Origin of the sequence: Pseudomonas sp. NFPP02, assembly GCF_900119355.1 — a bacterium.
Classification (GTDB): domain Bacteria; phylum Pseudomonadota; class Gammaproteobacteria; order Pseudomonadales; family Pseudomonadaceae; genus Aquipseudomonas; species Aquipseudomonas paracarnis.
Map to the genome: position 1 here is coordinate 188,341 of NZ_FPJI01000002.1, position 230,686 is coordinate 419,026.

The following is a 230,686-nucleotide window of genomic DNA, read 5'->3' on the forward strand; positions in this document are numbered from 1 at the left end:
TCGCGGGCAAGCCCGCTCCCACAGGGATCTGCGCCAGGCGCTGATGTTGTGGGCAATACCTAACCAGTGTGGGAACAGGCTTTGGTTCCCATGAGGTGTGTCAGAAGCTGTAGGTACCGGTGACTACCAGGCTTCGCGGCTCGCCTGGTTGAATCTGCGCCGCACTGGTCGCCGAGGCGTAGTAGTTTTTATCAGCGATATTGTTCAGTGCTGCCCGCACGTCCCATTCTTTCTGACGGAACCCGGCCAGCGCGTCCCAGCGACCATAACCAGGCAACACCACGGTGTTGAGGTTGTCGGCGTAACGATCGCCCACCAGGGTCAAACCGGTTTCCGCGTACCAGCCCATCTCCGGCTTCCAGGTGATGAACAGGCTGGCGTTGCGCTTGGCCACGTCGCTGATCCGTTTGCCCTCAAACCCGTTGTTGTCCTTCTCCACCTTGGCATCCTGCAGGCCTACGCCGCCGCGCACATACCAGTTGTCGACGATCTTGCCGGTGGCGGTCAGCTCCACGCCGCGTGAGCGTTGTTCGCCGGTGAGCAGGGTAATGGTACGGTCCAGCGGGTCGCTGGTGCGGCGGTTGTAGAGTTCCAGCTCGTACACAGCCAGGGTGGTGCTCAGGCGCTCATCGAACCAGTCGCTCTTCACGCCGATTTCTTTTTGCTTGGTCAACTCCGGGCTCAGGTCGTTGACGTTGCCGGTGGCGTTCGGCGTGATGCCGATCAGGCCGCCGCCTGCTGGGGTGAAAGTCTTGCTCCACGAGGCGTAGAACGAGTGGTGCTCCAGGGGCGTCCACACCAGGCCGACGCGCGGGCTGGTGCTGTGGCTTTTCACGTTCTGTTGGATGTCGAGCAGCTTGTTGGTGGTGTCCACTTCGAAGCGGTCGTAACGCAGCCCGCCCAGCAGTTGCCACTGGTCATTCAGGCGCAGTTGGTCCTGTATGTAGAGGGCGCGGCTTTCGACTTCGGTGTGGTTGTTACTCGACAGTCGCATGCTCCCGGTGTGGCTCAGGCGGCGGTTGGGCTGGTTGAGGTCCAGGCTCGGCACCGTCTTGCCATCGCGAGCGGAGTACAGCTTCGGATCACGGCGCTGGCTGCCCAGCTCAATACCGGTGAGCAGGCGGTGCTCCAGGCCAAAGGTGTCGAAACCGCCTTCCAGCTCCAGGTTGTTGAACACGTTGCGGGTGGTCAGGTCCTGCTGCCAGTGTTGGCGGCTGACGGTGTTGGTTTTCGGGTCATAGCCGGTCTGGTAAGTATTGTCGAAATCGCTGTCGAGCTTGAACACGCCGAGGGTGTGGCGCAGCTGCCAGTCGGCGTTGAGCTCGTAGGCAAGTCTGGAACGCAGCGACTGGGACTTATCGTCTATGTAATCGCCGTGATCAAAGTAAGTGGTGCTGCGGCTGACATCCGCCGGGCGCCCGTTGACACCAGGAATGCCACGGTCTGGGGTGCGGTTGTAGCGGCTGTATTCGTATTGCACCAGCCAGTTCAGCTCTGGAGTGAGCTGCCAGCTCATCGACGGCGCGAACAACTGGCGGTTGCCGCTGACGCCATCGCGAAAGCTATTGTTGTCCTGGTTGCCCATGTTCAGGCGCAGGCTGATGTTATCGGTGGGGTCGGTACTCAGGTCGGCATACAGGCTGCGCAAATCGTTGCTGCCGCCTTGGGCTTCGATGCTGGACTTTTGCCCTGGGCTTGGCAGTTTGCTCACCCGGTTGACGATCCCGCCCTGGCCGCCTCGCCCGTAAAGCACGGCGGCCGGTCCCTTGAGCACTTCGATACGCTCGATGTTATGCAGGTCACGTACGTACTGGCTGTCGTCGCGAATGCCATCCAGATAGAAGTCATTGCTGGCGTCGAAACCGCGTATGCGCAGGCTGTCGAAGCGTGTATCGGCGCCGCTGCTGACGTTGGGGATACCGCTCAATGCCTGGCCCAGGTCGTTGGTGCCATAGGAGCGCAGGCTCTCGGTTTTGACTGAGTCGATCGCCTGGGGCACGTAGCGAACAGCCGTCGCGGTGCGTGTGGCGGTGCTGGTCTCTTTGACCCGTGGGTCGTCTTCGTCTGCTTCCACGCTGATCGAGGTTTCGGGCAGGACCGTGGCCGCACCGGCAAAACCAGCAGACAGCAGGACAGAGAGCCCAAGGGAGAGGGGCGTCAGGCGAGGGGCAGGCATGGGAGTGTATCCAAATGATGTGGCAGGAAAATTGTGCGCGAATGGTAATGCTTTGCATTTGCGCGCGTTATCTATTCCCTAACGCATTGCATGCGGATTTGTTACTTAATGTGTTTACAAGGGCTGATCAAGGTGTTTTCAAGGCTTTCATCCCGCCGCTTTAGCCCGCTGCTTAGACGAATATCGCCTAAATACAGACGATTCACGAAATTGACACATAGTTCAACGCCCGCATAGGATTGCGCCCAACGCCTGTGGCTAACCACCATGACTAAATCCAATAAAAAAAGGCCCGCGGCAGTTCAGTCGTCCGCGGGCCTTCTTTTTGCTGGCAAGGTCGACACCAGAAAAGCAACAGGAGCCTGGTGTCACAGCGCGTACTCAACCCGTAATAAGGAATATAAGAAAATGTTGAAGCAACGGATGAGTCTGATCGCTCTGGGGATTTTGAGCGCATCGACAGCAATGGCAAACGACCAGGAGCAATCCAAGGGTTTCGTTGAAGACAGCCACCTGAACATCGCAGCACGTAACGCCTACATCAGCCGTGACTACAAAAACGGCAAGCAGGACAAAGCTGAATGGGGCCAAGGCTTCATCGGCAAGTTCGAGTCCGGCTTCACCCAAGGCACTGTCGGTGTGGGTGTGGATGTGATTGGCCAATACGCTATCCGCCTGGATGGTGGTAAAGGTCGCAGTGGCGCTGGCGGTATCGACTTCTTCAAGCAAGGTGACAGCGGAGAAGCCGCCAACGACCTGGCCAAAGGCGGCGCAGCCGTCAAGGCGCGTATCTCCAACACCGTGATCAAATACGGTCAGCAGATGCCGGCCGTGCCGGTCCTGCAATACGACAACTCGCGTCTGCTGTCGGAAACCTACGAGGGCACCTCGATCGTTTCCAAAGAGATCGCCGGCCTGCAACTGGATGCTGGTCACTTCACCAAGGAAGCTCGCAAGAGCGCCGAGGGCAGCGACAGCGGCCGTTTGAAGAGCATCAACTACATCGGTGGTAGCTACAAATTCACCGAAAGCCTGTCGGCTGCTTTGTACGCCTCCGACATGCAGGACGTGCTGAAGAAGCAATACGTCAACGTCAACTACGTGCTGGCCCTGCCAGAACAACAGTCGCTGACGTTTGACTTCAACGGTTACAAGACCAAGCTGGACCGCAGCTTCGCCCTGGAAAACCAAGGTGATGCGGATGCTCGCGACAACAAGATCTGGAGCCTGGGCGCTACCTGGGCCGTTGGCGCGCACAGCTTCACCCTCGCTCACCAGCGCAGCACCGGTGACACCGGCTACCTGTACGGTGGCTACCGCAACGCTGGCGGCATTGGCGACGGCGGCAATACCATCCTGCTGGCCAACTCCTACTGGTCCGACTTCAACGGCAAGGACGAGCGCTCCTGGCAAGCAGGTTATGGCATCGACTTCGCCACCTTCGGCGTACCGGGCCTGACCTACAACATTGCCTACGTGCGCGGCACCAACATCGACGACGGCACTGGCCGTGGCGATGGCACCGAGCGTGAAATCTGGAACCAGTTCAAGTACGTGGTACAGAGCGGCCCAGCCAAAGACCTGAGCCTGCGTGCCCGTGCCTCGTGGTTGCGCGTTTCCAACAACGCCAGCAACTACAACGTAGGCGGTAACGAAATCCGTCTGTTCGCCGACTACCCGATCAACGTTTTCTAATTGATCGAATGTCGTGCCTGATGCCAGGCGATAAAAAACCCCGACTGGTTCGGGGTTTTTTATTGTCCGCTCGCGGGGGCGTCAGGCTTTGACCGGTGCGAGCTTTTTGCAGTTCTCTTTGCGCGTCGGGTACTGCTCGCATTTGCGCAGTACGCTTTGCACCTGCTGCGCATTCTGCAGTTGCTGGTTGGCCAACAGCTTCTCGGTAATAAACAGTTCCTCCGAGCCCAGGTTGCGTTCCGCCTTGTCGATCATCGCCAGGGCCGATTGCCCGTCACCGCGTTTGAGGTGGTAGCTGATCATCAAGTCATAGGTGGAAGGCCCTGCCAGGGACCAGTCCTTGATCGCCTGCAACTCTTTCACCGCTTCGCTGTTTTTGCCCTGGGCCAGGCGCACGGTATAGGCGGTGCGCCGAATGCTCGGCTGGTCTTTTACCGGCGAGGCCAGAGCCTTGCGGATGAAAGCGTCAGCCTGCGGCACCTTGTTTTTCTCCAGGGCATCAATTGCGAAGTACGCGTCTTTATAGCCCTGCAAAGCCTTCGCCACCTGGGGCGTATTCTTCATTTTCGACCAGCTTTGCGGGTTGACCCGGACGCGGCGTTCCTGGCGATACTCGCGTTGCAAGTACTGGCGCAGCTCGGTGTCGCGGTCCATCGCCGACATATGTGAGCGGTTGAAGTATTGGCTGGTCGCGGTGATGCCGGTGGTCAAGCCATCCTTGACCAGCACGTCCAGCTCTTTGGTGAACTGGTTGAGATTGAACTGCTGCAGCGAATCCTGCATGGCATTCTTGCGCGCCGTGAGGAACCCCGTGAGCAAGGGCTTCTGCTTGCCCTGGAAGTCGTTGAGGCGCTCCAGACTATGGGTGGCGGCTCGCGGCGCGTAACCGGCACGGATCATCAAGTCGGTGCCCAGCAAGTCGGCCTGGTCTTCCTGGCTGCGGCCCCAGGCGGTGCTCCATACCTGATCGGAAAAGGTATTGGCCAGGGCGGTATACAGCACGGTGTTGCCGATGGTCTTCTGGGTGCCGGCTGGGTCTTTACTTAACAGTTTCATCGTACCGGAGCTGCGGTCCACGCCCGTATCGGCAGCCATGGTGGCCAAGGCGACCGTGGAGGCCACGGTGGTGAACATGTCTTTCTGCTGCTGGAAAGCGGCCATGCGGTCATGGTGATGCAGCAATACGTGGCTCATTTCATGGCCCAGCATCGCGGCGATTTCGTCTTCGCTGGCGACGTTGTCCAGCATGCCCAGCGGCACGAACAGGTTGCCGTAGGGGTCTGCCGACGGCCCGAAGCCATAGCTGTCGGTGATCTTCACCTGCAGCGGCGGCAACTCCCCCGGCCAGCCCTTGGACAAGCGCGTGACGATGCCCTGCAAGTAGCCTTGCAGCATCGGGATATCCACCAGGTTCTGCTGGCGCGCTTCAGCGGCCGGTACCGCACGCCCGTCGTAGCTCAAACGCTGCTGGCTCTGGCGCTGTGGGTCGAGCTTGTAATACTGGCGTACGTCGCTGTTATCCACGTAATGGCCCTGAACCCGGGACTGGGTCGAGGGCCCCACCAGGTTCATAAACGCCTGGTCTGCGCCTTTCAAGGTGGCGCAACCACTGAGCACCGAACTGGCCAACAGGCTGGCTGCTACTAGATATCCCTTCACCGCAACGCTCCTTTTATTGATTGCAGCCGGCACCAAAACCGATGGTGGAGTTGTTGCGGCTGTCCTTGGCCTGGCTTTTGGTCAGGCCCTGGCAGGGCAGGTCGACGACGTTCAGCGGGGGCTCGATGCGCAAATCCATGGTGTCCAGCCACACCTTCTGGCCTGCCAGTTCTACCTGCACCAGGTCCAGCGCCTGGTTGTACTGCAATACCGGCAGGGGCTGGGTGGGCGCGTCCTTTTTCGCCAGCTCACGTTGTTGCTTGCCCTGCTCGTCCAGCACTGTCACCGGGTCGGCGAGGAACGCCTTGATACTGTGGGTTTCTGCCCAGGCGCCCTGGGTGAAGAGGGCGGCGAGCAAGACGATGAGGCTTCTGTTCATCCTTGGTTTCCTTGAGTCAGATAGCAGAGCGGTGCACTCAGCGATCGCGGTCGAAGAAGGCTTCGATCCGCTCGCTGAACAGCACCAACGACAGCAACACAATGCCCAGCACGTTGACCGGGGTGATGTCATTGAGGCTCAGCAACACACTGACCCCCGCCAACATCGACATCACCAACAGCCACGACGGGCACGGCGAGGTAAAAAACCAGATTTCCTGGCGCCGCCACCGGCTCCAGGTGCGATGGCCCGCCAGGCGACGTGCGTGCAGCGCCTTGAGCACGGCGATCAACGCCAGCAGCCCGAGCTCCAGCAGGTCCAGCCAATTGAACGGCAGGTGGGGGAAATTGGCCGGTTCATGGTCGTAGTCCATGCCCGCATTGATCAGGTTGTCCAGCGCCATGGCGTGCAGGTAAACGCCAGGGAGTTGGCCGTGTACCGGCGACTCCACCAAGTCCCCGGTGGAAGCAATATTGGCGCCCACCAACACCAGGCGGTCGCGCAGTAACTCGGCGACCAATGCCTGGTCGTCGGGGTCGCTGACCTCCAGGTCACTGGCCGACAACGTCAGCGTATAAGGGCAGCGCGCCTGGACCGAGTCGTCGAGCTTCCAGAACACCGCCTGAAATAACTGCGCCACCCCATCCAGCAAAAAGTGCCGTGCCGGCGCGCAGTGGCGGATATCGGCAATACGTGCCTGCTCGGGCGCCAGCTTCAGCCCCCATTGCACGGCGATGGGCTGGCGCTGCGCAGCGGCTTGCACATCCACCGGCGGCTGCTTGCAGTGCTGCGTGGCACAGGACACTCGATACAGCGACAGGGCGGGAGTTTCCATCAGCCCTGCCTGTGTGCGCATCGCCAGTGGATACTTGTCATCCACCCCTTCCCATACAACCAGCGCCGGCTGGCTCACCTGCATGAACGGCGCCAGCGTATTCGCCTGGCCCGCCTCTGCGCGAGTCAACCCAGTATTGGCCAGCCACAACGGGATGCCTTGGCGTTGATAACGCTCAAACACATTCGCCAGCAACTGGCTGCCCCGCGTCGGGTCGCCAAACGAGTGGTCGTGGCTATAAAGCAAATCCACAAATACCGCCTGGGGCTTGTACGCCAGCAAGCGCTTGAACAACTTGCTCTGCTCGCCATAGGGCATGGGCCACGAACTGTTATTGCGCATCAGGTAGGCATCATCGATCAACACCACCGCCACCCGCTGCTGCCCAAGGCTCGGGTAGTGACTGGCGAACATACGATTGAGCCACTGCGCCGACGCCTTGTCGCTGGAACTGGCCAGGCCGAAAGGATCAAGAATCGCCAGCAACACGATGATGACCGCCAGCCAATAGCGGCGGTATTTGAACAGCGGGGGTTTGGACAACATCCATGTCTCGATAAAAACGCAAGCAAGGCGGGGTTTTTAACGGAGTGGGGAGGGGGTGTCAATTGGAAAAGTGGCTATGTGCCATATCGCTATGGGCGCATGGGTCGTCATTCGTAAAAAGCCCTGGCCTATCCTGGCCAGGGCTTTGCGCTGTGGGCGCCGGGCTTGCCCGCGATGAAATCAGCCCGCGTCCCGCACGAGTTCTTGCCGATGACTCGTCGCATCTCCCCTGAGCGCTCGCGGGAGTGGCACCGGGTTCTCTGACTCAGGCATGATGTGAACCTGAGCCAACGGAGAGGCGCTATGGGCAGTCACGATAACCCAGCGGTTTCACTGGCCCTTCGTTCGTATTCGGGCCAAGTCGAATTGCACGATCACGACTTTCATCAGCTCGTGCTGCCGCAGTCCGGCTCCATGGACATCGAAGTCGACGGTCGGGCCGGCAAGGTCGACTGGAGTCAGGGCGTGGTAATTCCTGCCGGTGCTCGCCATGCGTTTCTGGCGCAAAAGGCCAATACCTTTCTGGTACTCGACGTGCCGGCCACGACGTTCGGCGGGCCCAAGAATCTCGACCTGTCGACCAGACTCCAGGCCGACAAACGCTTTTTCCCAGTAGGCCCGGAAATCCGCCATTTACTCGAATACGCCAGCCGCAGCGCGCCCTTGCTGACCAGTTCACCTCAGGTGGCGGAGTCCTGGAGTACTTTGCTGCTGTCTTCGCTGACGCTGCCGCCCGGAATCATCCCTGAGCATGGTCAGTTCACCCTGGCACGGGCACTCGCTTACATCGAAAGCCATCTGGACAGCCGGCTTAGCGCCACCGAGATTGCACGGGTGGCAGGCACCAGCGAGCGGCAACTCTACGTGCTGTTCGCTCGGCATTTGAATAGCACGCCTTTTGCGCATATCGCCACCTTGCGTCTCAACCGTGCCATCGACTTGCTGTGCGAAACCGCGCTGTCGATCACCGAGATCGCCCACCGCGTCGGTTATGCCGATCAAAGTGCACTCACCCACGCCCTGAAAAAGAACCGCGACCTGACCCCGGCCACGGTGCGACGAAGTTCGCGGGTAAGGTGAATCCGGCAGGCCTGAACAAATCTTCAGCAGTGCTCATCAATACCCGCCCGGCCGGACCTTTCTATGATTGCCCCACCGACAAGGATAAATCAGACGGGGCGTAGATGACCGAAGTGACGCACACTGCCAAAACACAGGTGTCTGTCAGAGCCGCAGCCTCGGCCACCGCCATCGGCGTGATCGCGGTGTTCCTGTGGTCATGCCTGGCGTTGCTGACCAGCCTCACCGAAGGCATTCCACCCTTCCAACTGCTGACCCTGAGTTTTGCCGTCGCGTTTGTAGCGAGCCTGTGCATCCTTGGCCGCAACGGCATGGCGGGGTTTCGCAGCTGGCGTCAGCCCTGGTCGGTATGGGCGGTCGGTTTTCTAGGGATATTCGCCTACCACGCGCTGTATTTTTTCGCCCTCAAGGCTGCCCCGGTTGCCGAGGCGAGCCTGATTGCCTACCTGTGGCCACTGTTGATTGTGCTGCTCTCGGCCTTCAGCGCGGGGGAACGGCTGCGCAAACGCCAGTTACTCGGCGCGCTGCTGGGGTTGGCCGGTACGGCGTTTATCATGCAACAGCGCGCCTCGGATGAAGCCGCCGCCATGCCGGTAGCCGGCTACCTGGCCGCCTTCGCCTGCGCGCTGGTCTGGTCGTCCTATTCGGTGATCAACCGCCGTTTCAGTGACGTGCCAAGCAGCATCATTGGTGGCATCTGTGGCCTCGTCGCAGTGGCCGGCCTGGTCTGCCATCTGGCGTTGGAAACCGCGGTCATTCCAAGCGCCGGGCAATGGGCGGCCATCGTCGGCCTTGGCCTGGGGCCGGTGGGCCTGGCGTTTTTCGCCTGGGACCACGCCACCAAGCACGGCAGCCTGGCGATGCTCGGCGCTCTCTCCTATCTGGCCCCCCTGATCTCGACCCTGCTGCTGGTGGCCATAGGGCAAAGCCATGCCAGCCCGATCCTGATTATTCCCACACTGCTGATTATCGTTGGCGCTGTTATCGCCACCTCGAAAACAGGCCAGCCCAACGCCGACATCACTGTTGTAAAGGAGCTTTGAGATGGACCTGATTGCCTCTGAAGGCGCCACAAGAATTGAACGCGACCTGCCACGGTTCAGCGTGGCGCCCACTCGTCCTGCGCTCCAGCATCTGGGACTACCGTCATTGAAGTCCAGCCGCAGCGGCATTCGCCGCCGCGCAAATGGCGAAGCGCCACGTGTGTTGCTGTTCGTGCCGCCTTACACGCGGCTGATTGAGCCGGTACCGCTGGGCAGCGCATTTGCCGACATCGGCATCGACACGTTCGAAGTAATGAAACGCGCCGGCACGCCCATTGGCCTGTTGCGCATCGCCACGGTGGCCAAGCGCGCCGGCTACGAGGTGCAGATCGTCGACGCGCCATTCGCCGGCTGGTCCCAGGAAAACACTCTGGTGAACGTCGATCAGGGCCATTTGGTCCGCTATGGCCTCACCGATGTGCAAATGCGCAAGATCATCGAAGATGCACAACCGGACATCGTCGGCATCCAGTGCAACTACACCGTGCAATGGGGCAATGCCCGGGCGCTGGCCGACCTGGTGAAATCCATCGATCCAAATTTGCTGCTGGTGACGGGCGGTGCCCATTCCAGCGGTGACTGGCAGAATGCCTTGCTGGACTCGCCTTTCGATTTCACCCTGATCAACGAAGCGGATCGCGCCTTCACGCTGCTGCTCGACGCGGTCACCCATGAAGGCGGCAATGTCGACGCGGTGCCGGGCATCGCCTATCGCAGCTACAGTGGCCAACTAGTTCGACCGACGCGCAAATCCAGCTACTTGAGCATTGTCCCGGCCCGGCAGGATCTGGATGAGCGGCTGGGCGTCATGCCGTTGCCGGATTTCAGTTTCCTGAACATGAACAACTACTTGCAGCCCTATCATTCCTCCGGTGCGCGGGTGCGCAAGACCGGCGCCTGGGCGCAGATCTTTTCCACCATAGGCTGCAACGTCAATTGCAACTTCTGCTATATCCCCAAAATCAACGGCCCCTGGCGGGCATTGGGGCTGGACTGGTTCGACCTGCATCTGGCGGATTTGGTCAAACAAGGCGTGACCGAAGTGTTGATCGAAGACGATCACTTGATGCATGACCCGCTGTACGCTATGGAGGTCGGCAAGCTGTTGAAGAAACACCATTTGCCGTGGGTCGAGGAAGGTGGGCTGAGCCTGTTCAATCTGGTGCTGCTGCACAAGGGCGAGCGATTTCTGGCGGAACTTGATGAGCAGGAACTCAAAAGCCCGCACTACCGCAACGTCATCGCTGCCATTCGCGGCGGTCTCACGGCGAAGACGTTTATCCGTTCAATCGCCGACAACGGTTGCTACAACATTTACCTTGCGGTGGAGAGCGCCAACGAAGAGAGCCTGGTGAACTCCAACAAGTCGCGTTTCAACGCGATTCAGCAGGCAACCTTTGAGATCATCCAGATGTTTACCGAGTGCGGAATTCAGGTGACGGGCGGCTTCATGCTCGGCTTCGTCAACCCGCCGGCCTCGGCTGCCGAACAGCCGTTCATCGAAAGCCTGGGGCAAATCGGTAATACCATTGATTATGCCGTCAGCCTTATGGGCGCAGGCATGGCCTACGCCAACCCGTTTATCGTGACCCCGATTCCGGGCACCGAGATGTGGGCATACCAACAGCAGTATGTGGTCCGTCACTACGACAATGGCTGGTCTCACGAAAAAGCCACCATGGCCACCGAGCAATGGAGTGCCGAGGACATCGAAAAAGCCCGTATGGAATTGCTGGTACGCGCCAATGGTGCTGATCGGGTGCGGGAAATGGTGCGGCGCGGAACGTGGCCAGTGGATGTCTGATTTTTTACACAGCCCTACTCGTTCAATGACTTCGAGCGAGTAGCCAAACAACCTCACACGTCAATTGAGCCACTTACACCATCAGCCTGCTTCTGACCGGTTTTTGACCTTCATCTATAGGTTGAATTTTCCTAAGCGAAGAGTGAGCAAATGCGCGGTCAGTAGCCAGTAATAGCGCGTCGATTCAGCGTATTGGTTCACGTGACGGTTTAGAAACCATGCGGGATGCTTTCGCTGCCAGGTCCATGGATTATCTTTGTGCAAGCGATTAGAAATCTCCGCTTGAATGGTCTTTGCTTGGCGTAGGTGACGTTCGCGAATGGCATGCGACCCGGTGAGAAGATCCGCCAGGAACAGCGCCATGTCGAATGTTTTGCTCGTGCTCGATCATCGTTATAAGCCGATACCACGTCGAGACGACCATGCCCCAGTTCGTCGCTGATTTGTGTGCAGGCCTGCTGATGAAGGATGGGGCGGGCAGGGCGGACGATTGCCCGTGAAAATCGAGGTGGTTTTCGGCTGGTATCCATAAGATTTTGGCGGAATCCGACGGAACGCCAAAACGAAAAAACCCGCCAGAAGGCGGGTTTTTCGGGGGTTCCAGAGATTTTGAAAGCTTTCTATGGAACCTTGTATGGTGCGGCACCAGACGAACGGTATGTTTCGGCGGGGCTAGTTTTTTCGGGCGTCTGGAGTTCGGTGGAAAACTCGGCGTACCCCAACTAGTAACTATAAATAAATCAGCTAGTTATGGCGTTCGGTGGAATCGAATTCGGGATTTTTTAGATGTCAGCACGTTGTCGGTCTGCAAGTAATTCAGAGCCGCATACGGAATGGTAAACCTCCCGAACTCGAACGTTGATGATCATCCCCTCCGTCGAGAATAGGTAGGAATCCGCCAAAAGCTGCCGTGGCGACAGGCAGCAGACGGCCAAAAGCAGTCACTAGCGAACGATATTGAATGACACAGACCCACCGGTCACCGGCCGATAGCTGAAGAGTAAAAGCTGCTAAACGCTACAGCAGTGATCTAGAAGATTGTGACAGGCGTTTCCAGAGGTTACTCTTGAAATAAACCTGTATAGCTAGCGAAAGGATTTGCAGACATGGCTCGTTTGGCCCACGATTTCAAGTCAATACTCGGAACCATTGTTGCCACTTTGCAAAATCGTATCCAGGAAGGCAAGTTGGATGCCAATGCGGTTCATTCGGCTACAAACAAACTTGCAGAGCATCTTTACAAGTACGACACCGGATTGTTCCCAGCACTCCCTTCTGACTATCCCTGGGCTATCCCGGAACTTGCGGCACCCGAGTCGCTGGCGGAGGCCTTGCTATGGAAGATGGGCAAATGGAACATATACAAGTCTTTTGCGGCTTACTACAGCAGCCCTTCGAGTTTGCCGAAGAGCACTGACTCTGTCTTTTACGCATTTGCTAAACATCTTCAGAATCCCGAAAACCCAATCTACGACCAACACGCACTCCGTGCGCTTTGGGCCATAGATGCCAAGCTAACACCGGATCAGGCGAACATCTGCTACAGCCTATTAGTCAAAAGAGACGGTACATGGAAGCTTATCATCAGTGGATCGAAAACAAAGGCTGGCTACGACCTTTACATTGAACGCATCACTGCGCTGGCGAAAGATGGTGTCACGCTAGGTGATTTGGACAGGCTACTCATGCCGCTCGGCCAAGCATTGAAAGGTAACATGGCAAATGTATCCGAGTTTCGCAATCTCGTAGGCTTTCGCGACTGAGTATTTGCCAAAAATAACCAGGAAAAAATAGCGCTGACTTATTGCACATTACTGTCTAGTGGGCGCAATGAACAGCCGCCATATTCAATACATGGAATTAATAGATGAAATGCATTATTTGCAACAAAGAAAAACAAGTACATGAGTTCTCGCTAGAGCATATATTCCCCCAAGGCTTAGGCGGAGCGCAATGCTCTGAAGAGTTCAAAAGCCGCCGTGTATGCCGCAACTGCAATTCGACAATGGGGCTTTTTGTGGATGCCCCGTTGATAAAAGGATTTTTGGGGCAAAACAACATGGCAGAGGCTGCCCTACACTATTTCGACCCAGACAATCTCAGAGTCATACCTCTTCGATACTTTGGGCATGTCAAGAATTTGCTTCTGGACGAGCAGTTCACGTGTGAGCTTTGGTTAGGAACAATTGGAGGGCTAGTTTATCATCGACGGAAAAGTTCAGATCCAAGGTATGATTGCTACGCTGGAGGCAACCCAATTAACCTTAAAAAATCTGGAGGCGAGGTTTACGTATTTACTCAGCATCAAGATGAATTCTGGAATATGATGTTTCTTGTCTCTGTGCGAGAAAAATTCAAGACTTCAAGATTGATATCTGGAAACGTGAGCCTGCCCGCTGATCCAGATTATTTTTCACCCCCGACAAACTATGAAAAAAAATTCCTAACTCAACTTCAGTCCAAGCAGGGGAAAGAACACGAAGTCACTATCAAAACACTGCAGGGCTTTGAGCAAAGATTTCTATGTAAATTTGCACTAACATACGGGCATAATAAACTCGGGGATAAATTTATTGATAGCGCTCATGCTTTAAATTTGCGCAATGCTCTGTGGGAAATTAATTCAGACAAAAGAAGATCTTTCGGCATCGCTTTTAGCGAACTAGTATCAGTGGACGATGACGAAGAATGGGGGCACCTTGCTTGGCCCGGCGTACACACCATTACCATACTACCTGAGCCAGATAGATTACTAGCATTGATTTATTTGTTTGGTAGGCAACTCATGACAATAACCGTATCAGATGCGCCTGACTTGTGGCGGGAAAAGATAGTTGCTTCAGAAGTTCATGTGATCTGCCAGACTCTTGGTCATTATGCCGGGCCTTTTTCAGTAGATGATTTTGTGGCCCACCGCTCTGACGGAGAAAAAATTCCTGCCCTTTGGGAAATTGATTCGAAAGAGTTTGATATTGCAACACTCCCCACTTTCGACGATCTTCAAAGCTAAATACTAAAAATAGAAAGCTAGCAAAACGATTCGGCAAATTAAGCCGGCAACTGTGTTCCTTAAGCAGCTGGTTGCGACTGGCGGCTGTTGAACGCCTACCGATTGAATTGCTAACGTAGGCACGTTTTCTGGTTGCTCTTACCCGATTCTGCCATAACCAGCGTGCACTTCGGGTTGGAAGTGGTCGCTCATGAATGTCTGCCTCTGGCCGAACGCGGTCGGTTTCTACCGGCAGTAATCGGCCAAAAACAGACCATGGACACGCGGCTAATACGCCAGTAATGTGTGCCCAAGTCATGTCGTTTTTCCTCCTCGCCTCATGTCGCGCTTCTAGCGCGACACTCAAGCTGAACAAGGAATTACTCATGGACAAGGAAGGTTATCAGACACAAGCGGCGTATAACATTACGCCACATGTGTCGGCTAATCATATTTAGCCTTAAGCATCACAGGGAGAAGTGTGTGAAGTTCGAGTTTGGAGACCTGTACAAATTCATTGTTTCTCTTGGGGTGGTCATAATTTCCATCTCGGTTCTGGTTCCTTGGCTCTTTCTAAAAGAGTCCTTTGACTTATACAAATCGGAAGCCGATTTGAAATCCGTCACCAGCGTTGCTCACGCAGCAATCCTTGGCAGGCAAGAGGCTGTGGCCTTCATCGTCAAATTCATTCCGTGGTTTTCCGCCATCGGATGTATTTGCGGGTCAATTTTTGTTTTCGCTGGCCTAAAAAAATGGCATGCAAACCAACTGTTGCTAGATGAGCAAACTAAAGTTGAAGTTGAGCTTAAAAAACAGTCTTTGCGAGATGCAACCAAGGACGAGATCGCACTCTCTGCGGCTCGAGACATGCACGCACTTGCTCCTGATGAAAGTCACACAACGAACTATACGCTTAGCGCTTTTGAGGCCAGCTATGCTCAGACAGAGAGCTCAGTGGCAAAACGCCTCCAACATATTTATGCCAGAACGTATGAGGTCGAATCGAACAAAATGGTAGCCGGCGTTGAGGTGGACGTATTGCTGCGAGGTCGAAGCTGGCTGACAAAAGACTACATCATAGAAATCAAAACTATTCGTCGCGGCTTCAACTACGGGTGGCTCCGTGAGTCCTTTCTGAAGAATATTTACGCAAAAAACATCTACGCACAAGCCACTAGTCGAATTCCAAATACTTTGTTGCTGATCGTCACGGAGTTTAAGGGTGACTTTTCTGAAAAATACACTTCTATGCTCGAAAAAATCTCAACGGAGGGCCTCGGAAGAAAGGGGAAAGACTTGGTTGTTATGATCGACAAGGAAGAACTTCAGAGCTTGCCCACAGATCAACTTCAGAAGCGCCTTGGCATAAACGCCTAACAAATGGCACAAGTCGCTCGTTCCGCTCGTTCCGCTCGTTCCGCTCACTCCGGGCCGGCTAAAGCCGGCCCCTTAACCAAGCGCTAGTTGGCATCTTCCTCCTGATTTATCAGTTACGGTAAAACCTAGGTATTAACCAATGAAAAGCATCAATATAATCTCTCTTGTGCAAGCTTATAAAAGCCTTGACCCTGCTGAATATAGTTCTTATATGAAACACTATGGCATAGACATAAATAATAATGAAGTTGAAGATCTGGAAAGATTCGCATTAAGCATGTACAAAATTTTACCATTCGTGAATATATTTGATGTTTTTTTTGTAAGTTATAAAATACAGCATATTAGTAAAGAGTTTGATTTATTGCGCTTCGGTGATAACTATATTTTGAATATTGAACTTAAAAACAGTAGCACAGAGGTAAAAATTAAAAATCAACTAATAAGAAATAAATATTATCTTGGCCATATAAATAAAGTCGTTCACAATTTTTCTTTTGTTGTTAATACAAATACACTTTATAAGCTCGACAGCAAAAATGATCTTGAGGTAGTTGACTTTAGCTTGTTGACACAGCTATTAACGAATCAAAATTTATTGAAGATAGAAAATCCTGACGAACTATTTAATCCATCGGATTATTTGGTTTCGCCTTTTAACTCCACGGATAAATTTACTAATAATCAATATTTTTTGACTGGCCAGCAAGAAACTATAAAGGGTAAAATCCTTAAAGTGCTTAACAAAGGCGCGTCGGATTTCATTTCAGTTAATGGTGGGCCAGGAACTGGCAAAACATTATTAATATATGACATAGTTAAGTTGATCAAAGATCAAAAGCGCACCCTGATTGTACATTGCGGAAATCTGAATGAAGGGCATATTAAGCTAAACAGGTTAGGCTGGAATATTATACCCATAAAGAGTTTGAAAAACTATGACTTGAAAAATTTTGATTTGGTTGTTATTGATGAAACCCAAAGAATATATGCAACTCAATTCGATCAGTTGATTGCTAATGTTGCAGCGAGCAATACAGTTTGCATTTTCTCATATGATAAGCAACAGACTTTATCTTCAACAGAGGCTAGAGCGGATATTGAGGGAAAAATCAATGCTGTTGTAGGTGTATCTAAATTCAGATTGTCAGATAAAATTAGAACCAACAAGGAAATTTCCAGCTTCATCAAGTTGCTATTTAATAATCAGCGAAACGATATTGCTTTTTCTAATTGCGGCAATATTGACTTTAATTATTTCACAGATTTGGTGACTGTCAAAAACTATATTCAACTGGTAAGTAATGATGGGTGGGAAGTACTTAGGTTGACTCCATCACTACACACGGCCGAGCATCATGAATCGTATTCGGATGTTTATAGCAAGAACTCACATGCAGTAATCGGACAAGAGTTCGATAATGTCGCTGTTGTTATGGATGAATATTTCTCTTATGACAGTTCAGGGTCATTAATTTATCAGTCACGCACATATTACGATTCGGTAAAAATGCTATTTCAGAACATTACGAGAACCAGAAAGAGATTAAAATTAATTATAATAAAAAACAAGCAGGTGCTAGGCAGATGTTTATCTATCTTGGAGTAATAGTATAAAAGGCAACTAGTAAGTCGTTCAGGCACCGCTTCGACGCTTCGCGCCTACGTTGAACAGATTTTAAGTCACGGCGTTATGGTTTTACTGCGAAAAAGTATTCCATAAATCCACAACTTAAAATCTGTCACTGAACTCGGTGTTGGTCAGCGTGCGCAATGGATCAATAACTGCCTCCCGTGACAGACTGCTTATGGCCGTTTTCTGACCTTCGTTTAGAGGTTGAACTGCCAGGATTTTCCTAAGCGATGAGTGAGTAATTGCATGGTCAGCAAATAGTAATAGCGCGTCGATTGAGTGTGCTGGTTTAGGTGGTGATTCAAAAACCACGCAAGGTGTTTTCTCTGCCAAGTCCATGGATTGTCGCGTTGCCAGCGCTCAGCGATCGCTGTTTGGATGGTCTTCGCCTGACGCAGGTGGCGTTGGCGCGTGGTATGCGACCCGGTCAGGACGCCCGCCAGGAACAGATCCATATCGAATGCCGTGCTCATGCGCGACCACCAATGTAAGCGGCCACCACGACGATACGGTTGTGCCCCAGCTCATAGCTGATTTGTACTCGGGCTTCCTGATCGAGACGTCGGTCGAGTTGATAGCAATGGCCACCGTTGATGGGGGCGGGATGGTGGGTGATTTGCTCATAGCGTTCGCACGCATAGGCTGCCCGCAATTCGTGGAAGCCTTTGAGGTTGTACTGATGGAGGATGTCCCGTGCAGGACGGACGATTCCCCGTTGGAAATCGAGGTAGGTTTCGTTCGGTGCAAGTAGGTTGCGGCTACCGTCGGGTGAGACCTGTTCGGCGAATTTCAGCGCCTCGCGAATATGATCATCCGCCCTGATCCAGCGAGGTGCCGAGGCACCTGAGCGGCCCCCCTTGGTGCCATCCTGGATGTTGATCTTGCCGTATTGTTCGGCCTCACGTTTTAAGCGCGGAAGGTCGGCCAAAATGGCCTCACGTAAGCGCATGCCGGTGGCTCGCGCTAATTGAGCGATGGCCGCGGCACGCGGCTGCTGGTGTGCGCAAAGCACCTCTACGACCCTCTTCACATGTTCGCGGTCTTGGCCTTGCGGCACCGAACGACGAACACTGGTGCGCCGCATTCCTAGCGCCTTGCTCGGACTCGGTACTTTCACATACTGATCACCGCGAAGCGCTGGCAGGGTCCGATTGACGCTGGACAATCGGTTTTGCGCAGTGGCGATGGCGAGATCGCTGCGCTCAACCAGGTGACGCAGATGCTCCGCGTAATCCAGCAAGGTCTGCCGATCAATCTGCCGTGCATCATTAATTCCCGGGCCATCCTCCGACCGACACCAGCGCACGAACGTCTGCCAACGATCACTGTGTGCTTTGACCGTACCGTAATGCCCACCGCCAAACAGGTCTTTCAGTGCCTGCGGCCCGGCATAGCTCAATTGCCGGCCATAGCCAAAATTACGCCCCTCCCGTCTACCGACCAATCCCATGACCAAACTCCTCTGTAAGCCACACTTGTAAAACCTTCCCCACGTCATCCCGCCAAGAATGTTGAGTGTTATCAGGGATCAAGGCCCCTGCGACCTGTGAGGGTTGTCCACTAACGCGGGACTGGCGGCTCTTTACGACCGGGAGCCTGGGCATCTCATGATCTGGCCTCCTGAACACTTCCAAGGAAGTGGGCGGGTGGAGGCTGCATTGGCTGACGAGACCAACGCCGCGAGATCTTGAGCCGGGTGAAGGCAGTGATGCGATGACCGGGGCATGCCTGACTGTCAGTCAGGTGCAGTCCATTCCTTGGGCGGCGGCACCATCATCTACATCGCTGTTGCTGGTGACCTCGGTGTTTGTCACGCCGATTGTCACGAGGGGGAATGCCGCAAAGCCTTGTACGAGATGGCCTGCAGCAGTGGTAGGAGCGCCCGTCTCTTTCCGGGAGAAAGAGACGGGCGCAGGTTGGCGCACGGGAATGGCCAAGTGGATAGGTTGCTGCAGGGCAGCTATGAAAGGGGATGAGTTGCCGCAGTGGGCACACTGGTAAAAGTGGGCATCCATCACATCGCTGTGACCGTGCGAGCCGCCGGACGCTAATCGCACTTTGGGAGAACCACCACGGTGTGGCGTAGCCTTAAAGGTTCTGGCTACCTGGGTTGCTGTAAACGACAGCGCTTTGCCCGATCTTTTCTACGCCTGTGGATAATTTGGGTCAAGGCTCGAATTTTCGGGAATTCTGCGGCTGTGGATGAAATTATCCACCGGTGGAAATCTATGGTTTTCCACAGACAATTTGCGTGGGCTTTAGATTTTTTAAATGAGGTCCATCCAAGCAGGGCGGCTTTGCAGCCCCGCTTGGATGGACCCGCGTGGAAGGGCGGACTGCGGTGATCTTATTGGCTTACCCACTTTTGGATGCGCCACGGCTATTTTGTAGGGCGGTAATGTTGTCGCCGACCGGGTGAGCGAATTCGTGGGGCGTCACATGCCCATGGCGGTTGGCGTCGATGTAGTTGCTCCACCACGCCATGATCAGTCTGCGCTGTTCGAGGAATTCGGCCTTGTGGATATACGCGGCGCGCACGCGGTTGCGTTCCTTGTGGCTCATTTGTCTTTCGATGGCAGCATCGGCCCATAGCCCGGACTCCAGCAGGGCGCTACAGGCCATGGTCCTGAAGCCGTGGCCGCACACGTCCTTGCTGGTGTCATAGCCGACGTTGCGGAGCATGGTGTTCACCGTATTCTCGGACATGGGCTTCCAGTACTTGTGGTCGCCCGGTAGCACCAACTCTGAAAAGCGACTGAGGCTTCGCAGGCGCTCCAGTATTTCGATGACCTGCGGCGATAGCGGAACCATTTGAATGTCGCCGTTCATCTTGGTCCCACGTGTGGAGTTGCGTACCCCTTCAATCGGTGCGCGCGTATCGGGAATTTCCCACATGGCGCGTTGTAGGTCGAACTCACTCCATCGAGCGAAGCGCAGTTCGCTGGAGCGGACGAATACATGCAGCGTGAGCAGGGCGGCAAGGCGCGTCAGCTCACGGCCGTTGTAGTTGTCGATCCGGTGTAGCAGTTCGGGTAGGCGGTTGAGGGAGAGGGCCGGGCGATGGATTGTGCGCGGCGCGTGAATCGAGCCTGCCAGATCCAGTGCAGGATTCATGGTGATCTGCCGAGCCCTTTTGGCGCCGCGCATGATGGTGGATAAGTAGTTCTGTACCCTTAACGCTACATCCATGGTGCCGCGTTCCTTGATGCGCTGGGTGATCTCTAGCAGGTCGTGGGTATCGAGTTCAGCGATGGGTCGTTGGCCGATCAGCGGGAAGACGTGGGTGCGCAGTCGGCTCATTACGGTTTTTGCGTGGCCTTCGGTCCAGCGGCGGGACATATCAGCGTGCCATTCCAGAGCAACGGTTTCGAAAAGCAGTGCCGCACGCTGGGCTACGATCTTGGCCTTCTTCTTTTCTTCCATTGGGTCGAGGTTGTCGAGCAGCAACGCCTTGGCTTCGTCTCGCTTACGTCGTGCGATGGAAAGGGTAACGATGGGGTAATTGCCGATGATGAGCGTACCTTCCTTGCCGCTGGGCTTGGTGTACTTCAAGCGCCAGGTCTTCACGCCATTGGGTTTGACGAAAAGGTACATGCCGCCGCCGTCGAACAGTTTGTAGGCGCGTTCGCGGGTTTTGGCCGTGCGGCATTGCAGGTCGCTGAGGGGGATCGCTAGACGTGGCATAGGGGTACGCGCTCCTGACCGGAAAATCGCAGTACCCCTAACATACCCTCGGGGAAGGGGGATTTTGTTGGATCCCGACAGAGGGTCCTGGAACGAAAAAACCCGCCAAAGGGCGGGTTTTCGGGGCTTCCAGAGCATTCAGTAGAATGCAATGGAGCCTAATGTGGTGCCGGCACCAGGAGTCGAACCCGGGACCTACTGATTACAAGTCAGTTGCTCTACCAACTGAGCTATACCGGCGTGTTAGGGCGACGATTATAGCGATTGGAAAGGTTCTGTAAACCCCTGAATTCTGACTATTTTTGCAAAGTCGGAGGTTTCTTGCGATTAGGCTGTCTTGGGCACGTTTTCACAGGTTGCAAGCCTGTGGAAAAGCACACGCTGAAAAGCCATTAAATTGACTATCTACCGTCCATCTAAAAAGCCGAGCATAAAAACAGCAAAATAATGACACTTCAAACCCTTTGTCACAGAATGCCCACAATAAGGGCGCCTATAAAAAGACCTGCGGCAAGTGCCCGCACTTGCTGACCTTCACGTCTTTAAGCTGCGTCGTGAGGAGCAGGCTATGAGCCTAAGCAAAGAAATTCTGGCGTTGTTTGGCAAAGACGTTACCCATGATGCCGACGGCATCAATGCAAGAATGCACTTTTTCGGCAGTGTTCCTGACGAAAGTATCCACCAACAGCCCATCGTTGCCCCGGAGCTGCGCCCTAAAATAGTGGCGTTGGTGTCTATCAATGGCGGTGTGGGCCGCAGCACGCTGGTCACGGCCTTGAGCAGTGGGTTGCAGCGCCTGGGCGAGTCGGTGGTGGCGCTGGACCTGGACCCGCAGAATGCCTTGCATCATCACTTTGGGGTCAGTTCCACCTTGCCCGGAATCGGCCGCACCAGTCTGGAGCATGGGCAATGGGCGCCCTTGCAGCAGTTGGGCTTTGCCGGTTGCCAGGTGATGACCTTCGGCGATATCGATATCCAGCAGCAGGAGAGCCTCGAGCGCTGGCTCAAGCAGGAGCCCGGTTGGCTGGCGCAGCGTCTTGGATGCCTGGGGCTCAGCGAGCGGCACACGGTGATCATCGATACGCCCGCGGGTAATAACGTCTATTTCCATCAAGCGTTGAGCGTTGCCGATGTGGTGCTGGTCATCGTGCAGGCGGACGCTGCTTGCCTTGGGACCCTGGATCATTTGGACCTGCTGCTCGCTCCGCACCTTGAGGGCGAGCGCCCGCCGGTTGTGCAGGTGGTGATTAACCAGGTGGATGAGAGTAACCCCTTCAGCCTGGACATGGTCGAGGCGTTCAAGCATCGCTTAGGTAAAGACCCGTTGGAAGTTCATCGCGATATGGCCATCAACGAGGCGTTGGCCTACTCATCCGACCCGCTGGATAACGTGGCGAAACGGCTGGCCAGTGATGATATCAACGAGGTTTGCCTGTGGCTGAAGGCGCCAAAACAGACCGCATAAAGCGCCCGTTATGCGCGTGGCGCCAGATGCTTATGCACAATCGGTTGGTAACAGCTGTCACGAAACAGCCATTTTGTGCAGCAGTTCTCAGCACGCTGCAACTGCCTGTTTTGTGTGCACTTTATTTTGTGAACAAAAAATGACCAGGCCGGCTTTTGGTGTGAAGTGCCGATATCTAGGGCCTCTGCAAAGTATTCATCAACAGAGTTATCCACAGGGCGCTTGTAGGATTTTTTGCCCTTTATTCGCGCTCGGCCAGCACCATCAGGTTGCGAGGGGTCAACGATGGTTCGCAGAAGCTGCCGACCTCGACGTTGTAGCCCTGTTCCACCATGAACAGTGCCCGGTCCAATATCAACCACAGTTCCAATGGGCGTCGAAACAAGCCTCTCACTAACTCAAGGTTGCGCACCTCGGCCAGGCGTTGCCAGCCGTGAGCTTCCAGGGCCGGCCAGTTCTGCTCGCCTGTGGATAAGCCCTTGAGGCTTGCCAGTTCCTGGCAATAGTCGGCAAAGGGTTTATCCAGCCAACTGGCGGGCAGGGAAGGTGTTGGCAGGTAGTCGTCGCAGTCACGCAGTTGCCGTTGCAGTTGGTCAAAGCCCAGGCGGCGGGCCATGGATGTGTCCCGTTGTTGGCGTACACGGTTGCCGGCGGTGACGGTTTCGCTCAGGGGCAGGCCCAGGTCATCAATCGACAGTTGCAGCAAGGAGGCGCGCCCGGCGGCGGAGAGGGCTTGATAACGGTCGGCGGTGATGCGGTTGTAGCAGCAGGGCGCCAGGGCCAGTTGTTTGCAGCCGGCGGCGCTGGCCAGTTGCAGCAGGCGCACATGCAGGTCGCCGCAGGCATGCAGGGCGACCGGCGTGTGTTCGGGCTGGATCGCGACATCCGCCATCACGTCTTGCAGATGATGGGTTGCGGGCAGGCCGTGGCGATCACTCAAGGCTTGGCCGGAGGCGATCAGGGCGGGGTCGTATTCCAGGCAGGTCAGCTGTTGGCCGGGTTGCAGCAGGCGGCGGCCTAGATGGCCTTTGCCGGCGCACCAGTCCAGCCAGTGGGCTGGCGTTTGGATAAAGGACAGCGCGGCGCCGAAGGCTTCGATCTGTTGCCATTTGCGCCCTGGCACGTCGACGTTCAGACGGTGGCGAGCGGGCTCAAGGGTGTGCGTGGGTAACTTATCCACAGTAGCGAGGCGCAGCGCGTGAGCGGCCAGCTGTGGAAAAGGTGTGGGCGCGGGCAGGTCGTGGGGTTGGTTGTGACTGGCTTCAGCTTCGGCTAACGAACGCCGACGCAGCCACTGGGATAACTCGGGATGCTCGGTTTCCCAGGGCAGCTGCAACTGAGTAAAGGGCCGTGGTCGCCACAGCCCTTGGTGCTCGATCAGGAATGCATCCAGTGCCTGGAAGCGTGCCTCAACGGCCTTGGCATGCATCGACGCGCAGCCATTTTTCCAGCAGTTTGAAGCCGCGCACCAGCACGTAGGCCATCAGCAGGTAGAACAACCCCGCAGCGAAGAAAATCTCCACCGGCAGGTAAGTGCGGGCAATGATGGTGCGCGCCATGCCGGTCAGTTCCAGCAGGGTCACGGTACTGGCCAAGGCGCTGGCCTTGAGCATCAGGATCACTTCGTTGCTGTAGGCCGGCAGGCCGATGCGCGAGGCGCGTGGCAGGATGATGTAGAACAGCGTCTTGGGCTTGGACATGCCCAGGGCCCGCGCCGCTTCGATCTCGCCCGGCGGAATGGCCTGGATCGCACCGCGCAGGATCTCGGCAATGTAGGCGGCGGTGTGCAGGGTCATGGTGGCGGTGGCGCACCAGAACGGGTCTCGCAGGTACGGCCACATGAAGCTGTTGCGCACGGCGTCGAACTGCGCCAGGCCGTAATACACCAGGAACAACTGCACCAGCAGCGGCGTGCCACGGAAGAAGAAAATGTAGCCGTAGGGCAGGGCGCTCACGTACCAGCGGCGCGAAGAGCGGGCGATGCCCAGAGGGATCGCCAGCAGCAGGCCGGCGATCACGGCGATTGCCACCAGCTCCAGGGTCAGGGTTGCGCCCTGGGCCAACTTCGGCAGCCACTTGATGATCACGGCCCAGTTCAGGCCCAGGTCAAAGTGCGATAGCCAGCTGTAGTCGCCGCTCATTGGGTGCTCCTTGCAAAGCCGCGGGCGGCGCGTTTTTCCAGGAAGTGCATGCTGGTCATCGCCAGTACGGTCAGGCCCAGGTACATGAATGCGGCGACCATGAAGAAGGTGAAGGGTTGCTTGGTCACGGTCACGCCGATCTGCGCGTGGCGCATGATTTCTTCCAGGCCGATCACCGACACCAGCGCGGTGTCTTTCATCAGGATCATGAACAGGTTACCCAGGCCCGGCAGGGCGATGCGCCACATCTGCGGCATGATCAGCCGGGTGAAAATCCGAAACTTCGACAGCCCCAACGCCACACCGGCTTCGCGGTGGCCCTTGGGAATGGCGAGGATCGCGCCGCGGAACACTTCCGTTGCGTAGGCGCCGAAGCACAGGCCCAGGGCGATGACGCCGGCGGCGAAGGCACTCAGCGACAGGTCGGGGTTGCCGAAGAACTCACCGAGCGCACGCATCAGGTTGACGGTGCCGAAGTAAATCAGCAGCACCCACAGCAGCTCGGGAATACCGCGCACGATGGTCGAATAAGCGCCGCCCAGCCATTGCAGTGGCTTGTACGGGGAGGTCTTGGCCAAGGCGCCGGCAAGGCCGAGCACCAGCCCCAGGCACAGGGCCGTGAGCGCCAGTTTGACGGTCATCAGCGCGCCGGCGGCAAGGGCCGGGCCGAATCCGTAGAGATCGAAATTCATGGTGTTTTCATATCGCGGCAGGCATTGCTAAAAGCCAGCGCGCTCGCAGGAGCGCGTCGGGCAGGCCGTTCAGATCATTCGATGCTGAACGGGAAGTACTTGTCGTTGATCTTCTTGTAGGTGCCGTCTGCCTTGATCTCTGCCAGGGCTTTGTTCAGGCGCTCGCGCAGCGGGTCGCCTTTGCGTACGGCGATACCAATCTTGTCGCTTTCTACCACCGGGTCGCCTTTGAATTCATAGGCCGAACCGTCTTTGCTCTTGAGCCATTCGTACTGCACGTACTTGTCAGCCAGGATGCCGTCGAGGCGACCGGAGGTCAGGTCGAGGTAGGCGTTTTCCTGCGTGTCGTAGAGCTTGGCTTCGGTGTCCGGCAGCTTGTCTTCCAGATAGGTACCGGCCAGCGTTGCGCGCTGTGCACCGATCACCTTGCCTTTGAGGTAAGTGGCGTCGGTCTTGAAATCCGCAGTGGCTTTGGGCGCAATGAACTGCAGCTTGTTGGAGTAGTACGGGTCGGTGAAGTCAACCGCCTGCTTGCGCTCGTCGGTGATCGACAGCGAAGACACCAGGAAGTCGAACTTCTTGGCGTTCAGGGCCGGGATGATGCCGTCCCAGTCGGACACATACACTTCGCACTTCTCGACTTTCATCTTGGCGCACAGGGCGTCGCCGATGTCCTTGTCGAAGCCGACAACGTTACCGCTGGCGTCTTTATTGTTGAACGGCGGGTAGGCCGCTTCGATCCCCATCTTCAAGGTTTCTGCCATGGCCGTGGCGCTGAACGCCATCGAGACGGCCGCGGCCAGAAGGAATTTCTTATAGGTCTGCATGCATGTTGCTCCGTTAGCGGTTGCTGGACATGAATTGTTTGCAGCGCGCCGAAAGCGGGTTTTCAAATACCTGCTGTGGCGATCCTTGCTCTTCGACCAGGCCCTGGTGCAAAAACACCACTTCGCTGGATACCTGGCGGGCGAAGCCCATTTCGTGGGTGACCAGCAGCATGGTGCGGCCTTCTTCGGCCAGCGCGCGGATCACATTAAGTACTTCCTGGACCATTTCCGGGTCAAGCGCCGACGTCGGTTCGTCGAACAGGATGACTTTAGGCTGCATCGCCAGGGTACGCGCAATCGCTGCGCGTTGTTGTTGGCCGCCAGAGAGTTGCGCAGGGTAGGCGTGGCGCTTGTCGGCGATACCAACCTTGGCCAGCAGGGCCTCGGCCACTTCTATCGCTTCGGCCTTGCTCTGGCCGAGCACGCGCCGAGGAGCCTCGATGATGTTGTCGAGGATGCTCATGTGCGGCCACAGGTTAAAGTTTTGAAACACAAACCCGATTTCGCTGCGCAGGCGGTTGATCTGCTTGCCGTCGGCGGCCATCAGTTCGCCGTTTTTCGCGGCCTTTAGCTTGAGTTCTTCGCCGGCCACCAGGATCTGGCCCTGGTGCGGGTTTTCCAGCAGGTTGATGCAGCGCAGGAAAGTGGACTTGCCGGAACCGGAGGAACCCAGGATCGAGATCACATCGCCGTCGCGAGCGGTCAGCGAGATACCTTTGAGTACCTCAAGCTCACCATAGCGTTTATGCAAGTTGCGGATTTCAAGCGCGGGCGTGGCCTCGGCCATGTGCGGTCCTCATTGTGTTCGTTGCGATCTTCGCTGTTGGGCCGCCTTCCTGGCGAGGCGCCAAGCTAGCATAGCGTTTGGATGACAGCCAACAGCGCTGCGGACGGTTAACCGGTGGTCTGCGGCAGGGTGTCGCATCGGCGCAGCAGTGTGTCGCGCCATCAACAACCTACAGACGTTTGACCCAGAAAGATCCACAGGCTTCGCGTAAAAAAGGGCGCGATGGTGCCAGCTTTGGCCGGGTGTTGGAAGGGTTAACCGGGCAAACGGTCCATATCAGCCCGGTTATGGGGCGTCACGTACTTTTTGTGTGTGTTTTTGGTGCGTCGCAATGCCACGAATGTGAGTCGCACGGTAACGCTATAGCGGAATGCCATTGTTCTCAATGACTTGCGATGAGTAGTGGATTGTCCTACAGCCCCCGCCAACTGTGGTTCTGAAATATTTTGGCGCAAATCTTGCGTAAAAAATAAAGAACGCCCTGTTGGATTCTTTTCACGAGAAAGGCTGCAAGCCGGGCGAACCGTTTTCGCAATTCCTCGCAAAGGTGTGTCAATGAGTAGTACGCAAAGCTCCAATGACCTCGAACAGGGGCTCAAACCGCGTCACGTCACCATGCTGTCGATTGCCGGTGTCATCGGCGCCGGTTTGTTTGTCGGCTCCGGCCATGCGATCGCTGCTGCCGGCCCGGCTGTGCTGTTGGCCTATGCAGCCGCCGGTACGCTGGTAGTCCTGGTGATGCGCATGCTGGCCGAGATGGCCGTTGCGTCACCGGATACCGGTTCGTTCTCTACCTATGCCGACCGGGCAATCGGCCACTGGGCCGGTTTCACCATTGGCTGGCTCTACTGGTGGTTCTGGGTGCTGGTGATTCCGCTGGAAGCCAACGCGGCGGCGACCATCCTGCACGCCTGGTTCCCCGACGTGGCGATCTGGGTGTTCACCCTGGTCATTACCTTGCTGCTCACCGCAACCAACTTGTTCAGCGTGAAGAACTACGGCGAGTTCGAGTTCTGGTTTGCGCTGATCAAGGTCGTAGCGATCGTGGGCTTTGTGATCCTCGGCCTGGCCGCGATCTTCGGCTTCTTGCCCACCAGCCAGGTCAGCGGTGTTTCGCACCTGTTCGATACCCAAGGGTTCATGCCCAACGGCATGGGTGCCGTATTGGCGGCGATCCTGACCACCATGTTCTCGTTCATGGGCACCGAGATTGTCACCATCGCCGCAGCCGAATCGAAGAACCCGGGCCAGCAAATCACCAAGGCCACCAACTCGGTGATCTGGCGGATTGGTTTGTTCTACCTGTTGTCGATCTTCATCGTGGTGTCCCTGGTGCCTTGGAACGATCCGACCCTGGCTGCCGTAGGTTCCTACCAGACCGTGCTGGAGCGCATGGGCATTCCGAACGCCAAGCTGATTGTCGACCTGGTGGTACTGGTTGCCGTGACCAGCTGCCTCAACTCGGCGCTGTACACCGCGTCGCGCATGCTGTTCTCCCTGGGCCGTCGCGGTGACGCACCGGCCGTGGCCAAGCGCACCAACAAGAGCGGCACGCCTTACTGGGCGGTGTTGCTGTCTACCGGCGCCGCGTTCCTGGCGGTATTCGCCAACTACGTCGCTCCGGCGGCGGTGTTCGAATTCCTGCTGGCCAGCTCCGGCGCCATTGCGTTGCTGGTGTACCTGGTGATTGCCGTGTCGCAACTGCGCATGCGCCAGAAGCGTGCGGCAGCGGGCGAGAAGATCGTCTTCAAGATGTGGCTGTTCCCAGGCCTGACGTACGCGGTAATGGTGTTTATCGTCGGTACGTTGACCATCATGCTGTTCCAGGAAGCGCACCGGGTCGAGATCATCGCCACCGGGGTTCTGAGCTTGCTGGTGGTATTGGCGGGGTTGGTGGTGGCGAGCCGTCGCAAGGCCCAAAGAGTGGGGGCTGCGGCGCTTAGCTGACGAGAGACGGTGGTAGTGCACCGCGCAACAATGTGGGAGCCGGGCTTGCCCGCGATGACGGACTGCCAGTCGATATATTCGTCGACTGACACACCGCCATCGCGGGCAAGCCCTAATACCAGTCAGTTAAGACAGCATCGGTAACTGTGGCGAGGGAGCTTGCTCCCGCTGGGGCGCGAAGCGGCCCCAAAAATGGGACTGCTACGCAGTCCAGCGGGAGCAAGCTCCCTCGCCACAAGTCACTGGTTGTCTGCTCGAGCTCTTAACTGACTGGCATTAGGGCAAGCCCGCTCCCACATTTTTATTTTGTGTCAGTCGGGGGCGTTGGCCAGCGCCTGGGACGCCGCCACGTAATCGGCCTGGAACTGCGGCGACTCAATCCACGCTAACGCCGCGGCTTCGTCATCGCTGTCCGTCGCCCACTGCCGATACTCGATCAGCGCCGCCAGGATAAAGTCGGTCGCTTCTTCTTCGCCTTCCTGCTCCAGCACCAACGCCAGCAACGGGTGCGCCAGGAACACCGCACACAGCGCCTGCTGGCTGATCTCGCCAGCGGCACGCATTTCGACGAACAGTTCAGTCAAATCCACCGACTCAAGGTCGATGCGGCTGTCGTCGCCCGCGAAGGCATCCGGCTTGTGCGCCACGGCGCGCTGGGTGCGGTTTTGCTTGGCCTTGGCTTTTGCCCGGTGGGCGCGTTTTTGCTGCTTGTTTGGCGAGGCCATGGGCTCAACGTCCTTGGGGGTCTGGTCTGGAGGGTGTATTGAAGCGCAGGTTGGGGTAAATCCCAAGGGTTTCTCGGGCGGCAATGATTGCTGTAGTGCTCGACCTTATCTGCGCGGGTACTTAGGCTGACAGTCTATTGACCCACCAGAGCCCGCCCATGACCCGTGACACCCTGGAACACCATCAGGTCCCGATCTACTTTGTTGCCGTCTTTGTGGCCGTCACGTTTGGCCTGTTCTGGCCCTTGTCGGCGCAGGGCTTCAGCCTTTGGGTGACACCTGCCATCGCCGTGCTGATGTATGCGATGTTTTTGCAGATACCCTTTCTTGAGCTGCGCCAAGGCTTGGGCAACAAGCGATTCATGGCGGCCTTGCTGCTGGCCAATTTCATTCTGGTGCCTTTGCTGGTGTGGGGGTTGACCCGCGGCCTGGTGGAGCGTCCGGCGTTGCTGGTGGGCGCTCTGCTGGTGTTGCTAACGCCCTGTATCGACTACGTGGTGGTGTTTACCCATATCGGCAAGGGCGATTCGCGTTCGATGCTGGCGGCAACCCCGCTGTTGCTTTTGCTGCAACTGCTGCTGTTGCCGGTATACCTGGGGCTGATGTTGGGCGAGAAATCCAGCGTGGTGGTAGCGGCGGGGCCATTTGTAGAGGCGTTCGTGGGGTTGATTGTGGTGCCGATGCTTCTGGCTGTCCTCACCAGCGCGCTTGCGCGGCGTTCGAGCGCTATCGGTCTTTGGAGCAGCGCCTGGGCGTGGTTGCCGGTGCCGGCGATGGCGCTGGTGTTGTTTGTCGTGCTCGCTTCGCACATCACTGCGGTGGTGCGAGATATCAATTTGTTGTTGCCGGTCATTCCAATCTACGTGGCCTTTGTACTGTTGGCACCGTTGATGGGTATTGGGGCTGCGCGGCTGTTCGCACTGCCAGCGGTGACGGCGCGGGCGGTGACGTTCAGTGCGTCGACGCGTAATTCGCTGGTGGTTTTGCCATTGGCGCTGGCCCTGCCGGAGGATGTGCGCGGTTTGGCCGCAACGGTGGTGATCCTGCAGACCCTGATCGAGCTGGTTGCCGAGTTGGCCTACGTTCGCCTGATCCCGGCAGTGGTGTGGCCCACCAGTCGGTAACCGCGTGAATGTTCAGGTCTGTTCAGGCGCCATTCAGGGGCGCGTTCGGCACCATACGCCAGCGCTTCCCACCTGACAGGTCACCCGATGGATCACCGCAACCGTTTTCGCCTGGAGTCACTGGGTATTTTCCTGGTCGCTCTCTTGTTGTTCACAGTAGGTATCTGGGATCAGCAGCCCCAGGGTTTTGACGGGCGTTGGGCGCTGTTCCTGCAGGAAATGTATCGCCATGGCGCGAGTCTTTTCCCCACCACCTACGGCCAGCCCTATGCGGATTACCCCGGCACCGCGACCTTCTTCAGTTATCTATTCGCCCGCTTGTTTGACGCGCCGAACCACTTGGCGAATGTGCTGCCCACAGCGCTCGCGTCGGCGGGGGTGATCGCGCTGATGTATCGCCTGCTGGCGCCCTACAGCCGTGCCTGGTCGCTGCTGACGGTGCTGCTCACGCTGCTCACCGCCCAGTTACTCGAAAAGTCGCGCTCGGTGTGCCTGGATCAGATGGTCGCGTTGTTATGCGTGGGCAGTTTCTATCTGCTGCACACCGGCGAACGCCTCGGGTCACGGCTGAGGCAACTGGCGGTGTTCCCGCTGTTCATCCTGGGTTTTGCCATACGTGGGCCGCTGGGGTTGATTGAAGTCTGCGGGGTGGTGTGTGTGTATTGGGCATTGGGCAAGCCGGGAGAGCGTGTCCGGCAGGTGCTGATCCACGGCGTTGCCGGCCTGGTGTTGCTCGCAGCGTGCTGGTGGCTGCTGATGAAGCTTGCGCGGTTCAGTGGTGGCGCTGCGTTTGCCGATGAAGTCTTCAAGATGCAAGTCGGTGGGCGTCTGGATGAGTCGGGTGAGCCGTTTTACTTTTACTTCCAACTGAGCTTGTACCGCTACTTCCCGGTGGTTCCGCTGGCGTTTGCGACCCTGTTTGCGTTGCGCCATCGCTGGCCCGAGCGTTGGGGCAATGAGCACCTGCAATTGCTGGTGCGGTTCGGGGGCTGCGGCTTGATGATTCTGCTCGGCCTGTCGGTACCGCATTTCAAGCGCGCTTATTACATTCTGCCGATGGTGCCGATGTTTGCGGCTGTCGCTGCCTATGGGCTGCTTCACGCGCAAGGCTGGCTGGTGGGTGTGCGCCGTTGCTATGAATGGCTCGTCGCGGCGCTGCCGGCGTTGTGCGTGGTTGTGTTGTTTGTGTGTCGACACGCCTGGCATAAACAGGGCTACTGGCCGGAGATTTCCTTGCCGTTGATGATCGGCGTGTTGGTGGTGCTGCAAGCTGCCGCGTTGATTGCCTGGCAGCGAGCATGGCGGTTGGTGTGGCTCAGTCTGATCGCGCTGGTGGCGCAATGGCTGTTGCTGGTGACGGTGATAGAGCCGGCCAAGGACCTGCAATTCGACACCCGGCGGTTTGTCAGCCAGGTGGAGGCGTTGCGCCAGGCGCAGCCGGGTCCGTTGGTGTTTGTCGACCTGGCCCGGGATACCTGGGCGGTGCGCTACATGATGAACCTGGATCACGATGAACAGCCGCTGTTTGTCGGGCGTCACGAGCTTGAGAAGTTGGCGGCGCTGCCCCGGCCCTCCTGGGTGATCGTGTCGCGCAAGGAGACCGCGCTGTTGAAGGGGTCGCCGGTGGAGCACCTGGCGCCGAGCTATCAAGGGCGCTTGAATGACAACCCGTTGATGGTGTTCTTGCTCAAGTAAGGAGGCCCTTGAGCCAAGGGCCTGTCGAGCAGATGATTATTTGCAACGGAAGCTTTCAGGCATCGTGACCGTGTAATTGCGCTGCACGCGGTCCTGGAAATTCAGGTTCTGCAAACCCTGCTGCACCAGGAAGGCTTCGACCTTGGCGGCTTGGCAGTCGTCGTTATAGGACGACGCCCTTAGCAGGTAGACAGCGCGCCTGCTCACTTCATCACGAGCGGTGACCCGGAAGGTGGTGAGCGTGGTGTAGCCGGTGCGCTCCGAGGTCCCTACCGGGCCGTAGGAGGTGTTTGGAGTGCTGGTGCAGGTCAGTTGGTCGGTCTTTTTCTTGTTCTTCTTGCATTGAGTGGTGGTGCTTTTTGCCACCTGCCCGTATTCGGTGGCGGTATAGCGATACGTCACCTGCTTGCTGTCGACGTCCAGGGTGACGGTCATTTTGATCGGCGCGTGGTTCTTGGGCAGGGTGGTGTCGGTGAAGACATTGCGAAAGCCTTGGTCCTGCATGGCGCGGACCATGTCACGCAGGTAGTAGCGAGCATTGAGTGAGTTTTCATCACTTCCGCCAGTGGAGGTCACCAGCACGGTTGCCTGCCGGTCGAAGTGATAGTCGGGATCAGGCGTCGCGTTGATCGCTACGTCCAGCTGCGTGGCACACCCACTGAGCAGGGCGGTCAGTAGTAACAGGGTGCAAAGCAAGAAGCGGGTCATGAAAAAACCTTACAACTGAGATTTGGGTAAAGGCTGAACGATTGAGTCCAGCCAAAAATAACCCTCAATCGTCCTGCTGCGACATCGTGTCCGTAACTGCGTGAGTCGCATTAAATCGCAGGCAATAAAAAACCCCAAGGAACGCATTGTTCCTTGGGGTTTCTCGGTATTTTGGTGCCCAGAGACGGAATCGAACCGCCGACACGGGGATTTTCAATCCCCTGCTCTACCGACTGAGCTATCTGGGCAACGGGGCGCATTAAACGGGTTTTTCAGGGGGTCGTCAAGCAAGTTTTCAAAAAATATTTAATTATTACCGTCGCTTACGTGCAGACCCTGGTTTTTGATCAATTATTGAGCAGGCGGCACGTAGCCGTCGGCCTTGGCGTATTCCTCGCCGGAAAAGAACTTGTCCATTTCGCCGGCCAGGTATTTACGGTCTTCGGCGTTCATCATGTTCAGGCGTTTTTCGTTGATCAGCAGGGTCTGGTGTTTCAACCAGTCGCCCCAGGCTTTGGCGGAGACGTGCTCGTAGATGTCCTGGCCCTTGGCACCTGGGTACGGAGGGCGCTCCAGGGCTGGCAGTTCTTCTTTGTACTTGCGGCACATGATGGTGCGGGTCATGACGAAACTCCTGCGTTCAATACGTCGGCCGCGCGCTTCAGCAGTTTTTTCACCGGGGCGGCAAGGCCCAGGCGCGGCGGGGTGGCGAGGTTATACCAGAGCCAGTCGGCCTCGGCCACGTGATGGGCGGTTTCCTCGACCTGGACCAGCCAGGGTTCGATGGCCAGTTGGAAGTGGCTGAAAGTGTGGACCAGCCCGGGCAGTTCCTGATGCTTGCCCAGCGCCAGCGCGTGCTGGTTGGCGAGGTGATCCAGGTCTTGCAGGTCGTCCAGCTCCGGCAAGCTCCACAAGCCGCCCCACAAGCCCGTAGACGGGCGACGGTAAAGCAGGATCGCGCCCTCTGCGTTGGCCAGCATGGGCATCAGCGTGCGCTTTTGCGGGATGGTCTTGCGCGGCTTCGGGATCGGGTAGCGTGTTTCCAGGCCCAGCATGTGGGCTTCGCAGCCTTTTTCCAGCGGGCACAGCAGGCAGCTGGGTTTGCTGCGGGTGCACAGGGTGGCGCCCATGTCCATCATGGCCTGGGTGTAGGCGTTGACGCGCTCAAAGGGTGTGAAGCGCTCTGCGGTGGCCCACAGCTGTTTGGCGACCTTGGGCTCGCCCGGGTAACCCTCTTGCGCGGTAAAGCGCGCCAGCACGCGTTTGACGTTGCCGTCGAGGATCGGCGCGCGCAGGCCCATGCTCAGGCTGGCAATCGCGCCAGCGGTGGACAGGCCGATGCCCGGCAGCTCGGTGAGCTTTTCCACGTCGCGGGGGAATTCGCCGCCGTGTTCGGCCACCACGATCTTGGCGGTCTTCTGCAGGTTGCGCGCCCGGGTGTAGTAGCCCAGGCCCGTCCACAGGTGCAGCACTTCATCTTCCGGCGCAGCGGCCAGGGCTTCGACGGTCGGCAGGGACGCCATGAACCGGTCGAAGTAGTTGAGCACGGTGCTGACCTGGGTCTGTTGCAGCATGATCTCCGACACCCACACCCGGTAAGGGGTGATGTCCTGTTGCCAAGGCAGGTCGTGGCGGCCATGGCGGTCGTACCAGTCCAGCACCGCTTGTGAAAACTGCTCGTTTCTCATCGGTTGAACAGGCCTTTCAATGCGTCTTTGAGCTTGGGGTTAACCTTGTCGAGTTTCTCTTCCAGCTTCTCGTTGAGGCGGTTGCCGGCAGCCTTGAGGGCGACCTGGCCCAGGCCGTCCTTGTCCAGGCGGCAGGCCTTGGCGCCAAGCTCAAGCGGGCCTCGGCAGCGCAGGGGCACCTCAATGCCCTGGAAGTTGGCGCCGACCTGGCAGGCTGGGTCCGGCACGTCACGCTTGTCGCCTTCGACGATGATGCCGACGCGGTAGTCCATGCCCAGCACGCGTAAATCCACATCGCCGTTGCCGTTGAGCGTCAGGCCAGGGATACGTACTTTCAGGTCGGGGTTGCTGGCCACGCCGTTACGGAACGTGAGGTTGCCGCGCAGTTCCTGGAAGGGCGTGTCCTTGCCGCCTGGTGTGGCGCTCAGGGTCTTGCGGTTGAGCAGGGCGATGCCGGTGCACAGTTGCTGCTCGATGTTGGCATTGAGCAGCACACCGTTGTTGATCACGATGCTGGCGGTGCCGTTGAGGCTGTCGATCAAGGCCTTCTGGCTATTGCCACGGCCGTTGAGGTTACTGTCGAGGGTGAGCTGGCCTTTGACCGGCGGGTTTTTCCCTTGGGCCTGCAGGATGCGCTCAACGGGCACCTGCTTGATGTGGCTTTGCAGGGCCAGCACGGGCGTGTCCTGGCGTACGTCGAGTGTGCCGTTGGCCTGGAACGTGCCGTTGTAGAGACCGCCGCTGAGGGTGTCGAGCTTGAGTTGCCCGTCAATGCCAGAGGCTTTGAGCACCGCGTTCTGAATGGGCAACTGGCTCAGGGTCAGTTCGCCAAAGGCCAGGTCTGCATTCACGTCCAGGCTGCGCAGGCGCGTCAGCGGCAGCAGTTTGTCGTTGCTCCAGGCACCTTTGGTTGGCGCCTCCGGCAATGGTGTACTGCCGCCTGCCGCCATGGCGCCGGCTTCGCTGCTCTGTACTTCGGCCTGGCGTGCGGCGGTTGCGCCTTTGGCGGCTTCGGATTTGGCCGGCAGGTAATTGTCGGCATTGAAGGTATCGCCCTTGAGCTGCACACGCAGTGACTGCTTGGCGAAGTCATCCACGGCGATGCGGCCGGTGAAGGTGCTGGCATCGAGCTTCAGGTTCAAGTTTTCCAGGGCGACGCTGGTGGGCGTGCCCTTGAGGCGGCTCACCAGTTCGACCTTGCTCAGGCTGCCTGGGGCCATGGCAGGCAGTGGGTGGCCGACGCTCTCAAGAAACTTGGCCAGGTCAAACTGGGCAACCGACAGGGCGCCGCTGATCTGCGGGGTTTTGTCCAGGTCATTGGCCTTCAGTTCCCCCAAGGCGCGCAGTTGGTTGGCCGCCAGTTTCAGGTTGGTCCATTCGGCGACGTTGGCCGCCAGGTCCACCAGCAGTTGGCCCTGGGTGGAGAAGCTCACGGTCTTGCCTTGCAACGGCTCACCGGTGGCTTCGCCACTCAAGCGCATGTCTTCGAACTGATAACGCTTGAGCGCGCGCTGGATGCGCAAGTTGCCGTTCAGCTCAGTCTTGACCCGCATCAGCGGCTGGTTGCTGCCCAGGAACGCCGTGAGTTTCAGCGGGATGCTGGCGCCTTCGTGGATGGCACCGGCACTCAACTGGATACTTTCGGCACTCAATTGCTTGCCGGTCTGTTCATCGGTGTATTCGACGCGGGCGTTGTTGATGGTCAGGCTGTCGATGTCCAGGCGGATCGGCTGCGGCGGTTTTTCCGGCTTGGTTTCAGCCACCGGTTCGACCGGCGCGGGAGCGGGGGCACCGGCGGTTTCGTCGGGCAGGTTCTTGCCGATGTCTTCCCAGTTGCCGTGACCTTGTTTGTCGCGGTTCAGGCGCAGGTTCAAGCCCTCGACACGCACATCGCTCATTTGTACTTCGCGGCGCAGCAGTGGCAGTACGCGCACCGAGAGGCCGAGCATCTGCAAGTCGGCAAACGGTTGAGTCGGTGCGGTCAGGGTTGCGACGCTGGCTTCATGAAGCTCCAGGCCCAGCCAGGGGAACAGGCTCCAGCCGATATCGCCATTGAGCGTCAGCTCGATGTGGGCCTTGTCGCGGGCTATCTGGCGAATTTCTTCTTTGTAGTCGTTGGGATCGAAAAGGTGGGTCAGGGCAAAGCCGAGCGCCACAATGATCAGCAACAGCCCGAGAAGTACCAGACCCAGGATTTTGCCGAACGCTTTCATGGGCGAGTCCTTGTATGTCGATTTCAAAATTTAGCCGCAGAGTATAACGCCCGAAGGCCGGCGTCAGTTCACGGATCGTTACATTGTATCCACCGGTGCGGAAATGGGATTTTGACGTCAAGAAAATACAGATAATCGAAAAAAGGTAGTGGCAGTTTGATTTTTCCGTCATCCACTGGTGCTAATCTCTGCACGTTCGTCCGCCTTCTGCGACTTAACGTCGCGCCTAAAAGGGAGCTTCACTCAACAAAACGGCCACGCTTTGCGTGCAAGGCCGAGGGAGAGAGCGCCTGACGGACGCATACCAATAACTGGGGGAAACACCAATGAGCACTAGCACTGTGGCCGGCAATGCCGCCGCACAGCCTGCGTTCCTGTCCAAGGAGCGCATCATCGCCAAGCCGGGCTTCAACCGCTGGCTGGTTCCACCGGCCGCACTGGCCATCCACTTGTGCATCGGCATGGCCTACGGCTTCTCGGTGTTCTGGCTGCCCTTGTCCAAGGCGCTGGGCATCACCGCACCTGTGGCCTGCGCGCCGGACATGAGCTTTATCGCCCAAGTCTTTTCGTCCCAATGCGACTGGCCCATCTCCATGCTGGGCTGGATCTATACCCTGTTCTTCATCTTCCTGGGCTGCTCCGCAGCAATCTGGGGCGGCTGGCTGGAACACGCCGGGCCGCGTAAGGCTGGTGTTGTCTCGGCGCTGTGCTGGTGTGGTGGCCTGCTGATCTCCGCCTTGGGTATCTATACCCACCAGATCTGGCTGATGTGGATCGGCTCCGGGGTCATTGGCGGTATTGGCCTGGGCCTGGGCTATATCTCGCCCGTTTCGACCTTGATCAAGTGGTTCCCGGACAAACGCGGCATGGCGACCGGCATGGCGATCATGGGCTTTGGCGGCGGCGCGATGGTGGGTGCACCTTTGGCCGCGGCGCTGATGGGCCATTTCTCTTCACCGACCAGCGTCGGTGTATGGCAGAGCTTTGTGGTCATGGCGGCGATTTACTTCGTGTTCATGATCGGTGGCGCACTGCTGTATCGCGTGCCGCCAACCGGCTGGAAGCCTGAGGGTTGGACTGCTCCGGCGAAAAAAGCCAGCAATGCGATGATCACTCACCGCCATGTGCATGTGAATGTCGCGTGGAAAACCCCGCAGTTCCGCCTGGTATGGCTGGTGCTGTGCCTGAACGTGTCGGCCGGTATCGGCATCCTGGGCATGGCTTCGCCACTGCTGCAGGAAGTGTTCGGCGGCAAGTTGCTGGGTGTTGATGTGCCATTTGGTCAATTGGATGCGGGCCAGTTGGCCTCCATTGCAGCCATTGCCGCTGGTTTTACCGGCCTGTTGAGCCTGTTCAACATCGGTGGCCGGTTCTTCTGGGCGTCGTTCTCCGACTACCTGGGGCGTAAAAACACCTATTTTGTGTTCTTCGCCCTGGGCTTTGCCCTGTACGCGCTGATCCCGAACCTGGGGCACCTGGGTAACGTGGCGCTGTTCGTGGCCGCGTTCTGCATCATTCTGTCGATGTACGGCGGTGGTTTTGCCACGGTTCCGGCCTACCTGGCGGACTTGTTCGGCACTCAGATGGTTGGCGCGATCCACGGTCGCCTGTTGACCGCCTGGGCCGCTGCGGGCGTATTGGGCCCGGTGCTGGTGAACTACCTGCGTGAATACCAGTTGAGCATCGGCGTTGAACGCGCCGCGGCCTACGACATCACCTTGTACATCCTCGCCGGCCTGCTGGTGCTGGGCTTCATCTGCAACCTGCTGGTGCGCCCGGTGGCCGACAAGTACTTCATGACCGACGCGGAACTTGCCGCCGAACAGGCGCTGGGCCATGACAAAGGTGCTGATGCGAGCACTGTGCTGGAATGGAAGGCCTCCGCCGCCAGCAAGCCGCTGGCGATTGCTGCGTGGCTGGTAGTGGGTATTCCGTTGGCGTGGGGTGTGTGGGTGACCCTGCAGAAGACCGCGGTACTGTTCCACTGACACCCCAATAAGGGTGGGCCCGGCTCCTGTGGGGCCGGGCTTGTGTGGGAGCTGGCTTGCCTGCGATAGCATCACTGCGGTGTAACTGATACCCCGAGGTGTATGCATCGCAGGCAAGCCAGCTCCCACATAAGCCCATGCTCACATGTATGCACATGTCTATCCCCGACATTCCTCGCTCCAACTCGTCAGTCTTATCCCCTTCGTTGTTTCTGTTTAGCGCCTGCGCCCCTATAATGGCTGCCTTTTTCGCCCAATGATTTTGCGGAGCTGGTGATGGCCGAACGTAAGGCATCTGTCGAGCGCGACACTCTGGAAACCCAGATCAAAGCCTCGATCAACCTGGATGGCACCGGAAAGGCCCGATTTGATATCGGTGTACCTTTTCTTGAGCACATGCTGGACCAGATCGCCCGTCACGGGCTGATCGACCTGGATATCGTCGGCAAAGGCGACCTGCATATCGACGACCACCACATGGTGGAAGACGTGGGCATCACCCTCGGCCAGGCGTTTGCCAAGGCCATCGGCGACAAAAAAGGCATCCGTCGCTACGGCCATGCCTATGTCCCGTTGGATGAAGCGCTGTCCCGTGTGGTCATCGACTTCTCCGGTCGCCCGGGTTTGCAGATGCACGTGCCGTACACCCGCGCTAACGTGGGCCGTGGCTTTGACGTCGACCTGTTCCAGGAATTCTTCCAGGGCTTTGTCAACCACGCACTGGTCAGCCTGCACATCGACAACCTGCGCGGCACCAACACTCACCACCAGATCGAAACCGTGTTCAAGGCTTTCGGCCGCGCACTGCGCATGGCCGTGGAAGTCGATGAGCGCATGGGCGGGCAAATGCCGTCGACCAAGGGCGTCCTGTAATGCAGACGGTCGCGGTTATCGATTACGGCATGGGTAACCTGCACTCGGTGGCCAAGGCCCTTGAGCATGTAGGCGCCGGCAAGGTGCTGATCACCAGCGATGCCAACGTGATTCGCGAAGCCGACCGTGTGGTGTTCCCCGGCGTCGGCGCGATTCGCGATTGCATGGCCGAGATCCGTCGCCTGGGCTTTGATAGCCTGGTGCGCGAAGTCAGCCAGGACCGCCCCTTCCTCGGTATCTGCGTGGGCATGCAAGCCTTGCTCGACAGCAGTGAAGAGAACGGCGGTGTCGACTGCATTGGCCTGTTTCCAGGGCAGGTGAAGTTCTTCGGCAAAGACCTGCATGAAGATGGCGAGCACCTCAAAGTCCCGCACATGGGCTGGAACGAAGTACGCCGCACCGTCGATCACCCGCTGTGGCACGACATCCCGGACATGGCGCGTTTCTACTTCGTGCACAGCTACTACATCGCCGCCGGTAACCCGCGCCAGGTGGTGGGTGGCGGGCATTACGGCGTCGATTTTGCCGCCGCACTGGCCGATGGTTCGCGCTTTGCCGTGCAGTTTCACCCGGAGAAAAGCCATACCCATGGCCTGCAATTGCTGCAGAACTTCGCCGCGTGGGATGGTCGCTGGTAAATGGCCAGGAAGCCGAAGCCGCCGATCTTGAACCTCGCGCCCGAGCAGGAACGTGAGGCTACCGACAAGATCAAGCGGTTCATGGAAGACCGCTTCGAGCTCAAGCTGGGCTCGTTCGAGGTCGCCGAAATTCTTGAGTTGTTCACCACCGAAGTGGCGCCGCATTATTACAACAGGGCGATTTTCGACACGCAGACGCTCCTTAAGGAAAGGTTCGAAAGCATCGAAAGCGACTTGTGGTCGCTTGAGAAACCCTGATTTCCCAAGCATTGCTGAATATCGAATAAGGTTTGCCAGATGCTGATTATCCCCGCTATCGATCTCAAGGACGGCGCTTGTGTCCGCCTGCGCCAAGGCCGCATGGAAGATTCCACCGTGTTCTCCGATGACCCGGTGAGCATGGCTGCCAAATGGGTAGAAGGGGGCTGCCGTCGTCTGCATCTGGTGGACCTGAACGGCGCCTTCGAAGGTCAGCCGGTCAATGGCGAGGTGGTCACCGCCATCGCCAAGCGCTACCCGACCCTGCCGATCCAGATCGGCGGCGGTATCCGCTCCCTGGAAACCATCGAGCACTACGTGAAAGCGGGCGTGAGCTACGTGATCATCGGCACCAAGGCCGTGAAAGACCCAGCCTTCGTCGCCGAAGCCTGCCGCGCGTTCCCTGGCAAGGTGATCGTCGGCCTGGATGCCAAGGACGGCTTCGTCGCCACCGACGGCTGGGCTGAAATCAGCACCGTGCAAGTGATCGACCTGGCCAAGCAGTTCGAAGCCGACGGCGTGTCCGCCATCGTTTATACCGACATCGCCAAAGACGGCATGATGCAGGGCTGCAACGTACCTTTCACCGCAGCCCTGGCAGCGGCCACCAAGATTCCGGTGATCGCTTCCGGCGGCATCCACAACCTGGGCGACATCAAGTCGCTGCTGGACGCCAAGGCGCCTGGGATCATCGGCGCCATCACCGGCCGTGCGATCTATGAAGGCACTCTGGACGTCGCCGAAGCCCAGGCTTACTGCGACGCCTACAACGGCTGAGGACTGACCATGGCGCTGGCCAAACGCATCATCCCTTGCCTGGACGTCGACAACGGTCGCGTGGTCAAGGGCGTCAAGTTCGAGAACATCCGTGACGCCGGCGACCCGGTGGAAATTGCCCGTCGCTACGATGAGCAAGGTGCCGACGAGATTACCTTTCTCGACATCACCGCCAGCGTCGATGGCCGCGATACCACGCTGCATACCGTCGAGCGCATGGCCAGCCAGGTGTTTATCCCGCTGACCGTGGGTGGCGGCGTGCGCACAGTGCAAGACATCCGCAACCTGCTCAATGCCGGTGCGGACAAGGTCTCGATCAACACCGCTGCGGTGTTCAACCCCGAGTTTGTCGGCGAAGCCGCGCAGCACTTCGGTTCGCAATGCATCGTGGTGGCTATCGACGCCAAGAAGGTCTCCGGCCCGGGCGAAACCCCGCGCTGGGAGATCTTCACCCACGGCGGGCGCAAGCCTACCGGGCTGGACGCGGTGGAGTGGGCGATGAAGATGGAAGGCCTGGGCGCCGGTGAAATCCTGCTGACCAGCATGGACCAGGACGGCATGAAAAACGGCTTCGACCTGGGCGTCACCCGCGCCATCAGCGATGCACTGGGCATCCCGGTGATCGCTTCGGGTGGGGTTGGCAACCTGCAACACCTGGCCGATGGCGTGCTCGAAGGCCATGCCAGCGCGGTGCTGGCGGCGAGTATTTTCCACTTTGGCGAATACACCGTGCCCGAGGCCAAGGCCTACATGGCAGCGCGCGGTATCGTCGTGCGCTAAACGCTGCTGGACACCATGGCAGGCTCGCGGCACTCTCTGCGCTTGCCATGGATTCCGGTAGCCTTCATGTTCAAACACCTGCTGCTCGCCCTCGCCAGTTCCTCCATGTTCATGGTGGCTACGGCACACGCCGAACAACCGTCTGACGCCTCCCTGGTGTTGCTGACGGAAAATTTCCCGCCCTACAACATGGCGAAAAACGGCAAGAACTTCGCCAAGGACGAGAACATCGAAGGCATTGCCGTGGACATCGTGCGCGAAACCTTCAAGCGCGCTGGCATTTCCTACAACCTCACTCTGCGTTTTCCTTGGGAGCGAATCTACAAGCTCGCCCTGGAACAGCCAGGTTACGGCGTGTTTGTAATGGCGCGGTTGCCAGATCGTGAAGCCTTGTTCAAATGGGTCGGCCCTATCGGCCCGGACGATTGGGTGTTGCTGGCCAAGGCAGACAGCAAGATCGAGTTGGAAAATCTGGAGCAAGCGCGCCGCTACAAGATTGGCGCCTACAAAGGCGATGCCATTGCCGAAAGCCTGGACAAGCAGGGGCTCAAGCCGATAGTCGCCCTGCGTGACCAGGATAATGCGCAAAAGCTTATGGAAGGCCAGATCGACCTGTGGGCCACAGGCGACCCCGCTGGGCGTTACCTGGCGCGGCAGGTGGGGGTGAACGGGCTCAAGACGGTATTGCGCTTCAACAGTGCGCAGCTTTACCTGGCGTTGAACAAAGACGTGCCGGATGAGCTGGTGGCCAGGCTCCAGGCCGCATTGGATGAGTTACGCAACAGCGGCCGTATAGACGAAATCATGGCGCAATATCTGTAAGTGAGCTGTTGTGGCGAGGGAGCTTGCTCCCGCTGGGCTGCGTAGCGGCCCTAAAATCGTGGGAGCGCTTCGCACTCCAGCGGGAGCAAGCTCCCTCGCCACAGTGACTGTCAGCGATAGATGCCGTTCTTGCCATGCCCGGCCATCGCCCGATTACTGCGCACGCTGATCATCAACTTGATATCGATCCACTCCACGCCCTGCGCCTTGAGCTTGGGCAGTTCGCGCTCCAGCACCGCCAGCGTCTGTGGGTAAGGATGCCCGATCATGACTGCCGAACCCTGCTTGTGCGCCAGTTTGATCGCGGTCTGCAGTTGCGTGGTAATCGCCGCCTCGGTGCGTTCGTCATCGAGAAATACATCCCGCGACACATGGGCCAAACCGATCTTCTGCGCCTCGGCGGCGGCGACGGTTTGCGCACTGGTGCGGCTGTCGACGAAGAACTTGTGACGCCGTTGCAACTCACCCATCAGCCAGGCCATCGCTGCCGGTTGTGCGGTCATGCGGCTGCCCATGTGGTTGTTGATGCCGGCGGTGTAGGGCACGGCTTCAAATGCCGCGTCCAGGCGTTTGCCCAGTTCTTCGATGGACAGCTCCGGGTGCCAGGCGAATGGGCCGGTGGCCGGGTCCATGGGCATGTGCAGGATCACGATCTTGCCAGCCTTGTGGGCCTCACGGGCAAATTCGGCGGCGTGGGGCGTGTCCGGCATGATGGCGGCGGTCACCGGGCCGGGTAGCGCAAGCACGCGACGATCCCGAGGCAGGTTTTGCCCCAGGTCGTCGATGATAAGCGTCAGGTAGGCTTTGTGCGGTTCGCTGGCAGTGGCCGCTTGAGCGACCCCCGCCAGGCTGCACAGCACAGCGAAGATCAGGGCAAGACGCATGATCAACGGCTGCGGGTGATGCTCAAGCCCTTGAGCAGGCTGAGCGCCTGGGCCAGTTGGTAGTCATCGTCCTGCGGCATCGGCTTGGCCTTGGCGCGGCTGCCGGTTGGCTGGTCGGCACCGCCGTTGCCATTGCCCAGGTGGCCTTGCAGGTCGGCCTCTTTGTAGTATTCGCCATCGATCTCGTTGGTGATCTTGGCGCGGCGTACTTCGATGTCCGGCACAATGCCCTGGGCCTGGATCGAGCGGCCGTTCGGCGTGTAATACAGCGCCGTGGTGATCTTCAGTGCACGGTCGTTGTTCAGCGGCAATACGGTCTGCACCGAGCCTTTGCCGAAGCTGGTGGTGCCCATCAGCACACCGCGCTTGAGGTCTTGCAGGGCGCCGGCGACGATTTCCGAGGCCGAGGCGCTGCCGCCGTTGATCAATACCGCCAGTGGCACGTTCTCGCTAAGGTCGTTGCCGGTGGCCGAGAAGCGCAACTCGGAGTTGGCGATACGGCCCTTGGTGTAGACGATCAGGCCCTTGGTGACGAAGTGGTCGACCACCTCGACCGCCGACTGCAACACGCCGCCTGGGTTGTTGCGCAGGTCAAGCACGATGCCGTTGAGCTTCTTGCCGTTGTCTTTGCGCAGCTTGGCCAGTGCCTTGGCCACTTCGTCGCCGGTCTTGACCTGGAACTGGGTGATACGGATATAGCCGTAGCCCGACTCCAGCAGCTGGCTTTTCACGCTCTTGACCGTGATGGTCGCACGGGCCAGGGTCACGTCAAACGGGGTGCCGCCGTCGCGTACCAGGGTCAGGGTGATCTTCTGGCCGAGCTTGCCGCGCATCTTGTCGACGGCTTCGGTCATGGTCTGGCCACGGGTCGGCTGGCCGTTGATCTTCACGATCAGGTCGCCGGCCTGGATGCCGGCCTTGGACGCCGGGGTGTCGTCGATAGGCGAGACCACTTTTATCTGGCCGTCTTCGGAGCCCACTTCGATGCCCAGGCCGCCGAACTCACCGCTGGTGCTTTCCTGCAGCTCGGCGAAATCTTCCGGGCCCAGGTAAGCGGAGTGCGGGTCGAGGTTGCTGAGCATGCCCTTGATGGCATTTTCCAGCAGGGCCTTGTCGTCTACGGGTTCGACATACGCTGCCTTGATCCGGTCCATGACCTCGGCAAAGGTGCGCAGCTCGTCCAGCGGCAATGGCGCCTTGGTCGTCGCAGCCATGGCAGGTGCAGCCGGTGCGGCCTGGTCGGCAAAAGCCAGAGGCGCGCCGATCACCAGGGCGATCGTCAGGGCCAGCGAAGTGAGGCGGGACAAATGCAGCATGTCGAACGAACTCCTAATGTAGATGCGACCCTATCCTTGGGACCGGCACCATTGTGCAGGGTCGCTCGGGCGGCCCTGCTGACGAATAGCGAAGTACAGCGCCGGGGTGTCCTGGCCGCCACTGTTACCGACAGTGGAGATGGATTCACCGGCTTTTACAACATCACCTGCCGACTTGAGTAGTGTCTGATTGTGGCCGTAAAGGCTCAAATAGCCATTACCGTGGTCAAGAATCACCAGCAAGCCGGCGCCCCGCAACCAATCGGCGAACACCACGCGCCCACCGTGCACCGCGTGGACCTGGCTGCCGGCAGAGGCGCTGATCATCACGCCATCCCACTTGGCGCGGGTGTCATCGCCACGGGTTTCCCCAAAGCGTGCCAGTAATCGACCATCAACCGGCCATGGAAGTTTGCCTCGTGCTGAAGCAAAAGGGCCGCCGAACGACTCGCCGCTGCTGGAAACCAACGGGCCAGGCGCTGCACGCGCCGGTTTGCGCGGGGCCGGAGCGTCGGTGGTGGCAGCCAGTTCGGCCTCACGCTGACGCTTTTTTTCGGCTTCCTGCTGGGCGATCAGCGCTTTTTGCCGCGCTTCTTCGGCCTCGCGTGCCTGGCGGGCCAGGGTTTCTTCAATGGTCTTGAGGACTTTGGCCAGGTCGGCCTGGTCTTGCTCGCGGGCCTGCAACTTGGCGTCGCGGGTTTTTACGTCGCTGTTGAGCTTGGCCAGGGCCTGCTGGCGTTCCTTGCGTACTTTATCGAGCTGGTCGCGCTGGGTGTCGAGGGCAGTTTTCTGGTCGAGCAGCTGCGATTGCTGGTCGGCGATTTCCTGTTCGACATTGGCCAATTGGCGCAGGGTTTCGTTAAACCCCTTCAATTGCGCCAGGCGCGCCTGGCTCAGGTAGTCGTAATAGGTGAGGGTACGGGCGAATTTTTCCGGGTTCTGCTGGTTGAGCAGCAGCTTGAGGTACTCCTGGCGGCCGCTCTGGTACGCGGCACGGGCCTGGATCGCGATCAGGCGTTGCTGTTCAACGCGTGCGCTCTGGAGTTTTTTTTTCTCAGCGTCGAGTCGCTCCAGTTCCGACTCGCTCTTCTTTAGTTCTTTTTGTAGCTCCTGGACCTGCTTCTCCAGCTTGCCCATTTCGGTTTCCGTGCCGCGCAGGTCTTTCTGCACCCCGGATTTTTCTTCCTGGAGCTTGCCGAGCAGCTTTTTCAGCTCGGTAATGTCCTGACGCGTAGCGTCCAACTGTTGTTGGGTTTGTGCGCGCTCATCGGCAAACGCCGGTTGGAGCAGGCAGACAAGAGCAAGGGTTATCAAGGCGCGAAGCATAGAGGCGGGCGACACCAGGGGAAAAGGACGGCCTAGTATGCCCGCCAAGCGCTGCAAAAAAAACGCCCAATTGGGGCTGGTGGGCAAGATAGGTGCCGAGTGGTGCTGGTATGGCAAAAAGATATCTCTCAAAGCGCCGCAAACCAATGTGGGAGCGGGCTTGCTCGCGATTGCGGTGGGTCAGCGACATAGATGTCGACTGATTAGCCGCTATCGCGGGCAAGCCCGCTCCCACACTGTTTTGTGGCGTACTTTGGATCAGACCAGGATCGAGGTCCCGGTCATCTCCTTCGGCTGCTCCAGCCCCATCAGCTTGAGCATGGTCGGCGCCACATCCGCCAGCACGCCACCTTCACGCACTTTCAGGTCACGTTTGCCGACATAGATGAACGGTACCGGTTCGGTGGTGTGCGCGGTGTGCGCCTGGCCGGTGGATTCGTCGGACATCTGTTCGCAGTTGCCGTGGTCGGCGGTGATCAGCGCTTCGCCGCCGACTTTTTCCAGCGCGTCGACGATGCGGCCAACACATTTATCCAGGCATTCCACGGCCTTGACCGCCGCTTCCAGGTTGCCGCTGTGGCCAACCATGTCGCCGTTGGCGTAGTTGACGACGATCACGTCATAACGCTGGTGATCAATGGCGTCGACGATCTTGTCGGTGACTTCCGGTGCGCTCATTTCCGGCTGCAAGTCGTAGGTAGCGACTTTTGGCGACGGGATCAGGATGCGCTCTTCGCCGGGGAACGGCTCCTCGCGGCCACCGGAGAAGAAGAACGTCACGTGGGCGTATTTCTCGGTTTCGGCGATGCGCAGTTGGGTCTTGCCGTTCTTGGCCAGGTAGTCGCCCAGCACGTTCTCCAGGCTGCCCGGGGCGAACGCCGACGGGGCCGGGATGTTGGCGGCGTATTGGGTGAGCATGACGAACTCGACCTTCGGCTGGCGCGCGCGTTCGAAGTCCTTGAAGCCTTCATCGACGAACACATGGCTCAGTTCACGGGCGCGGTCGGCGCGGAAGTTCATGAACACCACGGCGTCGCCGTCTTCGACTTTCACCGGCTCGCCGATGGTGGTGGCTTTGACGAATTCATCGCTTTCACCGCGGGCGTAGGCCGCTTCCAGACCTTCCTGGGCGGTGGCCGCGTTGAATTCGGCCTGGCCGTCGACGATCAGGTTGTAGGCCTGGGCGACACGGTCCCAGCGGTTGTCGCGGTCCATGGCGAAGTAACGGCCCACCAGGCTGGCGATACGGCCCTTGCCCAGGGCGGCGAAGGTGGTATCCAGCAGTTCGATGGAGGATTGCGCGCTTTTAGGTGGCGTGTCGCGGCCGTCGAGGAAGGCGTGCAGATAGATTTTGTCAGCGCCGCGCTTGAACGCCAGTTCGGCCATGGCGACCAAGTGATCCTGATGGCTGTGTACGCCGCCGTCCGACAACAGGCCCATGAAGTGCACGGCCTTGCCGGCGGCAACGGCTTTATCGACCGCCGCGCAGATGGTCGGGTTCTCGAAGAACTCGCCATCGCGGATCGCCTTGGTGACACGAGTGAAGTCCTGGTACACCACTCGTCCGGCACCTAGGTTCATGTGGCCGACTTCCGAGTTGCCCATCTGGCCGTCCGGCAGGCCCACGTCCATGCCGGAACCTGAGATCAGGCCGTTGGGCACGGTGGCGGTCAGGCGGTCCAGTACCGGCTTGTTGGCCGAGTACACCGCGTTGTCGTGGTGGCTTTCACTGTGTCCGAAGCCATCGAGAATTATCAGGACCAAAGGTTTAGGCGTGGTAGTCATAGATCCTCTCGCGGCGCTAATAAAGGAAGACAATTGAAAAGGGAGTGGCAGTTTAAAGCGAAGTTCCAACCACGTCACCGCTTTACGGGGGTTGGCCCCCCCTGGCGGCTGTGTATACTTACCGCCATTTTAACGCCCTGGAACCTCCTTGATGGTTGATCACCTGATTGCATTTGCCACTGCCCACTACCTGCTTGTGGGCGCCTTCGTCATCCTGCTGGCGCTGCTGATCGCTCACGAACTGAGCCGCGGTGGTCGCAGCCTGAGCACGTCGGAGCTGACCGCGCTGGTCAACAAGGATGAGGCCGTCGTCGTCGATATTCGCCCGGCCAAGGATTATGCCGCCGGCCATATCGTTGGCGCCCTGAACATTCCCCAGGACAAGCTGATTGCGCGTCTGGGCGAACTGGAAAAGCACAAGGCCAAGACCATCATCCTGGTCGATGCCCAGGGCCAGCACTCCGGCACCCACGCCCGTGAGATGCTCAAGTCCGGCTTCACCGCCGCCAAGCTGTCGGGTGGTATCAGCAGCTGGCGTGGCGATAACCTGCCGTTGGTGAAGTGATATGAGCCAGGTTGTCGTGTATTCCAGCGATTGGTGCCCTTACTGCATGCGGGCCAAGGCCTTGCTTGAGAAAAAGGGTGTTGCCTTTGAAGAGATCAAGGTCGATGGCAAGCCCCAGGTGCGCGCCGAAATGGCCCAGAAGGCTGGCCGCACGTCGGTCCCGCAGATCTGGATCGGCACCCGGCATATCGGTGGTTGCGACGACCTGTTCGCTCTGGAGCGCGCCGGTAAACTTGATGCGCTGCTGTCCGCCTGACGCCTAAACCCTCAAGAACCCAAGATAAAGAAGGATCTGCGATGACTGATCAACAGAACACCGAAGCAGCAGAAGCTCAAGGCCCACAGTTCTCGCTGCAGCGGATCTACGTGCGTGACCTGTCGTTCGAAGCGCCGAAAAGCCCGGCCATCTTCCGTCAGGAGTGGACCCCAAGCGTTGCGCTGGACCTGAACACCCGTCAGAAATCCCTGGAAGGTGACTTCCACGAAGTCGTGCTGACCCTGTCGGTCACCGTCAAGAATGGTGAAGAAGTCGCTTTCATCGCTGAAGTGCAACAGGCCGGTATCTTCCTGATCCAGGGCCTGGACGAAGCGTCCATGAGCCACACCCTGGGTGCGTTCTGCCCGAACATCCTGTTCCCGTATGCCCGTGAGACCCTGGACAGCCTGGTCACCCGTGGTTCGTTCCCGGCCCTGATGCTGGCTCCGGTGAACTTCGATGCCCTGTACGCCCAAGAGCTGCAGCGCATGCAACAGGAAGGCGCGCCAACCGTTCAGTAATTTGCTGAGCGATGCCGTTCTAAAATGTGGGAGCGGGCTTGTGTGGGAGCTGGCTTGCCTGCGATAGCATCACTGCGGTGTGACTGACACACCGAGGTGCCTGCATCGCGGGCAAGCCCGGCTCCCACACAAGCCCGCTCCCACATTTGTTATGCGGTGTTATTTAAAGCCCAGTTGGCGCCAGCCTTCATAGACGGCAACGGCTACGGTGTTCGACAGGTTCAGGCTGCGGCAGCCTTCACGCATCGGCAAGCGCAGGCGATGGCCATCGGGCAATGCGTCAAGCACCTCGGCCGGCAGGCCTCGGCTCTCCGGGCCGAACAGGAGCGCGTCGCCCTCGGCAAAGCTGGCATCATGAAACGGCCGCGAGCCCTTGGTGGTGAACGCGAACAGCCGAGGGTGGCCCAGGCTCTCCAGGCAACTGGCGAGGTCGGCATGGCGCTTGAGGGTGGCGTACTCGTGGTAGTCCAGCCCGGCACGGCGCAGGCGCTTGTCGTCCATGTCAAAGCCCAACGGCTCGATCAAATGCAGGTGGCAGCCACTGTTGGCGCACAGCCTGATAACGTTGCCGGTATTCGGCGGAATTTCTGGTTGAAAAAGGATGACGTGAAACATGCACGGCTCCGAAGGCAAAGATGCGCTGCATTCTACCCCCGAAGACGACCCGAGACCGAAGCTATTGCCGAGGGTGTTGGGCTCACTGGCGATTGTCGGCTTGATGATTGGCTTGATGATCGGTCGCTTGACCACCCCCGAGCCGCTTGAGCTGCAACAGGTAGAACCTGCGGCGGATGGTTTGGTGGTGTGGTTCAACGACGAGCCCAAGCTGCACGGCGAGCATATCGACGGCACTGTGGCGCTGCTGTTTGACGCCCAAGGCAAGGCTGCCAACGGGCAGTTCAAGGTCAACGGCAAGGACGTGAATTGGCGCATACGCAAGACCGACGCTGGCCTGCTGCTGAATCTGGTGGCGGCTCGGCCGTTGCGTGGGGAGTGGAGCGGTGCAGAGGTCGATGGCCGCTGGCGGCTGGAGATCCATCTCCAAGAGCAATAAAAGAGGGAGTTCCCGGCCTGCCTGTACCAGGGCTCCCAAAACGGGGTGAAGCCTAAGGCTTCGGTGTTAAAGAGGGGATTCTCGGCCTGCCTGTACCAAGGTCCCCGAAACTGGGTAGTACTGGGGTTATTGCAGGGGGCGTGCCAAAACTTGCAATTGCTGCTGGAAAAAAATGCCAAAAAGCGCAAAGCCCCGGAATACGGGGCTTTGTCTGTTTCTACTGCCAAGAAATTTGTAGCGAAAGCGATATGCAGGTTTTCTGGTCTGTGCTCAATGCCGGTTCATCGTGCATTGAAGCGGTGCACAGTCTGCAGGCATTGCACAAAACCAATGTGGGAGCTGGCTTGCCTGCGATGACGGCGTGTCAGCCCTATACAGGGTGGCTGACACACCGTCATCGCGGGCAAGCCCGGCTCCCACACTAGACCTTCAGCGGTCTTGGGGTTCAGGCCTCATCACCCTCATCATCATCCCCACCATCCACCTTCATCCCCAATTCCTTGATCTTGCGCGTCAGGGTATTGCGCCCCCAACCCAGCAGCACGGCCGCATCGCGACGACGGCCGGCAGTGTGCTTCAGGGCGGTCTCGATCATGATCCGCTCGAACGCCGGCACCGCGCTATCCAGCAGGTTCGACTGGCCGCGTGCCAAGGCCTGGTCCGCCCATTGGCGCAGCGCCTGTTCCCAGTTGGTCACGGGAGCCGAGTCCTGCGGCAGGCTCAGCAGCTCCGGTGGCAGGTCGCTGATGTGCACTTCACGCCCGGAGGCCATCACGGTGATCCAGCGGCAGGTGTTCTCCAGCTGGCGCACATTGCCGGGCCACGGCAGGTTCTTGAGGTATTCCTCGGTCTCGCTTTTGAGCAGCTTGGGCTCCACCGCCAGCTCCAGGGCGGCGCGGCTGAGGAAGTGGCGGGCGAGGGTGGGGATATCTTCGCGACGGTCCGACATGCGCGGGATGTGGATGCGGATCACATTGAGGCGGTGGAACAAGTCCTCACGGAATTTACCCGCATGCACCAGGGTTTCCAGGTTCTGGTGGGTGGCCGCGATGATGCGCACATCCACCTTCACCGGCGTATGCCCGCCCACACGGTAGAACTCGCCGTCAGCCAGCACGCGCAGCAAGCGAGTCTGGGTATCGGCCGGCATGTCGCCGATTTCGTCGAGGAACAGCGTGCCGCCGTCCGCCTGTTCAAAGCGTCCGCGACGCAGGTTGGCCGCGCCCGTGAAGGCGCCTTTCTCATGGCCGAACAACTCGGACTCCATCAGGTCCTTGGGGATCGCCGCCATGTTCAGCGCGATAAACGGCGAGGCCGCCCGTGGGCTGTGGCGGTGCAGGGCGTGGGCCACCAGTTCTTTACCGGTCCCCGATTCGCCGTTGATCAGCACAGTGATGTTGGAGTGGCTCAAGCGCCCGATGGCGCGAAACACTTCCTGCATCGCCGGCGCTTCCCCGATGATTTCCGGGGTGCGGGTCAGGGTCGGCGGCGCTTCCTGGTTCTGTTGTTCCTGGGCGTGCTGGTTGGCGCGCTTGACCAGCGCCACCGCTTCATCCACATCGAATGGCTTGGGCAGGTATTCAAAGGCGCCGCCCTGGTAGGACGCGACAGCGCTGTCCAGGTCCGAGTGGGCGGTCATGATGATCACCGGCAGGCGCGGGTGCTGCTCGCGAATGCGCGCCAGCAAGTCCAGGCCACTGGCGCCAGGCATGCGGATATCGGAAATGATCACGTCCGGCTGCTGACGTGCCAGGCGGCTCATCACCCCATCGGCGCTGTCGAAGCTCTGGGTGGTCATGCCTTCTTGTTGCAAGGCTTTCTCGAGGACCCAGCGGATAGAACGGTCGTCATCGACGATCCAGACAGTTTCACTACGGCTCATGTCGTGGGGGCTCCTTGTTCCAATGGCAGGAAGATCGAGAACGTGGTGTGGCCAGGGTGGCTCTCACATTCGATCAGGCCCTGGTGCTGGCTGATGATGTTCTGGGTGATGGCCAGGCCCAGCCCGGTACCGTCCGGGCGGCCGCTGACCATGGGAAAGAAGATGGTTTCCTGCAGCTCCGCAGGAATGCCGGGGCCGTTGTCGATGATCTCGACCTTGGTCACCAGGCGGTGGCGCACATGGCCGATGGTGAACTGGCGCAGGGCGCGGGTGCGCAGGCTGATGCGGCCCAGGCGTAGCTCATTCTGGCTGCTGATGGCCTGCATGGCGTTGCGCACGATGTTGAGCACCGCCTGGATCATCTGTTCGCGGTCGATCAACACGTCGGGAATACTTGGGTCGTAGTCGCGCACCAAGGTGATGCAGCCTTGGCTTTCGGCCTCGACCAATTGGCAGACCCGCTCCAGCACCTCATGCACGTTGGTCATCGCCAGGGACGGCAGCTTGTTGGAGCCGAGCATGCGGTCTACCAGGTTACGCAGACGGTCGGCTTCTTCGATGATGACGTTGGTGTAGTCCTTGAGGTGCTCGTCCGGCAGCTCGCGGGACAACAACTGTGCCGCGCCGCGAATACCGCCCAGCGGGTTTTTGATCTCATGGGCGAGGCCGCGCACCAGCATCTTGCTGGTTTCCTGCTTGGACAGCTGCGCTTCCTCCTTGGTGATGCGCAGCAGGCGGTCGCGGGGGTGGACTTCGAGCAGCAGCAGGGTCGCGCCATTGCTCAGGATCGGGGTCACGGCGTAGTCGACGGTCAACGTTTGCCCGGTGAGCGCGGTGAGCATCGCTTCGCGCTTGGTGAACGGGTGTGCCTGCTCCACGGCCTGGCGCAACGAACTCAAGGCTTCGGCCGACTCGGTGAACAATTCGCTGATGAATTGCCCATGGCTGCGCTGACCGCTGATCGCCAGGAGCATCTCCGCCGCCGGGTTCATGTACTCAAGGCGCAGGTCCGCATTGAGCAGGATGGTCGCGGTGGTCAGGTTGTCGAGTAACAAACGGTGCAGTGCATCGCTGATGGTCATCGGGACCTCTTTTGGAGCAAGGCGTGGGCTTGAGGCACACGCTGATACAAGGAAAATGCAAAAACCAAACCAAGGCTCCGAAAAGAAGCGCTAATGCCCTGAAATAAGGGCTTCAGGCGCGAAACTGTGGCGTTCTGCCAGCCTCAACGGGAAGTTTCGAACCAAAATGGGCTGGGCAATTGAGAAGGGTGCAGGCTATCGCACCAATATAGTGCGGTTTTGTGAAGGTTGTTCAGCAACTGAAGATTTAAGGCGAATCGCAGTCAGTGTGGAGCTGGCTTGCCTGCGATAGCGGTGGTGCATTCAACACCGCTATCGCAGGCAAGCCAGCTCCCACATGTTTGAATGGGGTTGCAGTCACTCGCCTTTGTAGATGCACAGCTCGGCGGTGGCGCGGATCATCGCCAGTTGGCGCAGCGGATCATTCAGCGGTTCGTGCACGGCCTCGGCCAGCCATTGGGGGCATTTGGGGTCTGTGCGCAGGGGCGTGAAGTCGGCCAGCTGCTGCAGGAGCCTTTTTTGCAGCGTGTCCAATTGCGGGCGGATCTGCTGGACCAGGTCCGGGCGCGGGTCGTCGGGAGCTTTGCCTTGGAACTGCCAATCGGACAGGTGGGTGTATTGCACCAGTTTGTTGGCTTCGATCTGTGCGGCGAAAAACTGCTCGGCAGCGGCCGAGTCCAGCTTGTAGCCAGGTGCTTGGGCAGTGACGCTGGCGATCACCTCTTGCTCGCGCTTCTTGTCCTCCACGGGTTTGTGGCTGTCCCATTTGCTCAGTGCTACCTGGTCGGCAATCTCCAGGCGTTCGGCGATGCTGTTGAGCAAGGGTTCGAGCGTAGGCGGCGCAGCGCTCGCACTGGCACTGATGAACAGCAGGGCAAATACAAGTCGATATTTCAAGGGCGATCCTCTGTAGGAGCGAGCTTGCTCGCGAAGGTCGCTAACGATAACGCGCCAATGTTGAAAAAATGCGGTGTCTTTGCGTTTTTCGCGAGCAAGCTCGCTCCTACAGGAGGGGGACGTAAATAATCTCAGGCAAAAAAAAGACCTCCCGAAGGAGGTCTTTCTCATCACGCTACCTCAAGCAGCGCTACCGGATTAGCAGCTGTAGTACAGCTCGTATTCCAGTGGGTGTACGAAGGTGCGTACTTTGATTTCTTCTTCGCTTTTCAGGGCGATGTAAGCGTCGATGAAGTCGTCGCTGAAAACGCCGCCTTTGGTCAGGAACGCACGGCCCTTGTCCAGCTCTTCCAGGGCTTCTTTCAGGCTGCCGCACACTTGTGGGATCTCTTTGGCCTCTTCAGGCGGCAGGTCGTACAAGTTTTTGTCGGCGGCGTCGCCAGGGTGGATCTTGTTCTGGATACCGTCCAGGCCGGCCATCATCAGGGCGGCGAAGGCCAGGTAAGGGTTGGCAGCCGGGTCTGGGAAGCGCGCTTCGATACGACGGCCTTTAGGGCTGTTGACGTAAGGAATACGGATCGAAGCGGAGCGGTTGCGTGCCGAGTAGGCCAGCATCACCGGCGCTTCAAAACCTGGGACCAGACGCTTGTAGGAGTTGGTCGACGGGTTGGTGAAGCCGTTCAGGGCCTTGCCGTGCTTGATGATGCCGCCGATGAAGTACAGAGCGGTGTCGGACAGGCCGGCATAGCCTTCGCCGGCGAAGGTGTTCTTGCCGTCTTTGGAAATCGATACGTGAACGTGCATGCCCGAGCCGTTATCGCCGTACAGCGGCTTAGGCATGAAGGTAGCGGTGCGGCCATAGGCATCGGCAACGTTGTGCACGCAGTATTTCAGGGTTTGAACTTCGTCAGCCTTCTTCACCAGCGTGTTGAATTTCACGCCGATTTCGTTCTGGCCGGCAGTCGCCACTTCGTGGTGGTGAACTTCAACGGTCTGGCCCATTTCTTCCAGTGCGTTGCACATGGAAGTACGGATTTCATGGTCGAAGTCGAACGGTGGTACTGGGAAGTAACCGCCTTTCACGCCTGGACGGTGGCCTTTGTTGCCGCCTTCCACGTCCTGGTCGGACATCCACGAGCCTTGCTCGGAGAAAATCTTGAACATGGAGCCGGAGATGTCGGACTTGAACTTCACCGAGTCGAAGATGAAGAACTCTGGCTCAGGGCCGAAGAATGCGGTGTCGCCGATACCGGTGGACTTCAGGTATTCCTCGGCACGGTGGGCGATGGCGCGTGGGTCGCGGTCATAGCCTTGCATGGTCGAAGGCTCGATGATGTCGCACACCAGGATCAGGGTCGGCTCTTCGGTGAATGGGTCGAGTACGGCGGTGCTGTCGTCTGGCAGCAGGATCATGTCGGAGGCTTCGATGCCTTTCCAGCCGGCGATGGAGGAACCGTCGAACATCTTGCCGACTTCGAAGAAGTCATCTTCCAGCGCATCGCGAGCCGGCATGGTCACGTGGTGCTGAGTGCCTTTTGTGTCCGTGAAGCGCAGATCAATCCATTTAACGTCATGATCTTTGATGAGTTGAACCGACTTCGACATGGTGTCCTCCGGGTGGCTTCGGGCTTGGGTAGTGGAGTTAGCCCTTAGAATTTGGGTGATGCCGGCGCGGATACTCCGCCAAGGCAACCTGCCTCACAAGAGAGCAAATTGCATGCCAGTGCGCCAACATGGCCGTTTTGCCTCAAAATGGCCCCTATAACGGTGCAATCGGCAAAAACGGCATAAATCGCGCACTGCAATGTAGCGTTTATTTGTGTAAATGACCCGTTTTGGTGCATTGCGTATGCAATGCATATTAACTGGTTAAACCTTGAGCGATTTCCGCTATAATCCGCGCCCCCCTTTTTCAGCAGGCCCGGCGCGCGCTGTTTCCATGAAATTAATCGTTAAAGTCTTCCCCGAGATCACCATCAAAAGCCGACCGGTACGGACGCGTTTCATCCGTCAGTTGGCCAAGAACATCCGTGCCGTGCTCCGTGACCTGGACCCGGCTGTGGTGGTGAACGGCGTGTGGGACAACCTCGAGCTGGAAACCCGCATTACCGACGCCAAAGCCTTGAAGGACATGACCGAGCGCCTGAGCTGCATGCCGGGCATCGCGCATTTCCTGCAGGTGGATGAGTACCCGCTGGGCGACTTCGACGACATCACCGAAAAGTGCAAGCAGCACTACGGTAGTGCGCTTGAAGGCAAGATTTTTTCGGTGCGCTGCAAGCGTGCCGGCAAGCATCCGTTCAGCTCCATGGACGTCGAGAAATACGTCGGCAGCAAGCTGCGTCGTGAGTGCGGCGCCGCTGGAATTTCCCTCAAAGCGCCACAAATTGAAGTGCGCATGGAAATTCGCGACCAACGGTTGTTCGTGATCCACAGCCAGCACAACAGCATCGGCGGCTACCCGCTGGGTGCCCTGGAACAGACCCTGGTATTGATGTCCGGCGGTTTCGATTCCACGGTTGCGGCCTACCAGATCATGCGTCGCGGCCTGATGAGCCACTTCTGCTTCTTCAACCTGGGCGGGCGTGCACATGAATTGGGCGTGATGGAAGTTGCGCACTTTATCTGGAAGAAATACGGCAGCTCCCAACGCGTGCTATTTGTAAGCGTACCGTTCGAGGAAGTGCTGGGCGAAATTCTCGGCAAAGTCGATAACAGTCATATGGGCGTAGTATTGAAGCGTATGATGTTGCGCGCTGCGTCCCGAATCGCCGATCAATTGCAGATCGACGCCCTGGTGACCGGCGAAGCGATTTCCCAGGTTTCCAGCCAGACGCTGCCTAACCTGTCGATCATTGACTGCGTGACCGAGAAGCTGGTGCTACGCCCGCTGATCGCCAGCCACAAGCAGGACATCATCGACCTGGCAGAGCAAATCGGCACCGCCGACTTTGCCAAGCATATGCCTGAATACTGCGGGGTCATTTCGGTGAACCCCAAGACCCACGCCAAGCGTCACCGCGTGGAGCATGAAGAAAAAGAATTCGACATGGCGATTCTGGAGCGTGCGCTCGAGAACGCCAAGCTGGTGCCAATCGATCGAGTGATCGACGAATTGGGCCAGGATGTGCAGATCGAAGAAGTCAGCGAAGCCCTGGCGGGCCAGATCGTCGTCGACATCCGTCATCCGGATGCCGCCGAAGACGAGCCGCTGGAAATCGCTGGCATCGACGTGCAAACGCTGCCGTTCTACGCACTGAACGCGCGTTTCAAGGAACTGGATAACAGCCGTCAGTACCTGTTGTATTGCGACAAAGGCGTGATGAGTCGCCTGCATGCCCACCATTTGCTCAGTGAGGGGCATGCCAATGTGCGCGTTTATCGACCGAGCTAAGAGCCCGGGGCTGTTTGCCTGTGGCCTGCGTCACCGGCCCCCCGACTCTGCCGTCAAGCTGTAACGGCAAGGCCTGACTCTACTGTTAATCGCTGCCACGACCTGTCAGCACACCGAATCCTCTGATCGAGATACACAAGTGATCGAAAATCTACGTAACATCGCCATCATTGCTCACGTTGACCATGGTAAAACCACCCTGGTAGACAAACTCCTGCGTCAATCCGGCACCCTGGAGCGCAACGAGCTCAACGACGAGCGCGTGATGGACTCCAACGACCAGGAAAAAGAGCGCGGTATTACCATCCTGGCAAAAAACACCGCTATCAACTGGAACGGCTACCACATCAACATCGTGGATACCCCGGGCCACGCCGACTTCGGCGGCGAAGTAGAGCGCGTAATGTCGATGGTTGACTCCGTTCTGCTGCTGGTTGACGCTCAAGACGGCCCTATGCCGCAAACCCGTTTCGTGACCAAGAAGGCTTTCGAAGCCGGCCTGCGTCCGATCGTGTGCATCAACAAGGTTGACCGTCCAGGCGCGCGTCCGGACTGGGTTCTGGACCAGATCTTCGATCTGTTCGACAACCTGGGTGCCACCGAAGAACAGCTGGACTTCCAAGTCATCTACGCTTCGGCCCTGAACGGTATTGCTGGTCTTGACCACACCGACATGGCTGAAGACATGACTCCGCTGTACCAGTCGATCGTCGACAACGTACCAGCACCGAAAGTCGACCGTGAAGGCCCGTTCCAGATGCAAATCTCGGCACTGGACTACAACAGCTTCCTGGGTGTTATCGGCGTTGGCCGTATCGCTCGTGGTAGCGTCAAGCCGAACACCCCGGTTGTCGCTATCGGCGCTGACGGCAAGAAGCGTAACGGTCGTATCCTGAAGCTGATGGGTCACCACGGCCTGCACCGCATCGACGTTGAAGAAGCTTTCGCTGGCGACATCGTATGCGTGAGCGGTATGGACTCGCTGTTCATCTCCGACACCCTGTGCCAGCCGGACAACGTCGAGGCGATGAAGCCTCTGACCGTTGACGAGCCAACCGTTTCCATGACCTTCCAGGTAAACGACTCGCCTTTCTGCGGTAAAGAAGGCAAGTTCGTGACCTCCCGTAACATCAAGGAGCGTCTGGACAAGGAGCTGCTGTACAACGTTGCTCTGCGCGTTGAAGAAGGCGACTCGGCTGACAAGTTCAAGGTCTCCGGCCGTGGTGAGCTGCACCTCTCGGTACTGATCGAAACCATGCGTCGCGAAGGCTTCGAAATGGGTGTTGGTCGTCCGGAAGTGATCATCCGTCAGGTTGACGGCGTGAAGCAGGAACCGTTCGAAAACGTCACCATCGACACCCCGGAAGAGTCCCAGGGCAAGGTCATGGAAGAGATGGGCCTGCGTAAGGGCGACCTGACCAACATGGTGCCGGATGGCAAAGGCCGTGTGCGTCTGGAATACAACATCCCTGCTCGTGGTCTGATCGGTTTCCGTAACCAGTTCCTGACCCTGACCAACGGTGCTGGCATCCTGACCTCGATCTTCGATCGCTACGACACCATGAAGTCCGGCGACATGTCCGGCCGTCAGAACGGTGTTCTGGTATCGGTAGAAACCGGCAAGGCGCTGACCTACTCCCTGGAAACCCTCCAGGCGCGTGGCAAGCTGTTCGTTGAACACGGTCAAGAGATCTACAACGGCCAGATCGTTGGTCTGAACAGCCGCGACAACGACATGGGCGTGAACCCAACCAAAGGCAAGAAGCTCGACAACATGCGTGCTTCGGGCAAAGACGAAACCATCGCTCTGGTTCCACCTGTTCGCTTCACCCTGGAACAGGCCCTGGAATTCATCCAGGACGACGAGCTGTGCGAAGTCACGCCTAAGTCGATCCGCCTGCGTAAGAAGATCCTGGACGAAGGCGAGCGTACCCGCGCTGCCAAGAAAGCCAAGAACTGAGTTAACTCAGGCTGAATGAAAAACGCCCCCGGTCGAAAGGCCGGGGGCGTTTTTTTATGCCTGCAGTTTGTGTGTTGTGATCGTTCCCACGCTCCGCGTGGGAACGCCGCGTGGGACGCTCCGCGTCCTGCTTTCAAGAGCGGACGCAGAGCGTCCACAGCTGCATTCCCACGCAGAGCGTGGGAACGATCAAAAACAAAATCCGGATCAGAACTTGTCGAGGGTCTTGAAGTTAGTCTCGCGCACCACTTCCTTGGGCTTATACGCGCAATACCCCGGCCGCGGCCCGATTTTCGGGTGGTTGCGGCACGTATCCGGGCGCTTGTCATAAATAGTGCAAAAGCGCGTCTTACGATCCAGGTACAGGCAGTCGTTGTTGCTCATGCGCTGCAGGGTAAAAATTTCGGACTTGTTGTTGTACCGCTCGACGATGCCTTCTTTCTGCAAACGCTTGGCGATGTTCTTCGGCGGATCGCCGCGCTCGAACTCATCGACGATGCCAATGCGGATCAGGTCCTTGATCTTCACCTCCACCGGCAGCGTGCAGCAGCTGGACACGCAGCCGCCGCACATATGGGCGGAATATTTCTGCCAGGTCTCTAGACGGTCGAGTTCCGCGGCGGCGATCAGTTGAGGCTTCATCAAGGTTCCAAGGTGGGGCGTTATCCGGGCGCGCGATCATACCGGGATTGGTGGTTTTTTGAACAATATTTTGCAGGTTTCAGCTCAAAGGTTTAGCCACGGTCTGATCGGGCACGACCCCTGCATCAAATTCAGCCCATGGCGAATGAGTTAAAAAACTGCCGAACCAGCACGTCTACCGTCTGTCAGACCGACTAGGCTCTAGCAACTCCTTCAATCTCGCCCGAGGTCGCACCGATGTCTCAGGAACCGCTTGCACGAGAAGCAGAGGTAGCCGCATTCCGCGATGCTGTCTTGACCAAACTCACCTACGCGGTGGGCAAGGACCCGGATCACGCCTTCGACCATGATTGGTTCGAAGCCATTGCGCTGGCCGCCCGCGACCAGATGGTCGATCACTGGATGGACCACACGCGACGTATTTATCGCAAAGGCCAGAAGCGCGTTTATTACCTGTCCCTGGAATTTCTCATTGGCCGGTTGCTCTACGACAGCCTGAGCAACCTGGGTGTGCTGGAGATCGCTCGCGAAGCGCTGTCGGAGCTGGGCGTGGATCTGGAACGCATCCGCCTGCTGGAGCCCGACGCGGCGCTCGGCAACGGTGGCCTGGGCCGGCTGGCGGCGTGCTTTATGGAAAGCATGTCGACCCTCGGCATTGCTGGCCACGGCTATGGCATTCGTTATGAACACGGCCTGTTCCGCCAGGCCATTGTCGACGGTTGGCAGCAGGAACAGACCGAACGCTGGCTGGATTTCGGTAACCCTTGGGAATTCGAGCGCGCCGAAGTGATTTACCCGATTGGCTTTGGCGGCAGCGTCGAAACCGTTGCGGACGCCTCCGGCAAGATGATCCAGGTATGGTCGCCCAACGAAACCGTACGTGCTGTTGCCTATGACACGCCGGTCGTCGGTTGGCGCGGCGCCAGCGTCAACACCCTGCGCCTATGGCGTGCGCGGGCTGTAGAAGACCTGCATCTGGAGCGCTTCAACGCCGGTGACCACTTGGGCGCCGTCGCCGAGGTGGCCCGTGCCGAAAGCATCTCCCGAGTGCTTTACCCGGCCGACAGCACCGAAGCAGGGCAGGAGCTGCGCCTGCGCCAGGAATATTTCTTCGTCTCCGCGTCCCTGCAGGATTTGCTGCGCCGCCACAAGAACATGCACGGTTCGGTGCTCAGCCTGGGCGAGCACGCCGCCATCCAGCTCAACGACACCCACCCGTCCATCGCCGTGGCCGAGTTGATGCGCCAACTGGTCGACCTGCACGATGTACCGTGGGAAGCCGCGTGGGATGTCACCGTCGAGACCCTTTCGTACACCAACCACACCTTGCTGCCCGAGGCCCTGGAAACCTGGCCTGTCGGTTTGATGGAGCGCATGCTGCCGCGGCACATGCAGATCATCTACCTGATCAACGCCCAGCACATCGACTCGCTGCGTGCCAAAGGCATCCACGACTTTGATGTCTTGCGCGCTGTGTCGCTGATCGAAGAAGACAACGGCCGCCGCGTGCGCATGGGCAACCTGGCATTCCTGGGCTCCCATAGCGTCAACGGCGTGTCCGGTTTGCATACCCAGCTAATGCGCAGCACGGTGTTCTCCGAACTGCACAAGCTCTACCCCGAGCGCATCAACAACAAAACCAACGGCATTACCTTCCGTCGCTGGTTGTACCAGGCCAACCCCAAGTTGACCGATATGCTGGTGGAAGCCCTGGGCCCGGATATTCTGGACCAGCCCGAGCAGCGTCTTATCGAGTTGGAACCCTTTGCCGAGAAACCGGCCTTCCGCAAAGCGTTCGCTGAACAGCGCCTGCACAGCAAGCGCGCACTGGCGCAGATCATCCATGAGCGCCTGGGCATTGCGATCAACCCGGCGGCGATGTTCGACGTGCAGGTCAAGCGCATCCATGAATACAAGCGCCAACTGCTCAACCTGCTGCACACCGTGGCGCTGTACCAGGCGATCCGTGCCGAGCCGGGCATCGACTGGGTGCCGCGGGTGAAGATCTTCGCGGGTAAGGCAGCGGCCAGTTATCACCAGGCCAAGCTGATCATCAAGCTGACCAACGACATCGCCCGCACCGTCAACAACGACCCGACCGTGCGCGGCCTGCTCAAGGTGGTGTTCCTGCCCAACTACAACGTCAGCCTGGCGGAAAGCATCATTCCGGCAGCGGATTTGTCGGAGCAGATTTCCACCGCCGGTTTCGAAGCGTCCGGCACCAGCAACATGAAGTTCGGCCTCAACGGCGCGCTGACCATCGGCACCATGGACGGCGCCAACGTGGAGATGCACGAGCGTGTCGGCGCCGAGCACATGTTTATCTTTGGCCTCAGTGCCCAGCAGGTGGAGGCCCGCAAACACGCCGGCGAGTTCAACGCCGGGCCGGATATCGCTGCCTCCCATCGTTTGAATGATGTGCTGCAAGCGATCCGTGGCGGGGTGTTTTCGCCGGACGATCCGGGCCGCTATGTGGGCCTGATCGATGGGCTGATCGACTACGACCGCTTCCTGGTGTGTGCCGACTTTGACGCCTACTGGGACGCCCAGGCGCGGGTCGAGGCGCATTGGCACGACTCCAAGGCCTGGTGGCGCTCGGCCGTGCTCAACACAGCGCGCATGGGCTGGTTCAGCTCGGACCGCACCATCCGCGAATATGCCACCGAGATCTGGAAAGCCCTCGACTAACTGATACCCCTGTAGGAGCGAGCTTGCTCGCGAAGAGCTCCAACGATAACGCGTGCTTGCTGAATGAACGCGGCGCGTGTGAGTTTTTCGCGAGCAAGCTCGCTCCTACAGAGGGCTATTGCGTTGGGTCGTGAACTCTATTGGCGTTAAATCCTCTGATTAGAGGAAATCAGCCTCGACTCGCGCTAAACTGCGCGGGTTTTCAGCCCCCCATTCTCCGGAGCCGTCCATGTCCCGCGTTACCTTGAGTCGCTATTTGATCGAGCAGACCCGCAGCAACAACACGCCTGCCGATCTGCGCTTCCTTATCGAAGTGGTGGCGCGTGCTTGCAAGGAAATCAGCCACGCCGTTTCCAAAGGCGCACTGGGCGGTGTCCTGGGCAGCATGGGCACTGAAAACGTGCAGGGCGAAGTGCAGAAGAAACTGGACGTTCTGTCCAACGAAATCCTGCTCGAAGCCAACGAATGGGGCGGCCACCTGGCCGGCATGGCGTCCGAAGAAATGGACAATGCCTACCAGATCCCAGGCAAATACCCGAAAGGCGCATACCTGCTGGTATTCGACCCACTGGACGGTTCGTCCAACATCGACATCAACGCACCGGTCGGCACCATCTTCTCGGTACTGCGTTGCCCCAACGAATACCTGAGCCAGAACGAAGCCCTGAACGAAAAGGCCTTCCTGCAGCCAGGCACCGAGCAGGTTGCTGCCGGCTATGCGATCTACGGCCCACAGACCATGCTGGTGCTGACCCTGGGCGACGGCGTCAAGGGCTTCACCCTGGACCGTGAAATGGGCAGCTTCGTGCTGACCCACGAAGACATTTCGATTCCTGCTTCTACCCAGGAATTTGCCATCAACATGTCCAACCAGCGCCACTGGGAAGAACCGGTGAAGCGCTACGTCAACGAGCTGATGGAAGGCGAAGAAGGCCCGCTGAAGAAGAACTTCAACATGCGCTGGGTGGCCGCGATGGTTGCCGACGTACACCGCATCCTGACCCGTGGTGGGCTGTTCATGTACCCACGCGACAGCCGCGAGCCGTCCAAGCCAGGCAAGCTGCGCCTGATGTACGAAGCCAACCCGATGTCGTTTTTGGTTGAACAGGCAGGCGGTGCGTCCACCGACGGCCACCAGCGCATCCTCGACATTCAGCCTGAAGGCCTGCACCAGCGTGTGGCGGTATTCCTGGGTTCGAAGGAAGAAGTTGAGCGCGTGACGGCCTATCACAAGAAGTAAGCCGTAACGAGCGGTGAGCCGCTGTATTGTGAGATGGATCACCGTTAAAGAAGCCCCGAAACGTTTCAGCGTTTTCGGGGCTTTTTTGTTTTCGCTCGTCGGGAACCAGACACCCCTTTTCCCTTCTAAGCTTCTGGCAGATACCCCAGCTGCTTTGTCTCTCCAGGAGCTTTTCCATGTCTATACGCCGTCTCGCCCTGCTGGCTTTTTGCGTGCTCTTAGCCGCTTGCAGCAAGGTCACCCAAGAAAACTACCAAAAGCTCTCGGCCGGCATGGCCAAGGCCGAGGTGGAGTCGTTGCTGGGTAAGCCAACCGATTGTTCCGGCGCACTGGGCATGTCCAGCTGCACCTGGGGCGATAAAAACAGCTTTATCAGCGTGCAGTACGCCGGTGACAAAGTTCTGATGTTTTCCGGGCAAGGCCTGAAGTAAACCGGGGCGCGAGCCTGCGGGAGAAGAAGAATGATGCGTTTTGTTTTGTTCCTTTGCGCCAGCCTGTTTTTGGCGGGCTGCGCCAGCCATTCTGGCGATGATCTGCAACCCAAGACTGCGAGCAACGTCAACCTCAAGCGTTACCAGGGCACCTGGTATGAGTTGGCCCGGTTGCCGATGTACTTCCAGCGCAACTGTGCGCAATCCGAAGCCCGCTACACCTTGCTGCCTGATGGTGACATGTCGGTTTTCAACCGCTGCCTGACGCCTGAGTGGAAGTGGCAAGAGGCCAAAGGCACGGCAACGCCGCAGGTGCCAGGCAAGACCGACAAACTGTGGGTGGAATTCAATAACTGGTTTACATCGCTGTTGCCGGGCGTTGCCAAGGGCGACTACTGGGTGCTGTATGTCAGCGATGACTACAAGACCGCCATCGTCGGCAGCCCGAGCCGTCGCTATATGTGGATCCTGTCGCGCACGCCGACGGTGAGTGCCGATACCCGCGAAGACCTGCTGAGCAGGGCGCGACAGCAAGGCTATGACACCACGCGGTTGATCTGGCGCACGTCGGATAAGCAGATGGCGAAGACGTCTCAGTAATTTGCGGCCCCTCAATCAAATGTGGGAGCTGGCTTGCCTGCGATAGCATCAACCCGGTGTAACTGAAGCACCGAGGTGTCTGTATCGCAGGCAAGCCAGCTCCCGCAGTTGTTATGGGTTGGTCGTCAGTTCAGCAAGTCCTTCAGGACCTGGGTGAATGCCCGGCTGCTGTCTTCTTCGCCAGCATGATGCCCATCTCGCACCACCCATTTGCCATTGACCAGTACATCGCGCACTTGCCGATCACCACCGGCAAAAAGCCAGCGGTTGAGAATCCCATCCTCACTGGCCGTCGCCAAGTACGGGTCGCTACCGTCCAGCACTATCCAGTCCGCACGCTTGCCCACTTGCAGTCGACCAATCGGCTGGCCCAGCGCTTGTGCGCCACCGTCCAGCGCAGCATCGAACAACGTGCGACCCACCATCGGCTGATCGCTGCGATACAGGCGGTTGCGCCGTTGATCGCGCAGGCGCTGGCCGTATTCCAGCCAACGCAGTTCTTCCACCACGCTCAGTGACACATGGCTGTCGGAACCGATGCCCATGCGGCCGCCCTGAGCGAGGAAGTCCACCGCCGGAAAAATCCCATCGCCCAGGTTGGCTTCGGTGGTCAGGCACAAACCGGCAATCGCTCGGCTGTTGGCCATGCGCGTGACTTCGTCGGCATCGGCATGGGTGGCATGCACCAGGCACCAGCGATCATCCACCTCGACATTGTCATACAGCCACTGCAACGGGCGCTTGCCGCTCCAGGCCAGGCAGTCGTCGACTTCTTTTTGCTGTTCGGCGATGTGGATATGCACGGGGCAGTTTTTGTCACTGGCGCCCAGCACGGTATGGATTTGTTCGGGGGTTACGGCGCGCAGGGAGTGGAAGCACAGGCCCAGTAGCTGCGCCGGTTGTGCCGCCAGAATGGGCTGCAGGCGTGCTTGCAGGTCCAGGTAGTGTTCCGTGCTGTTGATAAACCGTCGCTGGCCTTCATTCGGCGCTTGGCCACCAAAACCCGCGTGGGTGTAGAGCACCGGCAGCAAGGTCAGGCCGATCCCGCTGCTGGCGGCCGCCTGGCTGATCTGGCGGGACAGCTCCGTACGGTCGGCATAGGGCTGGCCGCTGACATCGTGGTGCACGTAATGAAACTCGGCCACCGAGGTGTAGCCGGCCTTGAGCATTTCGATATACAGCTGACGGGCGATGACCTGTAACTGCTCGGGGTTGATCTTGCCGACCATGCGGTACATCAAGTCGCGCCAGGTCCAGAAACTGTCGTTGGGGTTGCCGGCCACTTCGGCCAAGCCCGCCATGGCGCGTTGGAAGGCATGGGAGTGCAGGTTCGGCATGCCCGCCAACACCGGGCCCCTGAGCCGTTCCGCGCCTTCTGCACTGGCATTGGGCTCAACCTTTGTCAGCAGGCCATCGGCGCCGACTTCAAGACGTACATCATTGGCCCATCCATTAGGCAGCAGTGCGCGTTCGGCAAAGAAAGCGGACATGATCAAGGCACCCCGGTCGTGTGTTTATTTGTATATACATATACAGACGTTTGCCTGCTCGGTAAACTCCGGCAATCTATGCATCTTTTTCCCCTGCAAGGATTCCCTGTGCCGACTCCGCCCGCCAACTCTTCGCTGGCTGCCCACATGGACGAAAGTCCGGCGCCCTTGTATGCCCGCGTCAAACAGATGATCAGCCAGCAGATCCTCAACGGCAACTGGCCGCCCCATTACCGCGTGCCGTCGGAAAGCGAGCTGGTCAGCGAGTTGGGCTTCAGCCGCATGACCATCAACCGTGCCCTGCGCGAGCTGACCGCCGAAGGCTTGTTGGTGCGTATGCAGGGTGTGGGTACGTTTGTTGCCGAGCCGAAAAGCCAGTCGGCCCTGTTTGAAGTGCACAACATCGCCGATGAAATCGCCTCCCGCGGGCATCGGCACACTTGCCAGGTCATCACCCTGGGCGAAGAAGCTGCTGGTTCCGAGCGCGCCGTCGCCTTGGAAATGCGCGAAGGCGGGCGGGTGTTCCACTCGTTGATCGTGCATTACGAGAACGACATTCCTGTGCAAATCGAAGACCGTTTCGTCAACGCTCTGGTCGCGCCGGAATACCTGCAGCAGGACTTCACCCAGCAAACCCCGTATGCCTATTTGAACCAGGTCGCTCCGTTGACTGAGGGTGAGCATGTGGTTGAGGCGATTCTCGCCGATGCCGCCGAGTGCAAGTTGTTGCAGATCGAGCCGAGCGAGCCGTGCCTGTTGATTCGCCGACGCACCTGGTCGGGTCGCCAGCCGGTGACTGCGGCGCGGTTGATCCACCCCGGTTCCCGTCACAGCCTCGAAGGACGCTTCAGTAAATGAGTGAGATCAACGTCTGGCGCGCCGCCGACTACGTACGCATGCCGTGGAAGAACGGCGGCGGCAGTACCGAAGAAGTCAGTCGCGACGCCGGCACCGGCCTGGATGGATTTGGCTGGCGTTTGTCGATTGCCGATATCGCCGAGTCGGGTGGGTTCTCCACCTTCGCCGGTTACCAGCGCGTGATTACGGTGATCAAAGGCGCCGGCATGGTGCTGACCGTAGACGGTGAGGAGCAGCGCGGGTTGTTACCGTTGCAGCCGTTCGCGTTCAAGGGCGAAAGCCAGGTGTCATGCCGTTTGATCACCGGGCCGATTCGCGATTTCAATCTGATCTACTCGCCACAGCGTTACCACGCACGCTTGCAGTGGGTGGATGGCGTGCAGCGGTTTTTCAGCACGGCGCAGACGCTGTTGGTGTTCAGCGTGGCGGATGAAGTGAAGGTGCTGGGCGAGAAGCTCGGCCACCATGATTGCCTGCAAGTGGACGGTAATACGGGCCTGCTGGATATCTCGGTCAGCGGCCGCAGCTGCGTAGTCGAACTGACCGCACGCGATTAAAAACTGTGGGAGCTGGCTTGCCTGCGATAGCGGTATATCAGTAGCTGATGCGCTGACTGACACACCGCTATCGCAGGCAAGCCAGCTCCCACCTTTGTTTTTGCATTGTTCACAAAATCTGTTTCCACTCCGCGCACCAATTTGTTACCGAATGCCCCAGCGTGACGCAAAGCTTCGCTGCCGTGACAAATTCCCCGCGCTGCAACAAACCTCCGTAAGAAATTTCATCAAGCTTTGAAGCCTTGATTTACAAGGCTCGCACGCCCCGTGAAAAAAATCCCAACCACTCCTGGCTAAAGTTGGCCGCTCGATTGCATATGCTTGTACATACAAGTAAAGATGTGTGCGTAAGACTTCGCACCATCCATGTTCGCGCATCGATCGCCGAGGAGTCCTAGCTGTGACCAAGCCTACAAAATACCGTGACGTCGAAATCCGCGCCGCCCGCGGTAACAAGCTCACCGCCAAAAGCTGGCTGACCGAAGCGCCGCTGCGCATGCTGATGAACAACCTCGACCCACAAGTGGCCGAGAACCCCAAAGAACTGGTGGTGTACGGCGGTATCGGCCGTGCGGCGCGCAACTGGGAGTGCTACGACCAGATCGTCGAGAGCCTCACCAATCTGAACGACGACGAAACCCTGCTGGTGCAATCCGGTAAGCCGGTCGGCGTGTTCAAGACCCACAGCAACGCCCCGCGCGTGTTGATTGCCAACTCCAACCTGGTACCGCACTGGGCCAGTTGGGAGCATTTCAACGAACTGGATGCCAAGGGCCTGGCCATGTACGGCCAGATGACCGCCGGCAGCTGGATCTACATCGGCAGCCAGGGCATCGTTCAAGGCACCTACGAAACCTTCGTGGAAGCCGGCCGCCAGCATTACAACAGCGACCTGACCGGTCGCTGGGTGCTCACCGCCGGCCTCGGCGGCATGGGCGGCGCGCAGCCACTGGCCGCGACCCTGGCCGGCGCCTGCTCGCTGAACATCGAGTGCCAGCAAGTCAGCATCGACTTCCGCCTGAGCAGCCGCTACGTCGACGAGCAGGCCACCGACCTCGACGACGCCCTGGCGCGTATCGCCAAGTACACCAAGGAAGGCAAGGCCATCTCCATCGCCCTGCTGGGCAACGCCGCAGAGATCCTGCCGGAACTGGTCAAGCGCGGCGTGCGCCCGGACATGGTCACCGACCAGACCAGCGCCCACGACCCACTCAACGGCTACCTGCCGGCCGGCTGGACCTGGGACGAATACCGCGCTCGCGCCAAGACCGAGCCGGCCGCCGTGATCAAGGCCGCCAAGCAGTCGATGGCCGTCCACGTCAAAGCCATGCTCGAATTCCAGAAGCAAGGCATCCCGACCTTCGACTACGGCAACAACATCCGCCAGATGGCCCAGGAAGAAGGCGTGGAAAACGCGTTCGACTTCCCAGGTTTCGTACCGGCTTACATCCGCCCACTGTTCTGCCGTGGCATCGGCCCGTTCCGTTGGGCGGCGCTGTCCGGCGACCCGCAAGACATCTACAAGACCGACGCCAAAGTCAAAGAACTGATCCCGGACGATGCCCACCTGCACAACTGGCTGGACATGGCCCGCGAGCGCATCAGCTTCCAGGGCCTGCCGGCACGTATCTGCTGGGTCGGCCTGGGCCAGCGTGCCAAGTTGGGCCTGGCGTTCAACGAAATGGTGCGCAGCGGCGAGCTGTCCGCGCCGGTCGTGATCGGCCGTGATCACCTGGACTCCGGCTCGGTCGCCAGCCCGAACCGCGAAACCGAAGCCATGCAGGACGGCTCCGACGCTGTGTCCGACTGGCCACTGCTCAACGCTTTGCTCAACACCGCGAGCGGCGCCACCTGGGTCTCGCTGCACCACGGTGGCGGCGTGGGCATGGGCTTCTCCCAGCACTCGGGGATGGTGATTGTCTGCGACGGTACTGACGAAGCGGCCGAGCGGATTGCCCGCGTGCTGCACAACGACCCGGCGACCGGGGTGATGCGTCATGCGGATGCGGGTTACCAGATCGCTGTCGACTGCGCCAAGGAACAAGGCCTGAACCTGCCGATGATCAAGTAACTCAATGTGGGGTGGGCTTGTGTGGCGAGCAAGCTTGCTTGCGCTGGGGTGCGAAGCAGCCCCAAAAAGCCGGCTCCAGCTTCGCTGTCGAACGGGAGCAAGCTCCCTCGCCACAGCAAGCCAGCTCCCACAGAAGAGCAAGATGCATACAAAACAATCCATCAGAGGTTGAACAACATGGCTGCAAACGACACCACCCCGTTGATCGAGAAACGTTCGATCGACTACATCCCGGAAGCGGAAAGACATGGTCGTCTATTCAGTCAATTCACCCTGTGGATGGGTGCCAACCTGCAGATCACTGCGATTGTCACCGGGGCGTTGGCCGTGGTGCTGGGCGGTGATGTGTTCTGGTCGTTGATCGGCTTGCTCATCGGTCAACTGATCGGCGGTGGCGTCATGGCGCTGCATGCGGCGCAAGGGCCCAAGCTTGGCCTGCCGCAGATGATCTCCAGCCGGGTGCAGTTCGGCGTGTATGGGGCGGCCATTCCGATTGTGCTGGTGTGCTTGATGTACCTGGGTTTCACCGCCACCGGTACCGTGCTGTCGGGCCAGGCGCTGGGCCAGTTGTTCGGGGTCAGCGACAGCGTCGGCATTTTGATCTTCGCCAGTGTCATCGTGCTGGTCACGGTGCTGGGTTACCGGGTGATCCACTTCATCGGCCGGGTTGCCAGCCTGATTGGCGTGGTTGCCTTTGTGTACCTGTTCAGCCGCCTGATGAGCCAGACCGACGTTGGCGCGCTCCTGCAGATCCGCCACTTCAGCTGGAGCAGTTTCCTGCTGGCCGTGTCGCTGGCGGCCTCTTGGCAGATTGCGTTCGGCCCTTACGTGGCGGATTACTCGCGTTACCTGCCGAGCCACACCTCATCGGTTAGAACCTTTCTCGCTGCTGGCGCAGGTTCGGTCATCGGGGCCCAAGTGGCGATGGTCCTCGGCGTGTTTGCCGCGGCCATGTCCAACGGGCAGTTTGCCGGTCACGAGGTGGCGTACATCGTTGGCTTGAGCGGCACGGGGGCCACCGCTGCGTTGCTGTATTTCAGCATCGCGTTCGGCAAGGTCACCATCTCGACGCTCAATTCCTACGGCAGCTTCATGTGCATCGCCACTATCATCAGCGGCTTTCGTGGGCGTCTGGAGGTCACGCGTCTGCAGCGTCTGGTATTCGTGTTGATGATCGTCGGCACGGCCACGCTGATCGCGTTGCTCGGCCAGCATTCGTTCCTCGGTGCATTCAAGTCGTTCATCCTGTTCCTGTTGGCGTTCTTTACGCCTTGGAGCGCGATCAACCTGGTGGATTACTACTGCATCACCCGCGAGCGTTATGACGTGCCGGCGCTGGCCGATCCGAACGGTCGCTACGGCCGCTGGAACCTGCTGGGCATCAGCGTCTATGTGTTCGGCGTACTGGTGCAGTTGCCGTTCATCTCCACCAAGTTCTACACCGGCCCCCTGGTGGCCGCGCTGGGTGATGTGGATATCTCCTGGATCATCGGCCTGGTACTGCCGGCGGCCCTGTATTACGTGTGTGCGAAAAAATGGCACGGCACGGTACCCGATCACCTGATCCTGCCAAAAGAGCAGGGCGCTTCACCCATAACAAACGAGCTGGCTGCACAAGCCTGATGGGACGTGGACAGGGCAGGACGCCTACTGACTGCCGTAATCCATTTCAAGATTGGGAGCGTCACAACAATGACTATGAATAAGACCTTGCTGGCTACTTTGTTCGCGGCCGGCGTGCTGGCAAGTGCCGGCGCCCAGGCGGCCGGTTGGTGCGAGTCGGGTAAACCGGTGAAATTCGCCGGCCTGAATTGGGAAAGCGGCATGTTGCTCACCGACATCCTGCAAACCGTGCTCGAAAAAGGCTACGACTGCAAAACCGACAGCTTGCCGGGCAATTCCATCACCATGGAAAACGCCCTGGGCAGCAACGATATCCAAGTGTTCGCCGAGGAGTGGGTAGGCCGCAGCGAGGTCTGGAACAAAGCCGAGAAGGCCGGCAAAGTCGTTGGCGTCGGTGCCCCGGTGGTGGGCGCGGTCGAAGGCTGGTACGTGCCGCGCTATGTGATCGAAGGTGACGCCAAGCGCAAGCTCGAACCCAAGGCCCCGGACCTGAAAAGCATCGCCGACCTGGCCAAATACGCCTCGGTGTTCAAGGACCAGGAAGAGCCGTCCAAAGGCCGCTTCTACAACTGCCCGGCCGGCTGGACCTGCGAGCTGGACAACAGCGAAATGCTCAAGAGCTACGGCCTGGAAAGCACCTACACCAACTTCCGCCCGGGCACCGGCCCGGCGCTGGATGCGGCGGTGCTGTCGAGCTACAAGCGCGGCGAGCCGATCCTGTTCTACTACTGGTCACCCACACCGCTGATGGGCCAGGTCGACCTGGTCAAGTTGGAAGAGAAGCCCGGCGTGGACAAAACCGTGAGCATCAAGGTCGGCCTCTCCAAGACTTTCCACGAACAAGCCCCGGAGCTGGTGGCCGTGCTGGAAAAGGTCAACCTGCCCATCGACCTGCTGAACCAGAACCTGGGCCGCATGGCCAAGGAGCGGATCGAGTCGCCGAAACTGGCGAAAATATTCCTCAAGGAACATCCTGAAGTCTGGCACGCCTGGGTGAGCGAAGACGCAGCCAAGAAAATCGACGCGGCCTTGTAGGTCAAGTGTGCACGGCTACCCTCAAGGGTGGCCGGGCGGCTGGCCACAACCCACTGGATCGAGAGCACGATATGTTTCCTGAGAGCTTTACCTTTTCCATCGCCGACTGGGTCAACGGTTGGGTGGACGCACTGGTCACCAACTACGGCGATGTGTTCCGGCACATCTCCGATACGCTGCTGTGGGCCATCGTCAACCTGGAAGGCCTGCTGCGCGCAGCGCCCTGGTGGCTGATGTTGGCCATCGTCGGGGGCATCGCCTGGCACGCCACACGCAAGGTGGTGACCACGGCGGTGATCGTCGGTTTGCTGTTCCTGGTGGGCGCCGTTGGCCTGTGGGACAAGCTGATGCAAACCCTGGCATTGATGATGGTGGCCACGGTGATTTCGGTGTTGATCGGCATCCCCCTGGGTATCTTGTCGGCGCGCAGTAATCGCCTGCGTTCGGTGCTGATGCCGCTGCTGGACATCATGCAAACCATGCCCAGCTTCGTGTACCTGATCCCGGTGCTGATGCTGTTCGGCCTGGGCAAGGTCCCGGCGATTTTCGCTACGGTGATCTACGCCGCGCCGCCGCTGATTCGCCTGACAGACCTGGGTATTCGCCAGGTCGATGGCGAGGTCATGGAAGCCATCAACGCCTTCGGCGCCAACCGCTGGCAGCAACTGTTCGGCGTGCAATTGCCGCTGGCGCTGCCAAGCATCATGGCCGGGATCAACCAGACCACCATGATGGCGCTGTCGATGGTGGTGATCGCCTCGATGATCGGTGCCCGTGGCTTGGGTGAAGACGTGCTCGTCGGCATCCAGACCCTCAACGTTGGCCGTGGCCTTGAAGCCGGGCTGGCGATCGTGATTCTTGCAGTGGTCATCGACCGCATTACCCAGGCTTATGGCCGCCCACGGCATGAGGCGAGCAAATGACGACTGTCAGCAAAATCGAAGTCAAAAACGTCTTCAAGATTTTCGGCGCACGCGCCCAGGATGCGCTGGCCATGGTCGGCCAGGGCAAGACCAAAGACCAGGTACTGGCCGAGACCGGTTGCGTGGTCGGTGTGAATGACCTGTCCCTGAGCATCGGCACCGGTGAGATCTTTGTGATCATGGGCTTGTCGGGTTCGGGCAAATCCACCCTGGTGCGCCACTTCAACCGCCTGATCGACCCCACCAGCGGCGCGATCCTGGTGGATGGCGAAGACATCCTGCAACTGGACATGGAAGCCCTGCGCCAATTCCGTCGGCACAAGATCAGCATGGTGTTCCAGAGCTTCGGCCTGCTGCCGCACAAGAGCGTGCTCGACAACGTTGCCTACGGCCTGAAAGTGCGTGGCGAAACCAAGCAAGTCTGCGCCGAACGTGCGTTGCACTGGATCGAAACCGTGGGCCTCAAAGGCTACGAAAACAAATACCCCCACCAGCTGTCCGGTGGCATGCGCCAGCGCGTGGGCCTGGCCCGCGCCTTGGCGGCCGACACCGACATCATCCTGATGGACGAAGCCTTCAGCGCCCTCGACCCGTTGATCCGCGCCGAGATGCAGGATCAGTTGCTCGAGCTGCAAAAGACCCTGCACAAGACCATCGTGTTCATCACCCACGACCTCGACGAGGCCGTGCGCATCGGCAACCGCATTGCGATCCTCAAGGACGGCAAGCTGATTCAGGTCGGCACCCCGCGAGAGATTCTGCACTCGCCGGCGGATGAGTATGTGGACCGCTTTGTTCAGCGGCGGGCAGCGGTGGTCTGATCCGGGCTTGAACGTTCTCACGCTCCGCGTGGGAACGCATTTCGTGACGCTCCGCGTCACTTGGGGGGACGCAGAGCGTCCCAGGCGGCGTACCCACGCAGAGCGTGGGAACGATCAATGCTGCCTAAGAATTGAAGAAGGTATGAAGATGTCCCAGGCAACCAAAATCATCATCGCCGACACCCCCATGCGCTGGCAGGACGTCACCGCCGTCGCCCGCCACGGCGCCATGCTCGAACTGTCGGGCCACGCCTGGGCGCGTATCGACAATGCCCAGGCCATCGTGCAGCGCATCGTCGCCAGCGGCGAGCGTGCCTATGGTGTCAACACCGGCCTGGGCGCGTTGTGCAACGTCTCGCTCAAGACCGAGCAACTGAGCCAACTGTCGCGCAATACGCTGTTGAGCCACGCCTGCGGCGTCGGCCCGGTGCTCAGCGATGAGCAAACCCGTGCGATCATCTGCGCGGCGATCATCAACTACAGCCACGGCAAATCCGGCCTGCATCCGCAGGTGGTGCACGCGCTGCTGGCGCTGCTCAACCACGGCATCACCCCGCAAGTACCGTCCCAAGGCTCGGTGGGGTATCTGACCCACATGGCCCATATCGGCGTGGCCCTGCTGGGCGTTGGTAATGTGAGTTATCGCGGCCAGATCGTCACGGCGCAACACGCGTTGCAGGCTGAAGGCTTGCAGCCGGTGGTGCTCGGCGCCAAGGACGGCCTGTGCCTGGTCAACGGCACGCCGTGCATGACCGGCCTGAGCTGCCTGGCCCTGGCCGACGCGCATCACTTGCTGCAGTGGGCCGACGTGATCGGTGCCATGAGCTTCGAAGCCCAGCGCGGCCAGATCGACGCCTTTGACGAAGAAATCATTGCTCTCAAACCGCATCCTGGCATGCAGCAAGTGGGTATCAACCTGCGTGCCCTGCTCGATGGCAGTGAGGTGATTGCCAGCAGCAAGGGTATTCGCACCCAGGACGCCTTGAGTATTCGCTCGATCCCGCAGATTCACGGCGCGGCCCGCGACCAGGTGGAACACGCCACGCGCCAGATCGAGACCGAACTCAACAGCGCCACCGACAACCCGCTGGTGCTGGGCACGCCGGATAATTACCGCGTGGTGTCGCAGGCCAACCCTCACGGGCAGTCCGTCGCGATGGCGGCCGACATGCTCGCCATCGCCATGGCCGAGATCGGTTCGGTGGCCGAGCGTCGCCTGGACCGCCTGGTTAACCCGCATGTCAGCGGCCTGCCAGCCTTCTTGGTGAGCAACCCGGGGGTCAACTCCGGGATGATGATTGTGCAGTACGTCGCCGCGTCCTTGTGCGGGCAAAACCGCCAGTTGGCGCAACCGGCCGTGCTCGACAACTTCGTCACCTCGGGCCTGCAGGAAGACCACTTGAGCATGGGCACCAACGCCGCGCTCAAGCTGCACCAGGTGCTGGCCAACGTCACCCAGATTCTTGCCATCGAGTACCTGCTGGCGGCCCAGGCTTTCGAGTTTCTCAAGGACCAGCGCTTCGGCGCCGGTACCGACCGCGCCTGGCGTTTGCTGCGCGAAGTGGTCCCAGCGTATGAACAGGACCGCTGGCTGGCGCCGGATATTGCCGCCGCTGCCCAATTGCTTAAAGACACTGCTTTACCGAATTTGCACTGAACACCTAAGAACAATTCACAAGGAGTATGAATGTGACTGCGCTAAACCTGATTCCAGGCCAACTGAGCCTCGCCCAACTGCGTGCCATCTACCAGCAGCCAGTAACCCTCAGCCTGGATGACAGCGCCTCGGCCCAGATCGAAGCCAGCGTTGCCTGCGTGGAGCAGATTCTCGCCGAGAACCGCACCGCCTACGGCATCAACACCGGTTTTGGCCTGTTGGCATCGACCCGCATCGCCAGCGAAGACCTGGAAAACCTCCAGCGTTCCCTGGTGCTGTCCCACGCCGCCGGCGTCGGTGAGCCGATCAGCGATGCACTGGTGCGACTGGTCATGGTGCTCAAGGTCAACAGCCTGAGCCGTGGCTTCTCCGGGATTCGTCGCCAGGTGATCGACGCGCTGATCGCGCTGATCAACGCCGAGGTGTACCCGCACATTCCGCTCAAGGGGTCAGTGGGTGCTTCCGGTGACCTGGCGCCGCTGGCGCACATGTCCCTGGTACTGCTTGGCGAAGGCAAGGCGCGTTACAAGGGCGAATGGCTGGAAGCCACCGAGGCACTGAAAATCGCCGGCCTCACGCCGCTGACCCTGGCCGCCAAAGAAGGCCTGGCGCTGCTCAACGGCACCCAGGTGTCCACGGCCTATGCCCTGCGTGGCCTGTTCGAAGGCGAAGACCTGTTCGCCGCTGCCCTCGCTTGCGGCGGCCTCACTGTGGAAGCGGTACTGGGTTCGCGTTCGCCGTTCGATGCGCGTATTCATGCGGCGCGTGGCCAGCGTGGCCAGATCGACTCGGCAGCGGCCTATCGTGACCTGCTCGGTGAGAGCAGCCAGGTGTCCCAATCGCACCAGAACTGCGACAAGGTTCAAGACCCGTATTCCCTGCGTTGCCAGCCACAGGTCATGGGCGCGTGCCTGACTCAATTGCGCCAGGCCGCCGAGGTGCTGGTGGTAGAAGCCAACGCAGTGTCGGATAACCCGTTGGTCTTTGCCGCCGAAGGCGATGTGATTTCCGGTGGCAACTTCCACGCCGAACCCGTAGCCATGGCCGCCGATAACATGGCGCTGGCCATTGCCGAAATCGGCTCCCTGAGCGAGCGCCGGATCTCGTTGATGATGGACAAGCACATGTCGCAACTGCCGCCGTTTCTGGTGGGCAATGGCGGGGTGAACTCCGGCTTCATGATCGCCCAGGTGACCGCCGCCGCGCTCGCCAGCGAGAACAAGGCGCTGGCCCATCCCCATAGCGTCGACAGCTTGCCGACTTCGGCCAACCAGGAAGACCACGTGTCCATGGCCCCGGCTGCGGGCAAGCGTTTGTGGGAAATGGCCGAGAACACCCGGGGCATCCTCGCGGTGGAATGGCTCGCGGCGTGCCAGGGCCTGGACCTGCGCGACGGCCTGAAGACCTCGCCCAAGCTGGAAAAAGCCCGTGGCATCCTGCGCGACAAGGTGGCGTTCTATGACAAGGACCGCTTCTTCGCCCCGGACATCAACGCCGCCAGCGAACTGCTCGCCAGCCGCTGCCTGAATGAGCTGGTGCCGGCCAAGTTGCTGCCAAGCCTCTGACCGGGACTCGGTCTGTGCCTGATCATTCCCACGCTCCGCGTGGGAATGCATCCTGTGACGCTCTGCGTCACCGCTCTAAAAGCGGACGCGGAGCGTCCAGGTCGGAGTTCCCACGCCGAGCGTGGGAACGATCTTCTCCTCATAAGAATAATTAGGGACGAGAAATGCACCAGCCAGAAAAAGGTTTGAAACGCGGGCTCAACGCCCGACATATTCGCTTCATGGCCCTCGGTTCCGCGATCGGCACCGGGCTGTTCTATGGCTCTGCCTCCGCCATCCAAATGGCCGGTCCTGCCGTGCTGCTGGCCTACCTGATCGGCGGCGCTGCTGTATTCATGGTGATGCGCGCCCTCGGTGAGATGGCCGTGCACAACCCGGTGTCTGGCTCCTTCGGCCACTACGCCAGCACCTACCTGGGGCCCATGGCCGGGTTTATCCTCGGCTGGACCTACGCCTTTGAAATGATCATCGTCTGCCTCGCCGACGTCACCGCGTTCGGCATCTACATGGGCTTCTGGTTTCCCGAAGTGGCCCGTTGGGTCTGGGTGCTGGGCATCGTATTCCTGATCGGCGGCCTGAACCTGTGCAACGTCAAAGTCTTTGGCGAGATGGAGTTCTGGCTGTCGTTGCTCAAGGTCGGTGCCATTGTGGCGATGATCCTCGGCGGTTTTGGCATCATGCTGTTTGGTATTCACTCGGCAGGCGAAACCCAGGCCAGTGGCTTGAGCAATCTGTGGGCCCACGGCGGCTTCATGCCCAACGGCATCGGTGGGCTGATCGCCTCGTTTGCGGTGGTGATGTTTGCCTTTGGTGGCATCGAAATCATCGGCATCACCGCCGGTGAAGCCAAGGACCCACAGCGGGTGATCCCCAAGGCGATCAACGCTGTGCCGCTGCGTATCCTGCTGTTCTACGTGCTCACCCTGTTCGTGTTGATGGCCATCTACCCGTGGCCGCAGATCGGCAGCCAGGGCAGCCCGTTCGTGCAGATCTTCAGCAACCTGGGGATTGGCTCGGCGGCGACCATCCTCAACATCGTGGTGATCTCGGCGGCGGTGTCGGCGATCAACAGCGACATTTTCGGCGCCGGGCGCATGATGTACGGCCTGGCTCAACAAGGGCAGGCGCCCAAGGGCTTCGCGCAATTGTCCAAACAAGGCGTGCCATGGATGACCGTGGTGGTCATGGGCGCCGCCTTGCTCGGCGGTGTGGTACTCAACTACCTGATCCCGGAAAACGTGTTCCTGCTGATCGCCTCGATTGCCACCTTCGCCACCGTGTGGGTATGGCTGATGATCCTGTTTACCCAGGTCGCCATGCGCCGCTCGATGACCAAGGCGCAGATCGCCGAACTGAAATTCCCGGTACCGTTCTGGCCTTATGCGCCGGCGGCGGCCATTGTGTTCATGCTGTTTGTGTTTGGTGTACTCGGTTACTTCCCGGATACCCAGGCGGCGTTGATGGTAGGCGCCGTGTGGATCGTGCTGCTGATCATCGCCTACTGGCTGTGGGTCAAGCCTGCCGCCGGGCAAACGGCCAAGGTCGATTACGACCCGGTTTTGTCTCATCGATAACTTAGGGAGGCGTTGATGAAAACGCTTTGGCAACACTGCCACGTCGCAACCATGGCCAACGGCAAATACTCGATCATCGAGGATGCCGCCATGGTGACTGCCGGCTCGCTCATCGAGTGGGTCGGCCCCCGCAGCCAGGCGCCAACCGCGGATTACGCTCAGGTGCATGACCTGCAAGGCGCGTGGGTCACTCCCGGGCTGATCGATTGCCACACCCATACGGTGTTCGGTGGCAATCGCAGCGGCGAATTCGAGCAGCGCCTCGAAGGTGTCAGCTACGCCGAGATCGCGGCCAAGGGCGGCGGCATTGCCAGCACTGTGCGCGCAACCCGTGCGGCGAGCGAAGATGAGCTGTTCTTGTGCGCTGAAAAGCGCCTGCGCAGTTTGCTGCGTGACGGCGTGACCACGGTGGAAATCAAGTCCGGCTACGGCCTGGACCTGGCCAACGAACGCAAGATGTTGCGCGTGGTCCGGCGCCTGGGTGAAGCGCTGCCGGTCAGCGTGCGCGCCACCTGCCTGGCCGCCCACGCGTTACCGCCGGAGTACAAGGACCGCGCCGACGATTACATCGAGCACATCTGCAGCCAGATGCTGCCGGCCCTGGCCGCTGAGGGGTTGGTGGATGCGGTCGATGCCTTCTGTGAATACCTGGCATTTTCCCCCGAGCAGGTTGAGCGGGTATTCAAGGTCGCCCAGCAACTTGGCTTGCCGGTGAAGCTGCACGCCGAGCAACTCTCGTCGTTGCATGGCTCAAGCCTGGCGGCGCGCTACCACGCGTTGTCGGCCGACCACCTGGAATTCATGACTGAAGAAGACGCCATCGCCATGGCTGCGGCCGGTACCGTCGCCGTGCTATTGCCGGGCGCGTTCTACTTCCTGCGTGAAACCCAGTTGCCGCCCATGGATGCCCTGCGCAAACACGGCGTGAAGATCGCCATCGCCAGCGACCTCAACCCCGGCACTTCACCGGCGCTGTCGGTGCGGCTGATGCTGAACATGGCCTGCACCCTGTTCCGCATGACCCCGGAAGAAGCCCTGGCCGGCGCCACGCAACACGCGGCCACCGCGTTGGGCCTGGGCGATACCCATGGTTCCCTGGAAGTGGGCAAGGTCGCGGATTTTGTCGCCTGGCAGATCGATCGCCCCGCCGACCTGGCCTACTGGCTGGGTGGCGAACTGGATAAACGCGTCGTGCGCCACGGCGTCGACGTCACTGTTTGAGAGGATGCAGTTGTGGATAAGGTTCTGACATTCAAACAAGGCCGCGTGCCGCTGCTGATCAGCATGCCCCACGCCGGCCTGCGGCTCACCCCTGCGGTGGAGGCCGGGTTGATAACCGAGGCGCAAAGCCTGCCGGATACCGATTGGCATATTCCGCTGTTGTATGACTTTGCCGAAGAGCTGGGCGCCAGCACCCTGGCGGCGGAGTACTCGCGGTTTGTCATCGACCTCAACCGGCCCTCCGACAACGCGCCGCTGTATGCCGGTGCTACTACCGGCCTGTACCCAGAGACGCTGTTCGATGGCGTGCCGTTGTTCCGTGAAGGGCAAACGCCCTCCGAGGAGGAGCGGGCCAGTTACCTGCAAAAAATCTGGGGTCCGTACCACCGTCAACTGCAGGAAGAACTGGCACGCCTCAAGGCCGAGTTCGGCTACGCGCTGCTGTTCGACGCGCACTCGATCCGCTCGGTGATCCCGCACCTGTTTGACGGCAAATTGCCGGACTTCAATTTGGGTACCTTCAACGGCGCTGCGTGCGACCCGCAGCTGGCCAGCCAGCTGGAAGCCATCTGCGCTCAGCATCCGCAATATACCCATGTGCTGAACGGGCGCTTCAAGGGCGGCCATATCACCCGTCACTACGGCAACCCGGCGCAGGATATTCATGCGGTGCAGCTGGAGTTGTGCCAGAGCACCTATATGGAGGAGTTCGAGCCGTTCCGTTATCGCCATGATTTGGCCGAGCCGACGCAGGTGGTGTTGAGGCAGTTGCTGGAAGGGCTGTTGGCTTGGGGGCAGAAGCACTACCGGTAATTGTTGGTGCTGCTGCAATAGCTTTCGCGAGCAAGCCCGCTTGACCGCGCTCTATCATGAGAATGCGCTCGAAATGTGGGAGCTGGCTTGCCTGCGACAACGGGGGTTCAGCAACACTTTTATCAACTGACACACCGCCATCCCGGCAAAGGGCTGGCCCACGGTTGTTTGCGGGCACGCGGCCAGGTGCCGGAGGTGTATCGGCTGTATGACTATCTGCTTGGTTACCTGAGGCGCGAACTGCTGACACAGGTCTAAGTGCTCAAGGACATGCTCATTGCACAATTCGGGTTTATGATGCCAGACGGCAAAATAATAGACGTCCCCCCAGGGATGAACCCGACACCCTACGGAGCACGCAATGCAGACTTGGTACCCGCAGATCAAACCCTACGCCCGGCACGATCTGGCTGTCGATGACACCCACACCCTGTACGTCGATGAAAGTGGCTCCCCCGAAGGCTTGCCTGTCGTGTTCATCCATGGAGGCCCCGGCTCCGGTTGCGACGCCCAGAGCCGCTGCTATTTCGACCCGAACCTCTACCATATTGTCACCTTCGACCAGCGTGGCTGCGGCCGCTCTACGCCAAGGGCCAGTCTCGAGAACAACACCACCTGGGATCTGGTCGCCGACCTTGAGCGCATCCGCGAGCACCTGGGCATCGACAAATGGGTGCTGTTCGGCGGTTCCTGGGGTTCGACCCTGGCCCTGGCCTACGCGCAAACCCACCCCGAGCGCGTGCATGGCCTGATCGTGCGCGGCATCTTCCTCGCCCGCCCGCAGGATATTCGCTGGTTCTACCAGGAGGGCGCGAGCCGCCTGTTCCCGGACTACTGGCAGGACTATGTGGCACCCATCCCGGTGGAAGAGCGCCACGATATGATTGCCGCTTACCACAAGCGCCTGACCGGCAACGACCAGATCGCCCAGATGCATGCGGCCAAAGCCTGGTCGGGCTGGGAAGGCCGTATGTTGGGCCTGTGCCCGAGCCCGCAGCATGTGGAACGGTTTTCCGAGCCGCAGCGCGCCTTGTCCATCGCACGTATCGAATGCCATTACTTCACCAACAACTCCTTCCTGGAACCCAACCAGCTGATTCGCGATATGCACAAGATCGCCCATCTGCCTGGCGTCATCATCCATGGCCGCTACGATATGATCTGCACGCTGGATAACGCTTGGGAGCTGCATCAGGCCTGGCCCAACAGCGAGTTGCAGGTGATTCGCGAAGCAGGGCACGCGGCGTCCGAGCCGGGCATCACCGACGCACTGGTGCGTGCGACCGGCGAAATGGCCCGGCGCCTGCTCGACCTGCCGCCTGAAGAAGCATGAAGGGCTTGTTGCAGCGGGTGCGTGGCGCCCGGGTTGAGGTCGCAGGGGAGGTGATAGGCTCGATTGACCAGGGTTTGCTGGTGCTGGTGGCCGTCGAGCCTTCAGATACGCCCGAAAGCGCCGACAAACTGCTGCACAAGCTGCTTAACTATCGGGTGTTCAGTGACGAGGAGGGCAAGATGAACCTGTCCCTCAAGGACATCGGCGGCGGTTTGCTGCTGGTGTCGCAGTTCACCCTGGCGGCGGATACCAAAAGCGGGCTACGGCCCAGCTTCTCCACAGCGGCTCCTCCGGCCCTGGGAGCGGCGCTTTTTGAGCACTTGTTGTTACAAGCGCAACAATTGCATGGCAAGGTGGCGTCGGGGCGTTTTGGCGCGGATATGCAGGTGCACTTGGTCAATGATGGCCCTGTGACCTTCCTCTTACAGACATGAATGTATGAAAAACGACGTTAATGCCTAAAAACGCAGGGTTTCGCTACAAATACTTCACTGTCCCTGATGCGTTGTCTCGCGGGCTACTAGATAATCGCGCGCTACGGGGATCAGCGTTGTTTGGTCCATTTTTGACTTAGGTAGAGCCTTGTCCGACAACCGCATGGGGAATCATTTCGCCCCAGAGGAGTCGGAACATTGCTCGCCAACCTGGCATATAGATAGCTGGCCGTTGGTTTTTTGATCTGTTTTCGGCGAGGGTTGCTCGTGATTGTTAGTCCCTGTAATGCACCAAAATTGTCTGCCAAACGGTTACGAAACGCACTGGTGACGGGCTCTGCCCTGTTTTGCCTGTTCGGCGCGGGTCAACTGTGGGCGTTCAGTCTGGATGATGTGTCGGCCAAGGCAAAAGAGCTGGCTGGGCAGAAATACGAAGCTCCGCGCAGCAATTTGCCGAACGAATTCCGCGAAATGAAATTCGCTGACTACCAGAAGATTCGTTTCCGCAATGAAAAAGCCGAGTGGGCCGATCAGAACACCCCGTTCAAGCTGTCCTTCTATCACCAGGGGATGCATTTCGACACCCCGGTGAAAATCAACGAAGTCACCGCCGACAGCGTGCATGAAATCAAGTACGACCCGACGCGTTTCGATTTCGGCGACGTGAAATTTGATCCTAAAGCCACCGAACAGCTGGGTTACGCCGGTTTCCGTGTGCTTTTCCCGATCAACAAGGCCGACAAGCAAGACGAAATCATGACCATGCTCGGCGCCAGCTATTTCCGCGTCGTGGGCAAGGATCAGGTGTACGGCTTGTCTGCCCGTGGCATGGCGATCGACACCGCGTTGCCGTCTGGCGAAGAATTCCCGCGTTTCACCGAGTTCTGGATCGAGCGTCCAAAGCCGGGTGACAAGCACCTGGTGATTTTCGCGCTGCTGGATTCGCCACGCGCCACTGGCGCTTATCGCCTGATCCTGCGTCCTGGCACCGACACCGTAGTGGACGTCAAATCCCAGATGTTCCTGCGTGACAAGGTCAGCAAGCTGGGCGTTGCGCCGTTGACCTCGATGTTCCTGTTCGGCGCCAACCAGCCGTCCAAGGTCCTCAACTACCGCCGCGAGCTCCACGATTCCAGCGGCCTGTCGATTCACGCCGGCAATGGCGAGTGGATCTGGCGTCCGCTGAACAACCCTAAACACCTGTCGGTCAGCAACTTCAGCGTCGAGAACCCGCGTGGGTTCGGCCTGCTGCAACGTGGCCGCAACTTCAGCCACTACGAAGACCTGGACGACAACTACGACAAGCGCCCAAGCGCCTGGATCGAGCCTGAAGGTGACTGGGGCAAAGGCTCTGTCGACCTGGTCGAAATCCCGACCGCCGATGAAACCAACGACAACATCGTGGCGTTCTGGAGCCCGGCCGAACTGCCAGAAGTCGGCAAGCCGCTGGACGTGGCCTACCGCCTGCACTGGACACTGGACGACGCGGCCTTCCATTCGCCGGACAGTGCCTGGGTCAAGCAGACCCTGCGCTCAACGGGTGATGTGAAGCAATCGAACCTGATCCGTCAGCCGGATGGCAGCGTGGCCTACCTGGTGGACTTCGAGGGCCCGTCCCTGAAGAAACTGCTGCCGGACGCCCCGGTGCGTAGCCAGGTGAGTGTGGGGGATAACGCTGAACTGGTTGAAAACAGCGTGCGCTACAACGAACACACCAAAGGCTGGCGCCTGACCCTGCGTATGAAGATCAAGGACGCAAGCAAGCCGACCGAAATGCGTGCGGCACTGGTGCAGGATATCGTGCAGCCTGAGGCTGAGTCGGTTTCCAACCATGTGCTCAAGGCCGATAAAGTCTTGGCCAAGCAGCATGAGAAACAGGCCAAGAAAGACGCCAAGGACAAGGAAGCCAAACAGCCTGAGGCTGCCCCAGCCACGCCGGAGCCGATCAAGACCGAGCAAGTCCTGACCGAAACCTGGAGCTATCAGTTGCCTGCCGATGAGTAATTCTCAAGTCAAGCCAGAGACTCTGTCCGAGTACCTGGCGCATCTACCCATGACGGCTGAGCAGCGCGCCGAGCTGGCGGGCTGCAAGTCCTTCAGCGAGCTGCACGAACGTCTGTCGTCCAAGACCTTCGACGCACCGACCGACGCTGCCCAAGCGTCGGTTGGCCGCCGCTTGACCCTCAACAGCGCCGAAGAGCTGCAAGACGCCGAGATGCTGGCGCTCGATGCCAGCGGTCGTGTGTGCCTCAAGGCCACGCCGCCGATCCGTCGGACCAAAGTGGTGCCCGAGCCTTGGCGCACCAATATCCTGGTGCGCGGTTGGCGCCGGATGACCGGGCGCACCAACCCGCCCAAGCCACCGAAAGACGAGCGGGTGCTGCCGGCTGCGCGCTGGCGTACCGTGGGCTCGATCCGTCGTTACATCCTGTTGGTGCTGATGCTGGGCCAGACCATCGTGGCCGGCTGGTACATGAAAGGCATCATGCCGTACCAGGGCTGGTCGCTGGTCGACTTCGACGAAATTCGCAACCAGACCCTGCTGCAAACCGCTACCCAGGTACTGCCTTACGCGCTGCAAACCAGCATCCTGATCATGTTCGGGATTCTGTTCTGCTGGGTGTCGGCCGGTTTCTGGACTGCGCTCATGGGCTTCCTGGAGCTGCTGACCGGTCACGATAAATACCGCATTTCCGGTAAAAGTGCCGGTGACGAGCCGATTCCGAAAGATGCGCGCACCGCCCTGGTGATGCCGATCTGTAACGAAGACGTGCCGCGTGTATTCGCCGGCTTGCGTGCAACGTTCGAATCGGTGGCCGCGACCGGTGACCTGGATCGCTTCGATTTCTTCGTGCTCAGCGACAGTAACGACGCCGACATCTGCATCGCCGAACAGCAAGCCTGGCTCGACGTATGCCGCGAAGCCGGTGGTTTCGGCAAGATCTTCTATCGCCGTCGTCGCCGTCGCGTAAAGCGCAAGAGCGGCAACCTCGACGACTTTTGCCGTCGTTGGGGCGGTGACTACAAGTACATGGTCGTTCTTGACGCTGACTCTGTGATGAGCGGCGAGTGCCTGACCAGCCTGGTGCGCCTGATGGAAGCCACGCCGGATGCCGGGATTATCCAGACCGCGCCGCGTGCGTCGGGCATGGACACCCTGTATGCGCGCATGCAGCAGTTCGCCACTCGCGTGTACGGCCCGCTGTTTACCGCCGGCCTGCACTTCTGGCAGTTGGGTGAATCCCACTACTGGGGCCACAACGCCATTATCCGTATGAAGCCGTTTATCGAGCACTGCGCCCTGGCGCCGCTGCCCGGTAAAGGCGCGTTTGCCGGTGCGATCCTCTCCCACGACTTCGTTGAAGCCGCGCTGATGCGCCGTGCCGGCTGGGGCGTGTGGATTGCCTACGACCTGCCGGGCAGCTACGAAGAACTGCCGCCGAACCTGCTGGACGAACTCAAGCGTGACCGTCGCTGGTGCCACGGTAACCTGATGAACTTCCGCCTGTTCCTGGTCAAAGGCATGCACCCGGTGCACCGTGCGGTGTTCCTGACCGGCGTGATGTCTTATCTGTCGGCGCCGTTGTGGTTCTTCTTCCTGGTGCTGTCCACGGCCTTGCTGGCGGTGAACACGCTGATGGAGCCGCAGTACTTCATGGCCCCGCGCCAGTTGTACCCGCTATGGCCACAATGGCACCCGGACAAGGCGGTGGCGCTGTTCTCCACCACCATCGTGCTGCTGTTCCTGCCTAAACTGCTCAGCATCATCTTGATCTGGGCCAAGGGCGCCAAAGAGTTCGGTGGCAAGTTCAAGGTAACCCTGTCGATGCTGCTGGAGATGTTGTTCTCCATGCTGCTGGCGCCGGTGCGGATGATTTTCCACACCCGTTTCGTCCTCGCCGCGTTCCTCGGTTGGGCCGCTACCTGGAACTCGCCGCAACGTGACGACGACTCCACGCCCTGGAGCGAAGCGGTCAAGCGCCACGGTCCGCAAACCGTGCTGGGCTTCCTGTGGGCGCTGCTGGTGGTGTGGCTGAACCCGAGCTTCCTGTGGTGGCTGGTGCCGATTGTCGGCTCGCTGATGCTGTCGATCCCGGTGTCGGTGATTTCCAGCCGGGTCAAGTTGGGCCTCAAGTCCCGCGACGAGAGCCTGTTCCTGATCCCTGAGGAATACAACCCGCCGCAGGCCCTGCTGTCGACCGAGAAGTACACCCACGAAAACCGTTGGCACGCCCTCAACGACGGCTTTGTGCGTTCGGTGGTAGACCCGCAGCAGAACGCTCTGGCCTGCGCCTTGGCGACCTCGCGGCACCGTGAGGCCGAGCCCATCGAGTACCTGCGCATGGAGCGTGTTCGCCACGCGTTGAAAGTCGGCCCGGCTGGCCTCAACAACAGCGAACGCCTGGCCCTGCTCAGTGACCCGGTGGCCCTGGCTCGCCTGCATGAGCAGGTGTGGAGCGAAGGTCATGCCGAGTGGCTCGGTGCCTGGCGTGCTTCGATCAAGGCTGATCCGCACGCGCCGTTGCTGCCTCTGCAACCACAGTCGCCCCAGGCCCAACCGGCCTGATTCAGGCACCCCCGAAGGCTCACTTCGGGGGTGTTTCAAACGTTGGTCCTACAGCGTTTTTCGCTTCTTCCTTTTTATCGCTAACTCCTTGTTATTTCGAAACAAAAGACCTTTGTTCGAAGCGTATTGCCGTGCCCGCGGCTGGGTTAGGATCGCCCCCCAAATTGGACTCGCCACGGGGCATTCATGATCAAAAGGTATTGTTTGGCATTGCTGATGGGCTTTTTCCTGGGGGGGCACGCAGGTTTGCTTTACGCGGGCGCGCTGGACAACGCTGTGCGCCGTGGCGTGCTTAAGGTCGGCACAACCCCCAATAACGTCCCTTTCGAAATGCTCGATAAGCAGGGGCGCATCGTCGGCTTTGAAATTGACTTGCTCCACACCATGAGCCGCGCACTTGGCGTAGAGCTTGAATTGGTGGCAGTGCCTTACACGGATCTGCTGCCGGGGCTGATGACGAACAAGTTTGATCTGATTGGCAGCGGCATGACGGTCACTCAAGAGCGCAACCTCAAACTCAACTTCAGTGACTCGTTTGTCGTGGTGGGCCAGACGGTGCTGCTGCACCCACGCATGGCCGGGAAGGTCTCCAGTATTGAAGAACTGGACGACGCCAGTTACCGCGTGGTTACCACCCAAGGCACCACCGGTGAAGCCGCAGCACAGCGCTTTCTTGTATCTGCGCGGCTCAGCAGTGTGCCCAACCCGGAAGAAGGCGTACGGCAGGTCGTTGAAGGCAAGGCCGATGCTTTTATCCATGATGCGCCCTACAACCTGATCGCGATGAGTCGGCCACAGAACAGTACATTGTTGGCACTTGAGCAACCCTTCACCTTTGAGCCCTTGGCGTTCGGCCTGAAAAAAGGCGATTACGACAGCCTCAATTGGATCAACCATTTTCTCAACCAGATCGCCCAGGACGGCACCTACGATCGCCTGCATGACAAGTGGTTCAGGGATACGGCCTGGATAGCCGAGATCGACTGATCGTCATAACTGCTTACACATCAATCCCTGATCGAGAGGCCGCGCTGAAGCGTCTGCGCCTGTGTTTGGCCGGGTCGCTGTCAGGGTTTTCCGACACACGCCGATAACATTTACCGGTGAAACCTTTGTGGCGGACAACGAGTGGGTTAGGATCGCACCCCGAAATGGCGCAGCCCTCTTGTGCGCCAACCTTATAAGAATCGTTCAGGGGTCTTGATGATGAAAAAGTATCTTTCGATGCTGATGCTCGGCGTCACCGCGCTGGTCGCTGCCACTGCGGCCCAGGCCGGCGCCATTGATGAGGCGGTCAAGCGCGGCACGTTGAAAGTTGGCATGGACCCCACCTACATGCCGTTCGAAATGACCGACAAGCGCGGTGAAATCATCGGTTTCGAAGTCGACATCCTCAAGGCTATGGCCAAGTCCATGGGCGTCAAGCTGGAGCTGGTGTCCACCGGTTACGACGGCATCATCCCGGCCTTCCTGACCGGCAAGTTCGATATGATCGGCAGCGGCATGACCCTGACCCAGGAACGCAACCTGCGCCTGAATTTCAGCGAACCCTTCATCGTGGTCGGCCAGACGTTGCTGATCCGCAAGGAATTGGAAGGCACCATCAAGTCCTACAAAGACCTGAACGACGAGAAATACCGCCTGACCTCCAAGCTCGGCACCACCGGTGAGATGGTTGCCAAGAAGCTGATCTCCAAGGCCAAGTACCACGGCTACGACAACGAGCAGGAAGGCGTGCTCGACGTGGTCAACGGCAAGGCTGATGCGTTCGTCTACGACGCACCGTACAACGTGGTGGCCGAAAAGAAGGTCGGTAACGGCAAGCTGGTGTTCCTGGAAGAACCCTTCACCTTTGAACCCCTGGCGTTCGGTTTGAAGAAAGGCGATTACGACAGCATCAACTTCATCAACAACTTCCTGCACCAGATCCGTAACGACGGCACCTACGATCGCATCCATGACAAGTGGTTCAAGAGCTCCGAGTGGCTCAAGGACATGGAATAAGGCCTGACACCGAGTTGCCTGCATCGCAGGCAAGCCAGCTCCCACATTTGACTGTATTCACACATCAATCTGTGGGAGCGGGCTTGCCCGCGATGGCGGCCTATCAGGCGACACCTATGCGGAAAGTGAAATGAAACATAAAAAAGCCCAATGGCCCTGGCACCTGCTGACGGTGGTGGTGCTGGTCGGCCTGGCGGGTGCCTTGTACTACGCCACGTCGTTGATGTCCTACGAATGGCGCTGGAACCGCGTCCCCCAATACTTCGCCTATCAAGCCGAGACCTCCCAGCGCGCCGCGGATATTTCCACCGTGGTCGAGTTGGTGCGCAAAGGCGATACGGCCGAAGTCACCCTGCGCAACGACGCCGGAGTGGAGCAAAAGCTCACAGTCGCCGATAACAGCCTGCAAGTGGCGCGCGGTGACGATGTAGCTGAAGGCGACGTGGTCGGCGTGACTCGGCAATGGGCACTGGGGCCGTTGATGTGGGGCTTGTGGACCACACTGTGGCTGTCGGTGGTGTCCGGCATCCTGGGTTTGGCGATTGGCTTGGCGACCGGGCTGTGCCGGCTGTCGAAAAATCCCACCTTGCGCGATCTGTCGACAATCTATGTCGAGCTGGTGCGGGGCACGCCGCTGCTGGTGCAGATCTTCATTTTCTATTTCTTTATCGGCACGGTGCTCAACCTGTCCCGGGAGTTTGCCGGGATTGCCGCGCTGTCGTTGTTCACGGGTGCCTACGTGGCAGAAATCGTGCGCGCCGGCGTGCAGTCCATCACCCGTGGCCAGGATGAAGCGGCGCGCTCACTGGGCTTGAGTGCCAGCCAGTCGATGCGCCACGTGGTACTGCCGCAGGCCTTCAAGCGTGTGCTGCCGCCCCTGGCCGGGCAATTTATCAGCCTGGTCAAGGACACGTCCCTGGTGTCGGTGATCGCGATTACCGAGTTGCTCAAGAGCGGCCGCGAAGTGATCACCACCTCGTTCTCGCCGTTTGAAATCCTGTTTTGTGTGGCGGGCTTGTACCTGCTGATCAACCTGCCGCTGTCGAAGATGGCCAGCCGGCTTGAGCGGAGGCTTGCCCAAAGTGATTGAAGTACGCGATCTGGTAAAAGTCTTCGATACCCGTGGGCAGCTGGTGCGCGCGGTGGATCACGTCACCACCCAAGTGGCCAAGGGCGAGGTGCTGGTGGTGATCGGTCCTTCGGGGTCCGGCAAGTCCACCTTCTTGCGCTGCCTGAATGGGTTGGAGGCGTTCGATTCGGGTTCGGTGAGCATCGACGGCCTGCAACTGGCCGACCCTAAGACCGACGTGAATGCCTACCGCCGTGAAGTCGGCATGGTGTTCCAGCACTTCAACCTGTTCCCCCACATGACCGTGCTGGAAAACCTGTGCCTGGCGCAAAAGGTCGTGCGCAAGCGCGGCAAGCAAGAGCGCGAGGCCAAGGCCCTGGCGCTGTTGGAAAAGGTCGGTATTGCGCAGAAGGCCCACGAGTTTCCATCGCGCCTGTCTGGCGGCCAGCAGCAGCGAGTCGCCATTGCCCGAGCCCTGGCCATGGAGCCCAAGGTGATGCTGTTTGACGAGCCCACCTCGGCCCTCGACCCGGAAATGGTCGGTGAAGTGCTCGACGTGATGAAGACCCTGGCCCTGGAAGGCATGACCATGGTGTGCGTCACCCACGAGATGGGCTTTGCCCGGGAAGTGGCAGACCGGGTGTTGTTTTTCGATCACGGAAAACTGCTGGAAGACGCCGCCCCGGCCGAGTTCTTCAATGCGCCAAAAGACCCGCGTGCCCAGGCCTTCCTGCGCCAAGTCCTGTAGAAATATTTGCCTCTGTGGCGAGCGAGCTTGCTCGCGCTGGAGTGCGAAGCGCTCCCAAGATTTTGGGGCCGCTGTGCAGCCCAGCGGGAGCAAGCTCCCTCGCCACAGGTCAAAGCTTGAATTTGTCGACCAGCGTCTGCAAGTCCAGGCTCAACCTTGTCAACTGAACACTCGCGGCCGCCGTTTCCTCGCTGGCGGCGGCGGTTTGTTCCGACACGTCCCGCACCTTCAACACACTGCGGTTGATCTCCTCGGCCACAGCGCTTTGCTGTTCCGCTGCGGCGGCGATCTGCGGGTTCATTTCCTGGATGATCGACACCGTGCGGGCAATGGCGCTCAGGGCGTCGCCGGCGTCGCGGGTCAGGGCGACGCTGTTGTCGGTCAGGTTGCGGCTGCTGTCCATGATGTCTGCCACCTGCTGAGTGCCATTGTGCAGGCCGAGGATCAGCCCTTCGATCTCCTCGGCCGATTCCTGAGTGCGTTGGGCCAGGCTGCGCACTTCGTCGGCGACCACCGCAAAGCCTTGGCCGGCAGTGCCCGCACGTGCCGCTTCAATGGCGGCGTTCAGGGCCAGCAGGTTGGTCTGCTGAGAAACAGACTTGATCACGTCCAGCACACTGGCGATCTTCTGGCTCTCCTGTTGCAGCGCGAGCATCGCACGGCCTGACAGCGCCATTTCACTGGCCAGGTTGCCAATCTGCTCCACGGCCTGGGTGACCACCTGCTCACCGGCGCCGGCCTGATGGTCGGCTTCTTGGGCCGCCACCGAGGCGCGTTCGGCGTGGCGCGCCACTTCCTGGGCAGTGGCGAGCATTTCATTCATTGCCGTCGCCACCTGGTCGGTTTCATCTTTCTGCTCGTTGAGCCCGCTGCGGGTCTGCTCGGTGACGGTGGATAACTGCGTGGCCGCTCCGGCGATCTGCCGGGCGCTGTCACCGATACTGCTGATCAGGCTACGCAGGCTGCGGGTCATTTGCCCGATGCTTTGCTGCAACTGGCCGAGTTCGTCGCGACGGTCGACCGCCATGTCATGGCTGAGGTCGCCCTCGGCAACACGGTGGGCGGCGCCGAGAATTTCTCGCAGTGGCGCCGCAATCTGCCGGGCGATCCACCAGGCGGCCAGCGTGCCCAGTGCCAGGGCGGCCACTGTCACGCTGATCAGCAACGCACGGGTTTGGTCCGCCTCGTTGTTGCGCCTGGCATTCTGGCTCTGGCTCAGCAGATTGCTCTTGTCCCGCAGCTCGTTGAGTTGCTGTTCGAGGCTGTTTTGCACGGTTTCGGTATCGAGTTGGGCTTGCTCGAGCTTTAGCAGTTGTTCACGGTAGTTGGCCAAATCGGTCTTGAGCAGCGTCGAGTCCACCGGGAGCGCGGTGACGGAAGCCAGCGCGGCCTGCAGTTCATCAAGCGACTGGTCGAACGCATTGGCGTAGGCCTTTAAGGTAACGGCCGCCCAGGCGGGGCTCTGCGCCCGATCTTCGGCTTGCTCCATGGCCTGGCGCAGGTTCTCGATGGCGTCGAGGGCCTTCTCGTCATTTTGATCGGGCAAGTCACTGGCCAGTTGAGCGAGGGTGTCACTGGCCTGCAGGGCGGACTTCTTGAGCGCCGGACGGATCTGCTCGCGCGCGGCCAGCAACGGTGGCAACTGTACGAGCGCGGCTTTCGAGCCCGACACCAACAGAGCCGCTTCTTCCAGCCATTGTCGGTCGGTGGCGGCTCGCAAGCGGCTCGAAAGGCCGGTCAGATACTGGTCGATCTGTTCAATCCTTTGGTTCATCTTGTCCAGGCTGTTGCTGTCCATCAGCGTGCGGTACACGATGCGGTCGGCGCGCATGGCCTCGGCTTCGACAGCCAGATGGCCCAGGACCGTCAGGCTGTCGGATCGGTAAAGCACGGCGCTCAAGGCTTGCCAGCCCGTGGCTGCGATCAGGAAACTGAGGATCAGCACTTGGCCAAAACCCAGGGCTAGCTTGAGGCGGACGCTGGCATTGACCAGCACGCGGGTCAGCCGAAGAAACATGGTGAACCTCCGAATCAGAGAAAGCGTTTCGCGACACATGAAACGCTAATTCGATTCGGGACCGTGGAGGGCTGATAACTGTGTAGGAGATTTCACAAGTTGCGGCGGCTTTGGTAAGCCGCCGTGTAGGGTAATTCAGACTCGGAAGCGCCCGACGAGGGTCTGCAGGTAGATCCCCAGGCGCGCCAGTTCGGCACTGGAGGACGCAGTTTCTTCGCTGGCCGACGAGGTTTGCTCGGAGATGTCGCGCACATTCAGCACGCTGCGGTTGATCTCTTCAGCCACGGCGCTTTGCTGCTCGGCGGCGGTGGCGATCTGTGAGTTCATGGCCTGGATGGTCGAGACGGTACGGGTGATATTGCCCAGCGCGTGGCCGGCCCGGCGCGTCAGCTCAACACTGCTCTCGGTCAGCCCGCGGCTGTTGTCCATGATGGTTGCCACCTGCTGGGTACCACTTTGCAGGCCGACGATCAGCTCTTCGATCTCTTCAGTGGACTTCTGCGTGCGCTGGGCCAGGCTGCGCACCTCGTCGGCCACCACGGCAAAGCCGCGCCCGGCCTCACCGGCACGCGCCGCCTCAATGGCGGCGTTAAGGGCCAGCAGGTTGGTTTGCTGGGCCACGGATTTGATCACGTCGAGCACACTGCCGATCTTGTCGCTTTCGCGCTTGAGTTCACCCATGGCCACCGTGGAATTACCCACTTCGGTGGCCAAGCGCTCGATCTGGGCGATGGCTTCACCCACCACCTGGTCGCCTTCACGGGCTTGCTGGTCGGCAGCCACGGCGGCTTCCGAGGCCTCTTCGGCGTTGCGCGCCACTTCCTGCACGGTGGCCGCCATCTCGTTCATGGCGGTGGCCACCTGGTCGGTCTCGACCTTCTGGCTGTTGACCCCGGCGCTGGTTTGTTCGGTCACGGCTGACAACTGCTCAGCGGCGCTGGCGATCTGGGTGACCCCGTCGCTGATCCCGCCGATCAACTCGCGCAGGCCCACGGTCATGCTTTGCATGGCACGCTGCAATTGGCCCAGTTCGTCCTGGCGGCCCGATTCCAGGTTGTGGCTCAGATCGCCGGAGGCCACACGCTCGGCGACTTCGAGGGTCTGGTTCAGGGGGATGACGATCTGGCGGGTGATGGCCCAGGCCGCGAAGACGCCGACGATCAGCGCCAGTACGGTGGCAAGCAGCAACAGGTATTTGGCCTGCGCGGCATCTGCGTCACGCACGGCGGTCTGGGAGACGGTGAGTTTTTCACTGTGGCCCAGCAGGATGTCGCCCTGGGCGATCATGGTTTTCAGCGCTGCTGCGCTGGCGACCTGGGAATCGCGATACTGGCTGACGGCGGCGCGGTAGGCTTGCAGTGAAGCCCCGGCTTCTTGCAGGTTGGCCTGGTATTGCGCAGGCAACTGGCCTTGCAGTTCGGTGATTTTTTTCAGGGCGTTGTCGATGGCATCCAGGGCCGGTTGCTCGGCTTCGACCTTGCCGCTGTAGGTGTAGCCGCGTACCTGGAAGCGCGATTGCTGGATCAGCTTGCTCTGCTCGACCACGCTGTTGAACTGGGCGACGCTGTCACCTTGCAGCAGGGCTTTTTCGATTTCGTTGATCTTGGCGACGGCATTGTCGGCGGTGTCTCCGAGCTTGCTGCGGGCGCCCTCACGTTTGAGGCCCGCCTGGACCATGGCGGCGAAGGCCTTTTTGTATTGGTTCAAGGCTTCCTGCTGTTGCTCGACCAGGGCTTTGTCGTCAGGTTGCTCGATCAGCTCGGCGGCGGTCTTCAGGCCGCTGTCGAGGTGGGCGAGCAGGCCGTCGACCTTGTCCGTGCCTTGCTCGCCACGGCGCATATCGAAGTCCAGGCGTGCCAGGCGCAGGTCTTTGGTCAGGCCATTGAGGCTGGAAATGAAGCCCAGCTTGTCGCCGCGACTGATCACATCCCCCAGGCCGGTCCAGCCGGTAAAGGTGATCAACAGCGTCAGGAGCAACACCAGGCCAAAGCCCACGCTCAGCTTGCGGTTGACGCTTACATTCCCCAACTTCTCGGCTAACCAACGATACATGCTGCGAACTCCCCTGGAACAAGGCTTGGACTTATTCAAAGGCTATCGGCAACGCACGGGGATACTTGATCGTTCCCACGCTCTGGCGATCATTCCCACGCTCTGGCGATCATTCCCACGCTCTGGTGATCGTTCCCACGCTCTGCGTGGGAATGAATGGCGTGACGCTCTGCGTCACAAGGGTGGACGCAGAGCGTCCTGAGCGGCATTCCCACGCAGAGCATGGGAACGATCAGTCGGGGGTTAGAACAGACGGGCGAGCAGGGCCGTTACGGCGGTTTCGACGCGTAAAATACGTGCACCCAGTTGCACCGGCTGTAAACCAGCCTTGGCCAGCAGGTCCACTTCATAGGGAATCCAGCCGCCTTCCGGGCCGATCGCGAGGGTCACCGGTTCCTCGAGGGCTCGGGGGCAGGCCGGGTAATCGCCCGGATGGCCGATCAGGCCCAAGGTGCCAGCCGCCATGGCCGGCAGACGATCTTCCACAAACGGCTTGAAGCGTTTCTCGATAATGATCTCGGGCAGCACCGTGTCCCGCGCTTGTTCCAGGCCGAGAATCAGTTGCTCGCGCACCGCTTCCGGCTCCAGGAACGGGGTTTGCCAGAAGCTTTTTTCCACGCGGTAGCTGTTGACCAGTACCACCTTGGGCACGCCCATGGCCGCCACGGTTTGCAGCACCCGGCGCAGCATCTTCGGGCGGGGCAGGGCCAGCAGCAAGGTCAGGGGTAGTTTGCTCGGTGGCGGTTGGTCGAAGCTCACTTGCAGTTCGGCTTCAGTGGCTTCCAGGCGCAGCAGTTGGGCATTGCCCATCAGCCCGCCAATGCGGCCCACACGCAGGGTGTCACCGACGGCGGCGCGGTGAACCTCCTGCATATGCACCAGGCGACGATCACGCAGCACTACGCGGTCGGCCGCGATAAAGTCGGCCTCTTCGAGCAGCAGCAGGTTCACGGCTGGGTCGCTGGCGGTTGGTCGTCGTCGGCAGGCGCGTCATCCGGGTGTTCGCCACGCTTGCTGATCAGGCCGCTGAACAGGATGCCCACCTCGAACAGCATCCACATCGGCACGGCCAGCAAGGTCTGGGAGAAGATGTCCGGTGGCGTGAGGATCATGCCGACCACGAAGCAGCCGATGATCACGTACGGGCGGATCTTTTTCAGGTACTTGACGTCGACCACGCCGATCCACACCAGCAACACTACCGCTACCGGAATTTCGAATGCCACGCCAAAGGCGAAGAACAGCGTCATCACGAAATCGAGGTAGCTGGTGATATCGGTCATCATCTCCACGCCGGCCGGGGTGGCGGCGGCGAAGAACTTGAAGATCAGCGGGAACACCAGGAAGTAGGCGAAGGCCATGCCGGTGTAGAAGAGCAGGATGCTCGACACCAACAATGGCACAGCGATGCGCTTCTCGTGCTTGTACAGGCCCGGCGCGATAAAGCCCCAGATCTGATGCAGGATCACCGGGATCGCCAGGAACAGCGAGACCATCATGGTCAGCTTCAAGGGGGTCAGGAACGGCGACGACACATCGGTGGCGATCATCGTCGCGCCGGCCGGCAGGTACTGGCGCAGGGGCGTCGAGACGAAGGTGTAGATCTGCTGGGTAAAGGCGAACAGCCCGGCAAAGATGATGAAGATCGCCGCCACGCAACGCAGCAGGCGGGTTCGCAACTCGGTGAGGTGCGAGACCAGCGGCATGTGCTGGTCGTTTTCCGGTTTATCAGCGCTCATGGGGCTCGCGGCGGCAATGTAGGGTCATGGGGCGCGGGCGACGCGACGGGCGTCGGCGCAGGCGTCGGTGGGGCGGGCGCTGCCGGTGTGGCGTCGGCCACAGGGGCTGGCGCGATGCTGTGCTCGGCCACCGGCGTTACCGGCTTGGCCGGCTCTTGCACCGGGGAAAGAATCTTGCGGGCTTCCTGCTCCAACGAGAGGATGTGCTCGTTGTGCAATTGCCGACGGATTTCGTCGGCACCGATTTCCCGTTCAACTTCCTGTTTGATCGCGTTGAAACTGCGCTTGAGGCGCCCGATCCACAAGCCGGCGGTGCGTGCGGCACCGGGCAGGCGTTCCGGCCCCAGTACCAGCAGGGCCACCAGGCCGACGAGCAGCAGTTCAGAGAAGCTGATACCAAACATTAGTCAGTGCTCACGAGTCTTTGCGGGTCGGCTCTTGGACCTTTTCAGCCTGCACGTCGAAGGTACGGCGCTCGGTGATCGGCTGGGTGGCCTGCGGGTGAACAGGCTGGGCCGGTGGCACCGGGTTGGCGCTTGGCTCGGCCGGCTTTTCATCATCGTTCATGGCTTTGCGAAAGCCCTTGATCGACTCGCCCACATCGGTGCCCAGGTTCTTGAGCTTCTTGGTGCCGAACACCAATACCACCACCACCAGAATGACGATCCAGTGTTTCCAGTCAAAAATGCCCATGCTTCAAATCCTCAAGTCTTACGTTATTCAGGCGGACGGGCGCGAGGCCTTCTCGGCGTGCCCGGACAAGCCGAAGCGACGGTCCAGTTCATCCAGCACGGCCTGTGGGTGCTGCCCCAGTTGGGCGAGCATCACCAGGCTATGGAACCACAAGTCTGCGGTCTCATAGATTACATCGCTGTAATCACCGCTGATTTGCGCGTCCTTGGCCGCAATGATGGTCTCGACGGATTCTTCGCCGAGTTTTTCCAGAATCTTGTTCAGGCCCTTGTGGTACAGGCTGGCGACGTAGGAGCTGTCGGCATCCGCGCCTTTGCGGTCTTCCAGCACCTGGGCCACACGGTTCAGGGTATCGCTCATGTTCAGTGTCCTGCTGGGTAGATGGCGTGCGGGTCTTTGAGCACCGGCTCCACAACCTTCCATTCGCCATTCTCGAACACGCGATAGAAGCAACTGTGGCGGCCAGTGTGGCAGGCAATGCCGCCGATCTGCTCGACCTTGAGGATTACCACGTCGGCATCGCAGTCCAGGCGCAGCTCGTGCAGGGTCTGCACGTGCCCGGACTCTTCGCCCTTGCGCCACAGTTTGCCACGTGAACGTGACCAGTAGATGGCGCGCTGCTCGGCGGCTGTGAGGCTCAGGGCCTCGCGGTTCATCCAGGCCATCATCAGCACGCGCCCGGTCTTGTAGTCCTGGGCAATGGCCGGCACCAGGCCGTCACTGTCCCATTTGATCTCATCCAGCCAGTCTTTCATGTTCGGCTCCGGCAATTTGCGACAGTGTATAACCGGATGGGCTATCGACGCACGATCAGATAAACGCCCACGGCGACCATGATGCCCGCTGGCCAGTGGCCTAGTTGGTTCAATGGCCCACCAATCGCCAGCATCACGCCGCCCACCAGGTGCGCGGCGCCGAGCAGGCGCAGGAACCAGTCGTCCTTGCGCTTGCGCCACGGTGGCTCAGGGTCCTTGGCATGGGGCTGGGACATGCGCTCCAGCAGGTCGCGGGTCATGTTGGCCAGGTGCGGCAGTTGCTCGAACTGGCTGTGCAGGTTGCCCAGCATGGTTTTCGGGCTCATGCGCTCGCGCATCCAGCGTTCCAGGAAGGGTTGCGCAGTGTTCCACAGGTCGAGGTCCGGGTAGAGCTGGCGGCCCAGGCCTTCGATGTTCAGCAGGGTCTTCTGCAACAGCACCAGTTGCGGCTGCACCTCCATATTGAAGCGCCGCGCGGTCTGGAACAGGCGCATCAGCACTTGGCCGAACGAAATATCCTTTAACGGTTTTTCGAAGATCGGCTCGCACACGGTGCGGATCGCGGCTTCGAATTCGTTGAGTTTGGTTTCCGCTGGCACCCAACCCGAATCAATGTGCAACTGCGCCACACGGCGATAGTCGCGCTTGAAGAAGGCAAACAGGTTGCGCGCCAGGTAATCCTGGTCTTCCGGGGTGAGGCTGCCGACGATACCGCAGTCGATGGCGATGTACTGCGGGCTCCACGGGTTGACGGTGCTGACGAAGATGTTGCCCGGGTGCATGTCGGCGTGGAAGAAACTGTCGCGGAACACTTGGGTGAAGAAAATCTCCACACCGCGTTCTGCCAACATCTTCATGTCGGTGCGCTGGTCGGCCAGGGTCGCGAGGTCGGTGACCTGCACGCCGTAGATGCGCTCCATCACCAGCACTTTTGGCCGGCACCAGTCCCAATACACCTGCGGCACATACAGCAGTTGCGAGCCTTCGAAGTTGCGTCGCAATTGGCTGGCATTGGCCGCTTCGCGCAGCAGGTCGAGTTCGTCGTAGATGGTTTTTTCGTAGTCGGCGACCACGTCCACCGGGTGCAGCAGGCGCGCATCGGCGGAGAAGCGTTCGGCGGCGCGGGCGAGGATAAACAGCCATGCCAGGTCCTGGCCGATGATCGGCTTGAGGCCTGGGCGAATGACTTTCACCACCACTTCTTCGCCGGTCTTGAGCTGCGCGGCGTGCACTTGCGCCACTGACGCCGAGGCCAGGGGCTCGACGTCGAAGCGGCTGAACACCTCGCTGATCTTATGGCCCAGCTGTTCTTCGATCAGCGCCATCGACTGCTGCGAATCGAACGGCGGCACGCGGTCCTGCAGCAGCATCAGCTCGTCGGCGATGTCTTCGGGCAACAGGTCGCGGCGGGTGGAGAGGATCTGCCCGAACTTGATGAAGATAGGCCCCAAATCCTGCAACGCCAAGCGCAGGCTGGCGCCACGGCTCAACGGCGACGGCTTGCGGGGCAACCAGCGCCACGGCAGCACATAACGCACCGCTAGCAGGAACCACGGCAAGGGCAGGGCAAACAGCAGGTCATCGAGACGGTAGCGGATTACGACGCGCTGGATACGAAACAAACGGCGGACGGCGAGCAGCTTCATGCGTTATCGCTTGGATCAAGGGAACGGCTCAAGCGCTCGAAGCGGGCCTCGAGGCGTTCCAGGTCGATTTTGGCCTTGTCGAGCTCGCGAAAGCGCGCTTGCGCTTCCCGTTGCCCGACCAGGGTGCGCGATTCTTCGCTCAGGTATTCGGCAAGGTTCTGGTTGAGGCTGGCGAACCCTTGCTGGTACCAGCGCGAGCGGCTGCGCAGGTGCCCGCTGATCAACTGGGTGGCGACGGGGCCGATCCAGCGCGACAGTTCATATTCCCAGTCCAGCTCCAGGTCTTGCAGCACGGCGGCCAAGTCCATCAGCACCGCACTGTCGCCTTCCAGCTCCACCTCGGGGCTGTGGAGGATGGCGGTCTTGTTGCGGCTCAGCGCCAGGTGCAACAGGCTGGAGGCCGGCGCACGCAAGGTGCAGTCGGCTTCAGCGGCCCATTGGGTGGCGAGCAGCAGGCCTTCATCGCTGGGCAGGATAAACAGCTGCACGGCGGGGCTGCGGCAATCAACGGCAATGACTTTGCCGGTCAGGTGCGCGAGCCGCGCCAGGGCGGTGCTGTCCAGGCGCAGTACACGGTTGAGACCGTGCTCAACGCTGGCGAGAAGACCTTGCAGCAGCATCAGGGCTTGATGCCGCGGTGTAGGGCGACGATGCCGGACGTCATGTTGTGGTAGGTCACGCGGTCGAAACCGGCCTCCACCATCATCGACTTCAGGGTTTCCTGATCCGGGTGCATGCGGATCGACTCGGCCAGGTAGCGGTAGCTCTCGGCGTCGTTGGTGATCAGCTTGCCCATCAGTGGCATGAAGGCGAACGAATAGGTGTCGTAGACCTTGGACATCAGCGCGTTGGTCGGCTTGGAGAATTCCAGCACCAGCAGGCGGCCACCCGGCTTGAGTACGCGCAGCATCGAGCGGATCGCGTCTTCCTTGTGAGTCACGTTACGCAGGCCGAACGCGATGGTCACGCAGTCGAAATGGTTGTCGGGGAACGGCAGCTTCTCGGCATCGGCCTGGACGAACTCGATATTGCCGGCCACGCCTTTGTCGAGCAGTCGGTCGCGGCCAACCTTGAGCATCGAGCCGTTGATATCGGCCAATACCACCTGGCCGGTGGGGCCAACCAGCTTGGAGAACTTGGCCGCCAGGTCGCCTGTGCCACCGGCGATGTCCAGCACCCGGTTGCCGGTGCGTACGCCCGACAACTCGATGGTGAAGCGCTTCCACAGGCGGTGCATGCCGCCGGAGAGCACGTCGTTCATCAGGTCGTACTTGGCTGCCACGGAGTGGAACACCTCAGCGACTTTTTCCGCCTTTTGGCTTTCCGGGACGTTCTTGAAGCCGAAGTGAGTGGTGGGTTCGGCATCGCTGCCTTTGCGCTGATCAGTCATATCGCTGTCACCAAAAGAGAATGCGGGACATGATAATCCCCAAGGCCTGCTTTGTCTTGGCAAGGCTGCAGGTAAGATAGACGCTCATCGAGACCTTTTGCCGCATGGCGGGTGTTCTGAGTCGTTATAAAGAGGAGTCATTGCAATGGCCCGTATTACCGTTGAGCGTGAACATACCCTGGGAAAAGAACAGGCGCGGGCCAAGGCGGAGCAATTGGCGCGCAAACTCGAGGATAAATATGGGGTGGAGTCTTCGTGGGCTGGCGACACCCTGAAGCTCAAGCGCTCCGGGGTTAAAGGCACGGTATTGGTGGCCGATGATTCGCTGCGCATTGATGTGGAACTTGGCCTGCTGATGTCGGCCATGAGTGGCACGATCAAGTCCGAAATCGAAAAGGCCCTGGATAAGGCCCTGGCTTGATACGGCTGTGCTTAGGGTGCCGATTCTAATTTTAAACCTTACTTTGTGCCCAAGCCCTCAACTCTTGCGGGCCGTCCGCCACCCAATTCTGTGTGAGGTGCACCATGGCCAAAGTTATTTTGAAGAAAAAAATCGACGTTCAGACCACCCCCCTGAGTGAGGTTAAAAGCTACGCCCGCAAGATCTGGCTGGCGGGTCTTGGCGCCTATGCCAAGGTCGGCAGCGAAGGCGGCGAGTACTTCAAGGAACTCGTTAGAAGCGGTCAACGTGTTGAAAGTAAAGGTAAAAAAGTTGTAGTTGAACAACTTGATGCCGCCAACAGTCAGATTGACCAAGTAAAGAGTAACGTCTCCGGCGTCAAAGGCCTGGTCGAAGTTCAACTGGATAAAGTTGAAAAAGCTTTTGATACTCGTGTCGGCAGTGCCTTGAATCGGATCGGCATTGCGTCTAAACATGACGTGGAGACACTCTCTGCTAAGCTCGAAGAGCTGACGGCATTGCTCGAACGTGTCGCGCGTAAACACTAAGGAGACATCGGGATGGCTGTTAAAAAGACTACTCAGAAAGAAGGCAGCTCGTGGGTCGGGAAAGTTGAAGAATATTCCCGCAAAATCTGGCTCGCTGGTTTAGGCGTGTACTCGAAGATCGACAGTGACGGCAGCAAACTCTTCGAGACCTTGGTCAAAGACGGCGAGAAGGCCGAGAAGTTGACCAAGAGCACGGTCGGTAAAAAAGTCGACGCTGCCAAGGCGAGTGCGGGTTCCGCCAAATCGAGTATTTCGGATACCTGGGGCAAGTTGGAAGAAACGTTCGACAAGCGCCTCAACAGTGCTATTTCGCGACTGGGCGTACCGAGCAAGGCTGAGTTGAAGGCGCTGCATAGCAAGGTTGATACCTTGACCAAGCAAATCGAAAAGCTCACCGGCGCCAAAGCGGCTCCCGCCAAGACCGCCGCGGCCAAGCCTGCAGCAAAACCGGCGGCCAAACCTGCGGCTAAAACCGCCGCTGCAAAACCCACCGCCAAAACTGCCGCCAAGCCTCTGGTTAAAGCCGCCGCCAAGCCAGCTGCCAAACCCGCTGCCAAAGCGCCGGCCAAAGCGCCGGCCAAAGCCGCGGCGAAACCTGCGGCCAAGCCAGCGGCTAAAACTGTTGCCGCCAAACCGGCTACCAAGCCTGCCGCTAAGCCAGTGGCCGCTAAAGCCGCCGCGAAACCTGCGGCTAAACCGGCTGCCAAACCTGCGGCTAAAACCGCTGCCGCTAAACCTGCTGCCAAGCCCGCCGCTGCGAAACCCGCTGCCAAGCCTGCAGCGGCCAAAAAGCCTGCGGTAGCGAAAAAACCGGCAGCCGCAAAGCCTGCCGCGGCGGCCAAGCCAGCCACTGCACCAGCACCGGCCGCTTCTACCGCCAATTCGGTGTCCGCGCCGACGCATGCGGCTGCTACCCCGACTGCAACGCCGGTTACCCCGACGCCATCCAGTCAGTCCTGATTTTTACGGGACACATAAAACGCCCGGTCTGCGAAGATTGGGCGTTTTTTATGCAAGCCTCAAAAACGCCGCATTCCCCATTTTGTAGGAGCGAGCTTGCTCGCGAAAAACTCAAAGACGCCGTGTTTATTCAGGAGGCACTCGTTATCGTTGACGTTTTTCGCGAGCAAGCTCGCTCCTACATGTTTAATCGGTGTCATCCAGGTACTTCAAGGCGAACCGCTCGGTCGCCTGCCGCGCCGTTGGCAGCAGATGCGGCGCCACCAGCATCATGATCTGGTACACCACCACCCGTACCTCACCTTCACGGTCCAGAATCCGTTGGTAATCCAACGAAAACAGCAATGTCAGGGTGATCTGCTCCACCAGTTGCCCCAACGCCTGGGTATCGCTAACCAGTTGCCCTGCCGCCTTCAGCCGCGCAAGCAATGACGCCAAGGTGCGCTTGAGCGCCGTGAGCAGGTGACGGATCCCCTTGGCCAGCTTGGGCAAGCGCCCCGCCAGGTTCGACAAGTCCTGGAACAGGAACCGATAGTGGGCCATGCGCTCGACAATCAGGTGCAAAAACAGCCAGTAGTCCTCAGCTTCCAGTTGCGCATCCGCAGGAGGGTCCAGCAGTGGCGCCAGCTCACACTGAAAGCGCTCGAACAGCCCCAGCACCAACGGCTCCTTGCCATGGAAGTGGTAGTAGAGGTTGCCGGGGCTGATCCCCATCTCATTGGCCACCTCCATGGTCGATACGTTCGGTTCGCCCTTGTGGTTGAACAACTGCAGGGCGCATTCAAGGATACGGTCGCGGGTCTTCATCCAGTCTTCTTAAAGTTGATTGCTGAGCTCAGCGCACGCGCACGTAAGTACCCGGCGCCGCTTCCATCGGTGGGTAATTCTGGTTGCCCAGGGCGGTGAGGGTTTCGCGTTGTACGCCGGAGCGTTTTTGTACCCACTCCAGCCATTGTGGCCACCAACTGCCTTCGACGTGCTGGGCGTCGTAATACCAGGCGCGCGGGTCGCTGCTCAGCTTGAGGTTCTCGACGTAGTTGGCCTTGGGGTTGCCCGGTGGGTTGAGGATGCTCTGGATATGCCCGCTGTTGGAGAGCACAAAGCGCCGCTCGCCACCCAGCAGTTGCGTGGAGCGGTACACCGCGTCCCACGGCGTGATGTGGTCATTGATGCCGGCCACGCTGAAGCTGTCCACCGAGACCTTGCGCAAGTCGATGGGCGTGCCGCATACCTCCAGGCCACCGGGATGGCTCAGGGGGTTGTGCTTGAAGAAGTCCAGCAGGTCGCCGTGCAGGGCGGCGGGCAGACGCGTGTTGTCATTGTTCCAGTACAGGATGTCGAACGCCGGCGGTTCCTTGCCCAGCAGGTAATTATTGATCCAGTAATTCCAGATCAGGTCGTTGGGGCGCATCCAGGCAAATATCTTGGCCATGTCGCGGCCATCCAGCACGCCTTGCTGGTAGGAGCGGCGCTTGGCGGCTTCCAGGGTTTGTTCATCAGCGAACAATGTTGTGGGGCTGTCGATCTGGCTGTCCAGCAGGCTTACCAGGTAACTGGCGCTGGAGATGCGCCGCAACTGGCGCTTGGCTTGCAGGTGGCCTTGCAGCGCGGCGATGGTCAGGCCGCCGGCGCAGGCGCCCATCAGGTTGACCTCGCGGGCGCCAGTGATGGCCCGGCATACGTTGAGCGCTTCTTCCAGCGCCGCGACGTAGGTGGACAGGCCCCATTCGCGATGCCGCACGTCCGGGTTGCGCCAGCTGACCATAAAGGTCTGCAGGCCGTTTTTCAGTGCGTATTGCACAAAGCTGTTGGCCGGGCTCAGGTCGAAGATGTAGTACTTGTTGATTTGCGGCGGCACTACCAGCAGCGGCTTGGCGTATTGTTTTTCGCTCATGGGCTTGTACTGGATCAGCTCCAGCAGTTCGTTGCGAAACACCACCGAACCGGGCGTGGTCGCCACGGTCTTGCCCACTTCAAAGGCGTGCTTGCTGACCTGGCGCGGCAAACCGTTGTTGTGCAGCAGGTCTTCGAACAAGTTGCTCACGCCGCGCACCACACTGTTGCCGCCGGAGTTGAGCAGCTCCTTGATCGCCAGCGGGTTGAGCAGGGTGTTGGAAGGGGAGACAGCATCGTTGAGCAGGGCGAAGGCGAACTGCGCGCGGGCGCGATCATCGTCACTGAGGGTGCTGTCGTCGATCCACTGCCGTGTCTGTTTTTGCCAGCTCAGATAGGCTTGCAAGCTGCGCCGGTATAGCGGGTTGAGCTTCCAGGTGGGGTCGCTGAAGCGATGGTCCCTGGGGTTGGGTTCGTGCACGGTCTCACCCAGCAGCACGCGGCCCAACTGGCCGCCCAGGGCCAGGGCGTGGCGGGCGGTGTGCACCGGGTTACGCAGGCCGTGCGCGGCGACGGTACGCAGGGTCGACAGCAAGTCCCGGCCGCGCAGGCCGGTGATCGCATTTTGCGCGTTGATGAACGCAGCGGGGGTGGGCGCCGGGTTCGTCACGGGTCTTTCTCGCATGAGCCAACACTCCTTCGTCAAGTCATCAAGCAGGCACGCCAATCCAGAACCATAGTCGGTTCCTGGCAAGTTGCGCGGTGGTGTGTTCCTTCACACCGCCGGTCGCGGATGTATCACGGCGCGCAGGCGCTCCTCCTCTAGAAACTTCATGATGATCGGCGCCACGGCTTCGGCCCGGGTGATCAGGAACAGGTGGCCGTCATCGATGATGTGCAACTGTGCATTGGGGATGCGCCAGGCGAGCATGCGCATGTTGACCAGCGGGATCAGCGGGTCATCGTCCCCGGCCAGCACCAGGGTGGGCTGGCGGATCTTGTGCAGCCAATGAATGCTGGTCCAGCCCAGCCCGGCAAACAGTTGCCAGTAGTAGCCCAGCTTGCCGGCCGAGCGCACTTTGCTGGCGTGCTCGGCGGCCAGTTTGGAATCACGGCGGAACGAACCGCCATAAATCATCGGTGCAATGCGCACCACGTGGGACGGCTGGATATAACGCCTGGGGCTTGCCATCAGCCACAAGACCTTCGGTTTGCCCGGCACCATGAAGGCCCCGGCCGCGGTGGCCGCGAGGATCAATTTCTTGCAGCGCTCGGGGTAGTCATACGCAAATTGCTGGGCCAGCGCTCCGCCCCAGGACACGCCCACGGCGTTCACTTGGCCATAGTCGAGGTAATCGAGCATACGCGCGGTGAGTTTGGCCAGACCGGGGAAGCGATAGGGTCGGTTCGGCGTCGAGGAGCCGCCCACGCCGGGCACGTCGAAGGCGATCACTTCCAGGTCCGGGTCCAGGGCCTGGACGAACGGAAACACCAGCTCAAGGTTGGCGCCGATGCCGTTGAAGATCAGCAGCGGGGTCAAGTGCGGCTTGCCCGGGCGTACCGCCGTGCGGATGGTCTGGCCATCCAGGTCGATGGTGCGGAAGATGAACGGTTGCGCCATGCTCAAGCCCTGTGAAGTGGTGCTATTGGTCTGTAGGAACTCGGTCAGTGTGGGAGCTGGCTTGCCTGCGATGGCATTCTTTCAGGCCGCGATTAGTGAGCAGGCCCATCGCTATCGCAGGCAAGCCAGCTCCCACATCTGATCTCATTTCAATCACAAGAATGCCTAGCGTTCATGTACATAGGTACCCGGCGCCGCTTCAGCGGCTGCATAGGTTTTATTGCCTAATGTCGTCGGGGCTTTTTTCAGTTTTCCCGCCCGCTCCGCCTGCCACACCTGCCAGTGCAGCCACCACGAATCGGTGTGCTTGGTCGCATTCTCCTGCCACTCCAACGCACTTCCGGCCAGGCCCTCACTGGTCTGGTAGCGTGCCTTGGGGTTGCCCGGCGGGTTGAGGATGCTCTGGATATGCCCACTGCTGGACAGCACAAACTCGACCTTGCCGCCGAACAACTGCGCTGATTTGTAGCAGGACTGCCACGGCGTGATGTGGTCGTTGGTGCCGGCCAGGGAATAGATATCGGCGGTGACCTGCTTGAGGTCGATGGGCGTGCCGCACACTTCCAGGGCGTTGGCGCGTACCAGTGGGTTGTTCTTGAACAGTTCGATCAGGTCGCCATGGAACGCGGCCGGCAAGCGTGTGGTGTCGTTGTTCCAGAACAGGATGTCGAACACCGGCGGCTCGTTGCCCAGCAGGTAGTTGTTGACCCAATAGTTCCAGATCAGATCGTTGGGGCGCATCCAGGCAAATACCTTGGCCATGTCGCGGCCTTCCAGCACGCCGGCCTGATAGGAGTGGCGCTTGGCCGCTTCCAGAGTCTGTTCATCCACAAACAGCGCCACCTGGGTGTCCAGGGTGGTATCCAGCACGCTCACTAGCAGCGTCAGGGCGTTGACCTTCTTCTCGCCCAGCGCCGCGTAGTGGCCCAACAGTGCGGTGCAGGTGATGCCGCCGGAGCAGGCACCGAGCATATTCACGTCTTTGCTGCCGGTAATTGCCGTGACCACATCGACCGCTTCCTTCAGCGCCTCGATATAGGTGGATAGCCCCCATTCGCGCTGGGCCTTGGTGGGGTTGCGCCAACTGACGATAAAGGTCTGCTGGCCATTACGCAGGCAGAAGCGTGCCAGGCTTTTATCCGGGCACAGGTCGAAGACGTAGAATTTGTTGATCTGCGGCGGTACCACCAGCAGCGGGCGTTCGTGTACCTGTTCGGTGATGGGCTTGTACTGGATCAGCTCCAGTACATCGTTGCGAAACACCACCGCGCCTTCGCTGGTGCCCAGGGTCTTGCCGACTTCAAAGGCGCCCATGTTGACCTGGCTGGGCATACCGCCGTTGTGCACCATGTCCTTGGCCAGGTGGGAAAGGCCGTCGAGCAGGCTTTTGCCGCCAGTTTCAAAGAAGCGTTTGACCGCCGCCGGGTTGGCCGCGCTGTTGGTGGGGGCCATGGCTTCGGTCATCAGGTTGATCACGAAGTGGCCGCGGCTGATGTCTTGTGCCGACAGATTGCTGTCGTCGATCCAGTCGTGAAGCTCCTTGCGCCACGCCAGGTAAGTCTGCAAATAACGTTTGTAGAGCGGGTTCTGGCTCCAGGCCGGGTCGTTGAAGCGACGGTCGTCGCCCTCGGGCACCAGCGCGGATTTGCCGAACATCACATTCTTCAATTCAACGCCAAAGTGGGCGACGTGCTTGACGCTGTGCAACGGTTGCTTGATGGCTTGGGTCAGCACCATCTTGGCCGAGGCCAATAAATCCTTTTTGCGTAACGCGATGATCGGGTTCAACCCCAGGGTGTTTTCCGAGGCCTGGCGTTTCAAGTCATCGTTATTCTTGTTACTCATCTACGACGCTCCATTGTCCGAAAGACGAGTACCGGCGATTGCTGCGCACCCAATTTCGATACACGACACCAGCCTGGTACTGCGACTCGGGTGACCGTTGATACCGCATCGTCAAATGCAGGGAACTTGCCAGCTCCATTGGTTACCCGAGTTTATTTTTTTTCGCAAGCGGGCCAATCGTTGACCACGCGACAGGGCATTCAAGCAGATGAAATTAGAAAATGCGCTCTAAACAGCAAGACCGTTGAGCTAGAGCATCAGCCGCACGACCGACTCACTCGGATCGCGGGTTTTTCCAGCAGCTTTGAGCTCGGCCAGGTAGTCGGCCCATAGAGCGTCCTGACGTAAGGCCAGCTGATAGAGATAGTCCCAGGTGAACAGTCCGCTGTCATGACCGTCGTCGAAGGTCAATTTCAGTGCGTACTGGCCGGCGGGTTCCAGCTTGATCAACCGGACGTTGAGCTTGCCGAATTGCAGGATGGGTTTGCCGTGGCCCTGGACCTCGGCAGAAGGGGAGTGCACCCGCAGGAATTCGGCGGGCAACTGGTAGGTTTCGTCTGGCCCGTAGGTCAGGCCGAGGGTGTTGGAGGTTTTGTGCAGGTTTACTGCGGTAGGAAATTTCGACATTGGAGATAACCCTGAAGGAACCGGCCCAAAATGTGGAAGGGACCAATGTGGGAGCCGGGCTTGCCCGCGATGCAGGCACCTCGGTGTTTCAGGAACACTGAAGTGATGCTATCGCAGGCAAGCCAGCTCCCACACAAGCCACTCCCACATTGAGTGAGGCTTACAGGATATAACGAGACAAGTCTTCGTTCTGCGCCAATTCGCCCAAGTGGCTGTTGACGTAGTCAGCATCGATCTTGATCGCTTCGCCATTCTGCGCACCGGCCATGTCGCCGGCGCTGAAAGACACTTCCTCAAGCAGGCGCTCAAGCAAGGTATGCAGGCGACGGGCACCGATGTTCTCGGTCTTCTCGTTGACCTGCCAGGCGATCTCCGCCAGGCGCTTGATACCGTCAGCCTGGAATTCGATACCCAGCCCTTCGGTTTTCAGCAGCTCGCGGTACTGCTCGGTGAGCGAGGCATGCGGTTCGCTGAGGATGCGCTCGAAGTCGCCCGGCGTCAGTGCCTTGAGCTCCACCCGAATCGGCAGGCGGCCTTGCAGCTCCGGCACCAGGTCGCTGGGCTTGCTCAGGTGGAAGGCACCGGAGGCGATAAACAGGATGTGGTCAGTTTTGACCATGCCCAGTTTGGTGTTAACCGTGCAGCCTTCGATCAGCGGCAACAGGTCGCGCTGTACACCCTCGCGGGACACATCGACGCCACCGGAGTTGCCGCGCTTGGCCACTTTGTCGATCTCATCGATAAACACGATGCCGTGCTGCTCGACCGCTTCCAGGGCCTTGGCCTTGAGTTCTTCCTCGTTGACCAGGCGCCCGGCTTCTTCGTCGCGCACCAGCTTCAGTGCTTCTTTCACCTTGAGCTTGCGGCTTTTCTTCTTGCCCTTGCCCATGTTGGCGAACAGGTTCTGCAACTGGCTGGTCATTTCTTCCATGCCAGGCGGGGCAGAGATATCCACGCCGGACACTTCGGCCACTTCGATCTCGATTTCCTTGTCATCCAGCTGGCCTTCACGCAGGCGCTTGCGGAACAGCTGACGGGTGTTGGAATCCGATGAAGGTGCGGCGTCTTCGTTGAAACCCATGCGTGCCGGTGGCAGCAGGGCGTCGAGGATGCGCTCTTCAGCGGCGTCTTCGGCGCGATGGCTGACCTTGGTCACTTCCTGTTCGCGCAGCATCTTCAGGGCGGCGTCAGCCAGGTCGCGAATGATCGACTCGACATCGCGGCCCACATAACCGACTTCGGTGAATTTGGTCGCTTCGACCTTGATGAACGGTGCATTGGCCAATTTGGCCAGGCGTCGGGCGATCTCGGTTTTGCCGACGCCGGTAGGGCCGATCATCAGGATGTTCTTGGGCGTTACTTCAACGCGCAGTTCTTCCGGCAGTTGCATCCGGCGCCAGCGGTTACGCAGCGCAATGGCAACGGCGCGCTTGGCATCGTCCTGGCCGATGATATGGCGGTTGAGTTCATGGACGATTTCGCGGGGAGTCATGGACATAGTGTTTGGCGGCCTCAAGCCTGAATAAGCACAGGGCTTATTCGGCGAGGTCCTGCTCCTCAATGGTCTGATTGTGGTTGGTGAACACGCAGATATCGCCAGCGATACCCAGGGCGGTCTCGACGATTTCACGGGCCGACAGGTCGGTTTTCTTCAGCAGCGCGCTGGCCGCAGCCTGGGCGTAGCCGCCACCTGAACCCATGGCGATCAGGCCATGCTCGGGTTCAACCACGTCGCCGTTGCCGGTGATGATCAGGGAAGCGTCTTTGTTCGCAACCGCGAGCATGGCCTCCAGGCGGCTGAGGGAGCGGTCGGTGCGCCATTCTTTGGCAAGTTCCACAGCGGCGCGCACCAGGTGGCCCTGGTGTTTCTCAAGCTGGCCTTCGAAACGCTCGAACAGGGTAAAGGCGTCGGCGGTTGCGCCTGCGAAGCCGGCAAGCACCTGGCCGTGGTACAGGCGGCGCACTTTCTTGGCGTTGCCTTTCATCACGGTGTTGCCCAGGGAAACCTGGCCGTCGCCGCCCATGACAACTTTGCCGTGGCGACGTACTGAAACGATGGTGGTCAAGGGGAGAGTCTCCACGCAGCGGGGCGAAAATGCCCTGATGGAAACTCATATGGGGGTGGCGAGGGGGATTTCAACCGTAGGAAGGCAGGGCAGACGAGTGGTGATCGTTCCCACGCTCCGCGTGGTAATGCCGCCTTGACGCTCTGCGCCTGCTCTGTGACGCAGAGCGTCAAGGGACACGTTCCCACGCGGAGCGTGGGAACGATCAGTGAGTATGAGTCAGCGGCTCTGGCGTTGTTGTAACAACAGGTTGCTAAACCCGGCGCCGGCCAATTGCTTTTGCGCCACGGTCAGCTGTTCGCGGTTGCTGAACGGCCCCACCAATACGCGATACCAGGTCGCGTCCTTCACCGTGCCGGACTCAACCGATACCGATTGGCCCAACAGAATGATCTGTGCGCGTACACGGTCCGCATCCGCCTGTTTCGGGAACGAGCCCGCTTGCAGGAAGAACTTGGTCACCGGCGCAGCCTTGGTGGCTGCCACTGGCGGTGCTGGCGGCGGCGTGATACCGGCCAGCGCGGCCTGGGCGCGCGCCGTGTCGATTTTTGCGGCTTCCGCTGGGGTTACCGGCGTGGTCGGCACTTGTGGCGTCGGCAGGGTTTTTTCCGGCACGGCGTCAGGCGGCACGATCACTTCCGATTCCGGCAGCAGCGTGTAGAAGTCGTACTTGGGCTTTACCGGTGCGGTCGGGCTCGGCGCGGTCTTGTTGGCTTCGGCGATTTTCGTGGCCTTTTGCTGCTCCTGTTTGACGCGCTTGACGTCATCGCCCTGGCCGGGCTCCAGCTTCATCAGAAACACGATAAATGCGCCGACCGTAAGGCCGATGGCCATCCACAGCCAACCCGGAATCGGTTGCTTCGCCGGGGCCTGGTAGCGGCTGGCGCCGCGCTTGGGTGCAGGTTTTTTCTTGGCAGCCAACTTACATACGCTCCAGAGTTTCCAGGCCCAAGAGCTCCAGGCCTTGCTTGAGGGTGCGTCCAGCCAAAGCGGCAAGGCGCAGGCGACTTTGTTTCTGGGCTTCGTCGTCGGCGGTCAGGATCGGGCAGTTCTCGTAGAAACTGGAGAACAGGCCGGCCACTTCGTACAAATAGGTGCACAGGATGTGCGGCGTGCCTTTTTCGCCAACGCTGTTGAGCACCTCGCCAAATTGCGCGAGCTTGGCCGCCAGTTCCTGTTCGTGGGCGGCGTCCAGCGCGATCTGGCCTTCAACTTCGCTGAAGTCCTTGCCCAGCTTGCGGAATACCCCGGCCACGCGAGTGTAGGCGTACAGCAGGTACGGCGCGGTGTTGCCTTCGAAGTTGAGCATCAGGTCGAAGTTGAAGCTGTAGTCGCTGGTGCGGTGCTTGGACAGATCGGCGTATTTCACCGCGCCAATGCCCACCACGCGGGCGATGTTGCGCAGGTCGGCCTCGGCCAGCTCCGGGTTCTTTTCCTTCACCAGGTTGTAGGCACGTTCCTGGGCTTCGGTCAGCAGGTCGATCAGCTTCACGGTGCCGCCGTCGCGGGTCTTGAAGGGGCGGCCATCGGCGCCGTTCATGGTGCCAAAGCCCATGTGTTCCATGTGCATCGGGTGGGTGACGAAACCGGCGCGACGCGCCACTTCGAACACCTGCTGGAAGTGCAGGGCCTGGCGCTGGTCGACGAAGTACAGTGCACGGTCAGCCTTGAGCACGCCACTGCGGTAACGCACGGCGGCCAGGTCGGTGGTGGCGTAGAGGTAGCCGCCATCGGCCTTGACGATGATCACCGGCAGCGGCTCGCCGTCGGCGGTCTTGAATTCTTCGAGGAACACGCACTGGGCGCCGTTGCTTTCGACCAGCAGGCCCTTGGCCTTGAGGTCGTTGACCACGTTGATCAGGTCGTCGTTGTAGGCGCTTTCGCCCATCACGTCGGCCATGGTCAGTTTCACGTTGAGCAGCTCGTAGATTTCCTGGCAATGGGACAGGGAAATTTCACGGAAGCGGTTCCACAGCGCCAGGCACTCTTCGTCGCCGGCTTGCAGCTTGACCACCAGGCCACGGGCGCGGTCGGCGAACTCTTCAGACTCGTCAAACCGCTTTTTGGCGGCACGGTAGAAGTTTTCCAGGTCGGCCAGCTCGTTGCTGGTGATCGGGTTTTCCTGCAGGTAGGCCATCAGCATGCCGAACTGGGTACCCCAGTCGCCCACGTGGTTCTGGCGGATCACGGTGTCGCCGAGGAATTCCAGCACCCGTGCCACGCCGTCGCCAATGATGGTGGAGCGCAGGTGGCCCACGTGCATTTCCTTGGCCAGGTTCGGTGCCGACAGGTCGATGACCACGCGCTGGCTGTCGCCGGCCTTGCGTGCACCGATGCGCGCATCGGCCAGGGCGGCATCCAGGCGCGACGCCAGGGCCTGGGTGTTCTGGAAGAAGTTGATAAAGCCTGGGCCGGCGATTTCGGCCTTGGTGACACTGGCGTCAGCCGGCAGGGCTGCGATGATTTTTTCTGCCAGGTCGCGCGGTTTCATGCCGGCCGGCTTGGACAGCATCATCGCGATGTTGCTGGCGAAGTCGCCATGGGTCTTGTCGCGGGTGTTCTCCACCTGGATCGCCGGCGACAGGCCTTCAGGCAACACACCTTCGTTGACGAGTTGGGTGAGGGCTTGTTGGATCAGCTGGCGAATGGTGTCTTTCATGGTGTTCTCTTTCGACCGCAAGCGGCGGCGCGCGATGCGCAGGTGGAAAAACTGGACATTATCCGTGGCGAGGGCGGGCTTGCCAACCGTTCAGACTATATGGCGGACCTGCGGGCCTCTTCGCGGGCAAGCCCGCTCCCACATTTAAGGGTATTCACATTTCATAATGTGCGAGCTGGCTTGCCTGCGATGACGTAATTACCCTCAATACAAATCTACCGGGTCTACATCCAACGACCATCGCACCTGCCGACCGCTGGGCAGTTGCTCCAGCTCAAGCATCCAGCGACTTAATAGCCGATGCAGCGGGGCGCGGGAGGTTGCCTGCAAGAGTAGCTGAGCGCGATAACGTCCGGCGCGCCGCTCCATGGGCGCTGGCACCGGGCCGAGTAGTTCGATGCCACTGAGGGCCAGTTCGCCCAATAAACGTTCGGCGGCGCTGCAGGCCTCATCAAGAAAGCCTTCGGCCTGCCCGGGTTTGTGGGCTTCGGCACGCAGCAGCGCCAGGTGCGCAAAGGGCGGGAGGCCGGCGGCGCGGCGTTCGCTCAAGGCCTGTTCGGCGAAGGCAAAGTAGCCTTGTTCCGTCAGTTGAATCAGCAGCGGGTGGTCGGCCAGGTGCGTCTGGATAATCACCCTGCCTGGCTCTTCGGCCCGACCGGCGCGTCCTGCCACCTGCACGATCAACTGCGCCATGCGTTCGCTGGCGCGAAAATCCCCGGAGAACAGCCCGCCATCGGCATCCAGGATCGACACCAGGGTCACCCGTGGGAAGTGATGCCCCTTGGCAAGCATCTGCGTGCCCACCAGGATGCACGGTTGGCCTTTGTGGATGGTGGCGAACAGTTGGTTCATGGCGTCTTTGCGCGACGTGCTGTCGCGGTCCACCCGTAGCACCGGGTAGTCCGGGAACAGAATGCCGAGGCGTTCTTCAGCGCGCTCGGTGCCGGCGCCCACGGGCCGCAGGTCCACCTTGCCGCACTGCGGGCAATGGCGCGGTACCCGTTCCACATGGCCGCAGTGATGGCAGCGTAACTCGCCGTGGCGCTGATGCACCGTCATGCGCGCATCGCAGCGCTCGCACCCGGACATCCAGCCGCAGTCATGGCACAGCAACGTCGGGGCAAAGCCGCGGCGGTTGAGAAATACCAATACTTGCTGGCCGGCGGCCAGGGTCTGGCCAATGGCCTGTTGCATCGGGCCGGAAATACCGCTGTCCAGCGGGCGGCTTTTCACGTCCAGGCGCAGGAAGCGCGGTTGTTTGGCGCCGCCAGCACGCTCGTTCAGGCGCAGCAGCCCGTAACGGCCGGTGTAGGCGTTGTGCAGGCTTTCCAAGGAAGGCGTGGCCGAGCCCAGCACAATCGGGATGTCTTCCTGGCGGGCGCGTACCAGCGCGAGGTCGCGGGCGTGGTAGCGCAAACCTTCCTGCTGTTTATAGGAGCCATCGTGCTCCTCGTCGACGATGATCAGCCCGGGGTTTTTCATCGGCGTGAACAGTGCTGAGCGCGTGCCGATAATAATGTCGGCCTCGCCATCCCGCGCCGCGAGCCACGACTCCAGGCGTTCACGGTCATTTACTGCCGAGTGCACCAAGGCGATCCGGGCATTGAAGCGTTGCTCGAAACGCGCCACGGTCTGCGGGCCCAGGTTGATCTCGGGGATCAGCACCAGTGCCTGCTTGCCCGCCTGCAGGGTTTCGCGGATCAGCTGCAAATAGACTTCGGTCTTGCCGCTGCCGGTGACGCCGGCCAGCAGGAATGCATGGAAACTGTCGAAACCGGCGCGAATCGCCTCATACGCGGCGCGTTGCTCGGGGTTCAGCGGCAACTCCGGCTGGGCCAGCCAGTGTTCGTGGCGCGGGTCCGGAGCGTGTTTGCGGATTTCCACCTGCACCAGGCCCTTGGCCAGCAACAGGTCGAGGCTGTCTTTGCTCAGCATCAGTTTGCTTAATAGCTGATGGGCCACGCCGTGGGGGTGCTGCGCCAAGGTGGCCAGGGCCTCACGCTGGCGCGGGGCGCGGGCGATGCGCGGGTCGTCGAGGCGTGCGCCCGGCACCATCGACCAGAAACGCTCCTGGCGCGCTTCGGCCAGTTCGCCCTGGCGCAGCAGCACCGGCAGCGCCCAGCTCAAGGTATCGCCCAGGCTGTGTTGGTAATACTGCGCGGTCCACAGGCACAGCTTGAACAGCGCGGGCGGCAGCGGTGGTGTGGCGTCGAGCAGGGCAATTGCCCGCTTGAGCTTTTCGGCAGGCACTTCGCTGTGGTCGGTGACTTCCACCAGAATGCCGATCATTTCCCGGCGTCCGAACGGCACGCGCACGCGCATGCCCGGTTGCAACTGCGCACGCGACACGCCGGGCGGGGCCCGGTAATCGAACAGGCGGCGCAGGGGCGAGGGCAGGGCTAGGCGCAAAATGGCGTCGGGCACGCGAGGATTCTCATCAATAAAGGCAAGCGGTGGCGCAGGGGCGCGAGCCTAGCAGACCGGGGGTGTCCCGTCTTCAGTACTGGAATCGGATCTTGCGGGAGCTGGCTTGCCTGCGAAAGCGCTAGTGCAGTAACAGATGCAGTGACTGACACACCGCCTTCGCGGGCAAGCCCGGCTCCCACATTGACGGCGGTGTGTGAGGAATATCTGATGAAAGGAAGTTTTCGACCACTACCGCCGCTTGCGTGATTAAAAAGGTCTGGTAGAATCCGCGGCCTAATTACGTGCGGTATTCGACAATAGTGTCGAGTGGCGGCACGCTAGCCCGAGGAAGTGCCATGAAAGCCGATATCCATCCAGCGTACGAAACCATCGAAGTCACCTGCAGCTGCGGCAACAAGTTCGAAACTCGTTCGAACCTGTGCAAGCCACTGGGTACTGACGTATGCAACGAGTGCCACCCGTTCTACACCGGTAAGCAGAAAACTCTGGACACCGGCGGCCGCGTACAGCGCTTCGCAGATCGCTTTGGTGCTTTCGGCAAGAAGCCTGCTGCTACTCCAGCAGAGTAAGGTTCAAGAGCCTTATGGGCTTTTACCTGCTGTTGAAAAAGGCGTCCCTTGTGGGCGCCTTTTTTGTGCCTGGGATTTGGCTGGCGACCGCTCAGGCCAACCCCTTCTGCCCCGCCCCGGCGGCCGTCGTGCGTGTGGAGGTACAGCGTGTGGTGGATGGCGACACGGTACGCCTCAAGGACGGTCGCAGCGTGCGCATGATCGGCCTCAACGCGCCGGAAACCAGCAAGAAGGGTCGCCCTGACGAGCCATTCGCTGTCGCCGCCCGCCAGCGCCTGCAGGCGTTGGTCAAGGCCAGCGATGGGCGTGTCGGCCTGGTGCCGGGGCGCGAACCCAAAGACCATTACGGGCGCACCCTGGCTCACCTCTACGGCGCCAATGGCGAGAATCTGGAGGCGCAACTGCTGGCCGAGGGCCTGGGGTACCAAGTGGGCGTGGCGCCGAATGTGGACCTGGTTGCCTGCCAGCAGGCGGCCGAAAACAGCGCCCGCCAGGCACGGCTTGGCCTGTGGCGCCAATCGCCGGTGCACAGCGTGGCGAATCTCAAGCGCTCCGGGTTTGCGCTGGTGGCCGGTCGGGTCAGCAAGATCGAGCGTAATCGCGGTGGAATCTGGATTGAGCTGCAGGGCTCACTGGTATTGCGTATTGCGCCCGAGCTGATCAGCCAGTTCGATACGGCCATGCTCGATGGTCTGCAAGGCCGCACCATTGAGGCGCGCGGTTGGGTGCAGGATCGAGCCCGCCGTGGCGGCCTGAAAAAAGGCCAAGCGCGCTGGCTGTTGCCGATAACCGACCCCGGCATGCTGAAATCGGCGCTTTGAATAAAAAATTGTAGACATTTTTTATTTCGATTGTGAACAGTTGAGCCCTTGTATCCCGTGGCTCTTGGCCAAAAGTCGTAGCGCAGGGCCCTTGACACCTGTGACTGCCCAGTCTTGTAGGGACTTTACGACACGCGTATCCTCGGCGGTCCGTCGACCAACAGTAAAAGCGGAATGCCGATATGTCTGATTTGAAAACTGCCGCTCTCGAATACCATGCCCATCCTCGTCCAGGAAAGCTGAGTGTAGAGCTCACCAAAGCCACTGCCACTGCCCGCGACCTGTCGCTGGCCTACAGCCCTGGTGTTGCCGAACCCGTACGTGAAATCGCCCGTGACCCAGAGCTGGCGTACAAGTACACCGGCAAAGGCAACCTGGTTGCAGTGATTTCCGATGGCACCGCGATTCTGGGCCTGGGTAACCTCGGCCCATTGGCTTCCAAGCCAGTCATGGAAGGTAAGGGCGTGCTGTTCAAGCGCTTTGCCGGCATCGACGTTTTCGACATCGAAGTCGATTCCGAAAGCCCGCAGGCGTTCATCGACACCGTCAAGCGCATTTCCATCACGTTCGGTGGCATCAACCTGGAAGACATCAAGGCACCTGAGTGCTTCGAGATCGAAAAGGCCCTGATCGAGCAGTGCGACATTCCGGTATTCCACGATGACCAACACGGCACCGCGATCGTTACCGCAGCCGGCATGATCAACGCCCTGGAAATTGCTGGCAAAACCCTGGGCGAGGCGAAAATCGTCTGCCTGGGCGCCGGTGCCGCGGCCATTTCCTGCATGAAGCTGATCATCAGCATGGGCGCCAAGCTGGAAAACATCTACATGGTCGACAGCAAGGGCGTGATTCAGTCCGAGCGCACCGACCTGAACCAGTACAAGGCGATGTTTGCCCATCCGTCCTCCAAGCGCACCCTGGCTGACGCCCTCGACGGTGCCGACGTGTTCGTTGGCCTGTCCGGCCCGAACCTGCTGAGCGCTGAAGGCCTCAAATCCATGGCGCCGAACCCTATCGTGTTCGCCTGCTCCAACCCGGATCCGGAAATCTCTCCAGAACTGGCCCACGCCACTCGCAGCGACGTGATCATGGCCACCGGCCGTTCGGACTACCCGAACCAGGTCAACAACGTATTGGGCTTCCCGTTCATCTTCCGTGGTGCCCTGGACGTTCGCGCCAAGCGCATCAACGAAGAAATGAAAGTGGCCGCTGCCAACGCCCTGCGTGAACTGGCCAAGCTGCCGGTACCTCAGGATGTGTGTGACGCCTACGGTGGCGCCAAGCTGGAATTCGGTCGTGAGTACATCATTCCGAAACCAATGGACAAGCGCCTGATCACCCTGATCTCCGATGCCGTGGCCAAGGCCGCTATCGAGACTGGTGTGGCTACCCTGCCGTATCCAAAGAACTACCCGCTGCAAAGCGTGGATGATGTGTTCAACGGCTAAGCCGTTGTAGACACACCCGCAAAAAAAGCCCCGACTGAGTGATCAGTCGGGGCTTTTTTGTGGCTGATGTCCCGTGGATGATCTTCCCACGCTCTGCGTGGGAATGCCCACCTGGACGCTCCGCGTCTGCTTTTAAGGTCGTGACGCAGAGCGTCACAGGATGCATTCCCACGCGGAGCGTGGGAACGATCGGCCGATCAGCGTGATCAGGTCAGAACAAATCGATCGGCGCGCCTTCATCCGCCGGCAGCGGGCTGCCCGGCACTGCGCCGTTGCCCAGTTCGTTGACCGATGGCGGTGTGTCTTCGCTCTTGAACAGCTCGAAGTACGCATTCGGCGTGCTCGGTGAAGCTGCGCGGCCACTGATCGGGTCGATGCGCAGGCTGAGGATGCCTTCTGGCTCTGGCTGGGTGTGCAGCGGCTTGTCCTTGAGCGCTGCGCCCATGTAGCTCATCCAGATCGGCAGGGCGACGGTGCCACCAAACTCGCGGCGGCCCAGGCTTTCAGGCTGGTCATAGCCGGTCCACACGGTGGTCACGTAGTCGCCGTTGTAGCCGGAGAACCACGCGTCCTTGGACTCGTTGGTGGTACCGGTCTTGCCAGCGATATCCGCACGGCCCAGGGCCAGTGCGCGGCGGCCGGTGCCCTTCTTGATCACGTCTTGCAGGATGCTGTTGAGGATGTAGGTAGTGCGGCCGTCCACGATGCGCTCGGCAACCGCTGGCGCTTGCGGTTCGGCCGGTGCGCCGGCGTTTGCGGCCGACGGTGTGCCTGGCGTCGCCTCGATGGTGATACCGCCGTTGCTCGGTACCGCAAGCCCGTCGGTCGCGGCCACACCATTGACCACGTCGCCGGGTACCCGTGGCGGGTTGGCGGTGAACAGGGTGTCGCCATTGCGGCTTTCGATCTTGTCGATCAGGTACGGCGCGATCTTGTAGCCGCCGTTGGCAAAGGTGCTCCAGCCGGTGGCGATTTCCATCGGCGTGAGGGTCGCGGTACCCAGGGCCAGGGACAGGTTTGGCGGCAGGTCCGACTTGGCGAAGCCAAAGCGCGTCATGTAGTCGATGGTCTTGCCTACGCCCATCGCCTGCAACAGGCGGATCGACACCAGGTTGCGTGACTTGTACAGCGCCTCGCGGATACGGATCGGGCCGAGGAACGTGTTGGTGTCATTCTTCGGACGCCAGACCTTGTCCAGATATTCATCGACAAACACGATTGGCGCGTCGTTGACCAGGCTGGCGGCGGTGTAGCCGTTGTCCAGCGCGGCACTGTAGACAAACGGCTTGAAACTGGAGCCCGGCTGGCGCTTGGCCTGGGTAGCGCGGTTGTAGTTGCTCTGCTCGAAGGCAAAGCCGCCGACCAGTGCGCGGATCGCACCGTTCTGCGGGTCCAGGGAAACCAGGGCGCCCTGGGCGAGCGGCACCTGGCTGAATTTGAGGCTGTCATCCTTTTGGCGTTGCACGCGGATCAAATCACCCACCTGGGCCACGTCGGATGGCTGCTTGGGCATCGGGCCCATGCTGTTGGTGTTCAGGAACGGGCGTGCCCACTTCATGCTGTCCCAGGCTACATGAGCTTCGCCAGAGCGGGTCAGCACTTGGATGCCGTCCTTGGTTACTTGGGTGACGATGGCCGGGTCCAGGCCGCTGATCGAACGCTGTTTGCCCAATTCGGTGGTCCAGGCACTCAGGGTCTTGCCCGGCAGGCGCGACTCGGGGCCACGGTAGCCGTGACGCTGGTCATAAGTGATCAGGCCTTCATGTACCGAATGGTTGGCGATTTCCTGCAAGTTGCTCGGCACCGTCGTGGTGACGCGGAAACCTTCGGTGTAGGCCTCGCTGCCATAACGGCCAACCATCTCGGCGCGGGCCATTTCGGCGATATAGGGTGCATTCACTTCTGGCGTCGGCACGTGATAGCTGGCGTTCAGCGGCTCGGCTACGGCACTTTCATAAGCGGCCTGGTCGATCTTGCCCAGTTTGTACATGCGGCCCAGGATCCAGTCACGGCGTTCTTTACTGCGCGCCGGGTTGGCCAGCGGGTTGAAGCGCGACGGTGCCTTGGGCAGGCCGGCGATCATCGCCATTTGCGCCAGGCTGGCGTCACGAATCGACTTGCCATAGTAGACCTGGGACGCGGCCTCGATGCCGTAAGCGCGGTTGCCCAAGTAGATCTTGTTGACGTACAGCTCGAGGATTTCATCCTTGGTCAACTGGCGTTCGATCTGCAGCGCCAGCAGGATTTCGGTGGCCTTGCGGGAAAAGCTGCGTTCGCTGGTGAGGAAGAAGTTCTTCGCCACCTGCATGGTGATGGTGCTGCCACCCGATTGAATGTGTCCACTTTTTACCAATTGCGTGGCTGCACGCACCAGGCTGCTGGGGTCTACGCCGTAGTGGTTGGCGAAATTATCGTCTTCGGCAGACAACAAAGCGCTGATGAAATTGGGTGGAATGTCGGCGAAACGGATCGGTGTGCGGCGCATTTCGCCGAACTCCGCGATCAGTTTTTCATCGCTGCTGTAGACCCGCAAAGGAATCTGCAACTGGATACTTCTGAGGGCCTCTACGGAGGGCAAACCCGGACTAAGGTAGAGGTAGGCCCCGCTGAGTACGAGCAGCAGCCCGCAAACGATGGCGACAATGGAGTACCCGAAAAACTTCAGCAGACGAATCAAGGCTTTTGGATTTCCAGAGAAAAGAATGAGTTACGCGTCGGGGATGCATGGCAAACGATGGATCGACCCGGGCAGCAGATAAAAAGCGGGAAAAAACGCTGGGCATTAAAGCATTTTTCAGCTTGGGGCGTCATTCGCGAGCCTTGAACAAGCCGACCGAATGCAAGGTGCCTGGCAGCAATCAGGCGAGATGACAGCCGGTATGACAGGGAAAGTTTTGGGGAGTTTTATGGGAAAGGGATTTTTCAGGCGAAAAGTCGACACGGTGTTGGGGGTCGATATCAATGACAGCGGCATCAAGCTGATCGAACTGGGCCGTTCATCAGGCGGTTTCAGCGTCCAGGGCTACGTTATGCAAATGCTGCCGCCCCAGGCGGTGGTGGACGGCACCTTGCTGGACCTTGAGGGTGTGGGCCGTATGCTGCAACAGGCACTGTCGCGCCTGGGTACCTCGGCCCGGTACGCCGCCGTGGCGGTTGCGGGCCCGTCGGTAATTACCCGGCTGATTGACATGGACGCCGGCCTCAGTGATGAGGAAATGGCCTGGAAGATCCAGATGGAAGCCGACCAGTTCATCCCCTATCCATTGGACGAGGTGGCCATCGACTTTCAGGTTCAAGGGCCATCGGCTCAAGGCCCGCAGTGGGTAGAGGTGATGCTGGCGGCGTGCCTGCGTGAGCAGGTCGAAGCGCGCGAGGCGGTTTTGGCCCTGGCGGGGCTGGTGCCGCGGGTGGTCGATGTAGAAGGGTTTGCATTGGAGCGCGCTTGCCTTCAGGATTTTGCCAGCTTCACGCCGGGTCATAGAGTCGATGGTGCACAATGGGCCTTGGATGCCCAAGGGATGGGAGTGGCTTGCGGGCTGGCCCTTAGGAGTTTCGCTGGATGACACGAATCAATCTTTTGCCTTGGCGCCAGGCCCTCGCGGAGCGCAGGCGCAAATACCTGTTGGTGCTATTGCTGGCGTTTGCCTGCGTGGCGCTCGCGGCACTGTGGTTGGCTGATCAAGTGATCGACCAGGCGATAGACCGGCAGGTAAGCCGCAACAGCCGCCTGGAAGAGCACATCGCTACCCAGGACTCGCGGATCAGGACTATCGACGACTTGCAGGCGCGAAGCCAGCAACTGGCCGAACGCATGAAGGTGGTTCAGGACCTGCACGATGCCCGCTCTTCCGGTGCCCGATTGTTCGAGCAATTGGCTCGCTCGGTGCCTGAAGGTGTCCATCTGCATGAGGTGGTTGCGAACGGCGACACCATCAGCATTCGCGGCACGGCAGAAAGCAACCAGGATATCGCCCGTTTGATGCAGCAACTCAAGCCAATCCACGGCTCCAGTTCGACCCGTCTGCAGCGCGTGCAAACCGAAGGTGCACGCGGCGAAAGTGAATTCCAGCTGATGGTGCGCCAGGGAGAGTCCAGCGGGGCGCAACCATGAGCCTGCCCAGGCTCGATTTTTCCACGCTCTCTTACAACGCTGCCAAATGGTCCCTGCCGGGCAAGGTGCTGCTTGGCTGTGCGCTGGCCGGCATGGTGCTGGTGCTGGGCGAGGTTTCGCATGGGGGGCCGCAGCGGGAGCGATTGCACGGGCTTGAGGCGCGGGAGCAGGCGCTGCAGCAGCAACTCACAGAAAAGACCGGCCTGGCCGCGAGCCTTGAGGTGCGCACCCGGCAAGTCCGGAGCATGGAAGACAATCTCGCCAGCCTTCTAGGGCAATTGCCCGGCGAGTCCGAGCTGCCTGCCGTGCTGGAAGACATCGCCCGGCTGGCGTCTGCCCATGGGGTGTGGGTCGAAGGCATCACCGTGCTGGATGAAGCGCCTCAGCAGCTTTATATCGAACAACCCATGCAGATAGGCGCGTCCGGGGTTTACCACGACCTGGCGACGTTTGTCAGTGCCTTGGGTGGGTTGCCACGGGTCGTTACCGTGCAGGATATTGCGCTCGGGCATCAGGGCGCCTTGTTGCGTCTGAACATGCTCGCCAAGACCTATCGCAGCACCCTGCAAAACGGCAAGGCCCGTCAGGTGCTCGACCCAGGGCCGCAATTTGTCTACGAACCCTCGTCCTTGCGCGACCCGTTCACGCCGCCCGCCTTGCAGGCACCGCACGTTCCGGGCCGCCCGGCCCTTGCCCCGGATTTCACCCGGCCACGGGGACTGTTGGAGGGTATGCGCCTCGATCAGTTCGAAATGGTCGGTACGTTGTCCCGTGGTGCGCAGGCCTTTGCCTTGTTGCGGGCTGGGGCCAGGGTGTATCGGCTGGCGGTGGGTGATTACCTGGGGCCGGACCATGGCCAGGTCACGGCCATTCAAGACGCTGCTGTCGAGCTGGTGGAGCTGTTTCCCGATGGACAGGGCGCCTGGCTGGAACGCCCGCGAACCCTTGTGCTGAACGTCAACTCATAACGGAATCAAACAATGAAAAGGACCTTCTCGTCCTTCGGTGTGGCGCTATGGATAGCGTTGACGGCACCGATGGCTGCTGCTGTGCCCAATCGCCTGGACCTTATCCAACTGCCGCCGCCCGACAGTGCCCAGCCGGTCAGCTATACAGGCGCCAAGCTGACCCTGAATTTCCAGGACATCGACCTGCGCGCGGTCTTGCAGCAAATTGCCGATGTCGCCGGGCTCAACCTGGTGACCAGCGATGATGTGCAGGGCTCGATCACCCTGCGGCTCAAGGATGTGCCCTGGGACCAGGCTCTGGACCTGGTACTGCAAACCAAGGGCTTGGACAAGCGAGTCAAGGCGGGCGTGTTGCTGGTGGCGCCCGCCGATGAATTGGCTGCTCGCGAGCTGTTGATGCTGGAGTCGCGCAAGCAGATGGCCGAGCTGGCGCCCTTGCGTCGGGAGCTGCTGCAGGTCAATTACGCCAAGGCCGCCGACCTGGCCAAGCTGTTTCAGTCGGTGACCGGCTTTGAGGGCGCCACCGATGAGCGCGGTTCGGTGGCGGTGGATGACCGCACCAACAACATCATCGCCTACCAGACTGGCGAGCGGCTCGAAGAGCTGCGGCGCATCGTGGCGCAACTGGATATCCCGGTACGCCAGGTCATGATCGAGGCGCGGATTGTGGAGGCCAATGTCGACTACGACAAAAGCCTGGGTGTGCGCTGGGGTGGGCGGCTCACCCGCGGCAACGGCGGCGTTGGCGGTATTGCCAAGCCGCCGGCGGAGGGTGCCGAGCCGCCGCAAAACCCACCCAGTTCACCCTTTGTCGACTTGGGGTCGCTGGCCGGAACCTCGGGCCTGGGGATCGCCTATATCACCGACAACCTGTTGCTGGACCTGGAGCTGACCGCCATGGAAAAAACCGGCAACGGTGAGATCGTCTCGCAGCCCAAGGTCGTCACCTCCGACAAAGAGACTGCACGCATCCTCAAAGGCACCGAGATTCCTTATCAGGAATCCACCTCCCAGGGCGCCACCTCGGTGTCGTTCAAAGAGGCTTCGCTGTCGCTTGAAGTCACGCCGCAAATCACCCCCGACGACCATGTGATCATGGCGGTCAAGGTCACCAAGGATGAGCCCGACTACCTGAACCGGCTCAATGACGTGCCGCCGATCAAGAAAAACGAGGTCAACGCCAAGGTTCTGGTCAGGGATGGCGAGACCATCGTCATTGGCGGGGTTTTCTCCAACACCCAGAGCAAAGTGGTAGATAAAGTGCCATTTTTGGGCGATGTGCCGTATCTTGGCCGCCTTTTCCGGCGCGATGTGCTGGCGGAGAAAAAATCCGAGCTGCTGGTATTCCTGACTCCGCGTATCATGAATAACCAGGCGATTGCTGTGAGTCGTTGATTCTGTGCGAAATTTGATTCTTGTAGGGCCGATGGGGGCTGGAAAAAGCACCATCGGCCGTTTGCTGGCCAAAGAGCTGCGCCTGCCGTTCAAAGATTCCGACAAGGAAATTGAATTGCGCACGGGTGCCAATATCCCATGGATCTTCGATAAAGAAGGCGAGCTGGGCTTTCGTGACCGCGAGCAGGCGATGATTGCCGAGCTGTGCGGCTGCGATGGCGTGGTATTGGCGACCGGCGGTGGCGCCGTCATGCGCGATGAAAACCGTCGAGCGCTGCATGCCGGTGGTCGGGTGGTGTATTTGCACGCGTCGGTCGAACAGCAGGTGGGCCGTACCGCCCGTGATCGCAATCGCCCGTTGCTGCGCACCGCCGACCCGGCGAAAACCCTGCGGGACCTGCTGGCGCTGCGCGATCCGCTGTATCGGGAAATCGCCGATCTGGTGGTGGAAACCGATGAGCGGCCACCTCGGATGGTCGTACTTGACATCCTTGAGCGCCTGCAACGGTTGCCACCCCGTTAAAGCCTGGCCCGAAATGCGCTATTCTCGGCGGCGCGCCATGACCTTATAAGGTATGGCGTAGAGCCACCAGGCGGTGTCGAGAGGTCGACAGTGCCGGTCGTTAATACATCTTCAACGCGGGGACACATGCAGACACTTAAGGTCGATCTAGGCGAGCGCAGCTACCCGATCCACATTGGCGCAGGTCTGTTGGACCAGCCCGAACTGCTTGCGCCGCATATTGCCGGCCGACAGGTGGCGATCATCTCCAACGAAACGGTCGCGCCGCTGTATCTTGAGCGTCTGAGCCGCAGCCTGGCGGCGTACTCGGTGATCTCCGTGGTGTTGCCTGACGGCGAAGCCCACAAAAACTGGGAAACCCTGCAACTGATCTTTGATGGCCTGCTGACTGCGCGCCATGACCGTCGAACCACTGTGGTCGCCCTGGGCGGCGGTGTGATTGGCGACATGGCCGGGTTTGCCGCGGCCTGCTACCAGCGCGGCGTGGATTTCATCCAGGTGCCGACCACCTTGCTGTCCCAGGTCGATTCGTCGGTGGGCGGCAAGACCGGTATCAACCACCCGCTGGGCAAGAACATGGTCGGCGCGTTCTACCAGCCTCAGGCTGTGCTGATCGACACCGCTACCCTCAACACCTTGCCGCCGCGCGAGTTGTCGGCGGGCCTGGCGGAAGTCATCAAGTACGGGCTGATCTGCGATGAGCCGTTCCTGACCTGGCTGGAAGAGCACATGGACGCCTTGCGCGGCCTCGATCAGGTAGCCCTGACCGAAGCGATTTCCCGCTCCTGCGCGGCCAAGGCGCTGGTGGTCAACGCCGACGAGCGTGAGTCCGGCGTGCGGGCCACGCTGAACCTGGGCCACACCTTCGGCCATGCGATCGAAACTCACATGGGCTATGGTGTGTGGTTGCATGGGGAGGCCGTGGCGGCTGGTACGGTGATGGCATTGGATATGTCGCAGCGCCTGGGCTGGATCAGCGCCCAAGAGCGTGATCGCGGTATCCGCCTGTTCCAGCGTGCCGGTTTGCCGGTCGTTCCGCCCACGGAGATGACCGAGGCGGATTTCCTTGAACATATGGCGATAGACAAGAAAGTGATCGACGGTCGACTTCGACTGGTACTGCTGCGCCACATCGGCGAAGCCGTGGTGACCGACGATTATCCAAAAGAGATTCTACAGGCCACGCTGGGAGCGGATTACCGCGCCCTGGCCCAGCTCAAAGGTTAATAAGACCCGATGACTAGTTTGCATGCCGACGAGGCGTTCCTCGGCCATTATCACTTGAGCCACGACCCCTTCGCTCCACGGGTGCCGGGTTTCAAGTTCTTCCCCGCCCAGCGCAAGCCGGTACTGGGGCAGTTGCATCACCTCGCGCGCTACAGCCAGTTGCTGCTGGTGGTGACCGGCCCTCTGGGCAGCGGCAAGACCTTGCTGCGCCAGGCGCTTGTGGCCAGCACCAACAAACAATCGGTGCAGAGCGTGGTGGTATCGGCCCGCGGTGCCGGTGATGCGGCTGGCGTACTGCGCGAGGTGGCGCAAGCGTTGAACGTCTCCAACGCCGAGCCGAACGCGATTCTCAAGCAGGTGGTGCAATTGGGCCTGACCGGCCAGGAAGTCTACCTGCTGGTAGACGATGCCGAGCAGCTCGACGAATCGGCCCTGGAAGCCTTGCTGGCCCTGGCAGCGGGTACGCCGGAAGGTCGCCCGCATGTGTTCCTGTTCGGTGAGTCGTCGTTGATCGCCGATCTGGAGCAGATCAGCGGTGAGCAGGAGCTGTTTCACGTCATCGAGTTGCAGCCGTACGAAGAGGAAGAAACCCGCGAATACCTTGCACAACGTCTTGAAGGCGCAGGGGCGGGTATCGAACTTTTCACCGCTGCGCAGATCTCTGATATTCACGAAAGCTCCGATGGCTGGCCTGGAAACATCAATCAGGTTGCCCGCGATGCCATGATCGAAGCCATGATTGCCAGCCGCTCTGCGGTCAAGCGTCCAAAGATGGGGTTCACTATGCCTAAGAAGCACGTATTGGCTATTTCCGCCGTTGTCGTGGTCGCTGTTGCCGCCGCCTGGTTGATCCCGGGCCGCAACAAAGCACCGACAACCACTGGCGCGCCAACCGAACAGGCGCAGTTGCCACTGGGCAAGCCCACGCCAAACGTCGAATTTGCCAACTCCGGCCAACCGACCAACCTGCCGATGGTCGGCCAACCTGTGATGCGCGGCCCTCTGGCTGAAGAAGCCGGTGGCATCTCCGAAGGCGACGACGGTGTGCCGGTGGAAGGCTCCAGCGCCACGCCGCCGACCGTGACCACTACCGCGCCACCTGCAGGCGTACCGGCCGGTGTGCCAGCGACGCCGGTTGCTCCGGTCGCCAAGCCGACTCCTACGCCGGCGCCCACCGTTGCTACCGCCAAGCCTGCTCCGGTGACCAAGCCTGTCGCACCAGCGCCAGCCGCCAAACCAGCCCCGGCCGCCAAGCCTGCGGAAAAACCAGCCGCCACCGTTGCCAAGGCCGGCGCTGCTGGCAGCAGCTGGTACAGCAGCCAGCCTACCGGTAACTTTGTGGTACAGATCCTCGGCACCAGCTCCGAAGCCAACGCCCAGGCGTTCGTCAAAGAGCAGGGCGGCCAGTACCGTTATTTCAAGAAAGTGCTCAACGGCAAACCTCTCTACGTGATCACCTACGGCAGCTTCCCAAGCCGCGCCGCAGCCGATTCTGCTATCAAAGCCTTGCCAGCGAAGGTTCAGGCTGGTAAACCTTGGCCTCGCACTGTTGCCAGCGTTCAACAAGAACTGGCAGCAACTCGCTGAAGATCCGGCGGCCTTACCCAGGCCGCCCTCCCGGCACCTCAAAAAAATCCGCAAGTGCGTGCAGTCTCCAGAGACCGCGCGCTTTGTGGTGTCTGCGTCACAGTGGCTTTTGAGTCGTAGCGGTCAGAATTAAAAAAGTTTTGACTAGCACAGCATATCGCTTTAAACCTTTCATAAATGCGACATAGATTTGCGACATTTCGTCGCTAAATTTGTGAGCGTCTGTGTCGGTGTGTACAATGACCTCCCTTTTGCCCCCGCTAAGCCGGCGTACGTTCGGCGTGGAAGGTAACCGGTTGAATTGAAAAGAAATTTGCCTCGGTAAAAGAGGCAGCCTGGTGAGAAAGTGTCTATGAAAGCAGGTCTGTACCAACCCGATGAATTCAAGGATAACTGCGGTTTCGGCCTGATAGCCCACATGCAGGGCGAACCCAGTCATACCCTTTTGCAAACGGCCATCGAGGCCCTGACCTGCATGACCCACCGCGGTGGGATCAACGCCGACGGCAAGACCGGTGACGGCTGTGGCTTGCTGATTCAAAAGCCCGACCAGTTCCTGCGCGCTGTCGCCAAAGAGCAATTCGCGGTCGAACTGCCCAAGCAGTACGCCGTGGGCATGGTGTTTTTCAACCAGGACCCGGTAAAAGCCGAAGCCGCTCGCGAGAACATGAACCGCGAGATCGCCGCCGCCGGCCTGCAAATCGTCGGATGGCGCAAAGTGCCCATCGACACCAGCGTACTCGGCCGCCTGGCCCTGGAGCGCCTGCCGCAGATCGAACAAGTGTTCATCGCCGGCGATGGCCTGAGCGACCAGGACATGGCGATCAAGCTGTTCACGTCCCGTCGTCGTTCGTCGGTGCTCAACGCCGCCGACACCGACCATTACATCTGCAGCTTTTCCCACAAGACCATCATTTATAAAGGCCTGATGATGCCGGCGGACCTCACCGCCTTCTATCCAGACCTGAGCGATGAGCGCCTGCAAACCGCAATCTGCGTGTTCCACCAGCGCTTTTCCACCAATACCCTGCCGAAATGGCCGCTGGCCCAGCCATTCCGCTTCCTCGCCCACAACGGCGAGATCAATACCATCACTGGCAACCGCAACTGGGCCCAGGCCCGTCGCACCAAGTTCGCCAACGATTTGATGGACCTCGAAGAGCTCGGCCCGCTGGTCAATCGCGTGGGGTCCGACTCCTCCAGCATGGACAACATGCTCGAACTGATGGTCACCGGCGGCATCGACCTGTTCCGTGGCGTGCGCATGATCATTCCGCCAGCGTGGCAGAACGTCGAGACGATGGACCCGGACCTGCGTGCGTTCTACGAGTACAACTCGATGCACATGGAACCGTGGGACGGCCCGGCCGGCGTGGTCATGACCGACGGCCGCTATGCGGTGTGCCTGCTCGACCGTAACGGCCTGCGCCCGGCGCGTTGGGTGACCACCACCAACGGTTTCATCACCCTCGCCTCGGAAATCGGCGTGTGGGACTACAAGCCTGAAGACGTGATCGCCAAAGGCCGTGTGGGCCCTGGCCAGATCCTGGCCGTGGACACCGAGACCGGGCAGATCCTCGACACCGACGCCATCGACAACCGCTTGAAGTCCCGTCACCCGTACAAGCAATGGCTGCGCAAGAACGCCCTGCGCATCCAGGCGACCATGGAAGACAACGACCACGGTTCGGCTTTCTATGACGTCGACCAGCTCAAGCAGTACATGAAGATGTACCAGGTCACGTTCGAAGAGCGCGACCAGGTGCTGCGTCCGCTCGGTGAGCAAGGCTACGAGGCCGTCGGCTCCATGGGCGATGACACGCCAATGGCGGTGCTGTCCCAGCGCGTACGCACGCCGTACGACTACTTCCGCCAGCAGTTCGCCCAGGTGACCAACCCGCCGATCGACCCGCTGCGTGAAGCCATCGTGATGTCCCTGGAAGTGTGCCTCGGCGCCGAGCGCAACATCTTCCAGGAATCGCCTGAGCATGCCTCCCGCGTGATCCTCAGCTCGCCGGTCATTTCCCCGGCCAAATGGCGCTCGCTGATGACCCTGGAGCGTCCGGGCTTCGATCGCCAGATCATCGACCTGAACTACGACGAGAGCCTGGGCCTTGAAGCCGCAGTGCGTAACGTTGCTGACCAGGCTGAAGAAGCCGTGCGTGCCGGTCGTACCCAGATCGTACTGACCGACCGTCACATTGTGCCTGGCAAGTTGCCGATCCACGCGTCCCTGGCGACCGGTGCGGTGCACCACCGCCTGACCGAAAAAGGCCTGCGCTGCGACTCCAACATCCTCGTGGAAACCGCCACTGCCCGCGACCCGCATCACTTTGCGGTGCTGATCGGTTTCGGCGCTTCGGCGGTGTACCCGTTCCTCGCGTACGAAGTGCTGGGTGACCTGATCCGTACCGGTGAAGTGCTGGGAGACCTCTATGAGGTGTTCAAGAACTACCGCAAGGGCATCACCAAGGGCCTGCTGAAGATCCTGTCGAAGATGGGTATCTCCACCGTCACCTCCTACCGTGGCGCGCAGTTGTTCGAAGCCATCGGTCTGTCCGAAGAAGTCTGCGAGCTGAGTTTCCGTGGCGTACCGAGCCGCATCAAGGGTGCGCGTTTCGTCGACATCGAAGCCGAGCAAAAAGCCCTGGCCGCCGAAGCCTGGAGCGCGCGCAAGCCGATCCAGCAAGGTGGCCTGCTCAAGTTCGTGCACGGTGGCGAATACCATGCCTACAACCCGGACGTGGTCAACACCCTGCAAGCCGCTGTGCAGCAGGGCGACTACGCCAAGTTCAAGGAATACACGAGCCTGGTGGATAACCGCCCGGTGTCGATGATCCGCGACCTGTTCAAAGTGAAGACCCTGGACACGCCGATGGACATCAGCCAGGTCGAGCCGCTGGAGTCGATCCTCAAGCGCTTCGACTCCGCCGGTATTTCCCTGGGCGCCCTGTCGCCCGAGGCTCACGAAGCCCTGGCCGAAGCCATGAACCGCCTGGGTGCGCGTTCCAACTCCGGCGAAGGCGGTGAAGACCCGGCGCGCTACGGCACGCTCAAAAGCTCGAAGATCAAGCAGGTGGCCACCGGCCGTTTCGGGGTGACCCCGGAGTACCTGGTGAACGCCGAGGTGCTGCAGATCAAGGTGGCCCAAGGCGCCAAGCCGGGTGAGGGTGGTCAATTGCCAGGCGGTAAGGTAAACGGTTTGATCGCCAAGCTGCGCTATGCGGTGCCGGGCGTGACGTTGATCTCGCCACCGCCGCACCACGACATTTACTCGATTGAAGACTTGTCGCAGCTGATTTTCGACTTGAAACAAGTCAACCCCCAGGCCCTGGTCTCGGTGAAACTGGTGGCAGAAGCCGGCGTCGGCACCATCGCCGCCGGTGTGGCCAAGGCCTATGCCGACCTGATCACCATCTCCGGCTACGACGGCGGCACCGGCGCTTCGCCGCTGACCTCGATCAAGTACGCCGGTGCACCGTGGGAACTCGGCCTGGCCGAAACCCACCAGACCCTGCGCGGCAACGACCTGCGCGGCAAGGTGCGAGTACAGACCGACGGCGGCCTGAAAACCGGCCTCGATGTGATCAAGGCCGCGATCCTCGGCGCCGAAAGTTTTGGCTTCGGTACTGCGCCGATGATCGCCCTGGGCTGCAAATACCTGCGCATCTGCCACCTGAACAACTGCGCCACCGGCGTGGCGACTCAGAACGAAAAACTGCGCAAGGATCACTACATCGGCACCGTCGACATGGTGGTGAATTTCTTCACCTACGTCGCCGAAGAAACCCGTGAGTGGCTGGCCAAATTGGGCGTGCGTTCGCTGGAAGAGCTGATCGGTCGCACCGACCTGTTGGACATCCTCGAAGGCCAGACCGCCAAGCAACAACACCTGGACCTCACGCCGCTGTTGGGCAGCGATCACATCCCGGCAGACAAGCCACAATTCTGCCAGGTGGACCGCAACCCACCGTTCGACAAAGGCCTGCTGGCCGAGAAAATGGTCGAAATGGCCGGCTCCTCGATCAACGACGCCAGCGGTGGCGAGTTCGCCCTGGATATCTGCAACTGCGACCGTTCCATCGGCGCACGCATCTCCGGCGAAATCGCACGCAAGCACGGCAACCAGGGCATGGCGAAAGCGCCGATCACCTTCCGCTTCAAGGGCACTGCGGGCCAGAGCTTCGGCGTGTGGAACGCCGGCGGCCTGCACATGTACCTGGAAGGCGACGCCAACGACTACGTGGGCAAGGGCATGACTGGCGGCAAACTGGTCATCGTTCCGCCGGCTGGCAGTGTGTACAAGACCCAGGACAGTGCCATCATCGGCAACACCTGCCTGTACGGCGCCACCGGTGGCAAGCTGTTTGCCGCAGGTACTGCCGGTGAGCGTTTCGCCGTGCGTAACTCCGGTGCCCACACCGTGGTGGAAGGCACTGGCGATCACTGCTGCGAGTACATGACCGGAGGCTTTGTCGCGGTACTGGGCAAGACCGGTTACAACTTCGGTTCGGGCATGACCGGCGGTTTCGCCTACGTGCTCGACCAGGACAACACCTTCGTCGACAAGGTCAACCACGAGTTGGTCGAGATCCAGCGCATCAGCGGCGAAGCCATGGAATCCTACCGGAACCACTTGCAGCACGTGCTGGACGAGTACGTCGAGGAAACCGGCAGCGAATGGGGTCGCAACCTCGCCGAAAACCTCGATGATTACCTGCGTCGTTTCTGGCTGGTCAAGCCCAAGGCTGCCAACCTGAAATCGTTGCTTTCCAGCATCCGTGCCAACCCGCAGTGATATGCGCCTGAACAGTTTGATGAGGTTTTAACATGGCTGAACGTCTGAATAACGACTTCCAGTTCATCGATGTCGGGCGCAAAGATCCGAAGAAGAAACTGTTGCGTCAACGCAAGAAAGAGTTCGTGGAAATCTACGAACCCTTCAAACCCCAGCACTCGGCCGACCAGGCCCACCGCTGCCTGGGGTGCGGTAACCCGTATTGCGAATGGAAGTGCCCGGTGCACAACTTCATTCCCAACTGGCTCAAGCTGGTGGCCGAGGGCAACATCCTCGCCGCCGCCGAGCTGTCGCACCAGACCAACACCCTGCCGGAAGTCTGCGGCCGGGTGTGCCCGCAAGACCGTCTGTGTGAAGGTGCCTGCACCCTCAACGACGGCTTCGGCGCGGTGACCATCGGTTCGGTGGAGAAGTACATCACCGATACGGCGTTCGCCATGGGCTGGCGCCCGGACATGTCCAAGGTCAAGCCAACCGGCAAGCGCGTCGCGATCATCGGCGCGGGCCCTGCTGGCCTGGGGTGTGCCGACGTGCTGGTGCGCGGTGGCGTGACCCCGGTGGTGTTCGACAAGAATCCGGAAATCGGTGGCCTGCTGACCTTCGGTATCCCTGAATTCAAGCTGGAAAAAACCGTACTCAGCCACCGTCGTGAAGTGTTCACCGGCATGGGTATCGAGTTCCGCCTCAATACCGAAATCGGCAAAGACATCACCATGGAGCAACTGCTCGCCGAATACGATGCGGTGTTCATGGGCATGGGCACCTACACCTACATGAAGGGCGGCTTTGCCGGTGAGGACTTGCCCGGAGTATATGACGCGCTCGACTTCCTGATCGCCAACGTCAACCGCAACCTGGGCTTTGAAAAGTCGCCGGAAGATTTCGTCGACATGAAGGGCAAGAAGGTCGTGGTGCTGGGCGGTGGCGACACCGCGATGGATTGCAACCGCACCTCGATCCGCCAGGGCGCCAAGTCGGTGACCTGCGCTTATCGCCGTGACGAAGCCAACATGCCCGGCTCGCGCAAAGAGGTGAAGAACGCCAAGGAAGAAGGCGTGAAATTCCTCTACAACCGCCAGCCGATCGCCATCGTCGGTGAAGACCGTGTGGAAGGTGTGAAGGTGGTCGAGACCCGTCTCGGCGAACCGGACGCCCGTGGCCGTCGCAGCCCCGAGCCGATCCCGGGTTCCGAAGAAATCATCCCGGCCGACGCCGTGGTCATCGCCTTCGGTTTCCGCCCAAGCCCGGCGTCGTGGTTCGAGCAGTTCGAAATCCAGACCGACAGCCAGGGCCGCGTCGTGGCCCCGGAACAAGGCCAGTACAAGCACCAGACCAGCAACCCGAAGATCTTCGCCGGTGGCGACATGGTGCGTGGGTCGGACCTTGTGGTCACCGCGATCTTCGAAGGCCGTAACGCCGCCGAAGGCATCCTGGACTACCTGCAAGTCTGATGATCGTTCCCACGCTCTGCGTGGGAATGCCGCCAGGACGCTCCGCGTCCCGAACAGCATGACGCGGAGCGTGGGAGCGATCCTGCGGCGGCAGTGCCGCGACAAATTGACCCGATAGACAAAAGGCACGGTGCATTCCGTGCCTTTTGCGTCGCGCTCTGAGAAAATGCCCGCACTTTTTTTGCGGATGCCGACATGACTGCCCTCAAGAACGACCGTTTCCTTCGTGCCCTGCTCAAGCAACCCGTAGACGTCACCCCGGTGTGGATGATGCGTCAAGCCGGTCGCTATCTGCCGGAATACCGCGCCAGTCGCGCCAACGCCGGTGATTTCATGAGCCTGTGCATGAACCCGGAGTTCGCCTGCGAAGTCACGATGCAGCCGCTGGACCGCTACCCACAACTGGACGCGGCCATCCTCTTCTCCGATATCCTCACCATCCCGGACGCCATGGGCCAAGGCCTGTACTTCGAAACCGGTGAAGGCCCGCGCTTCAAGAAAGTCGTCAGCACCCTGGCCGATATCGAAGCCCTGCCGATCCCTGACCCACACAAAGACCTGGGCTACGTGATGGATGCTGTGAGCACCATCCGCCGCGAGCTCAACGGCCGCGTGCCGCTGATCGGTTTCTCCGGCAGCCCCTGGACCCTGGCCACCTACATGGTTGAAGGCGGCTCGTCGAAAGACTTCCGCAAGACCAAAGCCATGCTCTACGACAACCCGCAAGCCATGCACCTGTTGCTGGACAAGCTGGCGCAGTCGGTCACGTCCTACCTCAACGGCCAGATCATGGCGGGTGCCCAAGCGGTACAGATTTTCGACACCTGGGGTGGCAACCTGTCGGCGGCGGCGTACCAGGAGTTCTCCCTGGCCTACATGCGCAAGATCGTCAGCGGCCTGATCCGTGAGCACGAAGGCCGCAAGGTTCCGGTGATCATGTTCACCAAAGGCGGCGGCCTGTGGCTGGAAAGCATCGCTGACGCGGGCGCCGATGCATTGGGCCTGGACTGGACCTGCGACCTCGGCGAAGCGCGCCGTCGCGTCGGCAACCAGGTTGCCCTGCAAGGCAACATGGACCCGACCGTGCTGTACGCCAAGCCAGAAGCGATCCGCGCCGAAGTCGGACGCATCCTGGCCAGCTATGGCAAGGGCAGTGGCCACGTGTTCAACCTTGGCCACGGCATCACACCGGAAGTGAACCCGGAGCACGCGGGTGCGTTCTTGCGCGCAGTGCACGAACTATCGGCGCAATACCACGAGTAAAACGCAAAACAAAATGTGGGATCTGGCTTGTCGGGTCGCCGCATCGCTGCGATGGCGGCGGCGAATTCAACACCGCTATCGCAGGCAAGCCAGCTCCCACATAAAGCCAGTCGCCTCAGGCTTTCACATGGCCCAGTGGCGGCAACTTCGCCAGCTTCAACGCTACCAGCAACGCGCCAACCAACAGAGCGACGATGAACCCGCCAATCCCGTTCCACCCGGCAAAGTGCCAGAAAAACCCACCCGCCGTCCCGGCAATGCTCGACCCGACGTAATAGCAGAACAGGTACAGCGACGACGCCTGCCCCTTGGCTTTCACTGCGCGGCGGCCGATCCAGCTGCTGGCGACCGAGTGGGCGCCGAAGAAGCCGAAGGTGAACACCAGCATGCCCGGTACCACCAGCCACAAAGGCGTGAAGAGCGTCAGGGCCATGCCGGCGAGCATCAGCACGATGGTGCCCCATAGCACGCGGCGGCGGCCGAGGCGGTCGGCCAGTGAGCCGATCTTGGCCGAGCTGTAGATGCCCGAGAGGTACACCACTGACAGCAAACCGACCACCGCCTGGCTCAGCTCGTAGGGGGAGGCCAGCAGGCGATAGCCGATGTAGTTGAACATCGTCACGAAGGCGCCCATCAGCAGGAAGGCTTCGAGAAACAGCCACGGCAGGCCGGCGTCCTTGAAGTGCATGACAAAGCCGTCCACCAGGCTGCGCGGCTTGAGGCTGCTGGCGCGGAAGTTGCGCGATTCGGGAAGGATCTTCCAGAACACCGTGGCTGCGATCAACGCCAGGGCGCCGATGATCAGCATTGCAGTGTGCCAACTGACGAAGTCGATCAATACGCCGATGATCAGGCGCCCGCTCATGCCGCCAATCGCGTTGCCGCCGATGTACAGGCCCATGGCTAGGCCGATGTGCTGCGGGTGGATCTCTTCGCTGAGATAGGTCATGGCCACGGCGGCCAGGCCGCTCAAGGACAGGCCCACCAGTGCACGCATCAACAGGATGCCCTCCCAGCTCGGCATCAAGCCGCTGGCGATGGTGGCCAGCGCCGCACAGAACAACGCAGCGACCATCACCGGCTTGCGCCCCAGCCTGTCGGATATCGGCCCGGTGATCAGCAGGCCGCAGGCGAGCATCGCCGTGGCGACGGATAGAATCAGGCTGCTTTGCGCCGCATTGATGGAAAACTCATGGGACAGCGCCGGCATCATCGGCTGCACGCAATACAACAGGGCGAACGTGGCGAAGCCGCCGGAGAACAGCGCCAGCACGGTGCGCATGAACATCGGCGTGCCTTTTTCGATGTACGCGTCGTTGAGCTGCGCCACTACGTCATCAAGGGCTGAGGGCGAGGTGTGTTGGGCAAGTGGGGCAACAGCAGGATTCACGGGGGACCTCGGGGAGGAAAGTCTGCCAGGACTGACAATACGAAAAAGAATATAGCTGGCTAATGATTCTTTCCAATATATTGTTCGACCTGTTTGATAGCTTTTACGACCTAATGAGGCTTGCATGGAATTTCGCCATTTGCGCTACTTCATCGCCGTTGCCGAAGAGCTGCACTTCGGCCGCGCCGCGCAGGTGCTGGGCATCTCGCAGCCGCCCCTGAGCCAGCAGATACAGGCGCTGGAACACGAGCTGGGCGCACGCTTGTTCGAGCGTACCAATCGTCGGGTCGAGCTGAGCGAGGCCGGGCGCTTGTTCTTGCAAGAGGCACGGCTGGTGCTGGCCCAGGTCGACAAGGCGGCAGATGTGGCGCGGCGTGCGCAGTTGGGGGAACTGGGTGAATTGAAGATCGGCTTCACCTCGTCTGCGCCGTTCAACGCCAGCATTCCCCAGGCGATCTTTGCCTTCCGCCAGGCATTCCCGGCGGTGCATCTGAACCTGCAAGAAATGAGCAGCACCCAAGTGGCCGAGTCGCTGGTGGACGAGTCGATTCAGGTTGGGTTGATGCGGCCTTTGCCCTTGCCCGACTCACTGAACGTGATCGAGTTGATGCGCGAACCCTTGGTCGCGGTATTGAGCGCCGGCCACCCGTTGGCGCAAGGCAGCGAGCGCGGCTTGCATCTGGAGCAATTGGCCGAGGAGCCTTTCGTGTTCTTCCCGCGCAGTTACGGCAGCGGCTTGTACGCGCAGTTGCTCAACCTCGCTCGTGACGCCGGGTTCAGCCCGCACTTTGCTCAGGAAGCAGGGGAAGCAATGACCATCATCGGCCTGGTGGCGGCGGGGTTGGGGGTGTCGGTGCTGCCGGCGTCTTACCAGCGCATCCGCATTGATGGCGTGGTCTATCGCACCTTGCTCGACCCGCAGGCAGTGACGGCGGTGTGGCTGGTGCAGCGCAAGGGCGCGCAAACGCCAATGGCGAAAGGGTTTGTGGAGTTGTTGACGCGTAAGGCCGCTCAATAACCTGTGGCGAGGGAGCTTGCTCCCGCTGGGTCGCGTAGCGGCCCTAAAAAATGGGCCTGCTGCGCAGTCCAGCGGGAGCAAGGGGGTCAGTTTTGGGGCGAAGTATTTGCTTCATTCACGCTGTAAGTACGCAACCCCGCCAGAATATCCCGATCCAGCATGCTCACCCAACGGTTGTAGTTGCGATGGATCTTACCGTCCTTGTAGCCCAGGTCGCGGCTGTCGCGGTAGGTGATGGCGTAGCTGTTGCGGGTGTAGCGGATGTCGATTGCGGCGTAGAACTGGCCGCGCACGGTGATCTCGGCCTGCACCAGTTGCGGGCTCAGGCGTTGTACCGTCCACTCGCGTTTTTGCAGGGCGGCGACGATCACCTGTTTCATTTTTTCTTCGCTGACCTGGCTCGTGGCCGGCAACTCGTGCTGGGTGTTGAGCACCGGTTTGCTGGTGCAGCCAGCCGTGGTCAGCAGGGCCAGCGTGATCAGGGTAGCGCGTAGCAGGGAAGACATTCCGTTTTCTCCAGTCGATTAAAAAGTCAGCTCCAGCGGCGGAAGATCAACGAGGTGTTGACGCCGCCGAAGGCAAAGTTGTTGTTCATCACGTAGTCGTTGTGCATCTGGCGAAAGCCACCTTGCAGGTAGTCCAGCTCGCCGCATTGCGGGTCGACCGCGTCCAGGTTGAAGGTGTGCACGTACTGGTCGCGGTTCATCATCTCGATGCTGAACCACGATTCCAGCGCGCCGCAGGCACCCAGGGTGTGGCCGAGGAAACTCTTCTGTGAACTGATCGGCATGCGGCTGCCAAACAGGCTGCTGGTGGCCAGGGTTTCAGCGATGTCGCCCTGATCGGTCGCCGTGCCGTGGCCGTTCACGTAGCCGATGGCGGATGGTTCAAGACCCGCGTCTTCCAGGGCCAGCTCCATGGCGCGGCGCATGGTTTTCTGTTCCGGGCGGGTGGTGTGCTGGCCGTCGGCATTGCTGCCGAAGCCAACCAGTTCAGCGTGAATATGCGCGCCCCGCGCCAACGCGTGCTCCAATTCTTCCAGCACCAGCATGCCGCCACCTTCACCGATCACCAGGCCGTCGCGGCCGCTGTCGTAGGGACGCGGGCTGGTTTGCGGCGCATCGTTCTTCAGGCTGGTGGCGTAGAGCGCATCGAAGACCATGGCTTCGGTGGGGCACAGCTCTTCTGCGCCGCCCGCGAGCATCAACGGCAGGCGCCCGAACTTGATTGCCTCATAGGCGTAGCCGATGCCCTGGCTGCCGCTGGTGCAGGCGCTGGAGGTAGGAATCAGCCGGCCCGTGATGCCAAAGAAGATGCTGATATTCGCTGCCGTGGTGTGGGGCATCATGCGCACATAGGAGTTGGCATTGAGCCCCTCGGCCACCGAGTTGAGCAGCATATTGCCAAACGCCTTGATCTCATCGGTGCTGCCGGTGGACGAGCCACAGGCCACGCCCATGCGTCCGTCCTTGATCGACTCGTCGCCGAGCAGGCCGGCGTCTTGCAACGCCTGCTCCGCAGCCCACACGGCCAGGCGCGAGACGCGGCCCATGCTGCGCAGTTGTTTGCGCGTCCAGTGAGCGGGCACGACGAAATCGTCGATAGGGCCGGCCAGGCGCGTGTTCAGTTCGGTGAAACGGTCCCACTCATCCATGCGCCGGATGCCGCTGCGGTTGGCGCGAAAGTTCGCGGCGATGGTGTCCCAGTCGCTGCCCAGGGAGGTCACGCCGGCCATGCCGGTGACGACAACGCGCTTCATCAGCACAGGCCCCCGTTCACGGCCAGCACCTGGCGCGTGATATAGCCGGCTTCGGCGGACATCAGGAAGTTCACGGCGCCGGCGACTTCTTCCGGCGTGCCCATGCGTTGGGCCGGGATCATTTTCATCAGTTCTTCTACCGGCACGTTTTCATCCAGCATCGCGGTGTCGATCAGGCCCGGCGCCACGCAGTTGACGGTGATCTTGCGCTTGCCCAGCTCGATGGCCAGCGCCTTGGCCGCGCCGATCAAGCCGGCTTTGGAGGCGCTGTAGTTGACCTGGCCGCGGTTGCCGATCAGCCCGGACACCGAGGTGATGCACACGATACGCCCGGCGGCGCGGCGCCGAATCATCGGCATCATCACCGGGTGCAGCACGTTGTAGAAACCATCCAGGTTGGTGCGCATCACCACATCCCAATCGTCTTCCGACAGCGCAGGAAAGGCGCCGTCGCGGGTCAGGCCGGCATTGAGCACCACGCCGTAATAGGCGCCATGCCGCTCCACATCGGCCTCAAGGATCTCTTTGCACGCAGCGCGATCCGCCACGTCGAACTGCAGCACGCGTGCCTCGCGCCCCAGGGCTTGGACCTCGAGGTGTACCGCGTCGGCTTCGGCACGACCGCTGCGGCAATGCAGCACGATGTCATGGCCGGCCTGGGCCAGGCGCAGGGCAATGGCGCGGCCGATACCACGGCTGGAGCCGGTGACCAGTACGGATTCAGTCATGGCGTATCGTCCTTCGATTCATCTAAATAGTTGGCCGCCTGGGGCGGTCGAAATACGTTTAGGCGGGCGCTGGCCTGGATACCGTCGCCGGTGAGGTGGCATTCGAACACACCCATGCCGTTGTCGTCTTCCAGGGAGCGCAGGCCGTGGATATTCAGCTCGGCACCGGCCGGGAAGTGCTCCACGTTGCACTCGAACTTACGTGTGCCCAACAGGAAACCGAGTTCCACGGCCTTGCCTTGCTGGCGTGCATGGCAACCGGCATAGGCGGCTACGCTTTGCGCCATCAGCTCGATGCCGACCCAGGCTGGCAGGCTACCGTCAGCACGGTTGAACAGGCCGCCGGGCTTGACGGTGACGCGGGTGTGGATCTGCTCTTCATCGAACGACAGCACCTGGTCGATCAGGATCATGTCGCCCGCATGGGGCAGCAGTTCGGCGAGTGGCCAATCGATCATGGGGCCTCTGCGATTATCAGGCTGACATTGTTACCGCCGAAGGCAAACGAGTTGCTCATCAGGCAGGGTTTTTTCAAGCTGTCGCCGCTGCGCACCCATTGCAAGGCGGGCAGCGCCGGGTCGGGATGGCCGTCCCATACGTGGGGTGGCAGCAGGCGATGGGTCAGGCTCAGCCAGCAGAACGCGGCTTCCAGTGCCCCGGCAGCGCCGAGGGTGTGGCCGGTCATGGGCTTGGTCGATGAGCAGGCGACGCCGCCGGGAAACAGGCTGGCGACCGCCAGGCTTTCCATGGCGTCGTTGTGTTGGGTCGCGGTGCCGTGCAGGTTCAGGTAGCCGATCTGCTCGGGCGAAAGCTTTGCACTGGCCAGGGCCTTGCGCATGGCCAGCAACGCGCCCTTGCCGCTGGGCTCGGGCGCAGAGATATGGTGCGCGTCGCAACTGGCGCCGCTGCCCAGCAAGGCGATGGGGGCCGGCTCGCGGCTCATCAGGAACAGCACCGCCGCTTCACCGATATTGATGCCGTTGCGGTTCACCGAGAACGGATTACAGCGCTCGGCAGACACCGCTTCCAGCGCGGTAAACCCGTTCAGCGTCAGCTTGCACAGGCTGTCCACGCCGCCGCAAATCACCGCATCGCACACCCCCAGGTCCAACAGGCGCTGGGCACTCATCAATGCACGGGCGCTGGAGGTGCAGGCGGTGGAAATCACATAGGCCGGGCCGCTTACTTTCAACCAGTCGGCGAGGAAGTTGGCCGGAGCGCTGAGTTCCTGTTGCTGGTAGTCGTAGTCAGCGGGGAACTGCGTGTTCTGCAGGTAATGGGCAATGCCACGGCTGGCTTCGTCAATGCCCGAGGTGCTGGTGCCCAGCACAACCCCGACCCGGCCATGGCCATAGGTTTGGATGGCCAGACGAATCTGATCTTCAATTTGCAGCGCCGCTTCCAGCAGCAACTGGTTATTGCGACTGCTTTGCTGGGCCAGTTCCGGGGGCAGGCTCGCCAGTTCGCCGTGTACGGCGGCCACCGGCACGACGCGTTCCGGCACCCAGCCGCTTTCGGCACGCATGCCCGAACAGTCGCCGGCAAACAGGTTGCGGCTGACTTGCGCCTGGCCACGGCCAAGGGCGCAGATCACGCCAAGGGCATTGAGGTAGGCGGTCATCGGCTCACACTCAGCGGGCTGATGCGGTAACTCAGCGGCGGGTCGGCCATGTTCACGCTGAACACCTCCGAAGACTGGTAGACGATCTGCCAGTGGCCCGGCAGCGTGCGCGTCAGGTCCATGGCCTGGGCAGTGGGATACAACGCTGGTACGTCACCAGGCGCGGTCAGGGCAAACAGCAGCGCGGCAAATAGCGTGCGCGCCTGGGGGTTGGGCGGCAGCAAGCCGTCTGCCTGCCACTGCCCATCAAGCAGTTTTTGCCGGGCCAGCGGAATGCCCAGCGGGTCCATCATCGACCAGCGAATCGCGCGGCCTTCGCGCTGGATCACCAGCAGCCAGTCCTGGCTCTGGCCGTCTGCCAGGCGCTGCACATGCAATTGCATCGGCAAGGCCAGGGCCGGCATTTTTTCCGGCAGCGGCGCCTGGCTGGCACAGGCGCTGAGCAGCAACAGGCAACTTATCAACAGCAGGCGCATCATGGGGCCGCATTCTCCACAGGTTTACGGGCCACGCAGTTGACCAGGGTTTCCTCGCGCTGACCCACCGGCGGTGCCTTGCGCAGGCCCCAACGTTCCAGCAGGCCGAAGTCACTGGAACGGCTCCACCACAAGTAAGGGTACGAAATGTTCTGAGCAGCGAACTCAAAGCCCTGCTCGCGCAGCATCTCCAGGTACTCTTCGGCGCTTTTCTGCACATGCATCGGGTGGCGGAACAGCCAGCGAATCACCCAGGTGTCGATGTAGGCTTCGGTGGATTCGGCAAACAGCAGATAGCCGCCCGGCTTGAGCACCCGATAGAACTCCTTGAGTGCGCGATGTTGTTCCACCAGATGATGGAAGGTCTGGTGGCAGAACAGGATATCGACGCTGGCATCCGCTAGGTTGAGGGTCGCGCAGTCGCTGCCGATCAACTCGACGTCCAGGCCCAGCCGCGCGGCTTCTTCACGGCTCAGTGCCAGGCTGTGAGGGTCGGCATCCAGGCCGATCAGGCGCGAAGGCGCGAACACCTGATGCAGCAACTGGAAGGATTTGCCCTGGCCGCAACCGGCATCCAGCAACACCGGCGCCACCGGCAGCGGCTCGCTGAACAAGCTGCGCAGGTCATTGATCGCCACGCGCAATACGTGATGCTGCCAGGTATGGCTGCGCAGGAACCAGAAGCCGAACTTGGTTTCTTCGACGTAGTTTTGACTCAGGTAGTTTTTTTCAACGCCAGGGCTGCTCATACCGCTTCACTCGCACAAATATCCGACAACATCCGCAAGCGCCGTTTCGGCTCGCTGACAAACGGGTTGCGTTCATCCCAGGCGTAACCGGCCAGGATAGAGCTGATCATGCGGCGAATCTCCGGTGAACTGCCAGGATGGAAAATCACGTCCTGGAACGTGCCCGCGTACCAGCCCTCGACGTAGCAACGGAAGGTATCGACACCGCGCTTGAGCGGTTCGGCGAACTCGGTTTGCCAGTCCACCGTTTCGCCGCTCAATTGGCGGTGCAGTACTCCTGCGGCCATGCTGGCCGAACGCATGGCAATGGTCACGCCGGAAGAGAACACCGGGTCGAGGAATTCCGCCGCATTGCCCAGTAGCGCAAAGCCTGGGCCGTGCAGGGTTTTGACGTTGGCCGAGTAGCCGCCGATGGTGCGCGCCGGGGTATCCCAGACGGCGTTTTGCAGCACGGCGGACAGGCTTGGGGTTTGCTCGACAAAGCCGCGCAGGCAGGCGTCGAGGTCGCTGTCGGCACCCTCGAAATGCTCTTTGGCTGCGACCACGCCTACCGAGCAACGGCCGTTACTGAACGGGATGGTCCAGAACCAGATATCGCGCTTGGTCGGGTGAGTGGTCACCAGGATTTTGCTGCGGTCAAAGCCTGGGTGTTCGATACGGTCTTCGACGTGGGTGAATACGGCCTGGCGCAGCGGGAAATTCGACGGTGCTTCCAGGTCAAGCAGGCGTGGCAACACACGGCCGTAGCCGCTGGCATCGAGCACGAACCTGGCCTTGAGGTGGTACTCGCTGCCATTCTGGCGGCGCACATGCAAATACCGGCTCTCGGCAGAAAAATCCACGCCGACAATGGTTTGGCCGTAGCGGATTTCCACGCCTTGCAACGCCGCCTGGTCGGCCAGCAATTTGTCGAACTCGCCGCGCTGCACCTGAAAGGTGGTGGGCTTGCCGTTGCTGAAGGTGTCGCTGAAATCAAAGGCACTGTAGCGCTCGCCCCAGGCGAAGGCCGCGCCGGTTTTTACCTGGAAGCCTGCAGCTTGCACAGCGTCGAGCATGCCGGCTTCTTCGATAAAGTCGATGCAGTGCGACAGCAGGCTTTCGCCAATCGAGAAACGCGGGAAATGCTCGCGCTCGATGATCAATACATCATGCCCTTTGCGCTTTAACAGCGCGGCCGCGATGGCACCGGAAGGCCCGGCACCGATCACCACCACCTGGCGACGTTCCATTTCAACTGTGGGCACGAGGGCTCCTTGCCGCATGGGCGCTAATCACATTCATAAGGCGTGTTTCTGGCGGCTGGCCCAGGGTGCCAGCATAAAGCTGAACGCCAGGCCCAGGCTGACCGACAAGCCGAAATTGCTCACGGCCGGTGTACTGGAGACGGCCAGCAGGCCGAACGACAACCAGGTCGTCAGCGCCGCCAGCAGCGTTCCCAACAGGCTGACGGCAGGGCCGCCGATCTGCTCGCGCATTAAAATCGCATAGTCGACGCTGATGGCCGTGACCAGCAGCAGGCCAAACAGGCTGAACAAAGTCAGCGGCTGGCCCAGCCAACCGAGGCTGGCCAGGCTGCACAACGCAGCCAGCAGCGGCAAGGCAACGATACGTAAGGCGCCGCCAAAGCCGAAGGGCGCAATCAGCAATAGCACGATCAGCACGCAAGACAGCAACTTCAATTCGGCAGCGCTGATCTGCGTGTCGGCAAACACCCGGTTCAAGTCACCCAAGCGGTCCACCAACTGCACGCCTGGCAAGTCCAGTGCCTGCACCCGCAGCAGCGCCGGGTTGTTCAAGCCTTGCAGGCTGACCATGGCCGCCACGCCACCGTCCACCGGGCCGAGCCACAGCGTGCGCCAAGGCTCGGCCAGCGGGCCTTGCAATGCGGCGCCGATGTCTGCGGTGGGCAGCGCCTGCAACTGCGCCACTTCGGCTTGCAGGGCGCTGAGGGGCACGCCGAGGTCCAGTAGCGGTTGCCAGTGCGGCGCCAGGTTGTTCAGCGCCTCGCGCAACTGTTGTTGTTCGGCGGCGAGGTTGACCAGTTGATTGAGCGCCAGGTAGCCCTGGAGCTTGTCCATCTGCACCAACTGGTCCAAGCGTTTGCCCAGGGCGGCCTGGCGCTCCAGCAACTGCTGCTGATTGTCCGCTCGCACCAGGAAAAACTGGCTGGTGGGCTGGAACCCGGTGATGCGCGCCACGGCCTGGGCTTCGTGCAGCAACTGCGGCGGCGCACCGATCCATTGGCGGATATCGTTTTTAGTGTTCAGTTGCCACAGGCCCGCCGCGCAGAACAGCAGCACCCCCACCAGCAGTACCGAACTGGGCACGCGTTTGAGCAAGGCCGTGCGCAGCTGCCATAGGCTTTGGGCGACACGCAGCGGCCATTGCGCCGGGCGCAGTTCCACGCCCTTGAGCAGCGCGGGCAACAGGCACACGGCGCACAAATAGGCACCGACCAAACCGGCAGCCGAGAACACCGCAATCTGGGTCAGCGCCGGGAAAGGCGTCCAGGCCAGCGCCAGGTAGCCGATAGCGCTGGTGGCCAGGCTCAGGCTCAGCCCTGGCAGGGTCAGGCGCAACGCCGGCCAACTGCGCCACGGCTGCAGGCTCCAGCTTTTGGACAGGTAATGCAGCGGGTAATCCACTGCCACGCCGATCAGGCTGGAACCCAGCACCAGGGTCATCACATGCATATGCCCAAACAGCGCCACACATGCCACCGCGCCAAACAGCATGCCCACCAGTACCGGCACGAACGCCAGCAACACTCGCCAGCGTCGGAACGCCAGCAGCAGCAATAACAGGATGCCCAGGGTGGCGCCGCCGCCGACCCAGGTCATTTCCCGAGTGGCCTGCTGTTGCCCGTTGGCCGCATAGAGCAAACCGCTGGCGGCGAGCAGTTGCGCGCCGTGTGCGCTGGCTTGCTCGCGGCTGGCCTTCAGCAAGTCCGCCACTTGCAGCGGCAACTTTATGTCGAAGGCGTTGCCGGTAGTGCGGGCCCGCAGCAGCACCCAGCTTTTGCCGTCGGCATCGGCGATCAAGGCGCCGCTGCCGATGTCCATTTGCACCGCACCGTGTTGCGGTTGGCTGTTCTGGATGCGCCCGGTGAGGCCGAGCCAATCGTCCTGGCTTGGCACCAGGCTGAAACCGGTGAAGGGGTCGAACAGCGATTGCACGCGTTGCTGGATGAACGCCTCAGGCTGCTGGATCAGTTGTTCGCGGTCCTTGGACGAGAGCATCGACAAACGCCCACGCAGCAGTTGTTCGCGCAACGCTGGCAAGTCGGCTTGCAGGTTCCACTGCACCTTTTCAAACAGGCCGCTGGCCTGCCAACGCTCACCCAGTTGCTGCGCCACGGCCACCGCTTGCTGGCGGTCGGCATGCCCCACCAGTACCAGCATTTCGCGGTTGAGCGGCTCTTGCATGCGCTGTTCGGCTTGCAGTTCCAAGGCGTCCGGCGTGCTGCCGGGCACCAGTTCCATCAGGTTGGCCGACAACGGCGCGCCGTCACGCCACTGCCAGCCTGCCAGGGCCAGCACGGCCACCAGCAAGGTCAGGAACAGGCGCGGCAGCAGGCGCTCACTGGGCAAAGTCGTGTTGCTCCGCATTGCTCAACGGCTGGTCGGCGGTACTGTCCTGCATGCGCAACAGCGTGCTGTCGCCTTGGGTTTCCAGCAGTTCAATGGTGCGCACCAGTGCGCCACCGTCGATATTGATCTGGGTGAACACTTGCTTGAGCAGCAGCGAACGCGGGGTCAGCGTGAGCTTCCATTGTTGGGCCTCGCCTTGCAGTTGCAGGTCGAAGTCGCGCTGCAGGCCACTGCTGTCGCCCTGCAGTACCGCCAGGAACAAACGATTCTGTTCGGCGCCGGCACTCTTGTTTGGCAGTAGTTGCCAGCCATTGGCGTCACGGCGGGCAATGCCTTGGGAGGTGATGCGGTAGTCCTGTTGCAGCGGAGTTTTCAACAGCCACAGCAGGCCGTGATCCTTGGCGAGCACGAAGGTGCCTTTGCTCACCAATGGCTGGGGCAGGGCGCGCAGGTGCTTTTCCTGGGTGAAGTTGCCGTGGATCACTAAGGGTTTGGCAAGCTGATCGCTCAACTGCTGCAAGTCAAAAGCCTGGGCGCTGAAGCTCAGCAACAACGCAGCCACCGTAGGAGCGAGCTTGCTCGCGAAAAACCTGAGGGCCCCACGGGGTGTCAGGCGCCCCGCGTTATCGTTGGCGATCTTCGCGAGCAAGCTCGCTCCTACAGGGGGTCTCATTCCAGGGCTCTCTCTACGGCGTCGGTAAAGACTTTGGGCGAGGCCAGCTGCATCTCGCGGCTGGCGATTTGCACCGCCACTTGCACGGTGCTGGCGCGGGTCAAACGCTCGCCGCTGGCCAGGTCGGTGATCAAATAATTGACCTTCAAACGGTTCTCCCATTCCACCAGGCTGGCGCGCACGTTGATGGTCTGGCCGAAGGTCGCGCCGCGTACATAGCGTAGCTGCATGTCGATCACCGGCCAGGCGTAGCCGGCTTCGAGCATCGCCGTATAGTTATGGCCGATCTTGTCCAGCAACGCACAGCGCGCCACTTCCAGGTACTTCACGTAATGCCCGTGCCACACCACGTTCATGGTGTCGATGTCGAAAAAAGGCACAAGGATTTCAGTGTCGCTGTGCAACACGCCGGGACTACGCATGCAGCCTCCAGTGTTGCGCGGCGATACGTTGCAGGCACAGGCGCAGTTCGCCTTCCAGGGCGCGGTCTTCGATGACCGGCGCAAAGTCCTGGGCCAGTTCGGCGTGCATCGCGGCCAGTGCTGGTGGCAGTGGGCGGGCATCCTCGGCCCGGGCGCGCAGCCACACGCCCTGGTGGGCGGCGAGCAGGGTCGCGGCGGCGACCTGTTCGGTCAACTCCAGCACGCGGATCGCATCGCGGGCAGCGATGGTGCCCATGCTCACCTTGTCCTGGTTGTGGCACTCGGTGGAGCGCGAGAACACGCTGGCCGGCATGGTGTTTTTCAGCGCTTCGGCGGTCCAGGCGCTGGTGCCGATCTGCACGGCCTTGAAGCCGTGGTTGATCATGGCGCGGTCAGCCGGGGCGCCTGAGAGGTTGCTCGGCAGGCCATGGTTGTAGCGCACGTCCACCAACAGTGCGAGCTGGCGGTCGAGCAGGTCGGCAACGTTGGCGACCAGGGTCTTGAGGCTGTCCATGGCGAAGGCGATATGCCCGCCGTAGAAGTGCCCGCCATGCAGCACACGTTCTTCTTCGGCGTCGATGATCGGGTTGTCGTTGGCGCTGTTCAGTTCGATCTCGATGAACGAGCGCAGCCAGTTCAGGCTGTCCGCCAATACGCCGAGCACGTGGGGCGCGCAGCGCAACGAATAACGGTCTTGCAGGCGATGCAGGGGGGCGGTGGGCGCGTCGATGGCCAGGTCCTTGCGCAGCCACGCGGCGACTTGCATCTGCCCAGGGTGCGGCTTGGCGGCGAACAGGCGCTCGTCGAAGTGTTCGGGGTTGCCTTGCAGCGCCACCACGTTGAGCGCGGTGATGCGCGTGGCCAGTTGCAACAGGTAGTCGGCGCGGGCAAAGGCCAGGCAGGCCAGGCCAGTCATCACTGCGGTGCCGTTCATCAGTGCCAGGGCTTCCTTGGGCCGCAGTACCAGCGGCTCCCAGCCCAGCTCGCGGTGTACGTCGGCCGCCGGGCGGCGTTCGCCACGGAACAGCACTTCACGTTCGCCGGACAAGGTCGCAGCCACATAGGACAGCGGCGTCAGATCACCACTGGCGCCGACCGAGCCTTCTTCCGGGATCAGTGGCAACACATCGTTTTCGAGGAAGGCATGCAGGCGTTCCAGCAGTTCCACACGCACCCCGGACACGCCATGGCACAGCGACTGCAAACGCGCCGCCAGTACGGCGCGAGTAGCCTGGGCATCAAGCAATTTGCCCAGGCCGCAACCGTGAAAGGTGTACAGATGACGCGGCAAGGCTTCGACGTGCTCCAGCGGCACCGCCACTACGCAGGAGTCGCCGTAGCCGGTGGTCACGCCGTAGATCACGCCTTCCTTGTCCAGCAGCGAGTCGAGGAACTGCGCGCCCTTGGCGATGCGTTGGCGGTACGCGGCATCGTCCTGCAGGCGAGTGGGCACCTGGCGGTTGGCCAGGGCCAGCACGTCTTCGATGCGCAGGGGGCGTTCACCAAAGGTGATGGGCTCAAGAGGCGTCGTCATCGGTCTTCCAGAAAGGGTAAAAGTTGAACCATTGTTGGGGCGCTTGCAGGCAGAACTGGCCCAGGCGTGCGGCGTAGCGGGTGGTCCATTCGGCAATGACTTGCTCACGGGTGCTGCGCTTCCATTCGATCAAATCGGCAAAGGGCTCGATAGTCAGGCGATAGCGGTCCTGGTGCTTGAGACACATCAGCAGATTGACCGGGCACTTGAGCAAGCCCGCCAGCAGCCATGGGCCTTGGGGAAATGCCGCCGTGTGTCCGAGGAAGTCCACGCGCACCGTGCGCCCGCCGTGCAGCGGGATGCGGTCGCCGGCAATCGCCAGCCACTCGCCATCGTCCAGGCGCTGGCTGAGCAGCAGCATGGTGGCCGGGTCCAATTCGCTGACCTGGATCAGGCGCAAATGGGTCGCGCCGGCCTCGCCCAGCAGGCGGTTGAAACGCTCGGCGTGCTTGGTGTGCACCAGCACGTTCATGGTGACCTGTTCACCAATCTCCGCCAGGGCACGGCACACTTCCAGGTTACCCAGGTGCGCACCCACCAGCATCTGCCCGCGCTCGCCACGCAGTTGACTGCGCAACTGCGCCGGGTCGTTGATCTCGATTTGCTCCAGGCGCAGCTTGCCGTTCCACACGTCCAGCTTGTCGAGCAGCGAATCGGCGAAGGCCATGAACTGGGCAAAGACTGTGCGGTGGCTCGGCAGCAAGTCATTGCGCCCGCTCCATTGCGCCAGCCGCTGCTGGTATTGCCAGGCGCTGTGGCGTGCGGTGCGGCCGAACAGGAAGAAGTAAAAGACGATGCTGTAGAGCAACGGGCTCAATAGGCGACGGCCGAGGACTTTGACCGCGACCGCGGTGAATTTCATCAGCCAGAAGCTGCCGCGTTCCTCGCGGTCGGCCCAATGCTTGGTGCTGTCGTTCATGCTTGCCACCGTCGCCACAGGATCATCGGCGCGCGCACGAGCATGCCGAAGAACAACCGCGTGTGCATGGCGCTGATGCGCAGGTTGTCACGCAACAAGCGAAAGTGCGACAGGCCGTCGGTGGGGTAGTGCACCTGGGTGGGCAGCCAGCGCATCGGCTGGTTGCGCCAGGCCAGGCGTACCAGGATGTCCGAGTCGAAATCCATGTGCGTGCCAATGTAGGCCGAGTCCATCAGCGCCAGGGTCGGCGCCAGTGGGTACACGCGAAAGCCGCACATCGAGTCGCGAATCTCAAGCGACAGGGTATTGATCCACACCCACACGTGGGTCAGGTAACGTGCGTACAGGCGACCCTTGGGCACGCTGTCGTCGTATTCGGGGTAGCCGCAGATGACGGCCTCGGGGTGCTGGCGTGAGGTGTGGATAAAGGTCTGGACTTCGCGCAGGTCGTGCTGGCCATCGGCGTCCACTTGCAGAGCGTGGGTGTAGCCCAGGCGCGCTGCTTCGCGAAAACCGGTCATCACGGCGGCGCCCTTGCCCTGGTTGCTGGGCAGGGTCAGCAGGGTGACGTTATCCAGCGTCGCCAACTGCGCCAGCACGGCTGCGCACGAGGCGCTGCTGCCATCGTCCACCAAGAGGCAGGGCAGGCCGCTCTTCAGCACACTGTGGACCACGGCCGGCACGGCGGCTTCGTGGTTGTATACCGGGATCAAAGCGCAGGGGTTATGCATATTCAAAGCCTGCGCAAACCCCGTGGCGAGGGAGCTTGCTCCCGCTGGGCTGCGAAGCAGCCCCAATGGAGGCGACCGAGATCATCCTGGGAGTGGGTGATGCCTGGGTTGGGAGCGCTTCGCACTCCAGCGGGAGCAAGCTCCCTCGCCACAAGAACAGGTTATGCATGCGCGGCCTCCAGCACGATCCGCCCGCTTGAGCACGCTGCAACCCCATTGCGATAGGCGAAGTACAGTTTGCTACGCTCCCGATCAAAGCGCAGATGCAATTCGATGTGATCGCCCGGGCGCACCAGTTGCTGGAACTTGAGCACTTCCATGCCGGCGAACCGGGTTGGCAGGTCGAGCAATTGTTGGCCCAGGTTGAACGCCCATTCCACCTGCACCACCCCCGGCAATACCGGGGTGACCGGGAAGTGCCCGCTGAAATAGGCCAGGTCCGGTGGGATGCTCAGTTGCAAGGTCCATTCACCTTCGGTTTCGACTTGTGCCAACACCTCAGGCCCCTTGGGGCGAGGCGCCAGCAACAAGGCTTCGATATCGGCCTGGGGCAATTTGCCCTGGCTGTTCAGCGGCAGTTGGCGCAACAAGCGCCAGCGGCGTGGCAAGGCCAGGGCTTCGCAATGTTGGCTCAGGTGCTGGCGCAGGGTCTGGGTGAGCGTGCGGCGTCCCTGGTTGCGCAAGGCATGCAGCCCCGCGTCGGTGAGCACCACCACGGCACCCAGGGACGCACGGTTTTCCTGCACCACGCCCAGGCGGGTGTCGCACACCCATTCATGGGCGATCAGCGCTTGTTCCAACATCGGCAGGGAGATGCGTTTTTCTTCCAGCTTGACGATACGGTCCAGGCGGCCCAGCAGTTCGAAGCGCCCATCGGCATGCAGGCGAACGGCGTCGGCTGTCTGTTCGACATGCCCTTCGGGCAAGTACTTTGAGGCGATGCGTAAAGCGCCGTCGGCATCCTGGCTCAGTTGCACGTCGGCAAACGGCTGCCAGGGTTGCGCACCCTGGCGCCAGGCGATGCCGCCGGTTTCCGAGCTGCCGAGGATTTCCGTCGGCCATTGCTGTAAACGGTCGTAGAGGCTGCCGGCAGCTTCAATCGGCAATGCACCGCCGGAGGAAAACACTCGCGCAACCTGGCTCAGTGCCGGCCAGTCGAGGTTGTCGCCCATGCGCTTGAGCAACGCCGGGCTGGCCACCCAGGCAAATTGCCGGTGCTCTCGGCTGGCGCGCTGCATGTCTTCGGGGAACGCCAGTTGCTTGCGTACAAAGGTGCGGCCGGCACACAGCGGCCACAACACGCGAAACAGCAAGCCGTAGATATGCTGGGTAGCGACGCTGCCGATGATGCAGGCGTCCTTGAGATCTTTGCCCCACAGGGCTTCCAGCGCCTCTACTTCATTGACCAACTGGCGCAGGGACTTGTCGATGCGCTTGGGCTCGCCGCTGGAGCCGGAGGTGCACAGGCTCAGTTGGCAGTTGTCCAGGTCGAGGGCGGCGGCACTCAAGGGCGCTTGATACAGCGCGTCCAGGTCGCTGGCTTCGACCAGCCAGGCATCCACGGCGTCGGCCCAGCGCTGGCGCGTCTGGGGTTGCAGGTCGGCGGGCAGCAGTACGCTCGCACCGGCCCGCCAGGCGCCCAGCAGCGCAATCGCCAGCAGGCCGGCGTCTTCCAGGTGCACGGCCAGGCGCCGGATACCCCGGGCCTTGAGGCCTGCGGCGAGGCTCAGGGAGTGCTCGCACAGTTGCGCGTGATTCATGAGGGGCTCGGCGGTCACCCCGCGATCTTGCAGTGGCTCAAGCAGCAAGTGCTCAAGTTTCAACCCTTTCATACGCGGCCTCGAACCCTTTGTCGTACCAGCCATTCCACGGCAAACAACAAGCCCATCAACCCGTAGGCGATCAGGCCGTTGTACAACGTCCACCAGCTCAGCGGCGCCCACAGGGTGAGCGCGGCGGCGAGCAGGCCATTACAGAGAAAAAACACACTCCACACCAGGGTGACCCGGCGGGTATACACCACCGCGTGGGGCGGCAGGTGCGGGTCGGTCATGCGTGCCAGGCGCTCGACTATCGGCGGGCCGTACTTCAGGCTCAGGCCGAACAGCGCCAGCATGAATCCGCTGACCAGGCTCGGGTACCAGCGCAGCCACTGGGGGTTATCGAACCATGCCAGTGCCAGGCAAAACACGATCACCACCACCGCCATCCAACGGCTGCCCGGGCGCCGCGCAGCGGTGAGCGCGCGCAACAGCCACAGGCTGCCCAGCAGCAAGCCGAACTGCCAAGGTGCAAAATGCTCGGTGCCGTAATACACCGCGAAGGGGTACAGCAGCCCCGCCAATAACAGGCCAAGGCCGATCAACCGGCTCATGCGGCGGGCTGGACCAGACGGTACACCGCCTCTACCACGTCGTTCACCGTGCGTACCGCCTTGAACTCTTCGGCGGCGATTTTCTTGCCGGTCTGGCGCTTGATGTGGTCGATCAGGTCCACGGCGTCGATGCTGTCGATTTCCAGGTCCTGGTACAGGTTGGCGTCGAGGGTGACGCGTTCCGGGGGCAGTTCAAACAGTTCCACCAAGGCGTCGCGCAGGGTGTTGAAGATATCGTCACGAGTTTGCATGGTACGGTCTCAAGCTGCCTGTCGGGCCGTGACGAACGCCGCAAGGCTGGCCACGTTGGTGAAGTGATTGCGGGTGTCCTTGGCGTCGGCATCGATTTTGATGCCGTATTTTTTCTGGATCGCCAGGCCCAATTCCAGCGCATCGACCGAATCCAGGCCCAGGCCTTCGCCAAACAGGGTCTGGTCGCTGCCAATATCGTCGGGGCTGATGTCTTCCAGGCCCAGGGCCTCGATGATCAGCGTCTTTATGTCGTGCTCAAGGCGGTGTTGGTCGCTCATCTTCGGCGAGCTCCTTAATGAAATAGTGATGCAGGTGATCGTTGAGCTTGCGTGAAGCCTGGGGCGCGGGCCCGACTGCGGCAAACGCTTGTGGCTCTATATCGGCGCCCACGCGCAAACTGAAGTGAAATCGACGGTGGGGGATGCGATACCAGGGTTCGGCCTTGGTCAGGGTGGTGGGGCTGACCTTGATCACCACTGGCGTGATGATTGTCGCACCACGCAGCGCAATGGCTGCACCGCCGCGATGAAAGGCCGGCGCTGCGCCCGGCGTGGTGCGGGTGCCTTCGGGAAAGATGATCAGCGTCTGGCCGGCGCGCAGGGCGTCGGCTGCGGCATCGAGCATGTCGGCACTGCCGTCGTTGCTGATATAGCCGGCATCGCGCACCGGGCTGCGGGTGAACGGGTTCTGGAACAGGCTCTGCTTGACCACGCAGTTGGTCTGGCGCATCAGGCCGATCAGGAACACCACGTCGATCAGCGACGGGTGGTTGGCGACGATCATCTGGCCAGGGCGGCCAAGCTTTTCGGCTCCCTCGACGCTGTAGGTGAGAATGCCCAGGCCCTTCATCAAGCGAATGAAAAACCAGAACAGGCAACTGATGGTGTGGCGTGCGCGCCGTTGATGCTGGCTGGCATCGCCCGGCAGGCAACTGAGCAGCGGAAACACCAGCAAACGCAGGCACAGCCCGCCGATGCCAAACAGGCAAAAGCTGAGGGCCGTGGCGAACAGGCGCCAGTAATAGGCCTGCCGTGGCTTGTGGGTCAGGGCTTGCGTTGCCAGTTCCATACTCGGTTCTTCCAGGCATGTTGGCAGGCGCCCTGTTCGGTCAGCAGGGTGCGCAGCAGGTTCAGGGCGTGGGGCCACTGGGTTTGAGTGAGTTGGACAGTGCCGGTGGTGAGTTCCAGTTGCCACTCGTCGCCCGGCGTGAGCAACAGGCCGAGGGCATAGGGGAACGGCACATCCGTAATCCAGCTGGCGTAGGCGTGGGGCGGTTGTTCTTCGGTGATCACCAGCAATACGGCGGCGGCGCCTTCGTTGAGCAACGCGGCGGCTTCGAGCAGGCCGTGTTCGAGGCCATCGCCGGCGGCGGCGAGGGCGGTCATCTCGCTGGTTTCATTGCGCAGGATTGACCACAGGCCAATCACCGCGTTATGCACCGACAGGCTGAACTGAGTGGGCGACAGCGGCTGCTCGTTGGCCAGGTCGCTGAGGATGTCCAGGGTGCGCGGGGTTTCGCCGTGGCGGGAAATAAACACCAGCGGCAGGTCTTCAAGGCCCTCGGCCAGCGGCCAGCTGACGCTGAACGCCATGCGCGCCAACCGGCTCAGACGACGGCGCTGCATGGCTGGCAAAAATGACACATCGGGGGACGCTTCGCTGACAGGCGGCAACACCGGGTCCCGGCACCAGGCGTACCAGTCGTCCGCACTCGCAAGGCCAGGAGCCCAGGCGCGCCATTGGGCGATGTTGAAGTTGATCACTGAGAAGTTATCCCGCCCCTGCGGGCTTCCATGTGCGGCCAATGGCCCCGGATTCCGGGACAGGGAGCAATGGCCGTATGGCGCGCATTATCCCGGTGCCGTGGGGTTCTAGCAAATAGTGGTGAAAGTTTGTTCACTATTGATCACAAATAAGTTGGAAGAATTTACAGATTATCGGCGAGCGAAGGCCGGACTCGATCGTTGCGCGGTTTCCATTCATTTGTGAGCCAGACAGCGCGTGAGGATGAACGAGGTAGCTAACCAGCGCTTTTGCGCTCTACACTCGGGGGATTCATTGATACACGGAGGTTTTTCCATGCGGCGCGTGGTGTTCAATCAAAAAGGCGGTGTGGGCAAGTCCAGCATCGCCTGCAACCTGGCGGCGGTCAGCGCCAGCGAAGGTTATCGAACCCTGTTGGTGGACCTCGATGCACAGGCCAACTCAACTCAGTACCTCACCGGGCTGACGGGCGACGACATCCCCATGGGAATCGCGGATTTTTTCAAGCAAACCCTGTCGACGGGGCCGTTTTCGAAGAAAAACAGGGTAGATATCTACGAAACCCCGTTCGATAACCTGCATGTGATCACCGCCACCCCGGAACTGGCCGACCTGCAGCCCAAGCTTGAGGCCAAGCACAAGATCAACAAGTTGCGAAAGCTGCTGGATGAACTGAGCGAAGATTACGACCGAATCTACCTGGATACGCCTCCAGCGCTGAATTTTTACGCGGTTTCAGCGCTGATTGCCGCCGATCGCGTACTGATCCCTTTCGATTGCGACAGCTTTTCCCGCCAGGCCCTGTATGGCCTGCTGGGTGAGATCGAAGAATTGAAGGACGACCATAACGAAGGCCTGGAAGTGGAAGGCATCGTGGTCAACCAATTCCAGGCACGGGCGAGCCTGCCGCAACAGATTCTCGATGAGTTGATTGCCGAAGGGCTGCCGGTACTGCCGGTGTACCTGGCCAGCTCCGTGCGTATGCGCGAGTCGCACCAGGAGAGCAAGCCGCTGATCCACCTGGACCCACGGCATAAGCTGACGCAGCAGTTCGTAGACCTGCACAACCTGCTGGAAAACGCCTGACCCAACAGGCAACACCGAACACGGTGGGAGCCGGGCTTGCCGGTTACGGCCTGACAGCCCACGCTGATCGAGATGAGGCACCGCGATCCAAATGTGGGAGCTGGCTTGCCTGCGAAGATATCGACTCGGTGTGCCTGAATCACCGAGTTGACTGAATCGCAGGCAAGCCAGCTCCCACAGTTTGGATTGCATTTCGACAGGTGAGTTGGATTTGTCTCACAGAGTCTGTAGGACTCCTCTGGTAATTGGGCTTGTGCCTTGTAACCTTGCCTACAGCTACGCCAGAATCCGCCGGCTTGTGCGTCTGGATGGGCGTCTCTAAGGTTTGCCGGTCGCTGAATGTTCAGTGATCGGGTTTAGTAGCCCACTCAGACGAAAGCATGTGCATCGCTCCAAGCATGGCGTTTTTTGCCTATCTGATGGTGGCTGTGCGCAGGGCGCCTTAGGGTGCGCCGGGTTTTGCTTTCGTTCTACCGGTCTACTAACCTGCGTACAGCTGCCGCCCCTTGTTTAGTAGCAAGAAGGCGATGGCCCTGGCAGAGAACGAAAATATGAATTTATTCACCGTTACACCCAACCTCCCCACCGAAACCCTGGTGCTCAACAGCTACGAAACCTTCTCCTCGGTGCGCACCTTGCTGCTCAACCTGTCCAACGACCTCACCGGCGAACACCGCGACGTAGCGCTGGCCATCCACCAGCTAAGCGAACTGGGCGTCATGCTGGTCAGCCAGATGATGGACCGTGAAGCCCTGCTGACCTGAAGCTGAAATGCATTCAATGTGGGAGCTGGCTTGCCTGCGATGGCATCGCCTCGGTGTATCAGACCGACCGAGTCGCCTGCATCGCAGGCAAGCCAGCTCCCACATTGACCGAGTTGATTGAGGGGAATGTTTACACCCCCTGGCTGCTCAACCAACTCATCAACTGCGGCAACGGGAATGCCCCGCTCTGGCGCGCCACTTCGCGGCCGTTCTTGAACAGAATCAAACTGGGAATCGAGCGAATCCCCAATTGCGCCGACAGCTGCTGGTTAGCCTCGCTGTCCAGCTTCGCCAGCCGGCACTTGCCTTCCAACTGCCCGGCGGCCTGTTCGAATACCGGCGCAAACGACTTGCACGGCCCACACCAGTCGGCCCACACATCGACCAAAAGCGGCAGGTCGCCCTTGATCTGGCTGGCATAGTCGCCCTGTTTCAAATCAAAGGGTTTGTTCAGCAACACCGGCTGCTTGCAACGCCCGCACTTGGGCGCGTCACCCAGGCGTTCGCCGGGGATACGGTTGAGGCCGTTGCAATGAGGGCAGGGGATGACAAGAGGTTCGGACATCGGAGGCTCCTGGGGTTTGGCCAGTTGGGTATTTGGTGTCGAGACAGAGGTTTGTCAAGGATATAGATACTTATTCGCTCACATTTTCGTCCTCGCCAGCGTGAACGGTGTGGCTAGGCTTTTTGTTGTGCACCACCGGTCTGTTTGCGGCTATAGCAAATTGCGATAGTTCGAATTCAGGTTTACCCTTCATAGCAAGATGCGATAAGGACGTTGCATGCGAGTCATCAGTGAAAGCAGGATCTGGGAAGCAAAAGAAAAATGGCCGCGCTCTGCAACAGCTCTGGATCAGTGGTATCGCGTGATCAAGCGCAACGCCCCCAAGGACTTTGCCGCAATGAAAGCCATGTTTCCCGCCACCGACAAGGTAGGTGAATTTCATGTATTTGATATTGGCGGTAACAAGCTGAGGTTGATTGCGTCGGTGCAGTATCGAATGCAGCGCGTTTACATCAAACACCTGCTTGACCACCGTGATTATGAGAAAAACAAATGGAAGGAAAAAATCAGATGAGCGCACTTATGCGAGTGGCGGCAGAGCACTGGCAGTTCGTTTCGCCTGTGCTGCGCAAGCCGGAAAACGAGGCAGATTACGACGCATTGGTATGCGGTTTGGATGAGCTATTGAGTCTGGTGGGTGAAGACGAGGACAGCCCGCTGATGAGCCTGGTCGACATTCTGAGCGACTGGATCGAAGCTTATGATCGTGAGCATCGCCCAATGCCCGTAGCCAGCGGGGTCGATGTGCTGCGCTACATGATGCGCGAGCACAATCTTACCCAGAGTGACCTTCCTGGCGTTGGGGCGCAATCGGTTGTCTCGGAGATACTGAGCGGAAAACGCCAGCTCAACGTGCGCCAGATTCGTTGGCTGGCCGAGCGTTTCGGGGTGTCGGTGGAGACCTTTATCTAAGGGGTCACGACGAACAACTAATCTCCAAATGCTTACCCCAATCCGGGGGCCGTTGCGCGTACTGCTCCATGCCCGCTTGTTCCTCAAACGGCCTGGTCAGCACGTCATGCAGCCGCCGCACTTCGCTGTAGTCGCCTGATTCGGCGGCGGTGATGGCGTTTTGGGCCAGGTAGTTACGCAGGATATATAGCGGGTTGACCGCGTGCATGCGCTCACGGCGCTGTTCCTGGGTGTAATCCCCATCCCGTGCAACACGGGCCTTGTACCGCTCGGCCCAGGCATCAAACCCGGCCATGTCGACAAAGTCATCACGCAACCGCGCCACGGCTAACGTCGCCGATTCGTCGCCCAGGCGGCGGAAGAATAGCGTGTAGTCCACACCGCTGTTCTGCATCAGCTTGAGCAAACCCTCCACCAGCGTCTGGTCGTCTTCTTCGGCGGTGGTCAGCCCCAGCCGGCGGCGCATCAGGTCCAGGTAGTGCGCTTGATACAGCGGCAGGTACAGGCCGAGGGCTTCCTTCAGTGCCTCAACGCTGATGAATGGCGTGAGCGCCTGTGCCAAGGCGCTGAGGTTCCACTGCCCTATCGGCACCTGGTTGCTGAAGGAGTAGCGGCCTTCATGATCGGAATGGTTGCAGATGAAGTGCGCGTCAAAATCGTCGAGAAACGCGAAGGGCCCGAAGTCGAAGGTAATGCCCAGGATCGACATGTTGTCGGTGTTCATCACGCCGTGGCAAAAACCATAAGCCTGCCATTTGGCGATCATTTCGGCGTTGCGCTCGACGATTTCGCGGAACATCGCCAGGTAAGGCTCGGGTTGCTCGCGGCATTCGGGGTAGTGCAGGTTCAGCACGTGCTCGGCGAGTTCGGCCTGCTGCTCAGGCTTCTTGGTGTAGTAGAAATATTCGAAGTGTCCGAAGCGAATATGGCTGTGGGCCAGGCGTAAAACCATCGCCCCGCGTTCCTGTTTCTCCCGCCATACCGGCGTGCTGGAACCGATCACGCACAGGGCGCGGCTGGTGGGGATGCCTAGCGCATGCAGGGCCTCGGAGGCGAGGAATTCACGAATCGAAGAGCGCAACACGGCACGCCCGTCGCCCATGCGCGAGTAAGGCGTCATCCCGGCGCCCTTGAGGTGCAAATCCCAATGCTCGCCGGCCTCGTTATAGACCTCGCCCAGCAATAACCCGCGGCCATCGCCCAGTTGCGGCGTGTAGCCGCCGAATTGATGACCGGAATACACCATCGCCCGTGGTTCTGCCTCGGCCCACAGCTTGTGGCCGCCGAACAGCTCGGCAAATACCGGGGTTTCGGCCACGGCCGGGTCGAGATCGAGCAGGGCCATGGCGGCCTTGCTCGCGACGACCAAGCGCGGCTCGTCGAGGGGCTCTGGCAGTACGTGGGTCGAGAATGCGTCGCCCAGGCGTGCGAAGCGGTTGTCGAAGGTCAGTTCGTCGAGGGCTTTCACCGGCCATCTCCAGCAGAATGTCCGAGCATTCTGCTGGTGATAGGGCGTTTAGTCGAGTTTGCTGGGTGGCGGCTCTGGCGCATCCGCCACTTTGCCTACGGGAGGCTCCGGGGCGTCGGGCTTGTCGATGGGCTCGGCGATGGTCTTGCGCTCGTCTTCGGCCGGCACCAATTTGTATTCCTGGCCGTGAAGATTCTTCAGGTAGATTTCCATCTGCCGGAACGAGATGTTGATGTGCTGTTTCTTGAATTCACGATTGATATAGCGGTTGACCTCGTCCAACACCGGGTTGCGGTCGCCCAGGTCGCGAACATGCATGCGCAGCTCGTGGTCGAGGGTGCTTTCGCCGAAGTTGAGGAAGTACACGTGGGGTTCCGGCTCTTTGAGTACTCGTGGGTTTTCTCGCGCCGCCTTGAGTAGCAATTCCTTCACCAGGTCCAGGTCGGAGCCGTAGTCCACGCCCAGTTTCAGGGTGACACGGGTGATGGTGTCGGTCAGCGACCAGTTGATCAGTTGCCCGGTGATGAAGGTTTTGTTGGGGACGATGATGTCCTTGTTGTCGAAGTCGGTGATGGTGGTGGCACGAATGCGGATCTTGCTTACCGTACCCGACAGGTTGCCGATGGTAATGGTGTCGCCGATGCGCACCGGGCGTTCGAATAAAATCATGATGCCGGAGATGAAGTTGGCGAAGATCTCCTGCATGCCGAAACCCAGGCCCACCGACAGCGCGGCCACCAGCCATTGCAGCTTGTCCCAGCTCACACCGAGTGTGGAAAGGGTGGTGACAAAGCCCACGCCGGCAATGATGTAGGACAGCAAGGTGGTGGTGGCGTAGGCGCTGCCTTGGGCCAGGTCGAGCTTGGACAGCACCAGGACTTCGAGCAGGCCGGGCAGGTTGCGCGCCAGGGCGAAGGTGATACCGATGATGATCGACGCGCCCAGCAGGTCGCCGATGCTGATGGGCACCATGCTGATATTTGCACCTGTGCCGCTGGTGTATTCGTACAGGGTGACGTTGTCCAGGTAGGAAAATACCGAGATCAGGTCCGACCACACCCAGTACAGCGCCGCGATAAAGCCGCCGAGCAGGGCCAGGCGGATCAGGCGCATGGACTGTTCGTTGACCTGCTCGATGTCCAGGGTCGGCTCTTCGATCACCGCTTCGCCGTCACCGGCCTCCTTGGCTGCCTGGCGTTTGGCCAGGGCCCGGGCGTAGGCCAGGCGCCGTGCGGCAACACCCAGGCCGCGCACGAAGGTGGCTTCGATCACCAGCCAGAACATCAGCAGGTACAGGGTATTGATCAGCCGGTCGCTGAGTTTCAGTGCGGTGTAGTAATAGCCAAAGCACACGGCAATAAACAGTGCGATGGGCAGGGCGGTGAACACCACGCCGATAGCTTTGCGAAACAACGAGGCCTTTTCGTGGGTCGGGCTGTTCAGCAGCAGGCGGCCCAGCAGCCAGGCCATCAGCCCGTAGCAGGTCAGTACCACGGCGATACCCAGCACGTCGTCAGCCAGCGCCGCCGGTTGATGTTCGGCAATCGCGACCACGGCCACCAGCGCCAGTACCACCAGCCCGAGCTTGCGTATCCAGCCTTGCAGGAATTCGACCTGCGGCCTCTCCCAGCGAAAGTGCAGCTCCGCCACGCCGCCCGGCGCGAGGATGCGGTAGGCGGTGTAGAACACCAGCCAGGCTTGGGCGATCTGCAGCAAGGCCGCCCCCAGGTTGGCGTTTTGCCCGCGGGCGTCGATCTGCAACGCGTAGCCGCACAGCGCCAGGCCAAGGGCCACGGGCATCGCCAGCAGGATGTTGATCAGGATGGCCTGCGGCGTATGCCACTGGCTGTCGCGCTTGAAGTGGCCGATGTCCTGGTGAACCTTTTTCAGGCGCACATACAGCGCATTGCGTCGCCACAACAGCGCGCCGATCAGCAACAGCAGCGGCAGGAACAGCAGTGGGCGTTGGGTCAGGCCGTCATACAGCTCACTGACGCTGGACGCCCAGGGCAGGGTGGTGACCTGTTTGCTCAGATGCGCCGGTACGGTTTCCAGCCATTCAGTGTCCAGCGGCTTGTTGCTGGGGATCCAGAACATTTGCTCGTCGAGCGTGGCGCGCAGGGTGCTGGCGGTGCTGAGCAGTTGTTTCTGGTTCAGTTGCAGGGTGATGGATTCGTTGAGCAGTGCACTCAGCTCGCGGCTCAGACGCTCCAACAGGTCGCTGCGGGTGATCGCCACTTCCAGCAAGGTGCGGCGCAGCTGCGGGGTGACCTCATCCGGTGGCTGGTTGGCCAGCAGGTTGTCCACATAGGCGCTGGGGGAGGTAATCAGCTCACGCTGTTGGTTGACCTCAAACTGGTACAGGCGAATGTTGGCGATGTCGTCGGCCAGGTCTTTGTCCACGGTGAGACGCGGCAGGGCCTGCTTTTGTTTATAGAGAATCTTGGACAGCAGCAGGCTGCCCTTGAGCACGTTGATCTGCTCGTCCAGGGCCGAATCGCTTTGGGTCACGGTGTCCAGTTGCTGCTTGGTCTGCAGGTTTTTCTGGGTCAGGTCGTTGAGGCGGTCGGTGCTTTTGAGCAGGTAGTCGGACAGCTTCAGGTTGTCTGCGCTTTCCTTGGCCAGGATGCTACTGCCGCCGGCTTTCTGCGCTTCGATGGACTGTTGGGTCACCGTCTGCTGGGACTGGGCCAGGCGTTTCTGGTTGATCAGGGTTTGCAGGTCCTGGATTTCCTGCTCCAGGCGTGCGGTTTTTTCCTGGATCAGGTCATGCTGGCTGTTGCCCAAATCTTGCAGCTGGCTGTTGCCGGCCAATTCCTGGCGGCGCAGGGGAATCAAGGCATTCAGGGCCGCCAGTTCGGCGTTGAGCTGGTTGCGCTGGTCGCCGCTGAGAGGTTTGCCATTGTCTTTGCCAAGCTTGAGCGTCGCGTTGATTTGCTGGATGCGCGTCTGGCTGCTGCTGATTTCGGTCTGGGCGCGTTCGGGGCGGGTCTGGGCGGCGATGGTCAGGCTGTTGGCGTCGGCCAGTTCTTTTTGCAGGTCGCCTTGCTGGGTGCTGCGTTGCACCAATAACTGCTCAAGCTGCGGCACCGGCAGGCTGGCGTAGCGTTGGGCCACCGGAATGATTTTGGTGGCCTTGAGGCGCGCCAGCTCACGCTGGTTCTCATTGGTCTGGCGCGGGGCCTCTTCCAGCTGGCGCTTGAGGTCGGCCAGGCGCTGCTCGTAGTCCTGCTGATTGCCCAGGTAGGTCAGGGTCTGTTGCAGGGTCGCCTGCAGCGCCTTCATGTCGGCGTCAGGCAGCTTGCGGTCGGGCAGTTTATCCAGGCTTTGCTGGACGGCTTCGGCGCTGGGCGGGTCGGCGGCGTATACGCTGCCAACACAAAGGGTCAGGCCCAGCAGGGCAGTGGCGAGAAAAGTACGCAGGGTTGGCATAGAGACCGGTCTTGCAAAGTGAAGAATCGGGGCGTCGTTGTCCCGCAGTTTAGAGGAAGAGTCCGGGGCCCGGGCGACTTCCTTCGGGGAATCTGACGCCGACTTTGCCAATCTTGTTCCCGTCCATGACGGCGACGGTCCAGATGGTGTTGTTCCACTCCACCTGGTCGCCGACTACCGGTGCACCGCCAACCTTCTGGGTAATGAAGCGGCTCAATGGCATGTCCGGGTCGATACCTTCAAGCTTGAGCCCGTACAAGGCGGAAACCGCGCCCAGCTGGGCGTCGCCTTCGAGTACGAAGTCACCGAAGAAGCGCAAATCGAGGCCCCGTTGCGGCGCCTGGCTGAACAATTTGCCCAGGGCCGGCAGGTTGTGTTCGTGGCCGATCACACAGAGCAAATCGCCGACTTCCAGCACCGTACTACCCGACGGATGGAGCAGTTGCTGGCCACGAAACAGCGCGGCGATGCGCGTGCCTTCGGGCATTTTCAGCTCGCGCAGGGCCGCGCCGATGCACCATTTTTCGGCGCCCAGGCGGTAGACGAACAGCTCCCACTCGCTGGTAACGTGCACTTCCAGGGCCGCGCGGGAGATCGGCGCCGGGTCTGGCGGTACGGTGACTTTGAGCAACTTGGCCACCCACGGCAGGCTGGTGCCCTGCACCAACAGCGAGACCAGCACGATAAAGAATGCCAGGTTGAAGTACAGCTGCGCATGGGGCAGGCCGGCCATCAGCGGGAACACCGCGAGGATGATCGGTACCGCGCCGCGCAGGCCCACCCAGGCTATAAAGGCTTTTTCGCGCCCGTGGAACGCCTTGAATGGCAGCAGGCCAACCATCACCGACAGCGGCCGGGCAAACAGGATCATCCACAGCGCCAGGCCCAGGGCGGGCAGGGCGATGGGCAGCAAATCGTGAGGCGTGACCAGCAGGCCCAGCACCAAGAACATCCCGATCTGCGCCAGCCAGGCCATGCCGTCGAGCATGTGCAAAATGCCATGGCGGCTGCGCACCGGGCGGTTGCCGATCACCAGCCCGCACAGGTACACGGCGAGGAAGCCGCTGCCGTGCAGGGCGTTGGTCAGGGCAAACACGAACAGGCCGCCGGCAATCACCAGGATCGGGTACAGGCCGTTGGCCAGGTTGATGCGGTTGACCAGCTGCAACATCAGCCAGCCGCCGCCCAGGCCTACCAGGCCACCGATGCCGAATTCGCGGATCAGGTGCGTGAGCAGGCTCCAGTGCAGGCCGGTCTGGCCGCTGGCGAGCATGTCGATCAGGGTGACGGTGAGGAACACCGCCATCGGATCGTTGCTGCCGGATTCGATTTCCAGGCTGGCGCTGACCCGTTCGTTGAGGCCCTTGCCGCCCAGTAGCGAGAATACCGCCGCGGCGTCCGTGGAGCCGACGATGGCGCCGATCAGCAAGCCTTGGATGATGTTGAGGTCGAACAGCCAGGCCGCCGCCATGCCCGTGAGGCCGGTGGTAATCAACACCCCCACCGTGGCCAGGGACAAGGCCGGCCACAGCGCCACGCGGAAACTCGCCACCCGGGTGCGCAAACCGCCGTCGAGCAGGATCACGGCGAGGGCGAGGTTGCCCACCAGATAGGCGGTCGGGTAGTTATCGAAAATGATGCCACCGCCATCGACCCCGGCGGTCATGCCCACGGCCAGGATAATCACCAGGATGGGGATACCCAGGCGTGACGAAAGCGAACTCACCAGAATGCTCGCAGTCACCAGCAACGCGCCGATCAAGAACAGGCTGTTGATGGTCGTCGCATTCAAAGGCAGTACTCCAGGGCAGGGGAAGGCAGGACGCAAACTGACCATGCAGTCTGCGTGCCAGGGATTCTAACCTGTTGAATTGCTGCGCTGTCAAAAAGCTTTTGTGGCTGCGCATCGATCAAATGTGGGAGCTGGCTTGCCTGCGATTGCGGTGTGCCAGGCGCCAGGGGCGTTAGCTGATAGATTGCTATCGCAGGCAAGCCAGCTCCCACAGGGTATGCGGTGTGAGCAAAGGCTTATTTCAGAGGCGGAACCTTCCGACCATCCCGTTCAGGTCCACCGCCAATCGCGACAACTCACCGCTCGCCGCACTGGTCTGGCTGGCGCCCGTGGCCGATTGCACCGACAGGTCACGGATATTCACCAGGTTGCGGTCCACTTCCCGCGCCACCTGGGCCTGTTCTTCCGCCGCGCTGGCGATCACCAGGTTGCGCTCGTTGATCTCCACAATCGCCGTGTTGATAGTGTCCAGCGACAGGCCCGCGCCTCGGGCGATGTTGAGTGTCGATTCGGCGCGCTCGGTGCTGTTGCGCATCGAATCCACCGCGTGTTCAGTGCCTGTCTGGATGCTGCCGATCATGCGCTCGATTTCGCTGGTGGACTGCTGGGTGCGATGGGCCAGCGCCCGCACTTCATCAGCCACCACGGCGAAACCACGCCCGGCTTCCCCGGCTCGCGCTGCTTCGATCGCGGCGTTCAGGGCCAGCAGGTTGGTCTGGTCGGCCAGGCCACGGATCACGTCCAGCACTTTGCCGATATCCCTCGATTCATTGGCCAGGTCGCCAATCAGGGAGGCGGTGGCCTGCACATCGGTACTCATGCGTTCGATAGCGCTAACGGTTTCCTGCACCAGGTCGCGGCCGTCACCGGCAGAGGTGGTGGCGTTGCGCGAAGCTTCGGAGGTGCTCACCGCGTTGCGTGCGACTTCTTCCACCGCACTGGTCATCTCGTTGACGGCAGTGGCGGCCTGTTCGATTTCGTTGTTCTGCTGGGTCAGGCCACGGGCGCTTTCGTCGGTGACCGCATTCAGTTCTTCAGCGGCAGACGCTAGCTGGGTAGCGGAGCCGGCGATACGTTGCAGGGTGTCGCGCAGTTTGTGTTGCATCTTGGCCATGGCCGCGAGCAGGCGTCCGGCTTCGTCGTTGCCGTCCACGGTGATCGGGCGCGTCAGGTTGCCTTCGGCCACTTCTTCGGCGGCTTCTAGCGCCTGTGCGATGGGCAGGGTGATGCTGCGGGTCAGCAGCCAGGCGAACAGCAAGGTCAGCGCCGTGGCAACCACCAGCAGGCCTACCACCAGGTCAAAGGCCATGTCGTATTGGTCTTTGGCGCGCTGGTTGGTGGCGTTGGCGTCGTCGTTATTGATATCCAGCAAGCGGGTCAAGACCGCATTGACCTGCTCGGAGTTGTCCAGCAACTCGGTGTTGAGCAGGCTGCGCAGCTCGTTGACCTGATTGGCCCGAGACAGGCTCTTCATGCGCTCTTCAATCTGGCGGTACTGACCCAGCAAGCGCACGTACTCGTTGTAAGCGTTGCGCTCTTCGGTGCTGGTGATCAGTTTTTCGTAGATGTCCTGGGCTGTGCGAATCTGCTGATTGCGCAGTTCGAAGGCTTCCAGGGTCTTTTGCTGCACGTCCGGCTCGCGGTTGGTCAGCAAGCGGTACGACAGCACGCGCAGGCGCAGGGTCAGTTGGGTGAATTCATCCAGGGCGCGAATGCTGGGTACGCTGGCCGAGGTGATGTCTTCGGTGGCTGCACGAATTTTGCTCATCTGGTTCAGGGCGAACACACCGAGCAACAACATCAAGGCGCCAATAAACGCGAAGCCGAGGAAGGCCCTCGGGGCGATATTCATATTACGAAGAGACATGCTGGAGTCCTGGGGGAGGCGCTATCCATGCGGCCATGAGACGAGGTGTGCCCGCCTTATCGGCCATGCGACTAAAGTCTTAAGGGGGCGCGCGCTTTTGTCGCATCGGACCAGGGGTTGGGTGAGTTCAGGAACCAGATCGGGTAAATGCAGTCACTAAGGCTCGAAAGTGCGGCCCGGCCTTGCATCATCGGGCTGCGCGGCCAGGGATAACCCTGGCATCCGAGGTGAATTTTCTTTATCGTCACCGCCCTTTTTAAAAGCCCGAGAAATCAAAATGTTAGAAGCATCCCTCAGCCAATTGGAACAACTGGTCAGCGACCTCGTACAGCAGAATCAAGAATTGCTGGGCAGCAACGAATCCCTCAAGGCCGAGCTGGCCCGCGCCAAGGACGAAAACGACAGCCTGCAACTGAACCTGATGGAACAGGAAGAAAAGCACGGCGCCACCGCCGCCCGCATTCAGGCGCTGGTTGAGCGTGTAAGTGCAGGGCCTGTCAGCGCATGAGTGAGGGCATAAAGGTCGTTTCGATTCTCGGAGAGGATTACTCGATCAAGGCACCGGCCGGCGAAGATCAGACCTTGATGCATGCCGTGACCATGCTCAAGGCCTCCCTGGCGGTTACCAAGAAAAAGTACCCGACCCTGATCGGTGACAAACTATTGGTACTGGCCGCGCTGAACCTGTGCGCCGAGCAGATTGAAATGCAACAGGCTCACCAGCAGGAACTCGACCGTTACCAAGAGCAAGTCAGCGCCACGGTCGATGTGATCTCCAAGGTGATTGGGCAGCCATAATAAAAGCATGCTGGTGCGCAACGTTTGTCAGCGCGCGCGCCAGGCTTTTTCCGATGTTTACTCGTACACGATTTCGATGCTGTATTCGTCGTTGGCTGTAAATTTGAAAACTTTGTTAATTACTGTTTTCTTGTTTCCCAAAACGTCCAAGACATCGCCTGAGTTGGCAGAGATCAAGTATTCATCAAGCGTTATATCCTTTGCGATGGAAGGATCGCCGTTCTTATCGACGAGAATAATTTTCGGGGTGGTTTTCATGTTGATTCCTCAAAAGGGGCAGCAGGAGGTCATTGGTATGGAAGTCAGTGTGAACACGCTCTCGATACCTGAAAGCCTACCCCTTGAGAAGCCACGTCAGTAACTGTCAGAAATCACAGTCGTTTAGAACTCTAGTTCATTAGTTCGCGCGCCAGACTATTTCGCCGCTATTAGAACCACGCTTCCTGCATGCCCAGGCACGTATCGTCGCGTGCCTCAAGAATCGCCAGTTCATGATGGCAGCTCGGTACTTCCCAGGTCAGGAAGTACCGGGCGGCCTGGAACTTGCCCTTATAAAAGGCCGCGTCAGCCGCTTCCCCCTTGGCCAGCCCTTCTTCGGCGCGGATCGCCTGTTCCAGCCAGCGCCAGCCAATCACCGTGTGCCCGAACACTTTCAAGTACAGCGCCGAGTTCGCCAGGCTGCTGTTGACCTTGCCTTGGGCGAGATCGGTCAGCAGGCCAATCGTGACGCTTTGCAGCCGGTTTACAAGTTGCTCCAGGGGCTCTCGCAGTGCCGTGAGTGAAGGGTGCTTTTGCGCCCGGGCTCCGGTTTCAGCGATCAGGCGAATCAATTGCTTTAAGCCGGCACCGCCGTTCTGCGCCAATTTGCGCCCGAGCAGGTCCAGGGACTGGATGCCGTGGGTGCCTTCATGGATGGGGTTCAGGCGGTTGTCGCGGTAGTACTGCTCCACCGGGTATTCGCGGGTGTAGCCGTGGCCGCCGAGAATCTGGATCGCCAGCTCGTTGGCCTTGAGGCAGAACTCCGACGGCCAGGATTTGACGATGGGCGTGAGCAGGTCGAGCAGTTCGTGGGCTTGCTTGCGCTCGGTGTCGGTTTGCAGGGTGGTGGTGTCGTCGAACAGCCGCGCCGCGTACAGGCCGAGGTCAAAGGCGCCTTCCACATAGGCTTTCTGGGTCAGTAGCATGCGCTTGATGTCGGCGTGCTGGATGATCGCCACCGGTGCGGTGCTCGGGTCTTTGCTATCAGGCAGGCGCCCCTGGGGCCGTTCGCGGGCGTAGTCCAGGGAGTAAAGGTAGCCGGCGTAACCGAGCATCACCGCGCCCATGCCTACGCCGATGCGTGCCTCGTTCATCATCTGGAACATGCAGCTCAGCCCCTGGTGCGGCTTGCCCACCAGGTAGCCGACACAGTTGCCGTTATCGCCAAAGTTAAGCGCCGTGGACGTGGTGCCGCGCCAGCCCATCTTGTGGAACAGCCCCGCCAGCAGCACATCGTTGCGAGCGCCCAGGCTGCCGTCATCGTTGACCAGGAACTTGGGCACGATAAACAGCGAAATGCCCTTCACGCCTGCGGGAGCGTCCGGCAATTTGGCCAGCACCATGTGCACGATGTTTTCCGACAGCGAATGGTCGCCACCGGAGATAAAGATCTTGTTGCCCTTGAGCCGATAACTGCCGTCAGCCGCTGGTTCTGCACGGGTCCGAATGTCCGACAGGGAGGAACCGGCATGGGGCTCGGTCAGGGCCATGGTGCCGAAGAAGCGCCCGTCGATCATTGGCTGCAGGAAGCGTTGTTTCTGCTCCTCGGTGCCGAAGCTCTCAATGAGGTTGGCGGCGCCCATGGTCAGGAACGGGTAGGACGTCGAGGCGGCGTTGGCCGATTGGAAGTGCGCGAAACAAGCCTGGGACAACAGGGTCGGCAGTTGCATGCCGCCTGCTTCAAAGCTACGTGCTGCGTTGAGGAAGCCGGCTTCAAGGAAGGCGTCCACGGCGGGTTTGACCTCCGGGATCAGGATCGCCTGGCCGTTTTCATAGCGCGGTTCGTTTTCGTCGTTCTTGCGGTTGTGAGGGGCGAAGTACTTTTCTGCGATGTTGCGCGCCGTGCTGATCGCGGCATCGAAGGTTTCGCGGTTGTGTTCGGCAAACCGCTCGCGCTGGGTCAGGCCCTCGGCATCGAGGACTTCGTACAGCTCGAAAGCCAGATTGCGGGAACTGAGCAGCGTCTCGGACATGGCGGCGTACCTTTGAAGGAATTGGCCTGAGTCTAAGTCCGCGAATGGAGGGTGGATAGCAAGATTGATTTAAGTGATAGAAGGGCAGAACGCTGGCGAGGCATCGAGATCGTTCCCACGCTCTGCGTGGGAACGCCTCTTTTGACGCTCCGCGTCACGCTTCTGGACGCAGAGCGTCCTTGAGCTGCATTCCCACGCGGAGCGTGGGAACGATCAGCCGCGATCAGCCGCGTTGTATCAGTTAGCCGATGGTCATCAGGCTGGCGTTACCACCCGCTGCAGCAGTGTTAACGCTCAACGCACGCTCGATCACCAGACGCTCCAGCGCAATCGCCGTTTCGCCTTGCGACATGCCATGCACCCCGACAATTGCCCCACCGCGCTGCGCCACTTGCTGGCACACCGCACGCAGTTGGTCGGAATCACCGTGATGCAGCACAGCGTCAAACACCACGTCGTCCTTGGACCAGTCGGCCACGCGCTTGATCTTCGCCTGAATCTCTTTAGGCAGGCGTGGGAACAAGGCCTTGGTCAGCTCGGTTTCCGGCCATACCGCCGAACCACCGACGGCCAATACCGCCGCCAGTTGGGTCAGCAGGTCGCCTTCCACTTCGGCCAGGCACAGCACGTGCTCGCGCGGCAGGATGGCGTAGCTGTTGCGCTCGCCAGTCGGGCCGGCCAGTTGGCGGGTGATACCGCTCTGCGATTGGGCGGCGAACTGCGTGCACAACGCGCTCAGTTCGCTGAACTTATTGCCGTCGGCCCAGGTTTTCAGGGCGGTCAGCGATTGGCTCATGGCATCACGCAGGCGCACATCCGGCGCGGCCAGCTTGTCGCCCCGTACGAAGGATTGCTCGATCGCATCGGTAGGACGAGTCGACAGCAAGCGGTACAGGTACAGCGGGCCACCGGCTTTCGGGCCAGTGCCGGACAGGCCTTCGCCGCCGAACGGCTGCACGCCGACCACGGCGCCAACAATGTTGCGGTTGACGTAGACGTTACCGGCATTGACGTTGTCGATCACCTTGGCGATGGTCTCGTCGATGCGGGTGTGCACGCCCAGGGTCAGGCCGTAGCCGGAAGCGTTGATCTGGCCGATGAGCTGGTCGATCTCTTTGCGCTTGTAGCGCACTACGTGCAATACCGGGCCGAAGATCTCGCGTTGCAGTTCGTCGAAGCTTTCCAGCTCGATCAGGGTCGGCATCACGAAGGTGCCGCGCTTGATCTCTTCACCGTCGGCAATCGCCACCTGGTAAACGTTGCGGCCTTTGTCGCGCATGGCCTGGATGTGTTTCTCGATACCGGCCTTGGCTTCGGCGTCGATCACCGGGCCGATGTCGACCGACAGGCGTTCCGGGTTACCCAGGCGGCATTCAGCCATGGCGCCCTTGAGCATTTCGACCACACGGTCTGCCGAATCTTCCTGCAGGCACAGTACGCGCAGGGCCGAACAACGTTGACCGGCGCTGTCGAAGGCCGACGATACGACGTCGATCACCACTTGTTCGGTCAGCGCCGAGGAATCGACGATCATCGCGTTCTGGCCACCGGTTTCGGCGATCAGCGGAATCGGGCGACCCTGGGCATCCAGGCGACCGGCGACATTGCGTTGCAGCAGGCGCGCCACTTCGGTGGAACCGGTGAACATCACGCCTTTGACGCGATCATCACCCACCAGACGGGCACCGACGCTTTCGCCCTGGCCTGGCAGCAATTGCAGCACGCCTTCCGGAATACCGGCTTCAAGCAGAATACGTACGGCCTGGGCAGCCACCAGCGGCGTCTGCTCGGCAGGCTTGGCCAGCACCGGGTTACCAGCAGCCAGCGCTGCAGCTACCTGGCCGCTGAAGATGGCGAGCGGGAAGTTCCACGGGCTGATGCACACCACCGGGCCCAATGGGCGGTGGGCGTCATTGGTAAAGTCGTTGCGCGCCTGCACCGCGTAGTAACGCAGGAAGTCCACGGCTTCACGCACTTCGGCGATGGCGTTGGCGAAGGTCTTGCCGGCTTCACGGGCCAGCAAGCCCATCAGCGGCTGGATCTCGCCTTCCATCAGGTCGGCGGCGCGTTCGAGGATGGCAGCGCGTTCGGCGGGCGGGGTGGCCTGCCAGATCGGCGCGGCGCTGATGGCGCACTGGATGGCGTTGTCGACGTCTTCGACGGTGGCTTCCTGTACCTGGCCGACCACATCACGCAGGTCGGATGGGTTCAGAACCGGTTGTGCCGCTTCATTGCTGGCGGCGCAACCGAGCATCGGTGCGGCTTTCCAGTTGTTGTGAGCAGTGGCCAGCAGGGCGCAGGACAACGAGGCCAGGCGATGTTCGTTGGCCAGGTCGATACCGGCCGAGTTGGCGCGGTCGCTGCCGTACAGGTCACGCGGCAAAGGGATGCGCGGGTGCGGCAGGCCGAAACCGCCTTCCTGGGTTGCCATTTGCTCGATGCTGGCCACCGGGTCGGCTACCAGTTCCTGGATCGAGATGGACTGGTCAGCGATGCGGTTGACGAACGAGGTGTTGGCGCCGTTTTCCAGCAGGCGGCGTACCAGATAGGCCAGCAGCGTTTCGTGGGTACCGACCGGCGCGTACACACGGCACGGACGGTTCAACTTACCTTCGGAAACCTTGCCTACAACCTGTTCGTACAGCGGTTCACCCATGCCGTGCAGGCACTGGAACTCGTACTGGCCGGGGTAATAGTTCTGACCGGCGATGTGGTAGATAGCCGACAGGGTGTGGGCGTTGTGCGTGGCGAACTGCGGGTAGATGACTTCCGGCACCGACAGCAGTTTGCGCGCGCAGGCAATGTAGGAAACGTCGGTGTACACCTTACGGGTGTACACCGGGTAGCCTTCCAGGCCTTCGACCTGGGCGCGCTTGATTTCGCTGTCCCAGTACGCGCCTTTTACCAGGCGGATCATCAGGCGATGGCGGCTGCGGCGGGCCAGGTCGATGACGTAGTCGATCACATACGGGCAACGCTTCTGGTACGCCTGGATCACAAAGCCGATGCCGTTCCAGCCAGTCAATTGCGGCTCGAAGCACAGGCGCTCGAGCAGGTCCAGGGACAGCTCCAGGCGGTCGGCTTCTTCGGCGTCGATGTTCAGGCCGATGTCGTACTGCTTGGCCAGCAAAGTCAGCGACAGCAGGCGCGGGTACAGCTCATCCATCACACGCTCGTACTGCGCACGGCTGTAGCGCGGGTGCAGGGCGGAGAGTTTGATGGAGATGCCCGGGCCTTCATAGATCCCACGGCCATGGGAGGCTTTGCCGATGGAATGAATGGCTTGTTCGTACGAGGCCAGGTACTTCTGGGCGTCGTGTTCGGTGAGTGCGGCTTCACCGAGCATGTCGTAGGAATAGCGGAAGCCCTTGGCTTCGAATTTGCTCGCATTGGCCAAGGCTTCGGCGATGGTTTCGCCGGTGACGAACTGCTCGCCCATCAGGCGCATGGCCATGTCGACGCCCTTGCGGATCATCGGCTCGCCGCTCTTGCCGATGATGCGGCTCAGGGACGAGGTCAGCCCTGCTTCGTTGTGGGTGGACACCAGCTTGCCAGTCAGCAGCAGGCCCCAGGTAGCGGCGTTGACGAACAGCGATGGGCTGTTGCCCAAATGCGGCTGCCAGTTGCCGGTGCTGATCTTGTCGCGGATCAGTGCATCGCGGGTGCCTTTGTCCGGGATGCGCAGCAGCGCTTCGGCCAGGCACATCAGCGCCACGCCTTCCTGGGACGACAGGGAGAATTCTTGCAGCAGGCCCTGAACAATACCGGCACGGCCGCCGGCACTCTTCTGATTGCGCAGTTTTTCGGCAATGCTCGCGGCCAGCTTGTTGGTGGCTTCGGCCATCGGTGCCGGCAGGCGCGCCTGTTCGATCAGCATCGGTACCACTTCCGGCTCGGGGCGGCGGTAAGCGGCGGTGATTGCGGCACGCAATACCGATTGCGGCAGGATGCTCTCGGCGAACTCAAGGAAGCACTGGTGGGCGTGGTCGGCCTGGACCTCGCCGGCATCATCGGCCTCCTTGGTGCTCAAGCCATTGAGCTCGGACAGGGTTGCACCACCCTCGAGTTTCTCCAGGTAATTGAAAATCGCCTGCTTGATCAGCCAGTGCGGCGTGCGATCAATGGAGGTCGCGGCGGCCTTCAGGCGTTCGCGGGTCGGGTCGTCGAGTTTGACCCCAAGGGTGGTCGTTGCCATTTTTTTATCCTCATGGGTGCCACTACCGAGTGGCATCTGCTGGCGGCAAGATTAGCTTTGCCCATCCTGAGGTGCAACCGGGTGCAACCCTTTTGTTGGTTAAATATTCGACGCTTGATCGGAAAAAAATAAACACACGACCGAATCCGCTTCGCGCTGGTGCATTTGCTTCTGAGATCGGCTGTTCTTGCTCCGAAAAGGAGCAAAAAAAGCGCGTTTGTCCTAAAACACACTTGGGTGCAACTTAATCGGCAGAAACTGGTTGCACCTTATTTGCTTTGTTGAATAGCATTCGCGCACCAAGGTGCAACCAACCCTCTGGGTGGGTTCATCGGCTGGCGGCTTTCCTGGGGAAACGCCAGTCATAAATGCGCGGCATGCAGGTTCGTCTATCCGGTTATCCACGGGTGGCCGTCCCCATGACCGTCGCTACATAAAAACAAAGCCAGGGCGTCACTCCTATGAGCGTTAGTAATCCAACCCTGATCACGTTCGTGATCTACATCGCAGCAATGGTGCTGATCGGCCTGATGGCCTATCGCTCCACCAACAACCTTTCCGATTACATCCTGGGCGGTCGCAGCCTCGGTAGCGTGGTGACAGCCTTGTCCGCCGGTGCTTCCGACATGAGCGGCTGGCTGTTGATGGGCTTGCCGGGCGCGATCTACATGTCCGGTCTGTCGGAAAGCTGGATTGCCATCGGCCTGATCGTCGGTGCCTACCTCAACTGGTTGTTCGTGGCCGGCCGCCTGCGCGTGCAGACCGAACACAACGGCGACGCCCTGACCCTGCCGGATTACTTCTCCAGCCGCTTCGAAGATAAAAGCGGCCTGCTGCGGATCATCTCCGCCGTGGTGATCCTGGTGTTCTTCACCATCTACTGCGCCTCCGGCATCGTCGCCGGCGCCCGCCTGTTCGAAAGCACCTTCGGCATGTCCTACGAGACCGCGCTGTGGGCCGGTGCTGCGGCGACTATTGCCTACACCTTCATCGGTGGTTTCCTGGCAGTCAGCTGGACCGACACCGTGCAAGCCACGCTGATGATCTTCGCGCTGATCCTCACGCCGATTATCGTGCTGCTGGCCACCGGCGGCGTAGACACCACCTTCCTGGCCATTGAAGCCAAGGACCCGACCAGCTTCGACATGCTGAAAAACACCACCTTCATCGGCGTTATCTCGTTGATGGGCTGGGGCCTGGGCTACTTCGGCCAGCCGCACATCCTCGCGCGCTTCATGGCGGCGGACTCGGTTAAGTCGATCGCCAAGGCGCGTCGCATCTCCATGACCTGGATGATCCTGTGCTTGGGCGGCACCGTGGCGGTGGGCTTCTTCGGTATCGCTTACTTCTCGGCGCACCCGGAAGTGGCGGGCCCGGTGACTGAAAACCCAGAGCGTGTGTTTATCGAGCTGGCCAAAATCCTGTTCAACCCATGGGTTGCCGGTGTGTTGCTGTCGGCCATTCTGGCGGCTGTGATGAGCACCCTGAGCTGCCAACTGCTGGTGTGCTCCAGCGCCCTGACGGAAGACTTCTACAAGGCGTTCCTGCGCAAAGGCGCTTCCCAGCTTGAGCTGGTATGGGTCGGTCGCATCATGGTGCTGGTAGTGGCCTTGATCGCCATCGCCATGGCCGCCAACCCGGAAAACCGCGTACTGGGCCTGGTCAGCTACGCCTGGGCCGGTTTCGGTGCAGCCTTCGGCCCCGTGGTACTGATCTCGGTCATCTGGAAGCACATGACCCGCAACGGCGCCCTGGCCGGCATCCTGGTCGGCGCGATCACCGTGATCGTGTGGAAGCACTTCGAATTGCTGGGCCTGTACGAAATCATCCCAGGCTTCATCTTCGCCAGCCTGGCGATCTACTTCGTGAGCAAGATGGGCGCACCGACGGTGGGCATGGTCGAGCGTTTTGATGCTGCGGAAAAAGATTACAACTTGAACAAGTAATTCGCTGGGCGTTTAACGCCTACTGAACGAACAAGAAAGGCCCACGTCCGAAGGACACTGGGCCTTTTTTTGTGTGGGCTGATTGGTGCAATTGCCGTCGATGCTCGTGGGTTCCAGCGGTGCTCACGTAGGACCTTACTTATTTGCCGAGGCAGCGCTCGGCAAGGCGAACGGCTGGTGCAGAATCGACCGCCCACCCTTCGCAGAGAAACACCGGATGTTCGCTCCTGCCAACCAACCTGCATTTACCCTGGCCCTGGATGGGGCGCCGAGTGATTTCGAGGTGTTCGCGTTCGACGGCACCGAGGCCATCAGCCAGCCCTATCGTTTTGAACTTGAGCTGGTCAGCGAGCAGCCGGATATCGACCTGGAGGGCTTGCTGCATCGCCAGGTGTACTTGGGCTTCGACGATCAGGGGCATGGCGTTCACGGCCTGGTGTATCGGGTTGCCCAGGGCGACTCGGGCCGGCGCCTGACGCGTTACCAGCTCAGCCTTGCGCCGCATCTGGCGTACCTGGCACACAGCAGCCACCAGCGCATTTTTCAGCATAAGACGGTGCCGCAGATTGTTGCTCAGGTGCTGGCAGGGCAGGGGATTCACAGTGATCGCTTTGAGTTCCGGTTGAGCGGTGATTACCCGGAGCGTGAATATTGCGTGCAGTTCGGCGAGAGCGACCTGGCGTTCATCCAGCGCCTGTGTGCCGAGCTGGGTATTCACTATCACTTCCAGCATTCCCCCGCAGGGCATCTGCTGGTGTTTGGCGATGACCAGACCGTATTTGCCCAGGCAGATCAGCCCACGCCGTACCGGCCTGGTTCGGGAATGGTCGCCGCTAACCCTGCGATCAAGCGCTTCACCTTGCAATTGGCGACCTGCACCACGGCGTTGAATCTTCGCGATTACGACTTTCGCAAACCCCATGTCGAGCTGGAAAGCGCAGCCGTCGACAAGTCATTGCCCAAGCTTGAAGCGCAGCACTACCCCGGCAAGTTTTCCGACCGAGCCCAAGGCAGATGCCTCGCCCAGCGTGGCCTGGAGCGGTACCGCAGCGACTATCGTAGTGCCCATGGCCAGGGCGATGAGCCGGCGTTGGCCAGTGGCCGGTTTCTGCAGTTGCGTGAGCACCCCCGTGAGGACTGGAACGACCTGTGGCTGGTGACGCAGGTGCGCCATGAAGGCAAGCAGCCTCAGGTGCTGGAGGAAGCGGTCACCGAGGAGGACGGAGGGGAACTGCGCCAAGGGTATCGCAACGCATTTGTCGCCGCGCCATGGGATGCGGTGTTTCGTCCGCCCTTGCCGGAGCAGCCGCGCCCGACGGTATCGGGATATCAAAGTGCAGTGGTCACCGGCCCGGTTGACAGTGAGGTTCACTGTGACGAATACGGCCGGGTCAAGGTGCAACTGGCCTGGGATCGTGTCGGCGAGCACAACGACCATTCCAGTTGCTGGCTGCGGGTCGCCAGTGGCTGGGCCCATGACCGTTATGGCGTGGTGCTGATACCCCGGGTGGGCATGGAAGTGCTGGTGGGGTTCGTCAATGGCGACATGGATATGCCGCTGGTGGTGGGGTGCCTGCCCAACGCCGCCACGCCTGTGCCCCTCGACCTGCCCGCGGACAAGACCCGTAGTCTCTGGCGTAGCCAGAGCAGCCCTGGCGGTTGTGGCTACAACGAACTGCGTATCGAGGACCGCAAGGGTGCCGAAGAAATCTACCTGCGCGCCCAGCGGGACTGGACCCAGCATGTGTTGCACGACCAGCAGGTACAGGTCGATAACCAGCGTCGCGTGCAGGTGGGCGGCGAGTCGCGCCATGAGCTGCGGGGCGAAGAGCAGCGCATCACCCACGGCAACCGTTTGACCGAGCTCAAGCAGGATGACCATCTGGTGGTTGGCGGTTCGCAGCACATGCGTGCCGGGCAAATCATTGCGCTGGGCGCCGGGCAAAGCATCATCATTGATGCGGGTGCCAGCGTGACGATCCAGGCGGGTGGGCAGTCGATCACATTGTCAGCGGGCGGGATTTTCAGCAGTGTGCCGATCCAGCTCGGCAGCGCGCCTGCCCCGACGCCGGCGCCGTTAATGCCTGGGTTGAAAGAGGCTGTATTGGCAGCGGTTCCCGCGCCGTTAAGCCGTGCACAAGTGTTCAGCCTCAAACGCAGCGCGCCGTTCTGCGAAGAATGCGAGCGCTGCAAGAACGGCCAGTGCGACATCGACGCCCATACACGGAGTGCGTCCTGATGCCCGCGCTCTTGACGCCCAATGCCTGGCTGGCGCAATACCCGTTGCAGCCTGATGAACAGCTGTATGCCGTGCTGGGCAATGCCAGCGACGCCAAGCCGCTCGCCGCCTGGCAAGCCACGGCCGCTGCAAAGATGCCGCGACCGATCTGGGCGGGCACGGCCTACGCTGACTGGGATGAGGTCATGCCCTACGTTGGCGTCGTTGAGCCGAGCAGTGCCTTTCTCGATTGGATAGCCACCACCCAAGCGCCGGATTGGGGCTGGCTGGCGGTCTCGTCCAGCCCGCTGGAGGTGGTGATCGCGCATTTTAAGGGTTTGACCCAGGTGTACCTCTCTGAAAACCAGCCGGTGTTTTTGCGTTTCTGGGATGGCGCGCACCTTTTGCCGATGTTGCAGTCATTAGGCGACGAGGCCGGGCGCGTGTTGCCAGTGTTCCAGCGCTACTTGATCAACGGCCAGCCGCTGTCGGTGGCGGCCAAACCAGTCACTGCGGCCCCAGCCAGCCCCTGGTGGCAGGTGCCGGAATCGTTGCTCAAGCATATGGCGCAGCAGTCACCGCAGGTGCTGGTCGACAACCTGCTGCAATGGCTCCAAGAGCAGCGTCCTGACCTCTATACCGCGTTTACGCCAGCAACCTTGCAGCATAAAGTCGCCTACTTCGCACGCAGGCCGCAAATCAGCCATGGTGCACTGGCTGATTACCTTGCCTCGCAGCTCAGTTGAGCCCCTGGCGATAGCGTCACTTCCGTGCCGCCCGCCGTGCGGCCCTGCACCTTTGCACCGGTAGAAGGTAAACTTCGCCCCCTGCGCAGGAGCAACCATGAATTATCGTCACGCCTTTCACGCCGGCAACCATGCCGATGTCTTCAAACACCTGACCTTGACCCGCCTCATCGCCCTGATGTCGCGCAAGGAACAGCCGTTCGCCTACCTCGACACTCACGCAGGCATTGGCTTGTATGACTTGCAGGGCGACCAGGCCAACCGCACCGGTGAGTACCTGGAAGGCATTGCCCGCCTGTGGGGCGCAAGCGACCTGCCGCCGTTCACCGCCGACTACATGCGCGTGCTGCACGATATGAACCCAGATGGCCAGTTGCGCTACTACCCGGGCTCGCCGGAACTGGCGCGCCGCCTCACGCGGCCCCAGGACCGTGTGTTGCTCAACGAGAAGCACCCTGAAGATGGCGTGCTGCTCAAGGACAACATGAAGGGTGATCGCCGCGTCAAAGTGCACCTGGGCGAAGGCTGGCACGTGCCACGGGCCTTGCTGCCGGTACCGGAAAAGCGCGCGCTGATGCTGATCGACCCGCCGTTTGAAAAACTCGACGAAATGCAGCGTTGCGCCGCGTCCCTCAAGGAGGCTGTTAGCCGTATGCGCCAGACGGTGGCGGCGATTTGGTACCCGGTGAAAGACCAGCGCATGTTGCGCCGTTTCTACCAGGACCTGGCCGGCACCGGTGCGCCGAAGCTGCTGCGTGTGGAGTTGCTGGTGCATCCGCTGGACACGCCCAATACCCTCACCGGCTCGGGCCTGGCGATTGCCAACCCGCCGTGGGGCCTGGAAGAGGAATTGCGTGAGTTGCTGCCATGGTTGTCCAAGCAACTGGGCCAGACCCAGGGTGGCTGGCAGATGGATTGGCTGATCGCCGAGTAACCGATCGTTCCCGCGCTCCGCGTGGTAATGCAGCCTGTGACGCTCCGCGTCACGATGTTAAAAGCGGACGCGGAGCGTCCAGGACGGCATTCCCACGCGGAGCGTGGGAATGCCGTCCTGGCACAAGGGTTAGATCGGGCAGGTCACGCCCGTGCCGCCGATCCCGCAGTAACCCTGGGGGTTCTTCGCCAGGTACTGCTGGTGATACGCCTCGGCGAAGTACACCGTCGGGGCCTCTTCGATTTCCGTGGTGATCTCACCCAGGCCGGCCTTGCTCAGCTCTTGCTGATACGCCTCGGCACTGGCCTTGGCTGCCGCCAGTTGCTCAGGCGTGGTGGCGTAGATCACCGAACGGTACTGGCTGCCGATGTCGTTGCCCTGGCGCATGCCCTGGGTCGGGTTGTGCAGTTCCCAGAACATTTTCAGCAGGTCTTCGTATTTCACCTTGGCCTGGTCATACACCACGAGCACCACTTCGCTATGGCCGGTCAGGCCCGAGCAGACTTCTTCATAAGTCGGGTTGGGCGTAAAGCCGCCGGCGTAGCCAACCACGGTGCTGACCACGCCGTCGCGCTGCCAGAACTTGCGTTCTGCGCCCCAGAAGCAGCCCAGGCCGAAGATCGCAAAGCCGACATCATCCAGGAACGGGCCCAGCAGTGGGTTGCCGTTGACGAAGTGCGTTTCGGGCAACTTCATCGGGGTTTCACGACCAGGCAACGCTTGTTCTTGAGTAGGCAGCACGTTTTTGTTCACCAGAATTTCCGAGCGCAAGACCATGATCAGTCCTCTCGTCAGGTTGAGTAACAGTAAATTGTCAGACAGCCAGTGTGCCCGAGTGTTACAGCGCTGTCAGGCGATTGGCCCGCGCGGGTAGCGTTTAAGCCTCTGCATCAGCTCGGCACCCGGGATCGGGCGGTCGAACAGGTAGCCCTGGCCCACGTCGCAACGGTGCCGGCGCAGGAACGCCAACTGCTCAGCGGTTTCGATGCCTTCGGCCACGACCTTGAGTTTGAGGTTGTGGGCCATGGCGATCACCGCCGAGGTGATTTCCATGTCGTCCTGGTTGTCCGGGATTTCATGGATAAAGCTGCGATCAATCTTAATGATGTCGATGGGGAATTTTTTCAAGTAGCTCAGCGACGAGTAACCGGTACCGAAGTCGTCCATCGCCAGGGTCAGGCCGAAGCTCTTGAGCTGGTCCAGTTGCAGGCGCGTATCTTCAGTGGCTTCCAGCAGCAAGCCTTCGGTCAGCTCCAGCTCCAGCAGGTTGGCCGGCAGCTGTTCCTCCTTGAGGATGGTGGCAATCGAGGCCACCAGGTCCGGGTCGGAAAATTGCTTGGGCGACAGGTTGATGGCCACCTGCAAGTTGCCCAGGCCTGCGGCCGTCAATTGCCGGCTCATGCGGCAGGCCTGGCGCGCGATCCATTTGCCGATGGGGATAATCAGCCCGGTTTCTTCAGCCACGCTGATGAACTGGTCGGGGCGGATCATGCCTTTTTCCGGGTGGTTCCAGCGCAACAGTGCTTCCATGCCCAGCAGGCGACCGCTGCGCAGGCATAGCTTGGGCTGGTAGAACACGTCCAGCTCGTTCTGGGTCAGGGCACGGCGCAGGTTGTTTTCCACGAACAGCTTGTAGCTGGCCTCGGCATTCAGCGCTTCGGTAAACACTTGCACTTGGTGCTTACCGTTGGCTTTGGCCTTGTGCAGGGCCAGGCCGGCGTTGCGCATCAGGGTCTGCGGGTCGCGGCCATGCAGCGGCGCGCAGGCCAGGCCCACGGAACCGGTGACGCTGATCAACTGGTTGTCGACGAACATCGGCTTGTCGAGGGTAGTCAGCAACTGGCTGGCCACCTGCTGGCCGGTCTCAAGGTCGGCATCGTCCAACAGCACCGCGAATTCGTTACTGGCAAAACGCGCCAGGCTGCCGCCGCTGCTCAAGCTGTTGCGCAGGCGGCGCGCCAGGCTGATCAACAACTTGTCGCCAGTCTGGTGGCCGAGGCTGTCGTTGATGCGCTTGAAGTTGTCGATGTCCACCAACAGCAGGCTGATCGGGCTGTCGCTGTCGCGGGCAAAGCGCTCGTCGAGGTTGCGAATGAACGCGGGGCGATTGCCCAGGTTGGTCAGGTTGTCGGTGTAGGCAAGGCGTTCGATGCGCTGTTGCGCCAGCTTGGTCTGGGTGATGTCTTCGTAGATGCCGATGTAGTGGGTCAGCTCGCGGTTGTCGCCATACACCTTGGAAATCGACAGCTGGCCCCAGTACGGTTCCAGGTTCTTGCGGCGGCTCTTGAACTCGCCTTGCCAGCTGTTGCTTTTGGCCAGGGCCGAAGGCGCGTCGAACAGCAATTCGCTGAGGTTCTCCAGAGCTGGCAGTTGGGCCAGGCGATGGCCGTGGACTTCTTCGGCGCTGTATTGGGTAATCGCGGTGAAGCTGGGGTTGACGTACTCCACCACGCCGTCGCAATTGACCAGCAAAAACGCGTTGGCGCTTTGCTCCACGGCGCGCTGGAACAAGTGCAGGGCGCTGGTGGCAGTGCGGCGGTTGTGGTTGTTGATGACTTGGGCGAACTGGTCTGCCAGCTCGCCGGCGAACGCGATTTCATCGGACTGCCAGGCGCGTGGGCTGCCACCTTGCTCCAGGCACAGCACGCCGACGACCTGGCCGTCGACGCGGATGCTGGCGTCGAGCATCGCGTGGATGTCCTTGGCGCGCAGGCTTTCAGCCATTTCCCGGGTGCGTGGGTCGCGCAGGGCGTGGGTGGCGTCGATCGCGCGGCTGGAGTGCAGGGCTTCCAGGTAATCCGGGAAGCCGCTGGCATCGATGGCTTCAGGCAGATGGTGTTGTTGATCGGCGCGGTGATAGGCGGAGATCGGTACCAGATGATGGCCTTCGAGGTTCCAGATGCTGGCGCAGTCGATCTGGTAAATGTCGCAGGCGCTGCGCGTGATGAGTTCAGCGGCTTCTTGCAGGGAATTTGGCGTTGTGTAGCGTTGGCGCGCCAGCAGCAGGATCAGTTCTTGCTGGGCGCGCACTCGCTCCAGGTGTTGCAACTGCTCCTGCTGCGCTCGCTGGTTGAGCTCCAATGCGATTTGCAGGCGGCTGTTCTGGTTTTCCAGGTCGACCGTCGGGGCGGGTGCGCTGGTCTCGCTGAACAGCCCCTCGACCACCATCAGGTAGCCGCGCACCAGGTGGCGGTTATGTTGTTTGTAGGCCTCGCCCATCTCCAGCACGCTCAGCGGTCCGTCATGGGTGTGCAGGTTGTAGCGCACCAGATAATGGGGGCTGTGGGCCAGTTGCTGCTGGATCGCATCGTGCAACTGGTAGCGCGCCTGGGGTTCCATCAGGCTGGCGTAGGGTGTGCCGATCAAGGCGCAGAGTTCAACCGCCGGCAGGCCGAACTGGCGTTCGCAATTGGGATCGAGGTAGAGCAGGGCCCAGCTTGCCTCATTAAGCCGCTCGAAACGCAGCATACCGAGGCGCGAAGGCACCGGTAATTGCGTCACTACCTCGGCCGCCATACGGGCGACATCGGGTTGGCTTTTCATGGGGAAACTCGCTTGGGAAAATGCGCACTGCGCTGGGCTCACGCCCTCTTGACTGTCGACTGCGGCAAGGTTGCATCATGCAGGACGCAGTGACAAGAGAGGATGAAGGCTAAGTGCTATAAGCCTGTTATCGGCCGCGCAAGGGATTTCTGTAATTGGGGTGATCGGTGGTGCGTTGACGCAGGTAGGGTGCTTGCGTGTGGCGAGCAAGCTTGCTTGCGCTGGGCTGCGCAGCGGCCCCAAAATCTTGGGAGCGCTTCGCACTCCAGCGGGAGCAAGCTCCCTCGCCACAGCAGGCTCGCTCCTACAAAATACAGGCAAAAAAAGCCCCGCCAAGTGGCGGGGTTGAGGTACGAGCGTGGCGCTCGGAAATCGGTGTGGCAAGGGCCTTCCCGGCAACAGGAAGGCCCTGCGACTTACAGCAGGATGGTGCGGATGTCGTTCAGCAACTGGCTCAGGCGCTGGGTGAAGCGCGCAGCCGCGGCGCCGTTGATCACACGGTGATCGTAGGACAGCGACAGTGGCAGCATCAGCTTGGGTTGGAACGCTTTACCGTCCCACACAGGCTGGATGGTGGCCTTGGACACACCCAGGATCGCCACTTCCGGCGCGTTGACGATTGGCGTGAAGCCAGTGCCGCCAATGTGGCCGAGGCTGGAGATGGTGAAGCAAGCGCCCTGCATGTCGTCCGGGGTGAGCTTCTTGTCGCGGGCCTTGGCAGCCAGCGCAGCCGCTTCGCCAGCGAGTTGCAGCAGGCTCTTCTGGTCGACGTTCTTGATGACCGGTACCAGCAGGCCATCCGGGGTGTCGACCGCAAAGCCGATGTGCACGTACTTCTTGCGAATGATCGCCTTGCCGCTTGGCGCCAGCGAGCTGTTGAAGTCCGGCAGTTCCTTGAGCAGGTGTGCACAGGCCTTGAGCAGCAGTGGCAGCACGGTCAGCTTCACGCCGGCCTTCTCGGCCACGGCTTTCTGCGCAACGCGGAACGCTTCCAGGTCGGTGATATCGGCCTGGTCGAACTGAGTCACGTGCGGGATGTTCAGCCAGCTGGCGTGCAGGCCTGCCGCGCCGATTTGCATCAGGCGGGTCATCGGCACTTCTTCGATTTCGCCGAAACGGCTGAAATCCACGGTGCGGATCGGCGGAATGCCCGAACCACCGGTAGCGCCGCCGGCAGCCGGAGCTTCCTTGGCTTTTTGCATCATGGCTTTGACGTAAACCTGCACGTCTTCCTTCAGCACACGGCCGTGAGGGCCGCTGGCTGCAACAGCGCTCAGCTCGACGCCAAATTCACGGGCCAGCTGACGCACGGCTGGGCCGGCGTGAACCTTGGCACCGCTTGGCGCAGGCGCAGGCGCAGCAGCCGCAGGGGCTGGCGCAGCTTCGGCTTTTGCGGCCGGAGCAGGGGCAGCAGCGGCAGGTGCCGCTTCAGCCTTGGCAGCCGGAGCAGCAGCCGGTGCTGGTGCGGCGGCTGGCGCAGCACCTTGTACTTTGAGCTTGAGGATGAAGTCACCGGTGCCGACTTCGTCTTCCAGCTTGACCGCGATGCTTTCCACCACGCCGGCAGCCGGCGATGGGATTTCCATGGAAGCCTTGTCGGACTCCAGGGTGATCAGCGACTGGTCGGCTTCGACGGTGTCGCCGACCTTGACCAGCAGCTCGATGATCTTGGCCTTGCCCGACGAACCGATGTCCGGGACGTGAATGTCCTGGACGGTCGCGGCGGCAGGTGCAGCGGCCGGGGCTGGAGCAGCCTCGGCAGCGGCAGGCTTTTCAGCAGCAGGTGCAGGTGCAGCGGCGGCCGGAGCCGCGGCCGCAGGGGCTGCATCAGCAGCGCCTTCGATTTCCAGCTCCAGCAGTTCGTCGCCTTCTTTCAGGCGGTCGCCCAGCTTCACTTTCAGGCTTTTGACCACGCCGGCCTTGGGAGCAGGGATTTCCATGCTCGCCTTGTCCGACTCGAGGGTCAGGATGCTCTGGTCGGCTTCGACGGTGTCGCCGACCTTCACAAACAGCTCGATTACTTCACCTTCACCGCTGCCGATGTCAGGTACGCGAATGAGTTCGCTCACAAAAAATCTCCTCAGCAGTCCAGTGGGTTGCGTTTTTCCGGGTTGATCCCGAACTTGACGATGGCGTCAGCCACCACCTTGGGTTCGATCTCACCACGGTCAGCCAAGGCTTCCAGGGCTGCCAACACCACGAAGTGACGGTCGACTTCGAAGAAGTGACGCAGCTTCTTGCGGCTGTCACTGCGGCCGAAACCATCGGTGCCCAGGACTTTGAATTCCTTGGACGGGACCCACTGGCGAATTTGTTCAGCAAACAGTTTCATGTAGTCGGTAGAGGCAATGACTGGACCCTTACGGCCGGCCAGGCACTCTTCGACGTAGCTCTTGGCTGGCTTCTGGCCAGGGTGCAGACGGTTGCTGCGCTCTACGGCCAGGCCATCGCGACGCAGTTCGTTGAAGCTGGTGACGCTCCATACGTCGGCACCGACGTTGAACTCGTCGCGCAGGATCTTCGCCGCTTCACGTACTTCACGCAGGATAGTGCCGGAGCCCATCAGCTGTACGTGGTGCGCCGCTTCCTTGGTGTCTTCTTCGAGCAGGTACATGCCCTTGATGATGCCTTCTTCCACACCGGCCGGCATGGCTGGCTGCTGGTAGGACTCGTTCATCACGGTGATGTAGTAGAAAACGTCCTGCTGCTCTTCGGTCATCTTCTTCATGCCGTCCTGGATGATCACCGCCAGCTCATAGCCGTAGGTTGGATCAAAGGTGCGGCAGTTCGGGATGGTGGCAGCCAGGATGTGGCTGTGACCGTCTTCGTGTTGCAGGCCTTCGCCGTTCAGCGTGGTGCGGCCGGCGGTGCCGCCGATCAGGAAGCCACGGGTGCGGCTGTCGCCAGCGGCCCAAGCCAGGTCGCCGATACGCTGGAAGCCGAACATCGAGTAGAAGATGTAGAACGGCAGCATTGGCTGGTTGTGGCTGGAGTACGAAGTACCGGCAGCGATGAAGGAGCTCATGGCGCCCGCTTCGTTGATGCCTTCTTCGAGGATCTGGCCCTTCTTGTCTTCCTTGTAGAACATCACCTGGTCTTTATCGACTGGCTCGTAGAGCTGGCCGACGGAGGAGTAGATGCCCAACTGACGGAACATGCCTTCCATACCGAAGGTACGGGCTTCGTCCGGAATGATCGGGACGATGCGCGGGCCGATGTCCTTGTCCTTGACCAGCTGCGCCAGGATGCGCACGAAGGCCATGGTGGTGGAGATTTCACGGTCGCCCGAGCCGTCAAGGATAGCCTTGAGGGTGCTCAGGTCTGGCGTCGGTACGCTGAAGCTGTTGGCGCGGCGCTGTGGTACGAAACCGCCCAGTGCGCTGCGACGCTCGCTCAGGTAGCGGGCTTCGGCGCTGTTTGGCTCTGGCTTGAAGAACGGCAGGTTCTCCAGCTCTTCGTCCTTGACCGGGATGTCGAAGCGGTCGCGGAACAACTTCAGGCTGTCGACATCGACTTTCTTGGTGTTGTGCGCGGTGTTCTTCGCTTCGCCGGCACCGGTGCCATAACCCTTGATGGTCTTGGCCAGGATGACGGTGGGTTGTTCTTTGTGGTTGACCGCTTCGTGGTACGCCGCGTAGACCTTGTACGGGTCGTGGCCGCCACGGTTGAGCTTCCAGATTTCGTCGTCGGACAGGTCGGCAACCATGGCCTTGAGTTCAGGCGTGTTGAAAAAGTGCTCGCGAACGAACGCGCCGTCTTTGGCCTTGTAGTTCTGGTACTCGCCGTCGATGACTTCGTCCATGCGACGTTGCAGGATACCGTCGACGTCCTTGGCCAGCAGTGGGTCCCAGAAACGGCCCCAGATGACTTTGGTCACGTTCCACTGAGCACCGCGGAACACGCCTTCGAGTTCCTGGATGATCTTGCCATTGCCGCGAACCGGGCCGTCGAGGCGCTGCAGGTTGCAGTTGATGACGAAGATCAGGTTGTCGAGCTTCTCGCGGCCGGCCAGGGAGATGGCGCCCAGGGATTCCGGTTCGTCGCACTCGCCGTCGCCCAGGAAGCACCAGACTTTCTGCTTGCCTTCCGGGATGAACCCACGGGCTTCCAGGTACTTCATGAAGCGTGCCTGGTAGATCGCCTGGATCGGGCCAAGGCCCATGGAAACGGTCGGGAACTGCCAGAAGTCAGGCATCAGCCAAGGGTGAGGGTAGGACGACAGGCCCTGACCGTCGACTTCCTGGCGGAAGTTGTTCATTTGTTCTTCGCTGATGCGACCTTCCATGAACGCACGGGCGTAGACGCCTGGCGAGGTGTGGCCCTGGAAGTAGATCAGGTCGCCGCCGTGTTCGTCGGTCGGGGCCTGGAAGAAGTAGTTGAAGCCGATGTCATACAGGGTTGCGCTGGAAGCGAAGCTGGAGATGTGACCGCCCAGGTCCGAATCTTTCAAGTTCGTGCGCATTACCATCGCCATGGCGTTCCAACGTACCAGCGAGCGAATGCGGCGTTCCATGAACAGGTCGCCAGGCATGCGTGCTTCGTGGGTAACGGGGATGGTGTTGCGGTATGGCGTAGTGATGGCGTAAGGCAGTTGCGAGCCGCTGCGGGTCGCGAGTTCGCCCATACGGGTCATCAGGTAGTGAGCACGGTCTTCGCCTTCTTTGTCGAGAACCGATTCCAGGGCGTCCAGCCATTCCTGGGTTTCGACGGGATCGAGGTCTTGCATGGCTTGCTCCAGGGCGGAAAGGCTACCAGAATCGGTTGCCTGAAGTTTGCGACTGGCCTTGTGGGCAGACGACATAAATTCTTGGATGGCCGAAGGTTGCTTCGGCGTCCTGTAGTTTTACTACAAATCGTCGGCCATTTCAGCCTTTCGAATGTATATACGAGTAGTAAAACTACACAAGACTGAGCGTATGGCTCGGTCTTGCTGGTGAGCATAATCGTTATTGTTGGTCTATTGCGAACAAGAAAAGGTGAAACTTTGATATTGCCTGCCAAGATTAATTTAATTTCAGCTATTTCTAACCTTTGTTCGACAGTCCTTCACCGAGCATGGCTCTTGCCTTCACAACTACACGCCATTTACACGCCGATCAAGGATAGACCATGAGCCTTCCAACGCTGGCCGAACTGCCGGCCATTCTGTTGCCTTACGCCAACCGGGCCGAACAGTCATTTCGTGACGCGGTGGCCGCGCTGGATGACGATCATGGCCTTTCTGCGTGGGCGCCGCAACGGTGGGCCGACTTCGCCCGCGTGTGCGCCGCCAGTGATTTCGTCATTGAACAGAGTGTTCGTGACCCTTTGATGTTGCTGGAGTTGGTGGCCTGGGGCGAGCTGGACCGCGGTTTCGCGCCCGGCGAGCTATGCAGCCAGATAGCCGGTGCCGTGCAACAGGCCGAAACAGAAGATGAACTGGGCCGCGTGCTGCGCCGCCAACGCACGCGCCAGCAGGTGCGCATCATCTGGCGCGACCTCACACGCCAGGCCGACCTGGTGCAAACCTGTCGCGATCTGTCCGACATGGCCGACGCCTGCATCGACCAGGCCTATCAATGGCTGTACCAGCGCCACTGCGCCCAGTTCGGCACGCCGACCGGCGCACGCAGCGGCGAGGCACAGCACATGGTCATCCTCGGCATGGGCAAGCTCGGTGCAGTGGAGCTGAACCTGTCGTCGGATATCGACTTGATCTTCGCTTATCCCGAAGGTGGTGAAACGGTGGGCGTGAAGCGCGCCCTGGATAATCAGGAGTTCTTTATTCGCCTGGGTCAAAAACTGATCAAGGCCCTGGACCCGATGACCGTCGATGGTTTTGTCTTCCGCGTCGACATGCGCCTGCGCCCCTACGGTTCGGCCGGCGCCCTGGTGCTGAGCTTCAACGCGCTGGAGCAGTACTACCAGGACCAGGGTCGGGACTGGGAGCGCTACGCCATGATCAAGGCGCGGGTGGTGGCCGGCGACCAGGTGGCTGGCGCGCAACTGCTCGACATGCTGCGCCCGTTTGTCTTTCGCCGTTATCTGGACTTCTCGGCCATCGAAGCGCTGCGCACCATGAAGCAACTGATCCAGCAGGAAGTGCGGCGAAAGGGCATGGCCGACAATATCAAGCTGGGCGCGGGCGGCATTCGTGAGGTGGAATTTATCGCGCAGGCATTCCAACTGATCCATGGCGGCCGCGACCTCAGCCTGCAGCAACGCCCGCTGTTGAACGTGCTGGGCACGCTGGAAGGCCAGGGGTATTTGCCCGCGGCGGTGATCAGCGAGCTGCGCAGCGGTTACGAGTTCCTGCGCTACACCGAGCATGCGATCCAGGCGATTGCCGACCGCCAGACGCAAATGCTGCCGGACAGCCCCGAAGACCAGGCACGCATTGCCTTTATGTTGGGCTTCAGTGACTGGGGCGCGTTCCATGAGCGACTGATGTACTGGCGTGGCCGTGTGGATTGGCACTTTCGCCAGGTGATTGCCGACCCTGATGAAGAAGAGGGCGAAGAAAGCGAATTGGTGGTCGGTGGTGAATGGCTGCCGCTGTGGGAGGAGTCCCAGGATGACGACGCCGCGTGTCGCCAACTGAGTGAAGGCGGTTTCACCGATGCCCCCAAGGCCCTCAAGGCCTTGGCCAGCCTGCGCGCCAGCCCGCAGTTGCGCGCCATGCAGCGCCTGGGGCGCGAGCGCCTGGATGCGTTCATCCCGCGCCTGCTGGCCCAGGCCGTTGAACATGCCAACCCGGACCTGGTCCTGGAGCGCGTGTTGCCGCTGGTGGAAGCCGTTGCCCGGCGTTCGGCCTACCTGGTGTTGCTGACTGAGAACCCCGACGCCCTGCGTCGCCTGCTGACATTGTGCGCGGCCAGCCCGTGGATCGCCGAGCAGATCACCCGTTTTCCGCTGTTGCTGGACGAATTGCTCAACGAAGGCCGCTTGTTCAAGCCGCCGCTGGCGCCGGAGCTGGCCGCTGAGTTGCGCGAGCGCCTCACGCGCATTCCCGAAGATGACCTTGAGCAGCAAATGGAAGCCTTGCGCCATTTCAAACTGGCGCACCGCCTGCGGGTGGCCGCTTCCGAAATCGCCGGCAGCCTGCCGTTGATGAAGGTCAGCGACTACCTCACCTGGCTGGCCGAAGCGATTCTTGAACAAGTGCTGGCCCTGGCCTGGCGCCAGACGGTCGCCCGTCACGGCTCGCCGCAGCGACTGGACGGCACCCTGTGCGATCCTGGGTTCATCATTGTCGGTTATGGAAAAGTGGGCGGCATCGAACTGGGGCATGGTTCGGACCTGGACCTGGTGTTTATCCATGACGGCGACCCCCAGGCCGAGACGGACGGTGCCAAGCCGATCGATGGCGCGCAATTCTTCACACGCCTGGGCCAGCGCATCATTCACCTGCTGACCACCCAGACCAACTCCGGCCAGCTGTATGAAGTGGACATGCGCCTGCGACCTTCCGGCGCATCCGGCTTGTTGGTGAGTTCCCTGGGGGCGTTTGATCGGTATCAACAAAATGAAGCCTGGACCTGGGAGCATCAGGCCCTGATCCGCGCGCGGGTACTGGTGGGCAGCCAGGATGTGGGCCAGGCGTTCGAGCAGGTACGGGCTAACGTGTTGGGGCGTGAGCGGGACTTGGAGAAGCTGCGCCAGGAGGTCAGCGAGATGCGTGCCAAGATGCGTGACAACCTGGGCACCAAGGCCACGACGGCCGGCAGGGGCGCCAATGCCTTCGAGGCCACGGCGCTGTTCGACCTCAAGCAGGACGCCGGAGGTATCGTCGATATTGAATTTATGGTGCAATACGCGGCTTTGGCGTGGTCTGCGCAACATCCATCGTTGCTGCGCTACACCGACAATATCCGCATTCTGGAGGGCCTGGAGCAGGTCGGGCTCATGCCCGCCGCCGATGCCCATTTGCTGCGTGAAGTGTACAAGGCTTACCGCTCAGCCGCGCACCGCCAGGCTTTGCAGAACGAGGCCGGTACGGTAGCCGGGGACCAGTTCGCCGACGAGCGGCGACAGGTGATGCGAATCTGGCAGGCGCTGGGCTTAAATTGAAACTCGACTGATTGGCGTCGCCAATTTTTATATGGGATGCGGATTGATGTGGGAGCCGGGCTTGCCCGCGATGCAGGCGCCTCGGTTTATCAGGGATAGCGAGGTGATGCGATCGCAGGCAAGCCAGCTCCCACATAAAGATGCTCCCTGGCGCACCGCGATCTACAGTCATTATCGAGGCGGGGAGGCATAGGCCTCCCCGCATCGTTTGTGGAAACTACATGAATATTCTGATCGTTGGGCCCAGTTGGGTCGGTGACATGGTGATGGCACAGACACTGTTTCAGTGCCTGCGCCTGCGCTATCCAGACTGCCAGATCGACGTGCTCGCCCCTGAGTGGAGCCGGCCGATCCTTGAGCGCATGCCCGAGGTGCGCAAGGCCTTGAGCTTCCCGCTCGGCCACGGCGCCCTTGAGTTGGCGACCCGCCGACGCATCGGCAAGTCCATGGCCGGCCAGTACGACCAGGCGATCCTGCTGCCTAACTCGCTGAAGTCGGCGCTGGTGCCGTACTTTGCCGGTATCCCCAAGCGCACCGGCTGGCGCGGCGAGTTTCGCTATGTGCTGCTCAACGACGTGCGCACCCTGGATAAAGCCCGTTACCCGTTGATGATCGAACGCTTTATGGCTTTGGCCTACGAGCCGGGTGCTGAACTGCCCAAGCCGTACCCACGCCCCAGCTTGCAGATCGACCCGGTGACCCGCGACGCGGCGCTGGCCAAGTTCGGCCTCACCCTGGATCGGCCCGTATTGGCCTTGTGCCCTGGCGCCGAGTTTGGCGAGTCCAAGCGCTGGCCGTCGGAGCATTACGCCAAAGTCGCTGATACCAAGATCCGCGAAGGCTGGCAGGTGTGGTTGTTCGGTTCCAAGAACGATCATTCGGTGGGCGAAGACATTCGCCAGCGCCTTATACCCGGCCTGCGTGAAGAAGCGGTGAACCTCAGTGGCGACACGTCCCTGGCTGAGGCCATCGACCTGTTGTCGTGCGCCGACTCGGTGGTGTCCAACGATTCCGGCCTGATGCATGTGGCGGCGGCGCTGAACCGTCCGCTGGTGGCCGTGTACGGCTCCACATCCCCAGGCTTCACTCCGCCGTTGGCCGACAAGGTCGAAGTGGTGCGCCTGGGTCTGGATTGCAGTCCGTGTTTTGACCGCACCTGCCGCTTCGGCCACTACAACTGCCTGCGCCAGTTGCTGCCCCAGCCGGTAACCGATGCCTTGCAGCGTTTGCAGGGCGACGTGGTCGAGGTTCACTGAGTTGCGGGTTCTGGTAATCAAGACCTCATCCCTGGGCGACGTGATCCATGCCTTGCCGGCCCTCACTGATGCAGCACGGGCGATTCCCGGCATTCGGTTCGACTGGGTGGTGGAAGAAGGCTTTGCCGAAATCCCAACCTGGCACCCGGCGGTCGACAAGGTCATCCCGGTAGCGATTCGCCGCTGGCGCAAGAACCTCTGGCAAACCATCAAGAGCGGTGAATGGCGGCGGTTCAAGCAGGCGGTGCAGTCGACCAAATATGACCTGGTGATCGATGCCCAGGGCTTGCTCAAAAGCGCCTGGCTGACCCGCTATGTGCGGGAGCCCATCGCCGGCTTCGACAAAGATTCTGCGCGTGAACCCCTGGCTGCGCGCTTTTATTCGCGGCGCCTGGCCGTGGCCCGTGGGCAGCATGCGGTGGAGCGCTTGCGCCAGCTGTTCGCCGTGGCGCTGGGCTACGACCTGCCCCAACGCCTGGGCGACTACGGCCTGAGCGTTGAAAAGCTGCTTGGCCTGCCGCCGAAAAAACCGTTCGTATTGCTGCTGCACGGTACTACCTGGGACACCAAGCACTGGCCCGAAGCCTATTGGCGCGAGCTGGCCGAACGCATGGGCCGTTTGGGCGTCGATGTAAAGCTGCCGTGGGGCAACGCCGCCGAAAAGGCGCGGGCCGAACGCCTGGCCCTCGGCCTGCCCAACGCCGAAGTGTTGCCCAAGCTCAACCTGGCGGGCGTTGCCCGTGTCTTGGCGAGCGCCCGTGCCTGCGTGGCCGTCGACACCGGCCTTGGCCACTTGGCGGCGGCATTGGACGTGCCGACCATTTCCCTGTTCGGCCCCACCAACCCAGGCCTCACCGGTGCCTACGGCAAGGGCCAGATTCACTTGGCCAGCGACTGGCCGTGTGCGCCTTGCCTGCAAAAACAGTGCACTTATCAACCCACTGCCGACGACCTGCGGCGGTTCGACATCGCCCGCGAGTCGCCCCTGTGCTTCACGCGCTTGAACCCTGAGCGTGTCGCAAGCCGGCTGAGCACGTTGTTACTGGCCGAGGAGCAGCACTGATGCAACTGGCTTTTGTTCTGTACAAGTACTTTCCTTTCGGTGGCCTGCAGCGCGACTTCATGCGCATCGCCCTGGAATGCCAGCAGCGCGGCCACAGCATTCGGGTGTACACCCTGATCTGGGAAGGCGATATCCCGCCAGGCTTTGAGGTGCTGGTGGCGCCGGTCAAGGCCTTGGTCAACCACCGCCGCAACGAAAAGCTCTACGCCTGGATCCAGGCCGACCTGGCCAAGCGCCCAGTGGACCGCGTGGTGGGCTTCAACAAGATGCCGGGGTTGGACCTGTATTTTGCCGCCGACGGTGTGTTCGAGGACAAGGCCCAGACCCTGCGCAACCCGATGTATCGCTGGTTCGGGCGCTACAAGCACTTTGCCGAATACGAGCGCGCCGTGTTCGATAAAAACGCCAAGACGCAGATCATGGTGTTGTCCGAGCATCAGCAACAGCTGTTTACCCAGTATTACGGCACCCAGGCCGAGCGTTTTCACCTGTTGCCACCGGGTATTGCCCGCGACCGCCGCGCGCCGCCGAACGCTGCCGAGATCCGCGCCGAGTTCCGCGCTGAATTCGGCTTGGCCGAGGATGATCTGCTGTTGGTGCAGATCGGTTCGGGGTTCAAGACCAAGGGCGTCGACCGCAGCCTCAAGGCGCTGGCCGCTCTGCCTTCGCGCCTGAAGAAACGCACCCGGCTATTTGTAATTGGCCAGGACGACCCCAAAGTATTCCAATTGCAGAGCGCGGCGCTGGGCCTGGGCGACCAGGTGCAGTTCTTCAAGGGCCGCAATGATATTCCGCGTTTCCTGCTGGGGGCGGACCTGTTGATTCACCCTGCGTACAACGAGGCGGCCGGCATGGTGCTGGTCGAAGCGGTGGTCGCCGGCCTCCCGGTACTGGTGAGCCAGGTGTGCGGCTATGCGTTCTACATCGACAAGGCCCAGAGCGGCCGGGTGTTGGACGAGCCGTTCGAGCAAACCCAGCTCAACCAGTATCTGGTCGATATGCTCGACGACCCACAAGCGCGTGCGACCTGGAGTCGCAATGGTCTGGCCTTCGCCGAGACGGCCGACCTCTTTAGCATGCCGCAGTACGCTGCGGACCTGATTCTGGCGGAGCCAAACCGATGAAGTTGATTCTAGCCGAACCCTTCAAGACCCTGTGGGCCGGACGCGATGCGTTCGCCGAGGTCGAGAAGCTGGAAGGCCAGGTGTTCCGCGAGCTGGCCGCTCGCCGTACGTTGCGTACGGTGGTCGAGGGCCAGCCTTATTTTGTGAAGATCCACCGTGGGATCGGCTGGGGCGAAATCCTCAAGAACCTGGTTACTGCCAAATTACCGGTGTTGGGCGCGGGCCAGGAGTGGGTGGCGATCCAGCGCTTGCAGGCGCTTGGTGTACCGACCATGACCGCCGTGGCGTTCGGTGAAAAAGGCAGCAACCCGGCCGACCAGCACTCGTTCATCATCACCCAGGAACTGACCCCCATCATCAGCCTGGAAGACCTGACCCTCGACTGGGTCAAGCAACCGCCCGTGCCGGCGATCAAGCATGCCTTGACCCTTGAACTGGCGCGTACCGTGGGCGCGATGCACCGCGGTGGCGTCAACCACCGTGACTGCTACCTCTGCCATTTCCTGCTGCACACCGACCGGCCCATCAGTGTCGACAACCTCAAGCTGTCGGTGATCGACCTGCACCGTGCCCAGGTGCGTGCGACGATCCCCGTGCGCTGGCGCAACAAAGACTTGGCCGGCCTGTATTACTCCGCGTTGGAGATCGGCTTGACCCAGCGCGACAAGCTGCGTTTTCTCAAGGCCTATTTCCAGCAGCCGCTGCGCCAGATCCTGGCGGAGCAAACCGCGCTGTTGTCTGCGCTGGAACGCATGGCAGCAAAGCTGTATGCGCGTAAACAACGATACGGGGATGCGATCTGATGGCGGGTTGGAATCTGGAACCTGCCTACGCCGCCCTGGCGGATGACTTTGGAAGCCTGGACGCGGTGTTCGCCTTGCAAGGCGAGCGGCTGACCCGCGACCCGTTGTCGGAAGTGATTCGGGTGGAGCGTGGCGGGGTCAATTATTACGTCAAGCGCTACGTAGGTGCCGGCAAGGGCCTGCGTCGTTACCTGGGTCGGCCGCGGGTGAAGTCCGAATGGCAGAACCTCAAGCGTTTCGCCAAGTGGGGCATCCCCACCGCCGACGTGGTGGCCTGGGGCCTGGACCGCAAGGGCCTGGCCTATAACCGTGGCGCCATGATCACCCGTGAACTGCCCAAGACCGAAGATCTGTCGGTGCTGGCCGAGCGTCACGATGAGCGCCTCAAAGACCCCCGGTGGGTCGATGGCATCAGCCGCCAGCTCGCCGAATACACGCGCACCATGCACGATCACCGCTTCACCCATAACGACTTGAAGTGGCGCAACCTGCTGGTGGACGACCAGCGCACCCTGTACCTGATCGACTGCCCCAACGGTGATTTCTGGCGCGGCTTCTGGCTCAAGTACCGCATCACCAAGGACTTGGCCTGCCTGGACAAAGTCGCCAAGTATCACTTGTCGGCCACCCAGCGCCTGCGTTTCTACCTGCAATATCGCCAGCGCGCGCACCTGACCGCGTCGGACAAACAGCGAATTCGCCATGTGGTGAAGTTTTTCGAGGGACGCGAATGAGTGACTTCCTGGCGGCTGAAGACCGCGCTCTGCTTGAGCGCAACGGCCTGGCGACCTTCGACGCCCTGTGGGCCAAGCAACTGGATGCGGTGGACGAGCCGAACACCAGCGGCGACGGTTGGAGCAGTGTGTATCGCCTGGAGCTTGAGGGGCAGGGCTACTACCTCAAACGCCAGAGCAACTACCTCACACGCACCTTGCACCGGCCGTTTGGCGAGCCGAGTTTTGCCCGCGAGTTTCGCAACATCAGCCTGTATCGAAAGCTCGGCATCCCGGCCCTGCAAGCGGCGTTCTTCGGTGAGCGCAAGGTCAAGGGCGAGCGCCGGGCGATGCTGCTCACCCGTGCGCTGGATGGCTGGAATGACCTGGATTCGTTGCTGGAGCAGTGGGCGCAATTGAGCGCAGCACAGCACAGTGCGATCCTGTTGGCCTGCGGCAAGCTGGCGCGTCATCTGCACAGCGTCGGGCAGGTGCATGGCTGTTTTTACCCCAAGCATATTTTCCTGCAGCCTGCCGGTGAGGGGTATGCCGCACAGTTGATCGACCTGGAGAAAACCCGCCCGCTGTTGTTTGGCTGGCGTGACCGGGTCAAGGACCTGGAACCTTTGCTGCGCCGCGCGCCGCAATGGTCGGATGCGCAGGTGCGCCAACTGCTGGCGGCGTACCTTGAGCAGCCCGAGGACGGTGCCCTGGTGTCCACTTGGCACCAGCGCCTGACCGCGCGCCGCAGCCACAAGGAGAACCGCTGATGCGTTTATCCGAGCTGAAATCGGCTGGGCGTACCCCCAGCCTGCCACTGACCCTTGACCTGGCGGATGCCGCCGGCCCTGGGCAATTGCAATTGCTGAGCCTGCTGCGGGTGTTGCCGGGGCAGCGCTACGTGGGTGCCGCCGTGTGGCGCGGTCGCCCGGTGTTGGCCAAGTTGTTGGTGGGCAGCAAGGCGGCGCGGCATTTTCAGCGTGAGCTCACGGGTGTGCGTCTGTTGGCTGAGCAAGGCCTGACCACGCCGTTGCTGCTGGCCGATGGCTTGCAGGACGGCGAGGGTGGTTGGCTGCTGTTTGAATTTATCGAGGGGGCCCAAAGCCTGTCCGACGCTTGGCTCGCCGTCGAAAACCTGCCGCCGTTGGCGGACGAACAAACCGCTGTGCTCGCCGAAGCGCTGGGCGCGATCGCCCAGATGCATGCCAAGGGCCTGTGGCAAGAAGACCTGCACCTGGACAACTTGTTGCGCAAGGATGGCAAGCTGTATCTGATCGATGGCGCCGGCATTCGTGTCGAAGAGGCGGGCAAGGCGCTGTCGCGCAATCGAGTGCTGGAGAACCTCGGTGTGTTCTTCGCCCAACTGCCGAAAAACCTCGAACCTTTTACCGAAGAGTTGCTGGTGTATTACTTGCTGGCCAACGGCGAACACGCCTTGCCAATGCAAGCCCTGGAAAAACAGGTGCGTAAAGTCAGCGCCTGGCGCTTGAGAGACTACCTGGACAAGACCGGCCGCGAATGCACGCTGTTCAGTGTGGTGCGCGGCGCTTTTGGCTTGCGTGCGATCCGCCGCGAAGAGGAAGCTGCGATGGTGCCGGTGCTTGAGCAAGCCGATGCGTTGCTCGACCAGGGTCACCTGTACAAGACCGGTGGCGCGGCGAGCGTGGCCAAGGTCGACGTGGCCGGCCGGCCGCTGGTGATCAAGCGCTACAACATCAAGGGTTTTGCCCATTGGCTCAAGCGCTTCTGGCGCCCGAGCCGCGCCTGGCACTCCTGGCGCGAAGGCAACCGCCTGGCCTTCCTGGGCTTCGCCACACCCAAGCCGCTGGCGGTGCTGGAGAAACGGTTCCTGTGGTTGCGCAGCCGCGCCTATCTGGTCACCGAATACCTGCCTGGGCCGGACATCATCGAGCGCTTTGCGCCGTATGTGGAGAGCGGCGAGGCGCCCGAGAGCGAGTTGCAGGCGCTGGACCAGCTGTTTGCCGACTTGATCCGCGAGCGCATCAGCCATGGGGATTTCAAGGGCCATAACCTGTTCTGGAATGACGGGCGCTGGGCGATGATTGACCTGGATGCGATGTGCCAGCACTCTTCCGCTGCCAGCTTTGCGCCGGCCTATGCCAAAGACCGTGCAAGGTTTATGCGTAACTGGCCGCAGGGCAGTGCGCTGTACCAGGTGATTGACCAGCGCTTGCCCAAAGAGGCGGGTGTCGGCAGTTAAACCTATCGCGGGCAAGCCCGCTCCCACACTTGATCTGTGAACGCGGTCAAAATGTGGGAGCGGGCTTGCCCGCGATGGCGCCCGTCCAGGCGCTGCATTCAGAACTGGTACTGCGCCCCAGCCCCCGCATACCACGAGCGCCCCGGCGCCGCTTCGTAGTAGCGGTTATTGCCATCCCCCACAATCACCGACCCCACGTACTGACGATCCAGCAGATTATCCAGGCGCAGGGTCTGGTGAAAGGTCCAGTGCTCTACCTTCTGCTCAAACCGTGCGCGCCAGTTGAAGACGCTGTAGGCCGGCGCGGCGTGTTGTTGGTTGGTGTCTTCTACGTAGACCTTGCTGCGGTACATGCCTTCGATGGCGGTGCTGACCCAGTCCCGTGGTTTCCAGTTCAGTTCGGCGAACAGGGTGGTTTGTGGCACGCCGGGGAGGTAGTTGCCTTTGTCGATGGTGTTGGCGCCGCTGGTAAAGTCGCTGTCGTAGGTTGCGTGCAGGCGGGTGTAGGCGAGGCTGGTGCTCCAGTGGTCGCTCAGCTGGCTTTCAACACCCAGTTCGAAGCCGCGGCGCAACGTGCGACCGGCGTTCTGGTAGCTGGTACGGCCACCGATGGATTGCTGCACCACCAGTTCGTCCTCGGTGGTGATCTGGAAAATGGCGGCGTTGATCCGCGTGTTGTTCAGTTGCGCTTTCACGCCCATTTCATATTGCGTGCTTTCAGACGGCTTCAAGCCGAAGTTGAAGCCCTCGGCGTTGCCCGGTGCATAGGCCAGCTCGGCCTGAGTCGGGGTTTCAAAGCCTTTGCCTGCGCTGATGTAGGCGTGCAAGTCGGGGGTGAACGCGTACATCACGCTCATCGAAGGGGTGTTTTTCTGGTAGGTCTTGTTGCCGCTGGCGTCGCCATTGCTCAGGAACTGATCGTCAACGTCCATTTGCATCGTGCTGTGGCGCACGCCGGCTTGCAGGGTCCAGCGGTCGAGGGCCCAGTTGGCTTGGATATACGGGTCGAGGCTGCGAGCCGTGTCGATTTCGTCGCGGCGTAGTTGGCCTTTCACGCCGAGGGTGTTGCCGCTGTAGTTCTGATAGCCATGGCGGCTGTCTTCGCTTTGGTCGAAGTCCAGGCCGGTAATGATCGTCAGCTCGCCAGGCGCGCTTTCGATGGGCTGCAGCCAGCGCACGCTGCCGCCGTAGAACTTTCGATCAAATTGCACTACGCCACCGCCGCGTTCGTTGGCGGGCGTGCCCTTGGGGATCGACAGGTACTGAATCACACTGCGCCTCCCGGTGTAGGTATTGACCTGCAAGGTCGCGCCACCGAAATACCGCTCGTAATTCATCCCCAATTGCTGGTGATCGATACTTTTACGCGTGTTGTAGTTCAGCGCATTGGCGCTTACCGAGCGCGGGTCTGCCTTGTACGCTGCCCAGGTTTGCCCCAGTGGATCTTGCGTACCGTTCTGCTCCAGGCTGCTGTAGATCAATGCCAGCTTGCTGTCGTCATCGGGCTCGACATTGAGCTTGGCGAAGGTCTGGTCGCGGCGCGCGCTGCTGTGATCGCGGTAGCCGTTGGTGTCCATGCGCGAGGCGTCGAGCACAAACCCGGCGCCATTCGCCGCGCCCTCGGCGCTGAGGTGGTTCTTGTTCAGGCCGTCGCTGCCCACCAGGGTTTCGGCGCCGATACGCGGCGGGCCTTCACCGTCGCGGGAGAACATCTGGATCACGCCCCCGGCGTTGCTGCCATACAGCGTCGCCGCCGGGCCGCGCAGCACTTCGATGCGCTCGGCCGTGTCGAGGTTGAACGTCGCGGCCTGGCCCTGGCCATCCGGGGTACTGGCGGGGATGCCGTCGGCGATCAGCTTGATGCCGCGCACGCCGAATGCTGAACGGGCGCCGAAGCCTCGGGACGAGATCTGCAGGTCTTGCGCGTAATTCTGACGGTTCTGCACCACCAGGCCGGGCACGCGGGACAGGGCTTCGGAGGCGTTGATGCCGAGCTGGCCGTCACTGATCTGCTCGCGGTTGATGCCGTCCACGGAATAGGGCAAATCGAACGTCGGGCTGGCGCTGCGCGAGCCGGTGACCACGCTGGGGTCCAGGATCAGGGGCGTATTGTCGGCCTGGGCGGTGTTACACAGGCCCAGCAGTAAGGCAAGGCAGGTTGGGGCAGAAGGAGTCATGAAAAGGCCGGTTGGTAGCGCGCAAGTGAGGGGCGTAGGCGAAAATGTTACAAGTTTAACGACTCGCCCTCTGATTTGCCGAAATCCTTACCGCTGGGCGCAATGGGATGCATCCTACGCTTAGCGTCGACTGCGTAAGCCTGAAGCCTTGGTTCTGTGGTGTTAGGTTTTCGGTCTTTATTAACAAACAAGAAGAATCAACTATGCGGACTCCTATTCTGAGGTTGCTGGTATTGCTGGGAATATCGTTGCTCATGGGCGGCTGCGGCACTACGACCACGGTACTGCGTGGCGATGACGTCACTGTTCTGAACCTCAAGAGGAAGAAAACGTACTGCAACTCTGTTCCGCGTGTTTATAGCGGCGTGGTTTATGACTTGTGTGTCTTGCATGGACCGCCGAACTCCGCAAGTGATCTCTCGCTGAATGGTATTCCCTGGGGCATTCTTGATGTGCCCGTTTCTGCTGTCCTGGACACGCTCGTCCTGCCCTACACGATCTACCGCCAAAGCGCGGACGGCAGCATCGAGCTGCGCTAACAGCTTCCTACTGCTTTTAAGCTATAATCCCGCCCTTTAGCTGTTTCCCGCCCCGGCGGGAAACACACTTTTTTCAGGCGCGATGCGCCTGCATGCAGACTAAAAGAGGCTAGACCCCAGTGGCATTGACGATTCTTGGCCTGTCCGGCGCCCTTAGCCATGATCCTTCCGCAGCCCTGTATATCGACGGCAAGCTGATTGCGGCCGCCGAAGAAGAGCGCTTCGTACGCGACAAACATGCAAAGAACCGCATGCCCTACGAGTCGGCGAAGTTCTGCCTGGAGCAGGCTGGCATCAAGCCTTCGGACGTTGACGTGGTGGCGATCCCGTTCGCCCCGATAAGCCTGTTCGGCGAGGCGCGCTGGCACTACGCCAAGCGTTACTGGTACGCCCCGGACCGCGCCCTTGACGCGATCCTGATGGGCAACCGTCGCTACAAGCGCTATCGCAACAAGATCGTCTGGTGCCTGGAGCAACTGGGCTTCGATCCGAAGAAAATCAAGATTGAACCGGTAGAACACCACCTGGCTCACGCATCCAGCGCCTACCACTGCTCGGGCTTCCAGGAAAAAACCGCTATCCTGGGCATTGACGGCAAGGGCGAGTACGCCACTACCTTCTTTGGCTACGGCGAAAACGGCAAGATCCACAAGATCAAGGAATTCTACGATCCGGACTCCCTCGGCGGCCTGTACGGCGCAATCACCGAGTTCCTCGGTTTCGAGATGCTCGATGGTGAGTTCAAGGTCATGGGCATGGCGCCGTACGGCGATGCCAGCAAATACGACTTCTCGCGCCTGGCCTCCTTTGAAAACGGCGAACTGGTGATCAACACCGACTACGCCAACGTCATCGGCCTGCGCCGCTACAAAGAGAAGGGCAAGGGGTTCTACTTCTCGCCAAAACTGATCGAGTGGCTGGGGCCGAAACGCGAAGGCGACATCGCCGACGAACCGTACATCCACTATGCAGCCAGCATGCAGGCGCTGTTCGAAAAACTGGCCTTGCAGATGATCGAACACTACCTGGGCGACATCCTCAAGGACACCGGCAAGCTGGCCTTCGCCGGCGGCTGTGCGCTGAACGTCAAGCTGAACCAGAAAATCATTGCCCGTGACGACGTCAAAGAGCTGTTCGTACAGCCGGCTTCCGGCGATGCCGGCACCGCCGTCGGTGCGGCGGCCTACGTGTCCCATGCTCGTGGCGTACCGGTCGAGAAGATGGAACACGTCTACCTCGGCCCGTCCTACAGCAACGAAGACGTGATCGCCGCGTGCGCCAAGCACGAGAGCAAGCCGAACTGGCGCAAGATCGAGAACATGCCTAAGCGCATTGCCAAGATCATGGTCGACGGCAACCCGGTGGCCTGGTTCCAGGGCCGCATGGAGTTTGGCCCGCGTGCCTTGGGCGGTCGTTCGATCATCGGTTGCCCGAGTGCGACCGGCGTGGCGGATCGCATCAACCACCAGATCAAGTTCCGCGAGCGCTGGAGGCCTTTCTGCCCGTCGATGCTCGACACCGTGGCCCCGCAGATGATCAAGGTCGATCACCCGGCGCCGTTCATGACCTTCACTTTTGAAGTCGCCGAAGAGTGGAAGACCCGTGTACCGGAAGTGGTGCACGAAGACGGTACTTCCCGCGCCCAGGTGCTCAAGCGCGAATACAACCCGCGCTACTACGACATGATGAAAGAGCTGGAAGTGCTGACCGGTAACGGCGTGTCCCTGAACACCTCGCTCAACCGTCGTGGCGAAGCGATGATCTGCTCGCCGACCGACGCGCTGAACATGTTCTTCGGCTCGGACCTGCAGTACCTGATCATGGAAGACATCCTGGTGGTCAAGGACGGCGTGGACCCTTATGACGCCGTGGTTTAAATGCTGAACCGCTTCCAGGGCTGGCGTGAACGTGGCTGGGCGCCTGTCGAGGCCGAGGTTTACGCCCAGGCCTGGCAGCGTTACGGCGGCAGTGTGGCGACCCATCCCCAGGTGATTGAGCGGTTGGCCGGGCTGGCGCAGATACCTGTGCGCTACCTGGGCTGGGAGCACGGTGGTGAACTCAAGGGGGCAATCGCCACCTGGGGACGCGACCTGGCGCTGTCCAAGGATGTGCTCAAGCGCAGCGGCAAGAAAGGCCTGTTTGACCTGGGCAACGCCGAGATCATCCTGCCGATTGCTGCCGATGCGCAGCTGCCGTTGCGTCATCGTGCGCGCTACCTGTCGACGCTCAATCAAGGGCGCGTGAGCACCCTCAAGCCCCAGGCCGAGCAATTGGCCATGGCGCGTACTCCCGAAGACCTGTCGAAGAAGTTTCGCTACAACCAGCGGCGTGAACTGCGCCTGTTGGAAGAGGCGGGCGGCTTGGTAAGGGCGGTCAGTGAGTTTTCCAGCGTAGAACTGGCGGCGATCTATTGCGACCTGTTCCAGCGTCGTTGGGGCTTCCCGGCGGCGGGCGCGGCGCGTCTGGCCGAGGTGCTGGAGTTGCTCAAGGAATTCCTGTTCGGCTCGGTGCTGTTTCTGAACGACGCGCCGATTGCAGTGCAATTGGTGTATCAGGTGCAGTCCAACGAGTGGTTCAGTGCCGAGTATGTCAATGGCGGCGTCGACCCTGAAACCCGTGCATTCAGCCCCGGCAGCGTGCTGAGTTTTCTCAATACCCAAAGTGCCTGGGAGCAGGCGCGGGCGGCGAACAAGTCGCTGCGCTTCTCCTTCGGGCGTTCCGACCGTGAATACAAGGAGCGCTGGTGCAACCCGGTGCCGGTGTTCAGTGTATGAGCCGTAAACAGCAACTGCTCAAGCGCCATCGGCGTAACAAGCGTATTGCGCTATTGATCGGCGTGCTGGTGTTGGTCGCCACCGGCGTACTGGTCGCCTGGTGGTTGCCGCTGATCCTTGCGGTGCTGCTGTGGGCCGCCCATGAAGCCTGGTTTGCCGATCACCTGTTTTACTCGCCCAAAGACAGCTATGAGTACGCGTTCCCGGCCGGCAGCGAACAGCCCGGCTTGCGCCTGGAGGCGGGCCGGCTGTTGCTGGATGCGCCGTTGGCGGCGGATGAAACCCTGATCGTCGGCATTGAGTTGAAAAGTACCTGGCTGGGGCGTTTCTTCGACCCTGCGGTGGACCTGTTGGGCCTGCAAAGCCCGGACCGGCAAGCCTTCGAGCGCGGCGTCGCTGGGCGGCGTTATCTGAACCTGACCGGCGCCGCCGAAGCCTTGGCCGCGGGCAAGCTCGAATTGCGCGGGCGTTTTTGCCGGATAAAGGGGCAGCCGACGCTGTGGCGCTTTCGCCAGCCGGACTATCGCCAGCAACGTGTGATGGTGATCGCGCCCCATGCCGACGATGCCGAGCTGGCTGCGTTCAGCCTTTACAGCCAGGCGACTGAAAGCTGGATCGTCACGCTGACGGCCGGTGAAATCGAAGCTGAGCATTATCAGCACATGGGCCTGCCCAAGGCTGAAGCTGCGCGCCTCAAGGGCCGTTTGCGGGCCTGGGACAGCGTCGCCGTGCCCCGCTGGGCGGGCGTGCCCGAGGCGCAGTGCGTGCAGTTGGGGTACTTCTGCATGCAATTGCAAGCCATGCAGGCCGCGCCAGATCAGCCTCAAGCCTCCCGCGAAGCCGGTTTGGCCGATACGCGGCTGTTCCGCCAGTTCAATGGTTTTGCTCTGCCTGGCGATGCTGATGGTGCACCGACCTGGCATAACCTGATCGCCGACCTGCGGGCGCTGCTGCTCAAGGCGCGGCCCCAGGTCATCGTCTTGCCCACGCCGTTGCTTGACCCTCACGCCGACCATATCTGCGCCCACGCGGCAGTGCTGGAAGCCTTGCAGGGCCTGGAGTGGCAGCCCGACACATTGCTCGGCTACGCCAATCACCTGCATGATAACGACCGCTGGCCAATGGGCGATTCCGGCGCTGGCGTGGCGCTGCCGCCACGTTTCGATGGTGCTGTGGAACTGGTGCCGTGCAGTTTCGCTCTCGCCTTGAGCCAGCAGCAGGACAAGGCCATGGCCCTGGGCATGATGCACGACCTGCAGCCGCCAGCGCCGTTCAAGCGTCGAGTGCGTAGGTGGTTGCAGCAACTGCTGGCGGGCCGTAGTCCATCGCCCTATGGCGAGAACGAATTCTTCCGCAAGGCCGTGCGCCGTCACGAGCTGTTGTGGGTCCTGAAGCAGGACTGAGAGCCGATTGAAGGCAGGCCGTTATGCGCCTGTCGCCCTTTTTACCGGGCTGCATGCCCGTAGCCAGATCGCTGCATGGAGAGTTATGAAGCCTCGTTTCAAGGTTTTGCAGTTACAGCCGGACTACAACGTCAAGACCCATGACTTCGCGGACTTGGGTGAGCAAATCGTCAAATCCCTGCCGGCCGAGCGCTTCGAGGTGACCTCCGGATTTCTCAGTGGGCGCCCGCTGCCCGGCCAGCCCCTGAGCGTGGCCGAGCACTCCCATTATTTCGAGCTGCCGGAAAAGTCCCTCAAGGGCATTCGCTTTGGCGCCATGTGGCAGATCTACAAGTACTGCCGCGAGCAGAAGTTCGACGTGGTCATCTGTAACCGCTTCAAGTCGGTGAACATGATGCTGTCGCTCAACCGCTGGTTGAAGATCCCGCTGTGCATCGGCATCTCCCACGGCTTTGGCGAGTACGCCCGTGGTTACCGTCGGCGTCAGACCCAGCGCTGGGTCAGCCCGGCGTGGCGCTTTGTCGGGGTGTCCGAAGCGGTCAAGGACTACCTGGTAGACCTCAACTGCGGCTTCACCCGTGAGAACACCACCTACGTCACCAACGCTATCGACATTCCCCAGGCCGAGGCTTTGCAGCTGTCTCGTGAGGACGCGCGCAAGGCCCTGGGCCTGCCAACGGATGCACGGATGATCGGCGCCCTGGGCCGCCTCGTGCCGATCAAGGGCCATACCCACCTGCTGCAAGCCTTCGCCACGCTCAAGGACAAATACCCTGAGGCGCAGGTGGGGATTATTGGTTCCGGCCGTGCCGAAGCCGACCTGCGTGCCGACATCGAGCGCCTGGGCCTGACCGGCCGTGCGCACTTGCTGGGCTTTCGCGAAGACGGCATGAAGTACGTGCGTGGCTTCGATATCTGGACCATGCCGTCGCTGTTCGAAGGCCTGGGCCTGGCCTTGCTGGAAGGCATGAGCGGCCATCTGCCGGTGATTGCCTCCAACGGCCCGGCGATGCTGCCACTGGTGCATGGCGCGGGCGGCTTGTCCCATGATCCGGGCAACGTCGAACAATTGGCTGCGGCCCTGGACACTTACCTGGCCATGAGCGATGAACAATTGCGCGCCAAGGGTGAGGAGGTGTTCCGCTATCTGGAGGCCAACCACACCCTCGACGAGTTCAAGCACAAGTACCTGACCCTGATTGAAACCGGTTTGCGTGAAGTAGGTAGAGCATGAATCAGCAACAACCCCTGGTCTCGGTGATCATCGCTTCCTACAACCATGGTCAGTACATCGAGCAAAGCATTCTTAGCGTGCTGGGGCAGACCTACCCCAATATCGAGCTGTTGGTAGTCGACGACGGCTCCAAGGATGACAGCGTCGAACGCATCCAGCGCTTGCAGGCCGAGCACGGCTTTGATTTCCAGGTGCAGCAGAACCAAGGGCTCAGCGCGACCTTGAACGGTGCGGTCGCTCGCGCCAAGGGTAGCCTGATCGCACCGTTCGGCTCGGATGACATTATGTTGCCGGACCGTATTGCCACCCAGGTGGCGTATATGGACGGCAAGCCGAAAGTGGGCATGTGTGCTGGCAATATCGAGCTGATCGACGGGGATGGCAACCTGCACCCGGAGAAGAAACAGCGTCGCGACGTGCCGTTTCGCCGTCTGGACTTCGATGACCTGTTCCTGGACCGCAAGCCGTTTCCACCGGCGCCGACCATGCTGATTCGTCGCGAAGTGCTGGAGGAGGTCGGTGGTTTCGACCCGCAGATTCCCCTGGAAGACTTGCTGATCCAACTGAAGATCACGGCGGCGGGCTACACCATCGACGCCCTTGACGTGGTGATGGCCAAGTATCGCCAGCACGCCAGCAACACGTACAAGAACCACCGCTACATGATCCAGAACATCCTCAAGACCTACGCCAAGTTCAGCGAGCACCCGGCCTATGACGCGGTTCGCTACAACTTCCTGAACTCGATGTTTCTCAAGACCGCCGACCGCGACCGCCCGTTGGCGCGGGAGGTGCTCAAGCAGATCCCTTTGAAGTTCTGGGGGCGCAAGACCTTGCGCGGGCTAGTGCGGTTGTATCTGGCGCCGCTCAAGAACTGAACCGACGCCGCCCCCTGTAGGAGCTAGCTTGCTCGCGAAAAACGTCAACGATAACGCGTACTTCCTGAATAAACGCGGCGCCGGTGAGTTTTTCGCGAGCAAGCTCGCTCCTACAGGTGTTTACAGGCTCTGGACCTGCTCGCGGATTTTCGCAGTGGCCGCTGGGCTCGCCTCCGAGGCGTAACCTTTGACCAATTGTTCGAAGTGCGTTTCGAACAGCCAGTTGCGATCCTGAGGATAACGTTGCATGTGGCGCAGGTTGCGTTGGCGCAAGGCGTAACGCAGTGAAGACGGGTAGATGCGCAGGTCAGCCACGTCGATCAGGGCGAACTCACCGTCGTCCATCAACAACACGTTACCCAAGTGCAGCGAACGGAAGTACACGCCGCGCTCGTGCAGTTGCGCCATGAACCGTCCAAAGCGCTCAACCAGTGATTCACGCAGGCTGCTGTCCAGGCTTTGCAGCGCTTGGCGCAACGTCAGGCCGGGCAACGGCGTGTAGCGCACCGCGCTGCTGGCGTCGCTCAGGCGGTAGAGCCCGAGGATGTGCGGGGTAGGAATGCCCAGGGTGCGCAGTTGCTCGCTGTTGCTGGCAAAGCGCTCGGAGTACGGGTTGAAGCTGCCGGAGGTGTACCAGCGGCGTGGGCGGAACAGCTTGAGGAAACTGCCGTCCTCCAGGCGCAGGACTTTGGGACCCAGGCCATCGGCTTCAATCACATGGGCGTTGCTGCAAAGTTGTTCAAACGCTGCGGGCTTGAGGTTCTGCACCGGCATGCGCAGCAGGCTGCGATGGCGCTGGGCGAGGCTCAGGCCGGTGATAATTGCCAACGGAATCCACAGCAGGAACCAGTGCTCCTTAGGGCGCGACAGAATGCCGCCGCCCTCGGTCAGGCCCGCACCGATGCCGTAGGCCAGCAGTGACGAAGCCAGGATGAACAGCGGCTGGGCGCGTTGCTGCAGACTTTTGTATAGAGCCCAACCGAGCATGAAGGCCCAGGGGATAAAGCCGATGATGCCGACGTAATAAAGCACCCCGAGGGCGAAGCTGTGGGGTTCGCGCAGTTGGTAGCCATCGGATACGGTCAGGTATAGCTCGGAATCGTAGCTATGCCCAATCCAGGGGTGTTCGGCGATGAGCTGTAATGTCATGGTCCACAGTTCGAGTCGGAACGAGCTGCCGCGTCCAGTGATCATTTCGGGGAAAAACAACAAGAGCCCGGCTGCACCCAGCACCATACCGGCGAAAAGCATCGCTGCGCGGCGGTTACGGCTGACAAAGCTCAACCATAGGATGGCCAGCGTCAACGCTACTAATGCAGTACGTGAACCGGTTGCCAAAACCGCGGCGGTCATGACCGCCAGGGCCGGAACGCTGAACCACAGCACCTTGAGACGCTGGGTAGTCATGCAGACATACAGCCAGTACACCGTGAAAAAGCCAAACAGATGCGAGCTGAGCAGTGGGTTGTCCAGGGCGCCCAGGCCGCCGATCATGCGCATGCCGGGCGAATAACCCTTGGCGAACGCCACCAGGTTACCCAGGCTGACCACCAGCGCAATCACCGCAGCGCTGAAGAAGATCGGCTTGAACAATTCGTTGCGGTAATGCAGCAGCAGACCGCAGCCGCCAAACAGCATGAAGGTATTCAATGGTCGCTTGAACAGGTCAGTATCGGAACTGGGCGCCGGGCTCCAGAGCAGACTGGTCAACGCCCAGGCGGAGAACGCCAGGAACGCGATTGCCAGGGGCTCGCGCAGCAGGTCCTTGAATTCCCGAGGGCGCATGCACAACAGAAACAAGGTCGGTACGCTGAACAGGATGTAGACAATGCGGTGCAGTACATTGCGATTGCCGACAAAGAACAGTGCACTCAGGAGCAGCAGCAAGCCAACAGGCAAAATCCATAGGACCAGGAAGTCGAAAACGCGATTTGAGCCATAGGTAAGGCGCTTGGAGTGCATACAGTAAAGCCATTCCAGAAATAGAAAGCCGACCATCTTAAGCTAGTGGCTAAGTAATGTCGCCGGTAGGATCCAACCGGGCCGCGGCTTACGCCGGGTGCAAGTACAACAGAGAAGCTGTGCTAAAGTCAGCCTCCTTTTTCAAAACGCCGCGTGATATGACCGACTCCAGTCCGAGCGCAAGCCCTTCGAGCTTGAAAATATACTTCCGCCTGCTCAGTTACGTTAAGCCCTATATGGGCTTGTTCGCGTTGAGTATCCTTGGATTTCTGATTTTCGCGTCGACCCAACCGATGCTGGGTTACATCCTCAAGTACTTTGTCGACGGTCTCTCCAATCCGGAAGCTGTGCTATTCCCGACCGTGCCCTTTTTGCGCGACCTGCAATTGCTGCAGGCAGTGCCGCTGCTGATCATCCTGATCGCGGCCTGGCAGGGCCTTGGCTCGTTCCTGGGCAACTACCTGTTGGCCAAGGTCTCCCTGGGTCTGGTCCACGACTTGCGGGTGCAACTGTTCAACAACCTGCTGACGCTGCCCAACCGCTACTTCGATAATCACAACTCCGGGCATCTGATTTCCCGCATCACCTTCAACGTGACCATGGTCACGGGGGCCGCGACCGATGCTATCAAGGTGGTGATCCGCGAAGGCATGACGGTGATCTTCCTGTTCGCCTCCTTGCTGTACATGAACTGGCGCCTCACGTTGGTAATGATCGCGATCCTGCCGTTGATTGCCGTGATGGTCAGTACCGCCAGCAAGAAATTCCGTAAGCAGAGCAAGAAGATCCAGGTGGCCATGGGCGACGTGACCCATGTGGCCTCGGAGACCATCCAGGGCTACCGCGTGGTGCGCAGCTTCGGCGGTGAAATCTACGAACAGAAGCGCTTTTTCAAGGCCAGCCAGAGCAACACCAACAAGCAACTGCGCATGACCCGCACCGGGGCGATCTACACCCCGGCGCTGCAATTGGTGATCTACTCCGCCATGGCCGTGCTGATGTTCCTGGTGCTGTACCTGCGTGGCGACGCCTCGGCGGGTGACATGGTGGCCTACATCACTCTGGCGGGCTTGTTGCCCAAGCCGATCCGCCAGCTCTCGGAGGTCAGCTCGACTATTCAGAAAGGTGTGGCGGGCGCCGAAAGTATCTTCGAACAGCTGGACGAAGACGTGGAGGTCGACCACGGCACTCTCGAACGCGACAAGGTCAGCGGTCGCCTGGAAGTTCGTCACCTGAACTTCACCTACCCTGGCACCGATCGCCATGTGCTCAAGGACATCAGCTTCACCGCCGAGCCTGGGCAGATGATTGCGCTGGTGGGGCGCTCGGGCAGTGGCAAGTCGACCCTGGCCAGCCTGATCCCGCGCTTTTACCATCATGAAAGCGGTGAAATCCTGCTCGATGGCATCGAGATTGAAGACTACAAGTTGCTCAACCTGCGCAAACACATTGCCCAGGTCACCCAGCATGTGACCCTGTTCAGCGACACTGTGACCAACAACATCGCCTACGGCGACCTGGCCGGTGCACCTCGTGCCGATGTGGAAGCGGCGGCAGCGGATGCCAATGCGAAGGACTTCATCGATCAGTTGCCCAAGGGCTTCGATACCCAGGTGGGTGAGAACGGTGTGCTGTTGTCCGGCGGCCAGCGCCAGCGCTTGGCGATTGCCCGTGCATTGCTCAAGAACGCGCCGTTGCTGATCCTCGACGAGGCCACCTCGGCCCTCGATACCGAGTCCGAGCGGCATATCCAGGCGGCACTCGATAAGGTCATGCAAGGCCGCACGACCCTGGTGATCGCGCACCGTTTGTCCACCATCGAGAAGGCTGACCTGATCCTGGTGATGGACGACGGGCGGATTGTCGAGCGTGGTACCCATGGCGAGTTGTTGGCGCAGAACGGTTACTACGCCCGCCTGCATGCCATGGGTCTGGATGCACCGGTGCAGGCTGATATCACCTGATCCAACCGGCATCACGGTGTAAAGGAAATGTAGGAGCGAGCTCGCTCGCGAAAAACCTCAACGATAAACCGCGCTTCCTGAATAAACGCGGCGTCTGTGAGTTTTTCGCGAGCAAGCTCGCTCCTACAGAGAGCAAATCCCCTCCCACATTTGCCCTGCGGTGGTCGCAAGCCATCGCAAACCCTGTGCTAATATCGCGCCCCTGTTCATTTTGTATGTGGGTTGCTCCATGAAGTTGTCCATGCCGCGATTCAATCAAGCCGCTGTCTTGGTGGTCGGCGATGTCATGCTCGACCGTTACTGGCATGGTGGTACCTCACGGATTTCCCCTGAGGCTCCGGTACCGGTCGTCAAGGTCGAGCAAATCGAAGACCGCCCAGGTGGCGCTGCCAACGTCGCGCTCAATATTGCCGCCCTCGGCGCCCCGGCCTCCCTGGTGGGGGTGACCGGCGACGACGAAGCGGCCGAAAGTCTGGCCAACAGCCTGCAGGGTGCCGGCGTGCATGCGTTGTTCCAGCGCATCGCTCATCAGCCGACGATCGTCAAGCTGCGGGTCATGAGCCGTCACCAGCAGTTGCTGCGTATCGATTTCGAAGAACCCTTCGCCACCGACGCCCTGGCCCTCGGCGACCAGGTCGACGCGCTGCTCGACGGTATCAAGGTGCTGGTGTTGTCCGACTACGGCAAAGGCGCCTTGCAGAATCACCAGGTGTTGATCCAGGCCGCCAAGGCTCGCAACATTCCGGTGTTGGCCGATCCCAAGGGCAAGGACTTCTCGGTTTACCGAGGCGCCAGCCTGCTCACGCCCAACCTCAGTGAGTTCGAAACCATCGTCGGCGGTTGCGCTGATGAGCACGAACTGGTGAGCAAGGGCGCGGCGCTGATGGCCGATCTCGACTTGGGCGCCTTGCTGGTGACCCGTGGCGAGCACGGTATGACCCTGTTGCGTCCGGGTCACCCGGCGATGCACCTGCCGGCGCGTGCCCGTGAAGTGTTTGACGTTACGGGCGCCGGTGACACGGTAATCTCTACTCTGGCTGCGTCTATCGCGGCTGGCGAGGAACTGCCCCACGCCGTGGCCTTGGCTAACCTGGCCGCGGGCATTGTGGTGGGCAAGCTGGGTACTGCAGCCATCAGCGCACCTGAGTTGCGCCGTGCGATCCAGCGTTCCGAAGGCTCGGAGCGCGGTGTGCTGGGCCTGGAGCAGTTGCTGCTGGCAATTGACGATGCTCGAGCTCACAACGAAAGCATTGTGTTCACCAACGGCTGCTTTGACATCCTGCACGCCGGGCATGTGACGTACCTGGAGCAGGCAAGCGCCCAAGGCGATCGCTTGATCGTTGCGGTCAACGATGACGCTTCGGTCAGCCGCTTGAAAGGTCCTGGCCGCCCGATCAACAGTGTTGACCGGCGCATGGCGGTACTCGCGGGCCTGGGCGCGGTGGACTGGGTGATCAGCTTCTCCGAAGGCACCCCGGAAAACCTGTTGGCCCAGGTCAAGCCCGACGTGCTGGTCAAGGGTGGTGACTACACTGTCGATCAGGTAGTCGGTGCGGACATCGTCAGCGCCTACGGCGGCACGGTCAAAGTGCTGGGGTTGGTTGAAAACAGCTCCACCACTGCGATTGTCGAGAAGATCCGCAACAACGAGTGATACCCCGTGGGGCGAGCCTGCTCGCCCCTAGCTTTTCTTCGGCACGATCTTGCGCAGCATCTGCCGTGCCTTGCCGGTCAAGCGCTTGAGCTTGGAGTCTTTTTCCGGTTCTGCCAGGCCCTGCTGCCTGAGCCAATCCTTCCAGCGAATCCGCTCATCGCGCACCAGCCATCCCTCTTGCTGGGCAAAACTTTCCGCCAGATAGAGGCCGCGCGTGCTGGCCGGGTACAGTTGGTCTTTCTTGACCGTGTACAACTCTGCCAGTGGCTCGCCATCTTTGAGCGGCATCAAGTACAGGTCCGGGCGCTGACGGTCCAGGCGCGCCACCAGTTGGTCACCCTCCAAACGCTCATCCACATGAAACAAGCTGAGGGACTTGGCTTCCTTCGGCACTTCCAGGCGCAGGTCATAAATCAATTGCAGCGAGGCGGTCGGCAGGTGCACATAGGCCCGTGGGCGCTCGATCAGTTGCATGGTGGCGCAGCGTACCGGGCGTGCGGCGCCGGACAAGGGGCTGAGCCGAAACGGTAGGGCCTCGCGGTAATGCAGGGCGGCGGAGTAGGGCGCCGGCAGCCAGGTGTCGTTGAAGCGCCCGCCGAGCCAGCCTTCTGGGGTTTCGAGCAGACACTCTTCGGCAATTTCCTGGATGGCGGTGTGCAGCGGCAGGTTCAGTTCATGGGCCGGGACGTAGCCGGAGATCAGCTTGAGCACCACATCGCCACGGTCCTGGCGGCGTTGGCGCACCAGCACCCAGTAGTCCTTGTTTTGCCAGTGCAGGGTCAGGCGTACCGAGACGCCGAGGTTCGCCAGTTCCAGGGCGAAGCGTTCGGCATCTGGTACCTCGACCGGCTTGCGCCGTTGCAGGGTCTGGGCGAAGTTGAGCGGCATGCCGACGCTCTGGTAGCTCAGGCCTTCGGGGGTGGCTTCGACGTGCAGCGGCAGTGTCTTGAAGTTGCTGGGGTTCTTTCTTATGAGCGTACGCGGCATGTCGGCTCCTTCTTGCGACGGGGTCGGCCGCGTGGGCGGCATCAGAGTTGACGAATGACCCGGGCAGCAGTTGCTACGTTATGGGCCAGGTGCAGCGGATTAATGGTCCCGACAATAGCACTGGCGACGCCCGTTTGCGCGAACAACAAGGTGAAACTGGCCTGAATTGGATCCATTCCCGGTTCCAGGCATACGTGGCCGCTGGCCAGCGCCTTTTTCACCAGGATGCCCTTGCCGTGGGCGGCCGCATAGTCGATCACGGCCTTCTCAGCCTGTTCGTTGAGGTTGTAGGTGACCATCGCACAGTCGCCCTGCTCCAGCGCTTTCACCCCGCCTTCGACGGTTTTGCCGGAGAAGCCGAAACCGCGGATCTTGCCGTCTTTCTTCAGCTGCGCCAGGGTCTGGTAAACCTCGCAATCATTGAGGATATGCAAGTCGTTGCCGTCGGAGTGCACCAGCACCAGGTCGATAAAATCCGTTTCAAGTCGTTTCAGGCTGCGTTCAATCGACATTCGCGTATGGGCCGCGCTGAAATCGTGGTGGGACACGCCATTGGCAAACTCTTCGCCAACCTTGCTGACGATTACCCAGTCCTTGCGCTGGTCACGCAGCAGCGGCCCCAGGCGCTCTTCGCTCATGCCGTAGGCCGGCGCGGTGTCGATCAGGTTGATGCCCAGCTCGCGGGCCTGGCGCAACAACATGCGGGCGTCGTCGTCGCCAGGGATCTGAAAGCCGTTGGGATATTTCACCCCTTGGTCGCGGCCCAACTTGACGGTGCCCAGGCCCAGGGGCGACACCAGCAGGCCGGTGCTGCCCAGGGGGCGATGCAGGTCGTGCAGGGTTGGCAGGCTCATGGCAACAGTTGCTCCCAGGCGGGTTGGCCGATTGCCGGGGTTGGCAGTTCGGGCAGAGGGGCGCTGGCGCTGGGGCGTATGCCGTCGCGCTCCAGGGCGTGGAGTACGCGGTCGGCGAAGTCCGGCGCCAGGGCCAGTTTGGTGGGCCAGCCCACCAGCAGACGGCCGTCTTCGGCAAGGAACGCGTTATCGGGACGGCTCAGCCCCGATTGCAGCGGCTCGGCGCGATCCACCCGCAGGGTGGCCCACTGAGTCTGGCTCATGTCGATCCAGGGCAGCAGTTGCGCCAGCTCTTTTTGCGCGGTGGCGATCTGTTCTTCAGGCGTACGCCCCACACCGTCAGCCTCGGCGATATCACCGCCCATGTACCAAACCCAATTGCCATCCGCGGCCGGGTGGGTGGTCACGGTGAGACGCGGCTTGGTGCCGCCGCCCAGGCAGTGGGCGTACAGCGGCTTGAGGCCTGGGCCTTTGGCGATGATCATGTGCAGCGGGCGTTTTTGCATGGCCGGCTGGCTATGGCCCAAGGCGGCGAGCAAGTCTGCCGTGCCGCCGCCAGCGCTCAGGACTATGCGCTGGGCGCGGATTTCACGGCCATCGACCTTCAAGCCCACCAGGGTGCCACCCTCTAGCAACGGTTCGATGTGCTGACCAGCAAGCAGACCGTCACCGGCCAATTGCGCCAGGCGGTTGATCAGGCTGGGCACGTCCACCACCAGCTCGGCCAAGCGATAGACCTTGCCTTTGAAGCGACGGTCCTGCAGCGCCAGGGGCAGTTCGTCGCCCTTGACCTGATCGACGCGGCCACGCACGGCCTTGCTGGCAAAAAAGCTGGTGAGGTTGCCGGCAATCGTCCCGGGCGACCACAAGTAATGCGCCTGGGACAGCACGCGCACACCGGACAGGTCCAGCTCGCCGCTGCCGGCCAGGGCTTCACGCCAGCGGCGCGGCATATCGGCAATGGCTTCGGAGGCGCCGGTGAGGGCGCCATGCAGGGCGTATTTCGCACCGCCGTGAATGATCCCCTGGGACTTCAGGCTTTGCCCGCCGCCCAGGGTGGCGCTTTCCACCAGTACCGTGGAAAACCCCTGGCCGCGCAGGCGCGCATTGAGCCAGAGGCCGGCAACCCCGGCGCCGACAATCAGAACGTCGGTGGAAATAACGGATGGCATCGGCGACCTCAGTGTTCAAGACAAGAGGCGCAGTATACAGGCTGTTGAGTGGCGGTCAGTGCCCGGCGGTTTTCGAGAACAGCTGAATCACCACCACGCCCAGCACAATCAGGCCCATCCCCAGCATCGCCGGTACATCCAGCTTCTGCCCATAGATGAACAACGCCGCGATGCTGACCATCACGATGCCCATCCCGGCCCATACCGCGTACGCCACGCCGACCGGCACGGTGCGCACCACCAGGGTCAGCATCCAGAACGCCACGCCGTAACCGACGATCACCAGCAGCAACGGAATAGGGGTGCTCCAGCCTTTGATGGCTTTCATGGAAACGGTGGCGATCACTTCCGAGCAGATGGCGATGGCCAAGTAGTAGTAGGCGGCATTCATGGGGCAATCCTCGACGTGATGCGCATTTGATAAGGTCGGCATTCTAGAGGTTCGCCAGATGGGGTAAAGTCATTACCTATCTGGAATTGAGATGGGTTGAGCCATGAGCGTGCACTGGGATCTGGAGCAGATGCGGCTGTTTGTCAGCGTCGCCGAGCAGCGTTCGTTTTCTGCCGTGGCCCGTGGGCAGCGCAAGGCGCAATCGGCGGTCAGCAATGGCATTGCCCTGCTGGAGGCGGACTTGGGCGTTGTCCTGTTCGAACGTAGCAGCGGCCGGCAACCGCGCCTGACCGAGGCCGGCAGTGTATTGTTGGAGGAAGCGCGTGAGGTGCTGCGCCAGTGTGAGCGCCTCACGGGCCGGGCGTTGTCGTTGACCCGCGGCGAGGAGGCCGGCCTGCGCCTGGCCCAGGATGAGGCGATGTTGTTCCAGCCTGTGCTCGACAGCCTGGAGGCGCTGGCGGTGCACTACCCGCTGCTGGAGGTGCAGTTGTCCAGCGCGGCTCAGGGCGATGTGGCGCGCAAGCTGGTGGAGCGCAAGGCGGACCTGGGGCTGTTGTTCTATCACGACCAGATTCCTGAAGCCCTGGAGCGAAGGGTGGTGGGCAGTGTGGAAATGGTCACGGTGTGTGGAGTCAATCACCCGTTGGCCAAGGAGCAGTACGTGACGTGCCAACACCTGGCCCAGTTTCGGCAGTTGCTGATGTCGACCCAGACCAGCGTCTACCCCGGCAGCGAGGCGGCCAGCCCCCTGGTGTGGCGCGCCGACAGCTTCTACGTATTGGCCGAATGGCTGATGAGTGGCCTGGGCTGGGCCTGGCTGCCTCGGCATATCGTGCAATACCCGACCTACCAGCAACAGATGGTCGAATTGGCCAGCGAATGGACCCCGCCCGCCCTGGTGGTGGAACTGGTGTGGCGCCGCGACGAGCACCTGGGGCCCGCCGCTCGCTTCTTGGCCAAACGTTTTGCCGAGTGCTTGCAGGCGATCGACTGAAAAAGCCGATAAACTCCGCCGCCATGAATAGAACTCTCTACAGCTGTCTGTTTTACCTGGCGCTGCCGTTGGTGGCTTTACGCTTGTGGTTGCGTGCGCGCAAAGCGCCGGCCTATGCCAAGCGGGTGGGCGAGCGGTTTTCCTATGGGTTGCCGGTGATGCGGCCCGGCGGGATCTGGGTGCACGCGGTGTCGGTCGGCGAAAGCATTGCCGCCGCCCCGATGATTCGCGGCTTATTGGAGCGTTATCCACAGCTGCCGATGACTGTCACCTGCATGACACCCACAGGTTCCGAGCGTATCCAGGCGCTATTTGCCAACGAACCGCGCATCCAGCACTGCTATTTGCCGTACGACTTGCCCTGCGCCGCCAAGCGTTTTCTCGACCGCGTGCAGCCTACGCTGGCGGTGATCATGGAAACCGAGCTGTGGCCCAACCATATCCATGCCTGCGCCCAGCGCGGTATCCCGGTGGCGCTGGCCAATGCGCGGCTGTCGGCGCGTTCGGCCAAGGGGTATGCGCGATTTGCCAAGCTGACGGCGCCGATGCTGGCAGAAATGAGCTTGTTCGCGGTACAGACCGAGACAGAGGCCGAACGTTTTCGCGGCCTGGGCGCACGGCCTGAAACCGTGGAAGTGACCGGCTCGATCAAGTTCGACCTGAGCATCGACTCTCAGTTGACGGCCCGCGCCGCCGCCCTGCGTGAACAATGGGGCGCCAGCGAGCGTCCGGTCTGGATCGCCGCCAGTACCCACGAAGGTGAAGACGACGTGGTGCTGGCAGCTCATCGCCAGTTGCTGGCGAACTATCCCAATGCACTGCTGATTCTGGTGCCCCGTCATCAGGAGCGCTTTGGCCCGACGTTTGAGCGCTGCGTGCAGCAAGGGTTTGCCACCGTGCGTCGCTCCAGCGGTGAGCCGGTCACCGAGCAAACCGCGGTGCTGCTTGGCGACACCATGGGCGAATTGCTGTTTCTTTACGCCCTGGCCGACAGCGCATTTGTCGGTGGCAGCCTGGTGCCGACCGGCGGGCACAACCCGCTGGAACCGGCGGCGCTGGGTAAACCGCTGATCATGGGCCCGCATGTCTTCAACTTCCTTGACATCACCGCGATGATGCGCGACGCCGGGGCTTTGCGAGAGGTGGACGATGCCGATGGGCTGGCCGAAGCGGTGCGACAGTTGTTTGAGTTGCCCCAGGACGCACGCAAGATGGCGCAGGCTGGGCTCAAGGTGATGCAGGCCAACCAGGGCGCGTTAAAGCGTTTACTGGATGGCTTGGACAAACTGATCAAACACTGACCACACCAACCCAATGTGGGAGCTGGCTTGCCTGCGATAGCATCACCTCGGTGTACCAGATATACCGAGGTGTCTGCATCGCAGGCAAGCCAGCTCCCACATGGGTTCGGCGGTGCGCTTAATAGCCGGGGCGGGCCTTGAGCTGTTCGGCAGCGGCTTTGGCCAGGTCCGGCGGCAGGAAGTCTTTGTCCGGGTTGTAGTCGGCCTTGAGGTAGCGCGCCAGATCCTGCAAATCCCCTGGGTTGAGCGTGCCTGCCGCCTGCTTCAAGCGCAGGTTATCGAGGATGTAGTCGTAGCGGCTGTTGTTGTAGTTGCGCACCGACGCGTACAACTGGCGCTGTGAATCCAGTACGTCGACGATGTTGCGCGTGCCCACCTGATAGCCGATTTCCGTGGCTTCCACCGCGCTCTGGTTGGAGATGATCGACTGACGGCGTGCCTGTACCTGCTCCACATCGGTGTTGACTGCACGGTGCAGGTTACGGGTGTTTTCCACTACCTGGCGGCGTAGGCCTTCGCGCTGTTGCTCGGTCTGGTCGAGGCGCGAATAGGATTCGCGCACTTGCGAACTGGTGAGGCCGCCGCTGTAGATCGGGATGTTCAAGCGCAGGCCGACGGTGCGTTGCGACACATCGCCACCGTACGGGATGGGCAACTGATTCGGGTTGCTGAAGCCCAGGGCGTCGTTGTCGCCTTTTTCGTATTGCGCAACCGCATCGAGCGTCGGCAAGTGGCCGGCCTTGCGCTGCCGGAGGGTCTCTTCGGCGGCGGTTACCGCGTAATTGCTGGCGAGCAGGTTAAGGTTCTGGCGCCCGGCAGTTTCGACCCAGGCCTTGGCGTCGTTCGGTGCCGGCGGCAGCACCGGCAGCGTGTGGACGATACCCTGAATCGAGTTGTATTGGCGGTTGGTCAGGGTGATCAGCGCTTCGAAAGCGTCGTCCACCTGACGCTGGGCCAGGATGCGGTTGGCCCGGGCAGTGTCGTAGCTGGCCTGGGATTGCAGCACATCGGTCTTGTCCGACAGGCCCACATCGAAGCGTTCGTTGGACTGGTCGAGCTGGCGCTTGAAGGCATTTTCTTCGGCCTTGGTCGACGCCAGGTTGTCCTGGGCGCGCAGCACGGCGAAGTAGCTCTCGGCACTTTGCAAAATCAGGTTCTGCTCGGAGGCCGACAGTTGCAGCGAGGCTTGCTCGTTAACGGCTTGGGCGGCTTGCAGCTGGAACCAGCGGTCGGCACGGAACAGCGGCTGGCTCAGGGTGGCCCGCCAGGAGTGGGCGTCACGGTTGGCCGTGGCGGCCGGTTGGTCGATCTGGGTACGTACGTTATTGCTGTCGGCGCCGGCCGACAGATTCGGCAGCAAACCTGCGCGGGCCTGGGGCACTACTTCTTTTTGCGCGCCGTACTGCGCACGGGCAGCGGCCAGGTCGGCGTTGTTGTTCGCCGCTTCCTGATAGACGCTGACCAGGTCGGTATTGGCGGACAAGGGCGCTTCAGCTGCCCAGACCAGTCCGTTGGTCGCACAAGACACGGCAACAGCCAGTGAGAGTTTGCGCAGCATGAGGCGATCCCTAGTAAGAATATTACGGTGATAATTCAGTGCCCAAGGCTAAGGCTGGCCATGCCTGGCGTCAAGCCTTGAGGCCGTGCCCGAGTGTAGTGGCCGTACCGTCACACAACAATCCCACGATCACGCCATTCATCACGCTGAATGCACCGCTATTGGCAATTTGCCCACGCCATGGTCTAGACTGGCCGCGTTCTTGTCGGGGTGCCTTGTTGGAAGGCTGAGATCGGTAAATACCGGATCCCGTTGAACCTGATCAGGTTAGCGCCTGCGTAGGGAACAAGATTTCTCGTCACCCGGCGAGTCCTCTTGTGCTTCGTCCGGGATGTTGTTCGACAATCGAACAGCCCTCGTGCGCCAAGCACAGCACTGGTTCCAGTGCGTCCGTCCGTCACAGGTTCGCTCCGACAAAAATCCACCGCCTGGATAAGTTGGAGAGCCTGTGATGAGTACAAAACTAAAAAATACCGTGCACCTGAGTGAATCGGCCAAGGTCGACTCCGGCTCCGTGCAGCCATTTACCCGCTCGCAAAAAATCTACGTGCAGGGCTCCCGCCCGGATATTCGCGTGCCGATGCGTGAAATCAGCCTGGATGTGACCCCCACTGAGTTTGGTGGCGAAATCAACGCCCCTGTAGTGGTCTACGATACCTCCGGCCCCTATACCGACCCCAATGTCATCATCGACGTGCGCAAAGGCTTGGCCGATGTGCGCTCGCCGTGGATCGAAGAGCGTGGTGACACCGAGCGGCTGGCCTGCTTGAGTTCACGCTACGGCCAGGAACGTCTGGATAACCCCGACCTGGCCTACCTGCGCTTTGCCCACCTGCAAAACCCGCGTCGGGCCAAGGCCGGCGCCAACGTCAGCCAGATGCACTACGCGCGCAAAGGCATCATCACGCCAGAAATGGAATACGTGGCCATCCGCGAAAACATGAAGCTTGAGGAAGCCCGCGCCAGCGGCCTGCTCAAGCAACAACATGCCGGGCACAGCTTCGGCGCCAGTATTCCGAAAATCATCACTCCCGAGTTCGTGCGCGAAGAAATCGCCCGCGGCCGCGCAATCATCCCGGCCAACATCAACCACACTGAGCTGGAGCCGATGATTATCGGCCGTAACTTCCTGGTGAAGATCAACGGCAACATCGGCAACAGCGCCTTGGGTTCGTCCATTGAAGAAGAAGTGGCGAAGATGACCTGGGGCATTCGCTGGGGCTCGGACAACATCATGGACCTGTCCACCGGCAAACATATCCATGAAACCCGCGAGTGGATCATCCGTAACTCGCCCGTGCCGATCGGCACCGTGCCTATCTACCAGGCCCTGGAAAAAGTCGACGGTGTTGCCGAAGACCTGACCTGGGAGCTGTTCCGCGACACCCTGATCGAACAGGCTGAGCAAGGCGTGGACTACTTCACCATTCACGCCGGCGTATTGCTGCGCTACGTGCCGCTGACCGCCAATCGCGTCACCGGCATTGTCAGCCGTGGCGGCGCGATCATGGCCAAGTGGTGCTTGGCCCATCACAAGGAAAACTTCGCCTACACGCACTTCGAAGAGATCTGCGAAATCATGAAGGCCTATGACGTCAGCTTCTCCCTGGGGGATGGCCTGCGCCCGGGGTCGGTGGCCGATGCCAACGACGCTGCGCAATTCGGTGAACTGGAGACTCTGGGCGAGCTGACCAAGATCGCCTGGAAGCACGACGTACAAACCATGATCGAAGGCCCCGGCCATGTGCCGATGCAACTGATCAAAGAGAACATGGACAAGCAGCTGGAGTGCTGCGACGAGGCGCCGTTCTACACCCTCGGCCCGCTGACCACTGATATTGCGCCGGGCTACGACCACATCACCTCGGGTATCGGTGCGGCGATGATCGGCTGGTTCGGTTGCGCCATGCTCTGCTACGTCACGCCCAAGGAGCACTTGGGGCTGCCGAACAAGGATGACGTGAAGACCGGGATCATCACCTACAAGATTGCGGCCCACGCGGCCGACCTTGCCAAAGGCCACCCTGGCGCGCAGATTCGCGATAACGCCCTGAGCAAGGCGCGCTTCGAATTCCGCTGGGAAGACCAGTTCAACCTCGGCCTGGACCCGGACACCGCACGGGCATTCCACGACGAGACGTTGCCCAAGGAATCGGCCAAGGTCGCGCATTTCTGCTCCATGTGTGGGCCTAAATTCTGCTCGATGAAGGTCACCCATGAGGTGCGTGAGTACGCGGCCAACCAGCGCATCGATGCGGTGGATGTGGACGTGGCCAAGGGCTTGGCCGAGCAGGCTGAGCGTTTCAAACAGGAAGGTAGCCAGCTCTACAAGAAGGTCTGATCCCTAGGCGGCGGTGCCTGCACCGCCGTCATCGCGGGCAAGCCCGGCTCCCACAGTTGGCCTAAGTGGACACAGATTTTGTGTTCACAGCCGGTCCCCTGTGGGAGTCGGGCTTGCCCGCGATAGCGATCTGACAAACACCCAATCTCTCCCTGCAATAACAACCGATCAGCGGCGTGCCGGCATCAGCTCAGGCTTGATCACGCCGGTGAGGCGCGTATAGGGCAGGGTGATTTCGATCAGCCCCTGTGCGTAAGGGGCGATGGTACTGACGTTGTACTTGAGCACCACGCCGCCGCTGGTCAGGGCCACGTTCGGGGTTTTCTGGAACGGCCAGCTCTTCACGAACTCCGGATCGCGATCCATCTTGGTGCTGATCAACCAGCTGTTGTGGGCAACTTTAGCGGTATTCCAGAAGGCCTGCTCCTGGCCGGGCAACAGCATGTCGGCCAGGGTCAGTTCCTTATGCAGAATCCGTGAATAGTTGATAAACCCGCGGCCTGGCTCGCCGTGGGCGACGCCGGTGTCCAGGTAACTGGACACTTCAACGATCACCAGTCCGTCATGCTGGTCACGTACCTTGGCTTGCAAGTACATGCCATGGCGGTCCGGCGACTCACGCAGGAAGGTGTTCCGGTAGGCGTTCAGGCTCGCCGGGACGCTGGCGCCAGGCGTGGTGCGGGTCATTTGCAGCAAACGCTGTTCCACCAGGCTGTCGAGTTGTGGCTCGGTGGGGAAATGCACGGTGTCGATGTTCACCAGCGGGCAGGCCGGGCTGTCACAGCCGGGCTTGATCTGCTCGGATTTGTCGGTGGTAACGTCCAGCGGCTTGAGATAGGCCGGTTGGAACAGGCTCTGGCAAGCACCCAGGGTCAAGGCAATACAGGCCACGGAGGCGATTTTTAAAAGCGACATGTGTGTCCTTCGTAAATCGATGGAAAGCGAAAAGAGTAGCGCTTGGACTGCCAACGTGGCCGCCAGTTCGCCACTAAACTGATTGCAGTGAGTTTGACGCTCGCCGCCTCTCCCGGCAACCGCAAAGGGGCTGCATCAACGGGCGTCGGCGCGTTAGGATGGCGCCCATTGCACGAGCTTAACGAGGGACACCATGACGGACATCGCGAAGTCGACGCCGAACAAGATCGAGATTGTTCAGCGTGACAATGCCTATAAAGGCTTCTACAAGCTCGATCGCGTGCAACTGCGCCACGAAAAATTTGACGGCGGCATGAGCCGGGTGATCAACCGCGAGGTGTTCGTGCGTCACGACGCCGTGTGCGTGCTGCCCTACGACCCGCTGCGCGATGAGGTGGTGTTGATCGAACAGTTCCGCGTCGGCGCCATGGGCCGCGCCGACAACCCCTGGCTGGTGGAGATGGTCGCCGGCCTGATTGACAAGGATGAGCAACCCGAGGAGGTTGCACACCGCGAGGCCGAGGAGGAAGCTGGGCTGACATTCTCCGCGCTGTGGCCGATCACCAAGTATTTCCCGTCGCCGGGCGGCAGTACTGAATTTGTCCACCTGTACCTGGGCCGATGCGACAGCTCGGGCGCGGGTGGTGTCCATGGATTGGAAGAAGAAGCAGAAGACATCCGCGTCACCGTCTGGGCATTCGAAGATGCCTTGCAGGCGGTGCGCGATGGCAAGATTTCCAACGCAGCCAGCATTATCGCCCTGCAATGGCTTGCGCTTAATCGCGCGGAAGTGAGGGGGTTATGGCAGTAAAGGCACGGGAACGTTATCGAGTTGACCTGGTCGGGCTGCAAGCGGCCTGCGAGGCCAACTATGCGCGGCTGATGCGCCTGCTCCCCGACATGCGCCACGCCCCCCAGGCGCGGCGCATTGCTGTCACCCATGGCGACCAGATGCTCGGTGTGCTGACCCTGGAAGTCATTCTCACCTGCCCGTACACCACCACCCTGCGGGTGCGCCAGGAACACAGCCTGCCGTGGTTGCCGGTGCCGCAACTGGAAGTACAGGTCTACCACGACGCCCGTATGGCCGAAGTGATCAGCGCCGAGCACGCACGACGCTTTCGCAGCATCTATCCTTACCCGAATGTGTTCATGCACCAGCCCGATGAGAAAGCACAGCTCAATGTGTTCCTCGGCGAATGGCTCAGCCACTGCCTGGCCTTGGGCCATGAGTTTGAAGTGGTGCGGTAGAGGTGAACTGTGCCTGCTTCCTTGGGTTTCCTCTTTGTGTCCTGCCCCAGCATAATCGCGCCAAATGTCCATTCCTGTAGTTGCCAGGGAGAGCGCCTTGCCGAGCGTATCCGCCGTGAATCCTGATGCCGTGTTGCTGGTGCAGTTGTCCGACAGTCACCTGTTCGCCGACGCTGACGCCACGTTGCTGGGCATGAATACCCGTGAAAGCCTGCAGCGGGTGGTCGAGCTGGTGCGTGCGCAACAGCCGGCCATCGACCTGATACTGGCGACCGGCGACTTGTCTCAGGACGGCACGCTGGCGTCCTATCAGCAGTTTCGCGATTTGACCGCTCCCCTTGGCGCCCCGGCGCGCTGGATTCCCGGCAACCACGACGAACCGCAGGTCATGGCCCAGGCTGCCATGCACAGTGATTTGCTCGAACCGGTGGTGGATATCGGCAACTGGCGTATCACCCTGCTGGATTCGGCGGTACCCGGGTCGGTGCCGGGCTACTTGCAAGACGAGCAACTGCAACGGCTGGCGCAGGCCTTGAGCGAAGCGCCGGACCGCCATCACCTGGTGTGTTTCCACCATCATCCGGTGCCCATCGGTTGTGCGTGGATGGAGCCTATCGGCCTGCGCAACCCCGAGGCGCTGTTTGCCGTGCTTGAGCGCTTCCCGCAGACCAAGGCATTGCTTTGGGGCCATGTGCATCAGGAGATCGACGGCGAGCGCAACGGGGTGCGACTGCTGGCTTCGCCGTCCACCTGTATCCAGTTCGCGCCGGGAAGTGAGGATTTCCAGGTCAGCGAGCAGGCGCCGGGTTATCGCTGGTTGCGTTTGCATGGCGACGGACGGTTGGAGACGGGGGTGGAGCGTTTGGTCGGCTTTGCGTTCACCGTCGATTACGGCAGCAACGGCTATTAAGACCTGCAAACACTGATCAAAGGGTGGGAGCTGGCTTGCCTGCGATGGCGGTGTACCTGGCGCTGACTCGTTGACTGAATCGCCGCCATCGCAGGCAAGCCAGCTCCCACATTGGGTCCGCTTCTGCCTGCATTCCCTGTAAACTGCGCCTCTTTGGCCCCAGCACGGAGAGCCCGGCATGTCCGCTTCGATCCTGTATATCCACGGTTTCAACAGTGCGCCGGCTTCCAACAAGGCCAGCCAGTTGACCACTGTGATGGGCACCCTCGGCCTGTCCGACCAGCTACGTGTACCGGCGCTGCATCACCACCCTCGTCAGGCGATTCTTCAATTGGAGCAAGCGATTGCGCAACTGGGCCGGCCACTGCTGGTCGGCAGCTCACTCGGCGGCTACTATGCAACCCATCTTGCAGAACGCCATGGTCTCAAGGCGTTGCTGGTCAACCCGGCGGTCAGTCCCCATCGGATGTTCGACGGTTACCTGGGCACCCAGAAGAACCTCTACACCGATGAGACCTGGGAATTGACACAGGACCACGTCACGGCCCTGGCCGAGCTGGAAGTACCGGCGCCCCAGGATGCCGCGCGTTATCAGGTGTGGTTGCAGACCGGGGACGAAACCCTGGATTATCGCCTGGCCCAACAGTATTACCGGGCCTGCGCCTTGCGCATCCAGGCCGGTGGCGACCATGGCTACCAGGGGTTCGCCCAGCAATTGCCGGCACTGTTGTGTTTTGCCGGCATTGGCGCAGATCAGTTTCAATCCTTCGATTTTTCGTCACTGTAGAAAATCGCAGGTCACTTTTTAATCGAACGACTCACGACGAGACCCCATGGCCACTCCCAGCGCTAGCTCTTATAACGCCGACGCCATCGAAGTCCTCTCGGGCCTCGACCCGGTGCGCAAACGCCCCGGCATGTATACCGACACCAGTCGGCCGAACCACCTTGCCCAGGAAGTCATCGACAACAGCGTCGACGAAGCCTTGGCCGGGCACGCCAAGTCGGTGCAAGTCATCCTTCACGCCGACCATTCCCTGGAAGTGTCCGACGATGGTCGTGGCATGCCGGTGGACATTCACCCCGAAGAGGGTGTGCCGGGCGTCGAGCTGATCCTTACCAAGCTCCATGCCGGCGGCAAGTTCTCCAACAAGAACTACCAGTTCTCCGGCGGTTTGCACGGCGTGGGTATTTCCGTGGTCAACGCGCTGTCGACCCTGGTGCGGGTCAAGGTCAAGCGCGATGGCAACGAGTACCAGATGACTTTCGCCGATGGCTACAAAGCCACCGACCTGGAAGTGATCGGTACCGTTGGCAAGCGCAACACCGGCACCAGCGTGTACTTTGCGCCGGACCCCAAGTATTTCGATTCGCCCAAATTCTCCATCAGCCGCCTCAAGCACGTGCTCAAGGCCAAGGCCGTGCTGTGCCCGGGGCTGCTGGTCAGCTTTGAAGACAAAGGCACCGGCGAGAAGGTCGAGTGGCACTACGAAGACGGCCTGCGTTCCTACCTGGAAGACTCGGTCAGCGACTTCGAACGCCTGCCCAACGAGCCGTTCTGCGGCAGCCTTTCGGGTAATAAAGAAGCGGTGGACTGGGCGCTGCTGTGGTTGCCCGAAGGTGGCGACAGCGTGCAGGAAAGCTACGTCAACCTGATCCCCACGGCCCAGGGCGGCACCCACGTCAACGGTTTGCGCCAAGGCTTGCTGGATGCCATGCGTGAATTCTGCGAATACCGCAGCCTGTTGCCGCGTGGCGTCAAGCTGGCGCCGGAAGACGTGTGGGAGCGCATCGCGTTCGTGCTGTCGATGAAGATGCAGGAACCGCAATTTTCCGGCCAGACCAAGGAGCGCCTGTCGTCCCGCGAGGCAGCGGCGTTTGTCTCTGGCGTGGTCAAGGACGCCTTCAGCCTGTGGCTCAACGAGCATCCCGAGCTGGGCCTGGCCCTGGCGGAGCTGGCGATCAACAACGCCGGCCGGCGCTTGAAGGCCAGCAAAAAGGTCGAGCGCAAGCGCATCACCCAGGGCCCGGCACTGCCGGGCAAACTGGCCGATTGCGCCGGGCAAGACCCGATGCGTTCCGAGCTGTTCCTGGTCGAAGGTGACTCCGCCGGCGGTTCCGCCAAGCAAGCGCGGGACAAGGAGTTCCAGGCGATCCTGCCACTGCGCGGCAAGATCCTCAACACCTGGGAAGTCGACGGCAGCGAAGTGCTGGCCAGCCAGGAAGTGCACAACATCGCCGTGGCCATCGGGGTCGACCCGGGTGCAGCGGACATGAGCCAGCTGCGCTATGGCAAGATCTGTATCCTCGCCGACGCCGACTCCG

Annotated in this window: 190 protein-coding genes, 2 tRNA genes, 2 pseudogenes and 1 riboswitch (1 of these 195 cut by a window edge); of the genes and pseudogenes, 101 read left to right on the top strand and 93 right to left on the bottom strand. The window is 60.6% G+C overall.

Annotated elements, in window-relative coordinates; translation table 11 throughout:
- Nucleotides 1-100 precede the first annotated feature (100 nt).
- Nucleotides 101-2,176, bottom strand: a complete 2,076-nt coding sequence (locus BT204_RS04280; RefSeq protein ID WP_072445769.1) for a TonB-dependent receptor — start codon at nucleotides 2,174-2,176, stop codon at nucleotides 101-103.
- A 408-nt stretch (nucleotides 2,177-2,584) separates the two neighbouring features.
- On the opposite strand from BT204_RS04280, the gene BT204_RS04285 reads away from it, so the two are divergent.
- Complete coding sequence (locus BT204_RS04285) at nucleotides 2,585-3,871, top strand: OprD family porin (protein ID WP_034125518.1); 1,287 nt, start codon at nucleotides 2,585-2,587, stop codon at nucleotides 3,869-3,871.
- Nucleotides 3,872-3,952: 81 nt separating this feature from the next.
- Here the strand turns inward: BT204_RS04285 and BT204_RS04290 are convergent, their stop codons facing one another.
- The 3 genes from BT204_RS04290 to BT204_RS04300 are packed head-to-tail and all read right to left on the bottom strand — an operon-like array spanning nucleotide 3,953 to nucleotide 7,290.
- A complete protein-coding gene (locus BT204_RS04290) occupies nucleotides 3,953-5,530 on the bottom strand; it encodes a M48 family metallopeptidase (RefSeq protein WP_072445770.1) in 1,578 nt (525 codons plus the stop codon).
- 13 nt (nucleotides 5,531-5,543) lie between these two features.
- Nucleotides 5,544-5,909, bottom strand: coding sequence for a hypothetical protein (locus BT204_RS04295; protein ID WP_014716500.1), 366 nt, complete (start codon nucleotides 5,907-5,909; stop codon nucleotides 5,544-5,546).
- Between the two features lie 37 nt (nucleotides 5,910-5,946).
- Entirely contained in the window at nucleotides 5,947-7,290 is a 1,344-nt protein-coding gene (locus BT204_RS04300; protein ID WP_072445771.1) for a CHASE2 domain-containing protein, read from the bottom strand.
- 303 nt (nucleotides 7,291-7,593) lie between these two features.
- Here BT204_RS04300 and BT204_RS04305 point away from each other — a divergent pair, with 303 nt between their 5' ends.
- From BT204_RS04305 to BT204_RS04340, 7 genes are all read left to right on the top strand, one after another.
- On the top strand, nucleotides 7,594-8,370 hold the full coding sequence (locus BT204_RS04305) for a helix-turn-helix domain-containing protein (RefSeq protein WP_072445772.1): 777 nt from the start codon (nucleotides 7,594-7,596) through the stop codon (nucleotides 8,368-8,370).
- Between the two features lie 104 nt (nucleotides 8,371-8,474).
- Nucleotides 8,475-9,413 carry an aromatic amino acid exporter YddG gene (locus BT204_RS04310; protein WP_072445773.1) on the top strand — a complete coding sequence of 313 codons (939 nt, stop codon included), beginning with the start codon at nucleotides 8,475-8,477 and terminating at the stop codon, nucleotides 9,411-9,413.
- A gap of 1 nt (nucleotide 9,414) precedes the next feature.
- Nucleotides 9,415-11,217, top strand: a complete 1,803-nt coding sequence (locus BT204_RS04315; protein WP_057975371.1) for a B12-binding domain-containing radical SAM protein — start codon at nucleotides 9,415-9,417, stop codon at nucleotides 11,215-11,217.
- A gap of 1,106 nt (nucleotides 11,218-12,323) precedes the next feature.
- On the top strand, nucleotides 12,324-12,980 hold the full coding sequence (locus BT204_RS04325; protein ID WP_072445775.1) for a hypothetical protein: 657 nt from the start codon (nucleotides 12,324-12,326) through the stop codon (nucleotides 12,978-12,980).
- Between the two features lie 104 nt (nucleotides 12,981-13,084).
- On the top strand, nucleotides 13,085-14,227 hold the full coding sequence (locus tag BT204_RS04330) for an HNH endonuclease (protein ID WP_072445776.1): 1,143 nt from the start codon (nucleotides 13,085-13,087) through the stop codon (nucleotides 14,225-14,227).
- A gap of 462 nt (nucleotides 14,228-14,689) precedes the next feature.
- A complete protein-coding gene (locus tag BT204_RS04335; RefSeq protein WP_139271452.1) occupies nucleotides 14,690-15,583 on the top strand; it encodes a hypothetical protein in 894 nt (297 codons plus the stop codon).
- 139 nt (nucleotides 15,584-15,722) lie between these two features.
- The gene (locus BT204_RS04340) at nucleotides 15,723-17,192 is read left to right on the top strand and encodes a DNA/RNA helicase domain-containing protein (RefSeq protein WP_072445778.1); all 1,470 of its coding nucleotides are present in this window, start codon (nucleotides 15,723-15,725) and stop codon (nucleotides 17,190-17,192) included.
- A 221-nt stretch (nucleotides 17,193-17,413) separates the two neighbouring features.
- Here BT204_RS04340 and BT204_RS04345 read toward each other — a convergent pair whose 3' ends face one another.
- From BT204_RS04345 to BT204_RS04365, 4 genes are all read right to left on the bottom strand, one after another.
- On the bottom strand, nucleotides 17,414-17,689 hold the full coding sequence (locus tag BT204_RS04345; protein ID WP_072445779.1) for a hypothetical protein: 276 nt from the start codon (nucleotides 17,687-17,689) through the stop codon (nucleotides 17,414-17,416).
- The gene (locus BT204_RS04350) at nucleotides 17,686-18,666 is read right to left on the bottom strand and encodes an integrase domain-containing protein (protein ID WP_072445780.1); all 981 of its coding nucleotides are present in this window, start codon (nucleotides 18,664-18,666) and stop codon (nucleotides 17,686-17,688) included. Before BT204_RS04350 ends, BT204_RS04345 begins: the two co-directional genes overlap by 4 nt.
- Nucleotides 18,667-19,571: 905 nt before the next feature.
- Nucleotides 19,572-20,900 carry a tyrosine-type recombinase/integrase gene (locus BT204_RS04360; protein WP_072445782.1) on the bottom strand — a complete coding sequence of 443 codons (1,329 nt, stop codon included), beginning with the start codon at nucleotides 20,898-20,900 and terminating at the stop codon, nucleotides 19,572-19,574.
- A gap of 164 nt (nucleotides 20,901-21,064) precedes the next feature.
- Nucleotides 21,065-21,140: transfer RNA gene (locus BT204_RS04365), tRNA-Thr, on the bottom strand.
- Nucleotides 21,141-21,468: 328 nt separating this feature from the next.
- Between BT204_RS04365 and bcsQ the strand changes: the two genes are divergently transcribed.
- Nucleotides 21,469-22,365, top strand: a complete 897-nt coding sequence (bcsQ, locus tag BT204_RS04370) for a cellulose biosynthesis protein BcsQ (protein WP_072445783.1) — start codon at nucleotides 21,469-21,471, stop codon at nucleotides 22,363-22,365.
- Between the two features lie 241 nt (nucleotides 22,366-22,606).
- On the opposite strand, the gene BT204_RS04375 is transcribed toward bcsQ, so the two are convergent.
- The 5 genes from BT204_RS04375 to BT204_RS04395 all read right to left on the bottom strand — a co-directional run bounded on the left by BT204_RS04375 (nucleotide 22,607) and on the right by BT204_RS04395 (nucleotide 26,812).
- A complete protein-coding gene (locus BT204_RS04375) occupies nucleotides 22,607-23,794 on the bottom strand; it encodes a methyltransferase (RefSeq protein ID WP_072445784.1) in 1,188 nt (395 codons plus the stop codon).
- Nucleotides 23,775-24,464 carry an ABC transporter permease gene (locus BT204_RS04380; RefSeq protein ID WP_032803763.1) on the bottom strand — a complete coding sequence of 230 codons (690 nt, stop codon included), beginning with the start codon at nucleotides 24,462-24,464 and terminating at the stop codon, nucleotides 23,775-23,777. Before BT204_RS04380 ends, BT204_RS04375 begins: the two co-directional genes overlap by 20 nt.
- A gap of 38 nt (nucleotides 24,465-24,502) precedes the next feature.
- Nucleotides 24,503-25,198, bottom strand: coding sequence for an ABC transporter permease (locus tag BT204_RS04385; protein WP_005783890.1), 696 nt, complete (start codon nucleotides 25,196-25,198; stop codon nucleotides 24,503-24,505).
- Nucleotides 25,199-25,272: 74 nt separating this feature from the next.
- Nucleotides 25,273-26,025: an ABC transporter substrate-binding protein gene (locus BT204_RS04390; protein WP_014716503.1), complete on the bottom strand. Its 753-nt coding sequence runs from the start codon at nucleotides 26,023-26,025 to the stop codon at nucleotides 25,273-25,275.
- A gap of 13 nt (nucleotides 26,026-26,038) precedes the next feature.
- Nucleotides 26,039-26,812 (bottom strand): ABC transporter ATP-binding protein, encoded by a 774-nt coding sequence (locus tag BT204_RS04395; protein ID WP_010213906.1) that lies wholly within the window; start codon nucleotides 26,810-26,812, stop codon nucleotides 26,039-26,041.
- Nucleotides 26,813-27,367: 555 nt separating this feature from the next.
- Here BT204_RS04395 and gabP point away from each other — a divergent pair.
- The gene (gabP, locus tag BT204_RS04400; protein WP_054899112.1) at nucleotides 27,368-28,759 is read left to right on the top strand and encodes a GABA permease; all 1,392 of its coding nucleotides are present in this window, start codon (nucleotides 27,368-27,370) and stop codon (nucleotides 28,757-28,759) included.
- 311 nt (nucleotides 28,760-29,070) lie between these two features.
- On the opposite strand, the gene BT204_RS04405 is transcribed toward gabP, so the two are convergent.
- The gene (locus BT204_RS04405; RefSeq protein WP_034125526.1) at nucleotides 29,071-29,484 is read right to left on the bottom strand and encodes a hypothetical protein; all 414 of its coding nucleotides are present in this window, start codon (nucleotides 29,482-29,484) and stop codon (nucleotides 29,071-29,073) included.
- A gap of 158 nt (nucleotides 29,485-29,642) precedes the next feature.
- Between BT204_RS04405 and BT204_RS04410 the strand changes: the two genes are divergently transcribed.
- Nucleotides 29,643-30,608 carry an arsenic resistance protein gene (locus tag BT204_RS04410; RefSeq protein ID WP_072445785.1) on the top strand — a complete coding sequence of 322 codons (966 nt, stop codon included), beginning with the start codon at nucleotides 29,643-29,645 and terminating at the stop codon, nucleotides 30,606-30,608.
- 87 nt (nucleotides 30,609-30,695) lie between these two features.
- Complete coding sequence (locus BT204_RS04415) at nucleotides 30,696-32,303, top strand: ArnT family glycosyltransferase (protein ID WP_072445786.1); 1,608 nt, start codon at nucleotides 30,696-30,698, stop codon at nucleotides 32,301-32,303.
- A gap of 36 nt (nucleotides 32,304-32,339) precedes the next feature.
- Here BT204_RS04415 and BT204_RS04420 read toward each other — a convergent pair whose 3' ends face one another.
- The 5 genes from BT204_RS04420 to BT204_RS04440 form a co-directional block, all read right to left on the bottom strand.
- Nucleotides 32,340-33,011 carry a hypothetical protein gene (locus BT204_RS04420; RefSeq protein ID WP_034125529.1) on the bottom strand — a complete coding sequence of 224 codons (672 nt, stop codon included), beginning with the start codon at nucleotides 33,009-33,011 and terminating at the stop codon, nucleotides 32,340-32,342.
- Nucleotides 33,012-33,183: 172 nt separating this feature from the next.
- Nucleotides 33,184-33,259, bottom strand: a tRNA-Phe gene (locus BT204_RS04425).
- Between the two features lie 103 nt (nucleotides 33,260-33,362).
- Nucleotides 33,363-33,635 carry an oxidative damage protection protein gene (locus BT204_RS04430; RefSeq protein WP_034125530.1) on the bottom strand — a complete coding sequence of 91 codons (273 nt, stop codon included), beginning with the start codon at nucleotides 33,633-33,635 and terminating at the stop codon, nucleotides 33,363-33,365.
- Nucleotides 33,632-34,699, bottom strand: a complete 1,068-nt coding sequence (gene mutY, locus BT204_RS04435) for an A/G-specific adenine glycosylase (RefSeq protein WP_072445787.1) — start codon at nucleotides 34,697-34,699, stop codon at nucleotides 33,632-33,634. The genes BT204_RS04430 and mutY overlap by 4 nt, the downstream gene beginning before the upstream one ends.
- Entirely contained in the window at nucleotides 34,696-36,912 is a 2,217-nt protein-coding gene (locus BT204_RS04440; RefSeq protein WP_072445788.1) for an AsmA family protein, read from the bottom strand. The genes mutY and BT204_RS04440 overlap by 4 nt, the downstream gene beginning before the upstream one ends.
- A 326-nt stretch (nucleotides 36,913-37,238) precedes the next feature.
- On the opposite strand from BT204_RS04440, the gene BT204_RS04445 reads away from it, so the two are divergent.
- The 7 genes from BT204_RS04445 (at nucleotide 37,239) to BT204_RS04475 (ending at nucleotide 43,048) form a co-directional block, all read left to right on the top strand.
- On the top strand, nucleotides 37,239-38,900 hold the full coding sequence (locus BT204_RS04445) for an OFA family MFS transporter (RefSeq protein WP_054897552.1): 1,662 nt from the start codon (nucleotides 37,239-37,241) through the stop codon (nucleotides 38,898-38,900).
- Between the two features lie 276 nt (nucleotides 38,901-39,176).
- Nucleotides 39,177-39,773, top strand: coding sequence for an imidazoleglycerol-phosphate dehydratase HisB (hisB, locus tag BT204_RS04450; protein ID WP_003187781.1), 597 nt, complete (start codon nucleotides 39,177-39,179; stop codon nucleotides 39,771-39,773).
- Complete coding sequence (gene hisH, locus BT204_RS04455) at nucleotides 39,773-40,411, top strand: imidazole glycerol phosphate synthase subunit HisH (protein ID WP_054897551.1); 639 nt, start codon at nucleotides 39,773-39,775, stop codon at nucleotides 40,409-40,411. Before hisB ends, hisH begins: the two co-directional genes overlap by 1 nt.
- Entirely contained in the window at nucleotides 40,412-40,669 is a 258-nt protein-coding gene (locus BT204_RS04460; protein ID WP_032894032.1) for a DUF2164 domain-containing protein, read from the top strand. It abuts the gene before it with no gap.
- A 39-nt stretch (nucleotides 40,670-40,708) separates the two neighbouring features.
- On the top strand, nucleotides 40,709-41,446 hold the full coding sequence (gene hisA / locus BT204_RS04465) for a 1-(5-phosphoribosyl)-5-[(5-phosphoribosylamino)methylideneamino]imidazole-4-carboxamide isomerase (protein WP_032894030.1): 738 nt from the start codon (nucleotides 40,709-40,711) through the stop codon (nucleotides 41,444-41,446).
- Between the two features lie 9 nt (nucleotides 41,447-41,455).
- Complete coding sequence (hisF, locus tag BT204_RS04470) at nucleotides 41,456-42,226, top strand: imidazole glycerol phosphate synthase subunit HisF (RefSeq protein ID WP_003187786.1); 771 nt, start codon at nucleotides 41,456-41,458, stop codon at nucleotides 42,224-42,226.
- A 66-nt stretch (nucleotides 42,227-42,292) separates the two neighbouring features.
- The gene (locus tag BT204_RS04475) at nucleotides 42,293-43,048 is read left to right on the top strand and encodes a substrate-binding periplasmic protein (protein WP_054897549.1); all 756 of its coding nucleotides are present in this window, start codon (nucleotides 42,293-42,295) and stop codon (nucleotides 43,046-43,048) included.
- A 110-nt stretch (nucleotides 43,049-43,158) separates the two neighbouring features.
- On the opposite strand, the gene BT204_RS04480 is transcribed toward BT204_RS04475, so the two are convergent.
- The 4 genes from BT204_RS04480 to gpmI all read right to left on the bottom strand — a co-directional run bounded on the left by BT204_RS04480 (nucleotide 43,159) and on the right by gpmI (nucleotide 48,359).
- Nucleotides 43,159-43,932: a divergent polysaccharide deacetylase family protein gene (locus BT204_RS04480; protein WP_072445789.1), complete on the bottom strand. Its 774-nt coding sequence runs from the start codon at nucleotides 43,930-43,932 to the stop codon at nucleotides 43,159-43,161.
- Between the two features lie 2 nt (nucleotides 43,933-43,934).
- Nucleotides 43,935-45,248 carry a S41 family peptidase gene (locus tag BT204_RS04485; protein ID WP_072445790.1) on the bottom strand — a complete coding sequence of 438 codons (1,314 nt, stop codon included), beginning with the start codon at nucleotides 45,246-45,248 and terminating at the stop codon, nucleotides 43,935-43,937.
- Between the two features lie 30 nt (nucleotides 45,249-45,278).
- Nucleotides 45,279-46,574, bottom strand: coding sequence for a murein hydrolase activator EnvC family protein (locus BT204_RS04490; protein WP_072445791.1), 1,296 nt, complete (start codon nucleotides 46,572-46,574; stop codon nucleotides 45,279-45,281).
- Between the two features lie 258 nt (nucleotides 46,575-46,832).
- Nucleotides 46,833-48,359, bottom strand: a complete 1,527-nt coding sequence (gene gpmI, locus BT204_RS04495; protein WP_054897547.1) for a 2,3-bisphosphoglycerate-independent phosphoglycerate mutase — start codon at nucleotides 48,357-48,359, stop codon at nucleotides 46,833-46,835.
- 151 nt (nucleotides 48,360-48,510) lie between these two features.
- Here gpmI and BT204_RS04500 point away from each other — a divergent pair, with 151 nt between their 5' ends.
- Genes BT204_RS04500 through secB form a run of 3 tightly spaced genes read left to right on the top strand, consistent with a single transcriptional unit; the run spans nucleotide 48,511 to nucleotide 49,701 of the window.
- Nucleotides 48,511-48,924: a rhodanese-like domain-containing protein gene (locus tag BT204_RS04500; RefSeq protein WP_032901811.1), complete on the top strand. Its 414-nt coding sequence runs from the start codon at nucleotides 48,511-48,513 to the stop codon at nucleotides 48,922-48,924.
- Between the two features lies 1 nt (nucleotide 48,925).
- Nucleotides 48,926-49,180, top strand: coding sequence for a glutaredoxin 3 (gene grxC / locus BT204_RS04505; protein ID WP_003171118.1), 255 nt, complete (start codon nucleotides 48,926-48,928; stop codon nucleotides 49,178-49,180).
- Nucleotides 49,181-49,221: 41 nt separating this feature from the next.
- The gene (gene secB / locus BT204_RS04510) at nucleotides 49,222-49,701 is read left to right on the top strand and encodes a protein-export chaperone SecB (protein ID WP_032894017.1); all 480 of its coding nucleotides are present in this window, start codon (nucleotides 49,222-49,224) and stop codon (nucleotides 49,699-49,701) included.
- Nucleotides 49,702-49,860: 159 nt separating this feature from the next.
- Here secB and BT204_RS04515 read toward each other — a convergent pair whose 3' ends face one another.
- The gene (locus tag BT204_RS04515; RefSeq protein ID WP_072445792.1) at nucleotides 49,861-50,316 is read right to left on the bottom strand and encodes a tRNA (cytidine(34)-2'-O)-methyltransferase; all 456 of its coding nucleotides are present in this window, start codon (nucleotides 50,314-50,316) and stop codon (nucleotides 49,861-49,863) included.
- Between BT204_RS04515 and BT204_RS04520 the strand changes: the two genes are divergently transcribed.
- Nucleotides 50,315-50,755, top strand: coding sequence for a hypothetical protein (locus BT204_RS04520; protein WP_072445793.1), 441 nt, complete (start codon nucleotides 50,315-50,317; stop codon nucleotides 50,753-50,755). The genes BT204_RS04515 and BT204_RS04520 overlap by 2 nt on opposite strands.
- 445 nt (nucleotides 50,756-51,200) lie before the next feature.
- Here BT204_RS04520 and ntrC read toward each other — a convergent pair whose 3' ends face one another.
- From ntrC to glnA, 4 genes are all read right to left on the bottom strand, one after another.
- Nucleotides 51,201-52,637 (bottom strand): nitrogen regulation protein NR(I), encoded by a 1,437-nt coding sequence (gene ntrC, locus BT204_RS04530; protein WP_003187806.1) that lies wholly within the window; start codon nucleotides 52,635-52,637, stop codon nucleotides 51,201-51,203.
- Nucleotides 52,634-53,719, bottom strand: a complete 1,086-nt coding sequence (gene glnL / locus BT204_RS04535; RefSeq protein ID WP_014716523.1) for a nitrogen regulation protein NR(II) — start codon at nucleotides 53,717-53,719, stop codon at nucleotides 52,634-52,636. The genes ntrC and glnL overlap by 4 nt, the downstream gene beginning before the upstream one ends.
- Nucleotides 53,720-54,076: 357 nt before the next feature.
- The gene (locus BT204_RS04540; RefSeq protein WP_072445795.1) at nucleotides 54,077-54,616 is read right to left on the bottom strand and encodes a chorismate mutase; all 540 of its coding nucleotides are present in this window, start codon (nucleotides 54,614-54,616) and stop codon (nucleotides 54,077-54,079) included.
- Between the two features lie 198 nt (nucleotides 54,617-54,814).
- Entirely contained in the window at nucleotides 54,815-56,221 is a 1,407-nt protein-coding gene (gene glnA, locus BT204_RS04545) for a type I glutamate--ammonia ligase (RefSeq protein WP_003187811.1), read from the bottom strand.
- Nucleotides 56,222-56,555: 334 nt separating this feature from the next.
- On the opposite strand from glnA, the gene thiI reads away from it, so the two are divergent.
- Nucleotides 56,556-58,010, top strand: coding sequence for a tRNA uracil 4-sulfurtransferase ThiI (gene thiI / locus BT204_RS04555; protein ID WP_034125541.1), 1,455 nt, complete (start codon nucleotides 56,556-56,558; stop codon nucleotides 58,008-58,010).
- A 139-nt stretch (nucleotides 58,011-58,149) separates the two neighbouring features.
- Complete coding sequence (gene typA, locus BT204_RS04560) at nucleotides 58,150-59,970, top strand: translational GTPase TypA (protein ID WP_014716526.1); 1,821 nt, start codon at nucleotides 58,150-58,152, stop codon at nucleotides 59,968-59,970.
- 207 nt (nucleotides 59,971-60,177) lie between these two features.
- Here typA and BT204_RS04565 read toward each other — a convergent pair whose 3' ends face one another.
- Nucleotides 60,178-60,612, bottom strand: coding sequence for a YkgJ family cysteine cluster protein (locus BT204_RS04565; RefSeq protein ID WP_003187815.1), 435 nt, complete (start codon nucleotides 60,610-60,612; stop codon nucleotides 60,178-60,180).
- Between the two features lie 237 nt (nucleotides 60,613-60,849).
- Here BT204_RS04565 and BT204_RS04570 point away from each other — a divergent pair, with 237 nt between their 5' ends.
- The 4 genes from BT204_RS04570 (at nucleotide 60,850) to BT204_RS04585 (ending at nucleotide 65,571) form a co-directional block, all read left to right on the top strand.
- Entirely contained in the window at nucleotides 60,850-63,300 is a 2,451-nt protein-coding gene (locus BT204_RS04570) for a glycogen/starch/alpha-glucan phosphorylase (protein WP_072445796.1), read from the top strand.
- 229 nt (nucleotides 63,301-63,529) lie between these two features.
- Nucleotides 63,530-64,540 (top strand): class 1 fructose-bisphosphatase, encoded by a 1,011-nt coding sequence (locus BT204_RS04575; RefSeq protein ID WP_003187818.1) that lies wholly within the window; start codon nucleotides 63,530-63,532, stop codon nucleotides 64,538-64,540.
- Between the two features lie 176 nt (nucleotides 64,541-64,716).
- Nucleotides 64,717-64,971, top strand: a complete 255-nt coding sequence (locus tag BT204_RS04580; protein WP_003187823.1) for a hypothetical protein — start codon at nucleotides 64,717-64,719, stop codon at nucleotides 64,969-64,971.
- Between the two features lie 30 nt (nucleotides 64,972-65,001).
- The gene (locus BT204_RS04585; protein WP_034117302.1) at nucleotides 65,002-65,571 is read left to right on the top strand and encodes a lipocalin family protein; all 570 of its coding nucleotides are present in this window, start codon (nucleotides 65,002-65,004) and stop codon (nucleotides 65,569-65,571) included.
- A gap of 125 nt (nucleotides 65,572-65,696) precedes the next feature.
- Here BT204_RS04585 and BT204_RS04590 read toward each other — a convergent pair whose 3' ends face one another.
- Nucleotides 65,697-67,061, bottom strand: a complete 1,365-nt coding sequence (locus BT204_RS04590) for a formimidoylglutamate deiminase (protein ID WP_072445797.1) — start codon at nucleotides 67,059-67,061, stop codon at nucleotides 65,697-65,699.
- 78 nt (nucleotides 67,062-67,139) lie between these two features.
- Here BT204_RS04590 and hutC point away from each other — a divergent pair, with 78 nt between their 5' ends.
- The 21 genes and pseudogenes from hutC to BT204_RS04690 all read left to right on the top strand — a co-directional run bounded on the left by hutC (nucleotide 67,140) and on the right by BT204_RS04690 (nucleotide 91,934).
- Nucleotides 67,140-67,919, top strand: coding sequence for a histidine utilization repressor (hutC, locus tag BT204_RS04595; protein ID WP_169918764.1), 780 nt, complete (start codon nucleotides 67,140-67,142; stop codon nucleotides 67,917-67,919).
- Entirely contained in the window at nucleotides 67,916-68,476 is a 561-nt protein-coding gene (locus tag BT204_RS04600; RefSeq protein WP_072445798.1) for a HutD/Ves family protein, read from the top strand. The genes hutC and BT204_RS04600 overlap by 4 nt, the downstream gene beginning before the upstream one ends.
- Nucleotides 68,477-68,876: 400 nt before the next feature.
- Entirely contained in the window at nucleotides 68,877-70,547 is a 1,671-nt protein-coding gene (gene hutU / locus BT204_RS04605; RefSeq protein ID WP_054897538.1) for a urocanate hydratase, read from the top strand.
- 177 nt (nucleotides 70,548-70,724) lie between these two features.
- Nucleotides 70,725-72,170: a purine-cytosine permease family protein gene (locus BT204_RS04610; RefSeq protein ID WP_072445799.1), complete on the top strand. Its 1,446-nt coding sequence runs from the start codon at nucleotides 70,725-70,727 to the stop codon at nucleotides 72,168-72,170.
- A gap of 69 nt (nucleotides 72,171-72,239) precedes the next feature.
- On the top strand, nucleotides 72,240-73,205 hold the full coding sequence (locus BT204_RS04615; RefSeq protein WP_034125548.1) for an ABC transporter substrate-binding protein: 966 nt from the start codon (nucleotides 72,240-72,242) through the stop codon (nucleotides 73,203-73,205).
- A gap of 71 nt (nucleotides 73,206-73,276) precedes the next feature.
- Nucleotides 73,277-74,128, top strand: a complete 852-nt coding sequence (locus BT204_RS04620; RefSeq protein ID WP_003187838.1) for an ABC transporter permease — start codon at nucleotides 73,277-73,279, stop codon at nucleotides 74,126-74,128.
- Complete coding sequence (locus tag BT204_RS04625; protein ID WP_003187840.1) at nucleotides 74,125-74,949, top strand: quaternary amine ABC transporter ATP-binding protein; 825 nt, start codon at nucleotides 74,125-74,127, stop codon at nucleotides 74,947-74,949. Before BT204_RS04620 ends, BT204_RS04625 begins: the two co-directional genes overlap by 4 nt.
- Before the next feature lie 148 nt (nucleotides 74,950-75,097).
- Nucleotides 75,098-76,606 (top strand): histidine ammonia-lyase, encoded by a 1,509-nt coding sequence (gene hutH / locus BT204_RS04630; RefSeq protein ID WP_072445979.1) that lies wholly within the window; start codon nucleotides 75,098-75,100, stop codon nucleotides 76,604-76,606.
- Between the two features lie 26 nt (nucleotides 76,607-76,632).
- The gene (gene hutH, locus BT204_RS04635) at nucleotides 76,633-78,171 is read left to right on the top strand and encodes a histidine ammonia-lyase (protein WP_089042090.1); all 1,539 of its coding nucleotides are present in this window, start codon (nucleotides 76,633-76,635) and stop codon (nucleotides 78,169-78,171) included.
- A gap of 164 nt (nucleotides 78,172-78,335) precedes the next feature.
- Entirely contained in the window at nucleotides 78,336-79,745 is a 1,410-nt protein-coding gene (locus BT204_RS04640; protein WP_034125549.1) for an amino acid permease, read from the top strand.
- 15 nt (nucleotides 79,746-79,760) lie between these two features.
- A complete protein-coding gene (hutI, locus tag BT204_RS04645) occupies nucleotides 79,761-80,966 on the top strand; it encodes an imidazolonepropionase (protein WP_072445800.1) in 1,206 nt (401 codons plus the stop codon).
- Between the two features lie 12 nt (nucleotides 80,967-80,978).
- Nucleotides 80,979-81,779 carry an N-formylglutamate deformylase gene (gene hutG, locus BT204_RS04650; RefSeq protein WP_072445801.1) on the top strand — a complete coding sequence of 267 codons (801 nt, stop codon included), beginning with the start codon at nucleotides 80,979-80,981 and terminating at the stop codon, nucleotides 81,777-81,779.
- A gap of 141 nt (nucleotides 81,780-81,920) precedes the next feature.
- Nucleotides 81,921-82,037: pseudogene (locus BT204_RS28060) on the top strand (alpha/beta hydrolase); the annotation flags it as partial.
- A 103-nt stretch (nucleotides 82,038-82,140) separates the two neighbouring features.
- On the top strand, nucleotides 82,141-83,112 hold the full coding sequence (gene pip, locus BT204_RS04655) for a prolyl aminopeptidase (RefSeq protein WP_034125552.1): 972 nt from the start codon (nucleotides 82,141-82,143) through the stop codon (nucleotides 83,110-83,112).
- Nucleotides 83,109-83,546, top strand: coding sequence for a D-aminoacyl-tRNA deacylase (gene dtd, locus BT204_RS04660; protein WP_034125553.1), 438 nt, complete (start codon nucleotides 83,109-83,111; stop codon nucleotides 83,544-83,546). Before pip ends, dtd begins: the two co-directional genes overlap by 4 nt.
- A gap of 267 nt (nucleotides 83,547-83,813) precedes the next feature.
- Nucleotides 83,814-85,550 (top strand): glucan biosynthesis protein G, encoded by a 1,737-nt coding sequence (locus tag BT204_RS04665; RefSeq protein ID WP_034125862.1) that lies wholly within the window; start codon nucleotides 83,814-83,816, stop codon nucleotides 85,548-85,550.
- Nucleotides 85,543-88,121: pseudogene (gene mdoH / locus BT204_RS04670) on the top strand (glucans biosynthesis glucosyltransferase MdoH); the annotation flags it as partial. The gene BT204_RS04665 and the pseudogene mdoH, both read left to right, overlap by 8 nt.
- Before the next feature lie 178 nt (nucleotides 88,122-88,299).
- Nucleotides 88,300-89,100 carry a transporter substrate-binding domain-containing protein gene (locus BT204_RS04675; RefSeq protein WP_072445802.1) on the top strand — a complete coding sequence of 267 codons (801 nt, stop codon included), beginning with the start codon at nucleotides 88,300-88,302 and terminating at the stop codon, nucleotides 89,098-89,100.
- Between the two features lie 219 nt (nucleotides 89,101-89,319).
- Nucleotides 89,320-90,117: a transporter substrate-binding domain-containing protein gene (locus BT204_RS04680; RefSeq protein WP_032901820.1), complete on the top strand. Its 798-nt coding sequence runs from the start codon at nucleotides 89,320-89,322 to the stop codon at nucleotides 90,115-90,117.
- 130 nt (nucleotides 90,118-90,247) lie between these two features.
- Nucleotides 90,248-91,207 carry an amino acid ABC transporter permease gene (locus tag BT204_RS04685; RefSeq protein ID WP_054897532.1) on the top strand — a complete coding sequence of 320 codons (960 nt, stop codon included), beginning with the start codon at nucleotides 90,248-90,250 and terminating at the stop codon, nucleotides 91,205-91,207.
- The gene (locus BT204_RS04690) at nucleotides 91,200-91,934 is read left to right on the top strand and encodes an amino acid ABC transporter ATP-binding protein (RefSeq protein WP_034125863.1); all 735 of its coding nucleotides are present in this window, start codon (nucleotides 91,200-91,202) and stop codon (nucleotides 91,932-91,934) included. The genes BT204_RS04685 and BT204_RS04690 overlap by 8 nt, the downstream gene beginning before the upstream one ends.
- Before the next feature lie 109 nt (nucleotides 91,935-92,043).
- Here the strand turns inward: BT204_RS04690 and BT204_RS04695 are convergent, their stop codons facing one another.
- The 11 genes from BT204_RS04695 to ubiE all read right to left on the bottom strand — a co-directional run bounded on the left by BT204_RS04695 (nucleotide 92,044) and on the right by ubiE (nucleotide 102,226).
- The gene (locus BT204_RS04695; RefSeq protein ID WP_054897531.1) at nucleotides 92,044-93,951 is read right to left on the bottom strand and encodes a methyl-accepting chemotaxis protein; all 1,908 of its coding nucleotides are present in this window, start codon (nucleotides 93,949-93,951) and stop codon (nucleotides 92,044-92,046) included.
- Between the two features lie 135 nt (nucleotides 93,952-94,086).
- Complete coding sequence (locus tag BT204_RS04700) at nucleotides 94,087-96,003, bottom strand: methyl-accepting chemotaxis protein (RefSeq protein ID WP_034125557.1); 1,917 nt, start codon at nucleotides 96,001-96,003, stop codon at nucleotides 94,087-94,089.
- A gap of 243 nt (nucleotides 96,004-96,246) precedes the next feature.
- On the bottom strand, nucleotides 96,247-96,954 hold the full coding sequence (locus BT204_RS04705) for a 16S rRNA (uracil(1498)-N(3))-methyltransferase (RefSeq protein ID WP_054897530.1): 708 nt from the start codon (nucleotides 96,952-96,954) through the stop codon (nucleotides 96,247-96,249).
- Nucleotides 96,951-97,742, bottom strand: coding sequence for a twin-arginine translocase subunit TatC (tatC, locus tag BT204_RS04710; protein WP_034125559.1), 792 nt, complete (start codon nucleotides 97,740-97,742; stop codon nucleotides 96,951-96,953). The genes BT204_RS04705 and tatC overlap by 4 nt, the downstream gene beginning before the upstream one ends.
- Nucleotides 97,739-98,146 (bottom strand): Sec-independent protein translocase protein TatB, encoded by a 408-nt coding sequence (gene tatB / locus BT204_RS04715; RefSeq protein WP_054897529.1) that lies wholly within the window; start codon nucleotides 98,144-98,146, stop codon nucleotides 97,739-97,741. The genes tatC and tatB overlap by 4 nt, the downstream gene beginning before the upstream one ends.
- A 10-nt stretch (nucleotides 98,147-98,156) precedes the next feature.
- Nucleotides 98,157-98,435: a twin-arginine translocase TatA/TatE family subunit gene (locus BT204_RS04720; protein ID WP_003187877.1), complete on the bottom strand. Its 279-nt coding sequence runs from the start codon at nucleotides 98,433-98,435 to the stop codon at nucleotides 98,157-98,159.
- A gap of 27 nt (nucleotides 98,436-98,462) precedes the next feature.
- Entirely contained in the window at nucleotides 98,463-98,795 is a 333-nt protein-coding gene (locus BT204_RS04725) for a phosphoribosyl-ATP diphosphatase (RefSeq protein ID WP_003187881.1), read from the bottom strand.
- A gap of 2 nt (nucleotides 98,796-98,797) precedes the next feature.
- On the bottom strand, nucleotides 98,798-99,190 hold the full coding sequence (hisI, locus tag BT204_RS04730; RefSeq protein ID WP_003187884.1) for a phosphoribosyl-AMP cyclohydrolase: 393 nt from the start codon (nucleotides 99,188-99,190) through the stop codon (nucleotides 98,798-98,800).
- A 41-nt stretch (nucleotides 99,191-99,231) separates the two neighbouring features.
- Nucleotides 99,232-100,836 (bottom strand): ubiquinone biosynthesis regulatory protein kinase UbiB, encoded by a 1,605-nt coding sequence (gene ubiB / locus BT204_RS04735; RefSeq protein WP_072445803.1) that lies wholly within the window; start codon nucleotides 100,834-100,836, stop codon nucleotides 99,232-99,234.
- Entirely contained in the window at nucleotides 100,833-101,456 is a 624-nt protein-coding gene (locus BT204_RS04740; RefSeq protein WP_034125561.1) for a ubiquinone biosynthesis accessory factor UbiJ, read from the bottom strand. Before BT204_RS04740 ends, ubiB begins: the two co-directional genes overlap by 4 nt.
- The gene (gene ubiE / locus BT204_RS04745; protein ID WP_003171186.1) at nucleotides 101,456-102,226 is read right to left on the bottom strand and encodes a bifunctional demethylmenaquinone methyltransferase/2-methoxy-6-polyprenyl-1,4-benzoquinol methylase UbiE; all 771 of its coding nucleotides are present in this window, start codon (nucleotides 102,224-102,226) and stop codon (nucleotides 101,456-101,458) included. Before ubiE ends, BT204_RS04740 begins: the two co-directional genes overlap by 1 nt.
- 145 nt (nucleotides 102,227-102,371) lie before the next feature.
- On the opposite strand from ubiE, the gene BT204_RS04750 reads away from it, so the two are divergent.
- From BT204_RS04750 to BT204_RS04760, 3 genes are all read left to right on the top strand, one after another.
- Nucleotides 102,372-102,647 carry a polyhydroxyalkanoic acid system family protein gene (locus BT204_RS04750; protein WP_034125562.1) on the top strand — a complete coding sequence of 92 codons (276 nt, stop codon included), beginning with the start codon at nucleotides 102,372-102,374 and terminating at the stop codon, nucleotides 102,645-102,647.
- A 104-nt stretch (nucleotides 102,648-102,751) separates the two neighbouring features.
- The gene (locus tag BT204_RS04755) at nucleotides 102,752-103,174 is read left to right on the top strand and encodes a phasin family protein (RefSeq protein WP_034125563.1); all 423 of its coding nucleotides are present in this window, start codon (nucleotides 102,752-102,754) and stop codon (nucleotides 103,172-103,174) included.
- A gap of 12 nt (nucleotides 103,175-103,186) precedes the next feature.
- Nucleotides 103,187-104,134 (top strand): phasin family protein, encoded by a 948-nt coding sequence (locus BT204_RS04760; RefSeq protein WP_072445804.1) that lies wholly within the window; start codon nucleotides 103,187-103,189, stop codon nucleotides 104,132-104,134.
- A gap of 186 nt (nucleotides 104,135-104,320) precedes the next feature.
- On the opposite strand, the gene BT204_RS04765 is transcribed toward BT204_RS04760, so the two are convergent.
- The 10 genes from BT204_RS04765 to BT204_RS04810 form a co-directional block, all read right to left on the bottom strand.
- On the bottom strand, nucleotides 104,321-104,941 hold the full coding sequence (locus tag BT204_RS04765; protein ID WP_054919462.1) for a TetR/AcrR family transcriptional regulator: 621 nt from the start codon (nucleotides 104,939-104,941) through the stop codon (nucleotides 104,321-104,323).
- Between the two features lie 28 nt (nucleotides 104,942-104,969).
- On the bottom strand, nucleotides 104,970-106,652 hold the full coding sequence (gene phaC, locus BT204_RS04770; RefSeq protein WP_072445806.1) for a class II poly(R)-hydroxyalkanoic acid synthase: 1,683 nt from the start codon (nucleotides 106,650-106,652) through the stop codon (nucleotides 104,970-104,972).
- 90 nt (nucleotides 106,653-106,742) lie between these two features.
- Entirely contained in the window at nucleotides 106,743-107,588 is an 846-nt protein-coding gene (gene phaZ, locus BT204_RS04775; RefSeq protein ID WP_019820034.1) for a poly(3-hydroxyalkanoate) depolymerase, read from the bottom strand.
- Between the two features lie 165 nt (nucleotides 107,589-107,753).
- Nucleotides 107,754-109,433, bottom strand: coding sequence for a class II poly(R)-hydroxyalkanoic acid synthase (phaC, locus tag BT204_RS04780; RefSeq protein ID WP_054896198.1), 1,680 nt, complete (start codon nucleotides 109,431-109,433; stop codon nucleotides 107,754-107,756).
- A 249-nt stretch (nucleotides 109,434-109,682) separates the two neighbouring features.
- Complete coding sequence (locus BT204_RS04785; RefSeq protein ID WP_072445808.1) at nucleotides 109,683-110,060, bottom strand: gamma-butyrobetaine hydroxylase family protein; 378 nt, start codon at nucleotides 110,058-110,060, stop codon at nucleotides 109,683-109,685.
- A gap of 160 nt (nucleotides 110,061-110,220) precedes the next feature.
- Nucleotides 110,221-111,558 (bottom strand): ATP-dependent protease ATPase subunit HslU, encoded by a 1,338-nt coding sequence (gene hslU, locus BT204_RS04790; RefSeq protein ID WP_003171208.1) that lies wholly within the window; start codon nucleotides 111,556-111,558, stop codon nucleotides 110,221-110,223.
- A gap of 37 nt (nucleotides 111,559-111,595) precedes the next feature.
- Nucleotides 111,596-112,126: an ATP-dependent protease subunit HslV gene (gene hslV, locus BT204_RS04795; protein WP_003171209.1), complete on the bottom strand. Its 531-nt coding sequence runs from the start codon at nucleotides 112,124-112,126 to the stop codon at nucleotides 111,596-111,598.
- Nucleotides 112,127-112,345: 219 nt separating this feature from the next.
- Nucleotides 112,346-113,047 (bottom strand): SPOR domain-containing protein, encoded by a 702-nt coding sequence (locus tag BT204_RS04800; protein WP_003187899.1) that lies wholly within the window; start codon nucleotides 113,045-113,047, stop codon nucleotides 112,346-112,348.
- 1 nt (nucleotide 113,048) lies between these two features.
- The gene (gene argS, locus BT204_RS04805; protein WP_019817938.1) at nucleotides 113,049-114,785 is read right to left on the bottom strand and encodes an arginine--tRNA ligase; all 1,737 of its coding nucleotides are present in this window, start codon (nucleotides 114,783-114,785) and stop codon (nucleotides 113,049-113,051) included.
- A 204-nt stretch (nucleotides 114,786-114,989) separates the two neighbouring features.
- The gene (locus BT204_RS04810) at nucleotides 114,990-117,209 is read right to left on the bottom strand and encodes a primosomal protein N' (protein WP_054919453.1); all 2,220 of its coding nucleotides are present in this window, start codon (nucleotides 117,207-117,209) and stop codon (nucleotides 114,990-114,992) included.
- 338 nt (nucleotides 117,210-117,547) lie between these two features.
- Here BT204_RS04810 and rpmE point away from each other — a divergent pair, with 338 nt between their 5' ends.
- From rpmE to BT204_RS04825, 3 genes are all read left to right on the top strand, one after another.
- The gene (gene rpmE / locus BT204_RS04815) at nucleotides 117,548-117,781 is read left to right on the top strand and encodes a 50S ribosomal protein L31 (RefSeq protein ID WP_005784030.1); all 234 of its coding nucleotides are present in this window, start codon (nucleotides 117,548-117,550) and stop codon (nucleotides 117,779-117,781) included.
- A gap of 14 nt (nucleotides 117,782-117,795) precedes the next feature.
- Nucleotides 117,796-118,602, top strand: coding sequence for a thermonuclease family protein (locus BT204_RS04820; RefSeq protein WP_072445809.1), 807 nt, complete (start codon nucleotides 117,796-117,798; stop codon nucleotides 118,600-118,602).
- A gap of 182 nt (nucleotides 118,603-118,784) precedes the next feature.
- Complete coding sequence (locus BT204_RS04825) at nucleotides 118,785-120,053, top strand: malic enzyme-like NAD(P)-binding protein (protein WP_005784034.1); 1,269 nt, start codon at nucleotides 118,785-118,787, stop codon at nucleotides 120,051-120,053.
- 211 nt (nucleotides 120,054-120,264) lie between these two features.
- Here the strand turns inward: BT204_RS04825 and BT204_RS04830 are convergent, their stop codons facing one another.
- A complete protein-coding gene (locus BT204_RS04830) occupies nucleotides 120,265-122,730 on the bottom strand; it encodes a penicillin-binding protein 1A (protein WP_054919448.1) in 2,466 nt (821 codons plus the stop codon).
- A gap of 229 nt (nucleotides 122,731-122,959) precedes the next feature.
- Between BT204_RS04830 and pilM the strand changes: the two genes are divergently transcribed.
- The 10 genes from pilM (at nucleotide 122,960) to hemE (ending at nucleotide 137,376) form a co-directional block, all read left to right on the top strand.
- Nucleotides 122,960-123,616: a type IV pilus biogenesis protein PilM gene (pilM, locus tag BT204_RS04835; RefSeq protein ID WP_034125864.1), complete on the top strand. Its 657-nt coding sequence runs from the start codon at nucleotides 122,960-122,962 to the stop codon at nucleotides 123,614-123,616.
- Nucleotides 123,613-124,164, top strand: coding sequence for a PilN domain-containing protein (locus BT204_RS04840; protein ID WP_054896202.1), 552 nt, complete (start codon nucleotides 123,613-123,615; stop codon nucleotides 124,162-124,164). The genes pilM and BT204_RS04840 overlap by 4 nt, the downstream gene beginning before the upstream one ends.
- Nucleotides 124,161-125,132, top strand: coding sequence for a pilus assembly protein PilP (locus tag BT204_RS04845; protein ID WP_072445811.1), 972 nt, complete (start codon nucleotides 124,161-124,163; stop codon nucleotides 125,130-125,132). Before BT204_RS04840 ends, BT204_RS04845 begins: the two co-directional genes overlap by 4 nt.
- A 69-nt stretch (nucleotides 125,133-125,201) precedes the next feature.
- Complete coding sequence (locus BT204_RS04850) at nucleotides 125,202-126,527, top strand: type IV pilus secretin PilQ (RefSeq protein ID WP_072445813.1); 1,326 nt, start codon at nucleotides 125,202-125,204, stop codon at nucleotides 126,525-126,527.
- Between the two features lie 4 nt (nucleotides 126,528-126,531).
- Nucleotides 126,532-127,050 (top strand): shikimate kinase AroK, encoded by a 519-nt coding sequence (gene aroK / locus BT204_RS04855; protein WP_003187914.1) that lies wholly within the window; start codon nucleotides 126,532-126,534, stop codon nucleotides 127,048-127,050.
- Nucleotides 127,051-127,176: 126 nt separating this feature from the next.
- Nucleotides 127,177-128,277, top strand: coding sequence for a 3-dehydroquinate synthase (gene aroB, locus BT204_RS04860; protein WP_072445815.1), 1,101 nt, complete (start codon nucleotides 127,177-127,179; stop codon nucleotides 128,275-128,277).
- Between the two features lie 9 nt (nucleotides 128,278-128,286).
- The gene (locus BT204_RS04865; protein WP_054896205.1) at nucleotides 128,287-129,864 is read left to right on the top strand and encodes an SPOR domain-containing protein; all 1,578 of its coding nucleotides are present in this window, start codon (nucleotides 128,287-128,289) and stop codon (nucleotides 129,862-129,864) included.
- 352 nt (nucleotides 129,865-130,216) lie between these two features.
- Nucleotides 130,217-134,662: a glutamate synthase large subunit gene (gene gltB / locus BT204_RS04875; RefSeq protein WP_072445817.1), complete on the top strand. Its 4,446-nt coding sequence runs from the start codon at nucleotides 130,217-130,219 to the stop codon at nucleotides 134,660-134,662.
- A 32-nt stretch (nucleotides 134,663-134,694) separates the two neighbouring features.
- Nucleotides 134,695-136,113, top strand: coding sequence for an FAD-dependent oxidoreductase (locus tag BT204_RS04880; protein ID WP_046070563.1), 1,419 nt, complete (start codon nucleotides 134,695-134,697; stop codon nucleotides 136,111-136,113).
- A 195-nt stretch (nucleotides 136,114-136,308) separates the two neighbouring features.
- Nucleotides 136,309-137,376 carry a uroporphyrinogen decarboxylase gene (hemE, locus tag BT204_RS04885; protein ID WP_003187922.1) on the top strand — a complete coding sequence of 356 codons (1,068 nt, stop codon included), beginning with the start codon at nucleotides 136,309-136,311 and terminating at the stop codon, nucleotides 137,374-137,376.
- A 115-nt stretch (nucleotides 137,377-137,491) separates the two neighbouring features.
- On the opposite strand, the gene BT204_RS04890 is transcribed toward hemE, so the two are convergent.
- Complete coding sequence (locus BT204_RS04890; protein ID WP_139271459.1) at nucleotides 137,492-138,766, bottom strand: MFS transporter; 1,275 nt, start codon at nucleotides 138,764-138,766, stop codon at nucleotides 137,492-137,494.
- 124 nt (nucleotides 138,767-138,890) lie between these two features.
- Here BT204_RS04890 and BT204_RS04895 point away from each other — a divergent pair, with 124 nt between their 5' ends.
- Nucleotides 138,891-139,784: a LysR family transcriptional regulator gene (locus BT204_RS04895; protein ID WP_034125583.1), complete on the top strand. Its 894-nt coding sequence runs from the start codon at nucleotides 138,891-138,893 to the stop codon at nucleotides 139,782-139,784.
- Nucleotides 139,785-139,870: 86 nt separating this feature from the next.
- Here BT204_RS04895 and BT204_RS04900 read toward each other — a convergent pair whose 3' ends face one another.
- From BT204_RS04900 to BT204_RS04995, 20 genes are all read right to left on the bottom strand, one after another.
- Nucleotides 139,871-140,290 (bottom strand): hypothetical protein, encoded by a 420-nt coding sequence (locus BT204_RS04900; protein WP_003187927.1) that lies wholly within the window; start codon nucleotides 140,288-140,290, stop codon nucleotides 139,871-139,873.
- Between the two features lie 26 nt (nucleotides 140,291-140,316).
- Complete coding sequence (locus BT204_RS04905) at nucleotides 140,317-141,543, bottom strand: beta-ketoacyl-ACP synthase (protein WP_072445821.1); 1,227 nt, start codon at nucleotides 141,541-141,543, stop codon at nucleotides 140,317-140,319.
- Nucleotides 141,543-142,271: a 3-oxoacyl-ACP reductase FabG gene (fabG, locus tag BT204_RS04910; protein WP_072445823.1), complete on the bottom strand. Its 729-nt coding sequence runs from the start codon at nucleotides 142,269-142,271 to the stop codon at nucleotides 141,543-141,545. The genes BT204_RS04905 and fabG overlap by 1 nt, the downstream gene beginning before the upstream one ends.
- The gene (locus BT204_RS04915; protein ID WP_054919435.1) at nucleotides 142,268-142,729 is read right to left on the bottom strand and encodes a hotdog family protein; all 462 of its coding nucleotides are present in this window, start codon (nucleotides 142,727-142,729) and stop codon (nucleotides 142,268-142,270) included. Before BT204_RS04915 ends, fabG begins: the two co-directional genes overlap by 4 nt.
- Entirely contained in the window at nucleotides 142,726-143,892 is a 1,167-nt protein-coding gene (locus BT204_RS04920; RefSeq protein WP_072445825.1) for a beta-ketoacyl-[acyl-carrier-protein] synthase family protein, read from the bottom strand. Before BT204_RS04920 ends, BT204_RS04915 begins: the two co-directional genes overlap by 4 nt.
- Nucleotides 143,889-144,371: a hypothetical protein gene (locus tag BT204_RS04925; protein WP_057975402.1), complete on the bottom strand. Its 483-nt coding sequence runs from the start codon at nucleotides 144,369-144,371 to the stop codon at nucleotides 143,889-143,891. Before BT204_RS04925 ends, BT204_RS04920 begins: the two co-directional genes overlap by 4 nt.
- A complete protein-coding gene (locus BT204_RS04930) occupies nucleotides 144,368-145,117 on the bottom strand; it encodes a class I SAM-dependent methyltransferase (RefSeq protein ID WP_014716593.1) in 750 nt (249 codons plus the stop codon). Before BT204_RS04930 ends, BT204_RS04925 begins: the two co-directional genes overlap by 4 nt.
- Nucleotides 145,114-146,361 (bottom strand): NAD(P)/FAD-dependent oxidoreductase, encoded by a 1,248-nt coding sequence (locus BT204_RS04935; RefSeq protein WP_054896215.1) that lies wholly within the window; start codon nucleotides 146,359-146,361, stop codon nucleotides 145,114-145,116. Before BT204_RS04935 ends, BT204_RS04930 begins: the two co-directional genes overlap by 4 nt.
- Nucleotides 146,362-146,394: 33 nt before the next feature.
- Nucleotides 146,395-148,725, bottom strand: a complete 2,331-nt coding sequence (locus BT204_RS04940) for an MMPL family transporter (protein WP_072445827.1) — start codon at nucleotides 148,723-148,725, stop codon at nucleotides 146,395-146,397.
- Nucleotides 148,697-149,380, bottom strand: coding sequence for an outer membrane lipoprotein carrier protein LolA (locus tag BT204_RS04945; RefSeq protein WP_072445829.1), 684 nt, complete (start codon nucleotides 149,378-149,380; stop codon nucleotides 148,697-148,699). The genes BT204_RS04940 and BT204_RS04945 overlap by 29 nt, the downstream gene beginning before the upstream one ends.
- Complete coding sequence (locus BT204_RS04950; RefSeq protein WP_034125591.1) at nucleotides 149,377-149,802, bottom strand: acyl-CoA thioesterase; 426 nt, start codon at nucleotides 149,800-149,802, stop codon at nucleotides 149,377-149,379. Before BT204_RS04950 ends, BT204_RS04945 begins: the two co-directional genes overlap by 4 nt.
- On the bottom strand, nucleotides 149,795-151,336 hold the full coding sequence (locus BT204_RS04955; RefSeq protein ID WP_072445831.1) for an HAL/PAL/TAL family ammonia-lyase: 1,542 nt from the start codon (nucleotides 151,334-151,336) through the stop codon (nucleotides 149,795-149,797). Before BT204_RS04955 ends, BT204_RS04950 begins: the two co-directional genes overlap by 8 nt.
- Nucleotides 151,320-152,255, bottom strand: coding sequence for an LpxL/LpxP family acyltransferase (locus BT204_RS04960; protein ID WP_072445833.1), 936 nt, complete (start codon nucleotides 152,253-152,255; stop codon nucleotides 151,320-151,322). The genes BT204_RS04955 and BT204_RS04960 overlap by 17 nt, the downstream gene beginning before the upstream one ends.
- On the bottom strand, nucleotides 152,252-152,986 hold the full coding sequence (locus BT204_RS04965; RefSeq protein WP_072445835.1) for a glycosyltransferase family 2 protein: 735 nt from the start codon (nucleotides 152,984-152,986) through the stop codon (nucleotides 152,252-152,254). Before BT204_RS04965 ends, BT204_RS04960 begins: the two co-directional genes overlap by 4 nt.
- Before the next feature lie 161 nt (nucleotides 152,987-153,147).
- Entirely contained in the window at nucleotides 153,148-154,818 is a 1,671-nt protein-coding gene (locus BT204_RS04970; protein WP_072445837.1) for an ApeI family dehydratase, read from the bottom strand.
- Nucleotides 154,815-155,360: a COG4648 family protein gene (locus BT204_RS04975; protein ID WP_034125596.1), complete on the bottom strand. Its 546-nt coding sequence runs from the start codon at nucleotides 155,358-155,360 to the stop codon at nucleotides 154,815-154,817. The genes BT204_RS04970 and BT204_RS04975 overlap by 4 nt, the downstream gene beginning before the upstream one ends.
- Nucleotides 155,357-155,611, bottom strand: coding sequence for an acyl carrier protein (locus BT204_RS04980; RefSeq protein ID WP_003187949.1), 255 nt, complete (start codon nucleotides 155,609-155,611; stop codon nucleotides 155,357-155,359). The genes BT204_RS04975 and BT204_RS04980 overlap by 4 nt, the downstream gene beginning before the upstream one ends.
- 9 nt (nucleotides 155,612-155,620) lie before the next feature.
- The gene (locus BT204_RS04985) at nucleotides 155,621-155,890 is read right to left on the bottom strand and encodes a phosphopantetheine-binding protein (RefSeq protein WP_034125597.1); all 270 of its coding nucleotides are present in this window, start codon (nucleotides 155,888-155,890) and stop codon (nucleotides 155,621-155,623) included.
- Complete coding sequence (locus BT204_RS04990; protein ID WP_003187953.1) at nucleotides 155,868-156,680, bottom strand: lysophospholipid acyltransferase family protein; 813 nt, start codon at nucleotides 156,678-156,680, stop codon at nucleotides 155,868-155,870. Before BT204_RS04990 ends, BT204_RS04985 begins: the two co-directional genes overlap by 23 nt.
- A complete protein-coding gene (locus tag BT204_RS04995; protein WP_072445839.1) occupies nucleotides 156,656-157,375 on the bottom strand; it encodes a beta-ketoacyl synthase chain length factor in 720 nt (239 codons plus the stop codon). Before BT204_RS04995 ends, BT204_RS04990 begins: the two co-directional genes overlap by 25 nt.
- Before the next feature lie 316 nt (nucleotides 157,376-157,691).
- Here BT204_RS04995 and BT204_RS05000 point away from each other — a divergent pair, with 316 nt between their 5' ends.
- Both BT204_RS05000 and BT204_RS05005 read left to right on the top strand, forming a co-directional pair.
- Nucleotides 157,692-158,462: a ParA family protein gene (locus BT204_RS05000; protein WP_072445841.1), complete on the top strand. Its 771-nt coding sequence runs from the start codon at nucleotides 157,692-157,694 to the stop codon at nucleotides 158,460-158,462.
- Between the two features lie 551 nt (nucleotides 158,463-159,013).
- Nucleotides 159,014-159,226 (top strand): DUF6124 family protein, encoded by a 213-nt coding sequence (locus BT204_RS05005; RefSeq protein ID WP_175550957.1) that lies wholly within the window; start codon nucleotides 159,014-159,016, stop codon nucleotides 159,224-159,226.
- A 130-nt stretch (nucleotides 159,227-159,356) separates the two neighbouring features.
- On the opposite strand, the gene trxC is transcribed toward BT204_RS05005, so the two are convergent.
- On the bottom strand, nucleotides 159,357-159,791 hold the full coding sequence (trxC, locus tag BT204_RS05010; protein WP_054896225.1) for a thioredoxin TrxC: 435 nt from the start codon (nucleotides 159,789-159,791) through the stop codon (nucleotides 159,357-159,359).
- A gap of 217 nt (nucleotides 159,792-160,008) precedes the next feature.
- Here trxC and BT204_RS05015 point away from each other — a divergent pair, with 217 nt between their 5' ends.
- On the top strand, nucleotides 160,009-160,305 hold the full coding sequence (locus BT204_RS05015) for a type II toxin-antitoxin system HigB family toxin (RefSeq protein ID WP_072445845.1): 297 nt from the start codon (nucleotides 160,009-160,011) through the stop codon (nucleotides 160,303-160,305).
- Nucleotides 160,302-160,703 carry a helix-turn-helix domain-containing protein gene (locus tag BT204_RS05020; protein WP_034125602.1) on the top strand — a complete coding sequence of 134 codons (402 nt, stop codon included), beginning with the start codon at nucleotides 160,302-160,304 and terminating at the stop codon, nucleotides 160,701-160,703. The genes BT204_RS05015 and BT204_RS05020 overlap by 4 nt, the downstream gene beginning before the upstream one ends.
- A 4-nt stretch (nucleotides 160,704-160,707) precedes the next feature.
- On the opposite strand, the gene BT204_RS05025 is transcribed toward BT204_RS05020, so the two are convergent.
- The 4 genes from BT204_RS05025 to BT204_RS05040 form a co-directional block, all read right to left on the bottom strand.
- A complete protein-coding gene (locus tag BT204_RS05025; protein ID WP_072445847.1) occupies nucleotides 160,708-162,171 on the bottom strand; it encodes a protein adenylyltransferase SelO in 1,464 nt (487 codons plus the stop codon).
- Between the two features lie 48 nt (nucleotides 162,172-162,219).
- Nucleotides 162,220-165,603, bottom strand: coding sequence for a mechanosensitive channel MscK (gene mscK, locus BT204_RS05030; RefSeq protein ID WP_072445849.1), 3,384 nt, complete (start codon nucleotides 165,601-165,603; stop codon nucleotides 162,220-162,222).
- 49 nt (nucleotides 165,604-165,652) lie between these two features.
- Nucleotides 165,653-167,395: a potassium/proton antiporter gene (locus BT204_RS05035; RefSeq protein ID WP_057975415.1), complete on the bottom strand. Its 1,743-nt coding sequence runs from the start codon at nucleotides 167,393-167,395 to the stop codon at nucleotides 165,653-165,655.
- A 241-nt stretch (nucleotides 167,396-167,636) separates the two neighbouring features.
- Entirely contained in the window at nucleotides 167,637-169,262 is a 1,626-nt protein-coding gene (locus BT204_RS05040; RefSeq protein WP_032904071.1) for a methyl-accepting chemotaxis protein, read from the bottom strand.
- 277 nt (nucleotides 169,263-169,539) lie between these two features.
- Between BT204_RS05040 and BT204_RS05045 the strand changes: the two genes are divergently transcribed.
- Nucleotides 169,540-169,770, top strand: coding sequence for a hypothetical protein (locus tag BT204_RS05045; protein WP_003187970.1), 231 nt, complete (start codon nucleotides 169,540-169,542; stop codon nucleotides 169,768-169,770).
- Complete coding sequence (locus tag BT204_RS05050; RefSeq protein ID WP_003187971.1) at nucleotides 169,767-170,060, top strand: cell division protein ZapA; 294 nt, start codon at nucleotides 169,767-169,769, stop codon at nucleotides 170,058-170,060. Before BT204_RS05045 ends, BT204_RS05050 begins: the two co-directional genes overlap by 4 nt.
- A gap of 57 nt (nucleotides 170,061-170,117) precedes the next feature.
- Here the strand turns inward: BT204_RS05050 and BT204_RS05055 are convergent, their stop codons facing one another.
- From BT204_RS05055 to putA, 3 genes are all read right to left on the bottom strand, one after another.
- Nucleotides 170,118-170,318 (bottom strand): hypothetical protein, encoded by a 201-nt coding sequence (locus BT204_RS05055; RefSeq protein ID WP_072445851.1) that lies wholly within the window; start codon nucleotides 170,316-170,318, stop codon nucleotides 170,118-170,120.
- 170 nt (nucleotides 170,319-170,488) lie between these two features.
- Nucleotides 170,489-172,291 carry an acyl-CoA dehydrogenase gene (locus BT204_RS05060; protein WP_072445853.1) on the bottom strand — a complete coding sequence of 601 codons (1,803 nt, stop codon included), beginning with the start codon at nucleotides 172,289-172,291 and terminating at the stop codon, nucleotides 170,489-170,491.
- A gap of 241 nt (nucleotides 172,292-172,532) precedes the next feature.
- Nucleotides 172,533-176,486 carry a trifunctional transcriptional regulator/proline dehydrogenase/L-glutamate gamma-semialdehyde dehydrogenase gene (gene putA / locus BT204_RS05065; protein ID WP_054896231.1) on the bottom strand — a complete coding sequence of 1,318 codons (3,954 nt, stop codon included), beginning with the start codon at nucleotides 176,484-176,486 and terminating at the stop codon, nucleotides 172,533-172,535.
- 461 nt (nucleotides 176,487-176,947) lie between these two features.
- On the opposite strand from putA, the gene putP reads away from it, so the two are divergent.
- The 4 genes from putP (at nucleotide 176,948) to rlmJ (ending at nucleotide 182,330) form a co-directional block, all read left to right on the top strand.
- Nucleotides 176,948-178,432 carry a sodium/proline symporter PutP gene (gene putP, locus BT204_RS05075; RefSeq protein WP_034125609.1) on the top strand — a complete coding sequence of 495 codons (1,485 nt, stop codon included), beginning with the start codon at nucleotides 176,948-176,950 and terminating at the stop codon, nucleotides 178,430-178,432.
- Nucleotides 178,433-178,649: 217 nt separating this feature from the next.
- Nucleotides 178,650-180,671, top strand: a complete 2,022-nt coding sequence (gene tssI / locus BT204_RS05080; RefSeq protein ID WP_072445855.1) for a type VI secretion system tip protein TssI/VgrG — start codon at nucleotides 178,650-178,652, stop codon at nucleotides 180,669-180,671.
- On the top strand, nucleotides 180,671-181,396 hold the full coding sequence (locus BT204_RS05085) for a DUF4123 domain-containing protein (protein WP_060764896.1): 726 nt from the start codon (nucleotides 180,671-180,673) through the stop codon (nucleotides 181,394-181,396). Before tssI ends, BT204_RS05085 begins: the two co-directional genes overlap by 1 nt.
- Before the next feature lie 97 nt (nucleotides 181,397-181,493).
- Entirely contained in the window at nucleotides 181,494-182,330 is an 837-nt protein-coding gene (rlmJ, locus tag BT204_RS05090; RefSeq protein WP_072445856.1) for a 23S rRNA (adenine(2030)-N(6))-methyltransferase RlmJ, read from the top strand.
- Nucleotides 182,331-182,459: 129 nt separating this feature from the next.
- Here rlmJ and msrA read toward each other — a convergent pair whose 3' ends face one another.
- From msrA to aceE, 4 genes are all read right to left on the bottom strand, one after another.
- Nucleotides 182,460-183,107, bottom strand: a complete 648-nt coding sequence (msrA, locus tag BT204_RS05095) for a peptide-methionine (S)-S-oxide reductase MsrA (RefSeq protein WP_014716620.1) — start codon at nucleotides 183,105-183,107, stop codon at nucleotides 182,460-182,462.
- Between the two features lie 72 nt (nucleotides 183,108-183,179).
- The gene (locus tag BT204_RS05100; RefSeq protein WP_034125612.1) at nucleotides 183,180-185,873 is read right to left on the bottom strand and encodes a putative bifunctional diguanylate cyclase/phosphodiesterase; all 2,694 of its coding nucleotides are present in this window, start codon (nucleotides 185,871-185,873) and stop codon (nucleotides 183,180-183,182) included.
- A gap of 416 nt (nucleotides 185,874-186,289) precedes the next feature.
- On the bottom strand, nucleotides 186,290-187,942 hold the full coding sequence (aceF, locus tag BT204_RS05105) for a dihydrolipoyllysine-residue acetyltransferase (protein ID WP_072445858.1): 1,653 nt from the start codon (nucleotides 187,940-187,942) through the stop codon (nucleotides 186,290-186,292).
- Nucleotides 187,943-187,953: 11 nt separating this feature from the next.
- A complete protein-coding gene (gene aceE / locus BT204_RS05110) occupies nucleotides 187,954-190,599 on the bottom strand; it encodes a pyruvate dehydrogenase (acetyl-transferring), homodimeric type (protein ID WP_003187985.1) in 2,646 nt (881 codons plus the stop codon).
- A gap of 383 nt (nucleotides 190,600-190,982) precedes the next feature.
- Here aceE and glnE point away from each other — a divergent pair, with 383 nt between their 5' ends.
- The 8 genes from glnE to BT204_RS05150 all read left to right on the top strand — a co-directional run bounded on the left by glnE (nucleotide 190,983) and on the right by BT204_RS05150 (nucleotide 201,102).
- A complete protein-coding gene (glnE, locus tag BT204_RS05115; protein ID WP_057975422.1) occupies nucleotides 190,983-193,922 on the top strand; it encodes a bifunctional [glutamate--ammonia ligase]-adenylyl-L-tyrosine phosphorylase/[glutamate--ammonia-ligase] adenylyltransferase in 2,940 nt (979 codons plus the stop codon).
- Nucleotides 193,923-194,143: 221 nt separating this feature from the next.
- Nucleotides 194,144-195,178 (top strand): lipopolysaccharide heptosyltransferase II, encoded by a 1,035-nt coding sequence (waaF, locus tag BT204_RS05120; protein ID WP_054918888.1) that lies wholly within the window; start codon nucleotides 194,144-194,146, stop codon nucleotides 195,176-195,178.
- Between the two features lies 1 nt (nucleotide 195,179).
- Nucleotides 195,180-196,241: a lipopolysaccharide heptosyltransferase I gene (waaC, locus tag BT204_RS05125; protein ID WP_072445860.1), complete on the top strand. Its 1,062-nt coding sequence runs from the start codon at nucleotides 195,180-195,182 to the stop codon at nucleotides 196,239-196,241.
- A complete protein-coding gene (locus tag BT204_RS05130; RefSeq protein ID WP_014716627.1) occupies nucleotides 196,241-197,365 on the top strand; it encodes a glycosyltransferase family 4 protein in 1,125 nt (374 codons plus the stop codon). Before waaC ends, BT204_RS05130 begins: the two co-directional genes overlap by 1 nt.
- The gene (rfaP, locus tag BT204_RS05135; protein WP_014716628.1) at nucleotides 197,362-198,168 is read left to right on the top strand and encodes a lipopolysaccharide core heptose(I) kinase RfaP; all 807 of its coding nucleotides are present in this window, start codon (nucleotides 197,362-197,364) and stop codon (nucleotides 198,166-198,168) included. The genes BT204_RS05130 and rfaP overlap by 4 nt, the downstream gene beginning before the upstream one ends.
- The gene (locus BT204_RS05140; RefSeq protein WP_003187993.1) at nucleotides 198,168-198,902 is read left to right on the top strand and encodes a lipopolysaccharide kinase InaA family protein; all 735 of its coding nucleotides are present in this window, start codon (nucleotides 198,168-198,170) and stop codon (nucleotides 198,900-198,902) included. The genes rfaP and BT204_RS05140 overlap by 1 nt, the downstream gene beginning before the upstream one ends.
- Entirely contained in the window at nucleotides 198,899-199,651 is a 753-nt protein-coding gene (locus BT204_RS05145) for a lipopolysaccharide kinase InaA family protein (RefSeq protein WP_034125618.1), read from the top strand. The genes BT204_RS05140 and BT204_RS05145 overlap by 4 nt, the downstream gene beginning before the upstream one ends.
- Nucleotides 199,651-201,102, top strand: a complete 1,452-nt coding sequence (locus BT204_RS05150; protein ID WP_057975424.1) for a lipopolysaccharide kinase InaA family protein — start codon at nucleotides 199,651-199,653, stop codon at nucleotides 201,100-201,102. The genes BT204_RS05145 and BT204_RS05150 overlap by 1 nt, the downstream gene beginning before the upstream one ends.
- Before the next feature lie 98 nt (nucleotides 201,103-201,200).
- Here BT204_RS05150 and BT204_RS05155 read toward each other — a convergent pair whose 3' ends face one another.
- A complete protein-coding gene (locus BT204_RS05155) occupies nucleotides 201,201-203,279 on the bottom strand; it encodes a TonB-dependent receptor family protein (protein WP_054896242.1) in 2,079 nt (692 codons plus the stop codon).
- Nucleotides 203,280-203,482: 203 nt separating this feature from the next.
- Here BT204_RS05155 and BT204_RS05160 point away from each other — a divergent pair, with 203 nt between their 5' ends.
- From BT204_RS05160 to BT204_RS05185, 6 genes are all read left to right on the top strand, one after another.
- Nucleotides 203,483-203,818: a YceK/YidQ family lipoprotein gene (locus tag BT204_RS05160; RefSeq protein WP_054896243.1), complete on the top strand. Its 336-nt coding sequence runs from the start codon at nucleotides 203,483-203,485 to the stop codon at nucleotides 203,816-203,818.
- 119 nt (nucleotides 203,819-203,937) lie between these two features.
- Complete coding sequence (locus tag BT204_RS05165) at nucleotides 203,938-205,695, top strand: carbamoyltransferase family protein (protein WP_072445862.1); 1,758 nt, start codon at nucleotides 203,938-203,940, stop codon at nucleotides 205,693-205,695.
- On the top strand, nucleotides 205,696-206,592 hold the full coding sequence (locus BT204_RS05170) for a GNAT family N-acetyltransferase (RefSeq protein ID WP_072445864.1): 897 nt from the start codon (nucleotides 205,696-205,698) through the stop codon (nucleotides 206,590-206,592).
- Complete coding sequence (locus tag BT204_RS05175) at nucleotides 206,589-207,995, top strand: PIG-L deacetylase family protein (RefSeq protein ID WP_072445866.1); 1,407 nt, start codon at nucleotides 206,589-206,591, stop codon at nucleotides 207,993-207,995. The genes BT204_RS05170 and BT204_RS05175 overlap by 4 nt, the downstream gene beginning before the upstream one ends.
- Nucleotides 207,996-208,080: 85 nt before the next feature.
- Nucleotides 208,081-209,229, top strand: a complete 1,149-nt coding sequence (locus tag BT204_RS05180) for a glycosyltransferase family 4 protein (RefSeq protein WP_054896246.1) — start codon at nucleotides 208,081-208,083, stop codon at nucleotides 209,227-209,229.
- Entirely contained in the window at nucleotides 209,226-210,107 is an 882-nt protein-coding gene (locus BT204_RS05185; RefSeq protein ID WP_072445868.1) for a glycosyltransferase, read from the top strand. Before BT204_RS05180 ends, BT204_RS05185 begins: the two co-directional genes overlap by 4 nt.
- A gap of 120 nt (nucleotides 210,108-210,227) precedes the next feature.
- Here the strand turns inward: BT204_RS05185 and BT204_RS05190 are convergent, their stop codons facing one another.
- Complete coding sequence (locus BT204_RS05190) at nucleotides 210,228-212,069, bottom strand: O-antigen ligase family protein (RefSeq protein ID WP_072445870.1); 1,842 nt, start codon at nucleotides 212,067-212,069, stop codon at nucleotides 210,228-210,230.
- A 158-nt stretch (nucleotides 212,070-212,227) separates the two neighbouring features.
- Here BT204_RS05190 and msbA point away from each other — a divergent pair, with 158 nt between their 5' ends.
- Together msbA and hldE are read left to right on the top strand one after the other, a co-directional pair.
- Nucleotides 212,228-214,033, top strand: a complete 1,806-nt coding sequence (gene msbA / locus BT204_RS05195; protein ID WP_054918872.1) for a lipid A export permease/ATP-binding protein MsbA — start codon at nucleotides 212,228-212,230, stop codon at nucleotides 214,031-214,033.
- A 229-nt stretch (nucleotides 214,034-214,262) separates the two neighbouring features.
- On the top strand, nucleotides 214,263-215,687 hold the full coding sequence (gene hldE / locus BT204_RS05200) for a bifunctional D-glycero-beta-D-manno-heptose-7-phosphate kinase/D-glycero-beta-D-manno-heptose 1-phosphate adenylyltransferase HldE (protein ID WP_034125865.1): 1,425 nt from the start codon (nucleotides 214,263-214,265) through the stop codon (nucleotides 215,685-215,687).
- A 27-nt stretch (nucleotides 215,688-215,714) separates the two neighbouring features.
- On the opposite strand, the gene BT204_RS05205 is transcribed toward hldE, so the two are convergent.
- The 4 genes from BT204_RS05205 to BT204_RS05220 are packed head-to-tail and all read right to left on the bottom strand — an operon-like array spanning nucleotide 215,715 to nucleotide 219,091.
- On the bottom strand, nucleotides 215,715-216,674 hold the full coding sequence (locus tag BT204_RS05205; RefSeq protein ID WP_003188010.1) for a hypothetical protein: 960 nt from the start codon (nucleotides 216,672-216,674) through the stop codon (nucleotides 215,715-215,717).
- A 41-nt stretch (nucleotides 216,675-216,715) separates the two neighbouring features.
- Complete coding sequence (locus tag BT204_RS05210; protein WP_034125629.1) at nucleotides 216,716-217,528, bottom strand: aldo/keto reductase; 813 nt, start codon at nucleotides 217,526-217,528, stop codon at nucleotides 216,716-216,718.
- Nucleotides 217,525-218,700 (bottom strand): NAD(P)/FAD-dependent oxidoreductase, encoded by a 1,176-nt coding sequence (locus BT204_RS05215; RefSeq protein WP_072445872.1) that lies wholly within the window; start codon nucleotides 218,698-218,700, stop codon nucleotides 217,525-217,527. The genes BT204_RS05210 and BT204_RS05215 overlap by 4 nt, the downstream gene beginning before the upstream one ends.
- Nucleotides 218,701-218,755: 55 nt before the next feature.
- On the bottom strand, nucleotides 218,756-219,091 hold the full coding sequence (locus BT204_RS05220; protein ID WP_003188013.1) for a DMT family transporter: 336 nt from the start codon (nucleotides 219,089-219,091) through the stop codon (nucleotides 218,756-218,758).
- A gap of 103 nt (nucleotides 219,092-219,194) precedes the next feature.
- Between BT204_RS05220 and BT204_RS05225 the strand changes: the two genes are divergently transcribed.
- A complete protein-coding gene (locus BT204_RS05225) occupies nucleotides 219,195-220,085 on the top strand; it encodes a LysR family transcriptional regulator (RefSeq protein WP_072445874.1) in 891 nt (296 codons plus the stop codon).
- 23 nt (nucleotides 220,086-220,108) lie between these two features.
- Nucleotides 220,109-221,386: a lipid IV(A) 3-deoxy-D-manno-octulosonic acid transferase gene (waaA, locus tag BT204_RS05230; RefSeq protein WP_072445876.1), complete on the top strand. Its 1,278-nt coding sequence runs from the start codon at nucleotides 220,109-220,111 to the stop codon at nucleotides 221,384-221,386.
- 118 nt (nucleotides 221,387-221,504) lie between these two features.
- Here waaA and BT204_RS05240 read toward each other — a convergent pair whose 3' ends face one another.
- Nucleotides 221,505-222,944: a TolC family outer membrane protein gene (locus BT204_RS05240; protein WP_032893875.1), complete on the bottom strand. Its 1,440-nt coding sequence runs from the start codon at nucleotides 222,942-222,944 to the stop codon at nucleotides 221,505-221,507.
- Nucleotides 222,945-223,140: 196 nt separating this feature from the next.
- Nucleotides 223,141-223,246: riboswitch (TPP riboswitch) on the top strand.
- 149 nt (nucleotides 223,247-223,395) lie between these two features.
- Here BT204_RS05240 and thiC point away from each other — a divergent pair.
- A complete protein-coding gene (thiC, locus tag BT204_RS05245; protein ID WP_034125634.1) occupies nucleotides 223,396-225,285 on the top strand; it encodes a phosphomethylpyrimidine synthase ThiC in 1,890 nt (629 codons plus the stop codon).
- A 168-nt stretch (nucleotides 225,286-225,453) separates the two neighbouring features.
- Here the strand turns inward: thiC and BT204_RS05250 are convergent, their stop codons facing one another.
- On the bottom strand, nucleotides 225,454-226,200 hold the full coding sequence (locus tag BT204_RS05250) for an RsiV family protein (RefSeq protein ID WP_014716648.1): 747 nt from the start codon (nucleotides 226,198-226,200) through the stop codon (nucleotides 225,454-225,456).
- A gap of 193 nt (nucleotides 226,201-226,393) precedes the next feature.
- On the opposite strand from BT204_RS05250, the gene BT204_RS05255 reads away from it, so the two are divergent.
- The 5 genes from BT204_RS05255 to parE form a co-directional block, all read left to right on the top strand.
- Complete coding sequence (locus tag BT204_RS05255) at nucleotides 226,394-227,011, top strand: NUDIX domain-containing protein (RefSeq protein ID WP_034125636.1); 618 nt, start codon at nucleotides 226,394-226,396, stop codon at nucleotides 227,009-227,011.
- Nucleotides 227,002-227,451: a DUF1249 domain-containing protein gene (locus tag BT204_RS05260; protein WP_072445878.1), complete on the top strand. Its 450-nt coding sequence runs from the start codon at nucleotides 227,002-227,004 to the stop codon at nucleotides 227,449-227,451. The genes BT204_RS05255 and BT204_RS05260 overlap by 10 nt, the downstream gene beginning before the upstream one ends.
- Before the next feature lie 97 nt (nucleotides 227,452-227,548).
- Entirely contained in the window at nucleotides 227,549-228,361 is an 813-nt protein-coding gene (gene cpdA / locus BT204_RS05265) for a 3',5'-cyclic-AMP phosphodiesterase (RefSeq protein WP_034125637.1), read from the top strand.
- A 178-nt stretch (nucleotides 228,362-228,539) separates the two neighbouring features.
- On the top strand, nucleotides 228,540-229,148 hold the full coding sequence (locus tag BT204_RS05270; RefSeq protein WP_014716651.1) for a YqiA/YcfP family alpha/beta fold hydrolase: 609 nt from the start codon (nucleotides 228,540-228,542) through the stop codon (nucleotides 229,146-229,148).
- A gap of 46 nt (nucleotides 229,149-229,194) precedes the next feature.
- A protein-coding gene (gene parE / locus BT204_RS05275; protein WP_003188026.1) for a DNA topoisomerase IV subunit B crosses the window boundary here: on the top strand, nucleotides 229,195-230,686 show its 5' portion. Its footprint extends 413 nt past the window's final position; 1,492 of the gene's 1,905 nt are visible here — the first part of the coding sequence; it begins with the start codon at nucleotides 229,195-229,197; the stop codon falls past the right edge of the window.

Coding starts and splice junctions, on each gene's coding strand:
- hemE (WP_003187922.1), top strand. CDS start 136,309: ATGACTGCCCTCAAGAACGACCGTTTCCTTCGTGCCCTGCTCAAGCAA.
- BT204_RS05270 (WP_014716651.1), top strand. CDS start 228,540: ATGTCCGCTTCGATCCTGTATATCCACGGTTTCAACAGTGCGCCGGCT.
- BT204_RS04755 (WP_034125563.1), top strand. CDS start 102,752: ATGGCCAAAGTTATTTTGAAGAAAAAAATCGACGTTCAGACCACCCCC.
- BT204_RS05170 (WP_072445864.1), top strand. CDS start 205,696: ATGCTGAACCGCTTCCAGGGCTGGCGTGAACGTGGCTGGGCGCCTGTC.
- glnL (WP_014716523.1), bottom strand. CDS start 53,719: ATGACCATCAGCGATGCACTGCACCGTTTGTTACTCGACAACCTGACC.
- BT204_RS04905 (WP_072445821.1), bottom strand. CDS start 141,543: ATGAAGCGCGTTGTCGTCACCGGCATGGCCGGCGTGACCTCCCTGGGC.
- BT204_RS04490 (WP_072445791.1), bottom strand. CDS start 46,574: ATGCTTCGCGCCTTGATAACCCTTGCTCTTGTCTGCCTGCTCCAACCG.
- BT204_RS04820 (WP_072445809.1), top strand. CDS start 117,796: ATGGGCTTTTACCTGCTGTTGAAAAAGGCGTCCCTTGTGGGCGCCTTT.
- BT204_RS04415 (WP_072445786.1), top strand. CDS start 30,696: ATGGATCACCGCAACCGTTTTCGCCTGGAGTCACTGGGTATTTTCCTG.
- BT204_RS04750 (WP_034125562.1), top strand. CDS start 102,372: ATGGCCCGTATTACCGTTGAGCGTGAACATACCCTGGGAAAAGAACAG.
- BT204_RS05005 (WP_175550957.1), top strand. CDS start 159,014: ATGAATTTATTCACCGTTACACCCAACCTCCCCACCGAAACCCTGGTG.
- aroB (WP_072445815.1), top strand. CDS start 127,177: ATGCAGACACTTAAGGTCGATCTAGGCGAGCGCAGCTACCCGATCCAC.
- hslU (WP_003171208.1), bottom strand. CDS start 111,558: ATGTCCATGACTCCCCGCGAAATCGTCCATGAACTCAACCGCCATATC.
- thiI (WP_034125541.1), top strand. CDS start 56,556: ATGAAATTAATCGTTAAAGTCTTCCCCGAGATCACCATCAAAAGCCGA.
- rlmJ (WP_072445856.1), top strand. CDS start 181,494: ATGAATTATCGTCACGCCTTTCACGCCGGCAACCATGCCGATGTCTTC.
- BT204_RS05260 (WP_072445878.1), top strand. CDS start 227,002: ATGGCAGTAAAGGCACGGGAACGTTATCGAGTTGACCTGGTCGGGCTG.
- waaA (WP_072445876.1), top strand. CDS start 220,109: ATGAATAGAACTCTCTACAGCTGTCTGTTTTACCTGGCGCTGCCGTTG.
- BT204_RS04285 (WP_034125518.1), top strand. CDS start 2,585: ATGTTGAAGCAACGGATGAGTCTGATCGCTCTGGGGATTTTGAGCGCA.
- BT204_RS04610 (WP_072445799.1), top strand. CDS start 70,725: ATGGCTGCAAACGACACCACCCCGTTGATCGAGAAACGTTCGATCGAC.
- BT204_RS05175 (WP_072445866.1), top strand. CDS start 206,589: ATGAGCCGTAAACAGCAACTGCTCAAGCGCCATCGGCGTAACAAGCGT.
- BT204_RS04915 (WP_054919435.1), bottom strand. CDS start 142,729: ATGATCGATTGGCCACTCGCCGAACTGCTGCCCCATGCGGGCGACATG.
- BT204_RS05155 (WP_054896242.1), bottom strand. CDS start 203,279: ATGACTCCTTCTGCCCCAACCTGCCTTGCCTTACTGCTGGGCCTGTGT.
- BT204_RS04310 (WP_072445773.1), top strand. CDS start 8,475: ATGACCGAAGTGACGCACACTGCCAAAACACAGGTGTCTGTCAGAGCC.
- hutH (WP_089042090.1), top strand. CDS start 76,633: ATGAATGTGACTGCGCTAAACCTGATTCCAGGCCAACTGAGCCTCGCC.
- aceE (WP_003187985.1), bottom strand. CDS start 190,599: ATGCAAGACCTCGATCCCGTCGAAACCCAGGAATGGCTGGACGCCCTG.
- BT204_RS04390 (WP_014716503.1), bottom strand. CDS start 26,025: ATGCAGACCTATAAGAAATTCCTTCTGGCCGCGGCCGTCTCGATGGCG.
- glnE (WP_057975422.1), top strand. CDS start 190,983: ATGAGCCTTCCAACGCTGGCCGAACTGCCGGCCATTCTGTTGCCTTAC.
- BT204_RS05255 (WP_034125636.1), top strand. CDS start 226,394: ATGACGGACATCGCGAAGTCGACGCCGAACAAGATCGAGATTGTTCAG.
- BT204_RS04960 (WP_072445833.1), bottom strand. CDS start 152,255: ATGAACGACAGCACCAAGCATTGGGCCGACCGCGAGGAACGCGGCAGC.
- BT204_RS04640 (WP_034125549.1), top strand. CDS start 78,336: ATGCACCAGCCAGAAAAAGGTTTGAAACGCGGGCTCAACGCCCGACAT.
- hisI (WP_003187884.1), bottom strand. CDS start 99,190: ATGAAAGACTGGCTGGATGAGATCAAATGGGACAGTGACGGCCTGGTG.
- BT204_RS05000 (WP_072445841.1), top strand. CDS start 157,692: ATGCGGCGCGTGGTGTTCAATCAAAAAGGCGGTGTGGGCAAGTCCAGC.
- BT204_RS04865 (WP_054896205.1), top strand. CDS start 128,287: ATGACTAGTTTGCATGCCGACGAGGCGTTCCTCGGCCATTATCACTTG.
- ubiE (WP_003171186.1), bottom strand. CDS start 102,226: ATGACTGATCAGCGCAAAGGCAGCGATGCCGAACCCACCACTCACTTC.
- BT204_RS04565 (WP_003187815.1), bottom strand. CDS start 60,612: ATGAAGCCTCAACTGATCGCCGCCGCGGAACTCGACCGTCTAGAGACC.
- BT204_RS04420 (WP_034125529.1), bottom strand. CDS start 33,011: ATGACCCGCTTCTTGCTTTGCACCCTGTTACTACTGACCGCCCTGCTC.
- BT204_RS04295 (WP_014716500.1), bottom strand. CDS start 5,909: ATGAACAGAAGCCTCATCGTCTTGCTCGCCGCCCTCTTCACCCAGGGC.
- BT204_RS05205 (WP_003188010.1), bottom strand. CDS start 216,674: ATGCCGCGTACGCTCATAAGAAAGAACCCCAGCAACTTCAAGACACTG.
- BT204_RS04785 (WP_072445808.1), bottom strand. CDS start 110,060: ATGTCGAAATTTCCTACCGCAGTAAACCTGCACAAAACCTCCAACACC.
- BT204_RS04305 (WP_072445772.1), top strand. CDS start 7,594: ATGGGCAGTCACGATAACCCAGCGGTTTCACTGGCCCTTCGTTCGTAT.
- gpmI (WP_054897547.1), bottom strand. CDS start 48,359: ATGACTACCACGCCTAAACCTTTGGTCCTGATAATTCTCGATGGCTTC.
- msrA (WP_014716620.1), bottom strand. CDS start 183,107: ATGGTCTTGCGCTCGGAAATTCTGGTGAACAAAAACGTGCTGCCTACT.
- BT204_RS04920 (WP_072445825.1), bottom strand. CDS start 143,892: ATGACCGCCTACCTCAATGCCCTTGGCGTGATCTGCGCCCTTGGCCGT.
- BT204_RS04475 (WP_054897549.1), top strand. CDS start 42,293: ATGTTCAAACACCTGCTGCTCGCCCTCGCCAGTTCCTCCATGTTCATG.
- BT204_RS05145 (WP_034125618.1), top strand. CDS start 198,899: ATGAGTGACTTCCTGGCGGCTGAAGACCGCGCTCTGCTTGAGCGCAAC.
- glnA (WP_003187811.1), bottom strand. CDS start 56,221: ATGTCGAAGTCGGTTCAACTCATCAAAGATCATGACGTTAAATGGATT.
- hisB (WP_003187781.1), top strand. CDS start 39,177: ATGGCCGAACGTAAGGCATCTGTCGAGCGCGACACTCTGGAAACCCAG.
- putA (WP_054896231.1), bottom strand. CDS start 176,486: ATGGCAACGACCACCCTTGGGGTCAAACTCGACGACCCGACCCGCGAA.
- BT204_RS05100 (WP_034125612.1), bottom strand. CDS start 185,873: ATGAAAAGCCAACCCGATGTCGCCCGTATGGCGGCCGAGGTAGTGACG.
- BT204_RS04395 (WP_010213906.1), bottom strand. CDS start 26,812: ATGGCCGAGGCCACGCCCGCGCTTGAAATCCGCAACTTGCATAAACGC.
- tssI (WP_072445855.1), top strand. CDS start 178,650: ATGTTCGCTCCTGCCAACCAACCTGCATTTACCCTGGCCCTGGATGGG.
- BT204_RS04965 (WP_072445835.1), bottom strand. CDS start 152,986: ATGCATAACCCCTGCGCTTTGATCCCGGTATACAACCACGAAGCCGCC.
- argS (WP_019817938.1), bottom strand. CDS start 114,785: ATGAAAGACACCATTCGCCAGCTGATCCAACAAGCCCTCACCCAACTC.
- BT204_RS05040 (WP_032904071.1), bottom strand. CDS start 169,262: ATGTCTCTTCGTAATATGAATATCGCCCCGAGGGCCTTCCTCGGCTTC.
- BT204_RS04940 (WP_072445827.1), bottom strand. CDS start 148,725: ATGCGGAGCAACACGACTTTGCCCAGTGAGCGCCTGCTGCCGCGCCTG.
- BT204_RS04330 (WP_072445776.1), top strand. CDS start 13,085: ATGAAATGCATTATTTGCAACAAAGAAAAACAAGTACATGAGTTCTCG.
- BT204_RS05150 (WP_057975424.1), top strand. CDS start 199,651: ATGCGTTTATCCGAGCTGAAATCGGCTGGGCGTACCCCCAGCCTGCCA.
- hisA (WP_032894030.1), top strand. CDS start 40,709: ATGCTGATTATCCCCGCTATCGATCTCAAGGACGGCGCTTGTGTCCGC.
- BT204_RS04360 (WP_072445782.1), bottom strand. CDS start 20,900: ATGCCACGTCTAGCGATCCCCCTCAGCGACCTGCAATGCCGCACGGCC.
- BT204_RS04970 (WP_072445837.1), bottom strand. CDS start 154,818: ATGAAAGGGTTGAAACTTGAGCACTTGCTGCTTGAGCCACTGCAAGAT.
- BT204_RS04925 (WP_057975402.1), bottom strand. CDS start 144,371: ATGATGCGCCTGCTGTTGATAAGTTGCCTGTTGCTGCTCAGCGCCTGT.
- BT204_RS05055 (WP_072445851.1), bottom strand. CDS start 170,318: ATGAAAACCACCCCGAAAATTATTCTCGTCGATAAGAACGGCGATCCT.
- bcsQ (WP_072445783.1), top strand. CDS start 21,469: ATGAGCCTAAGCAAAGAAATTCTGGCGTTGTTTGGCAAAGACGTTACC.
- BT204_RS04985 (WP_034125597.1), bottom strand. CDS start 155,890: ATGAGCGACCAACACCGCCTTGAGCACGACATAAAGACGCTGATCATC.
- BT204_RS04680 (WP_032901820.1), top strand. CDS start 89,320: ATGAAAAAGTATCTTTCGATGCTGATGCTCGGCGTCACCGCGCTGGTC.
- BT204_RS04590 (WP_072445797.1), bottom strand. CDS start 67,061: ATGTCCGCTTTCTTTGCCGAACGCGCACTGCTGCCTAATGGATGGGCC.
- BT204_RS04515 (WP_072445792.1), bottom strand. CDS start 50,316: ATGTTTCACGTCATCCTTTTTCAACCAGAAATTCCGCCGAATACCGGC.
- BT204_RS05250 (WP_014716648.1), bottom strand. CDS start 226,200: ATGTCGCTTTTAAAAATCGCCTCCGTGGCCTGTATTGCCTTGACCCTG.
- BT204_RS05015 (WP_072445845.1), top strand. CDS start 160,009: ATGCGAGTCATCAGTGAAAGCAGGATCTGGGAAGCAAAAGAAAAATGG.
- BT204_RS04845 (WP_072445811.1), top strand. CDS start 124,161: ATGAGCCTGCCCAGGCTCGATTTTTCCACGCTCTCTTACAACGCTGCC.
- BT204_RS04580 (WP_003187823.1), top strand. CDS start 64,717: ATGTCTATACGCCGTCTCGCCCTGCTGGCTTTTTGCGTGCTCTTAGCC.
- ntrC (WP_003187806.1), bottom strand. CDS start 52,637: ATGAGCCGTAGTGAAACTGTCTGGATCGTCGATGACGACCGTTCTATC.
- hldE (WP_034125865.1), top strand. CDS start 214,263: ATGAAGTTGTCCATGCCGCGATTCAATCAAGCCGCTGTCTTGGTGGTC.
- BT204_RS04740 (WP_034125561.1), bottom strand. CDS start 101,456: ATGCTGCTGCAAGGTCTTCTCGCCAGCGTTGAGCACGGTCTCAACCGT.
- BT204_RS04675 (WP_072445802.1), top strand. CDS start 88,300: ATGATCAAAAGGTATTGTTTGGCATTGCTGATGGGCTTTTTCCTGGGG.
- pilM (WP_034125864.1), top strand. CDS start 122,960: ATGGGAAAGGGATTTTTCAGGCGAAAAGTCGACACGGTGTTGGGGGTC.
- BT204_RS05180 (WP_054896246.1), top strand. CDS start 208,081: ATGAAGCCTCGTTTCAAGGTTTTGCAGTTACAGCCGGACTACAACGTC.
- BT204_RS04625 (WP_003187840.1), top strand. CDS start 74,125: ATGACGACTGTCAGCAAAATCGAAGTCAAAAACGTCTTCAAGATTTTC.
- BT204_RS04315 (WP_057975371.1), top strand. CDS start 9,415: ATGGACCTGATTGCCTCTGAAGGCGCCACAAGAATTGAACGCGACCTG.
- BT204_RS05050 (WP_003187971.1), top strand. CDS start 169,767: ATGAGTGAGGGCATAAAGGTCGTTTCGATTCTCGGAGAGGATTACTCG.
- BT204_RS04950 (WP_034125591.1), bottom strand. CDS start 149,802: ATGCGTAGTCCCGGCGTGTTGCACAGCGACACTGAAATCCTTGTGCCT.
- BT204_RS04345 (WP_072445779.1), bottom strand. CDS start 17,689: ATGAGCACGGCATTCGATATGGATCTGTTCCTGGCGGGCGTCCTGACC.
- BT204_RS04440 (WP_072445788.1), bottom strand. CDS start 36,912: ATGAAAGCGTTCGGCAAAATCCTGGGTCTGGTACTTCTCGGGCTGTTG.
- BT204_RS05130 (WP_014716627.1), top strand. CDS start 196,241: ATGCAACTGGCTTTTGTTCTGTACAAGTACTTTCCTTTCGGTGGCCTG.
- BT204_RS05020 (WP_034125602.1), top strand. CDS start 160,302: ATGAGCGCACTTATGCGAGTGGCGGCAGAGCACTGGCAGTTCGTTTCG.
- BT204_RS04460 (WP_032894032.1), top strand. CDS start 40,412: ATGGCCAGGAAGCCGAAGCCGCCGATCTTGAACCTCGCGCCCGAGCAG.
- BT204_RS04685 (WP_054897532.1), top strand. CDS start 90,248: ATGAAACATAAAAAAGCCCAATGGCCCTGGCACCTGCTGACGGTGGTG.
- BT204_RS04975 (WP_034125596.1), bottom strand. CDS start 155,360: ATGAGCCGGTTGATCGGCCTTGGCCTGTTATTGGCGGGGCTGCTGTAC.
- BT204_RS05185 (WP_072445868.1), top strand. CDS start 209,226: ATGAATCAGCAACAACCCCTGGTCTCGGTGATCATCGCTTCCTACAAC.
- ubiB (WP_072445803.1), bottom strand. CDS start 100,836: ATGAAGCTGCTCGCCGTCCGCCGTTTGTTTCGTATCCAGCGCGTCGTA.
- hisF (WP_003187786.1), top strand. CDS start 41,456: ATGGCGCTGGCCAAACGCATCATCCCTTGCCTGGACGTCGACAACGGT.
- hutC (WP_169918764.1), top strand. CDS start 67,140: ATGCATCTTTTTCCCCTGCAAGGATTCCCTGTGCCGACTCCGCCCGCC.
- BT204_RS04485 (WP_072445790.1), bottom strand. CDS start 45,248: ATGCTGCATTTGTCCCGCCTCACTTCGCTGGCCCTGACGATCGCCCTG.
- BT204_RS04825 (WP_005784034.1), top strand. CDS start 118,785: ATGTCTGATTTGAAAACTGCCGCTCTCGAATACCATGCCCATCCTCGT.
- BT204_RS05060 (WP_072445853.1), bottom strand. CDS start 172,291: ATGTCCGAGACGCTGCTCAGTTCCCGCAATCTGGCTTTCGAGCTGTAC.
- BT204_RS04700 (WP_034125557.1), bottom strand. CDS start 96,003: ATGTATCGTTGGTTAGCCGAGAAGTTGGGGAATGTAAGCGTCAACCGC.
- BT204_RS05160 (WP_054896243.1), top strand. CDS start 203,483: ATGCGGACTCCTATTCTGAGGTTGCTGGTATTGCTGGGAATATCGTTG.
- BT204_RS04850 (WP_072445813.1), top strand. CDS start 125,202: ATGGCTGCTGCTGTGCCCAATCGCCTGGACCTTATCCAACTGCCGCCG.
- BT204_RS04375 (WP_072445784.1), bottom strand. CDS start 23,794: ATGCATGCCAAGGCCGTTGAGGCACGCTTCCAGGCACTGGATGCATTC.
- gabP (WP_054899112.1), top strand. CDS start 27,368: ATGAGTAGTACGCAAAGCTCCAATGACCTCGAACAGGGGCTCAAACCG.
- BT204_RS04720 (WP_003187877.1), bottom strand. CDS start 98,435: ATGGGCATTTTTGACTGGAAACACTGGATCGTCATTCTGGTGGTGGTG.
- BT204_RS04895 (WP_034125583.1), top strand. CDS start 138,891: ATGGAATTTCGCCATTTGCGCTACTTCATCGCCGTTGCCGAAGAGCTG.
- BT204_RS04280 (WP_072445769.1), bottom strand. CDS start 2,176: ATGCCTGCCCCTCGCCTGACGCCCCTCTCCCTTGGGCTCTCTGTCCTG.
- BT204_RS04300 (WP_072445771.1), bottom strand. CDS start 7,290: ATGTTGTCCAAACCCCCGCTGTTCAAATACCGCCGCTATTGGCTGGCG.
- BT204_RS04585 (WP_034117302.1), top strand. CDS start 65,002: ATGATGCGTTTTGTTTTGTTCCTTTGCGCCAGCCTGTTTTTGGCGGGC.
- BT204_RS04575 (WP_003187818.1), top strand. CDS start 63,530: ATGTCCCGCGTTACCTTGAGTCGCTATTTGATCGAGCAGACCCGCAGC.
- BT204_RS05220 (WP_003188013.1), bottom strand. CDS start 219,091: ATGAATGCCGCCTACTACTACTTGGCCATCGCCATCTGCTCGGAAGTG.
- pip (WP_034125552.1), top strand. CDS start 82,141: ATGCAGACTTGGTACCCGCAGATCAAACCCTACGCCCGGCACGATCTG.
- BT204_RS04570 (WP_072445796.1), top strand. CDS start 60,850: ATGTCTCAGGAACCGCTTGCACGAGAAGCAGAGGTAGCCGCATTCCGC.
- BT204_RS04385 (WP_005783890.1), bottom strand. CDS start 25,198: ATGAATTTCGATCTCTACGGATTCGGCCCGGCCCTTGCCGCCGGCGCG.
- BT204_RS04840 (WP_054896202.1), top strand. CDS start 123,613: ATGACACGAATCAATCTTTTGCCTTGGCGCCAGGCCCTCGCGGAGCGC.
- BT204_RS04980 (WP_003187949.1), bottom strand. CDS start 155,611: ATGCAAACTCGTGACGATATCTTCAACACCCTGCGCGACGCCTTGGTG.
- gltB (WP_072445817.1), top strand. CDS start 130,217: ATGAAAGCAGGTCTGTACCAACCCGATGAATTCAAGGATAACTGCGGT.
- BT204_RS05240 (WP_032893875.1), bottom strand. CDS start 222,944: ATGCTGCGCAAACTCTCACTGGCTGTTGCCGTGTCTTGTGCGACCAAC.
- mscK (WP_072445849.1), bottom strand. CDS start 165,603: ATGCCAACCCTGCGTACTTTTCTCGCCACTGCCCTGCTGGGCCTGACC.
- BT204_RS04410 (WP_072445785.1), top strand. CDS start 29,643: ATGACCCGTGACACCCTGGAACACCATCAGGTCCCGATCTACTTTGTT.
- rfaP (WP_014716628.1), top strand. CDS start 197,362: ATGAAGTTGATTCTAGCCGAACCCTTCAAGACCCTGTGGGCCGGACGC.
- BT204_RS04695 (WP_054897531.1), bottom strand. CDS start 93,951: ATGTTTCTTCGGCTGACCCGCGTGCTGGTCAATGCCAGCGTCCGCCTC.
- BT204_RS04445 (WP_054897552.1), top strand. CDS start 37,239: ATGAGCACTAGCACTGTGGCCGGCAATGCCGCCGCACAGCCTGCGTTC.
- phaC (WP_054896198.1), bottom strand. CDS start 109,433: ATGAGTAACAAGAATAACGATGACTTGAAACGCCAGGCCTCGGAAAAC.
- phaZ (WP_019820034.1), bottom strand. CDS start 107,588: ATGGCGCAACCGTTCATCTTCCGCACCATCGACCTGGATGGCCAGACC.
- BT204_RS04760 (WP_072445804.1), top strand. CDS start 103,187: ATGGCTGTTAAAAAGACTACTCAGAAAGAAGGCAGCTCGTGGGTCGGG.
- BT204_RS04520 (WP_072445793.1), top strand. CDS start 50,315: ATGCACGGCTCCGAAGGCAAAGATGCGCTGCATTCTACCCCCGAAGAC.
- BT204_RS05210 (WP_034125629.1), bottom strand. CDS start 217,528: ATGAGCCTGCCAACCCTGCACGACCTGCATCGCCCCCTGGGCAGCACC.
- BT204_RS04480 (WP_072445789.1), bottom strand. CDS start 43,932: ATGCGTCTTGCCCTGATCTTCGCTGTGCTGTGCAGCCTGGCGGGGGTC.
- grxC (WP_003171118.1), top strand. CDS start 48,926: ATGAGCCAGGTTGTCGTGTATTCCAGCGATTGGTGCCCTTACTGCATG.
- thiC (WP_034125634.1), top strand. CDS start 223,396: ATGAGTACAAAACTAAAAAATACCGTGCACCTGAGTGAATCGGCCAAG.
- BT204_RS05225 (WP_072445874.1), top strand. CDS start 219,195: ATGAGCGTGCACTGGGATCTGGAGCAGATGCGGCTGTTTGTCAGCGTC.
- BT204_RS04325 (WP_072445775.1), top strand. CDS start 12,324: ATGGCTCGTTTGGCCCACGATTTCAAGTCAATACTCGGAACCATTGTT.
- BT204_RS04620 (WP_003187838.1), top strand. CDS start 73,277: ATGTTTCCTGAGAGCTTTACCTTTTCCATCGCCGACTGGGTCAACGGT.
- BT204_RS05085 (WP_060764896.1), top strand. CDS start 180,671: ATGCCCGCGCTCTTGACGCCCAATGCCTGGCTGGCGCAATACCCGTTG.
- secB (WP_032894017.1), top strand. CDS start 49,222: ATGACTGATCAACAGAACACCGAAGCAGCAGAAGCTCAAGGCCCACAG.
- waaF (WP_054918888.1), top strand. CDS start 194,144: ATGAATATTCTGATCGTTGGGCCCAGTTGGGTCGGTGACATGGTGATG.
- mutY (WP_072445787.1), bottom strand. CDS start 34,699: ATGAGAAACGAGCAGTTTTCACAAGCGGTGCTGGACTGGTACGACCGC.
- BT204_RS05215 (WP_072445872.1), bottom strand. CDS start 218,700: ATGCCATCCGTTATTTCCACCGACGTTCTGATTGTCGGCGCCGGGGTT.
- BT204_RS05045 (WP_003187970.1), top strand. CDS start 169,540: ATGTTAGAAGCATCCCTCAGCCAATTGGAACAACTGGTCAGCGACCTC.
- msbA (WP_054918872.1), top strand. CDS start 212,228: ATGACCGACTCCAGTCCGAGCGCAAGCCCTTCGAGCTTGAAAATATAC.
- fabG (WP_072445823.1), bottom strand. CDS start 142,271: ATGACTGAATCCGTACTGGTCACCGGCTCCAGCCGTGGTATCGGCCGC.
- dtd (WP_034125553.1), top strand. CDS start 83,109: ATGAAGGGCTTGTTGCAGCGGGTGCGTGGCGCCCGGGTTGAGGTCGCA.
- BT204_RS05190 (WP_072445870.1), bottom strand. CDS start 212,069: ATGCACTCCAAGCGCCTTACCTATGGCTCAAATCGCGTTTTCGACTTC.
- BT204_RS04900 (WP_003187927.1), bottom strand. CDS start 140,290: ATGTCTTCCCTGCTACGCGCTACCCTGATCACGCTGGCCCTGCTGACC.
- BT204_RS04880 (WP_046070563.1), top strand. CDS start 134,695: ATGGCTGAACGTCTGAATAACGACTTCCAGTTCATCGATGTCGGGCGC.
- phaC (WP_072445806.1), bottom strand. CDS start 106,652: ATGCGAGAAAGACCCGTGACGAACCCGGCGCCCACCCCCGCTGCGTTC.
- BT204_RS04405 (WP_034125526.1), bottom strand. CDS start 29,484: ATGGCCTCGCCAAACAAGCAGCAAAAACGCGCCCACCGGGCAAAAGCC.
- putP (WP_034125609.1), top strand. CDS start 176,948: ATGAGCGTTAGTAATCCAACCCTGATCACGTTCGTGATCTACATCGCA.
- trxC (WP_054896225.1), bottom strand. CDS start 159,791: ATGTCCGAACCTCTTGTCATCCCCTGCCCTCATTGCAACGGCCTCAAC.
- BT204_RS04340 (WP_072445778.1), top strand. CDS start 15,723: ATGAAAAGCATCAATATAATCTCTCTTGTGCAAGCTTATAAAAGCCTT.
- BT204_RS04990 (WP_003187953.1), bottom strand. CDS start 156,680: ATGGAACTGGCAACGCAAGCCCTGACCCACAAGCCACGGCAGGCCTAT.
- BT204_RS04955 (WP_072445831.1), bottom strand. CDS start 151,336: ATGACGACGCCTCTTGAGCCCATCACCTTTGGTGAACGCCCCCTGCGC.
- rpmE (WP_005784030.1), top strand. CDS start 117,548: ATGAAAGCCGATATCCATCCAGCGTACGAAACCATCGAAGTCACCTGC.
- BT204_RS04500 (WP_032901811.1), top strand. CDS start 48,511: ATGGTTGATCACCTGATTGCATTTGCCACTGCCCACTACCTGCTTGTG.
- BT204_RS04930 (WP_014716593.1), bottom strand. CDS start 145,117: ATGAGCAGCCCTGGCGTTGAAAAAAACTACCTGAGTCAAAACTACGTC.
- BT204_RS04765 (WP_054919462.1), bottom strand. CDS start 104,941: ATGAAGACCCGCGACCGTATCCTTGAATGCGCCCTGCAGTTGTTCAAC.
- hutH (WP_072445979.1), top strand. CDS start 75,098: ATGTCCCAGGCAACCAAAATCATCATCGCCGACACCCCCATGCGCTGG.
- BT204_RS05140 (WP_003187993.1), top strand. CDS start 198,168: ATGGCGGGTTGGAATCTGGAACCTGCCTACGCCGCCCTGGCGGATGAC.
- tatC (WP_034125559.1), bottom strand. CDS start 97,742: ATGAGCGCTGATAAACCGGAAAACGACCAGCACATGCCGCTGGTCTCG.
- BT204_RS04350 (WP_072445780.1), bottom strand. CDS start 18,666: ATGGGATTGGTCGGTAGACGGGAGGGGCGTAATTTTGGCTATGGCCGG.
- hisH (WP_054897551.1), top strand. CDS start 39,773: ATGCAGACGGTCGCGGTTATCGATTACGGCATGGGTAACCTGCACTCG.
- tatB (WP_054897529.1), bottom strand. CDS start 98,146: ATGTTTGGTATCAGCTTCTCTGAACTGCTGCTCGTCGGCCTGGTGGCC.
- hutI (WP_072445800.1), top strand. CDS start 79,761: ATGAAAACGCTTTGGCAACACTGCCACGTCGCAACCATGGCCAACGGC.
- BT204_RS04600 (WP_072445798.1), top strand. CDS start 67,916: ATGAGTGAGATCAACGTCTGGCGCGCCGCCGACTACGTACGCATGCCG.
- BT204_RS04725 (WP_003187881.1), bottom strand. CDS start 98,795: ATGAGCGATACCCTGAACCGTGTGGCCCAGGTGCTGGAAGACCGCAAA.
- BT204_RS04430 (WP_034125530.1), bottom strand. CDS start 33,635: ATGACCCGCACCATCATGTGCCGCAAGTACAAAGAAGAACTGCCAGCC.
- BT204_RS04615 (WP_034125548.1), top strand. CDS start 72,240: ATGACTATGAATAAGACCTTGCTGGCTACTTTGTTCGCGGCCGGCGTG.
- BT204_RS04945 (WP_072445829.1), bottom strand. CDS start 149,380: ATGAGACCCCCTGTAGGAGCGAGCTTGCTCGCGAAGATCGCCAACGAT.